Genomic DNA, 230686 nt, shown 5'->3' on the forward strand with positions numbered 1-230686 from the left:
CGCAGGAGGCACAGGATGCACAGCAGGAGAGCCAGGAACAGATCTACCGTGAGGCGGCCATCCGCAAGCAGTTGAGCATTTTGCAGCGTCAGTTAGATGAGCTGCACCCTGAAAGCAGCTCAGAGATACAAGTGTTTGAGGAACGGCTGGCATCGTCGGGCATGAATGAAACGGCGCGCCGGGAGGCTGAGAAGGTTTTGAATCGCATGAAACAGGAGGGAAAGGACGGGCATGAGTATGGCATGCTGTACGATTACCTCGATTTTGTGACGAAGCTTTCCTGGACAAAAGCCGAGGCAAAGAAAATTGATCTGGATCAGGCAGCAGGAGTGCTGGACAAAGGCCATTATGGGATTGCGCGTGTAAAGGAACGTATTTTGCAGCAGATTGCCGTTATGGCTCTTCGAAAAAAGCAGTCAGGCTCCATTCTTCTTTTTGTCGGCGCGCCTGGAACCGGGAAGACAAGTATCGGTCAGAGCATTGCCGCGGCCCTTGGAAGAGAATACGTGCGCATCAGCCTGGGCGGTATTCGGGATGAGGCAGAGATCCGCGGACACCGCAGGACGTATGTCGGAGCAATGCCGGGGCGTATCATGGAAGGCATGAAGCGTTGCGGGACCTCCAATCCGGTTCTGGTGCTCGATGAAGTGGATAAACTGACCAGGGATTACGGAGGCGATCCGGCCAGCGCGCTGCTTGAGGTGCTTGACCCGGAGCAGAACAGTACGTTTACCGATCATTACATGAATGTTCCGTATGATCTTTCGGATGTCTTGTTTGTCTGTACGGCAAACACGGTTGACACGATTCCGGAACCGCTGCTGAACCGAATGGAAGTTATTTCATTTCCAGGGTACACGGCTCTTGAAAAAATGCAGATTGCGAAAAAATACCTTCTGCCGAGGGTGATGGAGGAAACAGGAATCCGGCCGCGCAATCTGAAGGTGACGGATGAAGCGCTTCGCAGGGTGATTGAAGAATATACAGCAGAGTCGGGAGTCCGGGGTCTAAAAAAGCAGATTGGGGTTCTGTGCCGCGCGGCAGCAGTGAAGCTGGTAAGAGGGGAACAAAAAAGCATTAAGATCGGGGCAAAGCGGCTGCCGGAATACCTCGGTACGCAGCGAAGACATCATGATCGGAGGCTGGAAGAGGCCGGGCCGGGAGTGGCTACGGGGCTTGCCTGGACCAGTGCAGGCGGAGAAATTCTTTTTATTGAGTCGCGTCTGATTCCGGGAGACGGCAAGGTGATCATCACGGGACAGCTTGGCGAGGTAATGAAGGAGTCCGCTCAGATTGCCGTTAGTCTGGTCAAATCCATGTATCCCAGGGAGGCCGTGACGCTGAAAGAACACGATCTGCATCTTCATGTTCCGGCGGGCGCCGTGCCAAAGGACGGGCCGTCAGCGGGGATCACGCTTGTCACGGCGCTTGTGTCATTGCTGACAGGAAAATCCGTGAGTGCGGAGCTGGCCATGACGGGCGAAATTTCGCTGCGGGGAAGCGTCCTGCCAATTGGCGGGTTGCCGGAAAAGCTGATGGCGGCACAGCGGGCGGGCATCAAAAAGGTGTTGATTCCGTTTGAAAATACGGTTGATCTGCGGGAGGTTGCCGGGGAAGTAAAGGAAGCGCTTGAGATTATACCGGTAAAGAGCGTGAAGGATGTACTTGGAGAAGCGTTTGGAAAAGGCAGCTTCAAAGAGCACAGAGATTAAAATTTCGCGGCAGTCACGTTTGGGCAGCTAGAGGATTTTGAAGAGGAGGGATATTTGTGAACGAGATAAAAAAACCTAGAAAACCATTGGCATTTTATTATTTAATTGTCCTGGGCGTACTGTTTGTGCTGAATTTTCTGCTCGTACCGTATATGACACAGCGCAGAATACAGCAGGTCGATTACGGTACCTTCATGACGATGACGGAGGAAAAAAGCATCGGCCAGGTAGAGGTGCAGGAAAATCAGATCCTGTTTACAGATCGTGATGGGAAGCAGATTTACAAGACAGGTAAAATGGAGGACCTGGGGCTTGTAGAACGTCTGCATGCTTCCGGCGCTGAGTTTACCGGGGAAATCGTGGAGGAAATGTCCCCCTTTATGAGTATTCTTCTGTCATGGGTTCTGCCGATGGTGCTTTTCATTATGCTTGGACAGTTTCTGGCGAAGAAGCTCATGGATAAGGCCGGCGGCGGACAAAATTCCATGATGTTCGGTATGGGTAAGAGCAATGCAAAGGTTTATGTGAAGTCCTCGGAAGGCATACGTTTTTCGGATGTAGCCGGAGAGGACGAGGCAAAGGAAAATCTGGCGGAGATTGTGGATTACCTGCACAATCCTGGAAAATATAAGGAGATCGGTGCATCCATGCCGAAGGGAATCCTGCTTGTAGGCCCTCCGGGAACAGGTAAAACGATGCTGGCAAAGGCTGTTGCAGGCGAGGCAAATGTTCCGTTCTTTTCCATGTCCGGTTCCGAGTTTGTGGAGATGTTTGTCGGTATGGGCGCATCCAAAGTACGTGATCTGTTTAAGCAGGCCAAAGAAAAAGCGCCGTGTATCGTCTTTATTGATGAGATTGATGCAATCGGCAAAAAGCGTGACGGACAGATCAGCGGAAACGACGAGCGGGAACAGACGCTGAATCAGCTTCTGACCGAGATGGATGGATTTGAAGGAAACACCGGTGTGATTATTCTGGCGGCCACAAACCGTCCGGATTCTCTGGACCCGGCGCTTACAAGGCCGGGCCGTTTTGACCGGCGTGTTCCGGTGGAACTTCCCGACCTGAAGGGACGGGAGGAAATCCTGCGGGTACATGCAAAGAAGATTAAGATTGCGGACAATGTAGATTTTAACAAAATTGCACGCATGGCATCCGGCGCATCGGGGGCGGAGCTGGCCAATATCGTAAATGAGGCGGCGCTGCGCGCTGTGCGGGATGGCAGAAACTATGCTACACAGTCTGATATGGAAGAGAGCATTGAGGTTGTAATTGCAGGTTATCAGAAAAAGAATGCAATTCTGACCACAAAAGAAAAAATGATCGTTGCCTACCATGAGATCGGTCACGCTCTGGTTGCTGCAAAGCAGACGAACTCTGCACCAGTCCAGAAGATTACGATTATTCCGCGTACATCGGGTGCACTTGGCTATACCATGCAGGTGGAGGAAGGCAATCACTATCTGATGTCGAAGGAAGAGATTGAAAACAAGATTGCGACGCTGACCGGAGGCCGTGCGGCGGAGGAAGTGATTTTCGGTACAATAACGACGGGTGCTTCGAATGATATTGAGCAGGCCACGAGACTTGCGCGCGCAATGATCACGCGTTACGGAATGAGCAGGGATTTTGATATGGTGGCCCTGGAAACTGTAAACAACCAGTATCTTGGCGGAGATTCATCTCTTGCTTGCTCTGCACAGACACAGACGCAAGTTGACCAACAGGTTGTGGCTACGGTTAAGAAGCAGCACGAAAAAGCAATGCAGATTCTTCTTGAAAACCGTGGAAAGCTCGACGAGCTTGCACAGTTTCTCTATGAGAGGGAGACTATTACAGGCGAAGAATTCATGGATATTCTCAATAACTAGGCAACGGTCAGGAAGGAAGCTTTATGAACCGTGCAGTCAATGCCGGAAACAGTAAAAGCGGAATGAACCAGGCATAATTGGAAGTAACAGGAAATTCCGCCAATATGAACGAAGAAAAAAACAATAAAACATGGGGTTGCCACTTTACAGCTGTAAACTACAAGCTTATAATGAAACGGAATTCGGAATCAGAATTCCGGGAAGGAAATAAAAAGTAGATGAAACAGGTATATGTAAAGTTTGACAGTTTAGAGCAGGTGAACAGGTTTGTGAACCTGATTGACAAATTTGATGCAGATTTTATGCTTGGTATTGGAAAGCATACGGTGGATGCAAAATCAATCCTTGGTATTGCAACGCTCGATCTGTCGAAGCCGCTGCGGCTGCGCTATGATTCGGATGATGCACGTATCAGGGAGCAAATTACCCCATTTTTGGCAGAAGACCACGGATAACTGCGGAAGAAAGAGTATATGCAGATGTCCGTGGTTTTGTATTATATGTGACGAATGCGGATGCACGATTTGAGGGGCATTCGAATTAGGAACCTAAAAGACAGAAAAGGGCAGGGAGTGTTTATGAAAAAGAATAATACGGGATATGAAACTTACGAGAGGCGTTTGAAGCGCCATGAGGAAGAACTCCGCTGGCTGTACATGGAGCTATATGGAAATGATTCTATGTATGCAGAGCTGTGCGATGGAATGCGTCGTTTTTATGAAGAACGGGGCACAGATCTGAAAGAGCAGGATGCGTACCGGGAAAGCAGGCCAGACTGGTATCGGAAAAACGATATGCTTGGCATGATGTTTTATATTGACAATTTTGCAGGAAACATGAAAGGGGTACAATCCCGACTGTATTATATCGAACGGTGCGGCGTCAATTATGTTCATCTGATGCCGTTTCTGGATACGCCAAAGGGCCGCTCCGACGGCGGATATGCCGTTTCTGATTTTCGCAAGGTACAGGAAACGCTCGGAACAATGGAAGATTTGCAGGAGTTGACTGCTGCCTGTCATAAAAAGGGAATCAATGTCTGTATGGATTTTGTGATGAACCATACCTCGGAGGATCATGAGTGGGCAGTAAAAGCGCGCCAGGGGGACGGCGAGTATATGAGCCGTTATTTTTTCTATGACAATGCTTCCATTCCTTCAGAATATGAAAAAACGGTGCCGCAGGTTTTCCCGACAACTGCGCCGGGGAACTTTACATGGCTGCCTGAGATCGGGCATTACGTGATGACCACATTTTATCCGTATCAGTGGGATTTAAACTATAAAAATCCGAGGGTTTTCAATGAGATGATGTACAATTTTCTGTTTCTGGCCAATCAGGGAATTGACATTATCCGGATTGACGCGGTACCCTATATCTGGAAGGAGCTCGGAACTCAGTGCAGGAATCTTTTACAGGTTCATACGATCGTGCGTATGATGCGCATGATCAGCGAGATTGTCTGTCCGGGGATTCTGCTTCTAGGTGAGGTCGTGATGGAGCCGGAGAAAGTGGTTCCGTATTTCGGAACCGTGGAAAAACCCGAATGCCATATGCTCTACAATGTAACGACGATGGCAACCACGTGGCATACGGTAGCGACAAGGGATGTGCGTCTTTTGAAAAAGCAGCTGGACATTGTGAGCGCCCTGCCGAAGGATTACGTATTTCTGAACTATCTGCGCTGCCATGATGACATTGGCTGGGGACTGGACTATCTGACGCTTGGGCAGGAAGGGCTTGGAGAGGTTTCACATAAAAAATATTTGAATGATTATTTTCGCGGATATACGGGCGGCAGCAACAGCCGCGGAGAGTTGTACAATGAGGATCTGATAACCGGCGACGCGCGGTTCTGCGGAACGACAGCGTCCATGTGCGGTGTGGAGCGGGCCGGCTTTGAACAGAATGAGGAAATGATGGATGCGGCAATCCGTCTCGATCTCATGCTGCACGCATATATGTTTATGCAGTCGGGGATTCCGGTGCTTTACAGCGGAGATGAGATCGGGCAGGTCAATGATTATACGTATAAGGAAAATCCCGATAAGGCTGCGGACTCAAGGTATCTGCACCGCGGCGCAATGAACTGGGAGCTTGTAAAAAATATTGAGATTCCCGAAAGCGTGCAGGGCAGAATATTCGGCGGCCTGCGTCAGCTGGAACAGATACGGGAAAAAGAAAAAGCTTTTATGACGAATGCAGATATGTGGACGATTGAGACCTGGGAAAAAGAGGTGCTCTGCATAGGACGCTGTTTTGAGGGAGAGAAGATAATCGGGCTCTTTAATTTCAGCGAGCATGATAAGACGGCCTGGATCAATGAAACGGACGGCACGTATTTGGATCTGATTTCCGGCAAGGAAAAAAAGGCGGTAGGGGTCGATATTCCGGCATACGGGTTTTATTATCTGAAGAGGATCGGTGATTGAGACGGATTTTGGAAAGTAATCATAACGGAGGAAGAAAGATGGAAATTAGGGAAGCTTTGGAAGCGCTGGATTTGCTTCAGAAGAAGTTGTATGCGTACAGATGTGCGGACTCTTCGCTGTTTTTGGATAGTGTGACAGTGGCGCCAAGGAATACAGCCAAGGGGCGCGGGGTTGCGCTGGGAATTTTAGCCGGGGAGAGGCAGAAGCTGGCAGCAGGGAAGGAGACAGGAGAACTGCTCTCTTTTTTGCGGGAACATCTGGAGGAACTCGGAGAGCTGGAAAAACGCCAGGTGGAGGTGCTGTGGCGTGATTATCAGAGGCTTGAGAAGGTACCGGCAGAGGAATATATGGAGTACGCAATGCTGACGAATGAGGCGAGCGATGTGTGGCACAGGGCGAAGGAGACGGACAATTTTGAGTTGTTTCGTCCAGTGCTGGAGCGGCTTGTGGCATTTAACCGAACGTTTGCGGGATATTATAATCCATCGGAAAAACCGTACAATGTGCTTTTGGATGAATTTGAGCGCGGCGCGGATATGGAATATTTGGACCACTTTTTTGCTGTGATTAAGGAGCGTCTGGTACCTCTGATTCACAAAATCGCAGAGGCACCGCAGATCGACGACAGTTTTCTGCATCGCCATTATCCGGTAGAGGCGCAGCGAAGATTTTCGGATTATCTGATGGATGTCATGGAGCTGGACCGCGGCCACTGTACGATCGGTGAGACAGAGCATCCGTTTACACTTGACTTTAACAACAAGGACGTGCGGATTACAACAAATTATAAGGAGGACAGTGTGGGGGAATCCATGTATTCTGTGATTCATGAGGGCGGTCATGCAAAATATGAGCTTGGCGTTCGTGATGAGTTGCAGTATACATGTCTGGCCGGAGGCGTTTCGATGGGCGTGCATGAGAGTCAGTCGAGATTTTATGAAAATATAATCGGACGCTCCAGAGCTTTTGTGGAGGCGATTTTCCCAAAGATGCAGGAATTTTTCCCGGAACAGCTTTCAGATGTGACAGCGGAGCAGATGTACCGTGCCGTGAACCGTGTGGAGCCGTCTCTGATTCGTACCGAGGCGGATGAACTGACTTACAGTCTCCACGTTATGATTCGCTATGAGATTGAAAAACAGTTGATAGACGGCAGTCTGGAGGTAAAAGATGTGCCGCAGGTATGGAACCGGTTGTACAGAGAATACCTTGGCATTGATGTGCCGGATGACAGACGCGGTTGTTTACAGGACAGTCACTGGTCCGGCGGTTCGTTTGGCTATTTTCCGTCCTATGCGCTGGGAAGCGCGTATGGGGCGCAGATGCTGCAACATATGGAACGCGAAATAGACGTCTGGGGTCCGGTATCACGCGGGGATTTGTCCGCGGTATCGGCATGGCTGAAAGAAAAAATTCATCAGTACGGGTGTATGATGGAGCCGGGTGAAATTATAAAAAATGCCTGTGGGGTTTTTGACCCGACGGCATATACGGATTATCTGACTCAGAAATATACAGAGCTGTACGAACTTTCCTAAGCGTTTCGTTGTTGTACAGAAGTAGAAAAGGTGATTTAAGGACAGATGGAGGCGGCTATGACAGTGAATGAGGAGGCCTGAAATGGTGGACCTTAAAATTCATACAAATGCAGGCGAAGGACGGGAGAATGGATTCCATGCGGCGGTCATGAGGATTCTTCTTACGGACAGAACGACAAGAAGAAACATCGTGTGGGCAACGGATGATTATGAGGACTGCGGGGAGCTTTATAGGGCGGAATGTCCGATTACGATGGATTTGCTTACCGGCGAAAATGCGAAGCTGATTCAGCCCCGGACGACGAAGACTAAATCGGACCGGATGAGCCGTACAAAAGGAAGGGCAGAGGTCTTTACGCCTGCATGGATGTGCAATGAGCAGAACAATTTGATTGACGCCGCATGGTTTGGAAGGCCGGATGTGTTTAATTTTTCCACGAATAAGGGATGGAAAACGAACAGTGCGGTTATATCGTTTGAAGACAAACGGGGGCGCAGGTGGAAGGATTATGTGGATGCAAAGAGATTGGAAATCACCTGCGGAGAGGCTCCTTATCTGACCAGCAGGTACGATATGGTAACGGGAAATCCGATTGAAATAAGAGACCGGATCGGACTTTTGGATCGAAAATTGCGAGTGGTCAGTGAAAACGCGAAAGATGAATCGGAATGGTTGAAATGGACCTTCCGTGCATATGAAAGCATATATGGATTTGAGTATCAGGGAGACAGTTTGTTGCTGGCCAGAGAGAATTTGCTGTATACGTTTGTGGAGCATATGCAGAATCAGTGGAACAGAGCTCCCCAACCGTCTGAATTGAAACGGGTGGCCTTTGTGATATCGTGGAACGTATGGCAGATGGACGGGCTTTCCTTTGCTGTTCCTTTTGGAAAAACGGACGTGCAGGGGGATGAACATGCAACGGGCAGTAGGGACAATATAGAAAAAAAGGAAGTTTATTGTAAAATACGTGACTGGCGTTCCAGGAAAACGTTACAGTACCGTACATTAGTGGAAAGAAAATGAGGCTTTTCCATGGACAATCTCCAATTGCTGGACAATTTTATTACAGGGCGTGTAGAACCGCATATATATGCGTTTACAACGGATGCAATTCCCGGTTACCTGAAGGTGGGAGATACTTACCGCCCTGTTTCTGTGCGTCTGAAAGAATGGAAAAAACATTTTCCGGATCTGGTAAAGGCGTTTGAAGAAACAGCGGCTGTAACTCCGGATATTTTTTTCCGGGACTTTTCGGTTCACCAGTTTCTGGAGCTTGGACTTGGGAAGCATCGGCTGACGCTTGGGGAACTTCCGGCAGAAACGTATTATTCAAAAGAGTTTTTCAAGGATACCAAAGTGCCGGAGCTTGAGGCGGCAATCCATGATATACGCAGAAACCATCAGGATGGCGGCCACAGATACCAGTATTATCATGCCGGTACAAATTTGCCGGAGGTACACACGTATGCTTCTTCCGGATGGTGGGAGCCAAGACCGATGCAGGCAGAGACGGTTCGGAATTTTAAAGCAGCGGTCGGGAAAGGCCGTACCAATCTGCTGATGTATGCGGTTATGCGTTTTGGAAAATCATTTACAGCGCTTTGCTGTGCAAAGGAGATGGCGGCAAAGACTGTTTTAGTGGTTTCAGCCAAAGCGGATGTGCGTGAGGAATGGAAGAAAACCGTACAGAGTGCGGATAATTTTCGGGAAGATTATGCATTTCTGACTGCGGAGGAGCTGAACAGGGATGAAAATGCGATAAAGAGAGAGCTTGAGCGGGAAAGAGGCGTTGTGATTTTCCTGACGCTGCAGGATTTGCAGGGAGAAAGTATCAAAGAAAAGCACAGGGAGGTTTTTTCCAGACAAATAGATCTTTTGATTGTAGACGAGACGCATTATGGTGCCAGGGCCGAAAGCTACGGAAAAATTCTCCGCACAGCCGGTTATGAGGAAGATGTCAGGGACAGATATCTGGACGAGGATTTTGTAGAGCTGGAGGAAGCTGAGGAACAGCTCAAAGAATTGCAGGTAAAAATCACGCTCCATCTGTCAGGTACGCCGTACCGTATTTTGATGGGGAGTGAGTTTTCCGAGGAGGACATCATTACTTTCTGCCAGTTTTCGGATATTGTAAAGGAGCAGGAAGCGTGGGATTTAAAGAACGATGCCCTTCCTGAGGGACAGCAGGAAGAAGAGTGGAAGAATCCGTACTTCGGATTCCCTCAGATGGTGCGTTTTGCTTTTGCACCGAGCAGTTCTGCGCTGGCGCTTTTGGAGAGTCTGAAGAGTAGCGGCATGACGTATGCGTTCTCTGCTTTGCTGAAGCCGGAGTCTTTATCAAAGAAAAAGGACGGCAGCCATAAGCGGTTTGTCCACGAAAGAGAAGTTCTTGAATTATTTGAGGCGATTGACGGCAGCAGACAGGACGACGGTGTACTGGGATTTCTCGATTATGACAGAATCAAAGAAGGAAAGATGTGCCGCCATATGGTATGTGTGCTTCCTTATTGCGCATCGTGCGACGCACTGGAAAGCCTGCTGGTACGTCATGCCAGTTCTTTTAAAAATTTGGGCCAGTATAAAGTCATCAATATTTCCGATATAGACAGGCAGAAACAGTATAAAAATGTGACCGCGGTCAAAAAAGCGATTGCGGACTGTGAGAAGAACGATCAGAAAACGATTACGTTAACGGTCAACCGTATGCTGACGGGAAGTACAGTGGAGCAGTGGGACACTATGATCTTTCTGAAAGATACGGCTTCGCCGCAGGAATATGACCAGGCAATTTTTAGGTTACAGAATCAGTACATACGAAAATATGAAAACAACGCAGGTGAGACGATTTGCTATAATATGAAGCCGCAGACGTTGCTGGTAGATTTTGATCCACACAGAATGTTTGTAATGCAGGAGCAGAAGTCACTGATTTACAATGCCAATACAAAGGCGGCCGGCAACGGGAATCTGAGGCAGCGCATGGAGGAAGAGCTGCGCATTTCTCCGATTATTACGCTGAATAAAAACAGAATCGAGCAGGTTACGGCTGTGGATATTCTGGCAGAAATCAGCAGATATTCTAGCAGCCGAGGCGTTCGCGATGAAGCACAGGATCTTCCGGTTGATACGGCGCTTTTTTCGATCGAAGAGATTTTACGCGAAATTGAGCGCCAGGCAGAAATCGGCTCAAAGGGCGGTTTACAGACCGAGGCGCACAGGAATGACACGGACGGGACTGATCTCGAAGAGCCGGAGCATGGGTCGGACAACGCAGGGCGCAAGGAGCAGGAGACGGATACAGAAAATGAGCAGGCAGCAGGTGCATCGCAGCGTGACAGGGAAGCAGAGATACAGTCTCTTGAGAATAAGTTTAAGACGTATTATTCCCGGGTTTTGTTTTTTGCTTTTCTGACAGAAGAAACGGTGTCGTCTCTGGATGATATTCTGGCCTGCGCAGATTCTGAGGATAATACCAGAATCATGCGAAATTTGCAGTTAGACGGCAGTGTTTTGGAGCTTATGCGAAATCACATGAATCCTTTTATTTTGAACGCTCTTGATTATAAAATTCAGAACATCAATAAGCTGTCGCATGATGATACGGTGCCTTCTCTTGACAGGGCGTTGATTGCTATGAACAAGTTCGGAAAGCTGTCAGAATCCGAGGTTACGACTCCGGTAAACGTTGCCGCAAAGATGCTTCGTCTGATTCCGGATTCCTGCTTTGAAGAACTTGTGAAAGGAGAGCGCAGGATTTTGGATCTGGCCAGTAAGGCGGGTGAATTTGCGATTGCAATCTGCGAGCGGTGCAGGCAACTAGGTATTCCGGCAGAAGCGGTACGGGGTTCTGTATGGTCGATTCCGACGTCATCCGTTGCATACGAGTTTACGAGAAAGATGTATCAGATACTTGGACTGAGTACAGAGACTATTGCTGGCAAATTTCACGCATATGATTTACTCAATGTAGTGACCGCCGATGGCAAAGTTGATTATAAAAAGATAGCAGGGATGCTGTCGCAGAGGAAAGCCCTCAGCGGGATTGCTCTCGATGAGGGAGAGAATGGGGAAGGGAATAAGATGTTATTTAATGCAGTTGTGGGAAATCCACCATACCAGGAAAGCGACGGCGGTGCACAGGCCAGTGCCAGGGCGTTGTATCCTTATTTTGTGAATATCGCCAGAGAACTGGCTCCAGATTACGTTTCTGTCATTATTCCGACAAGGTGGTTTGCCGGAGGAAAGCATCTGGACAGTTTCCGAACCTCCATGCTGAATGATGTGCATATTAAGGAGCTGCATGACTGTCTGCATCCGGAAGAGATCTTTCCAGATACCAATAACCGTGGTGGAATCTGTTATTTTTTATGGGATGCCAGGTACGATAACCAAAGATCGGGCACAAGAGTTGTAACACATGAGGCCCAGGGCCGGTATATTGTGGCAGACCGTCCGCTGAAGACACGTGACCTTGATATTTTTATTAGAAACAGCAAGGCTCTGAGCATTCTGGATAAAGTTATTCCGGATGAAAGCACAGATGTCATGTCGGCGCATATTTCTCCAAGAAGGCCGTTTGCGCTGGACGGTAATTTTACAAAATCTCCGGAATTTTACGCATCTTCAGAAGATGCGCTGGTTCCAATTAAATGCTATGGAAAGGCCAGGACAGTCGGATATGTGGAGCGGGATCTGATCAAAGCGCATACGGAGTGGATTGACCGATGGAAGGTCTATATGCCCTACGCGAACAATATCGGAACAGAACTGAACGATGATAATCAAAATACCTTTATTGGGGAGCCGGAATCGGTATGTACCGAGACGTTTCTGATGGCAGGGCATGATCTTTATCTGAATGAGAAGATGTGCCGTCATCTGGCCGATTACCTTAGAACAAAGTTTGCAAGATTTTTGCTGAGTCTGGCAAAGATCAGCCAGCATGGGACGGCCAAAACGTATCGGTTTGTTCCGGTGCAGGATTTCCGGGAGGAGTGGACGGATGAAAGGCTGTATGCGAAGTATAGCCTGACAGAGGAAGAAATTGCGTATATAGAAAAAAGCATAAAACGGATGGATTAGCATACCAGGAACAATTTTGAGGGCGGGGAACCGCCCTTTTTGTTTATCGTATAGGAAACTTCGTCTCCCATACGATAAAAGCCTCCGGCAGGATGCGCAGCTTCGCGCGCGGAACCAAAGCTGTGCTCTGAAATTTATTGACGCGCGAGGTGTGCGAAGCACACTTTTGTTCTGTTGTGAAAATGTACGGGAAAGGAGGGCATATGCTTTTAAGATTTATTTAAGTTTTTTTGCAATTTTTCTTTAGCATTTTCATTTATTATGTAGAGATAAAGTTTTCATGCTAGGAGGGGAGAAAATGAGGGAGGAGATGGCGATGCTGTGTGTCATGCTTGGGGTTGCAGTGACGACAGCATTTGTATTATGGGCAGTTCGATGTTATCGAAGGGGAAAACTGCCGGCGGCAGCGGCATCAGGCAGTGTGATTGTATACACATTGATCTGGGCCGCAATTATTTTTTGGCAGCTTCCGATCGCCAACGGACACGGCGTAAGGGAGGCTGATCTTCAGGAAATGTCCGGGCGGATTCTGGCTGCTCAGCAATATGCGATGGAGCAGATTTTAAAGGACTGTAAGATTGAGCCCGAGGATATCCGGATGTGCAGCAGCAGTTCTTTTGAGGATGATCCGGATTATCATGTCGTGTGGATTACTTACGAAGGTGTGGATGAAAAGAATTCTTATGGTTACAGGCTCCAGGTAGATCAGAAAGGCAGATGCAGTATACTGGAACAGGGCAAAGAAATCGGTCTGAAGTAACGCTGCAATATTTTAAAAAATAAAAAAATCCTCTTGACAGACATAGAAACATAGTGTACTATTCAACTAGTACACAGATACAGCGGACGAAAGGAGGACTATGGAATTTCATTCAGCGCTTCCTATTTACTTACAGGTAATGTCATTTATCAAGAGGGATATTGTGAACGGCACGTTAAAACCAGGTGATAAACTGCCATCTGTCAGAGATACGGCGATTCAGTACGCGATCAATCCGAATACAGTCAGCCGTGTGTACCGGGAACTGGAGATAGAAGGTATCAGTTACACAAAGAGAGGTATGGGTACTTTTGTGACGGAGGATAAGGATAAAATCTGCCAGATGCGCGCAGAGATGGCGCAAGAACTGGTGTCTGGTTTTCTGGAGGGCATGGGACAGCTTGGGATTACGGCAAAAGAAGCGATTGAGCTGATACACCAAAGCTCTGGATCAGGGTAAAAATATAGGCTTCAAAAATTTTGACAGGGCAGATTAGGATAGAAAAGAGATTAATTGAGGAGAATCAGAGTATGCTGGAATGCAGGGAAATTACAAAAAATTACGGAAGAAAGACAGCGGTGGATCATGTATCTTTGAAGATTGAGCCGGGGCGGATTTATGCGATGCTGGGCCCGAACGGAAGCGGAAAAACGACATTGATGAAAATGGCAGTAGGTCTTGTGAAACCGAACGCAGGAGCTTTTTATTATAAGGGGCAGCCGATCGGCATTGAGAGCCGCAAAGAGATTGCTTATATGTCCACGGAACCATATTTTTATGCATGGATGACAGCGAAGGATATCGGAAAATATTATGAGGACTTTTTCGAGGATTTTTCGATGAAGCGTTACCGGGATTTGCTGGCACGTATGGAGCTGACGGAAGATTTAAAGGCTAAGTCGCTTTCGTCCGGTATGATGGCAAAGCTTAAGATTGCAGTTACGATGGCCAGAGATGCAAAGATTTATCTGTTGGATGAGCCGCTCAACGGGATTGATTTGCTGGCACGCGATCAGATTATTAGCAGCGTGCTGGAAGCCGTTTCTTCAGATGTAGCGCTGGTGATTTCCAGTCATCTTGTAGATGAGCTGGAGAAGATTGTGGATACCGCTATTTTTATGAAGAACAGTCACCTTGTGGAGGTCTGCGGTGCAGAAGAAGTCCGCATACAGCAGGGAAAATCAATTGTAGATAAGTATCGTGAAATCTATGGACACGGAGGGGAAGAGTTATGCTGAAACTGATGAAATATGAATTGCGGAAAACCATGTTTTCCAAGCTGGTGCTTCTGTGCATTACAGGAGTGGCGGAGATTGCCTATCTGGTCGGCGTGTTTTTAAAAACAGATAAGGGAGATCAGATTCTGGCATTTGGCGCGATTGGCCTGATGATGTGTATGATGATCGGTATTTTCTATATCGGAATTGACAGCCTCATTTCATTTCACAGAGATTTGAATACGAAGCAGAGTTATATGCTTTTCCTGACACCAAAGAACAGTTATCAGGTATTGGGGGCGAAGATACTGGAAAATGGATTGTCTATTTTCCTGGCAGGTGTATTTTTTGCAGTTCTGATTGCAGTGGATGCGTCAATTGGCATTTTGTACATTGGTGGTGTGAAGGAATTTCTTGATTTATTGAATCAGCTGATGATCAGCATTCAAATTAATATCAACCTTACGCCGCAGCAAATCCTGATGCCATTTTTTGCAGTTTTGGCAGGCTGGTTGATGACGGTTGTATCAGGCGACCTTGCAATTGTGCTGTCCGCAACGGTGTTTGCAGGGAAAAAATTCAGCGGTCTTGTGAGTTTTCTGATTTTTCTTTTGATCGACTATATTGCATCAAAAGTTCTGAATGCTGTTCCTGTGGTTCGTGATTTGATGGTGCAGTATGTTATGATTATTGGCGCGTGCTTTGTAATGGTCATAGTCATGTATTTTGTGACTGGATGGATTATGGAGAGAAAACTGAGTGTGTAAAACAGCGGGCGTGGAATCAATCCGCCGCAGGTTGGTTTGCCGATGAAGGAAACGGTGAACGGAAATATTATGGTACTCATTTGGTCTATAAATAGTATGAATACAAGGGTGAGCATTCAAAAAAATAGGAATTGAAAGCAGGTATTTACGCAAAATTTGATATTGCTTCTTATGTGATATTTCGTTATGCTATAAAAAAAGGAGAAAATCAGATGAAGCGTATTGTGGGAACCATTGCGGGCGTACTGTTTGTATTGACCATTTCTGTAGTTGGTATCTGTCTGGCGTCAGGGATGCCGGGAAAAGGGAAATATCCAATCTGGAATTATGAAAAAACGCACCGTGAAAAAGGAAATTATACGGTGTATGATTTTGAAGAAGTGGAACTGATGCTTCCGGCAGAGTGGGAAGGAAAGTATGGGATAGAAGTATTTGAAGACCATGTAAATTTTTTCCACAGCGCTTCGCGGAAAACATGGGAGAAATACGGAACGGGTGAAGAAAAGACAAGAGGAGTTCTGTGTTCACTGTGGTGCAATTTTAATGAAGAATATCCGAAGAATCCTATTCGGAAATTTGTATGAAGCTCCAATCATACGGCGTATGAAAAAACTGTCTTCTCGTGAGTCTCTGTGTGGTGAGATATAATCTATAGAGGGAATTTTTGAAGAAGACGCCGATGACTGTATATTTTTAAGCATAGGTTCCGGGCAGGTTTCGGTCAGACGCAGACGTGCACCCAAACCAATTGAATGTGAGTTGGGCGACTGCCTGCGTATTGAATATCTGGGAGAGCTTACTGATCCATGGATGGTGCGGGTGGAGAAAATTGAGTAAACTGATACGGTAATAAAACGGAGGAAGCCGCATAATCGCAAAAGTCGCTTGCTTAAGTCGTACCTTCGTTTATGCAGCTTCGTGAGATCGTTCATCTTGCAGGAACTACAGACTGAAAAGATAATTTTGAAGATCTGAAAAATTTCCATGTGGGTATCTTGTGATATCCACATTTTTTTTGTTGATCAGGCAGTCTGTCAGCAAGAATACGTGCATGCCAAGTGTTTCCGCTATCATATCTTCGCCAATGTCATTTCCAACCATCAGACATTCCTCAGCTTTGCAGCCGAGTTTTTGCAGAATTTCATTATAAAAACTTCCTAAGCTGACTACTTGCGAAAAAACCAGTAAAATCAATACTTTTAAAAGCGGTTAGAAGTGGTAAAAAGCAGGGAAATGTATGTAAATCATATATTATTCCTGCACCACTCCTATACCAATATTCCTACACAAAAGACATTCTATTTTATTTTTTCTATTTCCTCTCTCAGCCAGTCAAACTCTCTTGCTGTGTACACTTTTTCAGTGATGTCAGAAATCTTATGTCCGACCATATATTTGATGGCGTATTCATCGATGCCATATTTTTTTGCCATACTCACAAAATGCTTTCGTCCATCATGTGGCCTACAATCTGTTTTGTCACTGTTTATGGTATCATAAAACTCGTATCACGACATAAAAGCAGGAAGGAGTCCTAACAAGGACTCTTTCTTTTTATCCTAGCTTAGAAATCCAGTACGCAGGTGACGGAAAAACGTGGTATTTTGATATCTGAAAAATTCCCGGGTGGAAGATTCTGAAAAACATTTTGAAAGGAGAACTCTATGGAACTTATAATCATCTTTGCAATCGGTATCGTGGTTGGCTCGATTATAACCAGAATGGTAACCAAACCTTTGGATTTTGGCACTTTACGGATCGATACCTCTGACCCGGATGGACCATTTATGTTTCTGGAACTGTCCAAGGATGTAGATGCCGTAGCATCCAAGAAGTATGTAATTCTTAAAGTCAACCTCAAAAGTTATATTTCGCAGAAATAACAGTTCCTTTTATGGAAACTGATAAAACCGAGTGAAAGGAGAAAAACAAAATGGAAGAAATCCGCAACTTATTGGACGAGGAGATTAAAGCAGAAATCGAAGCATTATCTTCTATGCAATTCGGGAGCAAAGAACATTTGACAGCGACAGAAAATCTGGCAACGTTGTACAAGCTGAGGGTCGATGAGACTAAAACAGCACTGGACTTCGAGGAGAAATCAGAAAATCGTAAAAACGATGATGAGTTTAAGAAGAACCAGTTAGCTGAACAGGTCAAAGACCGATACTTCAGGCTTGGTACGGCAGCGGCCGAGTTAATATTGCCGTTGATGTTCTATGCAATCTGGATGCGCAGGGGATTTAAGTTCGAGGAAAGCGGAACATACACCTCAACAACATTCAGAGGATTATTTAACCGTTTTAGACCGACGAAGAAATAAGGAATTTGAGAGTTTCGGAACGAGAGGACGTGTGAAAAGCATGTCCTTTTCGTTTTTCTACGTGATTTTTACAGTCCCTATTATGGAATGGAGATGCAAAAGAGCTCTTTATCTCTTGACTTAATATAGAGAGTAACCGTACAATAATGCTGTTACTTTCGGATTATCAAGGAGGTAATGACTTTATGAGCCAAAAAATTATCAGACCCGAAGGTATGGAATTGGTAGAATACCTGAATAACGGGTATGCGATTTGCAACAAATGTGGGGCTGTAATGGACCGCAGAGAAGATCTAAACGGTGGATGTGATATTTACGCCTGCCCATCATGTGGATGGGAAGTGGATGAAATGGAATATGAGTACGAAGATGACGAAGAAGTAGAATGGACATCAAGCGTACATAAGAGTTTTGGAGGTGATATTCCACCGGCAGGATGCAGAGCCTGCGGAGGTCCATATCCGCATTGCAAAACGTCATGTAAACTATTTGACGATTAAAGAATTATCAACACAAGAGGGAGTCCTGACGAGGGCTCTTTCTTTTGCTTTTGGGAGGCTGGCATGAGATACCATTACAAAAAGCCTGCTATTTATCTTTCGATGTATGGTAAACTTTATATTTGTGAACATCCAGTTTATAACAGTTGCACTCTTTTTCAGATTAGTGATAAAGGATTAGCCGTCATTCAGCAACGATATGACTCAGAGACAAAGAGTACGTGGTGGAGTGAAGTTGACCCATGGCTGACAGATGATTTATATTTGCATCCGGGATTCAAGAAATACTTTGACGAACGAGCTGGAGAATGTAAAGATGGTCTCTACCCTACTGTTACCATCCGGCAGATTATGTGGGCGTTGAAGATGAAGCCAATTGCGAGAGAACGGTGGGAAACGGTCTTTGACAGACGTGATATTTAGACGCAAAATTTACAGCTCCTTTTATGGAAAATTATGCATTTATGAAAGGAGAAAAAAAGTGAGCAAAACAGAAAAGCATTTAAGCAGTAAGATACGCATATTTGAGGATATGCTGCTACGAAGTAAAAATGTCTATGAAATGGAAACACTCAGAAGTGAACTTGCAAAGATGCGTATATCATTACAGAAATTACAGTATGAGAGAGAGTCCTAACAAGGGCTCTTTCTTTTTGCGCTTAAAATACAACCCCCTTTATGAAAAACCAACGTTTGGAAAGGAGAAAAAGGAGTATGGACGAAATGAAAATCAACTCAAAATTCTTGAGGAACTTGATTGCCAAGTTTGTAAAAAGAGAGGTAAAGAAAAAAGCCGGATATGAAGTGGATATCCAGTTGAATGAATTCACCGCAACGGTTACAGACGGAACGGCTCATGTTCACTTGAATATAGATGCGGAATTGGGAAAAGATGAGCTTACAAAGCTCCTGGCAGCGATTGGTTTATAAAGAGTTGAGACTGTGGAAACACGGTCTCTTCGCTTTTACATACGCAAAATTTACAACTTCTTTTATGAAAAAAATAGAAGGAGGATGAAAGTATGCTTACTATTATTTTATTGGTTACGGGGATTCTTATTTTGGGGACGCAGTTTAAAATCGTAAGAATGCTGAAACAAATTGGGAAAGAAATTAACCAGATCGAAGGATGGAACGGTATACCGAAAGAACACTATTTTTAACAGGAGTGGAGTCCTAACAAGGGCTCTTTCTTTTTGCGCGATATTTACATTGCGTATTATGAAAGGATGGTGAAGAGTTATGACTTTATTAGGATGTGCACTGATTTTGATTGGGGTGTTAATTCTGATAAAAGGTAGAAACGATACCAACGATTAGCAAAAATGTAAAAAGGGAATGCGTTTAAACGGGTTCTCTTTTTTCTTCGCATAAAATACAACTTCTTTTATGAAAAAAATAGAAGGAGGATGAAAGTATGCTTACTATTATTTTATTGGTTACGGGGATTCTTATTTTGGGGACGCAGTTTAAAATCGTAAGAATGCTGAAACAAATTGGGAAAGAAATTAACCAGATCGAAGGATGGAACGGTATACCGAAAGAACACTATTTTTAACAGGAGTGGAGTCCTAACAAGGGCTCTTTCTTTTTGCGCGATATTTACATTGCGTATTATGAAAGGATGGTGAAGAGTTATGACTTTATTAGGATGTGCACTGATTTTGATTGGGGTGTTAATTCTGATAAAAGGTAGAAACGATACCAACGATTAGCAAAAATGTAAAAAGGGAATGCGTTTAAACGGGTTCTCTTTTTTCTTCGCATAAAATACAACTTCTTTTATGAAAAAAATAGAAGGAGGATGAAAGTATGCTTACTATTATTTTATTGGTTACGGGGATTCTTATTTTGGGGACGCAGTTTAAAATCGTAAGAATGCTGAAACAAATTGGGAAAGAAATTAACCAGATCGAAGGATGGAACGGTATACCGAAAGAACACTATTTTTAACAGGAGTGGAGTCCTAACAAGGGCTCTTTCTTTTTGCGCGATATTTACATTGCGTATTATGAAAGGATGGTGTAACGATATGATATTATTTACGGTGTTATTGATTCTGTTACTGGTATTTAGTGTATGTGCTATTTTCACGATTGGAACATGTGGAATAGTATTTATACTGATGTTTGGTGATGTGATTATATGTATCGGTCTAATAGTTATCATTATTAGATACATTATCAAGCGAAGGAAGTGAGCCGCTAACAACGGCTCTTTTTCTTTTTACGCGAAATTTACAGGTTATATTATGGAGAGACAGTAGCTCAATTGGTAGAGCGCCACACACCCGTGGAAGTTATAGGTTCGAGTCCTATCTGCTTCTCTTAAGTTTGGAGTCGGCAACGGCTCTTTTATTTTTGCCAAAAATGAAAGGAGAAAACATATGGGCAAATTTACAATGGGGTTGCGACGATCATCCCCGACAATCCTAACTGCTTTAGGAATCGTCGGCGTTGTTGGTACGGCTGTAACGGCAGTACGAGCAACACCTAAAGCATTGCGGCTTATTAAAGCCAAGAAAGATGAGCTGGAAACGGATAAGCTTACACCTATGGAACTTGTACAGACGACTTGGCAATGTTATATTCCGTCAGTCTTGATAGGTATTGGCACCGTTACGTGTATTGTTGGTATTGGTGTAATGGACAAGCGCAATCAGGCGGCTTTGACGAGCGCATACGCTATGCTTAACGAATCCTACAAGCAGTACCAACAAGCAGCCAAAAAAGTTTATGGCGAAGATGCTGATAACAAAATCCATGCTGAAATAGCTAAAGAAACCTATATTTCGGCTGACGGGTTAGGTGTCTATTCGGCGGATATGGACTCGGAAAGCGAAAAAATTCTTTGTTATGACATGTTTTCCAAGAGATATTTTACTGCAACAATGGCCGCCATAGTGAACGCTCAGTATCATATAAATCGAAATCTTCAACTTCGAGGCTATACAACTATAAATGAGTTCTATGATTTCCTTGGTCTTGACGGAATCAAATACGGAGATGAAATAGCCTGGGCTATGGACGATCTTATGGAAGGTGGAATTATGTGGCTTGACTTTGAAAATCATCGCACTGTGATGGAAGACGGTTTGAAATGTTGTGTGATATCCGCTGTCTGGGACCCTAACAAATTTGATGGGAAATTGGATATTTCTTAGTTCGCAAAAATTGCAAGTTCTATTATGAAAAGGAGGTAATCGCTTTATGGCTACTAAGAGTAAATTGATTAAAGTTCTTGGTCTGGCGGCGACTTTTATAGGAGTGGCGGCAACGCTTGTAACCGATTGGGTCAACGAGCAGAAGATGGATGAAAAAATCGAAGAAAAAGTAAACGAAGCACTTGCCAAAAGAGATGACGAAATTGAGGAGTCCTAACAGGGACTCTTCTTTTCTGTTATAAGGGGAGAGCTATGTCTAAGTATGAACAGGTTATTTTGATTATTGAGGATTATATTTTCGATTTCACAGAACCACAACGAAGTTGGGATAAGCATTGGTTCAAGGAAGTTAGTTATCAACGATGGGCTGGAAACGAACTCTTGAATTGTATTCGCAAAAATCCGGAACAAGACCCAATTGATATCATTTCGGACTTCGCAACAAAGACACGAGAATTTTCTATGAAAGACCACGCTGATAAAAGAGACAGGCAGATATTTAATGTTGCCTATGAAATAGCAACAGACATCTTGGAAATTACAAGATGTTTGAAATAATTAGCCAAAATTGAAAGGAGAAAAAAATCATGAAGGTAGCAAGAAAGGTGCTGTTCAAGACAAACGAAATTTGTGTAGGAGATCAGATTACGGTGAGGCTGAGCGGCTTCGGAAAGTTTACGGCCACGGCTCAGAGAGTGACGGACAAGGGAATTCTTTTCCTGTTTGACGAGGTTATCGCCCGGCATCCGATGAATGAGACCAACACCAATGAGGGTGGTTTCGATAAATCGGATATGTGCAGGTGGCTCCGCGAAACGGTTCTTCCGGAAATGCCGGAAAAGCTGAGAACCAGAATCCGCGAGATTACGCTTCCTACATACGGGGAGATTTTCGGCCATGACGATTTTTACGAAAACTTTGAGCCGGATAATGATGAACAGTTCGAGCTTATGAAGCGGCGCGGAAACAGAGTCTGTGATTTTGAGGATGACTGGTGTTGGTGGTGGCTCCGCAATGCTACTAAGAAAAACATTTCTTCGGCTTATTTCGCTCGTGTGAGCGCCGGTGGCTATACGGGCTCCGGCGGCGCTTCGGCCTCTGGTGGGGTTCGTCCGGAGTTCTGGTTGGTTAAATAATCGCCGCCCCTTGTGGGCGGTTTTATATTTTTGAAAGGGGATGCGCTTATGTGCGACCAGAATCGAAAGGAGAACATCAATGGACAAAAAAACAATAGCGGCAACTATTCGAAACATGCAAACTGCCGTGAAAAAACACAGTCCGGAAATTCTAACCGGAATCGGGATTGCCGGAATGATTACAACAACCGTACTGGCGGTCCGGGCTACACCAAAGGCTTTAATTCTTATTGAAGAAAAGAAAGATGAGCTGGAGGTAAATGAACTTACACCGAAAGAAACCGTTCAGGCTGCATGGGCTTGTTATATTCCGACGGCTGTTATAGGAACTGTTTCGATAGCTTGTTTAATCGGAGCCAGTTCAGTAAATATGAGGCGTCGGGCTGCTCTTGCCACGGCTTATACACTCTCGGAGTCCGCTTTGAAAGAGTATCAGGAGAAAGTAGTAGAGACCATCGGAGAGAAGAAAGAACAGAGTATACGGGATGCGGTCGCCAAGGACAAAATCGAGAAGAATCCAGTAAGCAATCGTGAAGTGGTTATCGTTGAGCGAGGAAATACTCTTTGCTACGATACCGTGTCTGGACGATATTTTAAGTCGGATATTGACAAGATCAAGAAAGCTGTCAATGAACTTAATCTCCGGATGCGGGACGAGATGTATATTTCCCTGAACGAGTTCTATTATGAAATCGGTTTGAACGGGACTCTCCTTGGCGATGAACTCGGCTGGAATATTGACCAGGGATATATTGATGTGTCATTCAGCTCTCAATTGGCTGACGATGGGACTCCCTGTCTCGTAATTGAGTATCATATTGCTCCGAGATACGATTTCAGCAACGGCTAATACGCGAAAAAAACAATGTCTTTAATGGAAGAACCACCTATTTTTCTAACTATGAAAGGAGAACAAAAATGGAAGCTAATGAAATTATGACGAACGAAGAGGTTATGGAAACCACTACTGAGGAAATCGTTAAAGCAAGTTCCGTGAGCGGATTTAAGACCGCGGCTGTTTTCGGATTGGTGTTTATCGCCGGCTATGTGGCTGGTAAGTACATCATCGACCCGACGATAGCACGTATCAAGGCCCGCAAGCTGAACAAGCAGACGGTTATGCAGGACGACTTCGATGACTTCGAGGAAGCAGCTATCGTAAGCGGAGAAAGTGTTGAAAATCCGGAATAAGGATTAGAAAACAGGGTTCGGACGAGGGAGAGTGCCTGAAACAAGGTGCTTTCCCTTTTCCTTTTTGCAAGGAGGTGCTATATGAACCAGTATGCGTATGATGGACCGGTTATGGAATTTGAAAACTGTGTAGCGCATCGTTGGAAATCAACCACCTATGCCGTGTCTGAGAAAAAAGCAAGGAGTAACCTTGTATATCAATTTAAAAAGCAGCACAACAGACTTCCTAATACGAAAATTACGTTACCTGGGAAGCTGATTGCTGTCTAGGGAAAGGAGAAAGTAAATGGAGGAGTACAAGCCGAATTCTCATAAATCAAAAGAGGAACAGCGAGAATCCGATGCTTTGCCTGAGAAAAAAGTGGGGAAAGTAATCACCGGCTCTGCGAAATCAAAAAAGAAAGGTGAAATGCAGAAGTTCGCAGATGTCTTTATCTCCGAGGATGTCGGGAATGTCAAATCTTATATCATTATGGAGGTGCTGGTACCGGCGGTAAAGAAAGCCATCTCTGATATAGTGACAAACGGGATTGACATGATTCTGTATGGAGAAACGGGCCGCACCAAGAAAAATTCAACCGCTTCCAAGGTATCCTACGGAAAATTCTATGACAGGGAATCGGACCGGAGGCGGGATTATCGCTCGTCTGGAACCCGAAGCGGGTATGACTATGATGACATTATATTTGAAACCCGTGGGGATGCGGAATCCGTTCTCGATGCCATGAATGACATTATCAGTCAATACGGAGTTGTCAGTGTTGGAGACCTGTATGACCTCGCTGATGTATCAACAAACAATTATGCCGTGAATAAGTACGGCTGGACAGATATTAGCGGATGCAAGCCTGTTCGGGTGAGAGATGGTTATATTCTCAAATTACCTAAGGCACTGCCACTGAATTAAGGAGGGGTTATCATGTATGAATCAAACGATAAAATGGTATCCCATCCGGATCACTATCAGTCGGAAACAGGTCTGGAAGTGATTCAGGCGATAGAGGCTTTCACATTTGATCTCAAGGGTATCGAAGCAGTGGATACCGGTAACATCATCAAATATGCGTGCCGCTGGAAGAAAAAGAACGGAATCCAGGATTTAGAGAAAATCATGTGGTACACGCAGCATCTTATCGATCATCTTAAAAATTTGGAAAAGGAGACTATTTAACCATGAAAAAAGAAGAGATTGTGACGAAGGTAAGCGGAACCTTCAATAAAGTCGGATTTCAGTTGAAGAAACACAGCCCGGAGATTCTCATTGTGGCGGGTATCGTTGGAACGGTGGCAAGTACAGTTATGGCGTGCCGGGCGACAACGAAGGTCGGAAAAATCATCGACAAGACTAAGAACGACGTGGATGAGATCCACGATGCAACAGAAAAGGGCGTAACAAAGGCTGGCGAGGATTACTCAATCGAGGATTCCAAAAAGGATCTGTCGGTTGTCTATCTTCAGACCGGGGTAAAATTGGCTAAGCTGTATGCTCCGGCTGTAGCTCTTGGAACTTTATCCATCACCAGCATTCTGGCATCGAACAATATTCTTCGTAAGCGGAATGTAGCGCTGGCAGCGGCCTATGCGACAGTGGACAAGAGCTTCAAAGAATACCGGAAACGGGTTATTGAGCGCTTTGGTAAGGAGATTGACCGGGAACTAAAGTATAACATCAAGGCGGAAAAGGTAAGCGAAACCGTTATTGACGAGGAAACCGGCAAGGAAAAGAAAGTGAAGAAGACCGCTTTTGTCGTGAATCCGTCTGATGTAAGCGGATACGCCCGGTTCTTTGAGAAGTATACGATGGATGAAGACGGAAACAGTGTCCTGAACCCTCATTGGGAAAGCAACAATGAATACAATCTGATGTTCCTGAAAGCACAGGAGAAGTATGCCAACGATTTGCTCCGGGCAAAGAAGCGCCTTTTCCTGAACGATGTTTATGACATGCTGGGACTGCCCCCGACAAAGGCCGGCCAGGTTGTTGGATGGGTTTATGACGCCGAACATCCCATCGGCGATAACTATGTTGATTTTGGTTTGTATGCGGATAATCTGAGCTATTCGGACTTTGTAAACGGCGCTGATCCGGCTATCCTTCTCGACTTCAATGTGGACGGAAACATCTGGGAATTGATGTGACTGACAGATGGATTGGATGGTTTTGGCTCAGGAAATCCATATCGGGACATGACTGACTGCCCTTGGTTTGGTTCTAAAGACTGGCGGAGGGCAGCCGGATATTTTTAAGGAGATGTACATGAAAAAAATAACTGCAATAGCTACGGCTTTTTCTTTGTGTATGATTCTGATATTTTCAATCACTACACACTCTGCCGGAAGTGAAATCCCTGCTGATTCACAGGCAATAGAAATCATTCCGGTATCTATGCCGGTGGTTACTTATATTCCGATAGAGGGAATCTCAGAGTCAAATGTGGAAGAAGTTACAAAGGAAGAACTTTTATCGGAGGAAGATATTTCGCTGATAGCGTTAGTAACGATGGCAGAGGCTGAAGGAGAATGCGAAAAAGGAAAGCGATTGGTAATCGACACCATACTTAACCGTATGGACTCAGAGTATTTTCCTGATACAACCTATGATGTTATTTATCAGCCGTATCAGTTTTCTTCAATGTGGAACGGACGTGTAGACCGCTGTGAAGTAAGGGAGGATATTTGTCAGCTTGTCCAAGAAGAACTGGAGGTTCGGACAAACTACGATGTTATATTCTTTACCGCTGGTTGCTACAGCGATTACGGCGTTCCCATGTTTCAGGTAGAAAACCATTATTTTTCGAGTTATGAATGAAAGGTGATTCTTATGAACGGTTTTTTAACATTGGTATCTTATACACTGGCTGCTATGGCCGGAATCTGTTTTGTCGGTGGGCTTGCCGTATTATCCGGCGGAAAGGAGCAGTAATCGTGGATGGTATTGGGAATTTGATATCCATGCTCGATTATGTGCTGGATACAAAAAGAAAAAGGCACATTACCGGCGGTATTCTGCTGAGCGTTTCCTTACTCTTCGGAGGACTGGCGCTTACGGTAATGACTATCAAAAACGAGGAGGACGAAGAAAATGAGTAAAGCAACGGGGTTCGTGATGTTTGTTTTGGGCGCGGCTATTGGCTCCATAGTAACCTGGCAGTATACCAGGAAAAAATATGAACAGATTGCCCAGGAGGAAATTGATTCGGTAAAGGAGATATTTTCCAGACGGGAATCGGCTGCGGATGTTGAAATTACAGCTCCTAAGCCGCAGACGGCAAAGATTGGTAAGCCGGAGGAAAAACCGGATATTACCGAATATGCTGCAAGGCTGGAACGGGATGGGTATACCAACTATTCAAACGTGGGCGCCGAACAGAAAAAAGAGGAGCAGGAAACGATGGAGATTAAACCCTATGTAATCTCACCGGAAGAATTTGGCGAGTTTGAGGATTATGAGAGAATCAGTCTCAGTTACTATGTGGACCAGGTTCTGGCAGATGAAGACGATGAAAAGGTAGACGATGTGGATAATGTTGTAGGTCTTGAATCTCTGACCCATTTCGGGGAGTTTGAGGACGATTCGGTATTTGTCAGAAATGACAGGCTGAAATGCGACTATGAAATTCTTCTGGACCAGAGGACTTATTCAGACGTTATGAAACAGAGGCCGCATCAGATGGAGGTATGATGACAAGGAGCGAGCTGAATAGCGAATACTTCGATTGGATGTGTCGGCTCGTATGCAACCGCCGGTATACCAGAGGTCTGTCCTATCAAAAACTTTTGCGGTTTCTTCGTAACGTGGATTTTAATTACACGATTGAAATGGATGGAAACCGGGAAGAAGATGGGATAGATCTCCGGTATCGGTTTGGCTACGAGAATTCATACGAAAACGCCATGATTTCAAGCTATTTGGATAATAGTCCCTGTAGCGTTTTGGAAATGATGATTGCCCTCGCTATTCGTTGTGAAGAACATATTATGGACGACCCGGATATCGGGAATCGGACCGGACAATGGTTCTGGGGTATGATTGAGAATCTTGGTTTAAGGAAACTGACCGATGCGAGATTTGATGAGGATTATGCGGAGGAAATCGTTCAAAGATTCTTAGACCGGAGATACAAACGAAATGGAGAGGGCGGCCTGTTTACGGTGGAACATTGCCGACGGGATTTAAGAACGGTTGAAATCTGGTATCAGATGTGCTGGTACTTAGACGAAATCGTATAGTTTGGGAGGTTTCGTATGACTCACAACGAAGTGTATAAATGGTTTGAATTATATTTTCCGCTTTATGCGGGCGAGAACGCCGCCGCATGGTTTCCAAACGGTAAAAACAGCATTCGGGTCAGACAGACCAATGGAGCAGAGTTTATATTTACCTATGGCGGCAAAGACGATTGGCGGTTTGAAACCGTTAAAAGTTTTATCAAGGACATGAAAGGAGGAAAAGGCTGATGTGCGAAATGCTTGGTTATATTTTTGGAAATTTACGGTCATCGGAAACGGCGATTAAAGAAATTCGCAGAACACTCAAGTATCAGAGCAGGTTTAACCGCAATGTTGGGATTTGGGTCGGCGCCATCACTGCTTATGTGGTTATTACGGAACTGGACCGCCGGGAACAGAACAAAAAAATAAAGGAACTCAGAAATGAGATTGAGGAATTAAAGCGCTCGGAAGGAGAGTAAAAAATGCGATGATCGACTTTTTGATGATTTCAACACGTAGTACAAAGCGTGGTGTAATAGAAATCTATCCGAAGTTCATTATTAAAAAAAAGCTCCGATCTGATGATTCGAGGTGGTGACTTCTACGCTATCTGGATTGAGGAACGTGGTTTATGGTCTACGGACGAGCAGGATGCTTTGCAGCTCATTGACTGCGAACTGGATAGATATGCAGAAGAAAACCGCCGGCGCTTTGACTCCGATATAAAAGTCCTGCATATGTGGGATGCAGAATCCGGAATGATTGATTCTTGGCACAAGTATTGTCAAAAACAGATGCGGGATTCATTTCATATGCTGGACGAAAAACTTATATTTTCCAACACAGAGACCAACAAAAAAGATTACGCCAGTAAAAAGCTGAATTATCCGCTTGAAGCTGGCGATTTGTCTGCTTATGAAAAGTTGATGTCAACTTTATATTCTGAGGAAGAACGGCAGAAGATTGAATGGGCGATTGGTTCGATTGTGTCTGGAGAATCCAAACGGTTGCAGAAATTCATGGTGTTATATGGAGCCGCAGGAACGGGTAAATCCACAGTGCTGAACATCATTCAGCAGCTCTTTGAAGGGTATTACTCGGTATTTGATGCGAAAGCACTGGGTTCATCCAGTAATTCTTTTGCGTTGGAGGCGTTTAAGAGCAATCCTCTTGTGGCGATCCAGCATGACGGGCGACTTGTCCAGAATTGAAGATAACACAAGGCTTAACAGTCTGGTTTCTCATGAACTTATGACGGTGAACGAAAAGTTTAAATCGACCTACTCCAACCGGTTCAAGTGTTTTCTCTTTATGGGGACAAATAAACCGGTGAAGATTACGGACGCGAAATCCGGTTTGATTCGGCGATTGATAGATGTTTCGCCAACAGGTAACAAACTGAATCCGAACGATTACAAAGACATTGTGAAGCGGGTTGGGTTTGAACTGGGGGCGATTGCGTATCACTGTCAGGAAGTATATTTATCCGCGCGGGTATGTATGACGATTATATTCCGATTGCCATGCTTGGGGCGTCCAATGATTTCTATAACTTCATTGTTGATTCATACCATGTGTTCAAAAAAGAAGACGGGACGACAATGAAAGCGGCATGGGAGATGTACAAGACTTACTGCGACGAAGCAAAGGTATCTTTTCCATTCTCCCAAAGAATCTTTAAGGAGGAATTGAAAAACTATTTTCGGGACTATAAGGAACGGTTCAATCTTGAAGATGGTTCGCGGGTTCGCAGTTACTATTCCGGATTTCGGACTGAGAAATTTGAAACCGAAAAAAATCCGGCAGGTGAAAATGCGGAAACAAAAACCAACATCCATCGAGTTCAAAGAGCAGAATCTGTTTTCGACAAGGAATGTGAAACCTGCCCGGCCCCAATACGGAACAGATGCTGGTACGCCTGGGAAAAAGTGGGCGAATGTCAAAACAACCTTGGCCTCTTTGGATACTTCACAATTACACTATGTCAAGGTTCCCGAAAACCATATCGTAATTGATTTTGATATTCCGGACGAGGAGGGAAATAAATCTTTTGAAAGGAATGTAGAAGAAGCAAGTAAATGGCCGCCAACTTATGCGGAACTCAGTAAAAGCGGATGCGGAGTGCATCTGCATTATATTTATACCGGGAGATCCGGCAAGACTGAGCCGCATTTATGATGACCATGTAGAAGTTAAGGTGTTCACAGGCAACAGTTCATTAAGACGAAAAGTGTCGAAATGCAACAACCTGCCTATCGCGACAATTAGCTCTGGTTTACCGCTGAAAGGAGAAAATAAAATGGTAAATTTTGAAGCAGTTCAAAGCGAGAAAGGGCTTAGAACACTGATAAAACGTAATCTCAACAAAGAGATTCATCCGGGTACTAAGCCCAGTATCGACTTTATTTACAAAATACTGGAGGATGCATATTCCAGTGACTTAAAATATGATGTCACGGATATGAGGAATGCAGTATTGGCATTTGCAGCGAACAGTTCTCATCAGGCTGATTACTGTATCAAGTTGGTAAACAAGATGCAGTTTAAATCTGCCGACACGTCCACAGCCGTGAAAAATGAGAATGCGAAACTGATATTTTATGACGTTGAGGTCTTTCCCAACCTGTTTCTTGTAAACTGGAAAATCGAAGGTGAGGGAAAGCCGGTTGTACGGATGATTAACCCGACGCCATCTGAGATAGAGGACTTAATGAGGTTCCGTTTAGTTGGATTTAATTGCCGCAGGTATGACAATCATATTCTGTACGCCCGGCTTATGGGATATTCAAACGAGCAGCTCTATAATCTGTCCCAGAAAATTATCAATGGCAGCGCAAATTGTTTCTTCGGAGAAGCCTACAATGTCAGTTATACAGACGTTTATGACTTCGCTTCTGCCGGAAACAAAAAAAGCCTGAAGAAGTTGGAAATCGAAATGGGAAATGTCACAGAAAAGGAGCTGAAAAAGAAAGGGTTTTCCGATGACGAAATTAGAATCATCAAAGCGGGAACCCATCACCAGGAGCTTGGCTTACCGTGGGATCAACCTGTACCGGAAGAACTTTGGACAAAGGTTGCCGAATACTGTGATAACGATGTAATTGCTACCGAGGCGTCTTTTGTTTACTTGAAAGCGGATTGGACGGCAAGGCAGATTCTGGCGGATTTGGCGGATATGACCGTCAACGACACGACGAACAGCCTAACTACCAGAATTATATTTGGAAATAACCGAAAGCCGCAGGATCAGTTCCACTACCGTAATCTGGCAGAACCGGTGCATGATTTGGACGAGGAAACCTATTCATTCCTTGCCGAAGCGTGTCCAGAAATGATGGAACGTACTCACGGCGAAGCAGGAAGTCTCCTTCCATATTTTCCAGGATACAAGTTCGAAAATGGAAAATCCACTTATCGCGATGAAGAAGTTGGCGAAGGCGGGTATGTCTATGCTGAGCCGGGTATGTACGGAAATGTTGCATTACTGGATATTTCTTCGATGCATCCTCACAGCGCAATTGCAGAAGTCCTATTCGGCGTGAAATTCACAAGAGCATTTCGGTATATTGTCGAAGGGCGTGTAAGCATCAAGCATGAATCTTGTTCCGTGTCGCTGTCCTGGCTGACGATTTCACCAGCAGTTTCCAGCATTTCTTTTAGCGGGTTATCCTCTGGACGCTGAAAAAATCGTCCTTGTGTGTTTCCCGCAGAGCAAGGGCAATCCCGTTTATGTCCCGTTGTATCACATAGCGGCAAAACTCGTCCTCATCAATATGGGCGGTGATAAGCTGTCTTAACTGCGTATCACTCATGCCAGGATTATGCTTTTTATAACAGTTGCGCTCATCGTGTCCACTATGGCGTTTGCACCCTGCGCCTGTTTCAGTGCCGTTCCGTTCACATAGATTTCAAGGTCAGCCATCAGCCGGGGAAATCCGGGTGCGCCGCCAGCTCACACAGCAGGGTATTGTCTATCCTCCCGCTTTTCAGCAGGTCAATCATTTCAATCTCTAACGCAGGTCTGCAAGATCGGCGTTTGGGTGATTTTTCATTTCAGACAGCCCCAGCAGATAATCAGCGGTCACACCGTAAAACTTCGCCAGCCGCGATAAGGGCATAGTGGCTGATGTCTTGAAGTCTTCCGTTCGTAACTGCCCAGCGCAGACTTGGAAAGCCCGGTCTGCTCCGCAAGCTTGCCCCAGCGTCAAGCCACGCTCCACACGTAGGTCTTTTAATCGCTCTTGTATGGATAAAGACATATTCACCCCTCCTTGCTAGCTCAACGAAAGAGAAGCCGTTATGCTATGTACTATGCTCATAGCTAACGGCATAGGCATTTACAGTTTTATTTTACCATTTGCTACATCTTCACGAAATTTTATCAACAAGCTTCGCTGTCAGCTTGGATTTACCGTAGTGTTCAAGTACAAAAGTACGATAACTTTTTCCATCTACAAGCACATCACTTTTTCTGGTCAACAACCAATTTCCGTTACCCTCCTCCCCTGTTCTCTAATATTCCAGTCTTTCCCATATCTTTTATAGATTTCATCTTTTTTACCTTGAACAGACATTGATTCGCTTGGAATATAAACAATTTGCATAATAGCTCCTCCTTTATTTTGTGCAAGAAGACCAGAAACCTGAATTTGTCTTTTATCTTTTTTTGATTATATCACAAATCCGAGAGCGTGGAAATAGGGAGTTTTTCAGGCTGATTTCCTACTCTTGGATAATACGGCACAGGCCGGTCAAAAAGGTGTAGACTTGGGATAGTTCATCGATGGACAAGCACCTTGGAAACAGAACACGCCAAAGAAAACGGAGGGACGCATGAGCAAAAGACCCTATCAACAACCTGCCGCGCTGGAACACAGCCGGACGGCTCCCCCTACCGCATAACCCGCCCCAGAAGAGACGAGCCAGCGGCCTGATACGCCGGAGTGCTGCAACTGCGAGGACGGAAACTGCCTTGCGCTGGACGATGGCGACACCTGCGCCTGTCCGCAGATGATTTCGTTCTCCGTCTGCTGCAAGTGGTTCCGCTGGGCGGTCTTGCCGCTGGACAGGACGCTGGAAGCGGAGATTTACCGGGACAGGGACTTGAAACGCTGTGCGGAGTGCGGCGGTGTGTTCGTCCCCGAAGTCCAAACCGGGGCAAATACTGCCCGGACTGCGCCGCCAGAGTTCACAGGCGGCAGAAAACAGAAAGTGAACGGAAAAGGAGGTCTGCTGTGGACAGTTAAGAGCGGGAAAAGCCTTGATTTGCAAGGCTCCGCAAGCCCTCAACCGGGGCGGCTGGTATCATTTATCATTCGCCCCGGAAAACGGGCCTCTAACCGTCCACAAAACACGCTATGACAAACACGATTTATATTCACCAGCCGGAAAAGGCGTTCAGTTTCACCCGGCTCCCCAATTTCCTTTTTGAAGCACCCACATTCCAGCCCTTGAGCAACGAAGCGAAGGTGCTGTATGCCTTTGTCCTGCGCCGGGCGGAGTTGTCCCGGAAGAACGGCTGGGCGGACGAGTACGGGCGGGTCTACCTGTACTACCCCATCTGCGAGGTGGTCGCTTTGCTCCGCTGCGGGCGGCAGAAAGCGGTCAACACCCTGCGGGAGTTGCAGTATGCGGGGCTGGTGGAAATCCAGAAACAGGGCTGTGGAAAACCCAACCGCATTTACCCGAAATCCTATGAAGCGGTTCCAAACACCGACTTCAAGAAATCCGGTTATGGTACGCCGGAGGGCTGAAAACCGTACTTGGCGAGTACGAAAATCAATCCTCTTGAAGTACGGAAATCTGACGGTATATAGAAATACAGAGATTAAAACCATCTATTTACATTCATTCCATTCCAATCCTATCAGAGATATTTTCGGCGGGAAAACCCGCCGGAAAGGAATGGAATGGGGAAAGGAGTTCAATGGCACAACACGCAATTTTGCGATTTGAGAAGCACAAGGGCCACCCGGCGGGGCCGCTGGAAGCCCACCATGAACGGAAAAAGGAGCAGTACGCCAGCAACCCGGACATTGACACCAGCCGGAGCAAGTACAATTTCCACATCGTCAAGCCGGATGGCCGCTACTACCATTTCATTCAGAGCCGCATCGAGCAGGCCAGATGCCGCACCCGCAAGGACAGCACTCGGTTTGTGGACACGCTGATTACCGCCAGCCCGGAGTTTTTCAAGGGCAAGTCCCCAAAGGAGATAGCGGCCTACTTCCAGAGGGCGGCGGACTTCCTCATTGACCGGGTGGGCCGGGAGAACATCGTTTCGGCTATGGTACACATGGATGAAAAAACGCCCCATCTGCACTTGGTCTTTGTGCCGCTGACAAAGGACAACCGCCTGTGCGCCAAAGAAATTATCGGCAACCGGGCCAATCTGACGAAGTGGCAGGACGATTTTCACGCCTGTATGGTGGAGCAGTACCCCGACCTGGAGCGTGGGGAAAGCGCCAGCAAGACGGGCCGGAAGCATATCCCCACCCGGCTGTTCAAACAGGCGGTCAACCTCTCCAAACAGGCGAGGGCCATTGAAGCGGTTCTCTCCGGCATTACCCCGCTGAACGCCGGAAAGAAGAAAGAGGAAGCCCTCTCCATGCTGAAAAAGTGGTTTCCGCAGATGGAGAACTTCTCCGGGCAACTGAAAAAATACAAGGTCACAATCAATGACTTGTTAGCGGAAAATGAAAAGCTGGAAGTCAGGGCAAAGGCCAGCGAAAAAGGCAAGATGAATGACACGATGGAACGGGCGAAGTTAAAAAGCGAACTGGACGATATGCGGCGGCTGGTTGACCGTATCCCGCCGGAGATTTTAGCGGAACTGAAACGGCAACAGCGGCAGCATGGAAAGGAAAGGTGATCTTATAAGTAATATCAGATACAAAAAGGAAATCGAAATCGTGACTTTTCAGGGAAAGGAAATCACACTGGAAAATCTCTCCCCGGTGTTCACGCCGGAACAGGAAGCAGCCAAACGCCGGGAACTGGAACAGCAGCTTTATGAGGTGTTCCGCAAGTACGCCGACAAGCGGGAGAGTGAGGAAGCCGGGACATAAGGTTTTCCAAACCCATCATTGATTTGCGGGGCTGCTGGCGGTATAATAGAACTGTCAGCAGCTCCGTTTCTTTTTTAAGAAAAGGAGCGACAATATGAACAATCGGATAGACGCAATCTATGCAAGACAATCGGTAGACAAAAAGGACAGCATTTCCATTGAAAGCCAGATTGAATTTTGCAAATACGAGTTGAAAGGCGGTAACTGCAAGGAATACACAGACAAAGGGTACAGCGGCAAGAACACAGACCGTCCGAAGTTTCAAGAACTGGTGCGGGACATCAAGCGGGGCTTGATTGCAAAGGTCGTGGTTTACAAGCTCGACCGTATCAGCCGTTCCATTCTGGACTTTGCCAACATGATGGAGCTGTTCCAGCAGTACAATGTGGAGTTTGTGTCCTCTACGGAAAAGTTTGATACCTCCACGCCGATGGGACGGGCCATGCTGAATATCTGTATCGTGTTCGCCCAGCTTGAACGGGAAACGATACAGAAGCGGGTAACGGACGCTTACTACTCCCGCAGTCAGCGGGGCTTTAAGATGGGCGGGAAAGCCCCTTACGGCTTCCATACGGAGCCTATCAAGATGGACGGTATCAACACAAAGAAGCTGGTGGTAAACCCGGAGGAAGCGGCCAATATCCGGCTGATGTTTGAGATGTACGCCCAGCCCACAACTTCCTACGGGGACATTACCCGGTACTTTGCCGAACAGGGGATTTTGTTCCATGGCAAAGAGCTGATACGCCCCACGCTGGCGCAGATGTTACGCAATCCTGTCTATGTGCAGGCAGACCTTGATGTGTACGAATTTTTCAAAAGTCAAGGTACAGTCATTGTCAATGACGTTGCCGATTTTACGGGCATGAACGGCTGCTATCTGTATCAAGGGCGAGATGTAAAGGCCAGCAAGAAAAACGACTTAAAAGACCAAATGCTGGTACTGGCTCCCCATGAGGGTATCGTCCCCTCCGACACCTGGCTGACCTGCCGCAAGAAGCTGATGAACAACATGAAAATCCAGTCTGCCCGGAAAGCCACCCACACATGGCTGGCAGGAAAAATCAAGTGCGGGAATTGCGGGTATGCTCTTATGAGTATCTACAATCCCTCCGGCAAACAGTATCTCCGCTGCACGAAACGGCTGGACAATAAAAGCTGTCCTGGCTGTGGGAAAATCATCACTTCGGAACTGGAAGCGGTTGTTTATCAGCAGATGGTAAAGAAGCTGGCAAGCTACAAGACGCTGACAGGAAAAAAGAAAGCGGCAAAGGCAAACCCGAAAATCACCGCCCTGCAAGTGGAACTTGCCCATGTAGACAGCGAGATTGAAAAGCTGGTGGACAGTCTGACGGGGGCAAACAATGTCCTGTTCTCCTATGTGAATGTGAAGATAGCGGAACTGGACGGGCGCAAGCAGGAACTTCTGGCAAGGATAGCGGAGTTGACTGTGGAGGCCATCAGCCCGGAACAGGTCAGCCAGATTTCCGGCTACCTCGATACCTGGGAGAATGTATCTTTTGATGACAAGCGGCGTGTGGTGGATTTGATGATCACCACCATAGCCGCCACAAGCGACAGCTTGAACATCACATGGAAAATCTGACTGGCGGCACCCCTCCCGTCAGATACCTACCCTGTGTAGTCCCTTGTAAACTGTACTTTCCTTCAATCGAAACCACCCGATATTCTTTCTGTGTTCCGGGCTTTTTGACCATTTCCGGTATAACCAGGTTCCCGCTTGCCTGTTTGCCTTCCATCAGGCGAACCCTGCCTGCTCCGACTTCCTTATATTTGATTCCGTCCACTTCAAACGCATCATTGAGCGCATAAAACTCCGGCTTTGATAATTCAGACGGTTCTGGTACATCAATCATTCCCGATGTATTCTCCTCACCGGAAAGTACCGTTTTTCCTGAAACTTCCGGTACAGATGTATCCGTGTCAGGCAGCCCGGCAGATTCCGCTGCCGGGGCTTGTGTCATATTCAAAATTCCCGGCGTTTCGGATGGTGTTTCAGGTTTATCTGATGTATCTACAGTCTCTGGCTTCCCATTTTCGGATGGCTCTTTCGGCCCTTGCGGTGTTTCCAAAGTCTCTGATTCTGATTGTCCTTCAGACACATTTGATGTCTCCTCTGTCTTCGGCGGCTTTGTTTCTGACGACACTTCCGACTGCTGCGGCATTTCCGGTGTCTCTGGTTCTGATTGTCCTTCGGACGTATCTGATGTCTCTGGCAGCTTTGGCGTTTCCGTTTCCTCCGGTTTTGTCTCTGTTTCCTCCGATGCTTTCGTCTCTGAGGTCACGGCCTCCTCTTTCGATATTTCTGCCGTCTCTGTAGCCTTCTGTTCCCCGTTTTCCAATGCGGCCGCTATTTCTTCTTTTTCTGCCGCGCTAACCGGTGCTCCGGCTGTTGCAGTCAGCATAGCTGCGCTAACCAGAATTGCCAGAAACCTTTTTCCTGATTCTTGCATCCTTATTCCTCCTAGTTTCGTTTTCTATAAAATCCCAAGATTCCGTGCAGCCAGCACAGCATCCGTTTTCCCCGACACTCCAAGCTTCCGGTAATTCTCTTTTGTATGATATTTCACGGTTGCTGCTTTCATGGAAAGCCGCTCCGAAATCTGGTTCACACTCAGTCCTTCTGCCTGTAACCGAAGAATGGCTAATGCCGTCTCACAGAAATCCGGCATCTGCGCAAGCTGTCGTTTCAGATAAACCGGATAACGCACTGCCACCTCCCCGGTTTCCAATAACAGGCGTGAGAACCATTCTTTATCTGGCAGCTCCTGCTCCAAAAAAGACCGTCCCGCAGATGCAAACAGCGCTTTTACCGCTGCTCCCTCTTCACTGATCAGACGAAAGAAACGATACTTCCCCGCCTCTTTGAGAGCTGCCAGAAAGTCTTCTTTCCATTCTCCTCCCATACGCTGCTTTACAATTGCAGAAAGCAGATTGACCTCCATACGTATATAAATACGGTGAAATTTCTCTGCGTAATACCTCAGTTTTTCCAGGAGGGATTGTGCTTCAAGATAAGCCCCTGCAAATATATAACAACGCACCTTCGTCAAATACCGGTAACGCTCCATCACATAAAATTCCTTTTTCTCATCTGGTGCTGTCTCCATCCAGGTTTCCACCGTATTCCTGTCACCCTCATACAACGCCAGACGGCACTTCAAAGCCGCTATATTAGGCAAAAGCTGCAGGGCTCTCTGTTCCCGTACCTTTCCATCAAAAGCGCCGAGCAGCGCTTTGGCAGTCTGCATTTCCCCGTGAAAAACATTCAGGCGTACCTGCAGGCCAACAGCGGCAAATTCTATCTCCATCATCCCGCTGCCTTCTGTCTCCATCTGCGCGCGTGTCAGAAGAGTCAGTATTTCATACGTATCTCCACCCTTTTCATACAGGCTTTCGCCAAGGGCAGCCTTTACAAGCCCTTTTCCGTAACGCCCCAGTACCCGCTCAACAAGTCTCCCAACCGTAACTGCCAGCTTCCGGTCATCTTTACTCCAATGGCAAAAATCTTTTCCTCCATTCATCGTACTCGGACAATTGCTCGTGACCGAAAATTCCGGCAGCCGAATGCCCCGTTCAAACAGCAGGGAAGGAACCCGTTTCATAATCTCAAGCATATCTATGCTCCCGCGGTGAGGCAGCGCTATGTCAAGATAAACAAGTCTGCTCAGTGCTTCCCGCCTCTGGCCTCCTTTTGTCTTCTGCACAAACAATTTCAGTTTGTCATACCAGTATTCGCTCTCGTCTTCCTGCAACAGCAACGAATACAGCATACTCATCCCTGCCATTAAAACAGCACTTTCTTCTACCTCTTCTTCCCGCATCTGTAAATAATACCGGCGCAGTTCAAAATAATGTCCGTTACCCGGATTCAAGCGCGCGTTGCGAATCAACAAATCTTTTACGCGTTCCTTTCTGCCGCACTGTTCAAACATCACAAGCGCAGGTACAATCTGATCATGCATTTCATAATACAGCCCTGCATTATAAGCATAATCCGCCATCTTATCAGAACCAAATACTTTTGCCGCCCTTTTTCGGAGCGCACCCACCAGCTCCGGACGGAGCCGGTAAACACCTTCTTCACAAGTCAGAAAATTCCCCGCCTCCAAAGCCCGTTCCAAAAGCTCTGATACTCTGCTGTCTCCCGAAACCAGCTCCGCCATCGGCAAGGTGAATTCTTCTACCACACTGATCTTCATCAGAAATTCCAGCAAATCGCTGTCCCATTCAACAAGAATACAGCTTTCCAGATAATCTACAAAAGCTTCCTGAATCTCCTGTGTCAGCTGCGGGCCCGGCCGTTTTCCCTCCTGCATCTTAAGTGCCGTGTGCCGTACCACGTAGCCGTTTCCCTGGGTCTGTTCCCAAACGTACGCAGCCTCCTCCTCTGTAAAAGAAAGCTGCTGCCTCTGGAAATATTCTGCAATTTCTTTTTTCTTGAGGCGCAGATCCTCTTCTGTAACAATCAGAAAGCCTTCTTTTACATAGGTCTGCATCAACCAGAGCGGCATGGGACTCCTGCCAATCAAAATCAGCCATACCTCCCCGCGTCCAATCGTTTCCAGAATCTGCGCGCGTCCCTCCTCGCTTTTCAGCAAATGAAGGTCATCCACTACAATGACGGAAGCCTGATCTTTTGTGTTTCTTTTTTCACGCGGTTTCCCAGCTCCCTTTTCACGCTCCGGCCAAAAGCTAAATATTTCTTCCGGTTTTTCTCTGTCTTCCCTGCAGGAAAAATACTGATATCTGCGATTAGAGAGATACTGCCGTACAAGCTCTGTTTTGCCGTAGCCGGTCGCTCCGTAAATATATATCGTCTGCTGCAAGCCCCGCGCAGCCCTCAGTTTCCGAAGCGCAACCTCCGGAGCTATATAGCTTTTATCCAACTACCCCCACCTTCTTTTTACATTCTTGGTAACAATTCCCCTGATTTTTTATTATATATATTTTTTATTTTACTTTATCCTTATGAACAAGTCCACTCTCCAAACGGATAGCCAGGCTTACTATTTTCCCTTTTTGCAGACTTTTTCAAAAACAAGGACGCATGGCACATCACCATCCCGGTGTCATACCACGCGTCCGTTTTCGAATCTATTTGATTTCTCGTTATATCAGTCAATCCATTGTCTTCATTCTATCCTTTTTTCCAACAATACCAGGTTAACCCCTTCCAAACCATTAAAAGTGCATGGCAAAATATCAATTTCTTCGTACTGCAGTTTTTTGTAAAACTTCCGGGCATTTGTGTTTTTCTCATTCGTATCAATCCGCAAATAATGGCAGCCTTGCTGCACTGCATATTTTTCATAAAACTCTGCAAAAGCTCTGCCAAGTCCCTTCCCTTTGATATCCGGGTCTACGACAAGCGTGTGCATTACCATTACCTGCTCTGCAGGTACATCATATCTCCAATTCGCTTTCTCATAGATATCGACCTGTGCCTGATTTAATATTGCTGTGCCAACGATATTGCCGTCCAGCTCTTCAACGAACAAATCATTTCTGGCGAGAGCCTCCTGTGCTGTAGCCTTCTCCGGATAGACGCCTCTTTCCCATCCGATCTGCGCCTCTCCCTTTTCCTCTGCCAAATGAATTTTTTCATAAATTTTTGCCACACCTTCAAGATCTTCCGGTACCGCTTTGCGTATTTTCAAATTCATTCTATAACCCCCAAAACTATTTTGTCTTTGATTTGCCTGCCTAAACCGGAAAGTGATCAAAGCACTTCACACTTACTTCTTAAACAGCCAAGCACATGTGTGACCGCAAACATTACTGTTTCATAATGCATATAATCAAGAATGTTTTTATCCACCAGAATTTGCAAACTTGCGGGAAAGTCCTCGTCGGATTCCCAGAAATGCAGTGCTATTGTAAGAAACGGAAACAAATCCAGTTCAAATGCCACATCTCCTTTTTTTACTCTTCTTCCTCCCAATGACTCACATGCCTGAATCAACAATCGTGTTTTCCCGTCAAAATATGCACCAGCATCCTGAAAGAAGTTGCTTCCTTTTGCCAGGGTTCCACCTTGAATGCCGGAAAGACTTCCCACATTGATCCACTCATTTGCAGGCTGACACGATTCTTTGGAATAGCACAGCACGTCATATATGGTCATAGCTTCATTGTAATCTGCCATTTGCTCTGTCCGAAAAGCATCCTCCGACCAGACTACACTGCCTGTCAGACGATTAATGCGATACTTTCTCCCAACAAAAGAAATATAAAGGTATGTTTCGTCGTGCTCCAGTGCAAACTTTCGGATCATTTTTTCCTGATCGTACTGTAAAAACACAGTTGCCATATCATCTTTCATTTTTTCGTAATTGGAGATCCTGTATTTCGCTTCCATTTTTGTTCCCCGCATAAAATTGTCTCATTTTTCACACTGTTTTCCGCAAGTTTAAGCATTTGCCACAGCCATGCTATAAATCAAAATTTATAAAACTTTCTGTGTACCATCATCCTGCGCCAGCCTTGTCTGCCCAAATTTAAATCCAATTATTTTCTATTTCTTCTTTCAATTTGCAAAACATATTGTAATATTTTGCTTTTGTATTTCTGACAATCTCTATCGCTATCACCTGATTATATGCATGCGCCATATTATTTCTTGTTGCAAGTGCCTCCAACCAGATATTTTCGTCTTTTATTATCCCGATTTGATAGGCAGATTTCAAAATTTTTCATATAAAACAATCCCTTCTCTTTCAATCCACCTGCTATCATTTGTTCTCCCTTTGAATACAAGACCAAATATTTTATCTGTTAATCATTATTCCCTAACTGTCTCCTAATTCATTATAAGCGATTTTCACTGCCCTGTCACCGAATTTTCATCCACTTTCTTACAAAAAGGGCCTCCCTGGTTGGAAAGCCCTTTGCTGCCTTGCACGTTCTTCAGCCTGTTTTCAAAACGCAAAACCTGCCTCAGCCTTTCATTGCCTTAAATTCCCTTTTCGAATACCAGCCTAAAATCACAACCTCTGCCCCCGCGGCTCCAATTCCAAATACAGCTCCTGCAAATGCTCCCTGAAAGCCTGCACTGTAAGCTTCGTTCAAAAAATAGCACGGCAGAAAAGAAAACACAGTCCCCAGAATCACTGGAAGAATAAAACGCAGCCTGTTTTTATATTTCAGATCGTTTAAGACTTCCTGGTCCGTCACGCCAATCATCCGCAGACTGAGAACCGCCCTGTTATTTTCCTCCTGTTCTGCCTGGATGCGAAAATGAATCAGCAAAAATTCTGCCATCATCATGAGCCCTACTATGAATGCGATTAAAAAGATCAAAAACCGGCCCGATTTTTGTGCATCCTGATAATATTCCACCTTTGAGGACACTTCATAATAGGCTGCCTCTGATTCTGCGTTCTGATTCGTTTCACTCATATATTCTTTTACTGCACAGATTCCGTCGTAAGAGTCCTCCCACTGGTCAAACAAAAACCAATGAGCCACACCGACCTGAAATTCCGCATCCTTTTGGAGCTTTTCAAAATCAGAATCACTGACAAGCAGTGTCCTGTCTGCAAAAGCCGGATTCTGATTCCATAAAATTCTCACATCACTTCCGGCCGAACGCAGCTGCCTGTTCCCATTGTATGTAATTTCAGAAATCGGCTGCATCTCATGCTCATATCCGTCCTGCAAATCATATTGAAACAGATTCAGGAACTGGCCGTCTTTGACCTGATACGCACATTGAAAATATTGATTTACTTTTTCCACGGGAAAACAATTAAAGCTGGCATTTCTCACATATGGAATTCGAATTATCTGTTCCACCACAACACCATACTCTGCCAGAATTCCTGCTACATTTCCTTCCAATACCCGATGCCGTTCGTCCATTTCCGAATATACCATATCGTAGGGTGAATAGCTTTTTGCATCTCTTAAAAAAGCCATGCTCATGGTTACACTTACGCTCACCAGTATAACAGAACAGGAAACAATCACAAATGCAAGCACAGAGCGAATCCTCCATTCGCGGCTGTGTCGCCTCAGAAAGGACCACTCTGCCATATGTCTCCTCATATATCCCGAACAGCATCTGCATAACATCCGATAAAGCACTCCTTCCTTCTCGGAAAGAGCCGGTGCTTTCAGTAAAAAACTGATTTTTTCACGCAATATGCTACCTGCATGAAAAATAAACGCGGGCGCTAAAGCCACAAGGTATAGAAACGCTGTAATTTTATATGGTTCCAGACTCAATCCCCACTTTACTCCAACAATGCTGATTCCATATCGAATGATTCCAAAAAACAACCATGACAGCAAAGTTCCTGCTGCCAACGCTGCTGCCAGGGCCAAAGCCGTTACCAGTACATTCTCGCAAAACTGTCTCCAGAATGCCTCTCTCCGGCTCATGCCCAGGGAAAACAGGATTCCATACTCTTTTTTTCTGGCCGCAACGAACACCTGGCAGGAAAGCGGCAGAAAGAAAAGCAAAAACAGGGCAGCCAAAATGCTGGGAAAATAAATATTGCTGGATATCAATGGATTTACAATCTTCCCATTCATAAATGATTGGTTTGTAAAAATGGAAGCAAAACAGTAAAACAGAGCTGCAGCAAATAAATTGCTGAAAAAGTATATCCGGTATCTGCTAAAATTCGCCAACAGCATTTTCTGGGAAACCTCATAAAAAGTCATCCGCTTCACCTCCCAGACAACACCACATGTTCAGAATGTCCTCCCGAAATGATGCATTGCTCTCCTGCTTTCTGACTTCTGATTTCAATTTTCCATCCTGCAAAAGGAGCGCTCTGTCACAATAAGACGCTGCATACGCATCATGTGTCACAAGCAGAAAACTGCTGCCGAACTTCCGGTTCATCTGTACCATGCAGCACATAACATCCCTGGTCGTTTTCAAATCCAGGCTTCCAGTCGGCTCATCCCCGAACACAATTCCCGGTTCATGAATCAATGCTCTTCCAATTGCTACCCGCTGCTTCTGCCCACCGGACAACTCTGCAATCCTTTTATCTGCAAACTCCGCCAGTTCAAGTGCTTCCATCACTTTTTTCAATGCCTTATCCTGCCAGTAAACGTCCTTTTGATTCAAAATTAAAGGCAGCAGAATATTTTCTTTCACTGTCAGGCTCTCCAGCAATTGAAAATCCTGAAAAACCATACCTATATGCGTTCTTCGAAAGAATGCTTTTTCCTCTTCTGTTAATCCGCTAAAATCCTCCCCTCCCAGTTCCACCGTTCCGCTATCTGGTACATCCACGCCTGCGAGCACATGCAGAAGCGTCGTTTTACCGCTTCCGGACTGTCCCATGATGGCGACCATTTCACCACTGGCAATTTGCAGATCTACATGGCGCAAAACTTCTATTGTTTGACCTGATGATTTATAACTTTTTGAAATATTGCTTGCATGAAGTGCTAACATATGAATCCTCCTGATTCGATTCCTATCTTTTTGCGAAAAAAATATGAAAGATCAGAAAAATTCAATCATCCATACGCACCGACAAGCTGCATAGCGTGATACTTGGACGAAAAAAATAATAAGAAAAACACTTTTCCGTCAAATAAACAGACTGGAACCATGCATTTATTTCCCTGTAAGGCAAATACGCTGTGTCCAAAAAATCCCGATGTGGTTTTAGATCCAGTGCTTCTGCTTCTGTGCTCCCATTGTCAAGTACGTCCATATGCTGTTTGACCATACTCTCCAGGTCGCCCTCTATATAATTTCCGCTCCAGATATGAAAATGGAGAGACAAAAATAAGAGGAGAATAAGCGAAAAGAAAACAATGATTGCAGTCTTACGATGATTATTGCAGATGCTCACCTTATCCTCCTTTACTGGGTCTGAATCCTGAAATTAAGCCAGAATTATTCTTTATATAAATTTCCTGTGCACCGCAGGTATCCCGGTTATATTTAAGCTATTGTAACACGCACAGATATCAATATACAACCGGCAATTAAGCTCTGCTTTTCCCCGATTAAAGTCCTTTTTTGTCTGCTGCCGCACGGCTCAATGCTCCAACATATTTTCAATAAAAATCCCATATCCTTTCGTCGGATCATTCACAAAAACATGGGTCACTGCCCCGATCACTCTTCCGTTCTGGATAATCGGAGACCCCGACATGCCCTGCACAATTCCTCCCGTTTTTTCAAGAAGCTCCTCATCTGTCACTTCCAGTACCATACCTTTATTTTCTTCTTTTCCATTCAGGCGTATCTCTTTGATGATGATTTCATATTCACGGCAGGTTCCATCCACAGAACTCAAAATCGCGGCCTTGCCGGTCTCAACCTCCTGCTTGTGGGCAGTCTCGTAGAGCTGCTTTTCTCCGATTAATCCCGGCAGGTTGCTGACTGTCCCGAAAATCCCATTCTGAGAGTTGGTTTTGATTTCTCCGATTTTGTAGCCTTCACTGTAATGAATCACACCGGACAGCTCGCCTGGAACTCCCTGCTGTCCTTTTACAACCGAAACCACATCCGCATCGTACAACGTACCGCCGCGTACATCCAATATTTCTCCGGTATCAATATCACTGATTCCATGTCCGAGTGCCCCGAAACTTCCGTCCTCTTCCAGATACGTCAGCGTTCCAATTCCCTGCGTATCGTTTCGCACCCAGATTCCCGCACGATAGTTTCCATCTGCGTCCTGCACCGGCGTAACGCGAAGGCTGATTTTTTCCTCTCCACGAGCCACTGCGAGAATTACATCCGAACCGTCGCACTCTCCAATACGCGAAATCAACTCTTCCTTCGTGGATACCTGCCTGCCATTTACGGATTGTATATAGTCGCCGGATTTCACGATATTCTCTGCCGGACAACATTCTCTGCCATCCATTCCTGTAATCGCGCCGGTATCAACGACCAGCACTCCATCCGTTTCCAAATAGATTCCGATCGGAGTTCCTCCGGCATAAACATGGTCGCGGGGAACCATCGTCACATTCACCGTCTTCAGCCGAATCTGTCCAAGCAGACTGCAAGAAACCTGAACAGCTTCTTCCGCCTCATTTCTTTTTGATTCATTGCCTGATAAAGAAGCTTCTTTTGCCGCCTCATCACCAGAAGCTTCTTTGCCTAAAGAATCAGACGACTCCTTATTGCTCACTCTCTCTGTCTGGATCAGACCTTTGAATACACTTGGAAAAATGGCTGAAAATTCTTCCTCCTCCGATACCAGAATCTGATCCGGGATTTGATTTTTAAGCAGCTCTACCCCACTGTATCCGAGCGCAATCATACTCAAAATAAGTAAAAAAAGAACAAATTTTCTGTAGTTCTTCCTGACATTCATCTTTTGCACCTCACTTTAAATTCCATATCAAAAAAGCAGAGCCCTCAATTTCTCAGTCTCTGCTTTCAGTATGTGGATTTCGTGTGCAAAACACTCTAGTATTTTTTTGCGTTTTTTGCCAGTTCTTTCATTTCGCGCGCACTTTCCAGTACCGTATCTGTAATCTTTGCACCTCCAAGAATACGCGCCAGCTCTGAAATACGTTCTTCCTCGGACAACAGTCCAATATTAGTAACGGTTTTGCTGTTTGCCGGCTTTTTTTCGATAATGTAATGTTGATCAGCCATAGCTGCAATCTGTGCCAGGTGCGTGATACAGATTATCTGATGGTTTCCGGCAATCACCGCCATTTTTTCTGAAACCTTCTGCGCTGTTCTTCCGCTGATTCCGGTATCAATCTCATCAAAAATCAACGTCTCCACCGCGTCTTTATCTGCCATCACAGCCTTGATCGCCAGCATAATTCTGGAAAGCTCGCCTCCGGATGCAACGCTTCCCAGCGGCCGCAGCGGAAGCCCCGGATTCGTGGAAATCAGAAAACAGATTTCATCTTTTCCATTTTCTACAGGCTCCTCAAGTTCTTTAAAATCAATTGCAAAACGTACTTCCAGGAAATTCAAATCAACCAGTGCTTCTGTAATCCTTGCAGATAACTGTTTTGCATAGGATTTGCGGATTTTAGAAATTTCATCCGCTAATTTCCAAAGTTCCTGTTTCTTTTTTTCATAAGAAATCCGAAGCTGTTCCAGATATCCTTCATAATTTTCCAGAATCTCCAGACGTTCCCTTTTTTCCTGCTCGACCTTTTGAATCTGCTCTATCGTTTTTCCATATTTTGTCTTTAAATGATTGATCAGATCCAGCCGCTCCTGTGTACTGCCGAGCTCCTGCTCGTCAAACGAAAGCTCATCCATGTAATCAGACAGACTACGGTTAAAATCTCCAAGCAGATCTTCGATATCTGCCAGCATACGGTCAAGCTCTGCCAACGGCCCGTCAAAAGCCCGCACAGAGCCAATCGCACGTGCAGCACGGCCAATCTCTTCGCTGGCTCCTGAATAGCTGTCTGCCCCGGTGAGCGCCGCTGCCTCAGAAAGCGCTTCCATAATGCGCTGGCTATTTGTCATGCGGCGATAGGCTCCTTCCAGCTCCTCATCTTCTCCCGGCCGCAAAGCGGCTGACTCCATCTCGTGAATCTCAAACTGTAAAAAATCAAGCTCTTTTGCGCGCGCACTTTCGTCCTCATTTGCCTTTTTCCAGTCGCGTTTCGCTTTCTGATATGAGCGGTGAAGCTCCCGGCACCGCCGAATCTTTTCTTCCAGCTGTTCTCCCGCAAAACCGTCCAGAATCGCCAGATGATTTTTCGCATATAACAGCGACTGATGCTCATGCTGCCCATGAATATCAATCAGCTCACCGGCCAATTCCCGCACGACAGAAACCGGAACCGTCTCGCCGTTTATTTTGCTGACGCTGCGCCCGCTCTTATATTTTCGTGTGATAATAATTTCTCCGTCCGGACAGGCAATTTCCTGCTCCTCCATCTTCTTCAGCACTCGGGGATTTCGAGTCGAAAACAGAAGCTCCACCAGAGCATAATCTGCATCTTCCGGAACATAATCCCTGAAATTCCCGGTTCCAAGCGCGATATTGACGGAACCGATCACAATGGATTTACCCGCCCCTGTCTCACCTGTCATGATGTTCAGTCCCGGGCCGAAATCTACCTCTGCCTCATGAATCAGAGCCATATTTTTTACGTGTAAACTGACTAACATATCTTTCCCTGCTCTCTCCCGAACGGCCTATGCCATACCGTTTCTTTTCATTTCCGTCCGACAATCCGGCTGATCTTTTCCATAACAATGATTGTATCGTCTACGCTGCGAATCGCACACATGATCGTATCATCCCCCGCGATACACCCTGCCACTTCGCCCCAGTGCATCGCGTCAATCGCGGCCGCTACCGCCATTGCCATACCGGAAACCGTTTTCACCACAAGAATATTTTGTGCCATGTCCATGGATACAAAACCATCCTTCAGAACACGCAAGTATTTTTCATTCATTCCGCTGCTCTGGCTCTGCATCAGCGCATATTTCTGTCTGCCGTCGTTCGTTGCAATTTTTGTCAGCTTCAGTTCCCGTATATCGCGGGATATCGTAGCCTGCGTCACACGGTAGCCTTCACGTTTCAGGTACTCCGCCAGTTCTTCCTGTGTCTCAATATCATATTTTCCGATCAGATCGACAATTTTGGCATGTCTTCCGATTTTCATAGCAAAACCCTCTCTATTTATTCATTTTCTCACGCAAAATTTCCAGAAAACTCGTATTTTTCATTTTAACCATCGAAGCTCTGCGTTCTGATTTCGTTATTACGATCTTATCCCCTGTATTCAGTTTCACTGACGTATCTCCGTCAAACGTAGCCTCCGCACCGTCGACATCCGTGCTGTGACCGGAAGCAATCTCAATCGTAATCTCCACTCCGTCCGGCAGTACAATCGGCCTGGAATTTAAAGTATGCGGTGCAATCGCCGTCAGCAGCATCAGCGACGCCTGCGGCGCCACAATCGGCCCGCCTGCCGACAGGTTATACCCGGTCGAACCGGTCGGCGTTGCTATGATCACTCCGTCTGCGGAATACGAGGTTAAAAAAACGCCGTCCACATAAATATTGAAATCAACCATCCGGAGACGTCCGTTTCTGGAAATCACAATATCATTCAGTGCAATATCCTCCAGCAGCTTTCGATTCTGATGCCAGGCAGCCCCCTGAATCATCATCCGGTGTTCGAGCGAATACGCCCCTTCCATCAGCTTATCAAGCGCGGGCTGGATACTGCGGTGCTCAATCTCAGCCAGATATCCAAGTGTTCCCATATTTACGCCAAGCAGCGGCAGCTCTGTCTCCACAAGATCTCTGGCCGCCTGCAAAAGCGTCCCATCGCCGCCGAGCACCAGAACGCATTCCACATCCGCCGGAATGCAACCGGCATCTGTATAGCGGTAGCCACACGAAACTCCGTAATACGCATTATTTCCACTGCCTTCCTCTTGCGTATACTGCTCTGGTTCTCCATCCGGCCGCACAGACAGACCTCTTTGCTCCTCCTGGTGGATATAGCAGGTCTTTCCCCGAGACTCCAGATACTCCTTTATGTATCCGGCTGTCCTGCATTCCGGATCTTTCAGACAATTTGTAATCACATAAAATTTATTCATCGGTACCCTCAGTCAAGCGTTTCATGTGCCACAGCTACGATTTTCTCCACAGCTCCTTGTTCCAGAACAGACGATTCTGCTGTCTTTTTCAGGTGCAGCAGATACTCAATGTTTCCCTCCGGCCCTTTGATCGGTGAAAACTCCAGCGCCAAAGCGCAAAGACCGATTGTCCCGGCATAATCAATCACCTTGTAAATGACCTCTTCATGCACCTTCGGATCTCTCACAACGCCCTTTTTTCCGACCTTTTCCCGCCCGGCTTCAAACTGCGGCTTAATCAGGCAGACAATCTGCGCATCCTCTGTCGTGAGCTCCCGCACCGGAAGCAGTACCTTCGTCAGAGAAATAAACGAAACGTCAATCGACACAAACGACGGCCTTTCCTGAATATCTTCCGGAACCACATACCGGATATTTGTCTTTTCCATGCAGACCACACGTTCATCGTTGCGCAGCTTCCAGTCAAGCTGACCATGGCCAACGTCGACAGAATATACTTTCACAGCGCCGTTTTGCAGCATGCAGTCCGTAAATCCTCCCGTAGATGCGCCGACGTCCATACAGACGCAGCTTTCCAAAGAGAGTCCGAAATGCTCCATTGCTTTTTCAAGCTTCAGACCTCCCCTGCTCACATATCTGAGCTGGTTTCCCTTTACTGTAATCTCCGCTTTTATGTCAATCATTGTCCCGGCTTTATCCTCGCGCTGACCATTTACCAGAACATTACCGGCCATAATCACCGCTTTCGCCTTTTCCCTGGAAGACGCCAGTCCCTGCTGTACCAAAAGTACATCCAATCGTTCCTTCATTTTCTGCTCCTATTTCTACTGCTGATACTGCGCAATGATCTTCTTAAATATAGAATCTGCATCAACGCAGGCCTCTTTTCTGAGCACCTCCACATTTCCATGCTCAATGTAATCATCTGGCAATGCCACCTGCAACACATGAAGATCTGCACCGGTTTCATGATAGTATTCCAGTACCTTTTCTCCAAAACCGCCGTTTTTGACATTTTCCTCCATTGTAACCACCAGCCGGTGATCCTGCGCCAGATAATCCAGCATCTTTTCATCTATTGGTTTTACAAACCGGGCGTTTACAATACTGCAATGATAGCCCAGCTCTTTCATCCGGTCACGAACCTCCAGCGCCGTCTCGATCATACTCCCGACCGCCACAAGCGCAAGCCCGTTTTCATCATAAAGTATCTCACTTTTCCCATATACTACAGGCGCACGAAACTCCTGTAATCCGTCATATGCCTCTCCCCGCGGGTAACGCAGTGCAATCGGCCCATCATATGCAATGGCATATTTCAGCATATCGGCCAATTCCCATTTGTTTTTTGGCGCCATGACGCACATATTCGGAATACTGGAAAGATAGGACAAATCAAAAAGCCCCTGATGTGTCTCTCCGTCGCTTCCCACCAGCCCTGCGCGGTCCACTGCAAACACAACCGGAAGATTCTGGATACAGACGTCATGAATCACCTGGTCAAATCCACGCTGCAAAAAAGACGAATAGACAGCCACTACAGGCTTTAAACCGCCCGCAGCCAGCCCAGCGGCAAACGTCACCGCATGTCCCTCTGCAATTCCGACATCGAAAAAACGTTCAGGGTACATATTCCGGAAACGTTTCAACCCTGTACCGTCCGGCATCGCTGCCGTTACAGCCACCAGCTTTTCCTCCCGCGCGCCCATCTTGCACATCACAGTGGAAAACACATCTGTATACGCCGCTTTTTTCTTTCGTTTAAGCGGCAGCCCTGTCTCCACATCAAATGGCTCCGCTCCATGGAACCGTGACGGCATCCGCTCTGCCGGAGCATAGCCTTTTCCTTTTTTCGTCAGTACGTGCACAAGAACCGGACCGTTTACTCGTTTTGCATCCTGAAAAACACGCATCAGCCGTGGAATGTTATACCCGTCCACCGGTCCGAGGTACGTGATTCCCATCTCCTCAAAAAACATTCCCGGCACGAAAAACTGTTTGATTCCCTGTTTCGTATTGCGCAGCCCTCTGACCAGTTTTCCGCCATACACTGGAATTTTATTCAAGGTATTCTCCACACCCAGCTTCAAACCAGTATATTTTTCCGCGGTCCTGATATTGCTCAGATACGCGGAAATGCCGCCTACATTCCGGGATATAGACATCTCATTGTCATTCAGAACAATGATAAAATTCGTCTTCAGCTGCGCCGCATTGTTGAGCGCCTCATATGCCATCCCGCCGGTCAGCGCTCCGTCACCAATCACAGAGACCACCGAGTAATCCTCGCCGCGCACATCCCGCGCACAGACATAGCCAAGTCCGGCTGATATCGAAGTGGAGCTGTGCCCCGTATCAAATGCATCACAATCGCTTTCTTTTCGCTTCGGAAAGCCGCTCATACCGCCGAATTTACGCAGACTATCAAATCCATCCTTGCGGCCGGTCAGAATCTTATGCGTATAAGCCTGGTGCCCGACGTCCCAGATCATCTTGTCGCGCGGCAGATCAAAGCTCAGGTGAAGCGCCATCGTAAGCTCCACAACCCCCAGATTGGACGCCAGATGCCCTCCGGTCCTGCTGATATTTTCAATCAGAAAATCACGGATTTCCTGCGCAAGCTCCGGAAGCTTCTCTTTTTCTATCTTTTTGATATCGTTTACTTCATTTATTTTCTCTAACAGAATAAACGCCATCCTTCCTTACGCACTGCGATGAATCAGATTCAGAATCAATTCCCGCAAAAATTCATTGTCGCAGGACAATTCATCCAGAATCTTTATGGCCTCCTCTGAGTATGCTGCCACATCCTCCTGTGCTTTTTCCAGTCCTTTAACCGTCACGTATGTCGTCTTGTTATTTTTCTCATCGCTGTTGACCGGTTTGCCAAGCGTTTCCTGCTCTCCAATCACATCCAGTATGTCATCCTGAATCTGAAAAGCAAGCCCGACATTCCTTGCAATCTGCTGTACCTTTTCAATTTCTGCTTCAGACGCTCCGGCCAGAACCGCGCCGATCATCATAGACGCCTCAATCAGAGCGCCTGTCTTCAGCCGGTAAATAAAATAGAGCTGTTCCTGCGTCAGCGGCTGATTGACATACTCTACGTCTACAGACTGCCCTCCAATCATGCCGTCGTATCCGGTTTTCCCGGAAAGAATCTGAAACGCCCTGCCTATTCCCGGATTCTCCGGTTCCATATCAAAAGCCCTGGAAGCAGTTTCATACGCCAGATTCAACAGCGCGTCGCCTGCCAGGATCGCCATCGCCTCTCCATAAACAACGTGTGTCGTCTTCTTTCCTCGGCGATATTCGTCATTGTCCATTGCCGGAAGGTCGTCATGAATCAGCGAATGGGTGTGAATCATCTCAATCGCTGCCATAAAAGGCTGAATCACCGCAGACGAACCGCCAAACATGACGTACGTCTGCTGCATCAAAAGCGGGCGCAGTTTTTTCCCGCCAACCAGCATACTGTAATCCACAGCCTCCAGAAGCGTCCGCTGAAATCCTTTTTCCTCCGGAAGGTAGCTCTGGATAATGCTCTTTATCTCTGTCACGCGTTTCTTCATCTGACTGTCAAAATTCGTCAAATCCACCATCCCCATTCATGATACGTATTTTTTTCTCAACCACATCTATCTTTTCATTACAGCTGGCCAGAAGCTCCATCCCCTGCTGATACAGCCGGAAAGATTCTTCCAGAGGAAGCTCTCGGTCTTCCATTTTTTCCAGCATTTCATCCAGCCGGGCAAAGGACGCTTCGAGTGTCAACTCTTCCGTCTTTTTGCCCTGTACTACGGTCTCCTCCAGCATCGTCTCTTCCGTCTTTTTGCCCTGCTCCACGTTTTCCTCCAGCGTCATCTCTTTCGATTTCTTATCTTGCTCCTGCATAGCTGTCCCACCTCCGCATTACTAGCGAATCTTTTCGGTCCGCATCACCTGCGCCACAATCTTGCCATCGCTCACAAGCAGTTCCAGTTCTTCATCCTTATGGACCTGCTCAACGGAAAATACACGTTTGCCCGCTCCATCTGTCACAGCCGCGTAACCCTGCGCCAGCTTTTCAAGCGGCGAAAGTCCTTTCATACGCTCAATATAGACCGCCATCTGATGCCGCCGCTCTTGCAGCGACATTTTCATCTGCGTCTCAAGCTGTTCCTCCAGATCTGCCGCACGCATTCTCAATTCCCGGACACGCTGTACCGGGCTTAAATGCTCAAGCCGCATTCTCTTTTCATCGAGCCGCATCCGGCTGCTTTCAATCCGATACCAGAGCAGCCGTTCCATGCGCCTGCGTTCGTCCTGCAGCCGTTCCTGCACTCCACGTACATCCATAACTGCAAGCTCAGCCGCCGCAGAAGGCGTAGGCGCCCGCAAATCCGCAACATAATCTGCAATCGTCGTATCTGTCTCGTGTCCCACTGCCGAAATCACAGGCGTATGACAGGCAAAAATAGCCCGCGCCACAAGTTCTTCGTTAAACGCCCACAAATCCTCAATCGAGCCGCCACCGCGCCCGACAATAATTACATCCAGTCCAAGTGCATCCAGCTTTGCAAGCCCGTCAGCCACACTCTGCGCCGCACCTTCTCCCTGAACCCTGGCCGGATATAAAATCAGCTCAATCCCGGGATTACGGCGTGTGGAGATATTGATAATGTCCCGCACGGCCGCTCCGGTCGGAGCCGTCACAATCCCCATCCGGCGCACATAAGACGGAATGGCTTTTTTATATTCCCGTGAAAACATGCCCATCTCTTCGAGCTCCTGTTTCAGCGCCAGAAAACGTTCGTACAGAACTCCCGCACCGTCCAGCTGAATGCGATTCGCATACAGCTGATACTTGCCATCACGCTCGTAGACATTTACACTGCCTTCCACCACCACCTGCTGTCCGTCAGACATCCGAAAAGCCAGTCCCTTTCTGGCACCGGCAAACATAATACAGGCAATCGTACCAACCGCATCTTTCAGCGAAAAATAGATATGTCCCGACGTATGATATTTACAGTTCGAGACCTCTCCCCTGACACTGATTCTGTTCAGTACAAAATCCTGTGAAAACATATTTTTGATGTACGTGTTGATCTGACCAACGGAATAAACTTTCTGCATATAAGTCAAACCTCTGTTATGCCAGCTTTGCCAGAACTCCATTCACAAAAGAGGGAGAATCATCTCCGCCATATTTCTTGGCAAGCTCTACCGCCTCATTGATGGCAACCTTTACCGGAACCTCATCGTCATGCAGCATTTCATATACAGCCAGCCGAAGGACTGCCAGATCGGTCTTTCCCATCCGGTCTGTTTTCCATCCTTTTGCCACTTCATTGATTTTCCCATCCAGTTCCGGGATCTGATCTTTAATATGCCCAAATTTTTCTGTCATATAATCATGTTCTTCCTGCGTCGCTTCCGGCAAATTCGCAAAATACCGCTCTACCTGTTCCGGAATCTCACTGCTGCTGTAAAACTCTCCGCAGAAAACAAGTTTGAAAATATGCTCCCTGATTTCACTTCTTTTCATATCCCGCTCTTTCTCCTCTTATGAAATAAGAATCCTGCCACGTAATACTTTTCTTTGATATAAAAAAGCTGCTTCACAAAATGTTCACACGCAGACCGATTCAGAGTACTTCCCGAATAGAGAATAGAAAAACTCCGGCCGGAAAGCCTCTGATCTATTACCGTCTGTATGAAAAACGATTTGTGCAGCAGCCTCTGTTTAGTTCTTATCCATTAAAACATTTACGATTTTAATGTTCACTTCTGCAACTTCAAGACCTGTCATTGTCTCAATCGCTGTCTTTACCTTTTCCTGAATCTTGGAGCTGGTCGCCGGAACGCTGTAGCCATAGTGAATATTGATAGCAAGCGCTACGTGTACCGTATTCTCATCCATCGTAATCTTAACACCTTTGGAAAGTCCTTTTGTACCAAGCTTTGCGATCAGATCACGCGTCACATTCCCTGCCATCGAGGCAACGCCGTCCACCTCCGATGCCGCAAGCCCCGCAATAATAGCGACCACTTCATCTGCAATGCGAACTTCGCCAAATTTCTCTTCATTTTCTAATTTATGTGTATGAAGTTCTGTATTTTCCATGAGATACCTCCAAAAGATCAATTATAATTGTTCATTGTCTATATTATACCATATAACAAAACGCGCGGCATGTTCCATGCCTTTTATGGAGATCTGCATTTGCAGCTTTCCATAACCTATATTATAGTGAACAAAATCATATTTGGCAAGAAAGATTTCGCATTCTTCCTTTACCGGCCAAATTCTGACAGAATCAAACCTTCATTTCGCTCCAGCACCATGCCCACGGACCAGCTGTTCACGAACAGTAAAAGCGGCCTGTCTTTCAGATCCTTGATCTTCTTCATATCAGATGTACCGACAATCCGGTTCAGGTCAATCTCCTCATTTTCAATCCAGCGGATATGCTCGTACGGCAGCATTTCCAGACGAATATCTACATTATATTCATTTTCCAGACGGTATTTGAGCACGTCAAACTGCAATACGCCGACAACGCCGACAATAATCTCTTCCATTCCGGTATTGTACTCCTGGAAAATCTGAATGGCGCCTTCCTGCGCAATCTGATTGATACCCTTGACAAACTGTTTTCGTTTCATTGTATCAAGCTGCCGCACCCGTGCGAAATGCTCCGGAGCAAAGGTCGGAATCCCCTCGTATGCAAATTTTTTGCCCGGCATACAGATGGTATCACCGATCGAAAAAATCCCCGGATCGAACACGCCAATAATATCGCCCGCATACGCCTCGGTTACGATATGACGCTCCTGTGCCATCATCTGCTGCGGCTGCGACAAACGCTGTCTGCGTTCCCCCTGCACGTGATACACCTCCATCCCGGCATCAAATTTTCCGGAACAGATGCGCATGAATGCAATCCTGTCACGATGCGCCTTATTCATATTTGCCTGAATTTTAAATACAAAAGCGGAAAAATCCTCCTCCATCGGATCAACCACACCGCAGTCTGCTGTTCTGGGCAGCGGTGATGTTGTCATGGACAGGAAATGCTTCAGAAAAATCTCCACTCCGAAATTCGTTAAAGCCGAACCGAAAAATACCGGCGACAGCTTACCCTGGCTGACCAGTTCCTGGTCAAACTCCGCGGAAGCGCCGTCCAGCAGCTCAATCTCCTCCATCAGAGTTTCTTTATTCTGTGTGCCGATAAATTCCTCAAGCTCCGGCGCATCCACGTCAATCTCTGTAGCTACCCCGGCCTTCGTTCCCTTCTGAGTGTCCGTAAATGTCGTCACTTTCCGCGTCCCGCGCTCATAAACACCCTTGAAATTTTTACCTGAACCGATCGGCCAGTTGATCGGACACGTTGCAATCCCCAGCTCCTTCTCGATGTCATCCAGAAGCTCAAACGTATCGTTCGCATCGCGGTCCATCTTATTAATAAAGGTAAAAATCGGAATATGCCGCATCACACAGACCTTAAAAAGCTTTCTCGTCTGTGCCTCCACGCCCTTTGAAGCGTCGATCACCATCACGGCAGAATCGGCTGCCATCAGCGTGCGGTACGTATCCTCCGAGAAATCCTGATGTCCCGGAGTATCCAGAATGTTAATGCAGTATCCGCCATAATTAAACTGTAACACGGAAGAAGTAACCGAAATACCTCTCTCCTTCTCTATCTCCATCCAGTCTGAAACAGCATGGCGCGCCGTCGCCTTTCCTTTTACCGAACCGGCTAGATTGATCGCTCCGCCGTAAAGCAGGAATTTTTCCGTCAGCGTCGTCTTTCCTGCGTCCGGGTGCGAAATGATGGCAAACGTCCGTCTTTTCGTAATCTCTTCTTTTATATTGCCCACAGCATTTCCCTCCAACTGTTTTTTTCAGACCTCTTATAAAACGATTAAAAGCCCTGCTTATTCTAACAGGGCTTTACAAAACTGTCAATCGAAATCACAGCTGTCCTCAGTCCCGAGACCCGGCGTCCCGTCAAGGCTCTGCGTATTCAGCGTCTTTCTTCGAAGCCGCTCTTCCTCCGACTGTTTCAAAATATAATTTTTGATCTCTTTTGCATTTTTAATATGCATCAAACGCAAATCCGGGTCCGTCACATCGCCGCTGAAGCAATGCACAGTTCCCAACCCGAAAATACGCTCCAGAAGACTCGTCTCCAGCCGCACATCCACTACTTTATACATGTAGCAGTCATTTTCCACCCGTTTCAGAAAACCTGAATTCACAGTAATGATCTCTTCCTGCACTATATAAGTGGTAAATGTCAGGGGCAGCCCCAGAAAAGCCCACCGCTTTTTCTCTTTATATGACATAACATTCCTCCTTGTCTCTGAATATGAACCAATTGCGAAACTCTCATTCAAAATCAGTTCCCTGAAAATACATAGGGAACATCTGCATTCAAATCCTTACACTGTCTTTATTTCGAAAATTATAACGTATTTCAAAAACGAAGACAAGAAAAAATTTATCTTTTCTCTTGAATTTCCAGTTCAGATACGGTATGATATGGCGAAAGAAAACTGGAGTATTTTTTACCGAAGCTATAAAGCAAGGAGGATAACATGAGACACTTAATGAGTCCTTTGGACTTCTCGGTAGAGGAGCTTGACCGTCTTCTCGATCTGGCAAACGACATTGAAGCAAATCCTGAAAAATATGCACATGCCTGTTCCGGCAGGAAATTAGCCACTTTATTTTATGAACCAAGTACACGTACACGACTCAGTTTTGAAGCAGCGATGCTGAACCTGGGTGGTAGCGTACTTGGTTTTTCTTCGGCCGATTCCAGCTCAGCAGCCAAAGGAGAGAGCGTTTCTGACACGATCCGCGTCATCTCCTGCTACGCAGACATCTGCGCGATGCGTCACCCAAAAGAAGGTGCCCCGCTTGTAGCCTCCACAAAATCCCGTATTCCGGTCATCAATGCCGGAGACGGCGGCCACCAGCATCCGACTCAGACACTTACAGACCTGCTGACCATCCGCTCCCTCAAGGGACGTCTCGGCAAATTTACGATCGGCCTGTGCGGTGATCTCAAATTCGGCCGCACGGTACATTCTCTGATTCAGGCTCTGATCCGCTACCCTGATGTCAATTTCATCCTGATTTCACCGGAAGAGCTCCGCATTCCCGATAATATCCGCGAGGACGTCCTGCGCCGGAACCACCAGAATTTCAAAGAAGTCGTCCGCCTCGAGGACGCGCTGCCTGATCTGGACCTTCTCTACATGACAAGAGTCCAGAAAGAGCGTTTCTTCAACGAAGAAGATTACGTGCGCATGAAAGATTTCTACATTCTTGACCGTGAAAAAATGAAACTGGCCGGACCGGACATGATCGTTCTCCACCCACTTCCCAGAGTAAACGAAATTTCCGTCGATATTGACGACGATCCCCGCGCTGCCTATTTCAAACAGGTACAATACGGCGTATACGTCAGAATGGCACTGATTCTCACACTGTTGGAGGTAAAAGTATGTTAAATGTCGGACAATTAAACGAAGGCGTGGTACTTGACCACATAGAAGCCGGAAAAAGCATGTCAATTTACAAATACCTGAAACTCGACCAGATGGACTGCTGTGTCGCAATCATCAAAAACGCCCACAGCAACAAGATGGGAAAAAAAGACATCATCAAAGTAGAATGCCCGATTGATGAACTTGACCTGAATGTTCTCGGCTTCATTGACCACCGCATCACAGTCAACATCATCCAAAACGGCGCAATCGTAGCAAAAAAAGACCTGAAACTACCCAAAAAACTCATCAACATCATCCACTGCAAAAACCCGCGGTGCATCACCTCCATCGAACAGGAACTAGACCAAATCTTCTTCCTCGCCGACGAAGAACGCGAAACCTACCGCTGCATGTACTGCGAAGAAAAATACCGCAGCTCCCGCAAAAAAAACTAAAAAACCACCCACTACAAAATTTAACAATTTGAATTCTTAACACAGAAACAGCCCGAGAGGGGACGACTGCTCAACGCAAACCCTGTGAGGCCGCCGGTACTTCATGAGTTTAAGCGAAGCGCCAAACGAATTTAGTACCGCTGCGTGCCGAACGGAGCGAAAGCGCGTTTGCGAGGGGCAGCCGTCCCCTCCCGGGCGTCCGGATTAATCCATACCTCCGCCTTTCACTACCCTCTCATATTTCAAAAACACATATTCCAAATCAAAATACGTCTGCTCCTCGCTATCTGCCGTAATCTCCCACTCATCCATTGCATCGAGATCCGGAAAATAAACGTCTGCCTCATACGCGTGGTTAATCTTTGTCACATGAGCCGTGTTGCAGTACGGCAGGAACTGCCGGTAAATGCTTTCTCCTCCGATAATATAAATATCATCGCTTTCATACTTTTTCAGCTCTTTCAGAACCTCCTCCACCGTGTGCAAAACAATCGCGTCTTTTACCTGATAATCCGGACGTTTTGTCAGCACAATATTGGTCCTGTTTTTTAAAGGAAGTCCGTTCGGAAAACTCTCAAGCGTCTTTCTCCCCATTACCACTACTTTGCCGGAAGTTGTCTCCCGAAAAAATTTCATATCGGACGGAATACTCACAAGAAGCTTGTTTCCCTTTCCAATTCCCCAGTTTTTATCTACTGCCACGATCAGATTCATCTGTATTTCTCCTCTCCATCATCGCGATATGCTCCCGCATCAGCTCCTGCGTAAGCTCGTAAACACTCCAGCTACAGTTATGCGGCGTGAGAACTGCTTTCAGCGGAATCGGTGCAATCCCAGCCTGCCGATAAGCTCGCAAAAACAAATCCAGCTTCTCCTCTGAAAATGCCACAAACACAAGAATTTCCGCCTGATGATACACGGCCGGCGCTTTTCTTTTCTCCTGCACCCCCTGCAATTCGCCCGCTTTCATCCCGGCAAGAACACCGACGCGCCGCTCAATATCCGCAGCGCAAAGCCGCCTTGCACCGCATCCCAGGCGACTGCAAAGCGCCTCAATCTGCTCCCATTTCCTATCCTCTTCGGTATAACATAAAATAAAAGCCAAATCCTGCATCTTCACACTCTGTTCCTTTCCATCACAGGCCAGTATATCGTTCAAACTGACCGCTCAGAAGCCTTATTGCACCTACACAGCCACCGGAATATTACGAATCTGCGGTCCCGTTGCATAATCTTCCACGTGCAAATCCTCCACCGTAAATGCATAAAAATCTTTGATTCCAGGCGTCAACCATACCTTCGGCGCCGGATGCTCTTCCCGCGTAATCAATTCTCTCACAAGTGGAATGTGTCTGTCATAAATGTGCGCATCCGCAATCACATGTACCAGCTCTCCCACCTGCATATCACAGCACTGCGCAATCATATGCACCAGAAGTGCATACTGCACAACATTCCAGTTATTTGCAGTCAGGACATCCTGCGATCTCTGATTCAGAATCGCATTCAAAACCAGGCGGTCGTCATCCGCCTCTTTCGTCACGCTGAATGTCATACTGTAGGCACACGGATAAAGGTTCATTTCATGCAGGTCCGCATGAACGTAAATATTCGTCATAATCCTTCGGCTGTACGGATTATTCTTCAGATCATACAGTACTCGGTCCACCTGATCCATCAGGCCTTCCCGGTACTGATGCTTCACACCAAGCTGGTACCCGTAAGCTTTCCCGATACTCCCTGTCTCATCCGCCCAGCTGTCCCAGATATGACTGTTCAGCTCATGGATATTGTTTGACTTTTTCTGCCAGATCCACAAAAGCTCGTCAAAAGCATTTTTAATCCCCGTGCGGCGCAGCGTCATGGCTGGAAACTCTTTGCGAAGATCATAGCGATTCACCACACCAAATCGCTTCACCGTATAGGCACTGGAACCATCCTCCCATTTAGGACGAACCTTCTCCCCCTCTGTACTCACACCATGCTCCAGAATATCCAGGCACATTTCCTTAAAAATCTTGTCAGCGTAACTCATAAATATCCTCCTGTCTGTCTTCCTAAGTTGATCTTTCTAAAGCCTGCTCAATAAATGAGTCGGCTGATTCCCGTGTCCTCTGCAAATCCAGACGCATTATACAAAAACAGAAAATCCGTATATTCCCCTTCTGCAATCAGCTCACTTAGCTTTTGATTGTAGTAACGGATATCCAGCATATCAATCTGGTCATATCCATCTAACAGAAACGGCACAAAGCAATGTGCGTAAGAGTCTTTGACAACAAGAATCCGTTTTCCGGTATTCTGGCGCGTGGCAATTTTGACCAGCGCATGATTTCCTCCAAAAAAGACATTGTATTTACTCTTTGTACGCAAAGACGGATAATCATACAGGCTGTATGTGATTTCCGGATTTCCGTTTTTCTCCACTGTATAAAAGATATCTTCTTTGTGCTGATACAGTTCGATCGAATCCTGTTCCGTGCGAATGCCAAGTTTGGACTGAATGGTTCCCTCAAAACTGTCTGTCACAGTCTCTATCTCATAATCATCCTGTGAAGGCACCACACCCCCCTGCTGCCCTGCCCACGCCTGGTACGTATAAAAGGCGGCCAGCGTCGTCCAGTGGTGATCCGTACGGTAATAAATCTCTTCTTCCTTATGCTCCCGCAAAACAGCGGCCGCATCAAACCACATACCCTCTGGTAAAACCGCTTCCAGCTCCTTCAAATACTGCTCCTCGTCATACGGCGACGCAAACGGCGGAAGCTTATCGCTTAAAATATCCACCGCATTCGGTATCACCATAAAGGTCATATGCCCACTCTCAAATCTGTCCTGATACTGCTTGGCGAACTGCCCCAGCACCCGCACATTCTGTCGTGCCGTATCGGTCGTAAAAGAACCGGTATGTTTTTCAATGAGATAATCATCTTTCGCAAAATAAATATCTTTGCTCTCCCTGCGCCCGGTCGCCCGCTCCACACCTGTCTTAAGGCCAATCCAGCCGTCGCGCCCCACGAACTGATCCGTCAGGTATTTCTCGTAATCGGCTTCAAAGTCCCCGCTCAAAACCGACTCCAGCGTAACCTTCGGCATCTGCGCAAGGTCCCTGTTTTCAGATTCTGAATGCTGTGCATCCGGTTTTAAAAACGTTGCAACAGTAAATCCAAAAATCATAATACAGAACAATGTAATCACATTCCACGCCTGTTTTCTGTTCATAATACCTCTCTTTATTTCTCAATGATAAGTTTCTGATTTCCTTAAAAGCGGAAATACAAAAACGGATTAAATGAAGCATCCACCAGCCACGCCACCGAGAGCAGAAAAATACCGGCATAAAACAGATTCCGGACCACGATCACTGCAATATCATTCCCAGAAAGTACGCGGCAAATCCATCCGCCGATTCGTTTCGGAAGCTGTGTGCTGCCCAAAATCAGAAGTAGCAACAAAACCGCATTATTATATAGAAGATATACAAACTCCCGGTTCACGACTCCACTTCCGTAGCCGCCAAACAAGGCCCTCATATAAGCAAGACCTGCTCCCATATCTTCAAACACAAAAAGATTCCAGCCAAGCATCACAAAAAAGAGACAATACACATGCTGAATGGCGGACGGCAGTTTTTTCAGATATTTCCCAAGGAAAAATTTTTCAATTAACAATAATACTCCGTAGTAGACTCCCCAGATCACAAAGTTCCAGCTTGCTCCGTGCCAAATTCCGGTAAGAAGCCATACCACCAGAATGTTGCGTACATGAAACAGTCGGCTCACGCGGTTGCCGCCGAGCGGAATATACACGTAATCCCGAAACCACGTGCCCAGAGAAATATGCCATCTGCGCCAGAATTCCGTGATACTTTTTGATACATACGGATAATTAAAATTTTCCAGAAAGCGGAACCCGAACATGTGCCCCAGGCCAATCGCCATATCAGAATATGCAGAAAAATCAAAATACAGCTGAAACGTATACGCCGCAAGGCCCATCCAGGCGGTAAGTACCGGCAGCTGCGCGACGGACATTGTCTGAATACTGTTCCAGAGCTGTCCCGCATTGTTTGCCAGAAGCACCTTCTTCCCAAGCCCCAGCATAAAACGGTTTACACCCTCTGCAAACTGAATCGAAGTTTCCTTTCTGCTTCTGAGCTGTTCATCAATCGTTTTATACTGAACAATCGGACCTGCAATCAGCTGTGGAAACATCGTGACATAAGCCCCGAAAGAAATCAGATTTTTCTGTACTCGCGCCTCTCCCCGATATACGTCAATCGTATAAGACATGGTCTGAAACGTATAAAAAGAAATTCCGATCGGCAGCGCAACATGAAGAAGATCCAGTCCGGCTCCTGTGAGGCTGTTTGCCGTATCAATGGCAAAATCCGCATATTTAAAAAAACCGAGCAACGACAGACTGACAACGGAAGACGCCACAAGCGCAAACTTTGCCCCCTTTTCGCGGTTCTTTTGTTTCATCTGGTCGACCATAATTCCGCCCATATAGGACACAAGAATGGAAACCAGCATCAGAATAATATAAACCGGCTCCCCCCATGCATAAAACAAAAGGCTGAATAACAGAAGCGCCAGATTCCGCAGAGAACGCGGCGCCAGATAGTACACAACAAGAACTGCCGGCAAAAACCGGAACAGAAACAGTAAACTGCTGAAAACCATATCTTTTCTCCTGTAATTTTACTGCAACGTCACAGACCCTGCAAGCAGTACTCTTCCACCGCCGCGTCCGGAACGCTCTAAGGCCGATTATATAATAAAGAAGTCAGATTAGCAAATTAAATTTTCCTGCGACTTTTTTCCCTATAATTTGATTTCTGCTTTGTGAACCACTTGACTTTACCCCTGTTTCTTATATAATATATCCGTATGCCTGCCTGACAGGGACATCCCTGCCTTTGCCAGTTGCAGACAGCATCAAAACAAATTACTGTTCATATATTATAGATTACAAGAAGTGCAGGAGACAATTTATGGGTAAACCGAAGCGCAAACGCGCAAAGAAGCAGGATCATCTTATCCTAAATCTTCTGATTTTAGTCACGGTAGTTCTGGTCGTTTTTGAAGGCCGCCTCGTTGTGACAATGTTTACATACCGTTCTGTCACAAATGCTTCCCCTGTTACTGCTCAGTCAGGCACATCTGCCTCGTCAACGGGCAGTATGACAGAATCGCAGCAGACAGAAAACGCTTCCACGACAAATGGATCTTCTTCCATGGAGGCTTCCCTTGCAGGTCTTCCGGGGAACCTGAGTATTCCGGAAGGTTCTGATCATTCCACTACATCGGCCCCTTCGAGCAACGCAGTTGTTCCAAAGGCCTCAACACCTGTCGATGATTCCTATTTTTCAGATGCCGTTTTTATTGGTGACTCCAGAATGGAAGGTTTCCGAAACGCTTCCGGCATCACACAGGGCCGTTTTTTCACAAGCGTCGGAATGTCTCTTTCTTCCATGCGAAGTGAAAATATCATCCAGACACCGGATGGAAATATCACAGTTGCAGCGGCACTCTCGGGAGGAACCTACAACAAAATCTATATCATGCTCGGCACAAATGACCTCGGTGAATATGACTGGAACTCTTTCCAGGACGGATTCGTATCCGCAGTGAAACGTTTCCAGGAAATTCAGCCAGGCGCGCTCATTTATATATGCAGCGTTATTTATGTAGAAGAATCCAAGGTTGATTCCACACAGTATGTCAACAATGCGAATGTCGACAAAATCAACTCCATCCTGCTTGATATCTGTGAGGAACAGGGTTATCATTATCTGAATTTGAATGAATTTCTGTCCAATGGCTATGGTGCTCTGATCGACGGTGCTTCCAGTGACGGAGTGCATATTTACCCGGATTACTGTAAACAGATGCTCGATTACCTCAAAAGCCATTACATTCCGGTCAACCAGCCGGACGACACATCTTCCGATGAAACAGAGGCAACAACTGATGCTGATGATTCTGTTTAAACAGACGATATCGGCATACAGATGCGAAACAAACATATAGAGAGGGGAACTTTATGATGAAAAAATTTACCACAATCCTCTGCACCGCTTCCATGGCACTCTGCCTGACAGCCTGCGGCGGCGGAAAGGAAAAAGACATCACAGTAGACACCGCCAAGCTTGCGAATGAGCTTCAGGCTGCAGTTACTTCAGACACACTCAGTGAGACAGCTTCTGATATGCTTTCTTCCATTTATTTCTTTGAAGACGGCGTAATCGAAGAAGGCGCTGCATATGCAAGCTCCGGCGCTACCGCATGTGAGATCGCTGTTGTAAAAAGTAAAGACGCCAAAGATACGGCCAATGTAGAAAAACTCTTCCAGACAAGAGTGGATAATCAGTCCAGCCTTTACGCTTCTTACAATGAAGGCGAAGTGAAAAAGCTCGATGAGGCTATTATCAAAAGCGCCGGTTCTTACACTGTACTGTGCGTCTGCGATGATCCGGATAAAGCAAACGATATTCTGAAAGATTACGGATTTTAGTCCTTTCTGAATTTTATAGCAAAGGACAGGTTGTAAAATCTTATAAAACAGGATAAACCTGGGAGGAATATATAAGTGGGGTTCCAAAACAAAAAGCACCCTATGCTTACGTATTTCTCCCAGGTTTTAATTTTGAAAGAATGTTTATTTAACTGGCTAAATCCCGCCTCTTGTAGACTACTAGCGCCCCGATTCCGGTTAGTACTGTCACTGCACAACAAACTGCTGCCAGAACAGCATCCGGTTTGCCTTTTGTAAAAATATCTGCCGCATTGGAAAAATAGTAAGGCGTTACGTATTTCAGCCACTCAATTCCCGGTATAACACGGCAAAGCATATCTGCAAGATATAAAAATACGGCAAGGCTAAATACTCCTCCAAGCTGTTTTTTCCGGCTGATTGCTGAAATCAGGAAACAAATACTGCCCACCTCAAATTGCAGCAGGATTTGCGCTGCATGATACCAGACATACGATTTCAGATTCGGCATTCCTCCAATCAGCGCCATACCTGCCAGCTCCCAGAGCATGCAGATCATCTGGAACACCAGAAGCATCGCAAGCATAGCCAGGTATTTCCATCCCACTACCGCTGTTCTTGTAAACGGAAGCGTATGCAAAAATTCTCCAGTATGCCCTTCCTCCTCTTTCGCTAAGAGAGACGCTCCAATCTGCGCTGCAAACATCGCACCTCCGATTGAAAAAACCATTGCAATTTCCGTTGCATAAAATCCCTCTACGGTCCCGATATTCAGACGATCCATGCCAAACGCCTTTGCAAACATACCGAGACTGGCGTAAAATCCGGCCATCTGCGCAATCGTATCTGCCAGGCTTTCAAAGAGCAACAGGCATCCGAAACAGATGATCCCCACACCAAACGACCAAAAGAGCAGCACCTTTTTATTCATTCTCAGTTCATGCTTCCACAGTATCATTTTTCCGTTCCTTTCTCATAATATGCTGAAAACAGCTCATCCAGCGACGGTTCTTCGATCAGTACGTCATCTACCTTTTCTTCCTCAAGCTTATGAATCAACTCCTGTGCACTTTGATACCAGGAAAAATGCTCCTCTTTCCCGTTTTTCCACACACGCACACGCCGAACCCGTGACCTGGAGAGATTTTCCACGGAATCTACCCGTATCAGCTCTCCTTCCCGTATAATCGCTGCATTCTGACAGTACCGCTTAACCTCAGAAAGCACATGGGAGGACAAAAAACAAGTGGTTCCTTTTTCTTTGTATTCCAGAAGAAGATGAAAAAACGCGTCCTGCATAAGCGGATCCAGCCCGGAAGTCGGCTCATCCAGAATCAGAAGCTCTGGCTCATGCTGCATGGCGCAGACAATGCTTACCTTTTTGCGATTACCGAGCGAAAGCTCACGTATGCGCTTCTCCTGCTCCACCTCAAACATTTCGCACATCCGATGCGACATCTTCTTGCAGTCTTTCCCCTGTGCCCCGGCTGCAAAGGAAATTACATCTTTGACCTTCATATCCGGATAAAAAAACGGCTCCGACGGCATGTAACCAACCCTCCGCATCAGATCCCGGTGCTGTGTGGAAGCATCCATTCCAAGCAGCCGAATGCTTCCCTCCTGATACCTCAAAAATCCAAGCATGCTCCGAATCGTAGTCGATTTCCCTGCCCCGTTTGGACCAAGAAAGCCAAATATATCTCCTTTTTCAACTTGAAGCGATATATCTTTTATTCCCCTGTGTTTTCCATAAAACTTTGTCAGATGATTGATATCTACAGCATATTCCATATCCAGTCTCCCTTTCTCATTGTGGAACAATCGTTCTGTGTTTCTTCTTATCTCACGAAATTTCACAACTGCCTGTTATGACACAGCACTTTTTTCCGGTTCCTGACCGCCCTTCTTCTGCTCTGACTTATATTTATCCAGCATCTGATTCAGCAGCTCCGTATCAATCCTCCGCTTTATCTTGTTTGCCAGACGGACACTCACATAAACCATCACCATATAAATACAAAAAAGTGCCGTCACCGTTTTTTTTCGGTCAAACCATAGAAAAATCCAGGAGGCCGCTGTATAACAGACAGAACAAACCAAAATCCCGGCCAGGCCCCACCGTCCAAGATGATCTGTCTCGTCAAAATTTTGAAACACATAAAGTTGCAGATAACACATCGCATACGTAAGCAAAATCATCTCTACCAAAACTGGAACCCTGGCGAAAAAATCTCCGTGCAACCCAAGATAGCAGCAGTAAAAAAACAAAATACAGCAAAAATACAGACACGCTCTGTATTCAATCATAATTTCTGTACTTAAATAACGTTTTAATCTCCTCCAACACCTCATATGCGCTTCGAAATAACACCCCAGTCTATTCCACATCTTCCTCGCCTCCTTTCAGTATCCTCCGCAGCTCTTTTCCATATTTCCGCGAAATAATTACCTGTTCCCCATTCTCCATCGTTGCCCGTATCCGACCTCCAGGTTCACTTTTCAGATAACTGATTTTATTGATATTCAAAATCATTGCTTTCGCGCATCGAAAAAAGCCTCTTCTGGTATATCGCAGTTCCAGCGCCTTTAAACTCGAAGAAATCCTTGCTACCTTATCCGCCAGATAAGCATACGTTATCCCATCAACATTTTCCAGATAAAAAATCTCCTCCGGAGCAAGATAAACCGTCTGTTCTTCCCAGACCGCAGGTATCTTCTGCACATCTCCACGTACAAATTCCACCAGAGTTTCTATTCTCGGCGTCATGCTCCGGTAGCAGATCACGATTTCGTCCTCTCCCTCCGTGATCTGATGTAACGTAAGCTTCATCAAAGCTCCTCCTTCTTCTCATTTTGTTCATTTTAACATTCTCTGAAAATATTACAACACAAAAAGAGCTAAGATGCCATTTCTTTCGGTTAAAATGCAGTAAAACAAACTGAAAAATAGCAAGTAGCATTAAAAAAGGAAGCTCCTTTACCGTGGAGCTTCCTTTATAAGGCCAAACTTCAGGCCCTGAAACCAATGAAAACTAAATTTTCTCGTAATGTTCTTCTGTGTACCTTACTCATGATGACAGCCATGTGATCCGCACCCATGACTTCCACACGCGCCTTCCGAATGCCCATGCTCATGATGGCTGCAGTTCGCCTCTGTGGAATATGCAAGGGTACCTGCAAGCAGTGCATCTACTGCCGCATCGGCAGCTCCTGTCACGCCACAGTACAGACGGATGCCAGCCGATGCAAGTGCATTCTGTGCGCCCCCGCCTATTCCTCCGCAGATCAGAACATCCACCTGATTTGCCCGCAAAAAGCCTGCAAGTGCGCCATGGCCACTGCCGTTCGTATCAACCACCAGCGACTGGGTTACTTTATCACCCTCTACATCATAAATTTTGAACTGTTCTGTATGTCCAAAATGCTGAAAAATTTCTCCGTTATCGTAAGTTACTCCAATTCTCATCGTGTTTTTCTCTCCTTTTCTGTGAATCATCTGCATCCCATCGCTACAATAACGATGGCAACACCCCTCCTGCTTTGCACACAGGATAAAATCGCCACCTGCTATATCAAGCATGCGTCCCTCAACAATGCAGGAAGCTATTTTCAATCTGGCGCTGCTGTATATCGCCTGGACCGTCGTTCGCGCAACATCCATCTGTACCGCGCACTGCTCCTGTGTCAGCCCCTCATAGTCGATCAGCCGGACACACTCATATTCATCCAGCGTCATAGCCGTACGCTTCATCTCAGGCCTTTCTGCTCTGGGACCAAAACTGCGGCAGGAAGGCACGGCACAAATGCGTCTTTTTTTACATGGTCTTGGCATTGCCTTCCTCTCTTTTTTCCTTTTTATAATCCCAGTATAGTTTTATTATTGACATATGTCAATAATTATTTCATCTATTTTTTACATTTTTTCCTTTATGAAATTAAAAAAATACAAAAAAACACTTGCAAAATTTCCAGTAATTTTATATAATATTCTAGTCGGTTGGAACGCCGTATGTATGCCGGATTAGCTCAGTCGGTAGAGCGACGCATTCGTAATGCGTAGGTCGTGGGTTCAAGTCCCATTTCCGGCTGAAAAAAAGCCTTGCTATTGCAAGGCTTTTTTTATATATTAATTTATCCACTATCTTTTTTATAGACCGCTTTATTTAATAAAACGGTCTATTGCTTTGTTCAATTCCTCTATTTCATGCATATCTCCGGACTCAATCGCATCCACCAGACAATGCTTGATATGATCCTGCAAAATTACTTTTCCCGCATTATTGATCGCAGCTTTCACGGCAGAAAGCTGAATCAAGACTTCACTGCAATCTCTGCCGTCTTCTACCATACGTTTAATGGATTCTACATGTCCAATCACGCGGGAAAGACGGTTCAACACAGCACGGGTATTTTCATGTGTATGCGTATGCACATGGCCTTCTTTCAAAGAATGGCTGTGCACGGACACTCCTGTTTCCGAGCTGTGCGCATGTGGCTCCGTCTCCTCATGGATATGTTCATATGGAACCCCATCTGCTGTTACGTGTGTGTGCACATGCTCCTGTCGCGTCTTATCCTTCATACATCTAATTCCTTTTCTTAACATCCTTTTTTTCGGACACTTTTTTACCTGCTGTCCTTTTTTTCTGATCCTTTGCCCTGTCTTCTTTCACCGATTCTCGCTCTGCCGCTGCGTTCGTTGTTTTTGCTGCCGTTTTCTTCGGTGCAGTTGTTTTTTTCACTGCCGTTTTTCCCGCCGCAGCTTTCTTCACTGTTGCTTTTCTCGCTGTTTCCTTTACTTCCGTACATTGAAATACAGAAATTCCCATTGGCGGCACCAGTATTTCGATCGAATTTTCACGGTCATCGCAAACATTCTTTTTGGAAGATCTTGCACGCGGGTTCGTATTTCCTTCTCCGCCAAACTCAGTGCTGTCACTGTTGAAAATTTCCTTGAACTTACCATTGTACGGAACGCCAATCCTGTGCTTTTCATATACAAGCGGTGAAAAATTCACAACAATGAGAAGGTCATTCTCCTGTTTTTCACCTCGGCGCATGAAAACAAGCATATTTTCATCTGCGGAAATACTGTTAATCCACTCGAATCCCTGCGAATCATAGTCTTTACTAAACAGCGCCGGCTGCTCTTTGTACAGCCTAATCAGCGCTTTCATGTAAGTCTGCATCTGCCGATGTTCCTCGTAATCGAGCAGACCCCACTCCACAGATTTTTCCTCACTCCACTCATCAAACTGTGCAATATCCTGTCCCATAAACAAAAGTTTTTTGCCCGGATGCGTCATCATATATCCATAAGCGGCGCGCAGATTCGCAAACTTAGCCTTCCGCTTGCCCGGCATCTTTCCGATCAGGGATGCCTTCCCATGTACGACTTCATCGTGCGAGATTGTCAGAATAAAATCCTCACTGTACGCATAAATCATGCTGAAGGTCAATTCTCCATGATGATAAGACCGGAAAAACGGGTCCAACTGCATATAGCCCAGGAAATCATTCATCCAGCCCATATTCCATTTATAATCAAACCCAAGACCGTTATCCTCAACCGGAGCCGTAATTTTGGGCCATGCGGTAGATTCTTCTGCAATCAGAATTGCTCCGTCTCCATCTTTTTTGAAAATGGAATTCAGATGCTTGAAAAATTCCACGGCCTCCAGGTTTTCGTTCCCACCATAGATATTGGCCACCCACTCACCGTCATTTTTTCCATAGTCCAGATAAAGCATAGACGCAACCGCATCCATGCGAATCCCGTCTGCATGGTACACATTTTTCCAGAATAACGCATTGGCAATTAAAAAGTTCGATACCTCCGGCCGACCATAATTGTAAATCAGTGTTCCCCAGTGCGGATGACTTCCCTTTCTCGGATCAAAATGCTCATACAGACACGTACCGTCAAAATTGCTCAGCCCATGTGTATCTCTGGGAAAATGTGCCGGAACCCAATCAAGAATTACACCAATATGATTTTCATGCATATAGTTCATAAAATACATGAAATCCTGCGGTGAACCGTATCTGGCAGTCGGAGCGTAATATCCAGTCACCTGATAGCCCCATGAGCCGTCAAACGGATGTTCCATTACGGGAAGCAGTTCGATATGCGTATATCCCATGTCTTTTACATAGTCTGCAATCATTGGCGCAAGTTCACGATAATTGTAAAACGGGCGTCCATCCTCCGGTTTTTTAAATGAACCAAGATGCAGTTCATACACAAACATCGGCTCCGTCTTTGTATCGCGTTTTTTTCGCTCCTCCATCCAGGCTTCGTCATTCCAAGAAAAGTCGTGAAGGTCAACAACTACCGATGCAGTATCCGGGCGAAGCTCCGCTGCATTTGCATACGGGTCCGCTTTCAGATAAGTAAGTCCTCCTTTTGCCTTCACTTCATATTTATAGAGTGCTCCCTTTTGAATACCCGGAACGAACAGTTCAAAAATTCCGGTATCACCGAAACGTCTCATTGGAAGCCTGCGCCCATCCCAAAAGTTGAAATCCCCGACGATGCTGACTCGTATCGCATTCGGCGCCCATACAGCAAAATAAACACCTTCTGTGTCGCCTACCGTTACGGGGTGCGCGCCCAGTTTCTTATAAATATCATAACAGATACCTGCGTTAAATCGCTTTGCCTCTTTCTCTGTAATCAGCGGTGCATATGCATATGCATCCAGCTTTTCTTCTACCGTATCATCCTCATACGTAACCAGATATGAATATTGCGGAATCTGCTTTTGGAAAAGCAGCACTGCAAAAAATCCGGCTTCATCCTCCATATCCATCGGATAAATCTCCCCGGTATCCTTCACCTGTACAGATACCTTCGCCGCATCCGGGAAAAATGCCTGTATTGTAATACCATCGTCTGTCTGATGTGGTCCCAGATATTTCTCGGGATGATCTTCCTCCGAATAAACAATCGCTTCCACGCCTGCCCAGTCCATTAAATCATATAGCTTTTTATCCATACAGTATCCCTCCACGGCATAAAATTTACCCGGAGATTTCGATATGCAGAATGCCTTTTTATCATGCGATTCAAAACACCTCTCTGTCATAACTCCGGATAAAAACAGTGTACCATTTTAGTACCGGAAACACAAGAGCAAAAAACAACCGGGGAATTTTCATTCCCCGGTTGCTTCATCTTGCACGACTGCTAAACTGCCGCTTTTTATTTATTGTATTTCTTTCTGCGAAGACCTGTATACCTTCCCGCTATCAGTGCACATAGAGATGCCGCAAAAGCTATCAGCCACATTGTGATCGGCGTAGAATCTCCTGTTGCTACCGCTGTGCCCGGTGTTCCCGCTGCACCTGAGGTACCTGCTGTTTTTGAGCCGCCCTTTTCTGTCTCGGATTCCGTTTCTGTCTCTGTCTCTGTTTCGGTCTCCGTTTCAGTTTGTTTGTCTGTCTCCGTCTGCGGCGGGTTCGTTTCTGTCTGCTGCTCGTCGTCCGGAATTCCGTCGCCGTTTGCATCAATATTCGTATCCGGTTTTCCATCGCCATTTGTATCAATGTTCACATCCGGCTTTCCGTCTCCGTCCGTATCAACGTTTACATTTGGTTTTCCGTCGCCATCCGTATCAATATTCACATCCGGCTTTCCGTCTCCATCTGTATCAACATTCACATCCGGCTTTCCATCGCCATCTGTATCAATATCTACATCGGGTTTTCCATCGCCATCTGTATCCTTGTTGATATCCGGCTTTCCGTCTCCATCTGTATCAACATTCACATCCGGCTTTCTATCACCGTCTGTATCAATATCTACATCCGGTTTTCCATCGCCATCTGTGTCTTTATTGACATCCGGCTTTCCGTCGCCGTCTGTGTCAATATCCACATCCGGTTTTCCGTCTCCATCCGTATCTTTATTGATATCCGGCTCACCATCGCCGTCCGTATCAATATCCACATCCGGCTTTCCGTCTCCATCCGTATCCTTGTTGATATCCGGCTTTCCGTCTCCATCTGTGTCAACATTCACAGGGGTCTTTTCATCAATAACAACGACTACTGTGTGATTTGCATTAGCCGGAAGCTCCACACTTCCCTCTGCTGCATCCGTCACAAGATCCGTTCTTACCACACCATCCACGATAACATATTTCACTTTGTAATCATGGCCTTCAACCTGTTTCACTGTCCATTCCACTTTCTTGGAAACACCTGCATCTACCGTACAGCTGTTGGTAATCGTGCCGCTTGCTCCACCGGTAAGCTGTGTCTCAATCGAGAATTTTTCCTGCTTGTAGGTTGGTGGAATCGGATCATTGGAAGGACCTTTTTTCTTCAGCTCAATCACAACCTTCTTGTCCCCGTCAATTCCTGCAAGAAGCAGATTATTTCCACTTGCCTCGATTGGCTCTCCATTTACCGTAACACCCTGTATCTCATATCCGCTCGGAACATTCCATGATACTGTGTCATCATCGCCCGGTGCAAAGTATCCCTGTCCACTCTCTACACTACCAGGACCACCAACCAGCTCAACCTCAACCTTGTGCAGATCTCCCGGTTTCGGCGCCGGTGTCGGACCGTCAGCATCGTCATTCTTTGTGAAGAATACCTCTATCACATGATCAGCCTGTGCCTGGTCAACCATCATCAGGAACTGGCCTTTTGTGACATTTTCCTCACGCACTGCAATATCCGAAGCCAGTGAATCCGGAATCGTTACGACAGTCTCATAGGATTTGTCTCCCTCTGCCTTCGGCATAAGATCTTTCTGAGTCGCTGCATTTGCCAACAATTCCTCATCATCAATCAACATAATTCCGTCTTCCATCGTAACTTCTGTCACTGCCTCGGTTGTCGCTTCCGTTACGATTTCTGTTGCGGCTTCCGTCACCGGTTCTGTTGCGGCTCCTGTCTCCTCTTCCGTTACAGCTTCTGTCATTGCCTCCGTTACGTTCTCGGTTTCGGTTGCAGTTTCTGTCACTGGTTCCGTTACGGTTTCGGATACTGCTTCTGTTACGCTTTCTGTCATCGGTTCGACTACCGTTTCAGATACCGCTTCTGTTATTCGTTCTGTCACTGCTTCGGTTACAGTCTCTGTCGTCGCTTCTGTTGCAGTACTGTTTTCCGCATGATAGCTTCCAACAGACAAATCAACCACTGAGATTTCATCAATATCAAACAAAAGTGAACTGTCTGAATCCTCCGCAGCAGATCTCTGACCAGAAGCTTCTCCGACAATGACATCACCGGTAACTTCCGGAGCTGTCTCCTCGTCCTGAGTTTCCTCATACACAGCCGGTCCGCCCGCTGTCTCTGCAGCATAGGCTGCCGCCTGTAAAGACTGTTCTATCGCCTCCGGTACCGGAACCAGTCCCGGCATCTCTGACATTTTTTCCGTAATTGCCTCTGAGATTGCCTCGGTAATCGCCTCAGTGCTCAGCACTTCTTCTGTAATCGGTTCTGCTGTTCCTTCCGTTGCCTGCTGCTCTGTAGATAATTCTGTTGTTTCCAGTTTTTCGGATGCCTGTTCTGTCTCCGGTTCTGCCGCTGTTTCTTCTGGCTTCACCTCTTCAGATACTTCCGTCATTTCCGGTTCTACCGTTCCTTCTGTAGCCTCGGATTCTGTTGAGACTTCTGTTGTTTCCGGTTCTGCGGATACCTCAGATTTTTCCAAAGCCTCAGATACTTCATCAGACTCTGCTTCTGATGGTACTTTTACAGTCTCCTCTTCTGTCTCAGCTGCTTCCGATTCCGTTTCTTCTGCCCCCGGCTCCCATGCACCCGGAACATCTGTCGTCTCATCCGGAAGCGCTGCTGGCGGAGCCAGATTCGGTCTGGACATCTGTGGCGCCCGGGCCGGCATCCGAGTCGAACTCGTTTCTGATTCAGTCTCGGATTCCGTTTCTGATTCAGTCTCTTTTTCTACTGTATCAAGTACTAGTTTTCCGTCAATCGTAACTTTGGATATGCTGTATCCAGCTTCCGGAGCAGCATTTATCCCCACATAACTCTGTCCTTTATAAACAGTTTTTGATGAGGAAATCGTTCCTGCACCGTACTTGTACAGATCGATATCATAAAATACCGGAGCCACCTGTACCACAACATGCGCATCCTCAGTCAGATTATTCAGTTCTACTTTATCGAGATCGCTTCCCTTGCTCTCTCCATTTACAAGAACATCGACCACCTCATAGTAAGTATAGTCGTCAGAAGTCGGATCTGCTGTATTTGCTGTTACTCCCCAACCTACTTCATAATTACCGTTCGCTTCAATAACCGCACCACTTGATATTTCACCAGGACCGCCTACAATCTGCGTCGTAACCTTCACGTACTGATCCTCATCATAAGTCGGTATCGTCTCTTTGTCCTGCGTCTTGTCAATAAAGTATACGTCAATAACTGTATTCTGTTTCACTTTGAATTTCCAGGAACCAGAATCCTCCAGGAATTTGCTCTCTGTCTTTTCCACGCCATCGACAAAGATACGATAAAGCTGGTAATTGTCTCCTGCATTCCAGGTAAGCGTATACGAATCATTGTAAGCAACCGTTGCACTTCCACTTACAGAACTGCTTGCATCTCCCCCATAACGGTTTACTGTCACCGTATACTGACCGTCTGTCTTTTGGCCACCGATTGTCGGAAGCTTGGACACTTTTACGATAACCTCGTGGTCTGCCTGAAGTCCCTTAAAGTCCACGGAAGCTATTGTCAGGTCTGTGTATGCCACTCCGTCCACTACAATTGCAGCAACGCCATAGCCCTCGCCAAGGGTCCAGGCAACTGTGAAATCTTCACCTTCTGCAAGACGCGTTGTCGGTGTGATATCACAGGAACCGTCTGTGCAGCCTTCTAATACGGTCCTCACCTGATAAAATTTAGGTACATCCTCCCCCGGAGCCGGGACGATCGGCGGATCAACCGGATCTTTTTCAAACTCAACATAAACACTGTGATTCTCATGAATCTCTCTTTGCAGCGTATAGGAATTTGCTCCAATCAGGTCATCTCGAACCACGCCGTCTACTGTTACCTTTACTACATGACTGCCTGCTGCGGCTTTCCACGTAACAGTCGGGGTCGTTCCTTCCTTCTGTTTCAGAGCCGGAACAACACTACCTTCCCCTTTTGAGGTAATATTCAGGTTAAAATATTTACTGTAGTACAGCTTCAGCTCTGTCGGTGTACCTCCTACAATCGTACCTTCCAGTACGTTTCCTTCAAGCTCTGCATTGTACCAATATTCCTCGCCGTTTACCGTCAGCGTCTGTTTCAGGTCCTCCGGATAATCATTGATGCTAATCTTGCTCTCTGTTGTACCTGTATGAGAAACAGTTTCCTCGGCCACTTTACGGTATGTATAATTGCCTTCCGCATCCTTGGAATCAGTTCTCACATAATAAGCTACATTGTAACGCGTATCTGCTCTCGGTGACCAGTGTGCGACAAAGGTATGCTCTGACTTCTTGATGAACGGCTCGCCGCCCTCATATTTTGTCTCGCTTCCATCGTCGTTTTTATAGAACCACCCTTCAAACGTATAACCTGATTTCGAAGGCTTCAGGAAGTTATCGTAATTGGTAGCCGATGCCGTTACATACGCATGATCTGAAATCCGGCTTCCTCCGTCGCTGTCAAAGTGAACTACAAACTTCGAGCCATCTGCCTGCCACTGTGCATATACTGTGTAATCAGATGCCGGCATGGTAGCACTTCCGATTTCCGTAGTTCCAGCAGCGTCTGCTTTCCATCCCATGAAAATGTAACCAGGTTTACTCGGAAGTTCTCGGCCAGTCAGCTTAGTCACTTCTGGATTAATTGCAGTACCGTAAGTAAGTTCTTTCTCTTTCACGCTGCCAAGAGAACCACCGTTCGCATTGAACTTCAGCTTGTAAGACTGAATCTGCCACTGAGCTTTTACGACAGTTGTCAGATCCTTTGCGACCTGCTGCGTTGTAATCGCAGTTCCGTCTTCCATGGTCCAGCCTGTAAATAAATACCCCTCTCGCACAGGTACATGGTTATATTTTATTACCTGCTCACGAACACTGCTTAATGCTGCTACCACATATTTTTTGTTTTCACTATCACCAATCTTACCACCGTTTGCATCAAACTGAATCACTCCGGTATCTGTTGTATAGGTCGGTGTAATAATAATCGTCGGCTCATCATCATCATCCGGCGGAATGATTGGGGTTCCCGGCGTGATCGGATTTCCATCATCATCCTTCCATACCTGGAATTCTGATTCCGGATCATCCGGTTCCGGTGGTTCCGGAAGTACGATAATCTCCTTGTCACCAATTACATAATAATCGTCCAGAGGATCATCCGGATCGTCCGGATTCTGAACAATAACATGTACTGGTTTAAATACTGCCTTGTTTCCAACATTTTCACACTCATCTTTTGTCCAGATGACAAGAGATTTTCCTTTTCCGACATACTCGCTGATATCTACTTTGAAATCATATGTATGAACAGGTGCATCAAGATAAATCCACTCGCTCTCATCTGGCTCAGGGCCATTCGGGTCATCGGTAATGTAATAAGCCGAAACACCGGAACCTCTGTCATCCTCAATCAGTGTAATACCGTCTTCATCAATACCGTCACCCTTATCGGTCAGAGTGATTGTTGCTTCATTCCTTCCTGTATTGCTTCCTGCAATCTCCGGCTCCACGTCATCCAGAAATGCAGTCAGATAGGTCTGGAACGCTTTTGATTCATTTCCCTTATCATCCTTAACCGACAGTTCAAAAATCCAGCGGCCATCCGGCTTGGTCTTATCATAAACGAAATTCTCGATCTGGCTTGGATCTGTTTTCCATCCGGAATCATAAACGATAGTGTTATTTGGATCGTAAATTTTCAGCTGCCACTGTGAAATCTTCTCTCCGCCTGTACCCGTTTTTGACTTATCAAAGATATTTACTGTAACTGTATCATTTGAATTCACAAGATGCTGCTTGTGGATTGTCATGACCTGCTCACCGCTGTTTGCATCCTTGATATAGAAATTTGCCAGCGGAATTTCACTCTTTACCTGCGCCTGCTGAAAATGATTTCCTTCAAAATAATTAGTTGCAATGAACTGTGCCATTGTTTCAACGAAATCATCACCGGTTGCATAAAAACCGTTTCCAGCGCCAAGTCCGAGATGATCCTCCGTAGAATCTGTAACTACTTTTCCATCATTTCCGTTACTGACATAGAAAATCTCGTTTTCATTCATACGGTTAATACCGTCTGCATAAGTCGGATCCTTCTCATCCGGTACCTGCGGGTTATTGCTAGCTCCTACCAGGTTGATGAAATATTTGTACTCCGCACCTTCATAGTACTGTACCTGCTTCAGTGCATCAAACGCAGAAGCTTCATAACGCATCTCCAGGTCCATAAAACGGTAAATGGTGAGCTCTGAACAACCATGGCTTGTATATCCAACCACTGGTCCGAAGCCATTCAGTCCGTTCGGTGTCAATGGTATGGAATTAAAATTCGTTACCAGCGTACCGAGCGTGCCGCCACTGTATGGCTGTGACTGAACAGATACTCTGTCTTTTCTCAGATCAATCGTAAGTCTTGCCTTCTTCTGAGCGCCGAGGTTTATCGTTGTACTTCCAAGCTGAGTACCGGACTGAATCGAAGGCTCGTTTGAATTCACCGGAAAAGTAATCGCACGGATTACTGCTGTAGGTGTCTGTGAGGTAAGGCCTGTAAAATACAGAACATAACCTGTCAGATTTCCATTCACAATACCACAGTTCAGCAAAAAGCCTGCGCCTGCAAGCGTATGCGGACCTACGGCACTCGCATCCATATCAAAACTGATCGTTCTTCTGGAATCGCTTGTGGCCGGATAAAACATATAGTCCATCAAAGGATTTGTTCCATAACCGGCAAATACCATATTTGCCTTGCCGTTTGCATCTGCAAAGGAATCAATATGCTGTTTGAAAGCTCGACAGCCTGAAATATTTGTGGTACGCGCCCCACTTGCCTCTATCGTAGTGACACCGCCACTGATATGCGAGTTATCCGCTGCCCTGAACGGCTGCTTCAACTTCTGATCCGCGGACAAATTCAGGCTATCGTACTGCGCCTGATTATAATAGTGATCATATACATACCAACCGTTCAAATTTGTTGTATCGATCTTTGCCGCCGTTGTCGTAATTCGAAACGTCGACGGATCCATACCCTGACTGATCAGCTTTTCTGTAAGTTCTTGCTTGAAATCCAGGAATGTGCCAGGATAATCTTCCGGTACATTTACCGCGATATCAACTACCGGTTTCGGGTTACTGCCAATGCCTGCCGCAAAAACAGTAAGGCCTCCTCCATGAAATACCCCCAGAAACATAGCTAAACTTACAACAAAACTAACTACTCTTCTCCATGCATTACGCACATCTTTCACTCCTCTCTTTCTTTATTGGCAAATAGTTTTGTTCGTTTCAGCTCCATAAAAAATTTACAGCCTCACCTAGAGAATATTTGTCTGACAAAAAGTTACCCCTCTCTTTTTGCAGCAAAAAAGCCCCCGGCCTGTTTACTTAGCAAACAACAAGGAAGCTCTTGAAATCTTAAATGTGGCCGAAACTTTATATGTTGGTTATCTTATTCCTGTTTTTGCTAAAAATCAAGACCCTTTTCGAGTTTTTTTCATGATTTTGTTATAATTTTTAAAAAATTCAAAAAAAATCTGTTTTTCATGTTAATTTTACCCCCCCCCCCCTAAAATTTCCAACTTTAAAGATGATATAATTTATTTTTTCTTTTATATATAAATTTTTTTTAATAAAACAATTATTTTTCTAAATAAAAATATAAAAACATACAATTTTACAAACCAGAAATATGCCATCTTTAGATTTTATAAAATCGTTATTAAAAAGGATATTTTCAGACTGATATGCAAAAATATTTTCTATTTCACGCACAACTTTCACACAAAAAAAGAGCTGGACTCCTGCCCAGCTCTTCTCTATTTTCATTTTTTATTTTCATTTTTCTATTTCATGGATAAACAGGCCACTCCGAAGCTTCGGCTCAAACCAGGTTGACTTCGGCGGCATCAAAAGCCCTGCATCTGCCACTGCAAACAGTTCTGAAATAGCAGTCGGATACATTGCAAATGCTACGGCACAGTCCGAGTGTACTCTTCGCTCAAGCTCCCCATACCTGCGAATGCCTCCGACAAAATCAATCCTTTCATCAACCCGCGGGTCTCCGATTCCAAGGATAGGGCCCAGTACCTCTTTTTGCAAAATTGATACATCCAGTCCCTCCACCGGGTCCGCACTGCGGTATTCTTCCCGGATCGTCAGATAATACCAAGTATCTCCGAGGTACATCATCAGCTCACCCTTTTCTTCCGGCTTTGTTTCTTTTGCGGAATCATCCGCCGCAAGGCTGCGGACTGTACATTTTTCTGAAATTTTATTGAGGAACTCCTGCTCGGACAAACCATTCAGATCTTTGACTACACGGTTATAGTCCATAATCATCAGCTCTTCATCCGGAAACAGAATAGAGAGAAAATAATTAAACTCCTCGCTTCCGCTGTAGCCCGGATGCTGCTCACGCCGCTTCAGACCGACACGGACCGCAGATGCCGCCCGGTGATGCCCGTCTGCAATATACACCTCAGAAATCCCGGCAAAAGCCGCACGTATCTGCGCGATACTCTGCGTATCCTCAATCTTCCAGCCCCTGTGCCGTATTCCATCTTCTGAAACAAAATCAAAAACAGGAGCTTCCTGTTTTTTGGTTTCGGTCACGGCCTGAATCATCTCATTTTTTCGATAAGCAAGAAAAATTGGTCCAGTCTGTGCGCTGCACACATCCACGTGACGGATGCGGTCTGCCTCCTTTTCTGCTCTCGTATTCTCGTGTTTTTTGATCACATTGCCGATATAATCATCAATAGAAGCGCAGGCCACCAGTCCGGTCTGCGCACGGCCGTCCATCGTCAGCTCATAAAGATAGTAGACCTCCTGCCCCTCCTGCACAAAAACTCCATTCCTGATCTGCTCCTGAAGCATACTGCCTGCTTTCTCATACACTTCCGGCGCATACATATCCGCATCCGGCGCAAACTGTGTCTCCGGACGGTCAATATTCAAAAATGAAAGGCGGTCTTTTGCTGCCTGTACATACGCCTCTTCGCGGCTGTATACATCATACGGAAGCGCTGCTACTCGTGATACATACGCATCTGCTGGACAAAGTCCCTGAAACGGTTTGATATCTGCCATGTTCTTTTCCTTTCTTCTTTCAGTTCTCTCATTTCCCGAAAAAATATCCGGAGCTGTTGCAAAACAGCTCCTTCCTTTGCACCTGTTATTTAATCACACGCACTTTCACAACGCCTTCTGTCGCGCGAAGCTGCTCGATCACATCCGGCTCCACCTGGGTGTCCAGATCAACCAGCGTATAGGCATAATCGCCTTTGCTTGTATTACTCATATTTTTAATATTCGTATCTGCCAGAATGTCTGCAAACCGCCCGATCATTTTTTTCATATTTTTGTGATAAATTGCAACGCGTGCTTCAGCATTGCAGGCGCCAAGATCACAGTTCGGATAATTCACAGAGTTACGGATATTTCCGTTTTCCAGGAAATTTTTGAGCTCCTTCACGGCCATAACTGCACAATTATCCTCGGACTCCGCAGTAGACGCTCCAAGATGCGGTGTGAGAATCACACCCTTTTTCCCGATCGTCACCGGATTCGGAAAATCAGAAACATAGCGATGGATCTTCCCGGCCTCAATTGCTTCAATCACAGCTTCCTCATCCACAAGCAGATCCCGTGCAAAATTTAAAATTACCGCATTCTTTTTCATTTTGGCAATCGCATCGCGGCCAATCATCTTTCTTGTGGAATCCAGCAACGGCACATGAATTGTAATGTAATCACACTCCTCATAAATCTGTTCCACGGAGTTGATATGCTTGATGCTCCTTGAGAGATTCCAGGCTGCATCCACAGAAATATAGGGATCATAACCGTATACCTGCATGCCAAGGTGTGTCGCAGCGTTCGCTACCTGCACGCCGATTGCACCCAGACCAATGATTCCGAGCTTTTTATCCTGTAATTCGCTCCCTGCAAAACGCTTTTTTTCCTTCTCAGTGGCTGCCGCAATCTCAGCGTTTCCAACCTGGCTCTGCACCCAGTTGGCGCCTCCGATAATGTCCCGCGCAGCCATCAGCATGCCCGCAAATACAAGCTCTTTGACGCCATTTGCATTTGCTCCCGGTGTATTGAATACAACGATTCCCTGCTCTGCACAGCGTTCCAGCGGAATGTTGTTTACTCCGGCCCCTGCACGGGCTATTGCCTGCAGAGAATCCGGAAATTCCATATCATGCAGCTTTGCACTGCGCACCAGTACGGCGTCTGCATCTTTGATCTCTTCTACCTGTATGTATTGATCTGTGAAACGATCCAGACCTACTTGTGAAATCTGATTCAGACAGGCGTATTTGTACATCAGCCATTCACCTCTTCAAATTTCTTCATAAATGCAACCAGGGCATCCACACCCTCAGCAGGCATCGCATTATAAATACTCGCACGCATTCCGCCTACGCTGCGATGACCTTTCAGATTCACAAAGCCTGCTGCCTCAGCTTCTTTTACAAACTTGGCATCCAGTTCCTTATTTCCTGTTACAAACGGAACATTCATCAGAGAACGATCCTCTTTTACAACCGTACCGCTGAACATATGGCTGGCATCCAGGAAATCATAGAGTACTTTTGCCTTTGCCTCATTGCGCTCCTTCATGGCCTGCAAACCGCCGGTTTCGCGAATCCACTTGAATACTTTGCCACACATATAAATGCAATAGCAGTTCGGTGTATTATACATGGAGCCTGCATCTGCATGTGTCTTAAACTTCATCATGGTCGGCGTGAAATCCAGGACATCGTCCGTAATCAAATCTTCTCTGACAATCGAGATCACCATACCTGCCGGACCGATGTTCTTCTGAACGCCGCCGTAAATAATTCCATAGTCTGATACGTTTACCGGCTCAGAAAGGAAACAGGAAGACACGTCTGAAACAAGCAGTTTTCCCTTTGTATTCGGAAGCTTTTTGAACTTTGTACCGTAAATTGTATTATTTTCACAGATATATACATAATCTGCATTCTCGCTGACCGGAAGATCGCTGCAATCCGGAATATAGGAGAACGTTTTGTCCTCGCTGGATGCAATCGCATTCGCCTGGCCATATTTCTTTGCCTCCTGCCATGCCTTCTTTGCCCACTGGCCAGTCACAATATAATCTGCCACACGGTTTTTCATCAGATTCATCGGAATCATCGAAAACTGAAGGCTTGCGCCGCCCTGCAAAAACAATACTTTATAATTGTCCGGAATCTGCATAATATCGCGCAGATCTGCCTCCGTCTCCTGAATCAAATCGTCAAATACCTTGGAACGATGGCTCATCTCCATCACAGACATCCCGCAACCACGGTAATCCATCATTTCCTCCTGTGCTTCCCGAAGCACAGATTCCGGCAGCACCGCCGGACCTGCTGAAAAATTGTAAATTCTGCTCATTTTTTCATCCTCCTCTTTCTCATTGCCTCTTTATAAAAATATCAATATGCTGTCATAATTCAGCTTTTTCCTGATATTTGCAATTACGCATTTTTAACAGATTTCTTAATCCAGATCATCCTGATCAAACACAGTATCAATCGGCTTGCCTGCCGCTACCATCGGGAATACCTTGTCATCACAGTCAATCACGCAGTCTACAACCACCGGCTTTCCAAGTGAGAGCGCTTTTTCCAGCGCAGGCGCCAACTCTTCTTTCTTCGTCACACGGATTCCAGTTGCTCCGAGTGCTTCTGCCAGTTTCACAAAATCCACCTTATCATCCAGCACCGTAGCTGCATAACGCTTCTCATAAAACAATGTCTGCCACTGACGCACCATTCCCAGAACATGGTTGTTGATGACTACCTGTACAATCGGAATATTGTAACGCGCTGCTGTTGCAATTTCGTTCATATTCATACGGAAACATCCGTCTCCTGCGATGTTGATTACGGTTTTGTCCGGGTTTCCCATCTTTGCGCCAAGCGCTGCCCCAAGGCCGTACCCCATCGTGCCAAGTCCGCCGGATGTCAAAAGTGTCCGCGGTTTTGAATATTTGTAATACTGAGCTGCCCACATCTGATGCTGCCCTACCTCTGTGACAATGATCGCATCGCCTTTTGTCTGACGGTAAACCTCTTCCACCACATACGGGCCGCTCAAGCCTTCTGTATTGTATTTCAGCGGATATTTCTCTTTCAGCTCTTTCACTGCCGCGTCCCACTCATCGTGGCGGTGTTCCTCAATGCGCTCATTCAGGCGCTTCAGAACCTCCTTCACGTCGCCGATCACCGCAGCGTCTACCATAATGTTTTTGTTGATCTCAGCTGCATCGACGTCTATCTGGATAATCTTTGCACGCTTTGCAAAGGCTTTTGCCTGCCCTACTACACGGTCGCTGAACCGGGCGCCCACCGTAATCAGAAGGTCACACTGCGTCACGCCGAGATTGGCTGCTTTCGTACCATGCATCCCCAGCATTCCTGTATAGAGTTCGCTGTTTCCATCGTAAGCGCCTTTTCCCATCAGCGAATCTGCCACCGGAGCGTGCACCTTTTCTGCAAACTCTTTCAGTTCCTCCTGCGCACCGGAAATTACGGCGCCGCCGCCGACTAAAATAAACGGCTTTTTGCTCTTATGAATCAGCTTTACTGCCTCTTCCAGGTCTGAATCTTTGATAAATTCCGTGCTTCTTACTACAGGCTCCGGTTTCTTTGGTTCATACTCCGTCACCGCTGCCGTTACATCCTTCGGAATATCAATCAGGACCGGTCCCGGACGGCCATCCTGCGCAATGTGGAAGGCCCATCGAATCGTATCTGCAAGCTTTGTTACATCCTTTACAATAAAGTTATGCTTTGTGATCGGCATCGTAACACCGCTGATATCAATTTCCTGAAAACTGTCTCTGCCGAGAAGCGAAACGCCGACATTTGCCGTAATCGCCACAACCGGAACGGAATCCATATAGGCAGTCGCAATTCCAGTCACCAGATTCGTTGCTCCAGGACCGGAGGTAGCCATACACACGCCGACCTTTCCGGTCGAACGCGCATACCCGTCCGCTGCGTGAGAGGCTCCCTGCTCATGGGAGGTCAGCACATGGCGGATCTCATGGCTGTGTTTATAAAGTTCGTCATAAATATTCAGGATCGCTCCGCCCGGATATCCGAACACCGTATCCACGCCCTGCTCCTTCAGGCACTCGATGACAATTTCTGAACCGTTTAACTTCATATTAAAAACCCTTTCTCTTTACAGTGTCTTTCTTTCTGCCGTTTTTTTATCCTGAGAGTACAGGAGCACTATACCTGACCACCCTCTGTTTTATCAAGCGGATTCACAAGAACCGCACCTTTATTTCCTGATGTCACGAGTGACGCGTACCGCGCGAGGTAGCCTGTTTTGATCTTTGGTTCTCTCGGCTGCCAGTTCGCCCGTCGCTTCTCCAGCTCTTCCTCACTGACTTTCAGATCCAGACGGCACTGCGGAATATCAATCTGAATCAGATCTCCTTCTTCTACCAGTGCAATCGGTCCACCCACTGCCGCTTCCGGAGAAACGTGGCCGATGGACGCGCCTCTCGATGCGCCGCTGAAACGGCCGTCTGTAATCAGCGCAACCGTTGAGCCAAGTCCCATCCCTGCAATCGCAGACGTAGGATTGAGCATTTCCCTCATACCGGGACCGCCCTTGGGCCCCTCATAACGGATTACTACCACATCGCCTGCTTTGATCTTGCCTCCGAGAATTGCGTCAATGGCATCCTCCTCACAGTCAAAGACACGCGCCGGTCCTTCATGTACCATCATCTCTGGTACTACCGCAGAGCGTTTTACAACGCCGGAATCCGGCGCAAGATTGCCCTTTAAGATCGCAAGACCGCCGGTCTCGCTGTACGGGTTCTCCACCGGACGGATCACCTCCGGATTCTGATTCGTACATCCTGCAATATTTTCACCCACAGTCTTTCCGGTTACGGTCATGCAGTCCAGATGCAGCAGATCTTTTTTTGTCAGCTCATTCATGACAGCATACACACCGCCTGCCTCGTTCAGATCCTCCATATAAGTCGGACCAGCCGGCGCCAGATGGCACAAATTCGGCGTGCGCGCACTGACCTCATTTGCAATGTCCACATCCAGCTCCACACCTGCCTCATGTGCGATCGCCGGAAGATGCAGCATACTGTTTGTGGAGCATCCCAGCGCCATATCCACGGTGAGGGCGTTCATAAACGCTTTCTCTGTCATGATATCGCGCGGACGGATGTTCTTTTTCCAGAGCTCCATCACCTGCATACCTGCCAACTTTGCAAGGCGGATTCTCTCTGAATAAACAGCCGGAATCGTTCCGTTCCCCTTAAGTCCCATGCCAAGCACTTCCGTCAGGCAGTTCATGCTGTTTGCCGTATACATACCGGAGCAGGAACCGCAGGTCGGGCAGACTTTTTCTTCATATTCGGTCACTTCTTCCGCTGTCATCTTTCCGGCAGTGTACTCTCCCACTGCCTCGAACATGCTGGAAAGGCTCCTCTTTCTTCCTTTCAGATGACCTGCCATCATCGGACCGCCGCTGACAAAAATTGTCGGTATGTTGAGACGAGCCGCTGCCATCAAAAGTCCCGGCACATTTTTATCACAGTTCGGAATCATCACAAGTGCATCAAACTGGTGTGCCATTGCCATACACTCTGTTGAATCGGCAATCAGATCACGCGTCACCAGAGAATATTTCATTCCGACATGTCCCATCGCAATACCATCGCAGACTGCAATCGCCGGAAACTCTCGCGGCACGCCTCCTGCCATGGCGACACCCATCTTTACAGCCTCTGTAATTTTGTCCAGATTCATATGCCCCGGAACTACTTCATTATAGGAATTGACGATTCCGACCAGCGGTCGTTTCATCTCTTCTTCCGTCAGTCCAAGCGCATGAAACAAAGAACGATGCGGCGCCTGCTGAATACCTGTTTTTACTGCGTCACTTCTCATACCATTTTCCTCCTCTTACCCGTGTTGCTTTATCCTGCTGCTTTTTATTTCCTTCTGTAGTTTTATAAGCCCCTGTCATACACGTGCTGCAATCAGATCGCCCATCTCCTTTGTGCCAACAAGCGTGCAGCCTTCAGACATAATATCACCGGTACGGTACCCTTCTTTTAATACCTGTTTCACAGCAGCTTCTATCGCATCTGCCGCCTCATCCAAATCCAGAGAATACCGCAGCATCATCGCAGCTGACAGCACCGTTGCGATCGGGTTTGCAATGCCTTTTCCCGCAATGTCCGGTGCAGAGCCGTGACTCGGCTCATACAGCCCAAATTTTGTCTCATTTAAAGATGCAGAAGAAAGCATGCCGATGGAACCAGTCACCATGCTCGCCTCATCAGAAAGAATATCGCCAAACATATTTTCCGTCAGAATCACATCGAACTGTGCCGGGTCTCTCACAAGCTGCATCGCACAGTTATCGACCAGCATATGGGACAGCTCCACATCCGGATAATCTCCTGCAACCTCTTCCACAACTGCTCTCCACAGTCTGGAGGAGTCCAGAACATTTGCCTTATCTACACTGCATACCTTTTTCCGGCGTTTTCTGGCAATCTCAAAACCTTTTACCGCAATCCGGCGAATTTCATTCTCATTGTAGTCCAGTGTGTCCGTTGCCTTTCGCACGCCGTTTTCTTCAACCGTCTGTCTCGCGCCGAAGTAAAGCCCTCCGGTCAGCTCGCGCATAATCATCATGTCAAACCCTTCGCCGATAATCTCATCCCGAAGCGGACACGCTGCCCGCAGTTCGTCGTACAGATAAGCCGGACGAAGATTTGCAAACAAATTCAGAGCTTTACGGATCTTCAGAAGGCCAGCCTCCGGACGAAGCTGTGGCTCCAGTTTGTACCAAGGTGAGGTCTTTGCGTCGCCGCCGATGGACCCCATCAGCACAGCCTCGCTTGCTTTTGCTGTCTCAATCGTCTCATCCGTCAGCGGCACTCCATGCACGTCAATAGAGGCGCCTCCCATTAAAAGCTCTGTATAATGCAGACAAAAGCCAAACTTTGCAGCTGCCGCATTCAGTACCTTACATGCCTCCGCCACAATTTCCGGTCCGATGCCGTCACCTGGAATGACTGCTATTTTATGTTCCATATCTGTATCGTCCTTTCTGCGGCTATCCTCCATATGCCGCTCATATTTCTCGTTCTACCTATAATAATGTATTTTCCCGTACATTTCAACTGTTTAATTAAGTAAAGTCTTACATAAAACCCCACAAGATGGCTTATCACCATCCTGTGGGGTATACTCTGCGTCTTTGCATCTTTGATTTCAGAAAATTTGATTCCAGAAAATTTGATTCCAGAAAACTGTTCCTGCCCTTTCCGACAAGTCATATTTTCCCGGGCCGAATATTACTCCTGTCCCGGCTTCTCCACTTCTGCAATCGCAGCCTTTTTCATCGGGATACGACAGTTTTTGTTGCTTCCAAACTCTACGATACAGTCTTCATCTGTAATGTCGATCACCACACCATAAAATCCGCTTGTCGTCACAACCGTATCGCCTACCTCCATTGCAGCAAGCAAGGCAGCCATTCTCTTCTGCTCCTTCTTCTGCGGCCGGATCGCGAAAAAGTACATCGCTCCGCCGATGATCACAATATAAACGACCATAAGCATCATACTTCCGCCTGCTGACGCCTGTTCTGCTAATAAATTCAGCATGTTTCTTTCCTCCTGCTTTCAAATAATAAACTTGCAAAACAACTATCTTTAATAATACACAATCCTTCTACCTGAATCAAGCATTTTTTTCCTGATTTTGTGTATATCGCTCAATTTTTGCCTTTTTAAACTGGCTGTAATTGCCAGCCTCAATCGCTGCCCGGATTTCCTCCATCAGGTGATTGTAAAAATACAGATTGTGCAGCACGCAAAGCCTCATGCCGAGCATTTCTTTTGCCTTCAGCAGATGTCGGATATAGCCCCTGCTGTAACTGCGGCACGCGGGGCATCCGCATCCTTCCTCAATCGGACGTTGATCCAGCTCGTATTTTGCATTAAACAGATTCAGTTTTCCGTCATTCGTGTACACATGCCCGTGGCGTCCATTCCGGCTCGGATATACACAGTCAAAGAAATCCACACCGCGCTCTACCGCTTCCAGAATATTGATCGGAGTCCCCACCCCCATCAGATACGTAGGCTTGTCCGCGGGCAGATAAGGAACAACGCTGTCAAGAATCCGGTACATCTCCTCATGGGTTTCTCCCACTGCCAGACCTCCTACCGCATAGCCGTCAAGATCCAGCTCGGAGATGCGCTTTGCATGTTCTATACGGATATCATCATAAATGGCTCCCTGATTAATACCGAACAGAAGCTGATGTGGATTAATCGTATCTTCCAGAGCGTTCAGACGCTTCATCTCGTCCTTGCAACGCACAAGCCATCTGGTTGTCCGGTCTACGGAATTCTGTACATACTGCCGGTCTGCCACACTGGAAGGACACTCGTCAAACGCCATAGCAATTGTGGAGGCCAGGTTGGACTGAATCTGCATACTCTGCTCCGGACCCATAAAAATTTTCCGCCCGTCAATATGTGACTGAAAGTAAACGCCTTCTTCTTTGATCTTTCGAAGACTGGCAAGGGAAAATACCTGAAATCCGCCGGAATCCGTCAAAATCGGGCGATCCCAGTTCATAAATTTGTGCAACCCGCCCATCTGTTTTACAATATGGTCTCCAGGACGGACATGAAGATGGTACGTATTCGAAAGCTCCACCTGTGTCCCGATTTCTTTTAAATCTGTCGTTGCCACTGCGCCCTTGATCGCTGCGGCCGTACCCACATTCATAAACAAAGGCGTCTGAACCGTTCCATGCACGGTTGTAAACTCAGCACGCTTTGCCAGTCCGTCACGCGTAATAATCCGATACATACTTTGCTCCTCCTCGCATTCGGAAAACACCGGGATCGTTGAAATAGTGACATTCCACAAATTTTCCAGAGATTTTCCATGAATATTTTATCTGTACTATATTAACTGTTTTTTCTTCACACTCTAATAAAATTTAAAATTAATCTTTGTTTTTCCTGGAATTATCTGCCATTTTCTCTTTGTCCCCGTCATCGTACTTACTTTTCTATTTGAATTTCCTCAGGAATATAAGTATATATGGAAATATTTAATAATGCAAGTAATTTGAAATTTTGTATTTTTTGTCGTATAATCGTAGTTACTGTTCACCAGGAACTTTGACTTACTGCAACATACGTGAGAAAATAATTCCGGTGTGGGCGAATCTCATTCATGAAAGAAATCTCAGATGGATTTGCGAAAGTTTCTGTGCGCAATGTAAACAGTAACATATCGTAGAACATAGAATGACATATAAGACTTAGATTCACATGTAAAAGGAGGCGCAGGGATATTCCCTGCGAATATATATGGCAAAATCTTTACATACTCTTGGAATTGATATCGGTTCTACTACCGTGAAGGTTGCAGTCCTTAGCCCGGACCGTGAGCTCTTGTTTTCCGATTATAAAAGACATTTTGCAAATATTCAGGAGACACTCTCTTCCCTCATATCTGAGGCTGCGACAAAACTCGGTGATCTGGAAATTTTACCTGTGATTACGGGTTCCGGCGGGCTGACACTCGCCAATCATCTGGAGATCCCGTTTGTGCAGGAAGTGATCGCTGTGGCTTCCTCCCTGGAACATTTTGTTCCACAGACAGATGTTGCGATTGAACTTGGCGGTGAGGATGCCAAAATCATCTATTTTGAGAACGGCAGCGTGGAGCAACGTATGAACGGCGTATGTGCAGGCGGCACGGGTTCCTTTATTGACCAGATGGCATCCCTTTTGCAGACGGATGCTTCCGGATTGAATGAATATTCCAAGAATTATACTTCCCTTTATCCGATTGCAGCCCGCTGCGGCGTTTTTGCAAAATCGGACATTCAGCCGCTGATCAATGAGGGGGCAACAAAAGAAGATCTGTCTGCCTCTATTTTTCAGGCAGTCGTGAACCAGACCATCAGCGGCCTGGCCTGCGGCAAACCAATCCGCGGCCACGTCGCTTTCCTTGGCGGACCGCTCCATTTTCTTTCCGAGCTGCGGGAAGCTTTTGTACGTACGCTGAAGCTCGATGAAGAACATGCCATCATACCGCAGAATTCCCACCTCTTTGCAGCGATTGGTTCAGCCCTGAACGCAAAGGAAAATGCATGTACCACACTTGGCATTTTAAACGAAAAGCTGTCTCATCCGATTCATCTCGAATTTGAAGTCGCCCGTATGGAACCGCTGTTTTCTTCCAAAGAAGATTATGATCGTTTTATTGCAAGGCAAAGCTGTAACCGTGTTGCAACGCGAAGTCTCGCTACCTACAAAGGCGACTGCTTCCTCGGTATTGACGCCGGCTCCACAACGACAAAAGCGGCGCTTGTCAGTGACGACGGTACCTTGCTGTACTCCTTTTACAGCAACAACAATGGGAATCCTTTGGGCACCACCATTACGGCCATCCAGGACATATACCATCAGCTTCCTTCTGAAGCCAGAATTGCATGGTCCTGCTCCACCGGCTATGGAGAAGCGCTGATCAAGGCTGCCCTAATGCTCGACGAAGGGGAGGTCGAAACGGTCTCACATTATTATGCTGCTTCCTTTTTTGATCCCGAGGTTGACTGTATCCTCGACATCGGCGGCCAGGATATGAAATGCATCAAAATCAAAAACCACACCGTTGACAGCGTACAGCTCAATGAAGCATGCTCCTCCGGCTGCGGTTCTTTTATCGAAACATTTGCAAAATCCCTCAACTATACGGTACAGGATTTCGCAAAAGCGGCGCTCTTTGCCGAGCATCCGATTGATCTTGGTACCCGATGCACCGTATTCATGAATTCCAAAGTAAAGCAGGCGCAAAAAGAAGGCGCGGAGGTTTCTGATATTTCCGCCGGCCTGGCTTACTCTGTAATTAAAAACGCATTATATAAGGTAATAAAAGTAGCAGATGCTTCCGAACTTGGACGTCATATTGTGGTTCAGGGCGGTACATTCTACAACGACGGTGTTCTGCGCAGTTTTGAAAAAATTGCCGGCTGTGAAGCAATCCGGCCGGATATTGCCGGGATCATGGGCGCTTTTGGCGCTGCACTGATTGCAAGAGAACGCTACCAGGAAGGCGCAGTGAGTACCATGCTGTCCATCGACCGCATTAATTCTCTGGAATACACCACTTCCATGGCCAAATGCAAGGGCTGTACGAATCAATGTCGCCTGACGATCAACCGCTTCTCCGGAGGCCGCCAGTTTATCAGCGGCAACCGCTGTGAACGTGGTATCGGAAAAACACGCAACAAAGACCATGTGCCGAACCTGTTCGAATTTAAAAACAAACTGCTGTTTTCCTACGAACCGCTGCCGGAAGATGAAGCCGTGCGCGGTACTGTAGGCATTCCGCGCGTATTGAATATGTACGAGAATTATCCGTTCTGGTTCCGTTTTTTCACAGAGCTGAAATACCGGGTCATTCTCTCTCCGTCCAGCACGCGGAAAATTTATGAACTTGGCATTGAATCCATTCCAAGCGAATCAGAATGTTATCCTGCCAAACTGGCGCACGGCCACGTGGAATGGCTGATTCATAAGGGCATCAAATATATTTTCTATCCGTGTATCCCATATGAACGCACGGAATTTCAGGACGCGCCAAACCACTATAACTGTCCGATCGTCACCTCCTACGCGGAAAACATCAAAAACAACGTAGAAGGCCTGCGTACCGAACAAATTCGATTTGAAAATCCGTTTATCGCTTTTACAAACCTGGACACCGTGACCAGCCGTTTAAAAATTGCGTTCCCGGATATTCCCGCTCAGGAGGTCGTTGCTGCTGCCAAGGCTGGCTGGGAGGAACTGACGCGCACACGGGAAGCCATGTATCAAAAGGGTGAAGAAACCCTGAAATATCTCGAAGAAACCGGCCGTCACGGTATTGTTCTGGCTGGCCGTCCGTATCATATTGACCCGGAAATTAATCACGGGATTCCTGAGCTGATTAATTCGTTCGGCATGGCGGTACTGACTGAGGATTCCATCTCACATTTAAAACCGGTGGAACGCCCGCTCATGGTACTTGATCAGTGGATGTACCACAGCCGCCTGTACGCTGCCGCAAACTACGTCAAAACACGGGATGACCTGGATCTGATTCAGCTTAACTCGTTTGGCTGCGGCCTGGATGCTGTCACCACAGATGAGGTAAATGACATTCTTTCTGGCTCCGGCAAGATCTACACCTGTCTGAAAATTGACGAAGTGAATAATCTCGGCGCCGCCAAGATCCGAATCCGTTCCTTAATTGCTGCAATCCGTACGCACAAGGAGCGCGCCCGGGAGCCACGCCAGATTCATCCGGCAAACATAAACCGCGTTGTCTTTACAAAGGAAATGCGCAGAGATTATACCATCCTCTGCCCGCAGATGTCGCCGATTCATTTTAAAATGGTCGAAGCCGCACTGAATGCTTCCGGTTACCACATTGAGCTGCTGCGCAACGACAACCGCACAGCCGTGGACGTAGGACTGAAATACGTAAACAATGATGCCTGCTATCCATCTCTGATGGTAGTCGGTCAGGTTATGGAAGCTCTGCTCTCCGGTAAATATGACTTAAGTCGTACTGCTGTCATTATGACACAGACGGGAGGCGGCTGCCGTGCTTCGAATTACGTCGGTTTTATCCGCCGCGCTCTGCAAAAAGCAGGGATTCCGGATATTCCTGTCATCTCTTTGAACCTGAGCAGCCTAGAGAGCAATCCAGGCTTCTCTTTGAGCTATCAGATGGTGAAACGCGCCATGTTTGCACTCGTATTTGGCGATATTTTCATGCGCTGCCTTTACCGGGTGCGCCCCTATGAAAAGACGCCCGGTTCTGCCAACGCCCTGTTTCACCAGTGGGAAGACCGCTGCTGCACGTTTGTCTCCGGTAAGCCTTCCTACAGCCAGTTCCGAAAGATGTGCCGGGAAATTGTTCAGGATTTCGATACACTTCCGATCACCGATGAACAAAAGCCAAAGGTGGGAGTCGTGGGTGAGATCCTTGTAAAGTTCATGCCGGCAGCAAACAATCATCTTGTGGAGCTGCTTGAATCAGAAGGAGCTCAGGCGGTTGTTCCGGACCTCCTGGATTTCCTGCTCTACTGCTTTTACAATCAGAACTTTAAAAGCGATTATCTCGGAACAAAAAAGAAGTCTGCGATGATTGCAAACTTCGGAATTATGGTTCTGGAAAAATTGCGCGGCGCGGCTGCGGATGCACTTGAAAAGAGTACCCGCTTTGATCCCCCGGCCCGCATTGAGCATCTCGGAGAAATGGCCAGAGACATCGTTTCCCTCGGTAACCAGACCGGAGAAGGCTGGTTCCTCACCGGAGAAATGCTCGAACTGATTCACGCTGGCGTCAACAATATCGTCTGCACGCAGCCGTTTGGTTGCCTGCCGAACCATGTGGTCGGCAAAGGGGTCATCAAAGAGCTGCGCAGGCAGTATCCGATGTCCAACATTGTAGCCATCGACTACGATCCGGGCGCAAGCGAAGTCAATCAGCTCAACCGCATCAAACTGATGCTGTCAACTGCAAACAAGAACCTGAAGAGTTAAAATTAGCGATAAAGAAAGCCAAAAATTTCCGGGTCTTTTCTCTGAAAAGCACCCGGAACTCTTTTATTCTCCGTCCTTTGTAAGAAATGCAAAAAGAAATTTCACCGCATCCAGCATAACGGCCTCGTCGATATCGAAGCGCGGGTTATGTACCGGATAAGCCTGCTCTCCTTCCTTTCCTGCCAGAAATACCACCCGCATTCCCGGAACAATTTCAGCATATAAAGCAGCATTATCCGCTGCCAGAAACGGCTTTTCTCCCAGGTAACATTTGTCACCAAACAGCTTCCGGCCAATCAGCATTCCTTTCTCCACAAGTGCATGGTCATTCACAAACGGAGGAATCTCCCCGGTGACTTCCAGGTGAATTTCCGCTCCTGTATCTGCCTCTATTTCTTTGATTCTTTTTTCCAGCACAGCCAGAATCCCCTGAAAATCTTTTTTTGAAAATGTCCGTAAGGACCCTTCCAGAACCGCATGGTCGGAAACAATATTCCGCCCTGCTCCGGCCTGCATACATCCGAAAGCAAGAACAAACGGATGCTCTCCCAAAAAGGTATCGTTGATTTCCCTGACCGCAACCACAAGCCTTGATGCCGCGTACATCGCGTCTATTCCCTCTTCATACTGAAAGAAATGGCTTGCCTTGCCTTTGATTTCAACCCGCAGGCCGCCAATCGCAGCCGTTGATATACTTTTCTGAATTTCCATCGCACGCGTCTCCTGATTCGCAAAATGAAAAATCAGAATACCGGCAGGACACGGATTTTCCAAAGCTCCGTGATCAAGCATAAACTGCGCCCCTTCTCCTGTCTCCTCCGCCGGTTCAAAAATAAAACGTACGTTGTATCGCAGTTTTTCCCGATTCCGCGACAAAACATGGGCCAGGCAAAGCAGCACTGCTGTGTTGGCGTCGTGGCCGCACGCATGCATCCGCCCCGGATATGCAGAGCAAAACGGCAGTCCCGTCTTCTCCTCAATCGCCAGTGCATCCATCTCAGCGCGCACCACAAACACCGGCAGGTCTTCCCCTGCCGTGAGCCCAGCAATCACTCCCGTCTCCCCGGTCATCCGGCATGGAATTTCAAACTCTTTCAGCTTCTGCACAATATACTGACTTGTCCTTTGTTCCTGCATGGCAAGCTCCGGATAGCGGTGCAGCTCATGGCGCATGTCCCGCAGCTCCTCCTCGTACCTGTTCAGCCATTCCAGCGATCCAACTGTTTCTTTTTTTCTTTCTGTTTCTTTTTCTGTCACTTTATCTTCCCCATTCTGTCGTTCTTTTCACAACATTATAGGGCAAACATTACGCTTTCGCAAGGAAAATTCCTGCCAGTTTCCCGTTCCATACCTATTTCCCCTGACTGTCCTCCGATAAGGTATACAGGGTTACCTCTCCTGACCCATGGTTCGCTGAAAAAATCTTAACCGTTTTGCCTTCCTCGTATACGCTGATCTGAGTCGGTCCCACTTCCGATTCAATGAGTATACGTACTCCCGTTTCCAGGTCAATGATCTCAATCTGCCTGTCCCCTCCGCGGCTTCCCGCAATCAGAGAACCCCTGCCAAACAGCTCCCCGATCCAGATTACATGGCCAAAATTAATATCATAGCTGTACAGGCGTTCATAAGACTGGTCCGACAACTGATATACGGAGGCCGTATCCCCGTGAAACGGCTCTATGACGCCGGCATATTTCCGTCCGTTTATTTCCGCAATGGAAATATCGCTCGTGGGCCTCGTTGTCAGAAGTTCCGGAACTGCTGTCTCTGCTTCACAGTAGCTGGACAGGTCAAAATGCAGTATGCCGTTCTCCGCGCAGATATAGACCTGATTTCCATTTTCAATGAATAGACCATGGTTTTTTGTCAGACCGTCAAACAGCTTTGTCCACTTCCATTCTCCGTCCGGCTGCTGCGGAACCGGGCTCATCCAGAGAGCGCCCGGCTTTGTCCAGTCCTCCTGAAAATCCTTGTCCCGACATAACTGACAACCCAGAACAAAGAGCCCGTTTCTGTTTTCCACAATCCCGATCCGATGGCAGTACGGAAGCGGCAGCACCTCCCTCATTTTCCAGGGGCTCATATAACCGTTTTCCCCAGGCTCCAGCAGACAGACTGCCGCTTCTTTAGACTGAAAAACAGGATAGAAACGCACAATCGCCAGTAACTGTTCCCTGCCCGGAATCTGAATCACATTCATGACTCCGGTATCTCCCCGCCAGAGCTCCGCATATTCGCCTGTCTCTGAATCAATGATATAGGCCTTCTCATCTCTCGCCTCGCTCACTGCTGCAAGATAACGCTTTCCCTGCAGGAATATCTCGCCTGTCACATACACCATTGGAAGGTCAACAATTTTACGCTTATCAATTCTCATTTTCTTTCCGCTCCTTTTCTGCTCAGGCAGTCGCCTCTGCCCGGGCCGCCTGTATTTTTTTCATCTGCACATCAAGCAGTACAGCCAGTACAATGATCGCTCCTGTGACAATCGACTGAGCCAGCGCAGGCACGCCCAGAAGATTCATAGCGTTTACAATCAGTGTCAGAATCAGCGCGCCGATCACTGCGCCAAATACGCTTCCCTCTCCTCCTGCCATTGATGTGCCTCCGATTACGATTGCAGCGATAGCCGTCATCTGGAAAGTATCTCCCATGCCGGCCTGCGCCGCGCTCTGGCGCGCAACCTGGAGGATTCCTCCCATCGCAGCCCCGCAGCCGCTGATAATATACACAAGGAATAAAGTCAGAAGCGTATTAATGCCGGAGTACTTTGCCGTCGTGTAATTTGCTCCCACGCAGTACACCTGTTTCCCGAATTTGCTGCGCTGGAACAGCTGATACATCAAAAATGTCACGCCCAGAGCAATGATGGTGATCAGCGGAAAGCCCAGGACATTTCCGGACGCCAGCATACGGAACTCTTTGGGGAAGCCGGAAAAAATATCCGAACCCATCAGAATCAGCGCCAGGCCGTTTGCTATGTAGCTTACTCCATAGGTAGACACGAAGGGCGGTATTTTCACCACGCCGACAAGAAATCCGTTGATACAGCCAAAACTCATGCCAATCAGGATAGTCAGTATGATCGCAACTGGAATTGAAACATGATGGTTCAGAAAATAGCCGCACGCACACCCGCACAGCGACATCACTCCGCCGATAGAGTTGTCGATACCGTGCGTCAGGATACAGCCCGTCGCACAGGCAGCCAGCACCAGTAAGACAGAGGACTGGCGGAAAATATTCAGGAAATTACTTACCTTAAAGAAATCCCTGGAAATGAACGACATCACCACGCACATAACGATAAGGATGCCGACCCGATATATACCGGTTTCAAAGAAGATACCAAAAAAATCTTTTTTCCGTTTCTCCATAATGATTACGCCTCCTTTCTCGCTTTCAAAAGCACATCCGTAGAGATGGCCACAACAACAATCAGGCCTAACAGAAAGGACTGCGACTGGGGCGAAACCCCTGAAATATTCAGTCCTGTCTTCAATATCTGGATAAACAGTACGCCCAGCATGGTTTTGAAAATATTTCCGTTTCCTTCTGAAAACGAATTTCCGCCGATGATCGTAGCCGCAATTGCATTGAATTCCCACTGTTTTCCGTAATCAGGATGTCCCGACGCGGAGCGTGCGGCAAACAGGATACCAGCCGTTCCAACCAGAACACCGATAATCGTAAAGATGATGACTTCCGCTTTTACCGGATCAACGCCTCCCAAGAACAGCGCCTCGCGGTTGCCTCCAAGACCATACATGTTTCTCCCGAACGACGTTCGATACACGAGAAGCCATACCATCCCAAATACAAGCAGCGCAATGATCATAACCATCGGAATTCCGAACACGCTGCCGTCTGCCAGGAAGCGGAAATGGTCTTCCATCGCCGGAATCGAAACGCCGCCCGTAATCAGAGAACCCACGCCGTAAAACATCGTGCCGAAGCCAAACGTCGTGATATAGGCGGGCACTTTAAATCTCGCGATAAATATGCCGTTTAAAAGGCCGCAGCACGCCCCGGTCAGTACCCCGGCTACCGCACAAAGCCATACCGGCATTCCGCTTCTCATCAGCAGGGCGATAATTACCGTACAAAAAGCCATATTGTTGCCAACCGACAGATCAATCTGCCCGACTAGCACAGCCATTGTTTCCGCCAGAGCCAGTATCAGAAACGGGGAAGCCTGTTTGATGATATTGATTGTATTTCCCCATGAAAGAAACTTCTCTCCCGTAAAAGAAAAGGTAATAATGATAATCGCAAGCATCCAGATAACCGGCTCAATACTTCCGACGATCTGAAGCGCGCCTTTTCGCGGTTTCTTATTTTTCATTGTCTATCCCCGCCTTTCGATCCCAGCATATAATCTGCAATGTTTTTATCCGACAGCTCTTCCCGTTTCAGTTCCTTGACAATACTGCCCTCATACATAATATACACCCGGTCACACATGCCGATGATTTCCGGCAGATCACTGGAAATCATCAGGATTCCTCCGTTCTTTTGCACAAAATCATCCATCAGATTATGGATTTCTTCTTTTGCGCCTACGTCTACGCCAACCGTGGGTTCATCAAAAATCAGAAACTCTGATTCTGTTACCATCGCCTTGCCGATTACGACCTTCTGCTGATTTCCGCCGGACAGATTCCCGACCAGCTGCGCCCGTCCGGGCGTCTTAATGGACAGAGCCTTGATCATCCGCTGCGCATACTCTCCTTCTTTTTTCCGGTTATAGAAAAAACGGCTCCAATGCCTGAACGCGCTCAATGCGATATTGGAAGCCACGCTGAAACGTAAAATCAGACCCTCGTATTTTCTGTTTTCCGGAACCAGATAAGCGCCGCGGTCAATCATAGAGGACACCGAACGTGGTTTGATTTTTTCACCCTTGTAATAAATAGAGCCGGATAAAATCCGGTTCATTCCGAAAAGACTTTCCGCCACTTCGGTACGCCCTGACCCGACAAGCCCTGCCAGCCCGACAATCTCCCCTCTGTGGACACTCAGAGAAATGTCTCTCTGACCTTTTTTCAGATTCAGATGCTCCATGCGAAGCAGTTCCTCTCCCGGAGCATTTATATTCCTGCTGTAAAAACTGGAGACATCACGCCCCACCATACATTTGACAATTTCATCTTCATTCATTCCTTCGCCAGACATCGTCCCCACATGATGTCCGTCACGCAAAACAGAGATTTTGTCCGCCAGTTTTTCAATTTCCTGCAATCGGTGGGATATGTAGATCACAGCAACTCCCTGTGCTTTTAACTCCAGAATTTTTTTCATCAAGCTCTCTACCTCCCGCTCGGATAAAATTGCAGTAGGTTCGTCAAAAATAATCAGTTTTGGTTTCAGATTCACCACCCGGGCAATATCAATCATTTTCCAGACCGAGGCGCTGAATTCCTTCACCGGACGCGTCACATCAATATGGATTCCAAAACTATCCAGCAGCTCTTTAGAACGCACCTCCATCTGCCGGATGTCAAACAGCCTTGTCCCCGGAAGCCTAAGCTCATGATTCAGAAAAATATTGCGCGCCACACTCAGCCACGGCACCAGCATCAGTTCCTGATGGACTGCTTCTATTCCGGCCTTTGAAGCCTCCAGCGGACTAGCCAGCTGAATTTCTTTCCCCTCCATATAGATTTTACCCGAGGTCGGTTTGTAAGCGCTTAGGATCATCTTAATCATTGTCGACTTTCCGGCACCGTTTTCTCCAACTAATGCATGAATCTCTCCGGAGTAAAACTCAATGCTCACATCGCTTAATGCCTTCACACCTGGAAATTGTTTGTCTATGTGTTCCAGTTTCATCAATGGCATCATATGCATTTCCCCCTTCTGAAGCATATTAAAATATGGGGCTGCTGCAAAAGGCAGCGTTCCAACAGCATATGGCTTCGATGTTTTTTGTATCTTTGCCATATCATGTATGGATTCGCCGTTTTGCAACAGCCCCATCTGCTCATTTAAAATTACTTAGCATCCATCCACCATGCCATATTCTCAATATAATTATCAATTGTGGATGCATCATTCACAACGTCCTCCGCATTCATGAAATCCGGCCATGCCACGTATTCCGGGAACAGATCGCCGTCGTTCAGGTACTTCACCAGGAACGCTCCTCCGATATAGCCCAGGGATACCGGGTCCGGATTGATTGAAACCGTCAGTGTTCCTTCCTGCATTGCGTAGGAAGCATCTTTGTTACAGTCAATGCCAGATACGCCAATGCCGCCGTCTTCAAAGCCAAGCTGCCAGCCTGCATTTTCCATTGCTGCAATTGCGCCCATAGCACATTCGTCATTTCCGCCGATTACCCAGTCAATTTCATCCTCGCTGTACTTCTGTGTCAGATTCTCCATAACACTCATGCTGGTCGCGCGGTTGAAATTCCCCGGCTGCTCTTCGATCAGGTTCAGATCCGGATATTTCTCAAACACAGCATGCGTGGCATTGATCTCATCAATTGCATTCTGTGCCTGTTGCGGGCCTGTAATGTAAATAACATTTCCCTTATAGTCCAGCTTTTCTGCCAGATATTCTGCAATCAGCGTCGCCTCGTCCGCATATTTGGTTCCGTACCAGCCGTAAATCTTATCTGTATTGGCCTTCGTCCCCTGTACCAGCACCGGAATTCCCGCGTCCCATGCTTTTTCCAGAGCCGGAACGATACCATTTGAATCTACCGGATGGATACAGATTGCATCAACCCCGCGCTGAATCATATCCTCTACCAGACGGACCTGGTCCTCGTTGCTGTCCGCAGTCTGCGGAGAAAGCAACACTGCTTCAAACCCAATATCCTCTGCTGCTTTATGGAAGCCGTTCAATACGCCGTTCATAAACGGATTCGTATTATTTTTCACGATCATGGCAATCGTGTATTCTTCATTGGCTTTAAGGTCTGTCGTCACATTCCAGGAAAGTCCCTGAACCGGATACTCGATGCTCTCCGGTCTCTGCGCAGCCGGATCGTTGAAAGCAACCGGTTCTGCCATTGCAATGACGGGTGTGGTAAGTATCATCGACGCTGCGGCAATTGCTATTAATTTCTTCATAAAGTAAACCCTCCTTTTATTTTTCTCCGTTTTACCGGATAGGTTCTTCGTTTAGATACCTTTTACACCTCTTCTTTGCCTGCGTTTCCATAGACATAGCTCTTCTCCCAGTCATACCGTTCCTGCCAGTCCGGATACTTGTATTCCCACATAGAAGCGTCTCTCGGATATTCATACAGACCACCGCTTTTCATAACGCAGGCAACCATTCCCGGATGATTTTCCTGAACAATACGCTGGAGCTGATGCGGGTCAATTTCGCTGCTCGCCCAGTTTTCATAATGATCCGGAATAACCACCTTTGCGCCAAGATTTTCCGTTACTCTCATAACATCCCACGGGTTCATCTTATCGGTTCCGCCAGGTGCATTGTACCCCATATCTGTAATAACAACGTCAATCTTATTTCTCTGACCCACAGCCTTATATCCGTCATTGTAGAGCGTATCACCCAGGAAAATAACGGAATGCTCACCTGTATCAAAAATAAAAGATACCGCATTCGAATCAAAATCCAGCGGATCGCCCGGCTGATAATCGCCGGTCATACAGGCCATGCTGTCGTAGTTGCGTTCTACCTTCACCGTGACGTCTTTGCACTGGAACCGGTCGCCCGGTTTTACCTCAAGGATGCGTTCTTCCGGTACGCCCCACTGTCTGAATAATTTGCAGGTGTTTTTCGGTCCTACAAATTTACAGTCCGTTGTCTGCAACGTTGCCTGAACCGTATAGTAATCTGCATGGTCCTGATGGTGGTGCGTCGCAAAGACGTAATCCAGAGTCTTTAATTTCCACGGGTCAATGACATGCGGATTAATTCTCAGCCAATGCAGCTTTGGCGCCCCGGTCGTACGGCAGACACCGCAATATTCATAGTTGCTGCATAAAGAAGATCCTGAATAATTATCAACCAGAAAGGTAGCCCCTCCTGCTGATTTGTAAGCCCAGCTCGGCCCGCCTAACATCCACAAGCCAAAAGCTCCTTCCGGAAACTGCGCTTCCTCAATTTGCTGGTTCAGCATGCAATGCCATTCCGGAAAACATTCCTCCAGCCAGATTTCTCTGGTCATCTTACGTGGCACGCCCGTTCCCTTGCTGTCTGGAACAGTATCCTCGTAACGACGGATTGCCACTTTTTCATCAAATGCGCTCATAAAACCCTCCTCCAATCTTGTGATACAATGATTATTTTGTCACCTTCCATACCCCATTTGTCCTGAAGTTTATACGTAGTATACCATATCACTTTTCCTCAGTCAATGAAATTATGTGCAATTTTATTATTTTAAAACTATTTTATCATTATTTTTGTGTCATAATTTCATTTTTATCATATTTCTTCCAAACGCAAACTTAAAAAGAATGCTCAAAAATGTATTCTAAAGCGTATGCTATGGCACAAAAAAAGACCGGCATAAGCCAGCCTTTCGTTCTTCGTTCCTCTTTCTATCTATTTATAACAATTTGTCCTGCTTTTCCAGTACGGCGGCAGCCGTTATCGTATCCGTGATCAGAACGTCTATCAGCTTTCCCCGCAGCGCTCCGAGAATTCCGCTTACCTTTGAGGGACCGTGCGCAATCGCAATTTTTTCTTCCGCTACCTTCAGATATTCCCATGGAATACTGATGCATTTACGATTCCAATCACAATCCAGCCAATTCCCATTTATATCAAAGAATTGCGCACATATGCTTCCCACTGCTCCCAACTGTTCCAGCTCAATCCGATGCTGCTCCGTCATATATCCCCACCAGATCGGCATATTGCCATTGACGTCGAACGTTCCGATACTCATCAGCATCAGATCGCATTTTTTCATCAGAGCCAAAGCCTCTGCCACTGAAGCGTCTTTCATCAATTCATCTTTCACGCCAAGATCGTCCACATAGACCGGCGTATTCAAAAAATAGGCTTTGCCGTCAAATGTATTCGCCAGAAAATCTACAAGCTCTGCTGACATATCCTGGTTGATGCTCGCCCCAATGGTCTGTACCACCTTTAAGTTACAGTCATGTTGTTTTCTCAACATATGTACCGTCCCCGTCACATTATGACTTCCGGTGATCCCAAACACGCAGTCTCCCTTTAATTTATCCGAAATATATAATGCTGCATAGTTTGTCAGCCCTTCAATGGCGTTCGACGTCCGATCCCCTTCAAAGCTGGTCAAAACAATCGGATTGCTGATCCCAAACTTTTCCTTCAATTCATTTTCATAAGAATGAACGCGGGATAAATAATGTTTTACCTTAATATCTACAATACCAAGTTCCTGGGCTTTCTGAAGTATCCTGCTTACCTTTGATCTCGAAAAATATAACTTCTCAGCTATCTCCGGCTGCATCATCCCCAGTTCATAATACATATGGGCAACCTGTGAGTAAATAGCCAGCTTATCCTCCCTTACAGATCCACCACGCTTTCCCATCCCCCATCTTCCTTTCTCATTTCTAATCTCTCGTTTTTCATCTCAATCAGTATAAACTTTCCCATTATCTCTGTCAATCCAATCAATTATCCTTTTCCACCTGATTCCCAAACATGAAAAGTCTTTGTATTTCATAAATTTTTATTGACAAACCGCCTTTCATGTGTTTAAATCTTCATATGAGCATTTATTCATATAAAGGAGAGCTATTATGAACGCTATTTTCAAAAATACAAAAATTCCTTTCTTCCACGCCGATGACTGTAGCTGTGGCGGCAGTCATGAACATCATGAACACGACTGTGACTGCGGCCATGAACACCATGAACACGACTGTGACTGCGGCCATGAACACCATGAACACGACTGTGACTGCAGCCATGAACACCATGGACACGACTGCGATCACAACCATAAACATTCTGCCGAACCACGTGCAACCGCCAACAGTCTTATACCCGCAAAGGCCGTTTATGTACTGGAAAACCTCAGCTGTGCGCACTGCGCTTCTAAAATGGAAGAAAAAATTAATGCGCTGAATGGTGTTGAATCTGCAACGATTACATACGCCACAAAGCAGCTGCGCTTAAATGCGCCGAATCCGGACGCACTGCTGCCTCAGATTCAGCAGATCTGTACTTCTATTGAATCGCAGGTGATTGTACGAAAAAATGAACCGGAGGGAACTGCTGGCCGATCGAATTTATCGCATACACACGATATTGCTGACAATGAGCATTCTGTAAAAAAAGAAACGAAAAAAGAACTTCTCGAACTGGCCGGGATTATCGCCGGAGCTGTACTTTTTCTTGCCGGTGTCCTCACAGAGCATTTCATCCCCGGATCTAGTGAACCGTTCCGGCTTCCTGTGTTTGTGATTGCCTATCTGATTCTCGGTGGACCCATCCTGCTGGAAGCTGCGCGAAACATTTCGCACGGTCAGATTTTTGACGAAAATTTCTTGATGAGCATCGCCACACTTGGGGCTTTTGCAATCCGGGATTATCCGGAAGCAGTCGGTGTCATGCTCTTCTATCGTGTGGGAGAATTTTTTGAACATAAGGCAGTAGAGCGAAGCCGCAGTCAGATCATGGGCGCTGTTGATATGAGACCGGAAACTGTAAATCTTGTTTCCGAGACAGGTTCAAAGATTATTCCCGCCCGGGATGCACAGCCGGGAGACATTCTTCTTGTCCGTCCAGGTGATCGCATTCCGCTCGACGGAACAATTCTCGAAGGAAGCAGCCGTATTGATACATCACCGATTACCGGTGAACCTGTTCCGGTTACGGTAAATAGCGGAGACGAAGTTATTTCCGGATGTGTCAACACCTCCGGCCAGCTAAAAATCCGGGTAGAAAAACCGCTTGCGGAATCTATGGTCACGCGCATTCTTGATTCCGTGGAAAACGCTGCTGCCAGCAAACCAAAAATTGACCGTTTTATTACAAAATTTGCCAAAGTCTATACTCCGTGTGTTGTGTTTGGCGCAATAGCAGTTGCCATCCTACCTTCTTTGTTCACCGGAAACTGGCATTACTGGATTTACACTGCAATTTCCTTCCTCGTTATGAGCTGTCCGTGTGCTCTGGTTCTCAGCGTGCCTCTGGCATTTTTCTCCGGAATCGGTGCCGGCTCTAAAAAAGGAATCCTGTTTAAAGGCGGTGTCTCAATCGAGGCGCTTGGTTCTGTTCACTCTGTTGTAATGGATAAAACCGGAACCGTCACAAAAGGGGATTTCCGACTGCAACGCATTACAACGTGCAGTACCTGGAGTGAAGATGATCTGCTTCGCATCTGCGCAGGCTGCGAACAGAATTCTTCTCACCCAATTGCAGTCAGCATCGTAGCAGCAGCGAAGGAAAAAGGAATTGTATTTGCCGTACCAGAAACGCTTGAGGAAATCGCAGGCCATGGTATCAGCGCCACGGTAGCGGAAGGTCATGTACTGTGCGGTAATCGTAAGCTGATGGAACGTTTTCATATTGATCTGACGAAAATGCCTGAAGCCTCCTACGGTGCGGAAGTCTTCCTTGCAATCAACGGAACACCTGCGGGCTGTATGGTAATCTCAGATACGATCAAGCCTGATGCAATTTCCGCTATTCGAAAGCTGAAAGCGCAGGGACTTCATACCGTCATGCTGACCGGAGATTCCCAGGCCACAGCTGACGCCGTAGCTCGTGAAACCGGGATTGATGAAGTACACGCAAAGCTTCTGCCACAGGATAAACTGCAGCTTCTTTCTCAGGTAAGAACAGCACACGGCGCCGTTATGTTCGTCGGCGACGGCATCAATGACGCTCCGGTGCTCGCAGGCGCCGATGTAGGTGCTGCCATGGGTAGTGGCGCAGACGCAGCCATCGAAGCGGCAGACGCAGTCTTTATGACTTCTGCCATGGAAGCAATCCCCGATTCGATTTTCATCGCGCGTTCAACCAGCCGGATTGCCATGCAAAATGTAGTATTTGCATTGATCATCAAACTGATTGTAATTGCACTCGGTCTTGCCGGATTCGCAAATATGTGGATGGCCGTATTTGCAGACACTGGAGTGGCTATGCTCTGCGTACTGAACTCAATCCGGATTCTCTATAAAAAATAAAAATATCCTGCCAAAACTTAAATCCGGTCTTACCCTTGACCATTTTATATTTTTCCGCTAAAATATATCGGTAAAGCAAAAATACATTCTGATACCAGGTTCTTCGCTGAATGGAACGAATAGGAGAAACTTATGATTACTTCAAATACGACTTGCCTTGCCGATGAGGAAACTCTGTACCGCGTTGCCGAACTATTTAAAATCTTTGGTGACCCGACACGGATTCGGATTCTCCATCTGCTTTCAGACAAAGAATTATGCGTACAGGATATTGCAGATGGACTTGAAATGACACAGAGTGCTATCTCTCACCAGCTCCGGATCCTGAAGCAGTCCGCACTCGTAAAATTCCGGCGCGACGGAAAGACCATCTACTACTCTCTTGCGGACGACCACGTAGCGACCATCCTCATGCAGGGCCTGGAGCACGTATGTGAATAAATATTTTGAAATGTTATAAAATTCTGAACTGTAAAAACGGGTGAATCGTTTTATGATCTATTTTGATCATGGAGCAATTCACCCGTTTCTATTGTCTGCTGTCTGCCTGGTACAAAATGGAGCGTTGCTCCATAGATGATTTCATCTATTTTGCAACGCTCCCATTTTACTACTCGTCATTTCTCTTTCGTTTTCCGGCATATCGTGCAGTGCCAAGCATACCTGCCACAGAGAGGGCCAGAAGCAGAAGATAGAGCAGAATTGGCGTTTCATCGCCTGTTTTCACACCGCTTCCGCTGTCTTCAACCATGATGTCATTGTTTGTGTCATTTTTTATCTCGTCGTGCGTGTTGTCGTCCTCTGTCTGCTTCTGTCTACTATAGCCAATGCAGACATCTTCGTATTCCTGGCCTGCAAGCTGCCATCTGAGTTCATAATAGTTCTCTTCTGCTCTTGCCTGTGCCAGCTGAAGGGACGGGCTCACTCCCACTTCGGAATCCTTATTTCCACCTTCTGCCGAAAGAACATTTGCCTTTTGCTTACAGCCTTCTTCCAGAGAAAATACTTTCGTAAAGTTCGTATCTGACGGCTTGTTCATACGCAGTCTGTACTGATAAGGTTCATTCTCCTCATTGACAATCGGAAGTGCCTTAAAACGGAATTTTCCATTCTTGTCCGTCTTTACAGCCGTGCCATTATAGGACTCAAAGCCATCTCCGGCATTTCGGGCTCCCTGAGTACCTGCAACCACATAGTCCAGATAAACCGTTTCGCCCTTCAACACGGTCTCCCCTTTATCGAAGATTCCATTTCCGTTTTCATCATCAAAAACGATTCCCTCAATACTTCCTGCTCCATAAGGAACAAGACCTGCATCCATATTCCCTTTTGAATGCCCGTGTGAAACGTTATAGCCACCTACAATATACAGAGCCGGAGTCGTTGAATCAGCGCGGTCTGCCAGCACAAACGGAGCCTCAACATCTTCCAGATATCCTGTCTTTTCATTCAGGCTGTTGTCATTGTTTCCGCGGTCTGCCCGGAACTGTGTTACGCCGTATTGCGGCGGAAGTTCCTCAAGCTTCAGTCGATAACCATAGACGATGGTCTGGTCTTCTTTCCGTTCGACTGCTTTCAGCCCGTCAAAGGAATAGCGCCCGGCAGCGTCTGTGACTGCTTCCAGATCTTCCTTTTCATCCATCTGCTGCCAGTAGCCATTCTGATAGTACAGACGCTCCAGCTTCAGAGTAATCCCTGCCATCGGCCGATCCTCATCATGGATACCATTCTGATCTTTATCCTCCCAGACAATACCGCTGATGCTGTGCAGCATCTCCGGAACAATACCTGCATTGTACTGACTCAGCTGTGTACCTTTGACATAATCATAATGGTCCACAATATACGGCAGATTTGGATTCTTCTGCTCCTCTGTCCGCTCCCCCAGCACAATAAGCTGATTCTTCATTTCCGGAAGTTCCGTGTCACTTTTGATTATCTGACGATTTTCCGGTTTGAGAGCACTTTCTGTTCCTTCTCCAATCTGATACTTTGTCGCATAACGCTCATCATCCAGCAGGTAGAGCTCATAGCCATACAGATAATGTCCCGCAGGTATATCTTCCTGTCGCTTCGAATGGACTTCTTCGGTCTCGCCGGTTTCGTCTGTTTCCGGTTCCTCGGTTTCAGGCTGATCCATAAATACCGGAAGATCAGTAATCCTGTACCGTCCGTTCTGGTCTGTATATACATCCAGAATATACTCTTTCATATCCTCTGTCTCAGCCTTCCGACTTCCTGCCTGTACCTGCATCTGCAATATTGTATCTTCTTGCATCCGGATTCTCGATCCCTCTGTCAGGGTTTCACTCTGGTCTTCCGTATCAGTTTCCGTTTCGACTTCGGTTGCTCCCTCTGTTTCTATTTCGGTTTCTTTTTCCGTCTCTTTCTCGGTTTCTTTCTCCGTTGTCTCTTCCGTCTGGTCTTCCGTTTCCTCCGTCTCTGTTTCATCTTCCGGAAGCTCCTGGATCCAGCTGCGCGCTGCCTCATCGTAGTAGAACCGTTTGATACCGATATGCGCATTCGCTGCCGGTCGGTCTACACCCGGCGTGTAAACACCATCGTAGTCCACATCCTCAAAGACAATTCCTTCAATACTTCCTGGCTTATATGCAGTATAACCGGCGTTGTAATCTTTCAGGCTCCGAGACCTTACAATATCGTAGCCCTCCACAAGATAAATTTTATCCACGCCTTCTTCTTCCGGGTCCGCTTTTCTGGCTACCACCAGCATACCATCCTTCATTTCTTCCAGACTCGTATCTGCTTTTATAATCCGGCGATCCTGCGTAAGTGCGCTGTCCGCAACACCCTTCTGTTCCTGGTACCGCGTAACTGCATAGCCGCCCTTTTCCTCGATTCCATGAACCATCCACAGCTCATAGCCATACAGACAATTCGTACCATCTACATGTTTGTAGGTACTTAAGCCTTCAAAGCGATAATTGCCGGATTGATCCGTTTTGACAGTCTCAAAGTATTCCTTGTCTTCCGGATGATCCTGAACCCAGCTATGCTTCGCAGCATTATAATAATACCGCTTCAGGCCGATTTCCACATCCGCAAAGCTGCCGTCTCCGCTGCCACGGATACCGTCATAATCCACATCGTCAAAGACATTTCCGGAAATGCTTCCTTCCTGGTACCGGATAAAGCCAAGATTGTAGCCATCACGCACTTCTGCTCCAACACAGTCATATCCGTCTATGAGATAAGAATACTCATACTCTTCCATATCCTCTGTGATCTGCGAAGCAAGCATGATAAATCCTGCTTTCCACTCACCATTTGCCAGGCTTGCGCTTCCCTGGCGTTTAACTACCTGACAGTTTCCTGCCACCAGAGCACTGTCCAGACTGTTTTCATTCGTCTGATAGTACGTGGCCGCCATCTGTCGGCCCTCTTCATCCTCTGGCATATCAAGAAGCCAGATCTCATAACCGTACAAAGATGTGAATTCGCTTCGGTCTCCGATATCCTCATGAATCAGCAGCTCCTCAAAGCAATAGCTTCCGTCATCTGCTGTTTCTGTAATCAGGAAATACGCTTGATCCGGATCGTCCGGGTCCGTCGGCTCGTCCTGCGCCAGTTCCCATGTGTCATTCGTCGCATCCCACAAATAACGCTTCAGACCAATCCGGATTCCTGCCATCGGCGCATCATAAACCCCGTTTCCGGCGCCCTCTTCAGGCACCGCATCATACTGACCATTATCTGTCTTATCAAAGAAGGCAATTCCTTCAATCGACGAAGGCTTACATTCTTTATAACCCATGTTGTAATGGTACAGCGGCCGGTCTGCTGCCATATCATATCCGGCTGACATATTAAAGCTTGTTTTGGCCTCTTCCTCTTTGAATGCCGCACTTGGCACTGCAAACCCTTTCAGCTCTTCCTGGGAAGTACCACGGTACACCTGCTTTTTATCGGTCTTTGTCAGGCGGTAATCATTCTTGCCAAACCGCAGCAGCGCACTGTCATTTTCTTTCCCTTTATTGCTCATATACCTGGTTGTATGATAACCTTCCGGAACCTGGTTCACAGTAATCTTATAACCGGCCAGATAATTTACACCATCTACGTGATATTTCGTAGGAACCTCAAGTTTATACGTACCGTCACTTTCCGGCCCAATCTCCGCCGTATACTCTGCCTGATTGCCATCTTCATCCAGATACAGCTTCCAGCCATCATTATAGTAATAACCGACTGCTGTCACAACGATCTGTTCTCCCGTATCTTTCAGCACCTTACGCAGTTGTTCAGAATATCCTTCCTCCTGCAACGGGTCCCCCGTGTCTGTATTGCGGACACCATCATAATTCAGATCCTCAAATACAAATCCGGAAATACTGGACATCGGATATTTATGGTATCCAGCATCATATCCACCTCTTGGAAGCGCAGTCACCATATCATAATAACGATCTCCGTGTTTTACCATATAGGTGCTGTACTTCAGCATTGCCTGGGCTTCTGCCTCGCTGTATGACTCTGACAGTATAATGTATTCTTTTTCCTCATTCATACTGCGATCCGGTCTGAGGTCGCTGTCAATCTGCCCCTCCTCTTTTGCCTGTCGGTAACGCGTAATTGCATAGACAGACAAATCCGGATGTTCTTTTACAAAGACTTTATAACCTGCAAGATAATAGATACCTTCTCTGTAAACCTGTGCCTCCAGATCTTCGAAGCAATAAGCTCCGTCCGCATCTGTTGTAACGGTCCTGTCTTCATCATTAAACTCGGTATCTTCCATCCAGGTACCAGCTTCCTCACTGCTCTGTACCTTTTTCAGATAGTAGCGGCGAATGCTTACCTCAATGCCTTCTATTCCCTTTTCCGGCTCGCTGTCCGTTCCTTTTTCGGTATCAAGAATACCATTATAATTTGTATCCTCCCATACGCGGCCTGATATTGAATTACGACGAAGCTTTGTCAAGCCTGCATCGCCACCCTTTTGATCGTCAACCACTTTATTGACATCAAAATAGCCAAGCGCATTCTGAATTACCATCTGCTCCTGATTGCGAAGCGCTATATCTCCGTACTCTTTGCGCAGATCGCTCTCCTTAACCTGGCGCGCCACAACGATAATCTCGTCAGACTCACCAAACATCAATGCTCCATTCTCTTTGCGCAGATCATTGTCGGTCTCAGGATTGCCCTGACGGTATTTTGTAATTCCGTACCACTTACCTGCAAAGTTTGTTATGATCTGAACCCGATATCCTGTCAGCAGTCGCTTTCCACCAACGTATGCGGTTGAAACCACATGATCGAACACATAAGCGCCATCTCCGCCTGTTACGGTCATTGGCACGTAACGGCCATACTCATCCGGATCATCCAGATCTTTTGACCGCAGCAGCTTCCAGCTGCCTCCATCATATACGTACGGCACAAGCTGTAAACTAATTCCGGTCATACCAGGTTCAGACACCTCATTTCCGTCCTCATCCTTGTACGTTCCCCGCTGGCCGTCATAATTCTTATCGTCCCAAATGACGCCTTCAATTACTGCATAATCCACAGTAGCCAAAGCAGCATCTGTATCAAGTACGGTCCGCGCTTTAGAAAGATCATAGGTCACACCTTCTACTGTCAGCTTGTACTCTTCCAGCGTATCATCTGTCGCGAAATCCGAAATAACCAGAATTTGCTGATTCATATACCGGTAATCGCCACCCTCTTCACTGCTGAGCGATCCCTGATTGGGCTCCTTGCCTAAATCAACGGTCGGAAGATCGCTGTCCGATGTTCCATTTCCCATCCAATACTTTGACGGAACAAAGTCCTCCGGCAAACTGTTCAGATCTATCTTAACCCGGTAGCCTGCAAGATATTTCTTCTTTCCTGCTGTATACGTTGTAGTAACACCGGAGAAGATATAAGAAGAACCATCACTGAACTGTTCCTGTATATCGTCTATAAACTTCCACTCGCCATTGTCGTAATAATACTGCTCCAGTACCAGACGAACGCTGTCAACTCCAGGCTCTGTAGCCGGATAGCCTTCATCGTTGATGTACATATTCCGAAGACCGTCATAGTTCTTATCGTTGAAAATATATTTTCCGATATAACCTTTTCCGACTTCGACAAATCCGAGACCAATACTCAAAAATGGCCCGTGGCTTCCTTTGTCATTCATGATCGGTTTATCGTCTTTGTACACCGGCCCCGACGTAAACATCGATGTCGCCATCTCCATCTCCGTCGTCTTGAACACCAGGTCGTTATCGTTTGACATTTCCATCGGATACGTACTGTGTGTAACCGGAGTCGGTTCATATACGGTATCCAAAAGCCCGGTATCAGCTACAATAACGTAGCTGCGATATGGATACAACGAAACCTGGAAGAATCCGTTCTTATCTGTCAAAATATCCTCGGTCAATTCACCGTCACCATCGTAGGTTAGCGTTCTCGTTCCGTCCGAAAGAATCTCATAAATATTCAGCCGGACTTTTTCAAGGCGCTCTTCATTGCTGTCAATATATCCGTTTGTTCCTCCTTTGCCATCTACTTTTTCTCCTTCATCCTTCCATGCATATCCGCCATAAATATAGGCCGGTGCAATACCAAGATCATAGGAAGTCATTCTTTCATCATAGTCCGCATACGTAGACGGATCAGTTCCGATCGCATCAACACGTACTGCATCTTTCATCTGAACTGTCAGACTCTTTACCTCTGCATTGTCAGAAGGTACGACACCGCTTCCCTTTGTCCCAAGATCCGGAAGCCTGTCATTCGGCCGGAATACCTGTACGCCCGTCTGCGTCATTCCGAGCAGCCTTGTCGTGATTGCATGCTCATCGTAAACGCCTTCCGGGAAGGTAAAGCGCAGTTTGTAATTGCCCGGCGTCAGATTGGACAGTACGTAGTAACCCTGATTTCCGTATGCATCATTTTCCGTAATATAATACTCAGGTCCATAAAGCGTGTAGATCGGATTATCTGAAGTATCGAGCTGCAATTCTCCTGTCTCTTCATTTACCAGACAGTACTTTCCGCCATACTCTACCACCGGTTCTCCAAGGCGGTTAACCGGATATCCGTTTTCAGAAAGAAGCTCTACTTTTACACCATTGATTCCGGGGTCTGCGCCGCCTGACCGGATCCACCGGCCGTCTCGTTGCACGTATTCCGCGTCATCCGTAAATTTCGCACTGTAATCCTCATCCATCCACACATAATGTCCGATATATCCTTTGTCCCCCGGCGCATCAAGATACACACCGACAAATGCGGACTCTGTGGGTTCTTCTCCCTGCGCCTGTACTACAAAGCTGTTGAACGAACAAAATTCTTTTACTGCACTTGAAAGTACCGCGCCCGGACTGCTCTCCGGCGTATAACCTGGATACATTGGCAGGTTCAACGGTGCCTTCATCTGGTACGACAGTGCCAGCTTCGTCATCATGCCAAGCTCAAAGCCTGCCTTTGGTTCTACATAGATCGCCTGCACATAACGTTCCAGATCTTCATATGTGTCTGTTCCCTTCAGTTTTTTCAGATCACTCAGTTTTACAAAATATTTTCGCTTTGCCGCATCTGTCTTACGAAGGTTATCATAGAAGGCCTTGTTCCACGTATCACTGAGACCTGGCAGGGATTCTTTTGGTATCTTGACAATACCTACTCCGTTTGCCCCGTAATTAAACGGTCCGACCCAGATTGTCACATCTTTGCCATCTGTGAGTGCTTTACTTCCAAGTAATACCTGTACCGAATCCAGATTTAAGATACCGCTCCATTTGGTACCTCTGGGGTTTGCCTGCGTATGCTCTGCATTTCTTGGCATAATCGCCGTATCTCCCACATATGGAAGCACATCGTAGATAACCGGCTGGTCAAACGTTGTCTCTGTCGGATTCAGCGCCGTTGAAGCAAAGGAATACTCCGAACCTTCCGGTACCAGCGACGGGTGCTTGTCATTATTACCCTCCGCGTTTAATCCGCTTCCATATTCTGAACGCGATATTTTCATACGCGTCAGACTTCGTCCTGTTCCGAATCCAATACCTCCAACTGTTTTTACCAGCGTATTTTCGCTGTTTTTCAACCCATTGTTGTTGATATCACGCTTGTCAAGCTCAAATGCATACGTCGCATAACTTCCCTCTACAACCGGAATATGCGGCATAAAAGCGCCTGGCTTAAACGCATACGCCTTACACGTCAGAAGGTCTGAGCTGTCGAGTCCTGAACTTTCTGTATTAACCGGCACGAGGTACTCGATAACCAGCTTCTGTCCTGGCTCCAGATATCCATCTGCAGTCCATGTCATAACGCGGCGCTGTAGCTGACTGTTGAGGTCAGTAACCTTATCGTACATTACAATGGACACATTATCAATACCGTGCGATTTTGCAATGGTGCCGTCTTCGCGTTCCACATACCAGCTCCACTGTGCCTGCTCCGGATACAACCTTGTCGATGAGCTGTACTCTCCATGTACCGGAGTATCCTCTTCGTACGTCGTATACGGATACTTCGGATATACCGGTTCTTCTGCATCCGGATCCTCCACTGACGAATCAATCGCCTGGATATATGGAAGCACTGTTGAAATCTGTACGTGTGTTGCATTGTCTGCCGTTGCCTCCAGACCTGCGTCTTCAATCGCTTTTTCTGAAAGGTCGGAAATAGATGCCCTGTATTTCAGCATCTGGCTTGAATCCGTGATCGTCAGGTCACTGTCCCACTTATAGCCGTATATCGGTTTTCCGTTTTCATCCTTTCCAATCTGCTGGCGTTTAAAGTATTTCGCCTCCAGGTCTACCTGAAGCACAGGCATCTCACGGCTGATATAATACCCGGCACGTGAACGCTCTGAGGTCTGACCCACATGCGCATCGTTGCTGTCAAACTTCGCCCAGGCTGCTGCAAAATGATTTACGTGTTGTTTCCGGTCATTGCTGTTTATCATTGTTACCATGACAAACGCTGCACTTCCTGTCTCTGTTTGGTCTGGATCAATAAGATTTCCATCACCGAAACCTATCGTTGATGTAATCGAATCTGGAAGCGGATTCAGATTTTGATGTTTTGGATCAATCACATCCATTTCCTGATTGCCGTCAGTATCCGGATCTGCATCTATTGCGAGGCGGAAGCCCTCCGGTACCGGATATGCCCGGTCACCCGAGGAAATCAAAAACCGAATTTGATAGATACGCCGGTTCAGATTCCTCTCTGTACGGGACAGAGCCGTCACATCAATAATATGATTCTCCGTCAGGCTCAGGCCATCCTTCGCCCCCATAAGCGCCGTCAGATCAACCCAATCGGCAACATCTGATGCAACGTCACTTCCTGGTTCTTCATAAGGTGCATTTTCTTCTGCTGGTCCACGACTGCTCTTACTGCACAGTGCATATACATGAAGCTTAAGCTTATCCATATAGGCCTGATATTCAGGAGAGGTCGGATCTCCAGGCATTTCCCATACGCCTGTACCAATTGCATATACATTACTCTCTACTTGCTTACCATCCGCAGGAGCTTCCTCTCGCGTTCCGTCATCTGTTCCACGGTACGGCACTCGGTAATCCAAAACAAAATCCGAAACAGCGCTGCCTGTGTTTACGACCTGATCCACATAGATCTTCATACGTTCCGCGCCCTTAACAGACGGGTCTTCCACTACGGTAGTTGTTCCGCCGGTCAAGTCCGGATTAATAATCTGTACACGCTGCACCGAAGTATCAACGCGGACAATGGCTCCCGGCTTTCTCACAGTCACCACGGCCGAAACATCCTGCGTATAACTATCCTCATATACGCCGTCCTCATCCCAGTCAATCTGATCCTCTTCGCTGTCACTCGTTTTACGTGTCCATCCGATCTTAGATTCATCGTATTCGGCAAGCTCTTCAAAACCACCATCCGGATACATCTCTTGCAGATATTCGCCACTCACATCATCAAGGGTCACGTACGTATCTGCCTTATATGCCTGATCCCAGTAGTCGTCTCCCTCCAGAATGTTGTCCGCTTCACCTGCACAGTCTAACTCTGTCTCTATACCAAATACCAGTACATCACCGTATTCAAAGGAACCTGGCAGCCTTCTCTTGTTTGTCAGGTAATCGTCGACAAAGGTTGGATTCTTAAGATTGTCTCCAGCAGTGAGGATCTTAAACACCAGTGTCTCTGTTCCATCTTCATTTTCATGGTGCTGTTCCAGTTCAACCTGGTAACCTGCTTCGGCAAGTTCCTCAAACGTATACCGCTTTGTCGTTCCGCCTTTCTGATAATACAGATAGAAAGGTCCTGCAAAATTACCGTCAGCATCCTGTTGCTCATAATAGCTGACGATCTTCGGCAACACGATTGTCGCACGAATCACTGCATGGTCAATATCTCCGTGATACAGATAATTGTTAGCCGACGCACTGCTGCTGATTCTGACGTTGTAGTACAGCCTGTCTCCATACTGTACCGTCTTAGATTTATCGCTGCTGTCCGGATAATACGTGTATGTGCCCGCCAAACCGTCTGGTGAACGTCCGCCAAGATCTGTAATCGTTCCTGCTTCATGATTTGACACATAACTCTGATTTTCGATTGACGGATAGCTGATACGGATTCTGTTTGTGGCATGCACACCGACTTCCGTACTTATTCCATTTTTATTGAAATTCTGACTTGCCAGCTTCTGGCTCCATCTGATTGTCGGGTAATCCTCCAACTCAATCGGCTCTGCTTCGGAATAACGTTTATTTCCACCCACATCCGTCGGATCAATCGCCGACTGCGTACCTACATCATTCAACACAGGTACCCATGGAAGCACAAGACCTGCCACGTCCCGGCGCGCATCATAATTTGTACCATTTACATATTTCTGATAAGCCCAGTTCTGGTAGTTTGTTACCTGTGTGTTTCCTACCCAGTATGGGTTTTCAGTGATTTCATCGTCCAGCAGGAAGCGATAATTTGGAAGCTGACTGCTTACAAATACATGATTTTTTCCATACTGTGTCGTCAGGCGTCCATCAATATCTCCATCCTTCGTCGTTGCATCCGGTGGTCCCATCGTAACAAACTTAAAGGAAAAGCATCGTCTCTGCTCTGAAGAAATCTTCGCTTTTACGGCATTTCCAATGGATGGTGTCTCCTTTTGCATAAAGGTAATCTGATAACGGCCCTGCGGCTCCCCGCCGTCACTCTCGAGTACAACATATTCTACGATTGCCTGATACAGCGCTTTTTCATCTTCTGCAAGTGCAAATGCAGAACTGGTTGCAGCGCTGTAAGCTGCCGTATACATGCTCCAGTCCAGCGTTCTGGTTGCATTGTACGCATTGTCCTGCGTAAAACGCAGTCCTTCTGAGTCAATCGGCACAATTCCCTGCGGAAGCACGTCTGTCACAACCGGATAGTAAAGCGTTCCCTTATTTCCGCCGTCTGTCGCATAATTGTGATAATGTTTGTAGTACTGGTAAATATCGTCGCCGTTGATATCATACCGACGGTTTGGAGCAAGCTGATGCAGCCAGTACTTATTCTCCACAATCACATTCATAGTAGAAGAATCACCCTGTGAATCAAGATAATAACAATCTCCGGCCGAGCCCTCCAGATTGTTTTCTCCTACCGTCGTCCATGTACGGATGAATGGCCTGCGCATATGTGCCCGCGTTCCCGTACTTGCGTATGTTGTACGTTTTCCGCTCATGAACTTCTCTCTTCCACCGCTGTCATCCACACTTCCCTGTGCGGACACCTCAAGATTTGAGATGTTCATTCCGTTAATATATGGCATATTCGGCGAGCCGTTCAGATAATACCTGCCGTCTTCAATTCCATAACGGTTGTTGTTCACATAGCCGTTCCAGTTCTGACGATAATAACTGTTCCACAGATAATCCATGCCACAGTACTGTGTGCTCGTCTGCAGCCCTGCGGAGAGAGCCAGCAGATAATTATTGCCCCAAAGCGTCGTCATATCATAAATCTGATAATATCTGCTGTCCTCCGCTTCAGTATCAAGCGGACGCGCCATTACCTCATCATACCAGTAACCACTTGCCGGCGTTGCATACACATGCGCCGGGATATTTACCAGCATCATATAGCCCTTATCACTGCCTCTGTTAAACCACTTTTTCAGAGGCTGTTTTACAGTGATACGAAGCACGTAAGAATTACTTCCCTGGTAAGGATTCTTGCCGACATAGCTGTCTCCCGTACGGTTCAGAGCAGAATTGCTCAGAAGCGGGTCTCTCATAATATTCGGTGTCAGATACCCGCCGCCTCCAGGACTTTGCAGTACAGATACCTCTGCCCCGTCAACCGCAGTATACTGCGGAGTCTTGGAATCACCGCCTGTCATCAGATATGCCTGCACATTTCCAAGATCTGATGGCTCAACGCCTTCCGGCATGACATAAATGAATTCCACTCCATCCGTCAGATCCCAGTCACCGTAATTATACGCACCGATCTGTGCCATAAAATTCTGGTCATATTCCAGAGCAGTAATGCTGTCATCGTTATACAGCGCTGTTCGCCAGCGCAACACGCCACTGTCTGCATAATAACTCAGTCCACTCGGACAACGTTCCTGATGCGGGTCTGTTCTCATATTCCAGTATGCCGTCGGCAGGTATTCCGTGTTCTGGAAATAATCGCTTTCCAGACCGTACATTCTGGAGCTTGTCGCCAGCCAGGCTGTCTGCAGATGAATACGGGCCTGTGCCCAAATTACGGCATCTTCATGTCCGCCTTCTGCCTCTGCTTTCTGCCAGTCTGCACTTCGGTTGCGGTATGCAAGCAACAATCGGAAATAATCCCTGTTTTTTCCACTTGTTGTATGAACATACTGCTCACTCACCGGAAGCTCGTCAAACTGCTCTCGTGTCATTGTCGGTACATACTTCGCCTGCTGCTGGTTGTGCGCCGTATTGATATCATAATCCTTCAATACACCGTTTGAACCGCCATAGGCATCGTTATCGACACCGTTTCCTGGCATATATACCGTAGAGTCCTTCAGATAATCATAACGGTCAATACCTGAATTTCTCGTTCCGCTGACGCCCACATCATGACAGAGGAAATTCATATCCATCATATTTGCTGAATTCTGGAACTGCTTGCGGAAGCTGTAGTACTCATCTCCCGAGGTAATTCCCTCCGCGTCACTGTCATGGTAGCTCAGTCTTCCCGCATAAGGATAGGAAGCTGCCGTATAGCCAGTGTAGCTGCTGTATCCGACCCCGATCTGGTAATACTCTCCCATCTTCGGATAGTAGTCCATGAAGGTCTTTCCGCTTCTGGTTGTATACGCAAGCGGAAGATTTTCCTCGTCAATTCTCGCCGCATACCATACCTCAATACGCTCTCCGATCTCCAGACGCGTATTCGCCGCAAACGAAATAGTATAAAGATTATAAGAAATCTCTGTACATTCCGTATTCTTATTGTTTCCACTTAGCACAATATCAGCAAACGCATGGCCGGTTCCCATTCCGACTCCGTCATTGTCTGCCTTGACAGTCACCATATCGCCGCCATAATCCGGTATATCTTCAAACGTATCAGAAAGAGCTACCGTATAATCCGGAACATCCGGTTTCGGATTTCCGTCCTTATCGTACCATACTACATGGATTCCTGCCGCCACATCAGGGTCTTCCGCACCATCGCCTGCTCCGGTAATACCAGCTGCACCATCGAGACCGCAGGCTGTGATATACTGCGGAATCTTATCGAAAATAACCGGCTCCAGAAGTGCTCCCTGCATGCCAACCGCGGCATTTGCTGCCGGTATATTTGAGATGCTTGTCTTAAACCATACCGTATCCCCCGGTCGATAACCAAGCTGCTGCTTTGCCGCCGCATCATACGGTGTCTGTGCCTGCGTCTCCTCCTCAAAAATCTGTGTATGCAGATTCAGAACCGGACGTTCCAGCGCCGCTTTTGCTCCCACGCTTCCTGTACCCAGAAGCTTCGATACCTCCTGAAACTCCTGTTCCTCAGCCACATCTGCCGCGTCATCTCCGGTCAATGAATTCGCCACCATCTCATGATGCTTGTGTTTCAACACAACATCGGCACTGATCAGAATGTCAAAACGGTCTGCAATCACCTTTGTCTGACGCTCTGCATCTGTTCGGATGTCCCGGTAGCGTGCAAGCCCGTGGAGGGTAAACTCATCTCCCTTGGATGCAAACACAACCCGGTTGCCATCTGTCCCGTATGCTGGAATATCATAATAAGTCCAGCGAATCTTTACTGCATCTTTCAGAAGCCGGCATCCCGCGTCCTTCTGCTCCTGCGTCAGCTCTTTTGCATCTGCCACAATCCGGTTGCAGGTTGTACCATCTGAAAGGGTAACTTCCTCATCCTCCAGCCAGATCTCATTCTTCATTTCAGCTTCCGTATAGCTTCCGATTTTGGTGCCAATATTGCCGAAATAGCAATATTCCACTTTAATCGGCCTTGCGGCTGATGCATCCATATTTGCCGGATAGGAAAACTCCGGTTTCTCTGTGAGGTCAAAACCTTTAAACCACTTTGCACCTGCTTTTGACAGGAAAGCCAGCGTATAAGTGGCTTCATCCAGCGTATGCAGCGCGTCATTTTCCGCGTTTGCTCCATCTGCTCCTGTCACCTTTATCGTCATTGGCTGGCTGTCATACTGATGCGCCAGATTATCATAAGCTGCCACAACTGAGAGATTCCGGCTGTCATAGAACGTCACACTGCTGCGGATATCCGACAGATATGTCTGCTCTCCGGTTCTTCCCCAGTAACTGCCCACATAACGGTAATAATCCGCATTCTGGGAGGTTGTATAACGGGAGGAAGAGGATGCACCGCCGTTATTTCTGGCGTTTCCATTGATCTTGTAGTCCGAATACGTGTGAATCGGCTGAGCCGCCGCATAATAACGCGCCTCACCTGTCTTTTTTCCCTCAGAAGGTTCCAGCTCATCCGTAAGCTGTGTAAGTACGATAATCTCAAGCCGCTCCCCTTTGTCAAAAGAATTTGAAGCAACGGATGCATCCATATCTGTCTCGCGATCCTTGAGCGTACCGATTACCAGATCAATTCTTTTATAATTTGTCTTCTCGCCAATGCGTTCCGTAGCTTCCGGCTCCTCCGGCAGAATATCTCCGCCCGGAGCTGGAGTCGTTTCTTCCTCCAGCGCGTACAGCTTATCACGATTCATTACAACAGGCTGTGTCTCGCCTTTTGCAATCGCGGTAGCAGTGATATCTTCATCTTTGATATCCAGTTTATCTGATCTGCTTCCAATCTTCCAGCCAATGATTCTCTGTCCATCCGGAACCGTGAAACGCAGCTCTGGTCGATAAATCGGAAGCGCACTGTCATCCGCCGCGCCGATCGTCAGATGGTATTCAATATAGTCATTCGGCAAAAGATGCGCCTCATCCACTCCCAGCTTTTGATTATTGCCGTCTGCATCGAGATCAACATCGTATGCAAATGAAGAGAGCGTATCGGAAAGCGCAGTTGTTCTGCTCATACCAACCTGCATATTTCCGACAAGATTTTTAATCTGATAATAATCTTCCGTCGTCGTTCCGCTCAAGTCACCCTGGTAATTCTCTGCATTTACATCGGAAGAGGTAAAGCTTACCTCCAGATAATTCCGATACCATGTATCATCCCAGTAATCATACCCCGCCGAATACAGAACCGTGGGCCTCGATTTCAGAGTCCACTCGTCTTCTTTCATATCTTCCTTCGTACGGTCTACGTACACGCCGTCATACGTATAGGCCGGAAGATTTGCCTTTGTGGCACTTAAGTATTCTCCTCCGTCGAGTCCGTCGTCTTTCGGGGATACGGCACGTAAATCCATGGTAAATGAATGTACAAATTCCTTTACATACAGATCCCCCGCATCCTGGTTGCTCACCGTATACGTTTCAAGCTCCTCAATATGATCGATCAAGAACTGATTCACATCAAACACATATCTGTTTTTTGCGGCGTCCTTCGTCATATATTTTGCATACGTGCCGCCGGTTTTCAGATTCTCCAGGCTCATGGTAACCGTATGTTTTCCTCCGGAACCATATTTCATCGTCAGTGTATGGAGATTGTACCAGGTTCCCTCAATAAACTCTTCCGGAATATAAATATGTTTCAGACGATAGCTGGCATTCATCGTGTTTGTCGTCACTGCTTTGCTAATGCGTGCCGACTTTCCGGTTGACGTGTTGGTATCAGCACGGTTCCAGATTTTCACCTCAAACGGAGCTACCGTAGCCTCATGATTATCTGCCTTATAATCCCAGATATAACCGCCCGGATTTGCATCAATCAGATGGCCTGCCTGAAATGGAAGACGATATCCCATCATGTACGCGTCATCTTTTTGAGAATAATAGGTACTCTCCACACTCTCCATATAAGAAGAAGCGTTCAGGTTGTTATAAGCATCCTTCGGGACCGTATTATTGGCAGGTCTAACGATATACACACCGCCACCTACAAAGATATCACAGTCTGTATTTGCGCCCTGATTCGTCCAGGTCTTCAGTTCACTCTTCCGATCACTCAACTCAGATGCGTAATCACCGTGTCCGTAAATATTTTTCAGATGAATGGTATAGCTGTAAACAAACTCATCCTCTCCTAGGACAACACTGCCCTTTTCCGGTGGTGTTTCACCGCTTTCCGGTGTCTCTGTTTCTGTTTCCGTCTCTGTTTCCGTCTCTGTCTCTGTTTCCGTCTCCGGCTCTTCTTCCTTCTCCGGATAAATCACCGGAATATGATAGAAACCAGCATGGCTTCCCGTCGCCTTTTGAAGCTCTTCCTTGGTAATCTTTACAAGATCTGCTTTATCTGACAAAACCGTAGTGGTATAGGTCTCTGTCTCTCCCTCGTCGCGCGTCACTTTCTTTTTGGTGATCTCTACGTAATCCAGATACTCATAAAGCTGTGACGACAGGTAGATATCTTCTGTACGGAAACCATAGTATTTCATCTCACTGTCAGGCCGGATCTCAGGCAGCGTATCTGTCAGAATAACGGTATCTGTATGCGCATGTTTTCCGGTCCAATCAAAGTAATCCTGGTACACCCAGTTAGAACCCACACCGTTCAGATAATCATGTGAAGATCCCTGAATTCCCTGGTAAAAGCCAACCGCAAATTCATTATACGTACCAAAGGTGACACTGTTATCCCCGGTCTGGTTCGGATTCGTATGAACGCCCTTTAATACTGCATTATTCTCTTTATAAACGCTCACCTTTGTAGAGGACTGTAACCCTCTCGCATCATACTCAGCCCAGTCGCTGTGCCAGTACCAGCCGCTGTACCACCAGTACTGATAGTAGTTGTGGAAAGACCATTCTGAGCGGGCCGTCGTTGCTCCCGTCTGAGTTCTGACCTTCGCAACTGCCGTTACACCGTCTCTCGTGCTTCCTCCAACCTCAAGGTCAGACGTCACTGAAGCCGTATAATTTCCAGCTTTATAGAATCTTCCCGTGACCTCAAACATATACATGGTCTTCTGGTCATTTGCATGGTACCACGTACCGTAATTCGGATTTAACGCATTTTTTCCATCATCGCCAATTTCATTGATGTCAAGCTCCACTTCAACTTTGGTCACCGGGTTTTCTGCCGTATAGTCAGCGTCAGGACTCTTGTAATACTCGGCCACTGTATCACCCGCATCCCCTGTTTCGCCTTCTGCGGCTTCTTCTCCGCCTTCCACAAGATCAACGCGGAAGTATTTCCTTCCATCGGCCGCATTGGCCACGGAATTGTCCTGCCACTCATCCGGCAAAATGGTCTGCACTGTGCCGTCTGCCCTCGTAACCCGAATGGACTGGATATAATCTTTGGCCCTCGGATCAATCTTCAGATAGTAGGCATCAAACGCATCCGCCGGAAGCGTCATATGCAGCGCTACCTTGGCTGCGGTATTTAATGACTCGGTATACACATAGCTCATATCCTGGTGTTCCTGGCTGTATACGCCTCGCACAGGCATAGCCGGATAGGACCTTCCAACATTGAGATACTGACGGAAATCTATCATATAAGAACCCAGTGCCTTATAGCCGATATCCAGCTCTGAGTTGTCATCCCAGTATGGCGTATCTCCTCCATAAGGCCGATGTATTTTCACATGCTCCCACGCGGTACTCACGCGCTCAAAGCGGTTTGTCGAGGTCTCAGTCGTATAACCGGCTGCGATCGTAGTGTCAAAATACATTTTGCTGACATAAGCATTTGCCCGGTCAATGGTCTTGCTCGCAAAAGCCGCCACATCGCGCAGCCCGTCAAGATAGTTTATACCATCGATCACCATGGTATTGGTCGTACCGAACACGGAATCAGAAAAGCCATGGAATTTGATCCACAGTTCTTTTGTTGCCCCTGTGACTTGAAATTTCTTTCCCGTAATCAAAATAGAACGCAGATTATGAATACCACACCAGGCAATCAGGTCTGCCTCAGCAAGCGCAATATCTCCGCTGCCGCTTCCAAATGATGCAGTTCCGTTTTCCAGAACAAATTCGCCGGATGTCGCACCATCCGCTTTTGTATAAATAAATTTCTTTCCTGCCGTGTCATCTGCATCGCAGAAAGTAATTGACTCGATCTCCTGGAACTGCTCCAAAAGTGCACGGCTGATCTCAATGCCTGTCGTGTGGAAACCTGTATTTGCCTCTGCTCCTGCAGAGCTGTCATTAATCGGAAGTGTGACCTTTAAATCCACGTCATCCAGTACCGATACACCGGTATTCTCCACATTTACAAGATAGCTAAAATCTCTGTCATACGGAACAGCCAAAGACATCAGATTCTGATCCGTATTTGCCGTATAGGTAGAGCTTACGGATTTGTTGTTTGCAAAGTATTCGACATCACCGTGTACAGACAGCACAGGCCGATCGACATGCAGGCGGTTTGTCAACACCGTCGTACAGTTTTTCATAGTCTCATTTTCCGGTGCAAATGTCAGCTTTGCATCGAGATCATCAAACCAGTCTGTCTTTCCGTCCAGCCGAATCGTCATGCTGCCCGCTTTATTTCCATTAAACTCGTTGCAGTCAAATACAATGGAACGGATCATCGTAAGCTTCACCGGATTGCCATCGGCATCCACAAGCGCACTTTTTTCAATCGTGAATGTTCCATCTGCTTCCGGTATAATCGCAGAAGCAGGAATCACAGCGTCCGGATTATCTGAATCAGGCGAGTGATTCCAGTCATAGATATGGATGGCCTTAATGTCTGCCACCACCTTATCTCCCACCTTAAAACCAGAGAGTAAAATACGCTCCGTGTCAAATCCTTTGACAATCGGCTTGCTGTCATCCCCAGACTTATTCGCAACGGACGGAAGATCAATCCGGATCTTCATCTCTCCGACAGAAGCCACGGCCTTATTCGTCAGTTCAAACTCATATCCCGTATGTTCCTGCTTGTTCGGAACTGTCAGAGAATTCACTTTCTGCTGTGCCTGCGTGCTATTCGCTGTATTGATCGCAGACTTTGTATCATCCTGATAGCTGTATCCGGTCAATACCGGCTGAATAGATGTGACATTCATCACAGCCTCATCCTTTGACTCTCTGTTCAGATCAGGATTTTCATAATCAGTAGAAAATACGCCGACAGGTTTCTGGGTTTTCACCACATTTACCTGGCCATCCACTTTTATACAACGATCAGCATCAAGCTTTGTATTCTCCGAGAAAGATTTGAACACTACTTTGAAATCATGCAGTGCGCCGTACTCCTCCCACAGTTCTGAAGAAAATACCAAATCTTGCGAAGCCGCCATAGCACCAGCCAGCAAAGCTGCAAACTCATCACCGTCGATCACAACCTTTTCGCCAAACAGCGTCTGGAAGGTAATACTCTCCGGTATACTGTCCGCAAGCAATTTTGATGACAGCACAACATGCTCTACAATCAAGCCTTCTGGTTCGTCAATCGTTCCCTTTGCCAGATCACCGGATTTAAATACACCCGGAATCAATGTGGAAATACTATCATTGTAAAGCCTGTAACGGAATCCTACGCCCGGCGTGTTTACCGGAACAGACAGCGGATCATTGTATACCAGTTTTCCGTCTTCGTTGTGGAATACATCCGTCACAACCGTTGGCGTCGCTGCTGCTGCAACAATCTTTACCGGAATTGTCGGCAGATCATGTCCTGTCTTTAAGTAGTCTCCTTCATTCGGAAGCCATGTCCAGTTCTCATAGTAAGTACCCAGATTATTCGTGTACGTACGGCTTTCATTTGCCAGTCCGGTGACAATAATCTCTCCGTCAAATGCAGTATTGGCGCTGATTCGATCCTTGAAACGAATTCTCACACGGTTCGTAAAAGTACAGGACTGTGTTTTTGACGTATTTGCCGCAATGTAATCCTTTACCGGCTGCGCATCCATAGACCATGCAGTGCACGTTGATGTCGTACGGTCTGCATCCGGTGAAAACGCACCGAGCGGTACAAATTTTGTTGTCTTTTTTCCCTGTGCATCCGTAATCGTAAACTCAAACTCTGCCGTACCATTCTCCCGGAACCAGTCTGTTAATGCAACGCTTTCGTCTTCCTCATGGTTCATTAAAATAGAAACGCCATCATAAATAAAATGCTCGTCAAGCGCCTCGGTCGCAGAGAAATTAAATACTGGCACATTACTGGTATTGCCAAAACCACTCAGATGGTGATCGACTTTCGAACCAATCGCCACTGTCTTTTCTCTGATTTTGTTTCCGTCTCCGTCCAACAGGTAATGGTTGTGTGTTGCTCCGATCTCAGGGGCCACGAAACCATTCGTCAGATCCGTGGCAAACTTTGTCCAGCCGTAGTTTGCACCAAACTTTACATTGGCAAGAAGCTGTGCGGAAATAATTGTCTCCTGCGTATCGGTTCCAAGTGGAATCGCAAAATAATATTCCCGCTTCTCATTCATATGAATCGCATGCTCCCCCGTCGGAAACGATACACGACAGTCTGATGTAAAATGGTACGGAAGCGGCTCTAGCTTCTGCCCCTCATCATTTACAATATTATCAAAGGACGACAGATCCCATTTCGCCAAAGTTTCATCAGAAATACCGGTCACATCATAAATCAGTGCTCCGCCATTCCCCGGAATACCGATATAGGATTCCTCTTTTGCAAGGTCTGAATAATCCGTATTCTCGGTCGGCTCACCATCCGGATTATAACGCCAGCGCATGATATCCTCCGTACGAACACCCCAGCCTGTCGAGTCATCCTCCCAGGAAGGAACCTTCACACTAAGAGGGTCAACCTCCTTGATATGGCTGGCATCATCCGTCGAAGTATTTTCCACAGTCGCCTTATATACAAGATAATTATATCTGTCCCATTTGACATTTTTCGGTGTGACGGCCTTAATCGCAGGATTCCACTGCAGATTCGAACAGATCAGATGATAAATATATTCATCTTTCGCACCAGGCTCAAAATAGTAGTCGTTCCCTTCCTTGCCGTTCGCATCCACATATACATCATAGCCACCGCCCAGCCAGATCGTCATCTCCGTGTTCTCAGGGATTTTTCCCACCAGGAAAATCTGCGCTCTTAGTGTGATGGATTTTGCGTCCGTAATGCTGATATCGCTGGCATGGAACCGGTTCTTTCCATAGTATACCGTATCGCTGTCAATGTCTTCTTCCCAGCCCTCGGGAGGCGAAATCCGCGCCCCAACATACATCGCATTCGGATTGTTTTCCGGCAGCTGATCGCTTGGCACGTCCAACACATTGTGCGTAATGCGCAATGCCCCATTATCATCATAATATAAATAAGGAAGATCCATCTCAAAAAACATGCCGCGGCCTTCACCAGAACCCAGCTGCGAAGACGCCGTTAAATCAAGTGTAACCGCATTGTGCTCCCCATGTCCGAGCAACGCCTGGTTGCGCACAGGATTTCCGTTAACGTCCGTCACAACCGTACCACCATTGATATAAGAATAATAAAAGTTCACCGGATGCTCTTCAATACTACCCGCCCTGTCCTCCAGGCCTAAAGCATATGTCATCTCCTCCATACTCTCAACCATCAGATCTGCGCCTGAAAGATCAGGTACTTCTGAATCTGCAGTCTCTGTCTCAAAAACGGTTTCCGGTTCTGCATTATCCGGCTCAATCAAAATTTCTTCCACCTCGCTGATTACAAGGTCATCTCCGCCTTCTGGAACGTCTCCATCCACAATAATATCCGTCTGATCACCAGACGGTTCAACAATCAGCGTATCATCTTCCCCTGATGCAGAAATCCCCTCATTTATCTGCACCTCTTCGATCTGCTCAGTTATTATGGATGTCTCGGCTGCCACCGGAAACGCCGGAACCGCAGTCTGCGTCATGAACAATGAAACAGCCAAAAGCACTTCTATGCCTCTGTCGAACCTCGTCCACCACTTTTTTTTCATTACTTTTTCCCCTCTCTTTTTTATTACTCTTATTTTATAAAATCTACCAAAATCCAATCGATATTTTATATGTTCCATATCAATTCGATGGATTTACTATCACCTTATATCGTACCATTTCATTCCTGATTTTTCAATACTTGGGGCAATTTTTTGTAGTTATTTTCAGAATATTTATTTCAAAGCATATTTTTTTATCATTATAAAAAGAACAAAAAAACTGCCGCCCGGTTAAAGGTCACTAACCGGACGACAGCCATTAGGAGTTTTTAATGAAAAACATGTATCTTAAGTGAAACTAAATGAAAAACCTGAATTAGAACTGAGCACTAAACAGATCTGCTACGAAGTTCCAGTATGCTTCTCCGTCTACATCATATACAACTGTACATGTTGTAGATTTAGCCGGGCCAGTCCCCTCTGCCCATGCTACAGATTCGCCGTATGCGTAACCCATATCTGATACGATTGCGATGTCACGTACATCTGATACTGTGATAAGATCCGGGCAAAGGAAGATACCTGGAACCTGTGCATCCCACAGTCTCTGACGACGCTCCGGATCCTCTACAAATGTCGGATATGCATGCTCTTCAACCAGCTTGTTGAAAGCAGTCTCGCCATCCATAAGCTTTTCTACGAGGTCTTTTGTAAGAACCTGATTGTAGGAAATGTCGTGCGGAACAACTACCTGTACCGGGAAATCAGCCTGCAGACAGATATCTACAGATTCCGGATCGTAGTACCAGTTACGCTCAGCACACGGTGTATCGTTTCCAGGAACGTCGATTGCGCCACCCATGTAATAGATACCAGCTGTGTTCTCTGCAAATGTCGGATCGTTCATAATTGCAAGTGCTACGTTTGTACAAGCGCCTACTGCGATGATTGTAACCTGACCCGGATTCTCTTTTACTGCCTGAACCATGAACTCCCATGCTTTGTCTTCCTGCGGTTTCAGGCTGCTGTAGCCCCATGTCTCGTTCTCAAGCTCGCCAAGGTTATCATAGGAAATCGTATCGCCGTATTTCAGAACTTTGTCCATACTCTTGATTCTCTTCAGTCCGTTTGCTGCGATTGTCTCGTCATCCTGCAGACCCATGATCGGAATATCTGTTCCCATGTATACCGGGATATCTTCTCTTCCAACTGCTTCCAGCTGATTCAGGATACCTGTAGTTCCTTCTGCAACTGTCAAGTTTCCGCCAACAGATGTCACGCCCAACAGATCAAGATAACCTGCTGCATCTGCCTGAAGAAGCATAAACAGCGCATACGTATCATCCTGAAAATAACCCATATCCGTATCAAAGATAACTTTGTGCGTATCAGCAGATGTTACAATATTATAATCTTCCAGTGCAGCAAATGCTGTTACAGGAGATACCATAGAGCATACCATACCGGCAGTGAGAACTGCAGCTAAAGCTTTTTTCATATTTTTTACCTTCTTTCTCTAAACGTAACTATTCAGCACCCCGTTTAGTGCATATTGATTTTTGGTCAAAACAGAGAAAATAAAATTTCTGTTTTACCATTACTTTATCACGAAAAGTGGATAACTTTTCAATATAACTGCCAAGTGCTTTTGGCCTGTGGATTATGGCATCATCAATCCTTGATCACAGCCTAATAATGGACTATTTGTCAATTTTATCCGAGAGTTATCGGCAGTTAATCTCTGATTTTTTCTGGTTATCCACCGTCATTTTGACAGTACACCAAAACGATATGATTCGCTTTTTGGCTCATTTTCCGTTAAAATAGAAGTATCAAATTTTATCGGAAGAAGGTGGTCCGGTTGACAAACGATGAACTGATTAAACAGTTATTACAACAAAATGAAGCATTATCAACAACTATCGCTGCTCAGACTCAGTTGATTGCCCAACTCAATCAGACCATACAGGAACTGAAGGAACAGCTTAACAAGAATTCCAAAAACAGTTCCAAACCGCCATCCAGCGATGGCTTTAAAAAGCCTGCCCCAAAGAGTCTCCGGAAGCCATCCGGGAAAAAAGCTGGCGGGCAGAGCGGACACCAGGGAACACATCTGGCGGTGATAACAGCTCCGGACGAAATCGTCAGGCATATGCCATCCTCATGCGGAGGATGTCCGCACTATCAGATGTGTAAAGGCACCGCATGCATCGCAGAAAAACGCCATGTGATTGATGCGGTTGTTACAGTCAATGTAACAGAACATCAGGCACTGGAACTTCCAATCTGTATGCTGCATGGGGACACCCGCAGAGGAGAATTCCCTTCTGATGTAAAAGCAACCGTACAATATGGTGAAAACCTGCAGGCACTATCTGTCGCATTAAACACCGTGGGTGCAGTCAGCATCAAACGCACTCATGAGATTCTTTCCGGAGTATTTAACATTCCGATTGCAACAGGAACGATCAGCAGCATGGTAAAAAGATGCGCTGACAGCCTGAGTGAAACAGTCGGTAAGATAAAGGATAAGATGATCGGTTCCTCACTTGGACATTTCGATGAAACCGGAACCAGAGTGGATAAAAAGCTCTGGTGGGTTCATGATGCCTCAAACTGTGAATATACCTATCTTGATATCAGTCCCAAACGTGGGACCGAAGGCATGGAGCAATGCGGTGTTCTCCCAGAATTCAGAGGGATTGCCATGCATGACTGCTGGGCTTCCTACTGGAACTACTTGGATATACGGCATGCAGTCTGCTGTGCCCATCTACTCCGTGAGCTGACAGGGATAAATGAAAATCATCCTGACCAGAAATGGACATCTGCGTTTATAAACCTTTTACTGGAAATGAAAAAGGTCAAAGAGAAAGCGATAGAGAAAGGCAAGGACTCTCTGAGCTATTATCACTATCATAAGTTCGATAAGAAGTATGATGAACTCCTCGAACTGGCAAGGAAAGAAAATCCTCTTCTGGAAACCACAGAGAAAAAACGTGGACGGAAGAAAAAGGGAAAAATCCTTGCCTTGGTAGAACGCCTTGCGAATCACAAGGCCTCGGTCTGCCTTTTTATCCATAACTTCATGGTTCCGTTTGATAACAACCAGGCAGAGCGTGATCTTCGGATGATAAAGGTTAAGACCAAAGTATCCGGCTGCTTCCGAACTGAAGAAGGCGCCAGAGATTATCTGAAAATCATGTCCTACGTTGGTACGGCACATAAGCAGGGATACAATGCTTACGAAGCAATCAAAAATGCAATTTCAGGCCACCCTAATTTCATCTTTGAATAGTGTTGGCTCTGAATAGTTACCTCTAAACTTTAAAATATACGTTGTTTTATCACGCAATTTAGGCCTGTATTGCTTTGATAGCTGCATTATCTCTTATTTTTCCCTTTTTATCAGTGACATAAATCACGATTATCAATCATTTCCAAATTAATCCTCAAAATTATCTTTTTTTACTCTTTACTTTAAGATCTGTCCCAGAGTATCCAGTAAACGATCTATATCAATCGGCTTCGCAATATGTCCATTCATCCCGCTCATCAGCGCTTTTTGCCGGTCCTCCTCAAATGCATTCGCCGTCATCGCCAAAATCGGTATGGAAGAAAGCTCCTGATCCTCCAAAGCCCGAATCGCCCGTGTCGCCTCATAGCCATTCATGACCGGCATCTGAATATCCATCAGTACCAGCTGATAATAACCCGGCTTCGATCTCCGCAACATATCCACGGCAACCTTCCCGTTCTCCGCAACCTCCGTATAAAATCCTGCGCCGCTCAAAATCTCAACGGCAATCTCCTGATTCAGCTCATTATCCTCGGTGAGCAGAATACGTCTCTGACCAGCTTCTGCCTGTTTTGTATCTTCCTCCTGTTCATCCTCCTGCAAAACCTTTTTTTCTATGATATCAAAATACAAACTATTCGGATCTGCCAAAGACTCTGGCCCTGCTACTAACTGGAAAGTGAAAGAAACCGTAAACTCTGACCCGACTCCCTGTTTACTCTTTACTTCAATCGAACCGTCCATCATTTCCACAATACTTTTTGTGATTGACATTCCAAGACCGGTTCCTTGAATGCCGCTGATCGTTGTATTCTTTTCTCGCTCAAACGGTTCAAAAATATGCGCCACAAATGTCTCGCTCATACCAATCCCCGTATCTCTCACACAGAAATCATAACTTGCGCACCCTTTTGCCGCGCCTGTTCTTTCCGTGACTTTCAGCGAGATTGAGCCGCCTTCTTCCGTATATTTGACGGCATTCCCGACAAGGTTCAATAGCACCTGGTTCAGCCTCAGTTTATCACAGTAAACTTCCTGATTGCGAATATTTGACGCATCCACCGACAACTGCTGATGCTTTGCGTGGACATCTGCCTGTACAATGTTCTGAAGTCCGTTCAAAAGCTCCGGAAGATTGCAACACTGTTCCTGCAAGCGCATCTTTCCGCTTTCAATACGGCTCATGTCCAGAACATCATTAATCAGGCTTAGCAAATGATTGCCCGATGTTTTTATCTTCTCAAGATAAGTCTCCACCCGCTCCTTCTGATCAATATGGCTGATCGCCAGCGCCGTAAAACCTACAATCGCATTCATCGGCGTCCGAATATCATGCGACATGTTCGAAAGGAAGACACTTTTTGCCTGGCTCGCACGGTTTGCCTCAAAAAGCGCATCCTCCAGCAGGCTCTTTTGTTCCATTTCATTGCGAATCTCTTCGTCTACACTGCGAAAGCCCAAAACAACACCGCGCCCAGTTTCATCCCAGACCCCTGTGCGCACCAGCTTCATCTGAAAATATCTCATTTCTCCGTCCTTTTCGGTACGATAATTTACATGACATTGTTTTCGCTCGGACAGTTCTTTTCGCATCCAGTCGCAGGAAACCGCCTGCTTAAGCTGGTCTTTGTCCTCATCACAGACAAAAATATTTATGTAACGCTCCATATTTTCTTCAAATAGAAGTTCTTCATTAAAGATATTTCCAAACAGACACTCGTTCTCTTCATCCAGCCGCAGCTGTGTCCCATAGCCGGTATTCAAATCCAGAAAATATACAAAATTGTAGTCAATACTCAGCGCATAGATCAGTTCCGCCTGCTGCCTCTCCTTCTCCTTTTCTTTCAGCTTCTGCGCAGTACAGTCGAGAAGAAAACGCTGACAAAGCAACTCGCCGTTTTCTTTTATGAGCTTGATATTTCCCATTACATGACGGATTTCCCCTGACTTGTTATTGACGCAGTATTCCAGATTGACTGTGTCCCCCTCCTTTTTAAGCTTCTGAATGCAAGCTCGCAGCTTTTCTTTATCTTCCTCGGCAACAGAAGCAGCAATCATGTCAAATCCGTCTAACATCATCTCTTCCTGAGAATCATAGCCAAGAATCTCAAGAGCAGCTCTGTTGATGCTGATAATACGTGAACCATCCATAGTATGGCACATAATTCCACAGTCCATCGTCGTAAACAACGTTTCCAGCGTTCTCTTTTTCTGCATGATCTCCTGTTCGTAGGCCCGCTCCTGCGTCACATCAATCGCTACGCCTACCGTTCCCATGACGCTCCCGTCAAGATCATACAGCGGAGATTTGTAAGTCATAAGGGTCCTCATGCCCTCCCCAGCCCTGATGATTTCCTCCGACGTAAAGGTTTCTTTCCGGGTCATAACCTTATGCTCTGACTCTATACAGGCCGGATCATCCTGCTCTACATCCCATATATAAGCGTGGCCGCGTCCCTCTACCTGCTTCTTGGTCTTATTTACGGTCTTACAGAAACTGTCATTTACTTTCTCATGTATCCCGTTTTTATCCTTATACCAGATCAGATTTGGGACGTTATTGATAGTTGCCTCCAGATAATGGCTGGTCTGCCAGTAATCCTTACTCATCTTGTAAGTCTGCTGCCATCTCAATAAACGAAAGCTTATCTCTTCATCAGACATTGGCCACACCCATATATCCTTTATCTCCGGAAGCACATCTGCCAAAAGCATGATTTGCTCTTTCTCAGCAAGCACAAAAAGCTCGGCTTTTTCAGATTTTTCCCGAATCAGCGTCCTCAACAACTGTTTTTCATCCGCATCCTGCAAATTAACTACGATCACGTCTGCTTTGGCTGTCAATGTCTGCTCTGGTTGACTGCTTTTTGAAAATGCATGTGTAAAATGCTCCTGAGGCTGTAGTGTTTTTATGCATTCAAATACCCTGCATGACTTTCCCACGAAATAGAATTGAATATGGCAATGATACATGCCTCTCTCCTCCTCATTTCCTGAATATTTATTCTCTTTTCAATCCAAAATAATACTTTTATTATAAAAAAAAAGGAAATAAAAGTCAATTAAACAAAGAGCTGCCGCTCCATAGATGTCGGATACTTCATCTATTTTTGCGGCAGACTTCACAGCATTTGTAAATATTCTTTCATTTCCCCCGCTGTCATTCCCATTTTCTTTCGAAACAGCCGGCTAAGATAAAAGCCAGTGTGCAAATACCCTAAAAAATTCAACGTTAACATTTCATCCTGATCACTCCGGAAGATCTGCACATTTCTGGCAAAGTCCCTCTCCTTTCCTGAATTGAAAAATCAGAAGCCATAGCCAAACAGCTATAGTAATTACATACATATAGACAAACGCCTATAACTGTCATACGCATATTTGTATTTGAATCTGATTTACACTTTGCATATAATAGCAATAACGTTAATGTACAGATTTTGAAACACATTTATAAAATGAGGGAGAATTTACACATGGAAGAGAAAAAAACACCTGATTTTCGTACAGAAAAAGACTCCATTGGCGCCAAAAACATACCGGAAGACGTATACTATGGCGTACAGACCTTGCGTGCTGCAGAAAATTTTCACATTACGGGGCTGAATATGCACCCGGAGATCATCAACAGCCTTGCGTATATCAAAAAAGCTGCCGCGATCACAAACTGTGAAATCGGCCTGCTTGATAAGAAAAAAGCAAATGCGATTGTGCAGGCATGTGATGAGATTATCGGCGGAAAATTCCACAATGACTTTATTGTAGATCCGATCCAGGGAGGCGCCGGCACCTCCCTCAATATGAATGCAAACGAGGTTATCGCCAACCGTGCCATCGAAATTCTCGGCGGCCAGAAGGGCGATTACTCAATCGTACACCCGAACGATCACGTCAACTGTGGACAGTCCACAAACGACGTAATCCCGACTGCCGGTAAAATGACGTCCCTGCGGCTTCTTGCGAATCTGAAAAAAGAACTGCTCCGCCTCCATGAAGCACTCTCCATGAAAGCTGACGAATTTGATCACATCATCAAAATGGGCCGTACCCAGATGCAGGATGCTGTCCCGATTCGTCTCGGCCAGGAGTTCCGCGCGTACTCGGTAGCCATCATGCGCGACATTCACCGTATGGATAAAGCCATGGACGAAATGCGCGCCCTTAATATGGGCGGTACCGCTATCGGAACGGGCATCAACGCTGATGAAACATACCTGCTCCGCATCGTTCCGAACTTAAGCGAAGTGTCAAACATGAATTTCGTACAGGCTTTCGACCTGATCGACGCAACACAGAACCTCGACCCGTTCGTGGCTGTCTCCGGTGCAATTAAAGCGTGTGCCGTTACTCTGTCCAAAATCGCAAATGACCTGCGGCTGATGTCCTCCGGACCGAGAGCAGGCTTTAACGAAATCAACCTCCCTGCAAAGCAGAACGGCTCTTCCATTATGCCGGGAAAAGTAAACCCGGTTATCCCGGAGGTTGTAAATCAGGTTGCCTTTAATATCATCGGCAACGACGTGACGATTACAATGGCTGCGGAAGCCGGACAGCTTGAGCTGAACGCTTTCGAACCGATCGTCTTCTACTGCATGTTCCAGTCCATCGACACACTGGCTTATGCCGTACAGACCTTTATCGACAACTGCGTACTCGGTATCACGGCCAATGAAACACGCTGCCGTTATCTCGTGGAGAACAGCGTCGGCATCATCACCGCAATCTGCCCGCATGTCGGTTATCAGAAAGCTGCCGATATTGCAAAGAAAGCGCTTAAGACAGGAGAATCCGTACGGAACCTGATTCTTCAGGAGGGTATCATGTCCGAGGAAGACCTCGAAGGTATCCTCGATCCGATACATATGACAGAACCCGGCATTTCCGGCAAAGAACTGCTGCTCAAAAAAGGCAACTAACCAATTTAGAAACAACAAACTTTCTATAATTCAAAAATGGGACCGCCACACTGAATCTCCAGTGTGCGCGGTCCTTTCTTACAAGCCCTGCTTTCCAGTTTCCCGTTGCTTTTTACAGATCTCTTTTTTTCTTTTTTCGGCAAAAAACAACAAAGTTTGTTGAAAATCACAAACAAAGAGAATTGCCTCCTTTCCCGCTGCGGAAAGTCCATACCCTCAAACTGTGCTGAGTCCAGGGAATAGCAATGGTAGCGTTCCTTGCGTGACAGGTTGTCCTCCTTGCGCCTGGACTCGACGATGACAGCACCGACAGATTCCTCCACCTCGACCTCTGACACCGTTCCGTCTGCAAACTCATATTTAATTTTCATTTTGATTTCCTCCAGTCTTGAGATTTTTGAAAGTTAAAAATTCAAGACCAAAGGGTGGTGCGCGGGAACGATAAGATGTCAGGAACAGACATTTTATGACAAAGAAAAAGCGCACCCACCGTAAGGCAGATGCGCTTGTATTAAAAATATGATTGGATTTTGGAATATGTACAAGAGATGGAAATAACTTTGTCGAATAAAAAAAGTCCGCAGTCCCCTCAAAGACTACGGTTTGTATTAAAAAAATATGTATGATTAGCGTCGGCGGACATCTTGTCCCTGTCCGTATTTTATGCATGATGTCCCCTTTCCGGGGATACGCAGCCTTCAGTACAGCCTTCCCCTGACAGCTTGTCTGTGGGGGAAATTATACAAAACGTAACAGTAGAACAACGGTAGACAAACAGTAGAAATGCAGTAGGAAACCGCAAGTTACGACATGGTACAATGAAAAATGATGTACAAAATCTGATTTTGGGAGAATATACAGAATTTAACGGTTTATGATACGCAAAAAAAAGAAACGGCTCAGTTTCCCAAGCCGTTATTATGTAGCATCTTTTTCCTCTGAATTTATTTCAAAACAATAGCCAACCTCACGCACACAACGGATTGAAAATGGTGCGTCCGGTTCTGCCTCGTACAGTTTTTCACGAAGATTACGAACCTGGCATCCCACCGTGTTATTCTCGCTGCCAAACCCTTCTTCGCCCCAAACCTTTTGGTATATCTGGTCATAGGTGAGTACACGGCCTTTGTTTGCTACAAGCAGCGCCAGTATCTCATACTCTTTTGCTGTCAGATTGATTTCCCGCCTGTCACGGTATATTTTGTGCCGATTGGGGTAAATCTCCAGACCCGGAAGCGAAACCATCGGTTCATCTTTTATTCGTAAATGCTCAAAACATGGATATTGGTTGAGAAATTCCATCACTTCATCAAAAACAGAATTATCTTTCTCCGAAAATTCTGCTATTAATAACCGTCCACTAGCTTATCACCCCCTAATAGATGCCACACATTATTTTCATCGAAACTTATGTTTGGTATTCCTTACATTACATCGGAAATTTGATTGTGATGGTTGTACCATTGTTCACCTTGCTTTCTATATCAATTTTTCCATGATGGTATGCCACTGCATGTTTTACAATAGAAAGCCCAAGCCCTGTTCCTCCCGTTTCCTTTGAATGGCTTTTATCAACTCTGTAAAAACGTTCAAACACTCTGTCAAGATGTTCCTGTGGAATACCAATGCCTGTGTCTGCAACAGTTAGTACCGCATTTTGGTTATTTTTTGTAATAGAAATTTTTATATTGCCACCGTAGATATTGTATTTTATAGCGTTATCACATAAATTGTATATGATTTCATACAGTAATTTTCTAACACCATAAATTATAACCTGCTTTCCGTCAATACTGATTTCAATATTTTTATCTTTTGCAATGTCCTTTAAATTTTCAGTTGTTTCTTCCACCAGTTGTAAAAGATTAATTTCTTCTTTTATAAGCTCTGCTTTTTCATCAAGCTGCGAGAGGCGTATGATATCTCCAACAAGTATAACAAGTCTTGAAGCTTCTTTTCGTATATGTCCAATAAAACGTGGCAAATCTTCCTGCTTTACCATACCGTTTTCGATAAGTTCTGCACTGCCGATAATACCCTGAAGCGGTGTTTTAAGCTCGTGTGAAACATTAGCTGTAAACTCACGTCTGTTACGCTCTGCCTGAACCCTTTCGGTAATATCAAATATCAGGAGAATAATTCCAATCATTTCGTCGTCTGATTCTATACGGCTGGCATCGAACTGATATTCCCTTCCAAATCTCGTCTGTTGTATTTCACAATGCCCTGACTCTATTGCGTTTTTTATACATAGATTCATTTCATGGTCACGGTAAACCGTGAGGAAATCCCTGCCCACACAGCTTTCATCTAATGAAAAAATCCTATTTGCTGCCGGGTTTATGCTTAGTATGATTCCGTCCTTGTCCATCAAAACAAGACCCTCATTCATGCAGCCTGTAATCTGTTCAAATTCTGCAGCTCTCTGCTGAATCGCCTTAACTTGCGCTTTAATTTCTTTGTTCTGTCTGCTTATACGGAGTAACAGGGGAGATATCTCTTCATATGTATCATTTTCCAGCGGTTTCTCCAGATTCAAGTCATTCAGCGGCTTAACAATCCTTTTTGAAAGTCTGCCCGCTAATATACCTGACATAATCAAAGCTATAACAACCACTATCAAAATAGGCTGCAGCATACCAAGAACCAGTAATCCCACAGTTGCACTGCTTGTAGAAATACGCAGTACACTGCCGTCATTCATCCGCTTTGCATAATACATTGTCTTTTCAAACAGCGTATCAGAGTAACGGTTACTTTCCCCCTCTCCATTTTCCAATGCACTCTTAACTTCCATGCGTTCCAGATGATTTTCGTGTTCCTCACTGTTTGCAGCTGTATCATATATGACAGTTCCATCAGCTGCAATCCAGGTAATACGGTAACGGTCAGACTTAACTTTCTCTAAATAGTGGACTCCGTCATCTTCTACGGCAGCCATTGATAGTTTCAGTTCATCTTTTAGGCCACGTTCCCTTACATCTTCAAAATAATTGTATAAGCATCCCATAATGATAATAACACTTGAAAGTAAAATCGTTCCTGCCACTATGATAATAGAATTAAATATTTTTCTTGTCATTCTATTGCCTCCAAACGGTATCCTACCCCTCTCACTGTTTCTATCATTTTTCCATAAATCCCAAGTTTCTGCCTTAAGGTACGGATATGCATATCCACAGTTCTCGTTTCACCACAATAATCCATACCCCATATATCATTAAAAAGCTGGTCACGGGTGTACACCATACCTGGATGGGAAAGAAACAGCCGCAGGATTTCAAATTCCTTAAATGTAAGCAATATGCGTTCGCCGTTTGCAGTTACTGTATGTTCATCTAAATTCACGATCAAATTTCCTGTCTTAAGCAGATGATCGATTCTTTTAGGCTGGCATCTTCTGAGAACAGCTTTGACACAGGAAACCAATTCCATAACACCGAACGGCTTTGCCAAATAATAATCAGCTCCAAGATCAAGTCCATGTATTTTATCGTATTCCTCACCTTTGGCGGTAGCCATGATAACCGGAATAGCTTGAAATTCTTTATTTTCCCTCATTTTCTTTAGTATTTGGATTCCATCCATTCCAGGCAGCATAATATCCAGGACAACAAGTTCCGGCTTCTCACTCTGAAGTTCCTGCCAAAAAGTATTTCCATCTTCATAGCCACGGGCTTCAAAGCCTGTTGACTGTAAAGCATAAACTTCAATATCTCTTATGCTGGCATCATCCTCTACACACCAAATCATATTTAACCCTCCTTATGAATACCAGTAACAGAAAAGACTACCCATTCTGCAATATTAGTGGCATGGTCTCCGATTCGTTCAAAATATTTAGCAATCATCAAGAGGTCAATAGAACATTCGCCGTCTTTTGGATTTGATATAATTTCACGGATTATTTCCTGTTTTATAAGGTCAAAATATTTATCAACAATATCATCGTCCGACACAACTTTTTTTGCCAGTTCAACATCATGTTCAACAAACGCGTCAACGCTGTCAGTCACCATTTTAATGCTTGCCTTTGCCATTTCGTGTAAAAGGGTATCTGCCATTTCAGGACGGTTTTCAACAAATGGTATTATTTCTGCGATATCTTCAGCCTGGTCGCCGATGCGCTCCATATCTGTTATCATTTTAAGAGCTGACGAAATCTGTCTTAAATCTTTTGCCACTGGCTGCTGCTGAAGCAGAAGTTTTAAACAAAGAGTTTCTATTGTACGCTCTTTACGGTCAATTTCAGTACCAGCAGTCGAAATACCATTCAAAAAATCTTTGTCTTCATCGGTTAATGCTTTCAAAACCTTAGAAATTATTTCTTCGCACAAAGCACCCATTTCAATCATTTCTTTATTTAAAATTGCAAGCTGCTCGTCAAATCTGCTCCTCATTATCCAAACCTCCCTGTAATATAATCTTCTGTTCTTTTATCTTTTGGAGTAGAGAACAGAGTTTCTGTATTTCCATACTCAACAAGTTCTCCTAAAAGGAAAAATGCTGTCTGGTCTGAGATACGCACTGCCTGTTGCATATTATGTGTTACCATAATGATTGTATAGTTTTCTTTCAGTTTGATAGTTAATTCCTCAATTTTAGATGTCGATATTGGATCGAGAGCCGATGTAGGTTCGTCCATAAGCAGAACGGCAGGCTTTACGGCTAAAGCCCTTGCTATACAAAGCCTTTGCTGCTGGCCGCCTGATAAACCTAAGGCATTCTTTTTAAGCCTGTCTTTTACTTCCTCCCAAATGGCGGCATCTTTCAACGATTGCTCAACGATATCATCAAGCTTTGCTTTACTTTTAACACCGTGTGTACGCGGACCATAGGCAACGTTGTCATAAATACTCATAGGAAACGGATTTGGTTTTTGAAAAACCATTCCTATCTCTCTGCGAAGTTCATTTACATCCACAGAAGATCCAAAAATATTTTTACCGTTATACTTAACATCGCCTGTAATCTTTACACTTGGTATCAGATCGTTCATTCTGTTCAGGCTTTTCAAAAAAGTGGATTTTCCGCAGCCTGACGGTCCTATGAAAGCGGTAATACTTTTTGACGGAATGTCTATATTTATATCTTTAAGCGCCTGATGCTCCCCATACCACAGACACATATCTTTTACTGTTATGATATTGCTCATACGTTTCTCCTTTTTCTGAAATACTTTTCTACAAGCATTGCAGACAAATTTATAATTAAAGTCAGTATCATTAAAATAGCTGCTATTGCAAACGCTATCCCAAATTCTCCTTGTTCTTTCGCATATACATATAACGCAACCGTAAGTGTACAACCGGAACTTGAAAGCCCATCAATTATTCCGTTCAGCGCATGGGCAAATCCCGCAGTGAACAAAAGTGCCGCCGATTCTCCCAAAATTCTGCCCACTGACAAAATACAGCCTGTTATTATTCCATCAACACAACCTGGAAGAACCACTGTATGGATAACACGCCATTTGCCTGCACCAAGACCGAAAGCTCCCTCGCGATAACTTTGTGGCACAGTTTTCAGACTTTCCTGTGTGGTACGCATAATTGTCGGAAGGTTCATGATGACCAAAGTCAATGCACCTGCTAAGAGAGACGTTTTCATATTCAAAAACTGACAAAAGAACAACATTCCTACCAATCCATAAATAATTGACGGGATACCTGAAAGTGTTTCTGCGGCATATTCAATAATGTTCACTAATTTTTTATTTTGTGCATATTCGGTTAAATAGATTGCTGCCCCAACTCCTATAGGAAGAACAATAAGCAATGTAGCTATTACAATATACACTGTATTTAAAATATCGGGCAGAATCCCAATCTTCCCTGATAAATAACTCGGCTTTTCAGATAACAGTCCCCATGAAATATTAGGAATCCCTTTTACAAATACATAAATGATGAGAAATGCCACTAACGAACAGGTAACTGCAACAGAAAGCCACATAAGTGCTTTCATAATGCTTATATATGCTTTTCGTGCTTTAGAAATTTTGCTGTTCTGCATATTTAATCCCCCTTTTTGCCCTTCAGGAAGAAATTCAAAGTCGCATTGATAAGCATGATAAATAAAAACAGCACAAGTGCGATTGAGAATAACGCCTGTCTTTGAAGGCCACTTGAATAGGACATTTCACTTGCCACTGCAGTTGTCAAAAACCTGACACTTTGAAATAACCCCGGCATATTTGCAACATTTCCCGATACCATCATTACAGCCATTGCCTCACCAATAGCTCTGCCGATGCCAAGCACAACAGCGGCTGCAATACCGCTTTTTGCCGCTGGAACGGAAACCTTAAAATAGGTTTCAACTGGAGTTGCCCCTAAAGCAAGAGAAGCATCTTCATATTCTTTTGGAACTGCGTCAAGTGCCGTAACTGATACTTTTATAATTGATGGCAGTATCATGATGGCAAGAACAATTATTGCTGCCAGAAGGCTTGCTCCGTCCGCCAAATGAAAAATCTCACGGATTCCAGGCACAAGGACAAGCATACCAACCAATCCATATACTACCGACGGAATTCCCGCGAGCAGGCTTACTGCTGTCCCAACTGCCGCCTTTATTTTTTGTGGTGCTATTTTTGACAGATAAACCGCCGTCAAAAAACCAATCGGAACTCCTATTATGATAGCGCCTGCTGTTCCATATATACTCGTCAATATAAATGGCAGTATTCCATAAGACGGATTTGCCGATGTAGATTCCCACGTCTTTCCGAATAAAAACTTAAACAAGCCTATTTCCCGTATGGCAGGAATTCCCGCTATAACCAAATAAACAGTGATTAGCAAAACACAGCCTACAGCAATCAAGCCAAGCATAAGGAATATGCCATGAATCATATTTTCAAACGCTTTTTTATTCTTCATAGCAAGGCTCCTTTACTTTGCAGGAACAACCCCTGCTTTTGAAATAATGTCTGACGCATCACTTGATGTAACATAATCAAAAAATTTCTGAGCAGTTCCTGAAAGTTTTTTATCTTCCTTTGTTACCAGAACAAACGGACGCTGTACAACATAGCTTCCATCTTTTACAGTTTCCTCACTTGGTGTTACTCCGTTTACAGATACTGCTTTTACACTGTCTGACACAGATGCCAGCGATGCATAACCAATAGCGTTTGGATTACCTCCCACTGTTGTAATTACATCTCCTGTTGATGTAAGTTCCTGATGGTATTTGCAAGCGTCTTCTGTTTTTGTAATGGACTCAAAACCGTCCCTTGTGCCGCTTCCTGCTTCACGTCCAATGGGGACAATCTCCCCATCTTTTCCACCTACATCCTTCCAGTTTGTAATTTCACCTTTATAGATTTTGGCAATGTCTTCAACGCTTAAATCGCTTACATCATTTTCGGGATTCACAATAACAGCAATTCCGTCATAAGCCAGAACCGTTTCGCTAAGCCCCTGCTCTTTTTCTTCATCTTTCAAATTTCTGGAGGAAAGACCGATGTCACATCTTCCCTCGGAAACAGCTTGTATGCCTGTGCCGGAACCTGTTGGGTTATATGTAAAAGTTACACTGTCATATTCCTGTTCAAAGGCTTCCCCCAACGCTCCAATTACCTTTTCCATAGATGTGGAGCCGTCTGTCGAAACTGTTCCGCTATCACTTTTCTGCCCACAGCCTGCAAAAATGCTGGCAGTCATTACTGCCAAAACAAAAAAAATTGCGATTTTCTTCATAACTAAGATTCCTTTCTGATTTACACTTATTTTTGTAGCCTACGTCTATTATGATAGCAACCGAATGTAAAATGAAAAAGAAACCTTTTGTAAAATCTATGTCAAATCATCCTTTTGGCCGTAAGCAAAGATTACAGTACCATAAGCAATGTTCCTATTCCGATTAGGACACAGCCAGCAATGGATTTGGGTGTAAAATTTTCATGCAGGAACAGGAATGATGTTGTATCATTTTAGTTGACACCTTACACTCAAGGATTTGATGTATCATCAAAGAGAAATAAGGAGGCAACTACAATGGCAAAAAAACAACGGAAATACGACATGGAATATAAAATCCAAGCCGTAAAATTAGCAAAAGAGCTTGGCGGTGCAAAAGCTGCAGCCGAGTTAGGTATCCCTGAAAACACTATATATGCGTGGACAAAGGCTGCCAGAGAGGGAAGACTGAATGTCGGTTCCGGCTCACATACTCCGAAAACTGCCTTGAATCTTGCAGAAGAACTGGCTCTCCTACGCAGACAGGTCAAGGAGCAGGAAAAGGAAATCCGCCGCCTGAAAGAGGAAAACGAATTTCTCGAAGAGGCAAGCGCTTTTTTCGCCGCCAGCCGTCGGAAGTCTGCAAAAGGCAGAGAATGATGTCCCTTGCCATAAAAACCAAGGACGGCGTTATAAAGGGAAAGATTTCTTTCTACTGCCGGATGCTGAAAGTAACCCGGCAGGGATTTTATAAATATCTGGCAGACAAAGACCGTCCGTGGAAATACCAGCAGTTAGCTGATGCCATGAGGACAGTCGTGTCTGAGGATGAATGCAACGACACTTACGGACGGATCCGTATGTATCAGGCGCTTCTTTTAAAACAGACGGAAGGTGTCCACCTTCCCAGTGAACGCACTGTCTACCGCATCATGGAAGAGATCGGGCTGAGCCATCGCCCGAAACACAGACCAAATGGGATCACCAAAGCAGATCGTGAGGCGCGTAAATCTGAGGACCTGCTGAAAAGGGATTTCAAATCCAGGGAACCACTCAAAAAATGTATCACGGACATAACCGAGATCAAAGCAAGAGATGGAAAACTCTATGTATCTGCCATATTTGACTGTTTCGATGCTGCAGTTCTGGGCATGGCAATGGATACAAACATGAAAGCCGTACTATGCGAGCGTATGCTTACCAATGCGGTCCGGTCTTACCCGGCGCTCAGGGGAGCCATCATCCATTCTGACCGTGGATCTCAGTACACCAGTGAGACCTACCGCAGGGCAGTAGCAAAGTATGGCATTCTCCAGAGCATGAACAGCGCCGGCGGACGCTGCCATGACAATGCCCGTTGCGAGAGCATGTGGGCTCGGATGAAGGAAGAACTCATCTATGGGAGGCATGACACAGAAAAAATGACAGTAGAGGAACTGAAAACCCTCATCTGGAGATATTTCATCAGTTATTGGAACAACAGGAGGATATGCTCTTCCAATGATGGGCTTCCTCCTATGGTCAAGCGGCAGAGATATTATGAAGCTCTGGATACTGCTGCTTAGGCATTGATATCCTTGCAAAAAAAGTGTCAACCAATATTGACAATATCAGTATTTATATCTGCACCACCTACGCCCATAATTCAAAAGCCTGCTCAGACCACCGTATTTTCTACGAGGATTTATACAATGCCGTCCTTGCCGATATCCAGTACCATGCCCGCCTTGCCTATGAGGACAGGGACAGAGCGGTGGCTCTGGCGGTGAAGATGAACACAAAGGCGGACGGGAGCAGGGGGAAATCCAACGAAAGCAGGCTGAAGCAGGCGAAGAAACGCTATGACGAAGTGACGAGGTTATTCGACAGGCTTTATGAGGATTCCCTTTCGGGGCGTATCTCTAATGACAACTTTGCCCGTCTGATTGACAAGTACCAGACGGAGCAGGAACAGCTTTTAGAGCAGATACAGAGCCTTGAAAACGCCTTGCAGGAGGTCAAGGACAGCCAGACTAATGCGGTGCAGTGGGCGGCTCTGATGGCGGAATATGTGGGGATACAGGAACTGACCGCCGAAAACCTCAATCTCTTGGTGGAGCGCATTGAGGTGTTTGACCGCACACAAACCGAAGCAGGAACAGAGCAGGCAATTAAAATCTGTTACCGCTTCGGCGGTTACATAGGGGAACGCCGCTTCAAGGCAAAGGTTTTAAGGAACACGGGCGGCTGGGAGATGCGCCGCAGAAACGAGGGGAAAGACAATGGAAAAGTATCATTTGTATCTTGATGAAACGGAGCGGCGGGTGATAATCCTCTGCTTAAATGATTTCCGAAACAAGCTGATTGCAGAGGGCAGGTATACGGACTGCGTGGACGAATTGATTATCAAGTTCGCCCATGCAAAGACGGTCAAATTAAAAATACGGAGGTAGAAAGACATGGCAAAGACAATTTTTGAGGAACTGGGCGGCAGATATGAGCGGCAGGGGGGATTACCTTATCCCCTGCATTACATTACCCGCCGAAAAGGAGCAGCCGATTGGCTTATTCGGGCGGCGGCACTTGGACTATCTGAAACAGCACCGCAGGGTTACATACCTCAATCTTCTCACAAGCGGCAGACTCAATTCCTACCTTGCCGACATTGACAGGCAGGCGCAGGAACGCCTTGAACGGCTCATAGAGGGCATGAAACAGGCGCAGGGTATCACGGAACGGCTAAAGGCTGAAAACGCCTTAGAATGGGTCGGGAGGATGAATAACATACGGGCTTGTGCGAGGGAAATTGTGAACGAGGAAATTGTCTATATGGATTAAGTTTTATGTTTCATTGTAATAGGTTAATAAAACGATTATACTATACATACCCCATGAAAATACTGTTGCAACTTCAAGTTGCGGAAAAGCACGATAAAGTTGGTAGAATATGTTCATAAATTTTTTTATCATAGAGTTATCAAATTATTCAAGGAGGAAGGGTTATGGCATTTGCAGACACTCTACAACAATTAAGAAAAAATAAGGGCTTATCTCAAGAAGATATAGCCGAACGATGCAATGTATCAAGACAATCTGTTTCCAAATGGGAAACGGGCCAAGGTTATCCCGAAACGGAGAAGCTATTGATACTTTGTGATTTATTGGATACGGATTTAGACTATCTTTTACGGGATAAAGCCCAAAAAATGAATGTGGAGCAAATAGGTTCCACCTCGGTTTGTGCTCCGTATTTGGGAAAATGGGTGAAAATATTTTTAAATGATAGAGAATTCCAGGGATTATATTGTATCGCTATCGTTGCCGAAGTAGAAAATTTCTTATTATTTATTGGTGATAAAGGAAAAAGAGGGTTATTAAATATCTCTGCAATTTCAAGTATAACGGATGCAGATAAGGAGAAATATAAGGAACTCCCCAAAATTCCATCTGAGGATGTTACTTTGAATTTGGCAGATTATTTTACCGATATGAAATGCAATCTAAAAAAACGGCAGCAACTACCTTTTTCTGTTGTTAAGCCTATCAGCTTCTGTTCTGTGACCATTGATGAGATTAACACAGAAAAAATAGTCGTCCATGATAAAAAAGGTAAAACCTATACAGTGGCGGCAACTGAGATGCTCTATATTATGGAACAATAAAATATAAAGTTTGCTCACCGAATAAAAAAAACGATGTTCGGTGAGCTGCTATCCCATGCTTTGCTATCCCTCCGACTTCGCTTTTTGAAGTTTGGAGGGATTTCTTTTGCCTGCAAGCAGCTTTCATTTGCATTTACATATATCATTTAGAGGATGGGTGGATGACCTGTTAAAAAAATCCTCGCCATCGCAAGGGGGCTTTGTACCTCAAAAGTAGAAGTCAAATCTCTACATAATAGAAATAAATTCTCCTTAAACCGTAAAGGTGTGACAGCCTTTGCGGTTTTTCTTTTGTCACTTTTTGCAGAAATGCGCCGTAAAGCGGTTTCTGGCGTAGGCTGCCGTTCCCCGCCTTTCAATCTGGATTTTAACGATATTCAAAATTCAGATTGGAGGTGTCTACGGTGAAATACGCACCGAGAAAGGTATATATCAAAGAGAATGGCAGCTATGCGGAGTTGTCCTATATGGATTTTTGCCGCCGCAGAGAAGCAGACCGTACATATTCGGACAAGCTTTTTATCCCTGTGCAGGGCTGTCTGATTGAGGTTGTGCGGGAACAGTACACGGACTTCTATCGGGATAAAGAGCGGTGGCGTTATCTTCAGAAACTGGATACGAAGAACAGCCTGCTTTCATTGGACGGCTTTGTTGACAGCGAGGGTAACGCTCTGGACTTTATCGCTGATGAAGCGGCAGGCGTTGAGGAAACAGTTATCCATTCCATGATGTTGGACAGGCTTAACGCCGCCCTGCTCTTGCTGTCGGACGATGAGCAGGCGTTGATACGGGCAATCTTCTTTGACGGTGTTTCCTCGAAAGAGATTGCAAGGATGAAAAATGTAGACCAGAGTACGGTAAACAGACACAAGCTCAAAATTCTGGCAAAGCTCAGAAAAATAATGGAAAGCAGATTTTAAGTGCAAAGCCCCCTTTGATTTTTCCTTTGGGAAATCGAGGGGGCTTTCATACTGCCCTCTCAATCTTGGATTTATGGGAATCCCGATTGGAGGAAAAGAAATGGCATATAACCACGGGCGGGAGGAACGCAAATGGCGTATCTGGAAAGAAGCTGAGGAAAAGATTTTACGGAGGTGCGGTGTTGACGAGGATACCATTGAGAAAATCCGTATCTATGACAGGGCGGATTTTAATGCCGCCAGACGGTTTTACCGCTATCTGAATGATGTCGGGGAATACCTTGAGGGAATGGCGGACAGGGAGAAGCAGACGGAGGTTAGAACGGTGGCTGATTTGCTGGACGAGATTGAAAACGAAAATCTGTACCTTGCATTGGTTACAGTAGACAGGCGCACTTTGAAAATCGTTCTCCTAAAAATGCAGGGCTATTCCACAAAGGAGATTGCCCCGATTGTCGGTCTGACAACGGGGGCTGTCTATGCAAGGATGGGACACCTGCGGAAAAAGCTGAAAGCCTTTAAGCGGTAAGGGAAGAAAAACACATTCGCCTGCGGGCTATGGGGTGAGAGGTCAAAAACCTTTCGCCCTATTTTTTCGCAGGAGGAAAAACATAATGGCATACCGAGTTAAGACATATACGCTTCGGGAGGAAGCGGCAGAAAACGGCACAAGGTATTTTATCAGCTTTAAGGACGGGCAAGGCGGCTATCACGAATTAGAGGTATCCGAACAATTCTTTATAGAGTTTCAGCAAATGGAGCGCAGAAACCGTAACCTGCTGCAATCAGATGAACGCCACAAAGAATTTCTTGAGCTTTCCGATGAAGCCCTTAACAAAAGGGCAAGGGTTACGCCGAAAGGTGTTGACGAGCTGATTATTGAGCAGGAATGCTCCGAACTGCTCCACCGTACCATTGCCGCTCTTCCAGAGATACAGAGGCGGCGTTTCCTGCTCTATTACGAGTACGATTTCAATTACTATGAGATTGCTGAAATGGAGCATTGTACTGCTTCTTCGGTGGGTAAATCTATTTCTATCGCAAAAGAAAAGATAAGGACGCAGATGAAAAAATATCTCTGCCCTTAATAGTTTGATAACGCTCTTGTATCTTCGGGTATGGGGGCGTTCTTTGATATGTTCTCTAATGGAATTTGGCAGATGCCATCGGCCCGCGCTCACAGCAACATGAAGAGTCAAATTCCTCTGATTCTGTTGTGTTTGTATGCTGAGAAGAATCTGAAACATCCGTGTTTGCCTCAGATACACTATTTGGATGAGGCCGAGCTGTATTTCGATTATAGTTTCTGTTAAAATTCCTTCCCATGCCAAACAGATTCGCCGGATTAAATATCCAATTAGCATTATAATTATTCAATTAAAATCACCTCATTCCTATTCGGTACTGAGTGATAATACATTTATCATCCCCTCTTACAACCGCTCCGAAGAAGTGTGTCATGCTGGATTTCCGGAGGGTATAATAAATTATATGCATAAAATATAATTTTGTTTTTGAAACTGAGCGATGATTCATTTCGCTGCAGTATCTGCGGCTGTCACAATAACTTTGAATTGACATCTCCGCTTCGCCCGATATCTGAAGAAACATTTTTCTTCCTGCCACTTGTATTTCTATTCTGGTACCCGTTCCAAACGCCATACTTAATTACACAAAAACCGAGCCCTCCAAAGAGGCCTCGGTCTAATCATTTCATTCTATAATTTTATACTGTTCAGGTCAGTTTACAAGGAACTAAATATACGCAGGCCCTGAAGATTTCAAATATCAGAAGCAATCCCTTTTCTTTGATCGTCCACATGAACATATAGACGATCAGGATACCCTGTTTTATCTATGCCCCCAAAACCTACGATGATTTTATCATCAACTGCCACAACGCTATAATGCGTTTGAAATGACAGGTTCCATTTCTCCAGATTCATTTGTCTTGTCTGCTCATAAACTTACTTATCCGATTTCGAAAAAACGCCCCATAAAGAAAATGCAATACCTGTTATAAGCAAAATAGCACCTGTCACGAACACAGGGAACAAGCCTAGATTAGATACTGTTTGCCAAAATCTTCCCAATTGGGTATTCCACTCTGTTGTATTTTCTAAACTCATGCTCGCTATTAGAGACGAAAATAACAGCATCAATACTCCTGTAATTTCAAATCCTATTCCTGCCAGTATTTTTTTCATAGTACTCCTCCAATAACTTCTCATAACAACTTCCGATTAATCGCTCTGTCTTCTCCATTATAGCACAAATCCGAGGGCGTGGTAATATAGAATATTCGTCAAAATCCCGCTCAAAAATGCATAGACCATCACAAATCCCAGATACACAGCAAATTTCCATTTCCCCAGCACAATTTTCATTGCACCCAGATTCGTGATTTTCGTAGCTGGTCCGGTAATCATAAATGCCGCCGCGCTTCCCATACTCATGCCATCATACAACCATGCCCTTAAAAGAGGGATGGTTCCGCCTCCACAGACATACAACGGTACTCCTATCGTTGCTGCCATCAGCACACCGAACCCCTCGTTACGCTTCCCGAATAATTCCGCAAACTGATCCGAAGGAACATATCGCTGAAATAAGACAGACAGCAAAACACCAGCCAGAAAATAGATTCCCGTTGCTTTTACATTCCGGCCAAAGTTTTTACAAAACCTCAGAAAAAGATGCGGATCGGTATCGCGGCTTACATCTGCGTGAAATCCGTCAAAATTGAAAAATGGTTTATCCTTATAAAAGAAATGAACCAACAAGCCGACAGTAACACCGCACAGAGAGCAGGAAACAATCCTGACTGCCAACGCGCCCATGCCAAGTGCTGTACTGTATATCATAAGCTGTGGGTTCAGCAGAATGGATGCCATCATGAAAGCAGCAAGCCAGTCATCCCGCATTCCCTTTTCAGAAAAGCATTTACCCTGTTCTGCAAGGATTCACTTCCCTCCGCAGCAAATGTCAGATCAATGCTTGCCTGATCTATGGCAACTGGATCGGTGGATGCCAGAATCCCGATGTCATGAATGTCAGGCTCTGCCGGATTCCCGTTGCAGTCACAATCGATGGATATATTGTTCAGAACATTGACATAAACAATATTTTCTCCCTGATTCAGATAATCAGATACGGATTTCCCCGCTTCTGCCATGGACTCTGTAAATCCGGTCTGGTCCCCGCCCCATGGGCTGTCATGGCTTTCGCCAGCTGTATGGATTAGACATTTTCCTTCCTGAGACCCAAGGCCAATGGAAATATTTTTAATTGCTCCGCCAAATCCTGCCATAGCATGGCCTTTAAAGTGAGATAGCACGAGATAGGAATCATAATTTCCAAAATGAGAACCCACCAGATTTTCCGACAGTCTCATACCTCCTTCTACCGGCAATGACATAGACCCTTCCGCATCCAAAATATCCACATCTGCAATTGCTGTAAATCCATGATCCTCGGCTACCTGCATATGCATGGTTGTTTCTATTCTGGCACCGCCATACGCCGTGTTGCATTCCACAATCGTCCCATTTACTGACTGTACCAGCTCCTTAATCAGCTCAGGATCCAGATAGTTGCTGGCCGGAGGCTCCCCGGTGCTGAGTTTTACTGCCACCTCACCTTTCGGTGTCCAGCCAAGCGACTGATAAACGCTCATCAATCCTTCCGGGCTGATGTCCGCCGTCATGTAAACCACTGATGTTTCCTTCGCGTTATCATTTTCTGCCGCACCGGCATTTACAAAACTTCCGAAAGCTACCGCCATTGCTGCTATAATGCAAAAAACTTGTTTTTGTCTCATTTTCACAAACCTCCTGTTCGCTCCTTTGCTTGTTCGTAACTGTAAAAAATAATCGGTCTTTTCGGAAGTTCCATTTCGTTATTCAGTATATACTTTCAGGTTCTCACTCTGTTTTTCACCAATACCGCATACAATTCTTATTAATACACGCTTAATTATTGCTGCCAATTCCGGTATTTCTTGTGTTTTTCCCGCATTTTTGATATAGTGTACACAGCTAAAGAGCAATTTTTCATACTCATCTGTTCTCCTTCAGAACAGATGAAAAACAGCATAGCATAATAATAAAGCATATTTCTATTTTGATTAGGAAAAACCGGTGAGGAGCGTGATTTTTTGATTGAAAATCTTGTTGGGCTTTATGAGACTGTAAACTATAAAAAAGACACACAGATGCGACTTCAGATAAACGACTGGTACGAAAACTTTCCACCGCACTGGCATACCCCGTTCGAATTAATTATGCCCATTAAAAGTACGTATACGGTACGCTGCTGTAATACGGAATACATACTGCAGGAAGGCGAAACAATCATTATCTGCCCTGGCATTATTCATGAACTGTTTTCTCCGCCGGAAGGCGTGCGGATCGTCTTTCAGCCCGCTATCTCTCAGCTTCCGTTCCAGGAACTTGATCTGATTATCTCCCGAATCAGCCCCGCGGTTGTCATCAGTGAAAAAGAAACCCCGAAAATTCATGACCGGATACGGCAGCTGATGCTTGAAATTCAGGAAGAATACTTTTCCAGCCTTCCATACGCAGAATCCGCTGTTTACTCAAAATTTTTAGAAATTCTCGTGCTGGCAGGCCGCCATTATCTGAATGCTGCGCACCCGAATCTCAAAGCTCCGCAACAGACCAGGCAGAAATACATGGAAAAGTTTCTCTTTATCTGCAACCATATCAATGAACATTTTGCAGAACCGCTCACATTGGAGAACACGGCTGCCATGGCGGGATTCAGCAAATATCACTTTTCGAGACTGTTCCGCCAGTATACGGACACGACTTTTTACAAGTACCTGAACCAGAAACGTATCGCACATGCAAAGCAGCTTTTGCTCGATAACGACCTCCCCGTATTGGAGATCGCATTCCAGTGCGGTTTTTCCAATTTATCCTCTTTCCTGCGCATGTTCAAGCTTCTGACTGGTTACACGCCCTCCGAACTGCGAAAAATGTACCGCGGAGATTTTTAGCCACGGCAGTGACCAGACCGCTGTTCCTGATTTTCTGTTGACTTTTTGTATGTATGCCATTGATTTTGTGGCAGAACGGAGTTTATTATGACTGACATTTCTTCTAAAACACTGTTGACAGAAGGCGCTATCTGGAAAAAAATGATCCTTTTTGCGCTTCCTCTTTTTTTCGGAAATCTGTTTCAGCAGCTATACAATACCGCCGACTCTCTGATTGTCGGCAATTTTCTTGGCAGTAATGCATTAGCTGCCGTTACCTCCTCTGGTAGCTTGATTTTTCTTCTTGTTGGATTTTTTAATGGAATTGCAATCGGCGCAGGCGTTGTGATCGCCCGATATTATGGCGCCCGAAATATTGAAATGTTACATAAGGCTATTCACACCACCGTTGGCTTCGGTATTGTGTCGGGAGTCCTTCTGACGATATTTGGAATCTGGTTCACACCGCACGTTCTGATCTGGATGAAAACACCCTCTGATGTACTGCCGGAATCCATTACGTATTTTCGCATTTATTTTCTCGGTTCTCTGGCGTTTGTCCTGTACAACAATTTTGTCGGCATTCTGCAATCGGTCGGTGACAGCCGTCACCCGCTGTACTACCTGATCTTTTCTTCCGTCGTAAATATTGTCCTTGACCTTCTGTTCGTCGGTGTATTTCATCTCGGAGTCGGATCAGCGGCAGCGGCAACGGTTATTTCGCAGTTTGTCAGCGCTGCTCTTTGCCTGTATCATCTGACCAGAAAATGCCCCGCAGAATACCGTGTATCGCTTCGTCGCATTCATCTGAACCGCTTTATGCTCAGACAGATCATCCGGAACGGACTGCCCGCAGGCATTCAGAATTCTGTTATATCAATCGCAAATGTAGTCATCCAGTCCAATATCAACCGCTTTGGGAAAATTGCGGTTGCCGGGTGCGGCTCCTATTCCAAGATAGAAGGCTTTGCATTCCTCCCGGTTACGTGCTTTTCTATGGCCCTGACCACCTTTGTCAGTCAGAATCTTGGAGCAGGTAAATATGACCGTGTGAAAAAAGGAGCGCGCTTCGGACTTACATGCGGGGCCCTTCTTTCTGAACTCATCGGCGTTGCAATCTATTTTTTCGGCCCTTCGCTCGTGGCTCTGTTTAACAGCGATCCGTCCGTTATCGCGTATGGCGTGAAACAGGCGCATATTGTCACGTTATTTTATTTTCTGCTCGCGTTTTCTCACTGCATGGCAGGTCTATTGCGCGGCGCAGGAAAATCCTCTGTTCCAATGCTTGTCATGCTGATCTGCTGGTGTGTTATCCGCGTATCGTACACGACCGTTATTGTACGGTTTTTCCCCGTGATTGAATCTGTACTCTGGGCATATCCGCTGACCTGGTCGCTCAGTTCGGTGGCGTTTGGATGTTACTATTTGAAATCAGATCTGTATCACATCCACAAAAACGGCTCCTGATTCATACTAAACGGAAGAAATTTAAGAGTTCAGTAGGTAAACAAATCATAGAGTTCCCATGTTCGATTGTAAAGTATTCATCGGTACAAAGTATATTCCTTAAGTGTTATCTTTTATTTATCAAAAAAGGAGGAACATAGTAATGGAAGCAAACGAATTAGGCTTATTTATTGCCACACTTAGAAAAGAAAAGCAAATCACGCAGGCCGAGTTGGCAAAGCGCTTAAATGTAACGGATAAAGCTGTAAGCCGCTGGGAAAGAGGTCTGGGATTTCCAGATATAAACACATTGGAACCACTTGCAGATTCCTTAGGTATTAGCTTATCAGAATTGATGAAATGCGCGAGAAACTATGAAGCAAATAAGTCCTCAGACGATTCAGATATAGGTATTTTAGCAAGCATTGATATTGCAAAGAGTCAGAGAAATAAAATGATTAAAAAAATATTATTGAGCTTTTCTTGTACTATCATTGGTTTGTGTGTGGTACTGTATGCAGTATATCTTTTCATAAATGGTACATGGTCAATGATATTTCACGGCAACGATGGAGCGACTACAGCATTTATCTCGGGGAAGATCGGTGTTTTACCACCGATCATTATGATGGGAGTTGGTAGTGTAGTATTATTCATTGGAGTATATACTTTAATCCACTTACTAAATAATGATAAATAAAATAGAGTGTGTCAAACTGTTTCTGTAAATAGTGTTATGAGAGGTCTTCTATGATAAAATAAATTATCATAAGGAGGCCTTTTATTATGGCGAGAGAAAAGAAACCAGTACACAGAGTACAAATGACAGAAGGAAAACGTAACATCATCCACCAGCTCTTGGAAGAGTACGAAATTCGGACTGCCGAAGATATTCAGGATGCGCTTAAGGACCTGCTCGGCGGCACCATTAAGGAAATGATGGAGGAAGAGATGGATGAACTCCTCGGCGATGAAAAGTCTCAGTGTTCTGACAGCAATGATTATCGTAACGGATACAAGACAAAGCGCGTAAACAGCAGCTGCTTCCATGGAAATTGATGTGTAAAGGCATCCTGATCATCTGCGCAGATGGACTTATCGAAACGCAGCATTCCAACAGACCGAATATCAGCACTGTATTCTGCATCAGGTGCGCAATTCGCTGAAATATCCGAATTCCATGAAACATTGGAAAGATAACTGGGATGCCATTTCGCCAATCTTCAAATTTTCCATAGCTGTCAGAAAGCTGCTGACTTTCCTTCTGCAATACCTTCTTTTCTTCCTTCTTCCCTTGCTTCCTCTTTCCCGTAATACCGCTCTTCCCAAGCCTGCATATATTTCACTCCAATCTCTTCACTGGACTTTACCTTACGTACCCGCTCATGTATTCGATGGATTCTTTCACTCTCTGAACCATTTGCCGCTGTGTCTGTCGTATGTTCCAGATAATACAACAAATCAATTAATTCTTCTGAGACCTTCTCCGCATTTTCTCCACGGGTATTCAAAAAAATCCGAACAGCTCCGTCGTTCAGTCCGAACTCCGGTACCTCCTCACGTTTCTGTGTTATAATTGGTATCTGCCTACCGAAAATAATGCTCAGCATATCCTGCTGCGCCTGTGAATCCTCTATGACTTCATCAAACAGAAAACATTTCGCATACCGAATGCGGCCCAATTTAGCTGAATATCTCCATTTCACGTACAGAAAAGGAACGCAGCTTTCACAAGCCACGTCCCCTTTTTCTTTTACAGAATATATTTACGCAACGCATCTGTAAACTCGGCAATTCTCTGGTCTGCCAGTTCTTTCAGCGTAATATTTTTCATACTCTCCGCATAACCCTGTTCCTGTCGGTACAGCCATCTTGTATCAGCCGGACGAATCTTTTCGTAGTGGTTGGCAATCAGCCAGTCTTCATAACTGATCGGCAGCGCATAACCCAGCTTTTCTTCCAGCAGTTCCCGGAAATCAATCTGATCTGCACGTTCTGCAATTCCGCGCCAGAATTCCAACACTTCTTCTACATGTTCGTGAATCTCATAACGACGCGCACCGCCATCATAAATAATACATTTTTCAAAAAGCGGACTGCACATGGACAGTGTCTCTCTTCGAAACTCCGGCGCCACAATCCCGCCCTTCCAGTAAAAATCGACATCCGGCAAATTGATACCTGATACGCCCTTGTCCTGATAGGTGGTAAAAATTCCTTCATAATAGATCGTAATAAAGCCCTCAAAATCAGGCCAGAACTTGCGAATCTCCCGCGTCAGATCCTCCAGAATCTCAATCCCTTTCGTACCGCCAATCGTAAAAATGATGATATTGCGCAGCTTGGCTCCATGTTCTCTGTAAAAATCAATCACATAGCGCATACAGTGAATCAGCGTCTCGCCGCTCGCAATAATGTCTCCGATCATCAGCGTACTGTCTGGAACCATCGTAAGCTTGCTGTATTTGATCTCAAGCCCCACGATCTCCTCCTTGTCAAATACACGCTCGCTTGACAGAAAGCTGATATCATGCACACGGATATGCTCTCTGTAGCAGCTCTCTTCCAGCGGATAATTTAACGCCCCCCGCAGGATCGACAGAATATTCGCTGTCGTCACTTTTTTCTGCTCTTTCAGATAATAAAGCATCTGAGAGGTGGACGGAATCAGACAGTTATACACCTCATACCCCACAATCTCCGGTGTGTTCAAAAGCTTTCTTGTCTCTGCCTCCGATACAATATAATACTCATTCAGATAATCTCCGCCATCCAGCCGGTAACAGGCAACACCCTGCTCGTCAAATTCCGGCACCAGCACTACATCATTCCAGGTTTTCATATGTAAGTTCCTCTTTTGCATATATTTTTGCTTTTATCCAGCTTCTCCTCTGTCTATATTACTGATATCCTGGATGCCAGTCAAGATTCTTTCTGTTTTTCTTTGAAAGATTCTTTTTCAGAATCAATTCTTAACCACCTGTTTACAAAGATATGCCCCGCAACCGCGACATCACATTTTGTACCTCAAAAACCGCACGCTCTACCTGCTGCGCTGCATCTGCAATTTTAGACTGAACCATAAAATCAGCGATAAAACCATCAAAGAAAAAATCAGCAAAAGTAAGGAAATCACCAATTTCTATTTTCAGTTCACTTTGCAGCGCCAGATCCCGCAATTCTCCCTCAAAAGCCTGCAGGTCATTTCGGGCAGCTTCCATATACGAGGAGGCCCGATTAATTTTTGAATGTTTCAGCATACTTACAAAAAAGCCTCCACCTACTATATCAAAAATGCCCCAGTTTCTTGCCCTTCGCAGTTCCTCCCGCGCAGCATAAAGACTTTTCAGAGCCTGCTCGCCTGCATATAAGGCTTCTTTCCATTCCTTCTCCATTCTTTTGTCCATGTCCATAAATATCTCTCCTCTCTTTCTGGCTTCCGGCACGCAACAGCAGCCACAACTATATAAAAAAGAATGCGAAAAACGCCTTAGCCCTGACTGCTGCTACTATAAAAATCAAGATTTATTGTTTCCTCCACGCAGAAGGCGTCATCCCGTATGTTCTGGCAAAATTAGAACTGAAATGGCTGACATCCCGGTATCCCGTCATCTCCGCAATTTCTCCGATGGAATACCTGGGATTTGCCAGAAGCTTTTCAGCCTCCCGCATCCTCACATTTGTAAGATATTCCACAAAATTCATGCCCATCTCTTTTTTAAATAATGAAGAAAAATAATTGGGACTGATGTAAAAATGCCCGGAAATGCCCTCCAATGACAGCTTTTCGCCATAATGCCCCTCGATATACAGACATGCATTACGCACAAGGCCTGATACGAGATTTTTGTTCTCACTGCCCTTTTGGGTAATACGCCGAAGCGCATCATTCAGCTCCTTTTTTTCTATCGGTTTTGGCAGAAAATCCTCCACGCCAAGGCGCATAGCCTGACGTGCATGTGCAAAATCCGTGTACGCGCTCGTTATCAGAAAATAGGGCTTCAAACCCATCTCCAGCACTTTTCCGATAATCTCCAGACCACTGTAATGCGGCATTTTAATATCAGTGACCACAATGTCCGGCCGCGTCTTTTCAATTAAGGACAGCAGCTCTTCCCCGTCTCTCGCCTCACCCTCAAGGCTCAGACCAAGCGCCTCCCACTGCGTGTATTTACGCAGCATAAAAAGCGCCATTCTTTCATCATCTGCAATCACTGTCTTCATAGCTACTCCTTTCCCCCCTCATCCGGAAGCATCTCCTGGGCTTTTGACGGAGCCATGTCAATCAAAGGCATCGTGAACGCAATCCTGGTGCACACCTGCGGTTCACTTTCCAGTTCAAATGCAACGCCTCCATCCATATCCCCCTTGATTGCCCGAAAAAAAGACTGCAGCCTTTGATACGTATTAACGATTCCGATTCCTTCCGTATCATCATAGCTGTCTGCATGTTCCAGCCGCCCGCGAATTTCCTGCAGCCGCTCTGCTTTCATGCCTGCCCCATTGTCTTCCACCGCAACAGTCAGCCGTCCTGCTTTCACGCCCGCACAGATCCGGATAACCGTTGTCCGCTTCATGGATTCCATTCCGTATCCCAGTGCATTCTCGCAAAGCGGCTGCAAAATCATGGACGGAACAATCGCATTTTTGCTTTCCTCTTCCATCTGGAACTCCAGCTCAAAGCGCTCCTCAAACCGTGCTTTCTGAATTTTCATATAATCCTTTGCATGGCCTGCCTCATCTTCCAGCCTTACTGCTTTATCGAGACAGACGAGAGCATAGCGCAGATACCTTGCAGTTTGTATCACCATATCTGTCGTCTTCTCCGCTTCCTCCTCAGCCGCAAGACCTGCAATCAGATTCAGTGTATTGAACATAAAATGAGGATTCACCCGTGACTGCAAAAGCCGCAGCCGTGTCCGCGCCAGCCTTTCCTCCAATTCCTTTTGCTTTTTCAAACTGTCATAATTTCTGTTGTTTGTCTCCACCATCCGATAAAAAGAATTATTCAGTATGTCCAGTTCATCCCTGATCTCCGGATGATATCTCATCTCAATCCTGCGGTTGCCGCTGATAATCTCTTCTGTCTGCATGGTCAGTTCCTGCACCGGCCATGTTATCTTTTTCGCCAGACGGCGCAGCCACAGTACAATCAGAGCAAGCATCAATGCTTCCAGCGCCATTACACCAATGTTCAGATTTCTCCGCATCTGCGCGAGAGTTTCCTGCTTTGTTTCCAGGTATTCCTGCATCTCCTGATACAGCGTATCGTACAATCCGTCCAGAATCCACTTATACCCATTCAGTGTATTGTACCGTGCGGCGCGTTCTTCCGTCCCTGCATTATCATCCAGAATCTGTTCCCCAGCGTCCAGATATTTCTCTGTCAGGCGCCTTAAATCCTGCATTTCATGCGCCTTTTGCACCCCTGCGAGCACAGACGCATGCTCCATCAGTTCCTCCAGCTGCTCTCGGCACACTTCTTTTTGTTCTTTCACGGGAGTTTGCACATAGCTGTACAGCGTGCGGTCCGCTTCCTGCATTTTGTTCCAATACCGCGAAAATCTGTTATAATGGTCAGAGACAGCTGCACTGTTTTCCTGATACCGCTGCTCTAACTGCTGCATGATAAAAAATACCGCCAAAAGCCCCGCCGTCAATACGATACTAAAAGAACGGAACTTTCTTTGAATGGACCGAAATCCCCGTTTCTTCACACACGATATCCTCCCCGATTTCCCTGTGCTGCTTTCTTTTCGCAGAAATACCTGCCCGCAAAATCAGCCTTTATGTTCTTTAGTTTGATTTATTCCCGCGTTATAATTCTGCAAGGAACCGCCCGCTCTTCCTGACCCATTTCCTGTATATCATCGCATGCTGCTATCCGAAGCAGAAAATCCACACATTCCCGGCCGATTTTTTCTGCCTCCTGTTCAATGACTGCATCAATTCCGCCCTCTTTCATTTCACGCTGCACCTGCTCCGTCTGATCGAAGCAAATCACATACACCTCATCCGTCCTGCCTTGTTCTGCCAGAACTTTCGAGGCAATCACACCGGACGCAGAATCAAGACAATACAGCACATCCATCTGTGGATTTTCCTCCAGGTACTCCCGGACACTTCGCATGGCCTCCAGCGTATTTGCCGTACAGATAAAACGAGGAATTATTTCAATACAATCCCATCCCTTTGCCTCTTCTTCAAAGCCTGCCTGTCGTTCCTGTCTGCTTACCGATATATTGCCACCCCGGAAGGAAGTGGCAAGTATTCCTGCACAGTGTTCTCCTTCTATACCAGCAACAAGCCGGGCAGCCTGTCTTCCGGCGCTTCGATTGTCTGCACCAATGCAGGCGCTGAGCTCATATGCCGAAGGCTGTCCGTCTACTGCGAGCACAAAAATCTGATTTTCCTGCAGTTCTTCCAGATTATCTTCATCCAGATCACCCGACATATTCGATACAATCATGACATCCATGTCCAGCGCCGCAGCCGTTTTGACCTTATAGTCAAGTGATTCGTACAAATCGGATGGCAGACAGTACACACTCAGCAAAATCCTTTCATCCGTTCCCAGATGCTCCTGAATGCTTGAAGTCACACGAAAAATCGTACTGCTTACCCCATTTACGCTGGAATAAAATGCAATACACCGAAGCTGGCCTGCGCCATTGCCTTCCTTCTTTTCTGCACATTCTTCCATCCCGCAAGCCACTCCCGCACAGCACAGGACAAACAGAAGAAGAAAAAGAATCGCCCGGTACATGCTGCGAAACCATTTCCAACTGACCCTCATCCAAAACCTCCCAGCATAAATTCTGTCTTGCAAAACCATATTTTTATCATATCACAAATCATGTTTTTAAGTAATATACTTCTACAATAATTCGGCATGCTATCCAATCAGTACCTAAAATGAGCTGAAATCTATATCTGTACATGATAAAATATAGTTCAGCAAGGGGGATTTAAATATGGAGTGGAACGAAAAATTACAAAATATTATTGATTACGTTGAAAATCATCTGCAAAGAAAAGAAGAACCTATCAATAATAATGAAATAGCAAAAATGGCTGGCTGTTCTTTTGGCTTTTTCCAAAAAGTATTTTCTTATATGAATGGTATCAGTTTTGCTGAATATGTTCGTTCCAGGAAATTAACTTTAGCCGGATATGACTTGAAAAGTACAGACTTACGTATTGTAGATATCAGCTATAAGTATGGTTACAATTCGCCTACTTCTTTTACAAAAGCGTTTCAGCAATTTCATGGTATTTCACCGAAAGAGGCACGGGAGAAAAATATGGAATTAGCTGTCATGCCAAAAATGCAGATAGGAGATAAACAAAGGTATTCTTGGAGGTTAGAACGAAAGCCAAGTTTACGTTTGGTTGGAAAAAGTATCAAAGTTTCATGTGTAAATAATGAACATTATTCAAAAATTCCTGAATTTTGGAGTGATTGCCAGAGAAACGGTATTTTTGCAAAATTAGTATCTCTGGATCATGGCAATCCTAAAGGTACCTTTGGATTATTTGATTATTATGATGAAAATTCCAATGAAATAGAATATTCTATTATGGTTATATCAGATGTAGATGTATCAGACGAATTTACGGAAATTGTGATACCGCAAACGACTTGGGCAATATTTGACTGTATTGGTATGATACCACAGTCTATTCATAAAGGCTGGAAATATCTCAATGAAGAATGGCTGATCAAATATCCTTTTAAACACGCCCCTTATCCAGAATTAGAATGGTATAGTGACGGAAATACTTATAATGCCAACTATTTAAGTCAAATATGGATACCGATTATAGAGGAGGAATAGAACAATGGTACATTTAGTTTATTGTGATAACGCAGGAAAAAAAGGAGAAAAGGTATTAGACAAAATTCTTGCAGGAACAAAGACTATGGTTATCCGCGGCGCCTCAGGCAGAAAAATTCCACATAGCAGGGTCTTTGAGGGTGAGCGGCTTTATTTCATGGAAAAAGGAAGTGCCTTGATAACGACAACGGCAATTGTAAAAAACGTTCAAAATTTTGTGAAGCTGGCTGATGATGAAATCACAAAAGTTCTAGAAGAAAACCAGAGTAAATTAAATTTGTCAGAAAAACAAAAAGTAAGGTGGCATAAAAAATGCTTATGCTTAGTGGAGTTCGAAAATGTCACACAAATAGAGCCCCTTAATTTTGAGCATCAAGGTAATATGGACGATTGGCTCATAATAGACAAAATTGAGGATGTCGTTGTTGGTACAAGTATTCCATACAATTACGAAAAATCAAAATTTTAAAAAGTAATCCCGGAAACGCCCATTTTATCAGCATTTCCGGGATTTTTTCCTATTTTATTTTTCCTGTTTTGTTGCCCTTATTCTACTGTACCAGTACCGGCAGTACCAGAGCTTCCTGCTCTCCCTCTTCGGTAATCGGAATCAGCTGAAGCATCGCCTTTCCTGCACGGTCTACAGATGTTGTCAGTGTCCAGTCGTTAAAACCGTCTTCTCTTGCCTGCACTTCACTTTCAACTGCCAGCGGCGTTCCGTCTTTTAACGTTAATTTGTACTCTTTCACATCCGCAGACGCCTTGACTGTGACAGTAACCGGCTCTCCCTTCGCTGCTTCCAGCGTATATTCCTGGATGAAGCTTCCCTGCGTTTTGTATTCGATCTCCTGCGGCTCAAGCTGCGGCGTATAGTCCTGGTTCAAAACAATCAGTTCGCCAGTTTCCGTATCTCTTGCGTACTGAGACATAAAATCCCATGCGTTCTGCGCCATCGCCTGCGTCATCCAGTGAATCATACCTTCCACATTGATGATCTTGATCATATTTACGCCGTCTTCATTAAAGAAATCAGCCGTATAGAATTCTGTTCCCTCGTAATACTGCGTGTAAAGCCTGTCTGCTTCCAGACCAATCTTCTTCTGCACCGGATCTTCGGTCGTATCAACAAGCTCCTGGCAGCCTTCCAGCGTTACCTCACGGTCAATTCCATTGATTTTAAACCATCTGTTCAGCGCATTCGTTGCATCCTCGCCCGTTACGCCATGGCCGTACGGAAGCTTCACACGCATCTCGTTATCGCCCTCAAGCTGCAGAACCGGCGTCTCTTTCAGAGCGTTCCACTCTTCCTCAGGAAATACGTAAGTCTCTCCCTGACGGATTCCTCCGAGATTATGGCCGCCTACTGTGATAGCCGCGAACAGCTGCGGGTGTTTTACCGTCTCACGAACCGTAGAACGGCCGCCCAGAGAATAACCGCACGCATAAATCCTGCTCTCGTCTATAGGATACTCTGCACGAAGCTCTTCCATAATGCGGTCCATCTCCGCATCAAGCGTTGTTCCCTCTTCCTCATCCTTAGAACCGCCGTTTGCCGCCCACGGCATCACGCAGATAAAACCTTCCTCTGCCGCCAGCTGCGCATAACCGTAAGATTCTGTAACATAGATTGGATTGTTGCCGCCATGGAACACAAACAGTACCGGCCATGTTTTTCCTTCATTTTCTTCCGCATACACATCCATTGGTGTGAAAGTCGCCCATTTGCCCGCCTTATCCGAAAAATCATGCATTTCCTTGCGGATTCCAAGGCTTTCCCAGTAAGCATACTCATCCTCACCGTATTCATCGGAATACAAAATGAAATTCTTCGTATTCGTCACAAGGCTCTCGCCGAGCGGACTGTTGACAAACGCATCAAAATCAAACTCCGTACCGTCAACCGCTGTTCCGCCCATCTTGCTGTGGTGGTCTGCAAGGCAGCCATAATTATCCCATGTAAAGCTTTCCGTCGGAACGTACCACAGATACTTGTTCTCATAATCATATACGCGTTCTTCCTGTGCCTCCGCTGCGCAAACACCCGTCAGGGCTGCAGAAGCTGCCATAAGTGCCGCCATCGTAACAACCGCTGTTTTCTTCAGATACCCTGTTCTTCTTTTCATATCCTCGTTCTCCTTTCGTCTGACCTTTGCTCTATTTCTGATTGCATGCATCTCACTTCGTCAGTACGGTTCCGATTATAGTAAACGAAAAAAAGACCGTCAACGAATCCGGCCCATGAGCGTAATTAATCCGGTTTTTTCGTAAAAAAACCGGATTATTGACTAACATCATATTCCTCTATAAGCAAGTATTATCTTGCAAGTTCTAAAATCTTTGCGGAAGTCTCAATCTGTTGTGCAGTTATCTCTTTGGAGGCGATATAAAAGGTATCATAATGGCTTGCATGACGGATTTCCTCAGCCTTTACAATTTTTCTTCCCAACTCACGCGGAAGTAAGATAAGCAGTATCCAGATCTTCTCTTGCAACATTGAAACGATGACGAACTACATCCATTTTTGTTCCAATATCTAGTGAATCAGGCTGATTCATATAAAGTAACTCCTTCCTTCTGTACATTGGTATAGAAAGGATATGCTGCTACCCATTGTTTAAAATGCTGAAGATTTTTCACAACAGGCATCACCCAGATATTATAGTTTACATTATACTCATATCCCAATTCTGACAAAGCATCCGAGTATACATCCGCTTCTTCCGCTACCAAATCCACCAATAACATGATATCAACATCTGAATCAGGGGTATAATCACCTCTTGCATAGGAACCATATAAAATAACACTTTTTAGATGTGCGCCATAAATCTTTTGTACTTCTGATAAATATTGAGTAAGCAGTGTATGGATCATCTGGGGCATACCATCGTTCCTCCTTTTATACAAAACTACAAAATTATAATAATATATCCTTTACAATAAATCAAATTGTGGCCACCCGTAAAACGCTAACTTCCCATAGGCAAGCATAACCTTCTGTTTTCCTTTCATCCCTCATCCATTCGGTCTTCCGGGAAGCCAAGCCATGTCCTGCGCCAGTTCTTCCTGCCGCGCCGGGCTGCGCTGCTTTTGTGCTTCCATAAAACAGACTGTCTTTTCCCTGCATTCCAGTACCGCGTCCTGGCATTCGTCCAGTTCTTCCTTTCCGATGCTGATACTGTCGTCTCCCGGATAACGTGTAGCAAAATAAAGTCCGTCTATAATCCGGAGCTTCTGCCTGTCCACTTGAAATTCCGGAAGATTTTCCTGTATATAGCGCATAAGCCTTGTAAGGCTGTGCGTACGGAGCACCCGTTCTTTCTCATTGTATTCCTCATCGCTGTCCGGAACTACGTATTCTTCCACTATGTGCTTCATATACTTTTCACAGATTCCCTGGGCAATGGCTCCCATCTGATTAAATACCATGCCAGCTTTGTAGCATTCCTGAAAATACATGTAATCATTTTCTGCAAAATCAAAGTAACTTTCCAGTTTTCTCACCAAAGCTTTTTTCCCTCCTTCCGGATATTCTGATAATACGTCATATTATTTTCCTTCCAGTCATCTCCAAATACAATCTTCAGATCCACTTCCACCGCGCCGGGCACGTCCCGGGTCACCTGGCTCTTCAGCATATGAATTTCCCGCCTGCATTTCTTTTCCACCTGTTCATCCAGTGTCAGAAGCAGGTCCACATCGCTGTTCCATTTATAATCACCGCGGCTGAAGCTTCCATACAGATACAGCTCCTTCACATAACCTGCCACCGGCGATTCTGCAATCGTTTCCATCGCATATTTCAGCGCCTCGTAATGCCGTTCATAACTCGACATACCTACCTCCATGCATACAGACTGTTCCCTGTTTCATTTTGCCAAAAAACACTCTGTAAATCAATAATTTCATTTTTACAGTGTTCCTCTGTCTTTTTCCAGATAGTAGCTTACGATTTCCTGTTCCAGTTTTACATTATGTTCTTTCATGTAATTTAAAACCCCGCTATAGGAAGCATCCCGCGTGAGCGTTTCCAGCCTGCTTCGGTCAGAATCGGTTAACGCTTTCAGACAATTTTGAAAACGCGCATCTTTCAATTGCTCGATACCCATGCAGTACAGCGCAAAATCCTGTCCTGTTTCCCTGCACAGATGTCTGTGAATCAGGAAACCGCCCACATCAATATCCCCGAAATGCTGATATTTTACATCCGGATTATCGTGAATTACCTTGCGCAAAAACTGTATCTGATGACGGCCGGCAAACCCGCCGAGATACATCATCGCACAGTCTGTCGGCTGTATGCGCTGATACGACGCCTTATTTTCTACAGTCAGCACTGCGGGGGACGTGACGGTGATTCTCTGAATGCGCTGCAGATCGCCTGACGTGATTGCAAGCCCGCCCTGCAGCTTTGAGGTCTCCAGGCTGTACTGCTCCCACGCGATGTTCCAGCTGCCTTTTATGAAAATCTCCTGTTCTGCCGGTGCAATGTAAAAAAGTCCCAATATGGCGTCGTTCTTTTCGCTGTCCTCCCTGGGTGTTTCTGTCGCGCCTCTTAAGAAGGTACACACCTCCTCACGGTTATTGTCTTCAAACCACTTGGAATCGCCATACACCAGCATGGAGGCTTCGCGCGCGTACAGATTCTCCTGATTCTGCTCCAGAAAATCAATCATTTTCAGGTTCGCCGCAATTCTTTCCGGAACCATTGTAAGCCTCGGGTCCTCTGCCTGTCTGAGAACTTCCTCACAATATCTCTGTACCATAGGGCCGCCTGCCACACGGTACTTTTTTACAGTCTCCTGTATCTGCCTTGAAACAGCGCTCTGAGGGACAACCTGATATTCCTTTTTCAGATACTCATAGATTGCATCCAGCTTTTCTTCGCACAGATATATCTTTTCGATATCCTCGCTGAACTTCAGATAATCCACTGCCACAAATCCAAGCTCAAGCAGGCTGGATGCTGCCTCGTTCAGGCATTGTTTTTTAGCTATTTCCGCATTGTTCTGCGGATAATTCTTATATATTTCTGCGGGCTTTACAATAATTCTTCTGTTTGTATCAATGTTTTTTGCGGACCGGCTGTTGTATTTTTTCAGCAGACGGTCAAGGATCGCCTTTTTCTCATCCTTACTGCTCATGGAATCTCACCTTTCCGATCTGCATATTGTCATTGCTGATTTTGAGGACCGGAATAATCACACCGCACTCGCTGCCGATAGATTCCAGCTTGTTCGGCGGCGCGCAGAATATTACCTGGAAATTCTGGTTTTTAAAGAACTCCAGCATCAGCTTTATATTGTGGTCGCTCATCTTCTCAAACGGCTCGTCAATAAAAATCAGCCTCACGGAATTTACCCTCACATTATACAGCATGGACAGGGCAGCGGAAAGAATCAGCGTATACGGGATCTGTGTTCCGGCTCCTGAATTATAGCCTACCTGCTTGGACAGTTTGCCGTCCTTTACCTCCGCATTGTTGATTATGATTTCATAGCTCATATAATTCCGGTAATCTGCAAACTTCCTGATCTCCGCAATGTCATTGTGATCAATAATCTTATTGATGATATCCCTTATTTCCTTCTCTCTCGTCTCCACCTCGTCCTGTTCATATCCCATCAATCCGGTCAGCGTCATCTGCCCGTCGGACATGTTGTTGGTTTCCTGCAGATATTCCGCATAACGCAGGATTTTTGCGTAATCGGAGCTGTCGCTCAGCATTTTCACATCAAACTGATATTTGGTGGAAAACTGAAGCTTCCGCAATTCTTTGTTGATATCAGAAATATCGCTTCTTGCGTCCTTCGCAGTCTCATAAATATTCAGGACAAATTCCCTTTTGAAAATTCTCTCATAGGTGATGGTCTGCTCTTTCAGCTTTTGCTGGATTCCCTGCAGATCATCAATCCAGATCTTGCCTCTTCTTTTCTGGTAAGCCGCCTCGCAGTCCAATCCCATGGGCAATTTGTCCACTTCCTGCTTGCGGTTGTTGTAGGCCTGCTGCTTTCCATTGATATTGGCTTCCAGTTCCCGGACCCTGCGGTCTGTCCTTGTCTTCGTCTCATACTGCATCAGTCCGCCGTTTGGATAAGCGCCGGATAAAAATCCATCGTACTCCTCCATGGCCTTTTCCACCGCCAAATGGCTGCATGCGCGTTCTTCCTCCAGTTCCGCCTGCCTCGCCTCTGCTTTGAATTGGAGTTCTCTGATTGACTTCTGTTTTTCCGATACCGTTGTTTCCAGAATTGTCTTTTTCGTCACACATTCCGTGCGGAGCTTCTTTTTGGAATCCAGCTGTTTTCCAAGCTCTGTCACCCGTTCGTTCAAGGCCATAAATTCCGCATTGTTTTTCTGTGCTTCCAGCAATTCCTGATAATGGCCTCGTTCTTCATTCAGATTTTCCGCTGTTTTTGCCGCCTCCCTGTGCGCGTTCAGGTTGTACTCTTTAAAACAGTCCAGGCCGGCCTGCAGGCGTTTTGACTGGTCACGCAGACCCTTTTGCTCTAAAAAGATCTCCTTTTCTCTGTTTTCCAGCTCGCGCAGCCTTTTCTGGGCAGCCCTCTTATTTAATTCAACTGCCTCGCTGCCCAGGCAATAGCTTTTTATTTTTCTTGTATTGATATAAGTGACTGCCATGTTGCGGCTCAGCTTTCCTTCTTTTGACATGGCATTATCGAAATCCGGCACCCGCCCGATCTCAACCGCGTGGATTCTTCCCAGCCAGAACTTAAAATAATTCGCCGCTGTTTCATTCTGGATATGAAGATAATGAAAAACCGAATCCTCCTCACATTCCATATCTCTTGCCATCAACCGCTTCGTATTGACCAGCTCTACATAGCGGTGCTGCGACTGATCCAGGACGGCATTCGCCACGTCAAACGCTTCTCTGGAAACAAGAATCGCATAGCGGTGCATGCCCAAAAATGCTTCGATCGCATCCCGCCAGGCTTCATCCTTCAGCTCTACGACATATTCGCATGCCATATGGGCTTCTTCTGAAAGCCCTTGTTTCTTGAATTCTCGGTTGATCTCCTTAATCAATTCCATCTGTTCCTGAACATACGAATAATCCGCCCTGTTTTTATTGCAGTTTTCAATAATTTCATTCTGCCTGGTACATTCCTCCTGAATACCGCTTAATTCTCTTTCCAGCAAGGCATTCTCTGCCACCAGTCTGTCGCGGCATTTTCGTATTTCTTCTTTTAACAAGTCAAGAAATCTCTGCTTCTCGGCTATTTCCGCTTCCTTTGACGTCAGCCGGCCGGCCATCGCGTCATCCTGCACCTTGGCCCCGGCAGCTTTCAACAGCGAGAGCATCTCCTGCATCCGTCTCTGAAAGCTTTCCAGCCTGTCCATTTCCACGCGCAAAACAGCCAACTGCTCCTCATACGTATGCAGCACATCCTGCGAGGCTCGGATTGCTTTTGACACATCAAGGTCATGCAAAGCCCGTTTTGCCTCCGAATAATAGTTGTCAATCTCGTCGATCTCCTGTTCCTGCTCACGGATTGTCTTTGCCAGTGCCGCGCAGGTGATCGTATTCTTTTGAATGATTTCCTCCGCTTCCCGGATCGCGTCCTGATACTGCACCAGCTTTTTATATTTCGCTTTAATATCGTCGATCTTTAACCGGAACGCCTTTTTATCATGCTCGTCATAATCCGCCAATATCGAATCCAGATCCTGCAGCTCCTGATTGATCTGCTCCAGGCTGTTGTTGATCTGCTCGATATTCTTTTTGGCTTCTTTTAACTTGTCAAAGTTCACGTCATGCTCTTCCAGCACGGACTCTTTGATAAATTCCTGAATTTTCGCAGCCGGATTGTATGCCATAATATTCCTGAGCTTCCGCTGGTATTTCGGCACCTCCTGATAGGGCAGCTTGAGCCCTGTCATCTGCATAAACAGCGTAATGCCTTCTTTTTTATTTTTCATCTGCACCCCGTGTTTTTTCTGGAAGCCGGATGCATCATACGGCTTGAGCACAGAATTCTCTTCATATACGAAAGAAATATCCGCAAGCGTTTTCCCATCCATCGCGTACCAGTACGTTCCCCTGATATCCGTTACCGCCGTTTCAATCACCACGCCCAGCACAAACGGATGCTCATTGATCTGGTCAAAATATTCCAGCGCAATATGCGTGTACACGACCGGTATCTTATCTGCCGGCCTCGCATAAATTCCGGCGCTCGCATCCACCAGGCAGCGGGTATACGAAACGAGATTCCGTTTTCCCACCCCGGTATTATAACCGCTCGTCGCCTTATTGAACTGCGTATCCCCCGTATACGCGTATTTCACTGCATCCAGTATCGTGGATTTCCCGCATTCATTCTCCCCGGAAATCAGGGTCAGATTTTCCGCAACCGGAATTGTCCTGTTGCTGAACCCATACCAGTTTACCAGCCGTATGTTCCGCAAAACCGTCTTATTCATCCGTACCCTCACCTTCCAAAAATGCGTCCTGCTCCGTATCTGAATTATCTATTTCCGAATTTTCCTCTTCCTGGGCATATTCTGCCATCACCTGTTTCAGCTGGCCGATATCCATACAAAACTGCAGGGAAGGATAGAGCCGCACTCTTCCTTCTTCTGTTGTAATATCGTCGCTGTAATCAATGAGACTGAATCTTTTAAAGATCCGGTATGCCTCTTTAAAATCTCCTGGCTTCATATTGATCTGGTAGATTCTGCATTTGTCGATAATATCGCCAACCGTGATATGTACCGGGTCCGCATACCCCATACGCTCCAGAAACAAAAGCCAGAGCACCATCAGAAGCTTCGTCTGCTTTGCATCAAAGCGATATAAATTGAGGCGTTTCAGCCCCACGGTTTCCACATCCTCGTCCGCCTGCTGCAACATTGCCACATTCATCCGTTCTTCCACAACCACCTTATATCCGATTGCAGACAGATACGTATTGACATCATACTGATGCGACTCTGATGCCAGGAAATCATACAGCTTTTCATCTTTATCCGCCACAATAAAGGTACAGTCCAGCATTTTCCGAATGCATCTTTTAAATAAATACGCGTCTTCTTCACTCATTTTCTTCATAAAACTGAAATCATACATAAACAGGCTCCTTTTATCTGCTGACCGCCTCTTTTATCTGCTGATCACATTGCTGTTCCCGGGTCACTTCTTCTATTCTTGAACTATCTTCTCTGCTTTTTGACTGCTTTCTCGGTTCTCAGACCACTTTTTCTGGCCACAGTCACATTCGTAATATCCGCCAGCAATGTTTTTACTGTCTCATCCGACCACTGAAGTTCATACGGAAACTCTTTATTTTCTGCATATAGCATCGCCGCCGCATACATCAGAATCTCTTCTTTGGTCTGAATCATTTTTTCCTTCACGCTTATTCTCTTTTCGCTGCCCAGCTGTGCATCCAGAAAACTGCCTACCCTTTCAACGGAATACCGGTTGGGCGAGCTTTGATACAGTCTTTCTGTCTGTATCCTTTTTTCTTCCTCTGACAGTTCCTCAGTGACAAGTCCGATATTTTCGCCTTCATTTTTCACCCGCTTATTCTTTTCGAATGATTTCACCCCAACGTATTTCTGGTTCATAATACGCATACAGTCCGCCACCTTTTCCATGGCAGCATCCTGCGCTTCTTCCGGAAGTTTCGATATGGTGTTTAAAAAATCATTGAGCACTGCTTCTAATCTGACGCCGTTGCTTGCCATCAGCATAATTCTTGTATTGGCAAGATTGTAGTAATTATTGATCCGGCTGTCAATTAGCTCCATATTGGCCTCGTATTCAACGCTTAAAAAATATTGCAACTCCGCGAAATATGCTTCCACACGCTCCTGTGCCTCTTCATGGCCCAGTTGAAGCTTTTCTGCACATTCCTTTACCATCTTCCCGCACAGCTCATCCTGCCTCAGTATGCGCAGCTTTGCTTTTATGTACGAAATCTGCGTGGGAATCAGGCCGTTGTTCTTCACAAAAAAGTATTCGCTGAAAAAGCGGTCCAGCATCTCGTCTTTCATAATAAATTGCCCAAAGCTGTTGATATCCTGAAACACAATGATCGCTTTCATAATGCCGGAGATACTGTCCTTCAAATCAGTAAGCTCGTTTTTCAATTCCGTTTCATTGTCAATTAACGGGACAAGAATATTCGTATACGGCCTTTCCTTTCGTACAGAATCCTCCTCAAAGGCAGACTTTACAATTTCATACATGGAAAAAATACGGTTCGACATCATGCCTTCCCCTGTCTTTTCCGTCATCTTTCTCAGGAAATCCATAAAACGCCGGCAATCCGTCGAAATATTCACGACATACTCTCCGTTTCGTCCGATTTCCCGCGGAAGAACCCACCCACATTCGCGAAACAAAGAAAGAATCTCCGGCGCCTGCAGCTCTGCCCCGGTATCTTCCGCCGGTACGGTTTCATCTGATATCGCATTTGTCTCGGATGTACCTGCTGCTAGTCTATTCAAACTGATCGATGTATCTCGATTTGTCCTGTCGATCTCTGCATTTTTCAGATAAACCGTAATACTGTCTTTTGCATCCGATTCGTACAACACAGGCAGTTCTTTCATCTTTTCAATCAGGATCTGAATGCAGTCGTAGTAGATTCTCCGGTACTTCAGAGTCAATGGCTTAAAAAACGAATCATTTTTTATGTAGTCAAAAAAATTCACGGTTTCACCTCACAAATACAGAACAATAAATCTATTCCTTTTCATTCAAATCATTCCATCACTAAGGCAAAATTATATTCTGCCACTAAAAATATACATGTATTCAACACCCAAATAAATCCCGTCTCAACATCCCGGCTGGCAATATTTTGTACTTTCAGAATCTTTATTAAATCCAGTGTTTCAAACTTCTGCCTGTATGTTTCATTCTCTATTGGGTATTGATTATTTTGTATCTTACTTGCTTTACATATGTTATGACAGATAATCTGTTTAAAAATCCTCCGCATAAACTCCCAATATGTCTGTCCATTATGCACATATTCAGCCCTGGTTATCTTGTCCCTAAGCTGATATTTTGCTGTTTGTAAATTTCCATGCTCTATTACTCCATACAATATATTTTGAATTTTATTCTCCAAATTTTGTTCATCAGAAATATCTAAAATCCTTTTACAACATTTTCGTCTCTTCTGCACGTCACAAATTCCAAAATGCCTATTCAGCAAGTCCTCAAGTCTATGTGGAAATTCAACAAGTTTAGCAATTGCTGTTTCTTCTTTAACCAAAGTCTTGTATTCTTTTCCTGGCTGTAAAGATACGGGTATTTTTTTATCAATGTATTCATAATCCGGCAATACTCGTAAATGCTGATAAGATTCTATCATAGGATAGTTAATGTAAAGCTTGCCCATATCTGTTTCGTCATAAAAATATTTCTGCATTTTTACTATTTTCTCTTCTGAAAAATTAACATCATGGCGCTCATAATCAAATACTATAAAAATATTTGTAAAATTTTCTTTATAGCAAAGTTCGTCCATATGCTGCTTTTTGCTTATCACAAATGGCAGGTCTATATCATCATTCAGTTCTCCCCAACCAGTGCCGTATTCTTTTTCAATATCGTCATAAAGCAGATAAATATTAGTTCCGTAAATCCAGATGTCGTCCATATGAATATTCATCTCTGGAAAACAGTTAAAAATTAACCAAAACAGCTTATTTTTCTCATGATTTCCTTCTACTATCAGCAAGCTTTGATTCCTTTGTCTCATTCCTACTATATAATCACTCATATTTTTCAAATTCCCCACTGATATACATCTTCTCCAGATTATGTCCTTCTCTCAGCTCTCTTAACGTAGCTTTACAAAGTGCAGTTAATTTTCCTTCTCGTGATAATATAAATAAACAATCCGGACGCATTAGCCTGTTTGTCATAAGATTTGTATTATGCGACGTCATTATGACCTGACAGCCCGGATATTTCCTTTTTAAAAATTTAACCACATTTTCAGCCATTTCGTAATGATAAAATGCATCAAATTCATCTAAATATAATAAGGAAGAATCCGATGCTACAGATATAACTCTTCGATATAAATGAACCAAAGCCAAAGTACCGCTTGAGGCATTTTCAAAAAACGATACCAATTTTTCATGTGCAAAATACAATTCTCTTTGCCCGTCTGGAAGTATCTTTAATTTCAATTTACATTTAATTCCCATTGCGTTCAGAAAATCCTGTAGATCCTGTACCCGTTGTGTTTTTTCTAAAAATTCACAAAAATTATCATTGAAACTTCTTGTACGAAGCATTGTAGCATGATTTGCTGTAATCATAGTCATTCTTCGGACATAGTTAGCCATCCTGATTAAAATAGAATCATTTTCTAAAGCCACGTTACTGATCAGCCATCTTAAAAACGGAAGCTTAGTGTTCACAGCTTCATCCATTTCTTCTCCATCATTGAGAGACACTAAGTATCTTTCTATATTAGCTGTTTCCGCACCAACGTACTTCAAATTATCAAAATTATACGTTTGACTCATAAAATCACAATTAAAAATATTTGTTCCGTCTATCACTAATTCCTCATATTGTAGTACATTCGCTGAAAAACGATTATATCGATATATCAATTCTCTACCTTCAAATTGAAAAGTGTAGGAAAACATTGCTGAATTTTCTTTTGCATCTGCATTCAGGAAATTTCCTTCTCTCATGTATCCTGGACTGCGAAACATAGTAGAACATATATCAATAAGAGCCTTTCCCAAATTCGTTTTTCCGGTAGCGTTTCTGCCATAGATCAGCATTTTACTGATGATACCTTCTGTAATACAGTCTGAGCTGAATTGATACCCCGCAATATCTTCAAAGTCAATACATATCTGTTCTTTAAAGTTTTTATAATTTTTTAATACAAATCTTTTCAACATGTCTCATACTGCCCTTTCTGAACTTATAGCATGGTACTATTAAATTATAGTATAAACGAACTTATGTTTCTGTGCAACTATTATCCGTAAAAAAATTACGGCATAATTTATAATCTCCAGATTACACATCTTTTAATCAAAAAATGAAAAGAGCCCCATGCATCATCCGCACAGGGCCCTTCTCATTTTTTATTACAACAATTTTTTTAGAAAAAGAAAGTAAACAAGATCCAGCTCTTATTCATGTACCAGAATGTCAATCTGACGCCAGCTCGTATTTCCGATTCCATCTGTCACGTAACACAGTACCGTATAAGCGCCGTCTTCCCGGTAAGTGTGTGATACACTCTGTCCGTTTGCAAAGGACAGATCATCAAAGAACCACTGGTAGTCGCCGATGCCGTCTGCATCTGTTGCCTTTGCTTCAAAGTATACCGTTCTGCCTTCGCCATTTGTCGAAACTACATAGTCAAACTCGGGAGCCTCATTCAATTCTTTCGGCCACTGTTCCAGAATAATTATGCCTTCTGTATCGCTTGCCGGAATGGTCCATACACCGTTTTCAATGCTTCCGCCATACGCTTCCACTACCTGTCTCGCAGCGTCCATATTTGCTTCAATTGCCGTATTCAGTGTATAATCCGTGTACTCAAACTGCATGCCATCCCAGTCAATCGCGGACGTCCATTTCTCTTCAAATGCATCATATCCGTAATAGCATCCCAGAATACCGCCTACTGATGCCGGGTTACAATCGCTGTCACCGCCACAACGCATAGAAATATACATGGACTGTTCAATATCTCCCTCGCCATATACAAGACCAAGTGTAATCCATGCGGAGTTTATTTTCGCATCAATATTAAACTTGTCTTCATTGTACAGACTGTTCGGGCAGCGCGGATTCGAATAGTTGTCTGCAACATACTCTCTTGCCTCTTCCCAAGTCATGCCGTTTTCCTTGCACTCCAGCACAGCATTCTGCGTCTGCCAGAACTGACTGTCCTGCGGAATTGCATTCATGCCGGCCTGAATAATCTCCTCAATGCTCGTCGCTGTAAACGCCTTAGCATACATGGTAGAAACGAAAACGCCCCCGTATACACCATCGCCATAATTCATGACATGACCGATCTTCCATGCCAGATCCTTTGCTGCCTCCGGCATGGCCAGACATGCCATTCCAATCGCATCGCACTCAATCTGCCAGTCAATATCATCGGCATGCAGCGTGTTCGAATAGTGGCCTGACCAGGGCGCGTCGATTCCCGCACGCACGTTGTCACGTCCCCACCGGTTTGCATGCCACAGACGGTACTGGGATTCTCCGAAATACTTTCCATACACACTCCAGTCTGTCTGTGTTCCGTTCTCTTTCAGGCAGTCTAGAAACGTTACGTCCACATACAGGTCATCCTGGTTAAACGCATCATTAATCGTCTCAGGTGTCCATTCCGGTACCAGGTCATCTGGAATAATCGTCATATCCGGATCAATCTCAAAAAACTTACCGAAATCATAAAATTCCGTCGGGGCCGCCCACGTCACGCCAGCCATCTCGCCGACCCAGCCGCCTTTCATTTTGTTGAGAATTTCTTCCTCTGAAAATGTAATACTTTCTCCTGCTGCTTCCTGTGCAAATGCCAGCTGCGGCATACCCATACAAAGTGCTGTTGCCATGAAAATACTCATTGCCTGTTTCCGTTTCATCCTGTTTCCTCCTTCATAAGTTTTCATACTCGATTAGGTCCTCAAAAGCTGTTTCTTAACGTTAAGATCTCTTTCATGACTCTATTTTAGTTCAAATTTAAAGAAAAAGGTTTTCAAATGAACGTATTTTTGTTTAAAATTCCGGAATCCTGCATATTTACTTTTCTGCTACATTTTCCTTATACTGGCTCGGCGTCATTCCCATGATTTTTTTGAATACCACACTGAAATACTGCTGTGATACAAAACCACACTGGCCAGCCAAAGACGAGCTGCGTATTTTTCCGTCACTCTGTTCAATCAAGCGGGCCGCATACTCAATCCTCTGCCGGTTCAGCAAATCCGTAAAACCAGTTCCCACATTCTTTTTCAGAGTTTTGCTGATGCTGCTCTCTGATATCTGCAAAATAGCCGCGCAGCTTCCCAGTGAGAATCCCGTATCTGCCAGATTGTCTCTGATACACGACATGATCTCACCGGCCAGAGAGCCGTATTCATGGCGTTCCTGTGTGTGCTGCAGCTGTTTCAAAACCTCATCCATAACCTCCTGAAATTCTTTCTGCTGTATCGGTTTTAATATGTACCGGAACACATTCAGGCAAATCGCACGCTGCGCATAGGAAAAATTATCATAACCACTGACAATCACAAAAATAATACCGCTATCCTGATACTTTTCCACAAAATCCAACCCATTCATAAAAGGCATATTAATATCCACAAATACAAGATTCACCGGGTTCTGTTCCAGAATTTCCATCGCCTGCCTGGCATAGGCTGCCTGGAAAATACATTTTACCGGATAACCATATTTCCGTATACGTTTTTCAATCCCTTCACGTACCAGTTTTTCATCGTCTACAATCAGTATATTCATCCCTGCATCCCCCTTCGTCCTCTTCCGTTTTTCCTATGGACGGCATGATAGTTCCCCTTCTTGTAAAATCGGATGCCGTACAGTCACGCATACCCCATTCTCAGTACCACAAATCCGCAGACAGCCGGTCTTCCCAAAATGAAGCTTTAATCTGCAATTCACATTGTACAGCCCATATCCTGGATACTTTGACGCATCAACATCTGTAGAAAACAAGTCATTGAGCCATTCTATCTTTTTCCTGTCGTACGCCTCGCACGTATTTTCCACCTTGATTTTCAGATATGCGCCTTCTGTGGTACAAAAAATACGTATTCTCTCTTTCCTGCTGCTGCGCTTCACCCCATGATAAATAGCATTTTCCACAATCGGCTGAAGAGTAAAACGCATAAATGGAATCGTATCCCCGGCCATATTTACGATTTCATAGTCAAACTGTTCCTCATACCGCAGCATCTGTATTTTCAGATAATCCTCCACCTGATGCAGCTCAGCCTGCAATGGCACCCAAAAGCGGCCGTGATTCAGACTGCTCCGGAAAAAATCCGCCACCAGCCCTATGGCGTTTTCCACTCTGTCATCCTCGTAATCCAGGCACATCGACTGTATCGTCTCCAGTGTATTATAAAGAAAATGCGGTTTGATCTGCTGAATCAGAGCTTCATATTCTGCGTCTTTCTTTTTCAGCTCCTCCTGCTCCAGCTTTTGCATCAGATTCTCTGTATTCGCCACCATCCGGTTAAAGCTTTCCGCAAGCTGTTTGATTTCCAGCGTGTTCGCACTTCCTTTATACTGTTCTAGCTGACGCAGATTTCGGTCTTCCATAGCCTCAGTAAGACGCTTCAGCGGTACCACAGCCCTGTTGGTAATCCGTTTCAGCAAAAAGATAACGACCACCAGAATACAGACTGCCACGCACACGACAGCTCCTGTCAGTATATTCATTTCCCGGAAGAAAAAAGAGGAAGGAATTTCCAGCACAAGACTCCAGCCTGGCCATTTTTTTACAGGCTTACTGTACTCCTGAACCTTCTCCTCGTCTTTAACAGATTTTCCTACCTGCACTGCCGCGTAACCGTCTTCATCGCGCACAATCTTTGTACAGAAATCAAACGTATTCGACTGTTCCATCATCTGCCTGACTGCGGTAACGGAAACTGCGCCCAGAATGTATTCCATATCCTCCGTATCATTGCGAAGCGCTGCCAGCATGACAATATAAGTTCCGTCCGTATTCTTCATCTGCATCGGCGCAGAAAGCACACGCGTAAGGCCTTTGCGGACTGCCTGCTGATAGTAGCTCTCTCCGGCTATGGAAAACGAATCGCCGCCTGTTGAAAAGCACGTTCCATTTCTAGCTACAAGGCCGATAATACCAAATTCTTCCTTCACCTGATTCGCGGTCCGCAGTTCACGTATACACGCTTCCCTGCCATCCCACGTGTCAAGCATTTCTCCGAATTTGATCAGCTGACTCATCTGAGCGTCCAAAAATACAGAAATACTGTTTGCCTTCGACTCCAGCATATCCAGGCTGAGCTCCTGAATCGTTGGCTGAAAAGCGCCATGAATAAACACTTCCATAAGAATCATCATCAGTACAATTGCGCCCACCCAGAGCATTTGCACCGGCTTTGTGATCCTGGCATACAACGTTTTTTCCTTTTGTTTTCTCATAGCGTTCCTCTTTTCTGATCTTTGCAGAAATGCTGTATCTTTTTTATAAATTTATTTTAAGTTTCCGCTCAAATCCCCGTCTGTAACAAAAATCACAAAAATTCCCCGATCTTAACACCAAGACCGGGGAACAATTTCTTTCTCCATAGTTTCTTCATTTTTTCTCAAATAACGTGCAATCCAAGTTGTCGCTCAATCCCCTGTTTCACACCATTTTGCAATCTCTGCAATGAATTCCAGAGGCATTGGCTTCTCATAAGGAAACTGGATGGCACCTTTGCTTGTTTTATATTCCATGAGCCTGTCTGCAAACTTTTCTACTGCCTCCGGCCCGGGATACACCCCAATGTGCTTTTTAAAAGCTGCAAACTGAATCAAATTGTGTCCTTTCCAGTAAGTAGGCATGCTCCATGCTATTTTTTCAATTGCATCGGGAATTGCAGCATGAATTGTTTCCTTTATTTTCCACAGATATGGCTGTACCTCCTCTGACTGACGCTCGATATATTCTTCAATCGTAGCCGGAGCCACACCACAATAATGATCCTGATTTGTATGTTTAAACGTACGGCCGCATTTCGGACATTTCCACATCATGTTTCCTCCCTGGTCATATCTCAACAGCCTCAACTGTAACACAAACCGTGTCACCAGGCTGTTTTCCTATTTTGTTGCGAATATCTTTCCGGATTCCGATGATATAACAGACAGAACCATCCTCGTTTTTTACCCCCATGTTCACAATACTTCCACAGTATGCCTCACCATCAAAGGTTACATTTACCTTTACTCTCCCTTTCCCAAATTCCTCCCGTATATCATACGGAAAACGGATATATGCACCGCCTTTATCCGGTACAGCTTCTATCTCTGCCTGAAACTCATATCGTTTTCTCTCCATAACCGCAGCTTCTCCTTCCAATCTTTTCAGATTCATTTTCTAGCTTTCTATGCGTAAAATTTTATCCATCGTCTTTCCCTTTGCCAATTCATCCACCATCTTGTCCAAATATCTGATTTCCTGCATAAGCGGATCGTCGATCGACTCTACGCGAACCCCGCAGATAACTCCTTTTATCAACCTTCTGTTCGGATTTAGTGCAGGGGCATTCTGAAAAAAGTCCCTGTAAGCAACTGCCTCTTTGATTGCATGTTGTATTTCTTCTTCATTATAACCAGTCAGCCAACAAATAATCTCATTTACCTCATCTGCAGTCCGTCCCTTTCGCTCTGCCTTGGCAACCAGCAGCGGATAAACTTTGGCAAAACTCATTGCGTATACTTTTTCTGAATTCATAGATCGTTCCTTTCTCCTCACTACAGCATCTATATGACAGATAATAATCACGTTTTCTTTCTATTCCTATTGTCAAATCATCATATCCCATACCATGCAATTTAGCAAGCTCTCCGTCGGTTTTCGGCTGCTGAATCATCCAATATTTTTATTCATTCAAAAACTCTGTTACAAGATTTGCAAAATTAGTTGCATTGGAAATCATTGCTGGGTGATTCCCTGATTTGAATATATGGAAGCAAAATGATCAAGCGCAAATTCTCCCTCAAAGCTATCTGCAACTATTTTATTTACTAAATCAGGACGTTCAAGAGCGACATTGATTGCAACTAACGCACCGCCGCTCGTACCTATCAAATTTACTTTTTTGTAATTCTTGACTTCAATTAACCTGATTACTTGTAAGGCTTCCTCATACCATAAATCTGTTGGAAAACAACCAAGCCTATCAGAATATCCATTCCCGGCAAAATCCAGAAGAACTACATGGAAGTTTGATGAAAATAAAGGAGTTATATTTGCGAACATTTTGGAAGAAGCAGTATTTCCATGAAGAAAAATAGTTGGAAATCCAGTTCCCATTTCTTCATAAATAAATTTTATTTAAATCGTATTCAAAATATGGCATATTGCTCTCCTCTCTTTTTTTGATAAATACATTATATTTTTTATAACATAATAGGCCTACCACGAAATCCTTTCAGAAAAAAGGTGTGCCACATAAATATGGCACACCTGAAATTATTTCTGCTTTTCCTGCCTGATAATTCTCTGGATACTTTTTTCAACGAGAAAATATTTATCTGCTAATTGAGTAAGTGACATTCCATTTTGATAGTCTTTATAAATCTGAATGTTGCGCTCAGAAAACACTTTTTTACAGTCTGTCTGTTGCCCCCAAAACTTTCGATTTTCTGGTTTTCGCGGAATGTACATATATTCTCCATCAATATAATCTTGCAAAATTTCCAGTATTTTTGGCGGCAAAACATCCGTTGCTTTGTAATAGCCCAATGTGCACCTCCTAAGATTTCTTTAGAATTAGCAAAGGCTATATTAGTTTTCAGACATAGCCTTTGCTATGCATCTATCTTATTAACTGCCATAACGTGTTATCTCCTTTACTTTAATGTTATAAGTATAGTGCTCATTCATATAAAAATCAATCATGTTGGAATCTGCCACTGCAATCAGCTGATCCCCTCCTGTCTCCTTGCCCTCGAATTTACCACGGTTTTCTGAAACAGAACAGCGACACTGCCCCAACCACCAAAAGAATCGGAAGCGCCACTACTAACAGCCCGCCTATTACCAGTCCAATCAAAATGAGCGGCAACACTACAACGCTGCACACCAGCTTTGTAATCCCCCAGCTTGCTTTGATTCCCCACAGAAACAACTTTCCAAATACTACGATCATAAGAAATGCAAACAATGCTGTAAACATATTTTTCCCCCTTTTTTGTATACTGGTTTTATTTTCGCAGTTTACCTTTATTCTACGGGATTTTCAAGTGCCTTTTTCTTAAGTTTTTTTGTTATTTCCTTACTTCCTGATACCTTCATACGTATAAGCCAGTGCCCCCTCAGCCAAACCTTCTGTTGTACTTCCGCCTTCCAGCGTACCCTCAATTGCTGCACCGATACCGTTGCAGATTGTAACGTCTACCAGACGAATACCGGAAACCATAATAACATCCGGATCAAGCAGACACTGGTTCTTATCAGCACCCTCGTCCATACCGGCCTTCATGCTGTCGTTAAAAAAATTACCGCCAAGACCGTCTACACCGATCACCAATGCAGCCATCTCTAATCAATCACAGCTTCCTCAGTCTCTATTTCTGCTTCTGTTGCTTTTTCTGTTGCTGCTTCTGTTTCTGCTGTGTCTTTCTGCATTTCTATTTTGGGAGCTATATATTTTTCATAGACATCTTTTTCATAGATATTTTCAACCTCTACATTACTCAATTTTATTAAACCTGTTTTATAGCTATCACTCCCTATAAGAGCTCCAATATTTCCACACAAATTCAATACATACCAAATATTATCGTAATACACTGTATCCATATGATTAACTCTTATTAGGAACACGAAAACGCAAGGTTTTTGACGAAAACACAAGAAAACAGATTGAAACTATCACATTACGCAGAAAGCCGTCCTTGAAAATGGGGCGGTTTTCTGCGCGATATGGCCAGAGTCCACTGGGGGCCGCCCTGTTTTGGTTATCAAGGCGGCCCCCAGCAGACCCCGGCCATTCCACCCGAAAAGTCTGAATTATCGCATGGTAACTTTGAGACAAAATGTCCCAAAGCAATCGTTGTCCCCGCGCATTTTTACATAGGGGCTCTGGTGGTATATCCTCCAGAGCCGCCCCCTTTCCCATGAATGGGAAAGGGCGGGGGATAGGGTTGAACGCGCTGTAAAAACCGCTTATTTTCCACGGCTGGACTGTTAGTATTTAGGCGTTTGAAAGCCGCTTGTATCAAGGGTTTCCGGGCGCGTTCAGCAGGGGGGTGGTATGTTTATATGTCCTGCGCCCTATTCGTTCCACAAAAGCTAACATGGACGGCTGTGCTTTGAGACATTTTGTCCCAAAGGTGAGGGGGAGACAGTGGCGCAATGATTTTAATTAGGTAGCCCCCCCACTATTCTATACAGATTATAAGAAAAACTTTTGTAAAGGAACCTTGACAAAACCGCCCTATGCTGCTATAATGGAAATGTAAAAGAACCTTGTCAAAACAGGGGGTGACATTATTTGGAAAACAGGGTTGAAGAATTACGAAAAAGGTTAGGCATGAATCAAGAAGATTTTGCAAAAGCACTTAAAGTTTCAAGACAAACTGTCAGTTCAATAGAAACGGGGAAATATAATCCCTCTTTAGAATTAGCTTTTACAATATCAGATTTTTTCGGTAAGCAAATTGAAGATATTTTTATTCATGAAAGGAGTTGCAAAGATGAAAAAAGGTAATTTATTAGAGGGTATTTTGTTTGTTTTGACAGGCATTATTCTTTTGGGTGTAGCACTACTGACTGATAGTGTGCTGGACAGTTTGCTTATTGGTTTTGCTGCCGCAACTATCTCTTCTGGTATTTTTATGACCTGTAAATACTTCTATTGGAGTACATCTAAAAACAAAGAGCGTTATCAAGAAAAAATAGAAAATGAAAAAATTGAACTTCACGATGAATTAAAATCAAAATTAAGAGATAAATCCGGGCGCTATGCGTATGCTATCGGGCTTATGACAGTTAGTATTTCAATAATCATTTTCTTCATACTGGGACAACTTGAAATCATTGATAATTCACGCTTAATAGTGCTATATCTGGGCGGCTATTTATTATTTCAAATTGTAATAGGTATCGTAATATTTAAGCAGTTGCTAAAGAAGTATGAATAGCAAACCCAACCGAGCCAGTCAACGGCAAGTAAATGGGCTTCACTTCGCCCACCGTTGACAGCCCCATTTGTCTTTGCTGTTCTGATGTTGTATCATTTTAGTTGACACCTTACACTCAAGGATTTGATGTATAATCAAAGAGAAATAAGGAGGCAACTACAATGGCAAAAAAACAACGGAAATACGACATGGAATATAAAATCCAAGCCGTAAAATTAGCAAAAGAGCTTGGCGGTGCAAAAGCTGCAGCCGAGTTAGGTATCCCTGAAAACACTATATATGCGTGGACAAAGGCTGCCAGAGAGGGAAGACTGAATGTCGGTTCCGGCTCACATACTCCGGAAACTGCCTTGAATCTTGCACAAGAACTGGCTCTCCTACGCAGACAGGTCAAGGAGCAGGAAAAGGAAATCCGCCGCCTGAAAGAGGAAAACGAATTTCTCGAAGAGGCAAGCGCTTTTTTCGCCGCCAGCCGTCGGAAGTCTGCAAAAGGCAGAGAATGATGTTCCTTGCCATAAAAACCAAGGACGGCGTTATAAAGGGAAAGATTTCTTTCTACTGCCGGATGCTGAAAGTAACCCGGCAGGGATTTTATAAATATCTGGCAGACAAAGACCGTCCGTGGAAATACCAGCAGTTAGCTGATGCCATGAGGACAGTCGTGTCTGAGGATGAATGCAACGACACTTACGGACGGATCCGTATGTATCAGGCGCTTCTTTTAAAACAGACGGAAGGTGTCCACCTTCCCAGTGAACGCACTGTCTACCGCATCATGGAAGAGATCGGGCTGAGCCATCGCCCGAAACACAGACCAAATGGGATCACCAAAGCAGATCGTGAGGCGCGTAAATCTGAGGACCTGCTGAAAAGGGATTTCAAATCCAGGGAACCACTCAAAAAATGTATCACGGACATAACCGAGATCAAAGCAAGAGATGGAAAACTCTATGTATCTGCCATATTTGACTGTTTCGATGCTGCAGTTCTGGGCATGGCAATGGATACAAACATGAAAGCCGTACTATGCGAGCGTACGCTTACCAATGCGGTCCGGTCTTACCCGGCGCTCAGGGGAGCCATCATCCATTCTGACCGTGGATCTCAGTACACCAGTGAGACCTACCGCAGGGCAGTAGCAAAGTATGGCATTCTCCAGAGCATGAACAGCGCCGGCGGACGCTGCCATGACAATGCCCGTTGCGAGAGCATGTGGGCTCGGATGAAGGAAGAACTCATCTATGGGAGGCATGACACAGAAAAAATGACAGTAGAGGAACTGAAAACCCTCATCTGGAGATATTTCATCAGTTATTGGAACAACAGGAGGATATGCTCTTCCAATGATGGGCTTCCTCCTATGGTCAAGCGGCAGAGATATTATGAAGCTCTGGATACTGCTGCTTAGGCATTGATATCCTTGCAAAAAAAGTGTCAACCAATATTGACAATATCAGTAGCTCACATAGGTATTCTGAATAAAATTTTTATCTGTATTTTTCCCCGAACCATGATGAGGGAGTTTCACAATATCTATTTTATCTGGAAGCATGTCCTCAAAAAAATGAATTGCACAGTCCCCAGGAAATAAAAGTTTTATTCCTTTATATGAAATAAGCACTGCTATAGAAGAACGATTCGACAATTTTGCATCTGCTTTCTCGTCATCTTCTTCTGCTATCTTCTCTTAACAAGAGCATACAAAAACACAACAATTTAATGGGCTGTCAACCTTACGCAAAACACCGCTTCCGACAAAAATCGGAGCGGTGTTTTTGTATATCTTCTGGACACCGTGACCAGAAGGGACCCGCCCCCTTTCCCTGGATAGGGAAAGGGCGGGGGGATAGGGTCGAATCGCTTTCCTCTCAAACCGCTGTCTTTCCACGGCTGATGTGTTGAAAATTAGCAATCTCAAAGCCTTGCCCTGCAAGGGTTTCCAGTCCCGTTTTGCGGGGGGGTATAGTATCATTCCCCAGGCCCGAGTTATCGAAATATTGTCAACATCTGAATTTGTGGGAGGTATCTATGAACGGTCAAAATTCAATGCCTTGCAGCCCTGAAACCCAGTCAACGCTGGTCGCTGGGAAAAAGCGTATTCGGAGTACGTCCGTCTGTGTCTGGCTGTCACCGGATGAACAGGCAAAAATCCGGGAGCGCATGGCAGACGTGGGTATTCGCAATCTTTCAGCATATATGAGAAAAATGGCTCTCAACGGCTATGTGCTCCATGTTGATCTTGCGCCAGTCAAAGAGATCGTTTCTCTGCAAAGGCGGTGTGCAAATAATCTCAATCAAATTGCCGTCAGGGTGAATACCTGTGGCGGAGTTTACCCCGAAGAAATCAAAGCTCTGCAAAAAGATTATGAGGATTTATGGAGGCCACTCTCTGAACTGCTGAAGAAACTTTCGGAGGTGGTGGCGCTGTAAGCGCATAAGGCCCATGAGCGTCAGCGACGGGGCCGCAGACATGGAAGCCTCTGGACACCGTGTCCAGAGGCTTCCGGCGGGTTTGGGGGCACCCCAACAAGCATTTTTACGAAGCAAAAATTGCAAGTGTTATACACTTGCCCTGCTTGCCGTTTGTGCGCTCCCCCAGAATTGCGTAATAGTGGAGACTGCGTATTCCTAATCTCTTTTGTAAAATTATGGACTTGACAGAAGGACGACATCGTGTTATATTTTAAACATCAACACGATGTTATACATTAAGGAGGATAAAAACGTGGTACAGCAAATTTCCGACGCCGAACTTGAAATTATGAAAATCGTATGGGGAAACCCAGAGGATGTGACACTGTTTCCTTATATCATGGACGGGCTGGCAGCAAGAGGCAAGCCGTGTCAAAAGAACACCCTGATTGTACTCCTATCGCGGCTGATGAACAAAGGCTTTTTGAGTGCAAAGAAAATCGGACGCCGCAATGAATATACCACGCTTGTTTCGGAAGCGGAGTACCAGACGGCGCAGACAAAAAATTTCCTGGACAAGATTTATGAGGGTAGCGCAAAAGGTCTGGTTTCCAATCTGATTATGGGCGATTTGCTGGCAGACGAGGAATATGAGGAATTGAAACGGCTGCTGGAGAAAGGAAAAGGGCAGCAATGAACACAGTTTTGAAGATTTTCCTGTCCATGTCTTTTTCCGGCAGTTTACTTATTCTGGCTTTACTTTTGGGAAAACAGTGTTTGCAAAACAAAATCAGCCGGCAATGGCAGTATTACATTTGGCTGGTTGTTGTTTTGCGGCTGCTGCTCCCGTTCGGGACGGAAGTAAGCCTGATGGGGAAGGCATATCAGGCTGTCGATCAGGCAATATCCCAGACCGCTCCTTTACCGCCGCAGCAACAGCCCCCACTAAACGTTCCGGGAAGCAATCTTGCTCCCGCTATTGGGACGGAACATCACAATGAAACGGTAAGTAGTCCGACAGATGATGTAACAACTGCCCACCCACTTCAAGATATTGGAGTGTTGTTAATCAATCAGATCTGGCTGGTGTGGCTGGTGGCCGCGCTGGGCTTGCTGATACGAAAAATAACAATCTATCAGGGCTTTATGCGGTATATCCGTGCTGGATTGACCCCGGTTTCTGACATTGAGCGGTTAGACGGACTTTCTATTGTCGCGGAGCAGTCGGGCATCAAAAAGCCCATTGAATTATGCGTCAACCCGTTGGTTTCTTCCCCTCTGCTGATTGGCTTTTTCCGTCCGTGTATCGTACTGCCCAGCGCAGATATTCCTGAAAAAGATTTTCGCTATATCATCCTGCATGAGCTGACGCATTACAAACGGCGGGATATGTTCTATAAGTGGCTGGTACAGGTTACGGTCTGCCTGCATTGGTTTAACCCGCTTGTATATCTTATGAGCCGGGAAATTACCAAGGCTTGTGAATTTTCCTGCGATGAAGCCGTCCTTGCCAAAATGGGGAGCGGCAACGCGCAGGACTACGGGAAAACCTTGCTTGACGCGATGGCCGCAGTTGGGAGATACAAAGAAAATCTCGGCGCTGTTACTTTAAGCGAAAATAAACAACTGTTAAAAGAAAGGATAGGAGCAATAATGAGTTTTAAGAAAACATCAAAAGCAATTCGGCTTTTGACTGGTATGCTGACGTTGTGTATTATTTTCAGTGCCGCTTTCGTTGGGATTTATTCTACTGCCGCTGCCGCAGATGTGCCAAATTCGATACATGCAGACAATTCGTTAGAAATGGAAACATTGGATTTTAAGGGAACATCATATTATTTAGTTTATAATGAAGCCCAGCTCAGAGCGATTGGCACAGGCAAGTATGGCATGAACCTGAACTATATGCAGCAAGCGGATATTTCCTTGTCCGCAGGTGACTGGGTTCCCATCGGAACATGGGATGACCCTTTTACAGGAACCTATAACGGCAATGGCTTTGAGATTACGGGCCTCACCATGACCGACCCGGACGCAGAGATTATAGGACTGTTTGGGGTTGCGAAAAAAGCACATATTTACAACATTACTCTGCGGGACTATGACATCGCGAGTGCGGGAAAAAATGCCGCTAATAAGTCGGTTGGAGCAGTCCTTGCGATTGGACAAGGGAGCCGTTCCTATGATAATTTTGTCTATCCCAAAGAAGCAGCCGTGAGCATTAAGGATAATTCTTCAGAGATAGAGCGGTATTATAAAGCCGACAGTTTGCCTCTGTTTGAAATCACTTTCTCCCGGCTGGACGAAAATGCTCAAAGGACATGGCTTGAAAAGCTCTATGCCGAGAGCGATTTCGCTTTCTTCTCTGTTGCTGTGCGCGGACTTGACTCAAATTCTTCTCTGCTTGCCGACTTTGCAGAAAAGGCATATACCGATGAAGAAATGGCGTTTTTCTCCACTTTAACGGACTGTATGGACGAAGCGGAACTGGAACTTTGGTTGGGCAGGGCTTTGGAAGATGGAAACTGGGCATTTCAATCTATGCTCTTTGATAAACTGAACCGAGGCGAAGAATTTGACGAGCTGGAAGAAAAACAGGAGAAAGAATGGGCCGAAGCACAGGCGGCGGAATACCAGACTGTGGGCGTTACAATGGACGGCAAAGACTATTATTACCAGGGCCAGCTTGTCAACATCTTTTTAGACATCCGGCCCAACAAATCCGTTTACACGCTGAATATGAACCCAAAAGGAACTGTCAATATTAAAATAGTCCGTGATACAGAAAACAAAATCACAGGCGTCGCCTATATGACCGAAGCGGAAGTGATTGAGCTGTTGGGGGATATGGACGATTCGGATGATAAAACTGGCGTGGAAATAATCCCCGTTGATTTCAAAACCGTAGCGGCGGGAGAAACTATCTTCCTGGGAGAATACACATTGTCCGACGGAGATGAAATTTTATACGACATTTCAGCGAAAATAGGGAATAGAATGAAGGTCTTTTTTGCAAAGGACAATCAGGAAGATGTGGCCTATTGGTCAGTGAATAACCTGCGTCAGCCGGGCGAACCGCTGGAATGTATTGCGGATTTTACCGTTGGGCCTCCAGCAACGAAGCCCGGAACCTATAAGCTGTACCTCCAAGCCCCGGACGGTACTTTGGGAACTGTAAGGGGCAGCGTTTCGATTGTGTCAGCAGACGCATTCTGATAATAATTCAACACCTCTGCCAAGAGAACATTTGTCAAGGGGGATTTCACCCAAAAGATGAAATCCCCCTGATAAATGGAAATTTACTGAAAAACAGTCCGTTATCTTGTTTTCAAGCGTTCCAAGACCCAGAAAGTGATCGGCTTAAAAATAGCATAAAGGCCATAGCCCAGCACTACGCCGATCAAATTTGTAATCAGGTCTGTGATGTCCGAGGTGCGGTCGAAGAACGGCTGTAAGAGTTCGATACCCAAGCTCATCAAGAAGCAGAAAAACACTGTCACGCCAAGATTGGCTCTTTTGTCCCGGGTCAGAGGAAATAGAAAGCCGAAGGGGAGTGTCATGATAACATTCAAGACCACTTGCCTGAAAAAATCCCCTCTTCCCAAAGAAACGTCAATAAACGGCACCAGATTCATAGGCGTATAGGGATGATCCAGCATAAATGGGATGGATGCGATCACCGGCATCATGGTAAAAAAGAGTACTAACGAGAGATAGGCGTACATGAGCGTGTTGACAAGTAGGACATCTTTGCCCTGGGGCCTCCACTTCCTAAAAAAGGCGAAAGCATACAGGAGCATCAACGCTGTAAAATCTATGATATATTTTATCAAGTATTTCATTGCGGCACTTCTTTCCACTTACAACACTATCCGAATTTTTGTTTGTCGAATTGGCATGAGCAAAGTATACCATCATCGCAGACAGCTTGCAACCCTCTTTTATAGGCGTTGACAGTAGTAGCAAGCAATGCACCGGTATATACCCGGTGCCGCTTGTTGGTGGCCGACGGCCCCCAAGCCCCCGGTGACCGGCGCGCCTGCGTCCGATGCACAAGCCGCTGGTGGCGTCTGCTGGCCTGTCCATACTGGGCAGGGAAGGGACGCCCGGTGGACCGCCCCTCCAGCCTGTGTCATTTTGCCACAAATGAGCCGCCAGTCAATGTAATGTGGTGGTCTGGTGAAACCACCCTTTATACATTACATCTCAGAACAACGGCATAATAAAAAAACCGTTGTTTCGGCGGCTGGTATCTGTGCGCCCGAACAAAATACAAGTAGCCATGCGGCGGTTTTGAAATAGTAAATTTCAAGCCGCCGCTTTCTTTTGAAAAAACGGAAAACGGAGGGTGTGTTAAAGTCGCCCATTTTTAAGGACACGGCGGTATCCTGGAGGTATCGTTATGTCCTTTTCTTATAGTTTGCTGTCAAAAAAAGCCCTCCCCTTCTAAAGGGAAGCCCTGGCCGCAACTGCGAAAAATGTAATATCCTGTCGCCCTGGTACGTCCGTGTAGCCTTGCGCTGTGCGGGCGTTTTTCTATCCAGGCGGAGCTTCTGGACACGGTGTCCAGAGGCCCGCTGCCGCTCCCCGCCCCCTCCATTTCGATCTGTCCCTTTCCACCAATATCGAAATGGAGGTTACATATGACAACCATCAAATTGAACCGTTACTATCCCCACCTGACCGAGTGTATCACCCTGGAAGTATCTGACGAGATCGCCGTCGTTCTCTCTACCGGAGGCCGTCAGTGTGACAGCTACAAGCGCCGCAAGCGGGAGCATAACGAGTGCTCCCTGGATGTTGACCCCGGCTTTGAGCCGGATGTGATGTTCCCGCCCCTGACCCCGGAGGAGATTATTCTGGACGAGGAAAACCGCTCCGCCCTCTACGCCGCTCTTGACCAGCTCCCGCCCATTCAGGCCCGGAGAGTATATGCCCACTACATTCTGGGCAAGAAGAAATCTGAAATTGCCCGTGCTGAAAATGTGGTGGAAAGCTCCATTTGCGACAGTATTCGCCGGGGCTTAAAAAATCTTTCAGAAATTTTGAAAAATTTTCATTGAGGTGTACCCGAAATCGGCCAAAACCCGCCTGATAGGTAAGGAGGGCTTATACACTAAGAACAACTGAATACACAGTATTCCAGGCACAAAACCTGCGTGAACAGCGACAAAAGGCGCGCCGCCAGGACAGCCCGCTCAAGGAGGTGAGAGAAGCGGGCCGAGCGATCAGCGCGAACCTTTGACCTGGCTCTGGCAAGCCGGGCGCGACGACAGCGCAGGGGATAATGAAACTTGCTCACGCCCTCCCATAGACTTGCGGGGGAGCTTCGCAATCCTGCGGAGTTATGACAGCCGGAGCCGCCGGCGGCCTGGGATGCTCCCCTGTGCCGGGGCGCGTGGCAAATTCGGCGCAATCATAGATCGAAATGGATTTATCCTCGCTGGACTTCTGGCCACCGTGACCAGAAGTGGGGCAAGGTTGAAGGGCGGCGCTTCTGCGCCGCCTCAGCTTGTAGAAAAAGTCCATTTTCAACAGTTGAACAGAGCAAAAAAGTTGCGGTTTTCGAAAGAAATTCTAAAAATCGACTGCAAAAAAACATTATATATAATCGGGAAATAAGTGAAATTTCTTCAATGCGGATTTGAAATAAGGACATTGAAGGCCAAAATCCTTCATTTAGCAGAGTAACTGCATTTGAAACATTTTTGATGTGGTTTTCTTTGCGAAAATCACTTTATCGACAGTCTGGGGCGGCGCTTCTGCGCCGCCTTTCTGCGTTTCCCCACATCCTTGTGCCCTGGGGCTGTCTTTGGTATAATATACTTGTAAAGGTTGACAGCTCCATTTCCCGACAGGAAAGGAGCTATCATGGAAAACCGTATCGACGCTATCTACGCCAGACAGTCTGTGGACCGCAAGGACAGTATCAGTATTGAAAGTCAAATCGAGTTTTGCAAGTACGAGTTAAGGGGTGGGAACCACAAGGATTATCAAGATAAGGGCTATTCCGGGAAGAATACGGACAGGCCAAAATTCCAGGAGCTTTTAGCCGACATTCGACAGGGCTTAATTCGCCGGGTGGTGGTTTACAAGCTGGACCGTATCAGCCGTTCCATTCTGGACTTCGCAACCATGATGGAGCTGTTCCAGCAATACAATGTGGAGTTTGTTTCCTCTACAGAAAAGTTTGACACCTCCACGCCAATGGGCCGGGCCATGCTGAATATCTGTATCGTGTTCGCTCAGTTAGAGCGCGAGACGATACAAAAGCGCGTGACCGACGCCTACTACTCCCGGTGTCAACGGGGCTTCCACATGAGCGGCGCGGCCCCCTACGGTTTCAAGCTGGAGCCAACCATCCTCCAAGGCATCCGCACGAAAATGATGATCCCGGACCCCACCACGGCGAATATTGCCCGGTTGATGTTTGAGATGTACGCCGAGCCGTCCACGTCGTTCGGAGATATTGCCCGGTACTTTGCTGAAAACAATATCCTGATTTACGGCAAGGAATTGAAACGGGGCTTTATCTCTCAACTGCTCCGCAATCCGATCTATGCCCAGGCCGACCTGGAGCTGTACGAGTTTTTCAAGGGGCAGGGGGCGGTGGTAGTCAACGACGCGGCGGACTTCGCCGGGACAAACGGCTGCTATCTCTACCAGGGCCGGGACGTGCAGGAGCGAAAAAACAAGGACCTGCGGGGGCAGATCCTTGTGCTGGCTCCCAGTGAGGGCATTGTCCCCGCCGATACCTGGCTGCGGTGCAGGAAGAAGCTACTGGCAAATATCACGTTCCAGGGAGGGCGTAAGGCCCGGAATACCTGGCTGGCCGGAAAAATCAAATGTGGGCGCTGTGGGTATGCCCTAATGAGCGTGGGCAACCCGGCAGGGACGCAGTATCTTCGGTGCTCCAAGCGGGCGGACAATAAAAGCTGTGAGGGCTGCGGGACGCTTCGGACGGCGGAGTTTGAACAATTTGTCTATGGGGAGATGGTGAAGAAGCTCTCCGAATTTCAAACCCTAACCGCAAAAGCAACGACCGTCAATCCCAAGCTGACCGCCTTGAATGTGGAGCTGGCCCAGGTGGAGGACGAGATTGAAAAGCTGCTGAACACCCTGACCGGAGCCAATGCGGTCCTGCTGTCCTATGCCAATGGGAAAATCGAGGAACTGGACGCAAACCGCCAACGGCTGATAAAGGAAATCGCGGCACTGAACGCGGAAACAATCTCTCCACAGAAAATCGAGTTTCTGTCTGCCCATCTGGAGAACTGGAACACGATTGACTTTGACGACCGACGGCGGGTGACGGACATCATTCTCTCCCAGGTCCAGGCCACCAGCGACCGCGTTTCTTTTGAGTGGAAAATTTGAAAATCTTTCTCTCTGCGCTTTATACTATGGCCTGTGTGCCCTTGTTAAGCGTTGCTATCAATTTCCAATTATATTCCTTATTCTCTCTGTCATTTGAAATATCCTTTTTTGTCACAAACCAGTCTTCATGCTCACCAATATAGGCTCCCTCAAACGCATCATCAAACAAAGAATTGTCTGATATTATTACCTGTTTGCATTTTGTTTTCAACATCCACAGCCAATCTTCCGCTAGTTCATTCAATATTTTTTGCGTTGGATTTAATATTTGAAATGTAATATTTCCAAATGCCTTATGCCTTATTGTGTCAGTAGAAATTGAACTGCCCTTTACAGACGTATTCCAATGATAATTGTTCTTAATAAGCAGTTCTGCAACGCTGTTTCCCTGCATATAGCTAATTTCTCTGGATCCATCTGCCTTTTTCAAATAACTATTTTTATTTGCCAAAGTTCGTAAAACAGCTTCCTCATAATGAGAGATATCTTTTTTATCTCGTTTCACTTCAGTATGTCTAAACCCATTAAACCATATCTCATCTATTTGTACGATTTTAGGTGAATTTGAATTTCCATTTTCTTTTAACAATGCTTTTATCCCATTGATATGGTCTTGATCAATATGGGATATGATTAATAAATTGATATGTTTTCCTTTTTTACTTAACATCCGCAAATAAGGGCGAAGCTCTTGTTGATAAGTTTCTACAAATCCACCATCTATCAATATTCTAAAATCTGCCTTTTCAAATTCTAACAATATGCAGTCACCTGAACCTGCCCGAAACATTTTTATATGAATATCATTGATTTTCATCCTATGCCTCTCATTTTTCTTAATCTATCTCGCATCCCTATCATCTCTTTTCTTCCTTATAGCTTTTTGAATAATCTCATCCACATTACTTTCCTTTACTTTTTCCCCTTCATATTTTTGAACTTGAAGCACTGCCTGTTTTGATAATGCCTCTTCACGTTTCTGTTCCATAAATAATTCTTTTAGGTTTTCTGAATCTAAAGCCACTTTCAAAACCTGTATTGCATATTTAGAAATATGATCCCATCCGCCATACAGATTTTTTACTGCACAATCAATCTGCTGATAGCTTAAAGGCTCTCCCATTCTTTCCTGTTCACCCAAAATACCAATAATATCAGACAAATCTTTCTTATAACGTCTCCCGGACATTAATTTCATAGCAACAAGATATTCCGCGCTAATTGTCCTGATATTCAACACATTAGAATAGGTACGGTAATACTTAGAGTATTGCGACAATTTAGGACTATAAGAACTCGTATTCTTAAAGTCTGTATTCAACCAGCCATTTGGCAAACTGAGACGGTCTCCTACTGCGTTCACCGCTTCCTTCATGGCTGATGATGCTGTTATGACTGCGTCAATATCATAGGTCATTTCACGGAACCCATAATTGGCAAGGATTGCCGCGCCTCCAACTAACACAATCTCAGCAGGCATATTTTTTCCATTTCTTTTCCGAAACTCTTTTGCAAGTTCCTTCAAATAATAATCTAAATTTTCTTTGGTAAAACCTTTCTCAACAGACATTCCTTATCTCGCTTTCTATAATATTAAACCTCAAAAATTCAGGAATCGCTTCTTTTAAACATTGTTCTTTCCTATCAAGGGAATCATCCAATTTTGCAGCAAGAACAACATCCCACGGATATAACGGCTCCGGCAATGTACAATTCCTTATATCTTCATAATCATTGCACAATGGAAGTCCATTTTCCCTGCTTAAGTAATCTACCATAGCCAAAAGATAAAAACTTTCCCGATACCATTGCCGTTCCCAATAAGTCCTTATTTGATTTTCTTTTAAAATATCAATGATAAAGTCTATATCCCCTTTATCTTTCACTAAATGACAAATATTACTTTTATATATTTCAAAATCTCTTAAATTTGGAGCATTTTCATCTTCCTTAAAACATTCTGTCAAAAGTTCTTCCATTGTCACATGAAGCGTCCTCGCTAATTTATATATCGTTTCTGCCGTACATTTTTCAATCCTGGTTTTTCCTTTCACAATATCTGACAATGTAGTATATGGTACATGGCTTTCCTTCGCACACTGATAAACAGAAAACTGCTTTTCCTTTAACAAACTCATCAATTCCATTTCTTATTCTCCATTTCATGGATTCTTTTTCTATTGATTATAACGGTATATCGTTATAGTGTCAAGAAATGAAATTTCTAAGGTATAATAGCAAAAACCCCTGCAAATGGCATTCACACACCATCTACAAGGGTTCTCATTCTTATCTCTATTCGCCTTTTCGACAAATTTCTACTGATTCATGCGACTGTTGCTAACCTCACCTTCGCCTTTCAGGCTCGGTTCACCAAGCAACGCTGCATAGCTTCCAACATACGGTTCATCTGCGTCCTACGGACTTGATTCACCTAGTTTCCAGCCATCTGCTTTGCAACCTCAGCCGCAAAATCCTCTTCCTTCTTCTCAAGACCTTCTCCTGTCTCGAAACGAACGAAGCCTTTGATTTCAATCTTTGCACCTGCCTCTTTTGCTACCTGAGCTACGTACTGTGCAACGGACTGCTTTCCGTCCTCTGCCTTTACGTATACCTGGTCAAGCAGACAGATTTCTTTCAGTTCTTTGTTTACACGGCCCTGGATCATGCCCTGGATCACCTTCTCCGGCTTCTGGGACTCTTTCGGGTCGTTCATGATCTGAGCAAGGAGGATTTCCTTCTCATGTGCGATGTATTCCTGGCTTACTTCCTTGTCGCTTGTGTACAGCGGCTTCAGAGCTGCTACCTGCATAGCTACGTTCTTTGCCATCTCTTTTACTGCATCGTTTACAACGTCAGTCACAACATCTACCAGAACACCGATCTTTCCGCCCATGTGTGTGTAGGAAGCGATGAAACCCGCGTCCTCTGATACCTGTGCGAAACGGCGGATCTTCATGTTCTCACCGATTACTGCGATCTGGCCTGCGAGCGCTTCGTTCACGCTCTTTGTTGTGTCGAATTTCCACGGCTCTGCAAGGAACGCATCAATATCTGCTGCTGTTGTATCCATTGCCTGCTCAGCCACCTGTGCAACGTATGCCTGGAACTTCTCGTTCTTTGCCACGAAGTCTGTCTCAGAGTTTACTTCTACTGCAACTGCCTTCTTGCCGTCTGCTGATACCTGAACCATTGCAAGACCTTCTGCTGCAATTCTTCCAGCTTTCTTCTGAGCGGTAGCAAGACCTTTCTCTCTGAGCCATTCAACGGCCTTGTCCATATCTCCTTCAGTCGCTGTCAGTGCTTTCTTGCAATCCATCATACCAGCGCCTGTCATTTCTCTTAACTCTTTTACCATTCCTGCTGTGATAGCCATTCTATTTTCCTCCTGAATCTGTCATTCCTCTACGCACAGAAAACTGTGCGTCCACACAATCCTGCATTTGCAGACTGCGCTATCTTAATCGGTGTGGGATTATTCTGCAATCGGTTCTACCGGGGCTTCCTCGTAAGCTTCTTCTACAACTTCCTCAGCGCCCTGCTTTGCCTCGATCACTGCGTCTGCCATCTTAGAAACGATCAGCTTAACAGCACGGATTGCATCGTCATTGCCCGGGATTACATAATCCAGTTCTTCCGGATCACAGTTTGTATCACAGATACCGATCAGAGTGATACCGAGGTTATGAGCCTCCTGTACACAGATTCTTTCCTTCTTCGGGTCAACTACAAAAATAGCGTCCGGGATTCTCTTCATTTCCTTGATGCCGCCAAGGTTCTTCTGCAGCTTCTCCATCTCTTTCTTCAGAGCGATGACTTCCTTCTTCGGCAGTACGTCGAAGGTTCCGTCTTCCTGCATGGTCTCAATGTCTTTCAGACGTTTGATTCTGCTCTGGATCGTCTTGAAGTTAGTCAGCATACCGCCGAGCCATCTCTCGTTTACATAGTACATACCGCATCTTTCTGCTTCTGTCTGTACTGCGTCCTGAGCCTGCTTCTTGGTACCCACGAAAAGAATGCTGCCGCCGTCTGCTGCAATGTCAGCAACAGCCTTGCATGCTTCATCTACTTTGCCTACTGATTTCTGAAGGTCAATGATGTAGATGCCATTGCGCTCTGTGTAGATGTACTCAGCCATCTTCGGGTTCCATCTTCTTGTCTGATGTCCGAAATGAACACCGGCCTCAAGTAACTGTTTCATTGAAATTACGCTCATGTCTTTTCTCCTTTTGGTTGTTTTCTTCCGCATGTCTCACGCTTCCAAAGAGACCCGCTCTTACCGGACAACTCCCGGCCGCCGTCTGTCTGACAGTTCCGGCCCTGCCTGATCTGTCAAACGTTCCGCCTGTGCTGGCACCGTCTCCGGAATCCACATGCGTGTTTAATTTGGCAACTTCGGTATTATAACATAAGGGCTCACCCTCAGGCAAGCCCTTTCTTCATATTTTTGCTGCATTTCTGCCACATTCTGCATATTTTTTGCTGCTTCCACACACTTTTCTGTCGCTTCTTATTCTCTTCGCAATGCCTCGATCGGATCAAGGTTCGCCGCCTTCACAGACGGAAGCAGTCCAAAAATAATACCGATCAACATGGAAAACAATACTGCCACTGCAGAAGCCGGAACACTGATGGATACAGCTACCCCGGACACCTTGTTAATGATCTGCGCCATACCGATACCGGAAGCAACGCCAATAATTCCTCCAATACTCGTAAGTACCGCTGCCTCTGTCAGAAACTGCCCTAAAATAGAACCTTTCTGCGCCCCGATTGCTTTCTTCAAACCAATCTCACTCGTACGCTCCGTGACCGACACAAGCATGATATTCATAACGCCGATTCCTCCGACAAGAAGCGAAATACTGGCAATCCAGATCAGCTGGTTATTCGTCGCAGAACTTAAATCCTGAAGTCTCTGTGCACGCTCCAGCACATCGTCTGCCTTGTATTTTGTCTCGGTCTGAGTCGGGGATATCGTTTTGTTCAGAATATCCGCTGTCTGTCGTCCCGCATTTTCCATATCGTCCACACTAGCCGCACGCACAATAACATTTTCCGGCTCATCATAGCTGTACACGATTGGCCAGGAAGCTTTCGGCATATAAATTGTTCCGGAATCCTCGCTCATGTAGCTGTAGTAATCCTGCACTGTGGAAATCGTGGGAGTAAACTTTTTCACTGCGTCCACAATGCCAATAATTGTAAACGGAACCTTGCTGATCTCAATCGTTTTTCCGATCGGATCCTCGTTCTGGAACATCGTATCCGCAGCCGTCTGGTCAAGAATCAGCACTTTTCGAAATTTTTTGTAATCATCCTCAATAAAATTTCTTCCTCTGTGCACGGTGTACCCTGTTGTAGAAAAATAGTCCGTATCAATTCCACGGATTGAGACGCCATTTACCTCATTATTCAGATAAAAAATGCTGTCCGTATTCCGCCTTTCATTGTAGCACGTCACATTTTCCACTGACTCCAGATCACGAATCTGCTCCCGGACTTCATCCGTAACTTCCCGGATGCCGTGCGGAATGTCACTTTCCGAATAAATCGTGTACGTATATCCGTTCTGATACAGTACAACCTCCACCGTATTGTTTCCGGAACCAATGAGGTTGTTTTTGATTTCTTCATTCGTTCCCTTGATCGTGGACACAATCGAAATAATTGAGGCAATACCAATAATAATACCAAGCATCGTCAGAAATGATCTCATTTTATGCGACCAGATGCCCTGAAATGACAGCCTTACATTTTCAAGCAAATTTTACACCTCCGCATCTACATATAGGCATCCTGCAATGCATCTACTTCCTTTGTATCAGCTCCCTCCACGACGCTTTTCCCATAAGGAAATGCAATCTTGTCCGTAAGCTCCAATCCGGAAACGATCTCAATCGCATAAGAATAGATGGTCTTGCCCGTCTGAATATATTGTTTTTTCAGCTTGCCGTCCGGTCCCTGCATAAACACATAGGATCTTCCGTCACTCTCCGTCCGCACAAAATATTTCTCCAAATAAATTCCATCTGAATTCGTACTGAGTGTTCCGGAAAGCTGAATTTCGGCTTCACCTTCTTCAATCCCTTCCACATCATCAATTTTGGCAAAAAACGGATAGTAGGACGCATTTGTATTTTCCGTTCCAAAGCTCATGCTGCCACCGTTTGGATCTGGATAATTTGAAATTTCCTTAATTTCTGCTGTAAAGCTGATGCCCGTATTTGTCATCATACCGGAAATCGTATCGCCCACATGAATCTTTTCAAGTGCCAACTCATTCATAGAGCCTTTCGCATACAGTCCTGTCTGGTTCGTTACCTTGACAAAATAGTCGTCATCTGACTCCCCGTCAACCGTACCAATGCCTACCACAGTTCCGTCCAGAGTACTCTTGACCACTTTGCCATCCAAAACTCTTTTCCTTGATTTCAAGTTCAGCTCAGTTTCTCTGATATCAAGCTTACACGTTTTAATCTCGTATTCCTTCTCCTCGATCATCTCTCTGAGCTCACTGGCCGTATACCCTTCATCGCCAAAATCATCAAATCCGCCCCAGTCATCGCCTGGGTCCGGATCCGGAATCTCCGGCTCTTCCCACAGACCATACTGCTGCAATGTCGCTACAAGCTCCGGATTCTGCTGCATGACAAGCAGCTTCTGCTCTTCTGTCAGCGTGTTATATTGTCTCGCTACTGCCTGAAGTGCCGTAAATTTGCTATCCTCCGTTGCATCCGGGTCCATTTTCTGGTAATTCTGGAACAAAATATATACATGGTACACTGCAAGCAGATCACCGATACTAGCCGGCGTCGCAGGCGTCATACCCCCCAGATTCTGGTCCGGATCTTCGCTTTCTTCCTCGCCATCCGCTTCGTCATCCTCACTGCTCGGCTCTGTCTCATAAAGGCTTCCATCCGTCTCTGCCTTCTGCGCCTGCTCTTCCTGCCATCTGGCCTCAAGCTCAAACCGCCACTCTTCACCCAGGACACGGTATACTCTGGTGGCCTCGTCAAGATCCACCCGCACAAGATCGCTTGGATTTAATTTATCAAACAGTGCCCTCGCATAGCGAATACTCAGCTCTTTGTAAGAATCCTTCAGCTGTTGCGCCTTATTCTCCTCCGGATATTTCTCATTCAGGTACTGTTCCACATTTTCCAGCATCTGAAACTTGCTCATATCAGCCTCGTCATACGGCGTATTTACAATATCAACGGGATTATAACACAGCCATTGCTGGTAAAATGCTACTGCAGTACCCAGCTCTGTCGCATAGTCCTTACCCTGAGCCGCCAGGGCCTCAGCCGCCCCCTCCTGCAATACATAGTCCGACATTGCCAGAAACGTATTGATTTTTACATCAATCTGATCAATATTGTCAATATAAATCGCTGTGACAGTGAGATTTACAGACGGCATAGCAAAAGTCGGCCCCGGCGTTGTCCAATCCGGCTGCTCCCAGCCCTGCAATTCATTCATACCGGGATCTGTTACTTCCCATCTCACAAAGGTTCGTGTCGGATCATCCTCTTTTGCTTTGAGAGAAACCACCAGACTTCCTTCTTCATATTCGAGAACCTCAGGCTCCGGCCCTTTTGCCGGATCATAAATGGTAAGCGTATAGCTGTCCTTTTCTTCCGGAACCTCTGCCCCGTATGTATTTTCCTCGAGAGCTTCCGTAACAAGTGTTTCGGTCTCGTCCAGAGCTTCTGTCTCCAGTATGTCAGTAATTCCGTCCTGGTTTTCCGTCCCCTGTTCTGTACTGATCTGCTCTGTACTTGTCTGCTCCGTATCTTTTTGCTCTGTATCTATTTGTTCCGCATCTGTCTGTTCTGTTTCAGACTCAGTACCATCTTCGGTTTGTACTTCCTGTCCTGCATTTTCCCCAGACTGTGCCTCATCCTGCGGCAGATTTGCTTCTCTTTCTTTCAGTTCCTGCCATACTGCCACATTCTGAACTGCCTTTTGCTGAGCAGTTGTCAGAAGATCATACGATTTCTGAATCTGACTCATGGATTCCAAAAATCCGGCTGTATCGGCGGGATCAATTCTTGAAGTCTCAAAAATCAGCATATCTACATATCTGATCTGATATTCATCCAACTTTTTGCTGATCGTCAGTAGCTTCTGATAATCTTCTTCCCCCAGCACCTTTCCGATCTGCTCCTTCAGAACATAAGTCCGAATCTCAACATCCCTGCCTTCTGCATCCTGCTCCTGCGTAATCTTCTCCTCCGCAAGATGCTTTCGGTAGTAAACAACTGCCTCTTCTACCGCACTTCCGACCTCCTCTGCCCGAAGCTCGTCTCCGTACGCCCGGAACAGCGCATCAATCGCCAGTACAAGGCGTTCATAACTGAGCACACTGTCTACGAGAGTCAGGTCTTCCGCATTCTCTCCAGAAGATCCAACCACTTCCATACCCTCAATTTTTAATCCACCGGAGCTGCCTTGACCGCCTGTCGTACCGCCAGGCAAAGCCCCGGGACCTTCTGTCTGTTCTCCCTGCGTACCTGGAACGTCTTGCTCTACACTATCCACAATCCCCTGCGCATCATCTTCCGGTATCACCTGGCTTTCGGCTCCCCCCGGACTGTCTGATACTGCGTTTTGTTCCGGCGTTGAAACGTCTCCAGATGTCTCCTCAAGCACTTCCTCCTCACCCGAAGATGCGGTCATGACCGGTCTCTGGCTTTCCAAAGATGCCGTTGCTCTGGTTCCTTTCAGCTTTTCCAAGTCCTTTTCAAGCTTTGTCAAAGTTAGTCCCTGCGTCTGGAGCGTCAGTTCCTCCATCTCATACTCCAGTTCCTGCAACGTCATATCATAAGAAAAAAGAGGTGTCCCCTCGGTAACCTCATCTCCTTCTTTTACAAAAATTTCAGCAATACTGTAATCTTCATTCAGCTGTACCGTCTGCGCCACCTGGGAAGTCACACTACCAAAGAAAGATTCTGAGCCTCCCCAATATCCCGTATTTACATTTGAAACAGGCACCACTTCCACTGGTGTCTTATTTCCCTGCATTGCATGATACGCTCCGTATCCGGCACCAGCTACCAGCGCTGCTGAAACCACAACGCTAATTATCGCCGTTCTAATCTTCATTGAGCCACCTCCCCTTTCTGTTCTGAGAGCTCGCCGTCGAATATCGTAACCACACGCTTCGCATGTCCTGCAATGCCGCTGTCATGTGTAATCATAATCACTGTTACCCCTTCATCGTTCAACTTCTGAAACAGCTCCATGACCTGCTTGCTGGACTTCGAATCCAAAGCTCCGGTCGGCTCATCTGCAAGTAGAATATCCGGCCGGTTTACCATTGCCCGTGCGATTGCCACTCTTTGCTTCTGTCCTCCGGACAGCTGTGACGGTGTAAAGCTCACACGCTCCTCCAGTCCGACACGAATCAGTGCCTCTCTTGCTTTCTCCCTGCGCACCTTTTTGCGGACTCCCGCGTAAATCAGCGGAAGCGCCACATTATCCAGCGCCGACATGCGCGGTAGAAGCTGAAAGTTCTGAAACACAAAACCGATACTGTTGAGTCTGACATCCGCCAGCAACTTATCGTTCAATTTGAGAATATTCTTCCCTGCCAGCTCATATTCACCGGAAGTCGGACGGTCAAGACAGCCGACAATATTCATCAGTGTCGATTTACCCGAACCGGAAGGCCCCATGATGGCAACATATTCCCCCTGCTCCACGTGCAAGCTGACATCTTTAAGCACAGGGACCGTCATTTTTCCCTGAATATAATCTTTATATATATGATCTAATTTCAGGATCACAAAAAAACCTCCCCGCCTTAATTTTCCTGCTCTGCATCTTCACTTGAATCATCATCTGCCTCTTCATCAAGATCCAACACATCTTCATCATTATCGCTATCTGCATCATAGGCATCCAGCATTTCTTCCCCTGAATCACTGTCCGCATCCAAATCAAAGACATCTGCTCCTGGATCAGAAAGCATTTCACCATCCATGTCATCCAGGCTCATGCCATCCATGTTCATTTCATCCATATCCATGCCGTTCAGACTCATATCTCCCATATCCATGTCCATGCCGTCCAGGCCCATATCTCCCATATCCATGTTCATACCACCCAGGCCCATACTCATATAATCGTTATAGATCACCGGGTCACCCTCTTGTATCGTATCCATCGGATATGCAATGTAATCCTCTGCGTCAAGACCATCTGTCACTTCGTATTTCATCAGCTCTTCATCGTATTCACCAAGTGTAATCTCATGTTTTTCGATCACATTTGCAGTATTTGCCATCCACACATAGGCCTTGTCATTTTCTTGTATGACATAGTAATCTTCCAGCCAAAGGCCTGTTTTTTCTTCTTCCTGACCAAGATCTGGTTCCAGATAAACATGCTGTCCGAGAATCAGGCCCTCTGAATGCTCCAGTTCCACATAAAACGCATAGCTCGAAGAACTAGATTCAGAGTTCATACCACTGTAATAAAAATTGTTGTTGTTTTCGTCCTCATCCGTGTTGTCAGTCTTGATCTCCGAAATTGTTCCGTTCCAGGTCAAAGAATCATCCACACGCGAATGTACGATGATCGGCATCCCTACATCAATCTGATTCATATTCTGTTCATTGATCCTGCCCTTAATACGGTAATCTCCCGCAGCAAGAATAGTTATGTATGCACTGTCTCCGCCCGAACCATAACCGTAGCCATAATTGTCCTGCCCGGAAGAATCTGATATTTTCTGGACAATACCGCCCATGTCTGCCGTCACCGTCGCACCTGCAATCGACTCACGCAGCTTCTCCATCTCAAGTTTTTTTGTCTTTATCTCATATTCTTTTGATTTGATCTCATTCTGGGTAGAGAGGATATTAGTGGTAGCCATAAGCTGATCGTCGGAATTTGTTGCGTTGGCTTTATCCTTTTCATACTGCTTGATCGCCTTCTGGGCAATCTCAATATCGCCTTCCGCTTTCTCAATGTCTATCTCTGCCTGCGCAATTTTGTCTTCATCCTCCTGCGTCTCATAGACAAACAGCCTCTGCCCCTCCTGTACCTCGTCCCCTTCTTTGACAAAGCACTCCTCTACCTTCCGGTCGCTTTCAAGCTTTACCTCCAGCGTAGCCTGCGGCTCTACTTTTCCGCCATAACGGTCAATCAGTCCGTTTCCGCTCCCAAAACCGGTTATATTTGATACCAGATCTACATATACAGCGTTCTCTGCGTCCGAAGAAACACGCTCCGCTTCCCCTTTATTCTCAAAAAAATAATGATAAACACCGTATCCACCCGCTCCTAATATGCCGAGGATCAATACGGTAACTACGAATTTCTTCATCAAAATACTCCCCTTCGAACAAAATAATTTACTTCACCACTATACCACAATTATCTTGAAATAAAAGACATTTTTTCTTAATAGTTCTTAAAGACACGGAATTTTCACAAATTCTCTCCCCCTGTAAACCTCCTTTGAATTCCTCTCAGTACAAGTTCTTTCATCTTGATTTTTCTGTCTATATGACGCATAAAACTCCGATTCGTCACAAATATATGAAAATTATTACAAATCATTCCCTGCGAATGCCTATAAAAACCGTACTTTCGTCAAACCATCCATGCGCAAATTCCTGATCTCTATTAAATGGACAGAAGCCGTTGCAAAATATTTTACAACGGCTCCTGCTTTCAAAAATTCTTTTTTATTTACCGCAAAACAGTACAATACGAAAGCGCTGCTTCAACGTTATTTACAGCAACGGATATTTATCTGTCAGAGACTTCACAAGTGCACGTGCACGCGTCTCACAATCAGCCTCATCCTTTAACATAATTGCAATCGCCTCAGCGATTGTGTCCATATCTGCTTCCACAAGGCCTCTTGTTGTAACCGCAGGTGTACCAAGGCGTACACCGCTTGTCACGAATGCCGACTGCGGATCGTTTGGAATCGTATTTTTATTACACGTGATATTCACACTGTCAAGGAGATGTTCCGTTTCCTTTCCGGTTTTGCCCACACTGGTAAGGTCAACCAGCATCAGGTGATTGTCGGTACCGCCTGATACGATGCGGATGCCTCTGTTCATCAAGCCGCTGCAAAGAGCTTTTGCATTCTTTGCAACCATCTCCTGATATTTTTTATATTCCGGCTGGAGCGCTTCTTTAAAGCAAATAGCCTTTGCTGCGATGACATGCATCAGAGGACCGCCCTGAATACCCGGGAAAATCGCCTTGTTAAAATTCGCTTCCTTTGCAAACTCAGCACTGGAAAGAATCAGACCGCCTCTCGGGCCACGCAATGTCTTATGTGTTGTCGTTGTCGTCACATGTGCATACGGAATCGGACTCGGATGCACACCTGCTGCTACAAGACCGGCAATATGCGCCATATCGACCATCAGATAAGCGCCAACCTCATCTGCAATTTCACGGAAACGCTTAAAATCAATCGTGCGGGCATACGCGCTTGCTCCTGCCACGATCAGCTTCGGGCGGCATTCCAGAGCAATTTCATGTACTTTATCGTAATCAATGTATCCATCATCATTTACACCGTACGGAACAATATTAAAATATGCACCGGAAAGATTTGCCGGGCTTCCGTGTGTCAGATGTCCGCCATGTGCAAGGTTCATTCCCATCACTGTATCGCCCGGCTTCAACAGGGCAAAAAATACTGCCATATTTGCCTGTGCACCGGAATGTGGCTGTACATTTGCATAGGTGCAATGAAACAGTTCCATAGCCCGGTTTCTGGCCAGGTCTTCCACAACATCCACACACTCACAACCGCCGTAATAGCGCTTCCCCGGGTACCCCTCTGCGTATTTATTAGTCAGCGGGCTTCCCATTGCAGCCATCACAGCCTTGGATACCCAGTTTTCAGATGCAATCAGTTCAATATGACTATTCTGACGCTCCTGTTCTGCAACGATCGCGTCAGCTATTTCACAGTCCACGCACCGAACCTCATCAAGTGAATACATCGTTTTTTCCTCCTGCTATTCTTTTGCTTATATTTTTCACCAAAAATAGCTTCCTACCGACTATCTTTGGCATATCTCAAACATCATACTTCGGTTCTTTTAAATTGTCAAGCGATTGTTCGTCTCATTTTTTCAAATGTCCGTGTCTCAAATACACTTTGCTGTCTCCATTGCTATTCGGTCCTTGCCGTATACTTTTCATCGCACAAATCCTTTACAACCTCTCCGGCAAGAATCAGTCCTGCCACTGCCGGCACAAACGCATTGCTCCCCGGTGTTTGCCGGCGGCCCTTCTTATCTGTCCTATCCGTCTGTGCTGCCTCACACGCAGAATTTTCTGCTCCACTTACAGCATTTGCGCCCTCTACCATAGGTATACGTGCCTTTTCACGGGAATATACAACCTTCAAATGCGAAATTCCCCGTTTTTTCAATTCTCTGCGCATAACTTTCGCAAGTGGACAGACCGATGTCTCATAAATATCCGCCACCTCAAACGCCAACGGATTCATCTTATTACCTGCGCCCATTGCGCTGATCACAGGAACCCCTGCTTCCTCACATCGTACAATAAGTTCCAGCTTTCCGGTTACTGTATCAATCGCGTCAACTACATAATCATACTCCTCAAAAGTAAACTGCCGCGCCGTCTCCGGAAGAAAAAAAGTCCGAAAGCAGCGGACTTCCGCCAAAGGATTCACATCCAGAATCCGTTCCCGTGCCACATCGACCTTGTACCGCCCAACCGTACTGTGCAGCGCAATAATCTGTCGATTAAGATTAGAAAGCGCCACCACGTCACTGTCAATCAGATCCAGTTTTCCGACACCACTTCTCGCCAAAGCCTCCACCACATAACCGCCGACGCCGCCGACGCCAAACACCGCCACACGTGCTTGTCTCAGCTTTTCCACATTCTCCTGCCCGAACAGCATCCGCGATCTGGAAACCTGTTCCTGCCACAAACTCCCGCAGTCTGCTTCTCCGTTCTGAATCTCAACACTCATTGCACACATCCCTCCAGACACCACTTTCGCATTCCTGCTATCTCAGGTACTCACACAAAAGCCGAAGCGTATTCTCCGCCCCTTTTCGGTGCGAACGTTCATAACCATGCGAAGCATACACGCCGGGCCCAATCAGACCATGCCGCACGTCAAAGCCAGCCTTAAGCGCTGCATCCGCATCAGAACCATAGTACGGATACACATCTACAGCAAAATCGACCTTTGCTTCCTTTGCCGCCCGAACCAAATTTGAGACTACCTGATAGTCATACGGTCCGACACTGTCCTTGGCACAGATTGATACCATCGTCTCATCACAGCCAAGACCATCACCCACACAGCCCATATCAACGGAAAGGATTTCCGATACCTCTGCCGGAATGCCAGCGCATCCCCCATGACCAACCTCTTCATATGAAGTAATCATCACATAAACCGCACGTTTCGGCGTAATCTTTTCCTCTTTCAGATACTTTGCATATCCAAGCAGAATCGCTGTGCTAAACTTATCATCCAGAAAACGACTTTTGATGAAGCCGCTTTCCGTTATCACCGTACGCGGGTCAAAGCACACAAAATCGCCTACCATAATTCCAAGCTTCTCTGTATCTTCTTTCGTCTTTACAAGCTCATCCAATACAGCTTCCATGGTGTCATAACTGCGCTTCGTATCGTCATAGCTGCCATTTACGTGCACAGAAGCATTCGCAAGCTGAAATGTCGCATCATAGCTTCTGCCGTCTCTTGTATAAACCTTACAATTTTCGGCCTCTGCATTATTAGAATTTAACCCGCCGATTTTGGTGAGCTTCAACCGTCCATTCTCCCGGATCTCAGACACCATCGCTCCCAGTGTATCCATATGTGCCGCCAGTAGTATGCCGTCTTCCCCGCCGCAAAGCTGTACCAGCACAGCGCCTTTTCTGGTCAGTGCCGGCTGATACCCCAACGCTTCCAGCTCCTTCTTCACAAAATCTGCCGCCCGGTACGTATAGCCGGTTGGGCTGGGAATAGCAAGCAGTTTCTGTGTCATTTCCATAATATAAGCCATGTATTGTTTCATTCCCGCGTTCTCCCTTTGCTCTGATTTTCTTTATTATTTATACATTTTCAATCTGCCAGTCAATCGGCGTAAGCCCGTTCTGTTCCAGAAATTTGTTTGTCCTTGAAAATGGCCTGCTCCCGAAAAATCCACGGTAAGCAGAAAGAGGGCTTGGATGCGGCGCTTCCAGAATAAAATGCTTTGGATTGTTCAGCATTGCCTTTTTCATCTGTGCCGGACGTCCCCAGAGAATAAACACAATCGGCCGGTCCTGTTCATTCAAAATCCGGATTGCTGCATCCGTAAATTCTTCCCATCCAATTCCATGATGTGAATTTGCCTGATGCGCGCGCACCGTCAGCACCGTATTCAGCATCAGAACGCCCTGTTTGGCCCATTTTGTCAGATATCCGTTGTTCGGAATTGTACAGCCACAGTCTTCATGCAGCTCCTGATAAATGTTCACAAGAGAAGGCGGAATCTCCACATCCGGCTTTACAGAAAAACAAAGCCCATGCGCCTGACCGTCTCCATGATACGGGTCCTGTCCAAGAATTACTACCTTTACCTCGCCAAGAGGCGTAAAAGCAAATGCGTTAAAAATATCATCCGCAGGCGGATAGATCACCCTTGTCCGATACTCCTCATTGATAGTTTTATACAACTTTGCATAATATGGTTTTCCGAATTCCGCTTTCAGCGGTACCAGCCAGTCATTTGAAATCGGCGGCATGTGAAATTCCTCCTTCTCTTTCGTAATTTTTCTCCTGAATGAATATGTTTTTCAAAGCAGGCGTACCGGAACCCCGCGCCCCCGCAAATATTGTTTCACCTCACAAATTTCCAGTTCTTTATAATGAAACAAAGAAGCTGCAAGCGCCGCGTCTGCCTGTCCCTCTGCCAGCGCATCATAAAAGTGTTCTTTCGTGCCTGCGCCGCCTGACGCAATAACCGGTACGGAAACATGCTCCGCGATCGTACGGGTCAGTTCCAGATCATATCCTGTTTTCATGCCATCACAGTCCATACTCGTAAGAAGAATTTCGCCGGCTCCCATCCGGTCTGCCTGCACCGCCCATTCAACTGCATCAATTCCCATATCCACGCGGCCGCCGTTTTTGTATACATTCCACCCGGAACCATCCGGACGCCGCTTTGCATCAATCGCCACAACCACACACTGACGGCCAAATTTTTCTGCTGCCTCCCGTATCAGCTGCGGATTCATAATGGCTGCCGTATTCACCGAAATCTTATCCGCACCCTCACGCAGCAATTGTCGGAAATCTTCTACTGTCCGTATTCCGCCGCCTACCGTAAATGGAATAAATACTTTTTTGGCTACCTCGCGGACCATATCAACCACTGTATTTCTTGCATCCGAAGAAGCTGTGATATCCAGAAATACCAGCTCATCAGCACCGGCTTTATCATAGGCTGCCGCAATTTCCACCGGATCGCCCGCATCCTTTAAATTCACAAAGTTGACGCCCTTCACGACACGCCCGTTATGTACGTCAAGACATGGAATGATTCGTTTTGTAAACATTCAGCTCTCCTCTCAAGAATAACCCATTCATATTATTTTCCTGTGTTTGCCGGGTTCCTATCGCTTCACAGCTCCACAAAATTTTTTAAAATTGCAAGCCCCGTCTCACTGCTTTTTTCCGGATGAAACTGACAGCCAAACAGATTGCCCTGCTCCACCGATGCATGAATATGCACAACATATTCCGTGGATGCTTTTACAATTTCCGGATCTTCCGCTTTCAAATAATAGGAATGCACAAAATATACGTACGATTCCTCCGGAAGCCCGGCAAACAAACGCCCCCTGCTGCCAGCAGACGGATACTGCAAAGAATTCCATCCCATATGCGGAACCTTCTGCTTACCAGTATCCGGAATCCTCACAATTTTCCCTTTACAAAGCCCCAGACCTTTTACCCCGGGCGATTCCTCACTCGATTCAAACAGAAGCTGAAGACCAAGACAGATGCCAAGAAACGGTGTTCCTTTTTGTACCGTTTCGCTGATCACCTCTGGCAGCCCATACTGATGCAGCTTTTCCATCGCATCGCCAAAAGCCCCGACACCAGGCAGTATCACCTTATCCGCTGCCAGTATTTCCTCCCGCTTCCTTGTAATCACAGGTTTTTCACCCAGATAAAATAGCGCTTTCTCCACACTTTTCAAATTGCCTGCGTCATAATCAATAATTGCAATCATTCTTTTCTCCTCAAAATGCCTGTATCATCCCGCAATTTCAAACGATCACAGGTAAATCGTTCACGCGTCAGCAGAACAAAATATTTCCTGTGATACGAAAAAGGAATCCTGTTAAAAAACAACAGCATTCCTTTTTAATTTAACATATTATGTTCTTCGATACAAGCCGTATACAAAATGTTCTGATTACATTACAAAAATCTGCTTATTGGAACTTTTTCTCCTAGTATCTTAACACAGCCGCCCGCCTACAGTTTCGAATATCCAAAGCTGTTTATAATTGCATCAATTTTCTGTTTTTTCTCACACATCGGACACCTCGAAGCCTCATACGTCTCATATCCCGGAATGTCCTGCCCTCCAAATATGTAATTGATCTCAATCCCCTGTACATGATCATTCGCGCTGAAAATCGCGGATACTCCTTCAACAATTCCGCCGTAATACTGTACACACTCAACTGCACGGGCTATGGTGCGCCCCGTTGTCGCGGAAGCCAGCAGCAGCAAGCAGTGCTTTCCCTGTATCATCATCTGCATATTGTCGCGGAATATCAGCTGTCCTCCGGGGTTTATCTCCGGGGTGACAATGTACATCGTCTGATGCTGGTTCAGGGACATAATCCCCGATGCTGTCAGAGCATCCGCCAGATACGCCCCGATCACCTCGCAGCCGTCCAGACAGATGATCGTATCAATAAAGACACTGTTTGAATATTTTCTAGCTAATACGGAAGCCGCGGCAGCAGCCTCGCTCTTTCTCGATTTCAGGATCGTCATATCCACATAATAATTGATATGAGAATGATTGGTTACAAAATGGCCGGGTATAACGCGGATAATCGCATTCTTGTTAACAGCCGAGTGAATCTTTGTCGCTCTCGTTTCCATAGATACACCTCCATTTTCTGAGACGCTGATGTCTCTTCCGTTATAAAGATATACCTATTATATAGAAGTACTACTCAAATATCAATAATTATTGACTATTTTTATATTTTTTAGTTTCTATTCAAGAAATCAATCGGATTTTCCCGAATATTAATACCTTGCACCGACAATTTCTCTGCTAATTGTGGAAATTTTTTATTAATTCTAATAAATTTTGATTTTTGATTAAAATATGCTGTCTTTTCAAAGGGAAAGCGAATCACCTGCGGATATTCAAAATCAACGCCCAGCTCCAAAATGCAAAGTCTGCGATTTAAGGTGCAGGAAAGCCATTTCATATATTTATTCCACTGTGGCAGATATCCCTCTTCCAAATAATCCGGATTTTTAATTGTGTGAAAACCAAGTCTTCGCCCACACTGCGGACACACCGCCAAAGCCTGCCAGCCATCCTCACATTCTTTCGCTCCCCCTTGCATCTGTGTCAGAATTTCATCCCGGATTTTGGCCGCTTCCACAATGTGCTCCGTGCACTGTAATTTGCGCATGCTTCCACACGGCGCAACAACCAGATCTGCTTCAAATCCCGCCCGGTAAATCAAATCATCCGTATTCAACGTGACCACAAAATATGGCTTTGCCCCGATCAGTTCGCGCAGTCTGCGATAGGCGCGCAGCACCTCATGTTCCTCAGGAAGTTCCTCATAAAACCTGCTTTTCTCACAGTCCGCTAAAAACGGTTCTCTCAATACCGTTGTCTGCTCCCGGACAGGCATACATTCTGTTCCGACTCCGATCAGAAACATCTCTGCATGCTCAATGGCCTCAAATACCTGCTGTACCGTTTCTTTCCCGTCTACCATCATACCGCTATCCTCCGTTCTTTCTGCGCTTATTTTACTTAATCTGAAAACGCCTGTCAACACATCGTATCTGCAAAACTGTTTGCCACTTCTTCTGATCTGTGCTAAACTGATTTTATCAAATATAATCCGGTATTTGCGTGACAACAGGCAGCAGAAATCTGCCTTTTGCAAAACAGGACCGGTTTAGAGAGGAGTATATACAAATGAGTGAAAATTTTGATGATCTCGATCAGAAGAAGCAGGCAACCGATTATGACGACGACTTTGAAGAACGCCGCCGTCTACGGCGGCAAAAACGAAAGCAGCAGGTTATGATTCAGCGGATTGTGGTTCTTTGTACTCTGGTACTGGTTGTCGGCGTCGCTGTCTTTATCAGTTCACAGACGCTTTTCAAAAGCAGCACTTCGCCAAAGAACGCAGCTTCCTCCACAGGAACCTCCGGACAGCAGGCATCCATGCAACAGCAAACAGAGCCTCCTGTCCAGACTGAGACCTCCGCGCCCGTCGAGCCGGTTACGGAAGCATCCGTTTCGGCAGCGCCGTCTTCTTCAGACAGCTCTACTTTAGAACAGGCAAAGCTTCTTGCCATGGGATATGATTATGATGGAGCAATCGAACTTTTAAAGGCGGTTCCGAATTACGAGTCAAACACTGAAATCACGGCCGCCATCAGCGATTTCGAGACGCAAAAAGCATCCTGCGTGGCTGTGGACGTTAATACAGTTCCCCACATTTTCTATCATTCCCTTGTAAATGACCCGGGTCGCGCATTTAATGTCTCTGTCCTCGGTCAGGGAACGGTTGACGGTATGAATGCCTGGATGACTACAATCGAAGAATTTGACAAAATCACACAGACCATGTATGACAACGGCTACGTGTTTGTGCGTCTGCGCGATCTGGTTGTAGAATCCACTGACGCAAATGGGAATGTCACCTTCAGTCCCAATACAAGCCTGATGCTGCCTCCTGGCAAAAAGCCGATTGTCCTTTCTGTAGATGACCTGAGTTACTATCATTCGTATGAGCTGGCCGGATTCCCGGACAAGCTTGTTCTGGATGAGAACGGTGAAGTAAAATGTCATTATGTCACAGCAGACGGCACGGAACAGATTGGTGATTTTGATGTGGTACCACGCCTCAACACATTTTTAAAAGAACATCCGGACGGCGCATACAAAGGAGCGCGCGGTATGATCGCACTCACCGGCTACAACGGTGTCTTCGGTTATCGTACAGATTCTGATTACGAAACCCGGGACAATCTGCTGGAAGACCAGAGCAAATGGCTTTCCGAGCACCCGGACTTTGACCGTTCTGTCGAAATTGCTGAAGCTACAAAAATTGCCGAGGCCATCAAGGAGAGCGGATGGGAATTTGCCAGCCATACCTGGGGCCATTTAAGTGTAACAAATAAAACCGTCGAACAGCTGCAAACTGACAATGAAAAATGGGTAAACAACGTTCGCAACATTGTAGGCCCGGTAGATACGATCATTTTTGCCCACGGAAATGACATCGGTGACTGGCAGGATTACAGCCCCGAAAATGAAAAGTATCAGTATTTCAAAAGTGCCGGCTACAATTACTTCTGCAACGTAGACAGCTCGCAGCCTTACTGGGTACAAATCCGCAGTAACTATGTCCGTCAGGGACGTATTAACCTCGACGGCTATCTGCTGTACAAATCCAGCCAGGGCGGAACTACGGTTCTTGACAACATGTTTGCGGCTTCACAAGTCTTCGATACAAGACGCCCAACCCCTGTTGTTGCAAACGGAGAATCTTAAATAAAACACGCAGCATCTCCTCCCTTTGCTGCATCAAGCCGCCGCACACTTTTCCGGAATTTTCCGGGACTGTGTTGCGGCGGTTTTTTCTGTCTCTGTATAAAATTTACCAGTTTCGGGTATACTTTTCCCGAATGAACTTACAGGAGGCAGATTTTCGATCTGTACAAAAGCTCCCTGTACTGAAAACGGAGGGCAAACCCATGCCGGAAAAATTAATTGCTTACACAGAAATACGTGAAAACCGCGACACAATGAGCCGCCTGCTTCCAATTCAGGAAAGCTTTGACCTGATTCAGCGCGATATACAAATCGGTGGACGCGATACTTCGCTCTATTTTCTGGACGGAATGTTAAAAGATGACTCCATGCAAAAAATCATGGACTCACTGCTAAAGATAAAAGAAGAAGACATGCCGGAAGATGCCACTGCCTTTTCCAAGCAGCTCATCCCCTATACAGAAGTAGATATTTACAATGATTTCGATCAACTGACACGCGCGGTGCTCTCCGGCATCCTCGTACTTTTTATTGACGGCTACGCGGCAGGCATCACAATTGACTGCCGGACATACCCGGTCCGCAGCGTCGAAGAACCAGAAAAAGACAAATCCCTGCGCGGCTCCAAGGATGGTTTTGTCGAAACAGTCGTCTTTGATACCGCGCTCATCCGCCGACGCATCCGCGACCCCAACCTGGTCATGGAAATGCTGGAAGTAGGCACTTCGTCCCGTTCTGACGTCGTGCTCTGTTATATGAAAAATCTCGTAAACCATGATCTGCTGAACAACGTGCGTCAAAAGATTGAGGCCATTGACGTACCTGATCTGTGTATGAATCAGCAAAGCCTCGCACAGGCTCTGATCGGCTCACGCTGGTACAATCCGTTTCCCAAATTCAAGTTTTCAGAACGTCCGGATACCGCGGCAGCCTGTATCATGGAAGGAAAAGTTGCCATCCTGGTTGACAACTCTCCCGCCGCCATGATTCTGCCAACCTCAATCCTTGATATGATTGAAGAGGCAAACGATTACTATTTTCCGGCCTGGACTGCCCTGTATCTGAAGATGACAAGGATCATGATCCTTTTACTGACTGTCTTTTTGACGCCGGTATTTTTACTTCTGATGCTGAACCCGGAGTGGATTCCGCCTGCTTTTGAATTTGTAGCAGTCAAAGACATCGTAAATATCCCACTGGTTTATCAGCTTCTGATCCTGGAACTCGCGATTGACGGTCTGCGGCTCGCATCCTTAAATACGCCGAGTATGCTGAGTACACCTTTAAGTGTATTTGCCGGACTTGTGCTCGGAGAATTTTCTGTAAAATCCGGCTGGTTCAATTCAGAGGTCATGCTGTATATGGCATTCGTTGCAATTGCCAACTACACACAGCCCAACTTCGAACTTGGCTATGCAGTCAAATTCATGCGAATTATCCTTCTGATTCTGACTGCCGCGTTTAACTGGATTGGATTTCTGGCAGGCTGCATTCTTCTGCTCGTACTGCTGTGTACCAACAAAACGCTGTCAGGCAGAAACTATCTGAATGTAAAATTAAACTAACCAAAAACAGCGCCGCCTGCCAAAAAATAACGAAAAATTTCCCTGCATATCAATGATACAACTACTGCTTTGCCGCGCGGGTTTCTTCAAATGTTTTCATATCCGCTGCACACTTTTTCAGCATCTCCCGGATCGGCAGATGATATGGACAGCGCGTCTCACATAGACCGCAGTCCACACATGCATCTGCCTTTACCGGAAGTGTCTGATAACGGCTGTAGCCCCATTCGCCCAGATCATATCGCTGTAAGTAACCTGCGAACAGAAAAACGTTTGCAATACTGATTCCCTTTGTACACGGCTGGCAATAATTGCAGCGTCTGCAAAAATTCGTTCCAAGCTGTCCACGTATCGCTTCGATTTTCTGCTTTTCTTCCTCTGTTAACGGACTCTCGTTGAGCACTGCCGCCAGATTCTCTTCCGCTTCTTTCACACTGTACATACCCGGAATCACAACCGTCACATCCGGATTCGCGCAGATGTAACGCAGCGCCAAAGTTGCATCCTCAATCGCGCCTCCCGCAAGCGGCTTCATATCAATAAAACCGATGTTTCTCTCTGTACATTTTGCCATAAGCGCTTCGCCCTGCGATTCCACAATATTATAAGGAAACATAATTGTCTCCACCCAGTCCAGCTCCAAAGCCCGCTCAAATACTGCAAGAGAATGTGCTGTAATGCCAAGATGCCCGATCTTTCCTGCTGCCTTTGCTTCCTGAAGGGCTTCCAGAGCGCCGCCGGGCGCCAGCACAGTCTCCAGATCTGCCTCGCTCGGATTGTGTACCTGATACAGGTCAATACAATCCGTGCGGAAATTCTGCAAACTGATCTGAATGTCCTTTTCCATTGCCTCTTTTGTTCTCGCCATACTTTTTGTCGCAAGAACAAACCGATCGCGCATCCCCTCCAGAGCCTCTCCAAGCAGCTCCTCGCTGACCGTATAGCCTCTGGCACTGTCAATGTAATTCACACCCTGTTCTATCAGAGCCTGCAACAGCGCTTTTACCTCCTGCGCATTGCTTTTCTGGATTGGGATTCCGCCCAAACCGACTTTTGAGATCTTTAAGCCTGTTTTTCCTAATGTTACGTACTTCATAATACCCTCCTTTTTCTTTCTATTTTTTCACAATTTTTCTATTTCCTCTTCTTATTTCATTCTCTATTCATGCATTTATTTCTTTTGATCCAGTTTGATTCCCGCAAGAGCCGCCGCAAAAGCATGATTGACTGGCTGCTCCGCCTCTTTTTTCTGCTTTTTCATATAGGCTGCCACATCCCGCTTGGTCACGCCTGCCCCTTCCTTTTGCCTGCGCTCCTTAAACTTCTCCAGGCGTTCCCGATAACCGCAGGCACAGAAGAAGGTCGCGTGCTCACCGCTTCCGGACATCTCCATTTTCTTATGACAAACCGGGCAGCGGGCGTTTGAAATCCTGGAAATTGTTTCCCGGTAACCGCAGTTTCTGTCCTGACAGACGAGAAGCTTTGCGTTTTTCCCATTCACAGCCAGCAAACGTTTCCCGCAGTCGGGGCATTTTTTATTTGTCATATTTTCATGACGGTATGTGCCTTCCTGCGTCTTAATTTCCTGCAAAAGTTCCCTCGTATATCCTCGGATCTCTTCCATAAACCGATCCCGCCGAATCTCTCCAGAGGCAATGCGCGCCAGCTTCATTTCCCAGTCTGCCGTCAGCTCCGGCTTCTTCAGCTCTTCCGGAACCAGCTCCAAAAGCTGCCGGCCTTTCGCTGTCAGATAAATCTCCTGTCCGCGTTTTTCCATCAAAAAGCTGCCGAACAGCTTGTCAATAATATCAGCCCGGGTCGCAACCGTTCCAAGCCCCCCGGTCTGCGTCAGTGTCCTTGCCCTGCTGCGGTCACTGCTTTCCATATACCGTACGGGATTCTCCATCGCGGATAAAAGAGTGGCCTCCCGGAATCGCTCAGGCGGTTTCGTTTTTCCCTCTCTGCAAAAAACAGAACGAACTGAAAGCTTCTGTCCCTGTGAAACAGCCGGAAGTATCTGCTCCTGTAAATCCTCCTCTGAGTCTTCCTCTTCCCCTGCAAGTTCCCCGTATGCATCCTTCCATCCGGGCACCAGAATTGTCTTTCCTTTTGCTACCAGCTCAGGCGCTCCATCGTTTCTTGCACTGTTTTTACTCTTTGTTTCCGGAAGCCTCCCGGCGCCTGATTTCCCGGCACACTGCGCTGTCAGCACGGTTTCCTCATATTCAAACGGAGGATATAAAACAGCCAGGAACCGCCGCACTACCAGATCGTATACACGCCGTTCATCCACCGTCATATGCGAAAGTTCCGGCACTTCCTCGGTCGGAATAATTGCATGATGATCTGAAACCTTTTCATTGTTCACAAACGGAAATGCTCCTGCAAATTTCTTGCCGCGCAGCTTCCCTGCAAGTATTTTGTAAGGACCAACGCCGCACGATGCAACACGCTCTGCGAGCGTTGGCACAAGGTCTGAGGTCAGATATCTCGAATCTGTACGCGGATACGTCAGAACTTTGTGGTTCTCATACAGCCTCTGCATGATATTCAGCGTTTCCTTCGCGGAATATCCAAACCGTTTATTACAGTCTCTTTGCAGCTCCGTCAGATCATATAGAAGCGGTGCATACGTTTTTTTCTTTTTCTTTTCTGCTTTTGTAATCGTCAGTACGCCGTTCTGCAAAGATCGCTTTACCTCTTCTGCCCGTTCCTTTGAAAACGTACGGAAACTTCCGGAACCGCTGTCCCTCCACTGAAAACGGATATTCTGGCAATCTGCGGTCAGCGTATAGTAAATCTGCGGTTGAAACTTCCGTATCTCTTCTTCCCGTTTTGCAATCATCGCCAGCGTCGGCGTCTGTACCCGGCCGCAGGACAGCTGTGCATTGTATTTACATGTCAGCGCTCTCGTCGCATTAATACCAACCAGCCAGTCTGCCTCTGCCCGTGACACGGCTGCACGGAAAAGATTTTCATACTCTTTGGCGTCCTTCAGCTTCGCAAACCCTTCCCGGATCGCCTTATCCGTCACAGAAGAAATCCACAGCCGTCGGCACGGTTTGCGGCAGCCCGCTTTCTGTAAAATCCACCGTGCCACAAGCTCGCCCTCCCGGCCCGCATCCGTCGCTATAACCACATCCCGCACGTCACCGCGGCCAAGCAATGTCTGTACCTTTCGATACTGCTTCGAAGTCTTTCCAATCACCACGGTCTGAAGCTTTTCCGGCATAATCGGCAGCTCCTCAAGCTTCCACTCTTTGTATTTCTTATCATATCCCTCAGGGTCCTGAAGCTCGATCAGATGTCCAAGTCCCCATGTTACGACGTACGTACGTCCTTCCAGATATCCGTCATTTTTCTGCGGGCACCCGAGCACCCGCGCAATATCCCGCCCTACCGAGGGCTTTTCTGCCAATACCAGTGTTTTCATAAGCAATCCCCGTCAAAACTGAAAATAGATAAACTGACTTGCATCAAATCCCGGGCCATACACACCGAAAATCAAAATCCCAAAAATTGCAACATAATATATGAGCCAGCGCAGCCATATCCCCTGTGCGCACAGCCACTCGATAATACTGATTTTGCAATATTTGCAGATATCCGCCACAAGCAGAATCAACAGTGACACAACAAGCAGATTTCTTGTTTCCGGCGTCAAACCCATGGCCTTCAGATTGTCGCCCCACGTAAACCAGTGAATGCTGCCAAATCCGAGGATTGATTTCAGGATCGAAATGCCCTCCCGAAATGAAGCCCGGAAGAAAATCCAGCTGACATCCACAAGGCCGAATGTGATCAGCATCTGCAAGAATCTGTGGCTGAACGCTGTCTTGTCCACGTTCAGTACCTTCATCACTTTTTCCCGTAGCGGACGCAGCCAATCTCCGACGATCTGGTATGCGCCGTTCATTGCGCCCCAGACAACGAAATGCCAGCTTGCCCCATGCCACAGACCACTAGCAAGGAACACTACCATCAGATTAAACCATTTCCGTACCCTGCCCCTGCGGTTTCCTCCGAGTGGAACATACAGATAATCCCGGAACCACGTGGAAAGAGAAATATGCCACCTTCTCCAGAAATCGGCAACCGACACAGCGAAATACGGTGTATTAAAGTTTTCCATCAGACGGAAGCCCATCACTTTTGCCGCCCCGATTGCAATGTTGGAGTAGCTGCCAAAGTCACAGTAAATCTGAAATGCAAAGAAGATCGTGGCAATCATAAGCTGAAAACCTGTCCGCTCTGTATACGTATTGTACACACTGTCAACCACAACAGCAAGATACTCGGCCAGGACAACTTTCTGGAAATAGCCGTACAGCATCAGCAACAGACCGCTGCGGACACGCTCGAATTCAAATTTATGCTTTTCATTGATCTGAATCAGCAGATTTTTTGACCGTTCAATCGGCCCTGCAACAAGCTGCGGAAAAAACGATACAAACAGCGCGTATTTCAAGAAATTACGTTCCGCGTAAATATCCTTGCGGTAAACATCTACCGTATAGCTGAGCGCCTGAAACGTATAAAACGAAATTCCGACCGGAAGAATCACGTCAAAAGCCGGAACCCGCGCCTCAATCCCCGCCATAGAAAGAATGCGAACCACAGAATCTGCTGCAAAATCAAAATACTTAAAGAAAAACAGAATCGCCAGATTGCTCACAAAGGAAAGCGCTACGTACAGCTTTTTCCTGCGGATTCGCTGTTTTTCATCGGTCACTTTATCCGCGGAATCAATCAAAAGCCCCGACGCATACGTAATCACCGTAGAAGTCAGCATGAGCAGCGCATACTGCGGGTTCCAGCACATATAGAAAAAGTAGCTGCACGCAAGCAGGAACAGATATCTCACACGGTACGGTATCACATAATAACACAGACAGACCGCCGGAAAAAACAAAAGAAATTCCAGGGAATTAAACAACATAATCTACATCCTCCATCTATTTAGCCACACTGATCTCAGTGCACATTTCTGCACTTCCAGATTCAGCACATTTACTCCTGCTCATTTTTCTTTGCATACATCGCATTAATCCTGCTCTGGAACGCTTCATAGTCTTCCTGCCAGGACTGATATGCTTCGTCCCCGCGGTGATCTGGCAGAGCATAGTGTTCTGTAATATACTTTCCCAGGCTCCTTGTTATTTTCATAGCGCCATTCGTATTTAAATGCGCATAATCCCGAAAATCTGTGGCAAAATCAATTCCGGCTTCCTTTGTTTTCTGAAAATAGAGATACGGAATGCCCTGCTGTTCCAGGTATGATTCCAGCGTTTCATTGATCTGCTGCTTTTTCAGGTATCCTTTCAAATCGTCCTCATACCCGTACGGCGCCGTGAACAAAACAAGCTGTATCTCATTTTCTTCACAAAGTGCTATGACTTTTTCCAGGTATTCATACACGACGTCCGGAATTTCCCTGCCATCTTCCGGCAGCTCCGGCTCCTCCATCGGATAGACTTCAAAATCAAAGATGGAACCCTTCAGATAGTTGTCAGAATGAAAATCTGTATTTTTCAGATCATTCCATCTGCCATGATATTTTAAAAACGGAAGATAATAAGACAACCATTCCTTCTTCGAATGTCCACTTAACAAATCCTGTATCGCCTCATGCTTTACTCTGCCAAGCCGGATACCATCAATCGCAAGGCGCAGCGCGGCCTCATCGGTATATTTTTTTGCAGAAAAGAAATAGTATGATTCCAGAAACAGTACTTTTGGCTTCTGGTATTTTAATGCTTCCTGTAAAAGATAGTAAGTCGTTGCCGCAGTCTGTCGCTGACTGCACAGAACATATGAGGTCAGCCCAAACTCGTTCCAGAGTGTATTCGGCTGAAAGGCAGAGTAACCGTGGCTGCTTCCCATGCAGAGAACATCCAGCGTATTCTCCTCGATATCGTAAAAGGAGTGCACCATGTCTGCTGCACCGCCTCCTTTTCTGCGTAATACTTCGGAAATATTAAAAAACAGCGTAACTATTCAGCACCCCGTTTAGTGCATATTGATTTTTGGTCAAAACAGAGAAAATAAAATTTCTGTTTTACCATTACTTTATCACGAAAAGTGGATAACTTTTCAATATAACTGCCAAGTGCTTTTGGCCTGTGGATTATGGCATCATCAATCCTTGATCACAGCCTAATAATGGACTATTTGTCAATTTTATCCGAGAGTTATCGGCAGTTAATCTCTGATTTTTTCTGGTTATCCACCGTCATTTTGACAGTACACCAAAACGATATGATTCGCTTTTTGGCTCATTTTCCGTTAAAATAGAAGTATCAAATTTTATCGGAAGAAGGTGGTCCGGTTGACAAACGATGAACTGATTAAACAGTTATTACAACAAAATGAAGCATTATCAACAACTATCGCTGCTCAGACTCAGTTGATTGCCCAACTCAATCAGACCATACAGGAACTGAAGGAACAGCTTAACAAGAATTCCAAAAACAGTTCCAAACCGCCATCCAGCGATGGCTTTAAAAAGCCTGCCCCAAAGAGTCTCCGGAAGCCATCCGGGAAAAAAGCTGGCGGGCAGAGCGGACACCAGGGAACACATCTGGCGGTGATAACAGCTCCGGACGAAATCGTCAGGCATATGCCATCCTCATGCGGAGGATGTCCGCACTATCAGATGTGTAAAGGCACCGCATGCATCGCAGAAAAACGCCATGTGATTGATGCGGTTGTTACAGTCAATGTAACAGAACATCAGGCACTGGAACTTCCAATCTGTATGCTGCATGGGGACACCCGCAGAGGAGAATTCCCTTCTGATGTAAAAGCAACCGTACAATATGGTGAAAACCTGCAGGCACTATCTGTCGCATTAAACACCGTGGGTGCAGTCAGCATCAAACGCACTCATGAGATTCTTTCCGGAGTATTTAACATTCCGATTGCAACAGGAACGATCAGCAGCATGGTAAAAAGATGCGCTGACAGCCTGAGTGAAACAGTCGGTAAGATAAAGGATAAGATGATCGGTTCCTCACTTGGACATTTCGATGAAACCGGAACCAGAGTGGATAAAAAGCTCTGGTGGGTTCATGATGCCTCAAACTGTGAATATACCTATCTTGATATCAGTCCCAAACGTGGGACCGAAGGCATGGAGCAATGCGGTGTTCTCCCAGAATTCAGAGGGATTGCCATGCATGACTGCTGGGCTTCCTACTGGAACTACTTGGATATACGGCATGCAGTCTGCTGTGCCCATCTACTCCGTGAGCTGACAGGGATAAATGAAAATCATCCTGACCAGAAATGGACATCTGCGTTTATAAACCTTTTACTGGAAATGAAAAAGGTCAAAGAGAAAGCGATAGAGAAAGGCAAGGACTCTCTGAGCTATTATCACTATCATAAGTTCGATAAGAAGTATGATGAACTCCTCGAACTGGCAAGGAAAGAAAATCCTCTTCTGGAAACCACAGAGAAAAAACGTGGACGGAAGAAAAAGGGAAAAATCCTTGCCTTGGTAGAACGCCTTGCGAATCACAAGGCCTCGGTCTGCCTTTTTATCCATAACTTCATGGTTCCGTTTGATAACAACCAGGCAGAGCGTGATCTTCGGATGATAAAGGTTAAGACCAAAGTATCCGGCTGCTTCCGAACTGAAGAAGGCGCCAGAGATTATCTGAAAATCATGTCCTACGTTGGTACGGCACATAAGCAGGGATACAATGCTTACGAAGCAATCAAAAATGCAATTTCAGGCCACCCTAATTTCATCTTTGAATAGTGTTGGCTCTGAATAGTTACAAAACAGCATAAGTCCAATGACGACAAATACAACTGCTGCAAAAATCCATCGAACATTTTTCTTCATTTGAGTTCTCCTGTTACCTTAAAATTATATATTGGCGGTGAAACGTTTTACCAAAATAGATTAGGCCTTTATTAGCCCGATTGTATCGCTACACTGTTTCTTGCCTATCGAGACAGATTGTTTGTCCAGATGGGCAAATGTGGGGAGCCTGGTTGACGAACAGCCAGATATCAAGGGCTGTCGGGTTATGGATGTATCTGCCGTCGGCGGAGTATTGCAGGTGCCGGGAGGCTTTTACATAATCGCAGATTTCGATGTTTGATGCGTACCAGATTTCTTCCCTGCCGGACATCTGCTCCAGAAAGAGCTCCATCCGTTCCCAGTCTTCCCGCAGATCAAATTCATAGGAATGACCCCAGACGTAAAAAAGTCTTGGGCCGGAGTATTTCTGTTCGGGTTCGAAGAAACGCTCTGCGAGGACAAAAAGCTGTTCATCTGCGTGATGGCAAGTGGGGTTCCATGTGAGAAACTCCTCGGGGATTGTAAATGCTCCGGTACTTTTTGTCGTTCGGGAATAGGCCGTGCCGCAGCTGCGAAGCAGGTTTACAAGCGCTTCGTTCCAGGTGCCGAACGGATAGGCCATACCCCGCACAGGAGTGTGCGTCAGGTCCTCGAGATTTTTACGGTCTGCCATGATCTCATATGCTGCCGCCGCATTTCCTGCCAGGGCCAGATCCAGATGGGTCAGACCGTGCACCGCCAGCTCATGGCCTGTATAGACTGCATGGATCGCTTCCCTCTCCAGCCTGTTCTGTGAAACTGTTTTTCCGTCTCTTGTATACGTCTTTTCTGTTCCAAGAAGTCCCGTATTAATGTTAAAAGTTCCTTTCATTCCGTAGCGGTTCATCAGCCTGACAAGCTGTGCATCCTGCGTTACCGCATCATCATAGCTGAAGGTCAGCGCTTTTTTCTTGCCGCCCGGAAATAAGAGCAAATCCCGTCTGAGTCCCATCGTGTTTCTCCTTCCTCTGAGTGCCTGTATCCATTTTATGACGACATTTATGACGTTTCTTTCCATGTGGACCGTGTTGGAACATTCCTTTCATTGACACGCTCCGCTCTTCAATAAATATTTTCACACACGTTCCAGCGCACGCAGTCTTGCCTCAATGCTCTGCCTGTTTTCCTCAAACAGCAGTTCTTTGTTATAACGGTAGTACCGCTCACAGTCGTATTCCTGTAAAAATTTTACACTGGCCGGATCTTTGTTCAGCTCTGTGATAAAAATAACAAGCTCCTGGCCTGCTCCGAACACTTCCTCCATAAAATCAAACACATATTCCAGCATCTTTCCTGCAGTGTCACGCTCAAGCTCCAACGCATCCTGTAGCGCATCGAACCAGCTTTTTATCTGTTCAAACGCCTGCGCCCCATCTGCCACATCTGCCTTTTGAAGCTTCAGCAAATACGCTTCCAGCATTTCTGCAACGTTCCGGCGTCTGTGCTCGTCCTCACGGGTAAGAAGCTCCGCCTGTCTTTTCTGCTGCGTTTCCGTTTGGAATATCTCTGTAATTTCTCTAAAATAAACAATCGGACAATCACTGTAGGTCCCCAGTGCTCCTTCTTTAAAAGTCTTCAGCGCTTCAAAGAGGAGCTCTGCTTCCGCTTCTGTGCAAAGCAGTTCCCAGAAACGTTTCCTGCACCGTCCCAGCAGAAGGCTGACAACACTGAGCCGTTCATCAAATGACGCATGTGCCGCTTTCTTTTGCAGAACCGGATCAATTGTTCCCGCAAGCACTGCATCCAATTGATAATCCATCTGATATTTCCGAAACAGTTCCAGATAATTCGCAAAATCTTTTGCAATCCTTTCATGCTGGATATACTGGGCTGCAACCTCGCGGTCCAGCTCCTTGCCAAGCGTTTCATACACGCTCAGCATCTGCGATAAATCTTCCCAGCCACGTGGTGTTGCAAATTTTCTGCCATCTACCGTTGTTTCCATCTTGTAAAAATTGTCGGTGCGCGTATTCAGATAAGAAATAACGGCCGGATGCAGCCTCTGCTCCAGCGCATATTCCTTCCACACCGTAAAGTCAGGCTCCACCTCGATTTTCTTTACTCGGTCCATCGTCACCACGTCAAATTCGCGAACTGATTTGTTGTACTCCGGTGGATTCCCGGCTGCGGCGATCATCCATCCCTGTGGAATTTCATGACTGCCAAAGGTCTTACACTGTAAAAACTGCAGCATAGCCGGAGCCAGCGTCTCCGACACGCAGTTGATTTCATCAATAAACAAAATTCCTTCCTTCAGCCCTGTTTTTTCCATTTTTTCATAAACAGAAGCCACAATTTCACTCATCGTATACTCTGTCACCGTATACTCTTTTCCGGCAAATTCCTGTTTGGAAATATACGGAAGGCCGATCGCGCTCTGTCTCGTGTGATGCGTGATCGTATATGCCACCAGACCAATCCCGCATTCTTTTGCGATCTGCTCCATTATCTGTGTCTTCCCGATTCCGGGCGCGCCGAGCAGCAGCACCGGGCGCTGACGAACCCTGGGAATCACATATTCCCCGTATTCATCCTTCAGTAGATACGCCTCAATCGTATCTTTGATTTCCTGTTTTGCACGTTTGATATTCATTGTAATTCCTCCGGATCAATGATGAGTTTTATTGCCCAGGGCGGCACATCCACATCCCTGTAATCGTTTTTCATAAATACAAACGCAGTTTCATACGGTGGCTTTTTTACCGGAAATGTCCCGTAACCATCCGTAAAATAGATCAGTCCCCGCAGCCGCGTAAAACAGCCCCGCTGCAATAACTCCTGTACGCGCACAAAAGCCGGTCTGAAATCCGTGCCTCCAAAACCGCGCACCGTAAAATGCTCCATATAATCCTGCATTTCTTTTTGGTTTGTGATGAGTACATCCTCCTGCACCCTGTCGTCACATTGCAAAATATGCACATGAATTTTCCGAAAAAATCCTTCCGATTCACACAACACACTGTATGTCTCTTCCAGAAAACGTTTCAGCAGCTCACCGCTGCACGACATGGATGTATCAAGAACAATTACAAAATCCTCCACTTTGTGAACCTCTTTTGTCTCCAGCGGTTCAATCAACGGCATATTCCCATACAGCTCCATCCCGTAATGATAAAAAATATAGTCAAAGGAATCCATGTCGACCTGCATTTCTTCCTTTAAAACTGAAAATTTCCGTAAAAATTCCTTATAATCGTATCGTTTTCGGTTCTCCGCGCAGACCTGCTCCTCAAGGCTTCTCACATCTTCTGAAGCCTCCTTGGAAAATGTCTCCAGCTCCGTCTGCATCCGGTCCCGAATATCATCCCATTTCTTTTGCTGCGGACTCGGACTTTTCTGGTCATTCTCCTGTTCCCATCTGCTGTGGTCATCCACAAAAAATGCTCTTTTCCAGATATCAATCTGCGCCTGTACCGGATGCATACGGCAAAGAATACGGTAAACACGTTCCGCCGTCATAACTGCATCCGAAGAAGACAGCATCCGGTAAAATTCTCTTCGCACCGATGAGCGCGGCAAATGCACAGCCCGAAGATACAGACCGTCTATCACAGCTTCCACCGCTACGTCACATGCAAGATTCCAGTACTCCACATCCCGGTCCTTTTTGATCCAGATATGGGAAAAAAGACAATGCATGACACTGTGCAGATACTGATGATTGATCGCTTCCCGTCCTTTTCGAAACAACACTGCCACTGCATCCGGCTGGAAATACAGCCGGCTCCCATCCGTGCCTGTTC

The 230686-nt window shown here is 45.8% G+C and carries 199 protein-coding genes, 2 tRNA genes and 5 pseudogenes (2 of these 206 running past the window's edge); 84 read left to right on the forward strand and 122 right to left on the reverse strand.

Annotated features, from left to right (window positions below; genetic code table 11):
• From lon to AC6I2O_RS00765, 12 genes are all read left to right on the forward strand, one after another.
• A protein-coding gene (gene lon, locus AC6I2O_RS00710; RefSeq protein WP_120393174.1) for an endopeptidase La crosses the window boundary here: on the forward strand, positions 1-1712 show its 3' portion. The gene continues 583 nt to the left of window position 1, outside the view; only the last 1712 of its 2295 coding nucleotides appear in the window; its start codon lies beyond the left edge, outside the window; it ends in the stop codon at positions 1710-1712.
• Positions 1713-1768: 56 nt separating this feature from the next.
• On the forward strand, positions 1769-3583 hold the full coding sequence (gene ftsH / locus AC6I2O_RS00715; protein ID WP_120393173.1) for an ATP-dependent zinc metalloprotease FtsH: 1815 nt from the start codon (positions 1769-1771) through the stop codon (positions 3581-3583).
• A 218-nt stretch (positions 3584-3801) separates the two neighbouring features.
• Positions 3802-4038, forward strand: coding sequence for an HPr family phosphocarrier protein (locus AC6I2O_RS00720; protein WP_120393172.1), 237 nt, complete (start codon positions 3802-3804; stop codon positions 4036-4038).
• 123 nt (positions 4039-4161) lie between these two features.
• On the forward strand, positions 4162-6015 hold the full coding sequence (locus AC6I2O_RS00725; RefSeq protein ID WP_497741527.1) for an amylosucrase: 1854 nt from the start codon (positions 4162-4164) through the stop codon (positions 6013-6015).
• A 38-nt stretch (positions 6016-6053) separates the two neighbouring features.
• Positions 6054-7553 (forward strand): carboxypeptidase M32, encoded by a 1500-nt coding sequence (locus AC6I2O_RS00730; protein WP_120393250.1) that lies wholly within the window; start codon positions 6054-6056, stop codon positions 7551-7553.
• An 82-nt stretch (positions 7554-7635) separates the two neighbouring features.
• A complete protein-coding gene (locus tag AC6I2O_RS00735; protein WP_497741528.1) occupies positions 7636-8580 on the forward strand; it encodes a restriction endonuclease subunit M in 945 nt (314 codons plus the stop codon).
• A 9-nt stretch (positions 8581-8589) separates the two neighbouring features.
• Entirely contained in the window at positions 8590-12639 is a 4050-nt protein-coding gene (locus AC6I2O_RS00740; RefSeq protein WP_497741529.1) for an Eco57I restriction-modification methylase domain-containing protein, read from the forward strand.
• Positions 12640-12937: 298 nt separating this feature from the next.
• Entirely contained in the window at positions 12938-13399 is a 462-nt protein-coding gene (locus AC6I2O_RS00745; RefSeq protein ID WP_120393169.1) for a hypothetical protein, read from the forward strand.
• Positions 13400-13499: 100 nt separating this feature from the next.
• Positions 13500-13859, forward strand: a complete 360-nt coding sequence (locus tag AC6I2O_RS00750) for a GntR family transcriptional regulator (protein WP_120393168.1) — start codon at positions 13500-13502, stop codon at positions 13857-13859.
• Positions 13860-13930: 71 nt separating this feature from the next.
• Positions 13931-14638: an ABC transporter ATP-binding protein gene (locus AC6I2O_RS00755; RefSeq protein WP_120393167.1), complete on the forward strand. Its 708-nt coding sequence runs from the start codon at positions 13931-13933 to the stop codon at positions 14636-14638.
• Positions 14632-15384: a hypothetical protein gene (locus tag AC6I2O_RS00760; RefSeq protein WP_497741530.1), complete on the forward strand. Its 753-nt coding sequence runs from the start codon at positions 14632-14634 to the stop codon at positions 15382-15384. The genes AC6I2O_RS00755 and AC6I2O_RS00760 overlap by 7 nt, the downstream gene beginning before the upstream one ends.
• A gap of 212 nt (positions 15385-15596) precedes the next feature.
• Positions 15597-15968, forward strand: coding sequence for a hypothetical protein (locus AC6I2O_RS00765; RefSeq protein WP_497741531.1), 372 nt, complete (start codon positions 15597-15599; stop codon positions 15966-15968).
• Between the two features lie 358 nt (positions 15969-16326).
• Here the strand turns inward: AC6I2O_RS00765 and AC6I2O_RS00770 are convergent, their stop codons facing one another.
• The gene (locus AC6I2O_RS00770; protein ID WP_497741532.1) at positions 16327-16485 is read right to left on the reverse strand and encodes a hypothetical protein; all 159 of its coding nucleotides are present in this window, start codon (positions 16483-16485) and stop codon (positions 16327-16329) included.
• A gap of 197 nt (positions 16486-16682) precedes the next feature.
• Complete coding sequence (locus AC6I2O_RS00775) at positions 16683-16823, reverse strand: hypothetical protein (RefSeq protein WP_497741533.1); 141 nt, start codon at positions 16821-16823, stop codon at positions 16683-16685.
• Positions 16824-17048: 225 nt separating this feature from the next.
• On the opposite strand from AC6I2O_RS00775, the gene AC6I2O_RS00780 reads away from it, so the two are divergent.
• The 29 genes from AC6I2O_RS00780 to AC6I2O_RS00920 all read left to right on the forward strand — a co-directional run bounded on the left by AC6I2O_RS00780 (position 17049) and on the right by AC6I2O_RS00920 (position 30087).
• Positions 17049-17267 carry a hypothetical protein gene (locus AC6I2O_RS00780; RefSeq protein ID WP_497741534.1) on the forward strand — a complete coding sequence of 73 codons (219 nt, stop codon included), beginning with the start codon at positions 17049-17051 and terminating at the stop codon, positions 17265-17267.
• 50 nt (positions 17268-17317) lie between these two features.
• Positions 17318-17707 carry a hypothetical protein gene (locus AC6I2O_RS00785; RefSeq protein ID WP_120484274.1) on the forward strand — a complete coding sequence of 130 codons (390 nt, stop codon included), beginning with the start codon at positions 17318-17320 and terminating at the stop codon, positions 17705-17707.
• A 185-nt stretch (positions 17708-17892) separates the two neighbouring features.
• Positions 17893-18207 carry a hypothetical protein gene (locus tag AC6I2O_RS00790; RefSeq protein ID WP_120484275.1) on the forward strand — a complete coding sequence of 105 codons (315 nt, stop codon included), beginning with the start codon at positions 17893-17895 and terminating at the stop codon, positions 18205-18207.
• Between the two features lie 63 nt (positions 18208-18270).
• Complete coding sequence (locus AC6I2O_RS00795) at positions 18271-18630, forward strand: hypothetical protein (RefSeq protein WP_120484276.1); 360 nt, start codon at positions 18271-18273, stop codon at positions 18628-18630.
• A gap of 58 nt (positions 18631-18688) precedes the next feature.
• Positions 18689-18844 carry a hypothetical protein gene (locus AC6I2O_RS00800; protein ID WP_497741535.1) on the forward strand — a complete coding sequence of 52 codons (156 nt, stop codon included), beginning with the start codon at positions 18689-18691 and terminating at the stop codon, positions 18842-18844.
• Positions 18845-18921: 77 nt separating this feature from the next.
• Positions 18922-19137 carry a CTP synthase gene (locus AC6I2O_RS00805; protein WP_120484277.1) on the forward strand — a complete coding sequence of 72 codons (216 nt, stop codon included), beginning with the start codon at positions 18922-18924 and terminating at the stop codon, positions 19135-19137.
• Positions 19138-19229: 92 nt separating this feature from the next.
• Entirely contained in the window at positions 19230-19370 is a 141-nt protein-coding gene (locus tag AC6I2O_RS00810) for a hypothetical protein (protein WP_158604885.1), read from the forward strand.
• A gap of 254 nt (positions 19371-19624) precedes the next feature.
• Entirely contained in the window at positions 19625-19765 is a 141-nt protein-coding gene (locus AC6I2O_RS00815) for a hypothetical protein (protein ID WP_158604885.1), read from the forward strand.
• Positions 19766-20019: 254 nt separating this feature from the next.
• A complete protein-coding gene (locus AC6I2O_RS00820; RefSeq protein ID WP_158604885.1) occupies positions 20020-20160 on the forward strand; it encodes a hypothetical protein in 141 nt (46 codons plus the stop codon).
• Positions 20161-20463: 303 nt separating this feature from the next.
• Positions 20464-20533, forward strand: a tRNA-OTHER gene (locus AC6I2O_RS00825).
• Between the two features lie 60 nt (positions 20534-20593).
• Positions 20594-21370 (forward strand): DUF6353 family protein, encoded by a 777-nt coding sequence (locus AC6I2O_RS00830; protein WP_497741536.1) that lies wholly within the window; start codon positions 20594-20596, stop codon positions 21368-21370.
• 46 nt (positions 21371-21416) lie between these two features.
• Positions 21417-21587: a hypothetical protein gene (locus AC6I2O_RS00835; protein WP_166545148.1), complete on the forward strand. Its 171-nt coding sequence runs from the start codon at positions 21417-21419 to the stop codon at positions 21585-21587.
• A 35-nt stretch (positions 21588-21622) separates the two neighbouring features.
• Positions 21623-21928 (forward strand): hypothetical protein, encoded by a 306-nt coding sequence (locus tag AC6I2O_RS00840; RefSeq protein ID WP_120484280.1) that lies wholly within the window; start codon positions 21623-21625, stop codon positions 21926-21928.
• A 29-nt stretch (positions 21929-21957) separates the two neighbouring features.
• Complete coding sequence (locus tag AC6I2O_RS00845) at positions 21958-22506, forward strand: DUF6273 domain-containing protein (RefSeq protein WP_497741537.1); 549 nt, start codon at positions 21958-21960, stop codon at positions 22504-22506.
• A 79-nt stretch (positions 22507-22585) separates the two neighbouring features.
• A complete protein-coding gene (locus AC6I2O_RS00850; RefSeq protein ID WP_497741538.1) occupies positions 22586-23356 on the forward strand; it encodes a DUF6353 family protein in 771 nt (256 codons plus the stop codon).
• A 68-nt stretch (positions 23357-23424) separates the two neighbouring features.
• Positions 23425-23697, forward strand: a complete 273-nt coding sequence (locus AC6I2O_RS00855) for a hypothetical protein (RefSeq protein WP_497741539.1) — start codon at positions 23425-23427, stop codon at positions 23695-23697.
• An 81-nt stretch (positions 23698-23778) separates the two neighbouring features.
• Entirely contained in the window at positions 23779-23967 is a 189-nt protein-coding gene (locus AC6I2O_RS00860) for a hypothetical protein (RefSeq protein WP_130435793.1), read from the forward strand.
• A 16-nt stretch (positions 23968-23983) separates the two neighbouring features.
• Positions 23984-24604: a hypothetical protein gene (locus AC6I2O_RS00865; RefSeq protein WP_130435794.1), complete on the forward strand. Its 621-nt coding sequence runs from the start codon at positions 23984-23986 to the stop codon at positions 24602-24604.
• A gap of 12 nt (positions 24605-24616) precedes the next feature.
• On the forward strand, positions 24617-24868 hold the full coding sequence (locus AC6I2O_RS00870; RefSeq protein ID WP_130435795.1) for a DUF3310 domain-containing protein: 252 nt from the start codon (positions 24617-24619) through the stop codon (positions 24866-24868).
• A 2-nt stretch (positions 24869-24870) separates the two neighbouring features.
• A complete protein-coding gene (locus AC6I2O_RS00875) occupies positions 24871-25836 on the forward strand; it encodes a DUF6353 family protein (RefSeq protein WP_497741540.1) in 966 nt (321 codons plus the stop codon).
• Between the two features lie 118 nt (positions 25837-25954).
• Positions 25955-26506 (forward strand): cell wall hydrolase, encoded by a 552-nt coding sequence (locus AC6I2O_RS00880; RefSeq protein ID WP_497741541.1) that lies wholly within the window; start codon positions 25955-25957, stop codon positions 26504-26506.
• 116 nt (positions 26507-26622) lie between these two features.
• Entirely contained in the window at positions 26623-26787 is a 165-nt protein-coding gene (locus AC6I2O_RS00885) for a histidine kinase (protein ID WP_130435798.1), read from the forward strand.
• Entirely contained in the window at positions 26780-27379 is a 600-nt protein-coding gene (locus AC6I2O_RS00890) for a hypothetical protein (protein WP_497741542.1), read from the forward strand. The genes AC6I2O_RS00885 and AC6I2O_RS00890 overlap by 8 nt, the downstream gene beginning before the upstream one ends.
• A complete protein-coding gene (locus tag AC6I2O_RS00895; protein WP_497741543.1) occupies positions 27376-27927 on the forward strand; it encodes a hypothetical protein in 552 nt (183 codons plus the stop codon). Before AC6I2O_RS00890 ends, AC6I2O_RS00895 begins: the two co-directional genes overlap by 4 nt.
• Before the next feature lie 15 nt (positions 27928-27942).
• On the forward strand, positions 27943-28155 hold the full coding sequence (locus tag AC6I2O_RS00900) for a forkhead box protein (protein WP_130435800.1): 213 nt from the start codon (positions 27943-27945) through the stop codon (positions 28153-28155).
• On the forward strand, positions 28155-28388 hold the full coding sequence (locus tag AC6I2O_RS00905) for a hypothetical protein (RefSeq protein WP_497741544.1): 234 nt from the start codon (positions 28155-28157) through the stop codon (positions 28386-28388). The genes AC6I2O_RS00900 and AC6I2O_RS00905 overlap by 1 nt, the downstream gene beginning before the upstream one ends.
• Positions 28389-28490: 102 nt before the next feature.
• The gene (locus AC6I2O_RS00910) at positions 28491-29120 is read left to right on the forward strand and encodes a hypothetical protein (RefSeq protein WP_497741545.1); all 630 of its coding nucleotides are present in this window, start codon (positions 28491-28493) and stop codon (positions 29118-29120) included.
• Complete coding sequence (locus AC6I2O_RS00915; RefSeq protein ID WP_497741546.1) at positions 29095-29514, forward strand: hypothetical protein; 420 nt, start codon at positions 29095-29097, stop codon at positions 29512-29514. The genes AC6I2O_RS00910 and AC6I2O_RS00915 overlap by 26 nt, the downstream gene beginning before the upstream one ends.
• A gap of 207 nt (positions 29515-29721) precedes the next feature.
• The gene (locus tag AC6I2O_RS00920; RefSeq protein ID WP_497741547.1) at positions 29722-30087 is read left to right on the forward strand and encodes a hypothetical protein; all 366 of its coding nucleotides are present in this window, start codon (positions 29722-29724) and stop codon (positions 30085-30087) included.
• Between the two features lie 1422 nt (positions 30088-31509).
• On the opposite strand, the pseudogene AC6I2O_RS00925 reads toward AC6I2O_RS00920, so the two are convergent.
• Positions 31510-32168 (reverse strand): annotated as a pseudogene (locus AC6I2O_RS00925) (helix-turn-helix domain-containing protein); the annotation flags it as partial.
• Positions 32169-32384: 216 nt separating this feature from the next.
• A complete protein-coding gene (locus tag AC6I2O_RS00930) occupies positions 32385-32513 on the reverse strand; it encodes a hypothetical protein (RefSeq protein ID WP_497741548.1) in 129 nt (42 codons plus the stop codon).
• A gap of 229 nt (positions 32514-32742) precedes the next feature.
• Here AC6I2O_RS00930 and AC6I2O_RS00935 point away from each other — a divergent pair.
• The 5 genes and pseudogenes from AC6I2O_RS00935 (at position 32743) to AC6I2O_RS00955 (ending at position 36582) form a co-directional block, all read left to right on the forward strand.
• A pseudogene (locus tag AC6I2O_RS00935) lies at positions 32743-33155 on the forward strand (cysteine-rich VLP domain-containing protein).
• A 111-nt stretch (positions 33156-33266) separates the two neighbouring features.
• Positions 33267-33662 carry a replication initiator protein A gene (locus AC6I2O_RS00940; RefSeq protein ID WP_002575861.1) on the forward strand — a complete coding sequence of 132 codons (396 nt, stop codon included), beginning with the start codon at positions 33267-33269 and terminating at the stop codon, positions 33660-33662.
• Positions 33663-33835: 173 nt separating this feature from the next.
• Positions 33836-34780 (forward strand): MobV family relaxase, encoded by a 945-nt coding sequence (mobV, locus tag AC6I2O_RS00945; protein WP_002575862.1) that lies wholly within the window; start codon positions 33836-33838, stop codon positions 34778-34780.
• A gap of 40 nt (positions 34781-34820) precedes the next feature.
• Positions 34821-34976, forward strand: coding sequence for a hypothetical protein (locus AC6I2O_RS00950; RefSeq protein WP_002575863.1), 156 nt, complete (start codon positions 34821-34823; stop codon positions 34974-34976).
• A 94-nt stretch (positions 34977-35070) separates the two neighbouring features.
• Positions 35071-36582 (forward strand): recombinase family protein, encoded by a 1512-nt coding sequence (locus tag AC6I2O_RS00955; protein ID WP_002575864.1) that lies wholly within the window; start codon positions 35071-35073, stop codon positions 36580-36582.
• On the opposite strand, the gene AC6I2O_RS00960 is transcribed toward AC6I2O_RS00955, so the two are convergent.
• From AC6I2O_RS00960 to AC6I2O_RS01060, 21 genes are all read right to left on the reverse strand, one after another.
• A complete protein-coding gene (locus tag AC6I2O_RS00960; protein ID WP_497741549.1) occupies positions 36566-37450 on the reverse strand; it encodes a hypothetical protein in 885 nt (294 codons plus the stop codon). The genes AC6I2O_RS00955 and AC6I2O_RS00960 overlap by 17 nt on opposite strands.
• Before the next feature lie 24 nt (positions 37451-37474).
• Entirely contained in the window at positions 37475-39886 is a 2412-nt protein-coding gene (locus AC6I2O_RS00965; protein ID WP_497741550.1) for a LuxR C-terminal-related transcriptional regulator, read from the reverse strand.
• A gap of 246 nt (positions 39887-40132) precedes the next feature.
• Positions 40133-40663, reverse strand: coding sequence for a GNAT family N-acetyltransferase (locus AC6I2O_RS00970; RefSeq protein WP_497741551.1), 531 nt, complete (start codon positions 40661-40663; stop codon positions 40133-40135).
• A gap of 56 nt (positions 40664-40719) precedes the next feature.
• The gene (locus AC6I2O_RS00975) at positions 40720-41373 is read right to left on the reverse strand and encodes a DUF3786 domain-containing protein (RefSeq protein WP_120391445.1); all 654 of its coding nucleotides are present in this window, start codon (positions 41371-41373) and stop codon (positions 40720-40722) included.
• 124 nt (positions 41374-41497) lie between these two features.
• Complete coding sequence (locus tag AC6I2O_RS00980) at positions 41498-41686, reverse strand: nucleotidyltransferase substrate binding protein (protein WP_497741552.1); 189 nt, start codon at positions 41684-41686, stop codon at positions 41498-41500.
• Positions 41687-41936: 250 nt separating this feature from the next.
• Positions 41937-43667 carry an FtsX-like permease family protein gene (locus AC6I2O_RS00985; protein WP_497741553.1) on the reverse strand — a complete coding sequence of 577 codons (1731 nt, stop codon included), beginning with the start codon at positions 43665-43667 and terminating at the stop codon, positions 41937-41939.
• Positions 43654-44415: an ABC transporter ATP-binding protein gene (locus AC6I2O_RS00990; protein ID WP_497741554.1), complete on the reverse strand. Its 762-nt coding sequence runs from the start codon at positions 44413-44415 to the stop codon at positions 43654-43656. The genes AC6I2O_RS00985 and AC6I2O_RS00990 overlap by 14 nt, the downstream gene beginning before the upstream one ends.
• A 61-nt stretch (positions 44416-44476) precedes the next feature.
• Positions 44477-44821 carry a hypothetical protein gene (locus AC6I2O_RS00995; protein ID WP_120391442.1) on the reverse strand — a complete coding sequence of 115 codons (345 nt, stop codon included), beginning with the start codon at positions 44819-44821 and terminating at the stop codon, positions 44477-44479.
• Between the two features lie 189 nt (positions 44822-45010).
• Positions 45011-46303 (reverse strand): SpoIVB peptidase, encoded by a 1293-nt coding sequence (gene spoIVB / locus AC6I2O_RS01000; RefSeq protein WP_120391441.1) that lies wholly within the window; start codon positions 46301-46303, stop codon positions 45011-45013.
• A gap of 95 nt (positions 46304-46398) precedes the next feature.
• Positions 46399-48081, reverse strand: coding sequence for a DNA repair protein RecN (gene recN / locus AC6I2O_RS01005; RefSeq protein WP_120391440.1), 1683 nt, complete (start codon positions 48079-48081; stop codon positions 46399-46401).
• A gap of 47 nt (positions 48082-48128) precedes the next feature.
• Complete coding sequence (gene argR, locus AC6I2O_RS01010) at positions 48129-48584, reverse strand: arginine repressor (protein WP_120391439.1); 456 nt, start codon at positions 48582-48584, stop codon at positions 48129-48131.
• 13 nt (positions 48585-48597) lie between these two features.
• On the reverse strand, positions 48598-49533 hold the full coding sequence (locus AC6I2O_RS01015) for an NAD(+)/NADH kinase (RefSeq protein WP_120391438.1): 936 nt from the start codon (positions 49531-49533) through the stop codon (positions 48598-48600).
• Positions 49534-49541: 8 nt separating this feature from the next.
• Positions 49542-50342 carry a TlyA family RNA methyltransferase gene (locus AC6I2O_RS01020; RefSeq protein ID WP_497741555.1) on the reverse strand — a complete coding sequence of 267 codons (801 nt, stop codon included), beginning with the start codon at positions 50340-50342 and terminating at the stop codon, positions 49542-49544.
• A 15-nt stretch (positions 50343-50357) separates the two neighbouring features.
• Positions 50358-52229: a 1-deoxy-D-xylulose-5-phosphate synthase gene (gene dxs, locus AC6I2O_RS01025; RefSeq protein WP_497741556.1), complete on the reverse strand. Its 1872-nt coding sequence runs from the start codon at positions 52227-52229 to the stop codon at positions 50358-50360.
• A 6-nt stretch (positions 52230-52235) separates the two neighbouring features.
• On the reverse strand, positions 52236-53135 hold the full coding sequence (locus tag AC6I2O_RS01030) for a polyprenyl synthetase family protein (protein WP_120391436.1): 900 nt from the start codon (positions 53133-53135) through the stop codon (positions 52236-52238).
• On the reverse strand, positions 53113-53427 hold the full coding sequence (gene xseB, locus AC6I2O_RS01035) for an exodeoxyribonuclease VII small subunit (RefSeq protein ID WP_497741557.1): 315 nt from the start codon (positions 53425-53427) through the stop codon (positions 53113-53115). The genes AC6I2O_RS01030 and xseB overlap by 23 nt, the downstream gene beginning before the upstream one ends.
• 21 nt (positions 53428-53448) lie before the next feature.
• On the reverse strand, positions 53449-54651 hold the full coding sequence (gene xseA / locus AC6I2O_RS01040) for an exodeoxyribonuclease VII large subunit (RefSeq protein ID WP_120391435.1): 1203 nt from the start codon (positions 54649-54651) through the stop codon (positions 53449-53451).
• A gap of 16 nt (positions 54652-54667) precedes the next feature.
• The gene (gene nusB, locus AC6I2O_RS01045; protein ID WP_120391434.1) at positions 54668-55063 is read right to left on the reverse strand and encodes a transcription antitermination factor NusB; all 396 of its coding nucleotides are present in this window, start codon (positions 55061-55063) and stop codon (positions 54668-54670) included.
• 198 nt (positions 55064-55261) lie between these two features.
• Positions 55262-55642: an Asp23/Gls24 family envelope stress response protein gene (locus AC6I2O_RS01050; RefSeq protein WP_120391433.1), complete on the reverse strand. Its 381-nt coding sequence runs from the start codon at positions 55640-55642 to the stop codon at positions 55262-55264.
• 170 nt (positions 55643-55812) lie between these two features.
• Positions 55813-57399: a peptide chain release factor 3 gene (locus tag AC6I2O_RS01055; protein ID WP_120391432.1), complete on the reverse strand. Its 1587-nt coding sequence runs from the start codon at positions 57397-57399 to the stop codon at positions 55813-55815.
• Between the two features lie 84 nt (positions 57400-57483).
• Positions 57484-57867 (reverse strand): PH domain-containing protein, encoded by a 384-nt coding sequence (locus AC6I2O_RS01060; RefSeq protein ID WP_120391431.1) that lies wholly within the window; start codon positions 57865-57867, stop codon positions 57484-57486.
• Positions 57868-58119: 252 nt separating this feature from the next.
• Here AC6I2O_RS01060 and pyrB point away from each other — a divergent pair, with 252 nt between their 5' ends.
• Both pyrB and AC6I2O_RS01070 read left to right on the forward strand, forming a co-directional pair.
• Positions 58120-59040 carry an aspartate carbamoyltransferase gene (gene pyrB, locus AC6I2O_RS01065; RefSeq protein WP_120391430.1) on the forward strand — a complete coding sequence of 307 codons (921 nt, stop codon included), beginning with the start codon at positions 58120-58122 and terminating at the stop codon, positions 59038-59040.
• The gene (locus AC6I2O_RS01070; protein ID WP_120391429.1) at positions 59034-59474 is read left to right on the forward strand and encodes an aspartate carbamoyltransferase regulatory subunit; all 441 of its coding nucleotides are present in this window, start codon (positions 59034-59036) and stop codon (positions 59472-59474) included. Before pyrB ends, AC6I2O_RS01070 begins: the two co-directional genes overlap by 7 nt.
• A gap of 204 nt (positions 59475-59678) precedes the next feature.
• Here the strand turns inward: AC6I2O_RS01070 and AC6I2O_RS01075 are convergent, their stop codons facing one another.
• From AC6I2O_RS01075 to AC6I2O_RS01095, 5 genes are read right to left on the reverse strand one after another with little or no spacing between them, the layout of a single operon-like run.
• Positions 59679-60188: a dihydrofolate reductase gene (locus AC6I2O_RS01075; protein WP_120391428.1), complete on the reverse strand. Its 510-nt coding sequence runs from the start codon at positions 60186-60188 to the stop codon at positions 59679-59681.
• On the reverse strand, positions 60163-60633 hold the full coding sequence (locus AC6I2O_RS01080; protein WP_497741558.1) for a DUF3783 domain-containing protein: 471 nt from the start codon (positions 60631-60633) through the stop codon (positions 60163-60165). Before AC6I2O_RS01080 ends, AC6I2O_RS01075 begins: the two co-directional genes overlap by 26 nt.
• A gap of 27 nt (positions 60634-60660) precedes the next feature.
• Positions 60661-61509 carry a thymidylate synthase gene (gene thyA, locus AC6I2O_RS01085; RefSeq protein ID WP_120391426.1) on the reverse strand — a complete coding sequence of 283 codons (849 nt, stop codon included), beginning with the start codon at positions 61507-61509 and terminating at the stop codon, positions 60661-60663.
• A 47-nt stretch (positions 61510-61556) separates the two neighbouring features.
• On the reverse strand, positions 61557-62696 hold the full coding sequence (locus AC6I2O_RS01090; protein WP_497741559.1) for a DHHW family protein: 1140 nt from the start codon (positions 62694-62696) through the stop codon (positions 61557-61559).
• A gap of 41 nt (positions 62697-62737) precedes the next feature.
• On the reverse strand, positions 62738-64159 hold the full coding sequence (locus AC6I2O_RS01095; RefSeq protein WP_120391424.1) for an MBOAT family O-acyltransferase: 1422 nt from the start codon (positions 64157-64159) through the stop codon (positions 62738-62740).
• A 311-nt stretch (positions 64160-64470) separates the two neighbouring features.
• On the opposite strand from AC6I2O_RS01095, the gene AC6I2O_RS01100 reads away from it, so the two are divergent.
• Complete coding sequence (locus AC6I2O_RS01100; protein WP_120391423.1) at positions 64471-65469, forward strand: GDSL-type esterase/lipase family protein; 999 nt, start codon at positions 64471-64473, stop codon at positions 65467-65469.
• A 53-nt stretch (positions 65470-65522) separates the two neighbouring features.
• A complete protein-coding gene (locus tag AC6I2O_RS01105; RefSeq protein WP_120391422.1) occupies positions 65523-65993 on the forward strand; it encodes a DUF4358 domain-containing protein in 471 nt (156 codons plus the stop codon).
• Positions 65994-66141: 148 nt separating this feature from the next.
• Here the strand turns inward: AC6I2O_RS01105 and AC6I2O_RS01110 are convergent, their stop codons facing one another.
• The 5 genes from AC6I2O_RS01110 to AC6I2O_RS01130 all read right to left on the reverse strand — a co-directional run bounded on the left by AC6I2O_RS01110 (position 66142) and on the right by AC6I2O_RS01130 (position 69804).
• The gene (locus AC6I2O_RS01110; RefSeq protein ID WP_120391421.1) at positions 66142-66930 is read right to left on the reverse strand and encodes an ABC transporter permease subunit; all 789 of its coding nucleotides are present in this window, start codon (positions 66928-66930) and stop codon (positions 66142-66144) included.
• Positions 66927-67763: an ABC transporter ATP-binding protein gene (locus tag AC6I2O_RS01115; protein WP_120391420.1), complete on the reverse strand. Its 837-nt coding sequence runs from the start codon at positions 67761-67763 to the stop codon at positions 66927-66929. The genes AC6I2O_RS01110 and AC6I2O_RS01115 overlap by 4 nt, the downstream gene beginning before the upstream one ends.
• A gap of 75 nt (positions 67764-67838) precedes the next feature.
• Positions 67839-68360, reverse strand: coding sequence for a DUF3021 domain-containing protein (locus AC6I2O_RS01120; protein WP_120391419.1), 522 nt, complete (start codon positions 68358-68360; stop codon positions 67839-67841).
• Complete coding sequence (locus AC6I2O_RS01125; RefSeq protein WP_120391418.1) at positions 68350-68802, reverse strand: LytTR family DNA-binding domain-containing protein; 453 nt, start codon at positions 68800-68802, stop codon at positions 68350-68352. Before AC6I2O_RS01125 ends, AC6I2O_RS01120 begins: the two co-directional genes overlap by 11 nt.
• A 234-nt stretch (positions 68803-69036) precedes the next feature.
• Positions 69037-69804 carry a DUF134 domain-containing protein gene (locus AC6I2O_RS01130; RefSeq protein WP_120391417.1) on the reverse strand — a complete coding sequence of 256 codons (768 nt, stop codon included), beginning with the start codon at positions 69802-69804 and terminating at the stop codon, positions 69037-69039.
• Positions 69805-69987: 183 nt separating this feature from the next.
• Between AC6I2O_RS01130 and AC6I2O_RS01135 the strand changes: the two genes are divergently transcribed.
• Positions 69988-70060, forward strand: a tRNA-Thr gene (locus AC6I2O_RS01135).
• 71 nt (positions 70061-70131) lie between these two features.
• Here AC6I2O_RS01135 and AC6I2O_RS01140 read toward each other — a convergent pair.
• From AC6I2O_RS01140 to tgt, 11 genes are all read right to left on the reverse strand, one after another.
• Positions 70132-70485, reverse strand: a complete 354-nt coding sequence (locus AC6I2O_RS01140) for a metal-sensing transcriptional repressor (protein WP_497742484.1) — start codon at positions 70483-70485, stop codon at positions 70132-70134.
• Between the two features lie 73 nt (positions 70486-70558).
• Positions 70559-72970, reverse strand: a complete 2412-nt coding sequence (gene glgB, locus AC6I2O_RS01145) for a 1,4-alpha-glucan branching protein GlgB (protein ID WP_120391415.1) — start codon at positions 72968-72970, stop codon at positions 70559-70561.
• A gap of 206 nt (positions 72971-73176) precedes the next feature.
• Entirely contained in the window at positions 73177-80391 is a 7215-nt protein-coding gene (locus AC6I2O_RS01150; RefSeq protein WP_497741560.1) for an InlB B-repeat-containing protein, read from the reverse strand.
• A 595-nt stretch (positions 80392-80986) separates the two neighbouring features.
• Positions 80987-82240 (reverse strand): DUF1015 domain-containing protein, encoded by a 1254-nt coding sequence (locus AC6I2O_RS01155; protein ID WP_497741561.1) that lies wholly within the window; start codon positions 82238-82240, stop codon positions 80987-80989.
• Positions 82241-82325: 85 nt separating this feature from the next.
• Complete coding sequence (locus AC6I2O_RS01160; RefSeq protein ID WP_120391411.1) at positions 82326-83483, reverse strand: 3-phosphoglycerate dehydrogenase family protein; 1158 nt, start codon at positions 83481-83483, stop codon at positions 82326-82328.
• Positions 83483-84565: a 3-phosphoserine/phosphohydroxythreonine transaminase gene (gene serC / locus AC6I2O_RS01165; RefSeq protein ID WP_497741562.1), complete on the reverse strand. Its 1083-nt coding sequence runs from the start codon at positions 84563-84565 to the stop codon at positions 83483-83485. The genes AC6I2O_RS01160 and serC overlap by 1 nt, the downstream gene beginning before the upstream one ends.
• A 105-nt stretch (positions 84566-84670) precedes the next feature.
• The gene (gene ilvB, locus AC6I2O_RS01170; RefSeq protein WP_120391409.1) at positions 84671-86344 is read right to left on the reverse strand and encodes a biosynthetic-type acetolactate synthase large subunit; all 1674 of its coding nucleotides are present in this window, start codon (positions 86342-86344) and stop codon (positions 84671-84673) included.
• A 68-nt stretch (positions 86345-86412) separates the two neighbouring features.
• Positions 86413-88104: a dihydroxy-acid dehydratase gene (gene ilvD, locus AC6I2O_RS01175; protein ID WP_120391408.1), complete on the reverse strand. Its 1692-nt coding sequence runs from the start codon at positions 88102-88104 to the stop codon at positions 86413-86415.
• A 75-nt stretch (positions 88105-88179) separates the two neighbouring features.
• Positions 88180-89262: a 3-isopropylmalate dehydrogenase gene (gene leuB / locus AC6I2O_RS01180; RefSeq protein WP_497741563.1), complete on the reverse strand. Its 1083-nt coding sequence runs from the start codon at positions 89260-89262 to the stop codon at positions 88180-88182.
• Between the two features lie 263 nt (positions 89263-89525).
• Positions 89526-89837: a preprotein translocase subunit YajC gene (gene yajC / locus AC6I2O_RS01185; RefSeq protein ID WP_120391405.1), complete on the reverse strand. Its 312-nt coding sequence runs from the start codon at positions 89835-89837 to the stop codon at positions 89526-89528.
• 76 nt (positions 89838-89913) lie between these two features.
• A complete protein-coding gene (gene tgt, locus AC6I2O_RS01190) occupies positions 89914-91056 on the reverse strand; it encodes a tRNA guanosine(34) transglycosylase Tgt (RefSeq protein WP_120391404.1) in 1143 nt (380 codons plus the stop codon).
• A 509-nt stretch (positions 91057-91565) separates the two neighbouring features.
• On the opposite strand from tgt, the gene AC6I2O_RS01195 reads away from it, so the two are divergent.
• On the forward strand, positions 91566-95795 hold the full coding sequence (locus AC6I2O_RS01195; RefSeq protein ID WP_497741564.1) for an acyl-CoA dehydratase activase-related protein: 4230 nt from the start codon (positions 91566-91568) through the stop codon (positions 95793-95795).
• 63 nt (positions 95796-95858) lie between these two features.
• Here AC6I2O_RS01195 and AC6I2O_RS01200 read toward each other — a convergent pair whose 3' ends face one another.
• From AC6I2O_RS01200 to AC6I2O_RS01235, 8 genes are all read right to left on the reverse strand, one after another.
• Entirely contained in the window at positions 95859-97052 is a 1194-nt protein-coding gene (locus AC6I2O_RS01200; RefSeq protein WP_497741565.1) for a M20 metallopeptidase family protein, read from the reverse strand.
• Between the two features lie 94 nt (positions 97053-97146).
• Positions 97147-98175, reverse strand: coding sequence for a hypothetical protein (locus AC6I2O_RS01205; RefSeq protein WP_497741566.1), 1029 nt, complete (start codon positions 98173-98175; stop codon positions 97147-97149).
• 22 nt (positions 98176-98197) lie between these two features.
• Positions 98198-99175, reverse strand: coding sequence for an ABC transporter permease (locus AC6I2O_RS01210; RefSeq protein WP_497741567.1), 978 nt, complete (start codon positions 99173-99175; stop codon positions 98198-98200).
• Between the two features lie 5 nt (positions 99176-99180).
• Positions 99181-100143 carry an ABC transporter permease gene (locus AC6I2O_RS01215; protein WP_497741568.1) on the reverse strand — a complete coding sequence of 321 codons (963 nt, stop codon included), beginning with the start codon at positions 100141-100143 and terminating at the stop codon, positions 99181-99183.
• The gene (locus AC6I2O_RS01220; RefSeq protein ID WP_497741569.1) at positions 100140-101642 is read right to left on the reverse strand and encodes a sugar ABC transporter ATP-binding protein; all 1503 of its coding nucleotides are present in this window, start codon (positions 101640-101642) and stop codon (positions 100140-100142) included. Before AC6I2O_RS01220 ends, AC6I2O_RS01215 begins: the two co-directional genes overlap by 4 nt.
• 149 nt (positions 101643-101791) lie before the next feature.
• On the reverse strand, positions 101792-102880 hold the full coding sequence (locus AC6I2O_RS01225) for a sugar ABC transporter substrate-binding protein (protein ID WP_120391397.1): 1089 nt from the start codon (positions 102878-102880) through the stop codon (positions 101792-101794).
• Positions 102881-102942: 62 nt separating this feature from the next.
• The gene (locus AC6I2O_RS01230) at positions 102943-104034 is read right to left on the reverse strand and encodes an MBL fold metallo-hydrolase (RefSeq protein ID WP_497741570.1); all 1092 of its coding nucleotides are present in this window, start codon (positions 104032-104034) and stop codon (positions 102943-102945) included.
• Between the two features lie 300 nt (positions 104035-104334).
• Positions 104335-105309, reverse strand: a complete 975-nt coding sequence (locus AC6I2O_RS01235; protein ID WP_120391395.1) for a sugar-binding transcriptional regulator — start codon at positions 105307-105309, stop codon at positions 104335-104337.
• Between the two features lie 211 nt (positions 105310-105520).
• Here AC6I2O_RS01235 and AC6I2O_RS01240 point away from each other — a divergent pair, with 211 nt between their 5' ends.
• Together AC6I2O_RS01240 and AC6I2O_RS01245 are read left to right on the forward strand one after the other, a co-directional pair.
• A complete protein-coding gene (locus AC6I2O_RS01240) occupies positions 105521-107914 on the forward strand; it encodes a heavy metal translocating P-type ATPase (RefSeq protein ID WP_497741571.1) in 2394 nt (797 codons plus the stop codon).
• Positions 107915-108046: 132 nt separating this feature from the next.
• A complete protein-coding gene (locus tag AC6I2O_RS01245) occupies positions 108047-108355 on the forward strand; it encodes an ArsR/SmtB family transcription factor (protein ID WP_120391393.1) in 309 nt (102 codons plus the stop codon).
• 169 nt (positions 108356-108524) lie between these two features.
• Here the strand turns inward: AC6I2O_RS01245 and AC6I2O_RS01250 are convergent, their stop codons facing one another.
• Positions 108525-130352, reverse strand: a complete 21828-nt coding sequence (locus AC6I2O_RS01250; RefSeq protein WP_497741572.1) for a hypothetical protein — start codon at positions 130350-130352, stop codon at positions 108525-108527.
• A gap of 316 nt (positions 130353-130668) precedes the next feature.
• Complete coding sequence (locus AC6I2O_RS01255; protein WP_497741573.1) at positions 130669-131790, reverse strand: nucleoside hydrolase; 1122 nt, start codon at positions 131788-131790, stop codon at positions 130669-130671.
• 363 nt (positions 131791-132153) lie between these two features.
• Here AC6I2O_RS01255 and tnpC (AC6I2O_RS01260) point away from each other — a divergent pair, with 363 nt between their 5' ends.
• Positions 132154-133590: an IS66 family transposase gene (gene tnpC, locus AC6I2O_RS01260; RefSeq protein WP_497741574.1), complete on the forward strand. Its 1437-nt coding sequence runs from the start codon at positions 132154-132156 to the stop codon at positions 133588-133590.
• Between the two features lie 177 nt (positions 133591-133767).
• On the opposite strand, the gene AC6I2O_RS01265 is transcribed toward tnpC (AC6I2O_RS01260), so the two are convergent.
• Positions 133768-136563, reverse strand: a complete 2796-nt coding sequence (locus AC6I2O_RS01265) for a PAS domain-containing hybrid sensor histidine kinase/response regulator (RefSeq protein ID WP_497741575.1) — start codon at positions 136561-136563, stop codon at positions 133768-133770.
• Positions 136564-137066: 503 nt separating this feature from the next.
• Between AC6I2O_RS01265 and AC6I2O_RS01270 the strand changes: the two genes are divergently transcribed.
• Positions 137067-138506: an aspartate ammonia-lyase gene (locus AC6I2O_RS01270; RefSeq protein ID WP_120391389.1), complete on the forward strand. Its 1440-nt coding sequence runs from the start codon at positions 137067-137069 to the stop codon at positions 138504-138506.
• Positions 138507-138529: 23 nt separating this feature from the next.
• Here the strand turns inward: AC6I2O_RS01270 and AC6I2O_RS01275 are convergent, their stop codons facing one another.
• The 9 genes from AC6I2O_RS01275 to AC6I2O_RS01315 form a co-directional block, all read right to left on the reverse strand.
• Complete coding sequence (locus AC6I2O_RS01275; protein WP_120391388.1) at positions 138530-138877, reverse strand: hypothetical protein; 348 nt, start codon at positions 138875-138877, stop codon at positions 138530-138532.
• 547 nt (positions 138878-139424) lie between these two features.
• Positions 139425-139808: a winged helix-turn-helix domain-containing protein gene (locus AC6I2O_RS01280; protein WP_120391387.1), complete on the reverse strand. Its 384-nt coding sequence runs from the start codon at positions 139806-139808 to the stop codon at positions 139425-139427.
• 127 nt (positions 139809-139935) lie between these two features.
• Entirely contained in the window at positions 139936-141588 is a 1653-nt protein-coding gene (locus tag AC6I2O_RS01285; protein WP_120391386.1) for a sensor histidine kinase, read from the reverse strand.
• Positions 141585-142259 carry a response regulator transcription factor gene (locus tag AC6I2O_RS01290; RefSeq protein WP_120391385.1) on the reverse strand — a complete coding sequence of 225 codons (675 nt, stop codon included), beginning with the start codon at positions 142257-142259 and terminating at the stop codon, positions 141585-141587. The genes AC6I2O_RS01285 and AC6I2O_RS01290 overlap by 4 nt, the downstream gene beginning before the upstream one ends.
• Before the next feature lie 2 nt (positions 142260-142261).
• Positions 142262-142906, reverse strand: a complete 645-nt coding sequence (gene phoU / locus AC6I2O_RS01295) for a phosphate signaling complex protein PhoU (RefSeq protein WP_120391384.1) — start codon at positions 142904-142906, stop codon at positions 142262-142264.
• Positions 142906-143661 carry a phosphate ABC transporter ATP-binding protein PstB gene (gene pstB, locus AC6I2O_RS01300; RefSeq protein WP_120391383.1) on the reverse strand — a complete coding sequence of 252 codons (756 nt, stop codon included), beginning with the start codon at positions 143659-143661 and terminating at the stop codon, positions 142906-142908. The genes phoU and pstB overlap by 1 nt, the downstream gene beginning before the upstream one ends.
• Entirely contained in the window at positions 143658-144521 is an 864-nt protein-coding gene (gene pstA, locus AC6I2O_RS01305; protein WP_120391382.1) for a phosphate ABC transporter permease PstA, read from the reverse strand. Before pstA ends, pstB begins: the two co-directional genes overlap by 4 nt.
• 2 nt (positions 144522-144523) lie before the next feature.
• Complete coding sequence (gene pstC, locus AC6I2O_RS01310; RefSeq protein WP_120391381.1) at positions 144524-145390, reverse strand: phosphate ABC transporter permease subunit PstC; 867 nt, start codon at positions 145388-145390, stop codon at positions 144524-144526.
• A 12-nt stretch (positions 145391-145402) separates the two neighbouring features.
• Positions 145403-146212 carry a phosphate ABC transporter substrate-binding protein gene (locus tag AC6I2O_RS01315; RefSeq protein ID WP_120391380.1) on the reverse strand — a complete coding sequence of 270 codons (810 nt, stop codon included), beginning with the start codon at positions 146210-146212 and terminating at the stop codon, positions 145403-145405.
• A gap of 297 nt (positions 146213-146509) precedes the next feature.
• Between AC6I2O_RS01315 and AC6I2O_RS01320 the strand changes: the two genes are divergently transcribed.
• The 9 genes and pseudogenes from AC6I2O_RS01320 to AC6I2O_RS01360 all read left to right on the forward strand — a co-directional run bounded on the left by AC6I2O_RS01320 (position 146510) and on the right by AC6I2O_RS01360 (position 151840).
• Positions 146510-146851 carry a transposase gene (locus tag AC6I2O_RS01320; RefSeq protein ID WP_497741576.1) on the forward strand — a complete coding sequence of 114 codons (342 nt, stop codon included), beginning with the start codon at positions 146510-146512 and terminating at the stop codon, positions 146849-146851.
• Positions 146848-147756 carry an IS3 family transposase gene (locus AC6I2O_RS01325; RefSeq protein WP_497741577.1) on the forward strand — a complete coding sequence of 303 codons (909 nt, stop codon included), beginning with the start codon at positions 146848-146850 and terminating at the stop codon, positions 147754-147756. The genes AC6I2O_RS01320 and AC6I2O_RS01325 overlap by 4 nt, the downstream gene beginning before the upstream one ends.
• 23 nt (positions 147757-147779) lie before the next feature.
• Complete coding sequence (locus AC6I2O_RS01330) at positions 147780-148478, forward strand: DUF4368 domain-containing protein (RefSeq protein ID WP_497741578.1); 699 nt, start codon at positions 147780-147782, stop codon at positions 148476-148478.
• Positions 148453-148623, forward strand: coding sequence for a hypothetical protein (locus tag AC6I2O_RS01335; RefSeq protein ID WP_016306737.1), 171 nt, complete (start codon positions 148453-148455; stop codon positions 148621-148623). The genes AC6I2O_RS01330 and AC6I2O_RS01335 overlap by 26 nt, the downstream gene beginning before the upstream one ends.
• Positions 148624-148629: 6 nt before the next feature.
• Positions 148630-149008: pseudogene (locus tag AC6I2O_RS01340) on the forward strand (TnpV protein).
• 164 nt (positions 149009-149172) lie between these two features.
• Positions 149173-149832 (forward strand): helix-turn-helix domain-containing protein, encoded by a 660-nt coding sequence (locus AC6I2O_RS01345; protein ID WP_016306712.1) that lies wholly within the window; start codon positions 149173-149175, stop codon positions 149830-149832.
• A 404-nt stretch (positions 149833-150236) separates the two neighbouring features.
• The gene (locus AC6I2O_RS01350) at positions 150237-150752 is read left to right on the forward strand and encodes an RNA polymerase sigma factor (RefSeq protein ID WP_497741579.1); all 516 of its coding nucleotides are present in this window, start codon (positions 150237-150239) and stop codon (positions 150750-150752) included.
• 100 nt (positions 150753-150852) lie between these two features.
• Positions 150853-151281, forward strand: coding sequence for an RNA polymerase sigma factor (locus tag AC6I2O_RS01355; protein WP_120393805.1), 429 nt, complete (start codon positions 150853-150855; stop codon positions 151279-151281).
• 85 nt (positions 151282-151366) lie between these two features.
• A complete protein-coding gene (locus AC6I2O_RS01360; RefSeq protein ID WP_120393787.1) occupies positions 151367-151840 on the forward strand; it encodes an RNA polymerase sigma factor in 474 nt (157 codons plus the stop codon).
• Positions 151841-152533: 693 nt separating this feature from the next.
• On the opposite strand, the gene AC6I2O_RS01365 is transcribed toward AC6I2O_RS01360, so the two are convergent.
• Genes AC6I2O_RS01365 through AC6I2O_RS01380 form a run of 4 tightly spaced genes read right to left on the reverse strand, consistent with a single transcriptional unit; the run spans position 152534 to position 154572 of the window.
• Complete coding sequence (locus AC6I2O_RS01365) at positions 152534-152698, reverse strand: GNAT family N-acetyltransferase (RefSeq protein ID WP_120393790.1); 165 nt, start codon at positions 152696-152698, stop codon at positions 152534-152536.
• A gap of 21 nt (positions 152699-152719) precedes the next feature.
• Positions 152720-152959, reverse strand: a complete 240-nt coding sequence (locus tag AC6I2O_RS01370; protein WP_120393791.1) for a hypothetical protein — start codon at positions 152957-152959, stop codon at positions 152720-152722.
• Positions 152960-153016: 57 nt separating this feature from the next.
• Entirely contained in the window at positions 153017-153676 is a 660-nt protein-coding gene (locus tag AC6I2O_RS01375; RefSeq protein WP_497741580.1) for a permease, read from the reverse strand.
• Positions 153646-154572, reverse strand: a complete 927-nt coding sequence (locus AC6I2O_RS01380) for a DUF362 domain-containing protein (protein WP_497741581.1) — start codon at positions 154570-154572, stop codon at positions 153646-153648. Before AC6I2O_RS01380 ends, AC6I2O_RS01375 begins: the two co-directional genes overlap by 31 nt.
• A gap of 336 nt (positions 154573-154908) precedes the next feature.
• Here AC6I2O_RS01380 and AC6I2O_RS01385 point away from each other — a divergent pair, with 336 nt between their 5' ends.
• From AC6I2O_RS01385 to AC6I2O_RS01405, 5 genes and pseudogenes are all read left to right on the forward strand, one after another.
• Positions 154909-155772 carry a helix-turn-helix transcriptional regulator gene (locus tag AC6I2O_RS01385; RefSeq protein ID WP_120393794.1) on the forward strand — a complete coding sequence of 288 codons (864 nt, stop codon included), beginning with the start codon at positions 154909-154911 and terminating at the stop codon, positions 155770-155772.
• Positions 155773-155859: 87 nt separating this feature from the next.
• Positions 155860-157218 (forward strand): MATE family efflux transporter, encoded by a 1359-nt coding sequence (locus tag AC6I2O_RS01390; RefSeq protein ID WP_120393795.1) that lies wholly within the window; start codon positions 155860-155862, stop codon positions 157216-157218.
• A gap of 142 nt (positions 157219-157360) precedes the next feature.
• Complete coding sequence (locus tag AC6I2O_RS01395) at positions 157361-157897, forward strand: helix-turn-helix domain-containing protein (RefSeq protein ID WP_120393796.1); 537 nt, start codon at positions 157361-157363, stop codon at positions 157895-157897.
• 86 nt (positions 157898-157983) lie between these two features.
• Positions 157984-158238, forward strand: a pseudogene (locus AC6I2O_RS01400) (transposase); the annotation flags it as partial.
• Between the two features lie 23 nt (positions 158239-158261).
• Positions 158262-158452: pseudogene (locus AC6I2O_RS01405) on the forward strand (transposase); the annotation flags it as partial.
• Here the strand turns inward: AC6I2O_RS01405 and AC6I2O_RS01410 are convergent.
• The 6 genes from AC6I2O_RS01410 to AC6I2O_RS01435 form a co-directional block, all read right to left on the reverse strand.
• Positions 158439-158879 (reverse strand): nuclease/transposase family protein, encoded by a 441-nt coding sequence (locus AC6I2O_RS01410; protein ID WP_497742505.1) that lies wholly within the window; start codon positions 158877-158879, stop codon positions 158439-158441. The pseudogene AC6I2O_RS01405 and the gene AC6I2O_RS01410 sit on opposite strands and share 14 nt — an antisense overlap.
• Before the next feature lie 71 nt (positions 158880-158950).
• Complete coding sequence (locus AC6I2O_RS01415; RefSeq protein WP_497741582.1) at positions 158951-160039, reverse strand: hypothetical protein; 1089 nt, start codon at positions 160037-160039, stop codon at positions 158951-158953.
• 142 nt (positions 160040-160181) lie between these two features.
• Complete coding sequence (locus AC6I2O_RS01420) at positions 160182-160610, reverse strand: hypothetical protein (protein WP_497741583.1); 429 nt, start codon at positions 160608-160610, stop codon at positions 160182-160184.
• Positions 160611-160722: 112 nt separating this feature from the next.
• Positions 160723-161421 (reverse strand): response regulator transcription factor, encoded by a 699-nt coding sequence (locus AC6I2O_RS01425; RefSeq protein WP_120393798.1) that lies wholly within the window; start codon positions 161419-161421, stop codon positions 160723-160725.
• 2 nt (positions 161422-161423) lie between these two features.
• A complete protein-coding gene (locus tag AC6I2O_RS01430; RefSeq protein ID WP_120393799.1) occupies positions 161424-162914 on the reverse strand; it encodes a sensor histidine kinase in 1491 nt (496 codons plus the stop codon).
• A gap of 89 nt (positions 162915-163003) precedes the next feature.
• Complete coding sequence (locus tag AC6I2O_RS01435; RefSeq protein WP_497741584.1) at positions 163004-163993, reverse strand: sugar ABC transporter substrate-binding protein; 990 nt, start codon at positions 163991-163993, stop codon at positions 163004-163006.
• Between the two features lie 178 nt (positions 163994-164171).
• Here AC6I2O_RS01435 and AC6I2O_RS01440 point away from each other — a divergent pair, with 178 nt between their 5' ends.
• Both AC6I2O_RS01440 and AC6I2O_RS01445 read left to right on the forward strand, forming a co-directional pair.
• A complete protein-coding gene (locus tag AC6I2O_RS01440; RefSeq protein ID WP_497741585.1) occupies positions 164172-165035 on the forward strand; it encodes an AraC family transcriptional regulator in 864 nt (287 codons plus the stop codon).
• Between the two features lie 4 nt (positions 165036-165039).
• A complete protein-coding gene (locus AC6I2O_RS01445) occupies positions 165040-165504 on the forward strand; it encodes a hypothetical protein (RefSeq protein ID WP_497741586.1) in 465 nt (154 codons plus the stop codon).
• A gap of 82 nt (positions 165505-165586) precedes the next feature.
• Here the strand turns inward: AC6I2O_RS01445 and AC6I2O_RS01450 are convergent, their stop codons facing one another.
• From AC6I2O_RS01450 to AC6I2O_RS01550, 21 genes are all read right to left on the reverse strand, one after another.
• The gene (locus tag AC6I2O_RS01450) at positions 165587-167158 is read right to left on the reverse strand and encodes an alpha/beta hydrolase family protein (protein ID WP_497741587.1); all 1572 of its coding nucleotides are present in this window, start codon (positions 167156-167158) and stop codon (positions 165587-165589) included.
• A gap of 418 nt (positions 167159-167576) precedes the next feature.
• Positions 167577-167918 carry a nucleotidyltransferase domain-containing protein gene (locus tag AC6I2O_RS01455; protein WP_497741588.1) on the reverse strand — a complete coding sequence of 114 codons (342 nt, stop codon included), beginning with the start codon at positions 167916-167918 and terminating at the stop codon, positions 167577-167579.
• Positions 167919-168050: 132 nt separating this feature from the next.
• Positions 168051-168539, reverse strand: coding sequence for a HEPN domain-containing protein (locus AC6I2O_RS01460; RefSeq protein WP_497742485.1), 489 nt, complete (start codon positions 168537-168539; stop codon positions 168051-168053).
• Positions 168536-168871, reverse strand: coding sequence for a nucleotidyltransferase family protein (locus AC6I2O_RS01465; RefSeq protein WP_497741589.1), 336 nt, complete (start codon positions 168869-168871; stop codon positions 168536-168538). The genes AC6I2O_RS01460 and AC6I2O_RS01465 overlap by 4 nt, the downstream gene beginning before the upstream one ends.
• Before the next feature lie 75 nt (positions 168872-168946).
• Entirely contained in the window at positions 168947-170179 is a 1233-nt protein-coding gene (locus tag AC6I2O_RS01470; RefSeq protein ID WP_120393808.1) for a Wadjet anti-phage system protein JetD domain-containing protein, read from the reverse strand.
• Positions 170169-173483, reverse strand: a complete 3315-nt coding sequence (locus tag AC6I2O_RS01475) for an SbcC/MukB-like Walker B domain-containing protein (protein WP_497741590.1) — start codon at positions 173481-173483, stop codon at positions 170169-170171. Before AC6I2O_RS01475 ends, AC6I2O_RS01470 begins: the two co-directional genes overlap by 11 nt.
• Complete coding sequence (locus AC6I2O_RS01480) at positions 173476-174129, reverse strand: DUF4194 domain-containing protein (RefSeq protein WP_120393810.1); 654 nt, start codon at positions 174127-174129, stop codon at positions 173476-173478. Before AC6I2O_RS01480 ends, AC6I2O_RS01475 begins: the two co-directional genes overlap by 8 nt.
• Positions 174130-174212: 83 nt before the next feature.
• A complete protein-coding gene (locus tag AC6I2O_RS01485) occupies positions 174213-175721 on the reverse strand; it encodes a Wadjet anti-phage system protein JetA family protein (RefSeq protein ID WP_120393811.1) in 1509 nt (502 codons plus the stop codon).
• 50 nt (positions 175722-175771) lie between these two features.
• Positions 175772-176800, reverse strand: coding sequence for a hypothetical protein (locus AC6I2O_RS01490; protein WP_497741591.1), 1029 nt, complete (start codon positions 176798-176800; stop codon positions 175772-175774).
• Positions 176793-177947: an AAA family ATPase gene (locus AC6I2O_RS01495; protein ID WP_497741592.1), complete on the reverse strand. Its 1155-nt coding sequence runs from the start codon at positions 177945-177947 to the stop codon at positions 176793-176795. Before AC6I2O_RS01495 ends, AC6I2O_RS01490 begins: the two co-directional genes overlap by 8 nt.
• Before the next feature lie 237 nt (positions 177948-178184).
• Positions 178185-179657 (reverse strand): ADP-ribosylglycohydrolase family protein, encoded by a 1473-nt coding sequence (locus AC6I2O_RS01500; protein ID WP_497741593.1) that lies wholly within the window; start codon positions 179655-179657, stop codon positions 178185-178187.
• A gap of 157 nt (positions 179658-179814) precedes the next feature.
• Positions 179815-180534 (reverse strand): response regulator transcription factor, encoded by a 720-nt coding sequence (locus AC6I2O_RS01505; RefSeq protein ID WP_120393814.1) that lies wholly within the window; start codon positions 180532-180534, stop codon positions 179815-179817.
• Between the two features lie 33 nt (positions 180535-180567).
• Complete coding sequence (locus AC6I2O_RS01510) at positions 180568-182211, reverse strand: sensor histidine kinase (protein WP_497741594.1); 1644 nt, start codon at positions 182209-182211, stop codon at positions 180568-180570.
• 192 nt (positions 182212-182403) lie between these two features.
• Positions 182404-182808 carry an iron chaperone gene (locus tag AC6I2O_RS01515; protein ID WP_497741595.1) on the reverse strand — a complete coding sequence of 135 codons (405 nt, stop codon included), beginning with the start codon at positions 182806-182808 and terminating at the stop codon, positions 182404-182406.
• A gap of 13 nt (positions 182809-182821) precedes the next feature.
• Complete coding sequence (locus AC6I2O_RS01520) at positions 182822-183112, reverse strand: DUF1905 domain-containing protein (RefSeq protein ID WP_120393825.1); 291 nt, start codon at positions 183110-183112, stop codon at positions 182822-182824.
• A 39-nt stretch (positions 183113-183151) separates the two neighbouring features.
• Positions 183152-183508, reverse strand: coding sequence for a DUF2200 domain-containing protein (locus AC6I2O_RS01525; protein WP_120393817.1), 357 nt, complete (start codon positions 183506-183508; stop codon positions 183152-183154).
• A 201-nt stretch (positions 183509-183709) separates the two neighbouring features.
• Positions 183710-184090 (reverse strand): alpha/beta fold hydrolase, encoded by a 381-nt coding sequence (locus tag AC6I2O_RS01530; protein ID WP_497741596.1) that lies wholly within the window; start codon positions 184088-184090, stop codon positions 183710-183712.
• Positions 184091-184249: 159 nt separating this feature from the next.
• On the reverse strand, positions 184250-184522 hold the full coding sequence (locus AC6I2O_RS01535; RefSeq protein ID WP_120393818.1) for a CD3324 family protein: 273 nt from the start codon (positions 184520-184522) through the stop codon (positions 184250-184252).
• A 211-nt stretch (positions 184523-184733) separates the two neighbouring features.
• Positions 184734-184955, reverse strand: a complete 222-nt coding sequence (locus AC6I2O_RS01540; protein WP_120393819.1) for a hypothetical protein — start codon at positions 184953-184955, stop codon at positions 184734-184736.
• A 99-nt stretch (positions 184956-185054) separates the two neighbouring features.
• Positions 185055-185318, reverse strand: coding sequence for a type 1 periplasmic-binding domain-containing protein (locus AC6I2O_RS01545; RefSeq protein ID WP_120393820.1), 264 nt, complete (start codon positions 185316-185318; stop codon positions 185055-185057).
• Positions 185319-185320: 2 nt separating this feature from the next.
• A complete protein-coding gene (locus AC6I2O_RS01550) occupies positions 185321-185581 on the reverse strand; it encodes a hypothetical protein (RefSeq protein WP_497741597.1) in 261 nt (86 codons plus the stop codon).
• Between the two features lie 694 nt (positions 185582-186275).
• On the opposite strand from AC6I2O_RS01550, the gene AC6I2O_RS01555 reads away from it, so the two are divergent.
• The 7 genes from AC6I2O_RS01555 (at position 186276) to AC6I2O_RS01585 (ending at position 192552) form a co-directional block, all read left to right on the forward strand.
• Positions 186276-186491 (forward strand): helix-turn-helix transcriptional regulator, encoded by a 216-nt coding sequence (locus AC6I2O_RS01555; protein WP_120393822.1) that lies wholly within the window; start codon positions 186276-186278, stop codon positions 186489-186491.
• Positions 186478-186924 carry a hypothetical protein gene (locus AC6I2O_RS01560; protein WP_120393823.1) on the forward strand — a complete coding sequence of 149 codons (447 nt, stop codon included), beginning with the start codon at positions 186478-186480 and terminating at the stop codon, positions 186922-186924. The genes AC6I2O_RS01555 and AC6I2O_RS01560 overlap by 14 nt, the downstream gene beginning before the upstream one ends.
• A 161-nt stretch (positions 186925-187085) precedes the next feature.
• Positions 187086-187427 (forward strand): transposase, encoded by a 342-nt coding sequence (locus AC6I2O_RS01565; RefSeq protein WP_497741598.1) that lies wholly within the window; start codon positions 187086-187088, stop codon positions 187425-187427.
• Entirely contained in the window at positions 187424-188332 is a 909-nt protein-coding gene (locus AC6I2O_RS01570) for an IS3 family transposase (protein WP_497741599.1), read from the forward strand. The genes AC6I2O_RS01565 and AC6I2O_RS01570 overlap by 4 nt, the downstream gene beginning before the upstream one ends.
• A 638-nt stretch (positions 188333-188970) precedes the next feature.
• Positions 188971-189354: a plasmid mobilization protein gene (locus AC6I2O_RS01575; RefSeq protein WP_497742486.1), complete on the forward strand. Its 384-nt coding sequence runs from the start codon at positions 188971-188973 to the stop codon at positions 189352-189354.
• Between the two features lie 295 nt (positions 189355-189649).
• Positions 189650-190033, forward strand: coding sequence for a BlaI/MecI/CopY family transcriptional regulator (locus AC6I2O_RS01580; protein WP_016317299.1), 384 nt, complete (start codon positions 189650-189652; stop codon positions 190031-190033).
• Positions 190030-192552: a M56 family metallopeptidase gene (locus tag AC6I2O_RS01585; protein WP_497741600.1), complete on the forward strand. Its 2523-nt coding sequence runs from the start codon at positions 190030-190032 to the stop codon at positions 192550-192552. The genes AC6I2O_RS01580 and AC6I2O_RS01585 overlap by 4 nt, the downstream gene beginning before the upstream one ends.
• Positions 192553-192653: 101 nt before the next feature.
• Here the strand turns inward: AC6I2O_RS01585 and AC6I2O_RS01590 are convergent, their stop codons facing one another.
• Positions 192654-193178, reverse strand: a complete 525-nt coding sequence (locus tag AC6I2O_RS01590) for a VanZ family protein (RefSeq protein ID WP_120393832.1) — start codon at positions 193176-193178, stop codon at positions 192654-192656.
• Positions 193179-193979: 801 nt separating this feature from the next.
• On the opposite strand from AC6I2O_RS01590, the gene AC6I2O_RS01595 reads away from it, so the two are divergent.
• Positions 193980-194399, forward strand: a complete 420-nt coding sequence (locus AC6I2O_RS01595) for an RNA polymerase sigma factor (protein ID WP_120393833.1) — start codon at positions 193980-193982, stop codon at positions 194397-194399.
• An 808-nt stretch (positions 194400-195207) separates the two neighbouring features.
• Positions 195208-196713, forward strand: coding sequence for a recombinase family protein (locus tag AC6I2O_RS01600; protein WP_120393835.1), 1506 nt, complete (start codon positions 195208-195210; stop codon positions 196711-196713).
• A 19-nt stretch (positions 196714-196732) separates the two neighbouring features.
• Here the strand turns inward: AC6I2O_RS01600 and AC6I2O_RS01605 are convergent, their stop codons facing one another.
• The 17 genes from AC6I2O_RS01605 to AC6I2O_RS01685 form a co-directional block, all read right to left on the reverse strand.
• On the reverse strand, positions 196733-197530 hold the full coding sequence (locus AC6I2O_RS01605; RefSeq protein WP_120393836.1) for an MBL fold metallo-hydrolase: 798 nt from the start codon (positions 197528-197530) through the stop codon (positions 196733-196735).
• A gap of 24 nt (positions 197531-197554) precedes the next feature.
• Positions 197555-198283, reverse strand: a complete 729-nt coding sequence (locus AC6I2O_RS01610; protein ID WP_120393837.1) for a DUF6036 family nucleotidyltransferase — start codon at positions 198281-198283, stop codon at positions 197555-197557.
• Positions 198273-198860, reverse strand: coding sequence for a helix-turn-helix transcriptional regulator (locus tag AC6I2O_RS01615; RefSeq protein ID WP_120393838.1), 588 nt, complete (start codon positions 198858-198860; stop codon positions 198273-198275). Before AC6I2O_RS01615 ends, AC6I2O_RS01610 begins: the two co-directional genes overlap by 11 nt.
• A gap of 287 nt (positions 198861-199147) precedes the next feature.
• Positions 199148-200089 (reverse strand): translation elongation factor Ts, encoded by a 942-nt coding sequence (tsf, locus tag AC6I2O_RS01620; RefSeq protein WP_497741601.1) that lies wholly within the window; start codon positions 200087-200089, stop codon positions 199148-199150.
• Positions 200090-200188: 99 nt separating this feature from the next.
• The gene (gene rpsB / locus AC6I2O_RS01625) at positions 200189-200929 is read right to left on the reverse strand and encodes a 30S ribosomal protein S2 (RefSeq protein WP_120393536.1); all 741 of its coding nucleotides are present in this window, start codon (positions 200927-200929) and stop codon (positions 200189-200191) included.
• A 294-nt stretch (positions 200930-201223) separates the two neighbouring features.
• Positions 201224-202480 (reverse strand): ABC transporter permease, encoded by a 1257-nt coding sequence (locus AC6I2O_RS01630; RefSeq protein ID WP_120393538.1) that lies wholly within the window; start codon positions 202478-202480, stop codon positions 201224-201226.
• Positions 202481-202497: 17 nt separating this feature from the next.
• Positions 202498-205824 carry an efflux RND transporter periplasmic adaptor subunit gene (locus AC6I2O_RS01635; RefSeq protein WP_497741602.1) on the reverse strand — a complete coding sequence of 1109 codons (3327 nt, stop codon included), beginning with the start codon at positions 205822-205824 and terminating at the stop codon, positions 202498-202500.
• On the reverse strand, positions 205821-206507 hold the full coding sequence (locus AC6I2O_RS01640; RefSeq protein WP_120393540.1) for an ABC transporter ATP-binding protein: 687 nt from the start codon (positions 206505-206507) through the stop codon (positions 205821-205823). Before AC6I2O_RS01640 ends, AC6I2O_RS01635 begins: the two co-directional genes overlap by 4 nt.
• A gap of 17 nt (positions 206508-206524) precedes the next feature.
• Positions 206525-208051, reverse strand: a complete 1527-nt coding sequence (locus AC6I2O_RS01645) for an efflux RND transporter periplasmic adaptor subunit (protein ID WP_497741603.1) — start codon at positions 208049-208051, stop codon at positions 206525-206527.
• 412 nt (positions 208052-208463) lie between these two features.
• On the reverse strand, positions 208464-209702 hold the full coding sequence (gene glyA, locus AC6I2O_RS01650; RefSeq protein ID WP_120393542.1) for a serine hydroxymethyltransferase: 1239 nt from the start codon (positions 209700-209702) through the stop codon (positions 208464-208466).
• 173 nt (positions 209703-209875) lie between these two features.
• Positions 209876-210709, reverse strand: a complete 834-nt coding sequence (locus AC6I2O_RS01655; RefSeq protein ID WP_497741604.1) for a tRNA threonylcarbamoyladenosine dehydratase — start codon at positions 210707-210709, stop codon at positions 209876-209878.
• 37 nt (positions 210710-210746) lie between these two features.
• Complete coding sequence (locus tag AC6I2O_RS01660) at positions 210747-211772, reverse strand: M42 family metallopeptidase (RefSeq protein WP_497741605.1); 1026 nt, start codon at positions 211770-211772, stop codon at positions 210747-210749.
• Positions 211773-211809: 37 nt separating this feature from the next.
• Entirely contained in the window at positions 211810-212484 is a 675-nt protein-coding gene (locus AC6I2O_RS01665; RefSeq protein ID WP_120393545.1) for a uracil-DNA glycosylase, read from the reverse strand.
• Between the two features lie 51 nt (positions 212485-212535).
• Positions 212536-213300: an imidazole glycerol phosphate synthase subunit HisF gene (gene hisF / locus AC6I2O_RS01670; protein ID WP_120393546.1), complete on the reverse strand. Its 765-nt coding sequence runs from the start codon at positions 213298-213300 to the stop codon at positions 212536-212538.
• Between the two features lie 65 nt (positions 213301-213365).
• Entirely contained in the window at positions 213366-213980 is a 615-nt protein-coding gene (gene hisH / locus AC6I2O_RS01675; protein ID WP_120393547.1) for an imidazole glycerol phosphate synthase subunit HisH, read from the reverse strand.
• 248 nt (positions 213981-214228) lie between these two features.
• Positions 214229-214870: a type I phosphoribosyltransferase gene (locus AC6I2O_RS01680; protein ID WP_120393548.1), complete on the reverse strand. Its 642-nt coding sequence runs from the start codon at positions 214868-214870 to the stop codon at positions 214229-214231.
• A gap of 110 nt (positions 214871-214980) precedes the next feature.
• Complete coding sequence (locus AC6I2O_RS01685) at positions 214981-215736, reverse strand: SIR2 family NAD-dependent protein deacylase (protein WP_497741606.1); 756 nt, start codon at positions 215734-215736, stop codon at positions 214981-214983.
• Positions 215737-215939: 203 nt separating this feature from the next.
• Between AC6I2O_RS01685 and AC6I2O_RS01690 the strand changes: the two genes are divergently transcribed.
• Together AC6I2O_RS01690 and AC6I2O_RS01695 are read left to right on the forward strand one after the other, a co-directional pair.
• The gene (locus tag AC6I2O_RS01690) at positions 215940-217526 is read left to right on the forward strand and encodes a polysaccharide deacetylase family protein (RefSeq protein ID WP_497741607.1); all 1587 of its coding nucleotides are present in this window, start codon (positions 215940-215942) and stop codon (positions 217524-217526) included.
• Positions 217527-217729: 203 nt separating this feature from the next.
• Positions 217730-219091, forward strand: a complete 1362-nt coding sequence (locus AC6I2O_RS01695; protein ID WP_497741608.1) for a spore germination protein — start codon at positions 217730-217732, stop codon at positions 219089-219091.
• A 61-nt stretch (positions 219092-219152) separates the two neighbouring features.
• Here the strand turns inward: AC6I2O_RS01695 and AC6I2O_RS01700 are convergent, their stop codons facing one another.
• From AC6I2O_RS01700 to AC6I2O_RS01715, 4 genes are all read right to left on the reverse strand, one after another.
• Positions 219153-220187: an aldo/keto reductase gene (locus AC6I2O_RS01700; RefSeq protein ID WP_120393552.1), complete on the reverse strand. Its 1035-nt coding sequence runs from the start codon at positions 220185-220187 to the stop codon at positions 219153-219155.
• A gap of 75 nt (positions 220188-220262) precedes the next feature.
• The gene (locus tag AC6I2O_RS01705; RefSeq protein ID WP_497741609.1) at positions 220263-222524 is read right to left on the reverse strand and encodes a DNA topoisomerase III; all 2262 of its coding nucleotides are present in this window, start codon (positions 222522-222524) and stop codon (positions 220263-220265) included.
• A gap of 12 nt (positions 222525-222536) precedes the next feature.
• On the reverse strand, positions 222537-224030 hold the full coding sequence (locus AC6I2O_RS01710) for an MBOAT family O-acyltransferase (protein WP_120393554.1): 1494 nt from the start codon (positions 224028-224030) through the stop codon (positions 222537-222539).
• Positions 224031-224101: 71 nt separating this feature from the next.
• Positions 224102-225025 carry an SGNH/GDSL hydrolase family protein gene (locus tag AC6I2O_RS01715; protein ID WP_497741610.1) on the reverse strand — a complete coding sequence of 308 codons (924 nt, stop codon included), beginning with the start codon at positions 225023-225025 and terminating at the stop codon, positions 224102-224104.
• A 394-nt stretch (positions 225026-225419) separates the two neighbouring features.
• On the opposite strand from AC6I2O_RS01715, the gene tnpC (AC6I2O_RS01720) reads away from it, so the two are divergent.
• Positions 225420-226856, forward strand: coding sequence for an IS66 family transposase (gene tnpC, locus AC6I2O_RS01720; protein WP_497741574.1), 1437 nt, complete (start codon positions 225420-225422; stop codon positions 226854-226856).
• A 175-nt stretch (positions 226857-227031) separates the two neighbouring features.
• Here the strand turns inward: tnpC (AC6I2O_RS01720) and AC6I2O_RS01725 are convergent, their stop codons facing one another.
• The 3 genes from AC6I2O_RS01725 to AC6I2O_RS01735 all read right to left on the reverse strand — a co-directional run.
• Positions 227032-227895 (reverse strand): polysaccharide deacetylase family protein, encoded by an 864-nt coding sequence (locus AC6I2O_RS01725; RefSeq protein WP_497741611.1) that lies wholly within the window; start codon positions 227893-227895, stop codon positions 227032-227034.
• Between the two features lie 123 nt (positions 227896-228018).
• Positions 228019-229536, reverse strand: coding sequence for an AAA family ATPase (locus tag AC6I2O_RS01730; RefSeq protein WP_497741612.1), 1518 nt, complete (start codon positions 229534-229536; stop codon positions 228019-228021).
• Positions 229533-230686, reverse strand: the 3' portion of a protein-coding gene (locus AC6I2O_RS01735) for a vWA domain-containing protein (RefSeq protein ID WP_120393558.1). It continues 157 nt past the right edge of the window; 1154 of the gene's 1311 nt are visible here — the last part of the coding sequence; its start codon lies off the right edge, out of view; the stop codon is at positions 229533-229535. The genes AC6I2O_RS01730 and AC6I2O_RS01735 overlap by 4 nt, the downstream gene beginning before the upstream one ends.

This window comes from Blautia sp. St.27G3 (assembly GCF_059728505.1).

What these genes read in the sequence shown, in the direction of transcription:
- AC6I2O_RS01540 (WP_120393819.1), bottom strand. Translation starts at nt 184,955, where the DNA reads ATGTTTACAGCATTGTTTGCATTTCTTATGATCGTAGTATTTGGAAAG.
- pstB (WP_120391383.1), bottom strand. Translation starts at nt 143,661, where the DNA reads ATGAGCAATATCATAACAGTAAAAGATATGTGTCTGTGGTATGGGGAG.
- AC6I2O_RS00815 (WP_158604885.1), top strand. Translation starts at nt 19,625, where the DNA reads ATGCTTACTATTATTTTATTGGTTACGGGGATTCTTATTTTGGGGACG.
- AC6I2O_RS01125 (WP_120391418.1), bottom strand. Translation starts at nt 68,802, where the DNA reads ATGAAGCTTACGTTACATCAGATCACGGAGGGAGAGGACGAAATCGTG.
- AC6I2O_RS01730 (WP_497741612.1), bottom strand. Translation starts at nt 229,536, where the DNA reads ATGAATATCAAACGTGCAAAACAGGAAATCAAAGATACGATTGAGGCG.
- AC6I2O_RS01600 (WP_120393835.1), top strand. Translation starts at nt 195,208, where the DNA reads ATGGAAAACCGTATCGACGCTATCTACGCCAGACAGTCTGTGGACCGC.
- AC6I2O_RS00975 (WP_120391445.1), bottom strand. Translation starts at nt 41,373, where the DNA reads ATGCGGGGAACAAAAATGGAAGCGAAATACAGGATCTCCAATTACGAA.
- AC6I2O_RS01325 (WP_497741577.1), top strand. Translation starts at nt 146,848, where the DNA reads ATGATGTCCCTTGCCATAAAAACCAAGGACGGCGTTATAAAGGGAAAG.
- nusB (WP_120391434.1), bottom strand. Translation starts at nt 55,063, where the DNA reads ATGAAAAGAAGTGAAATCAGGGAGCATATTTTCAAACTTGTTTTCTGC.
- AC6I2O_RS00940 (WP_002575861.1), top strand. Translation starts at nt 33,267, where the DNA reads ATGACAAACACGATTTATATTCACCAGCCGGAAAAGGCGTTCAGTTTC.
- AC6I2O_RS01685 (WP_497741606.1), bottom strand. Translation starts at nt 215,736, where the DNA reads ATGATGGTAGACGGGAAAGAAACGGTACAGCAGGTATTTGAGGCCATT.
- AC6I2O_RS00740 (WP_497741529.1), top strand. Translation starts at nt 8,590, where the DNA reads ATGGACAATCTCCAATTGCTGGACAATTTTATTACAGGGCGTGTAGAA.
- AC6I2O_RS01700 (WP_120393552.1), bottom strand. Translation starts at nt 220,187, where the DNA reads ATGAAGTACGTAACATTAGGAAAAACAGGCTTAAAGATCTCAAAAGTC.
- AC6I2O_RS01160 (WP_120391411.1), bottom strand. Translation starts at nt 83,483, where the DNA reads ATGTACAAATACGCCTGTCTGAATCAGATTTCACAAGTAGGTCTGGAT.
- AC6I2O_RS00850 (WP_497741538.1), top strand. Translation starts at nt 22,586, where the DNA reads ATGGACAAAAAAACAATAGCGGCAACTATTCGAAACATGCAAACTGCC.
- AC6I2O_RS01015 (WP_120391438.1), bottom strand. Translation starts at nt 49,533, where the DNA reads ATGAATAAATTTTATGTGATTACAAATTGTCTGAAAGATCCGGAATGC.
- AC6I2O_RS00875 (WP_497741540.1), top strand. Translation starts at nt 24,871, where the DNA reads ATGAAAAAAGAAGAGATTGTGACGAAGGTAAGCGGAACCTTCAATAAA.
- AC6I2O_RS00985 (WP_497741553.1), bottom strand. Translation starts at nt 43,667, where the DNA reads ATGACTTTTTATGAGGTTTCCCAGAAAATGCTGTTGGCGAATTTTAGC.
- AC6I2O_RS01130 (WP_120391417.1), bottom strand. Translation starts at nt 69,804, where the DNA reads ATGCCAAGACCATGTAAAAAAAGACGCATTTGTGCCGTGCCTTCCTGC.
- AC6I2O_RS01320 (WP_497741576.1), top strand. Translation starts at nt 146,510, where the DNA reads ATGGCAAAAAAACAACGGAAATACGACATGGAATATAAAATCCAAGCC.
- AC6I2O_RS01660 (WP_497741605.1), bottom strand. Translation starts at nt 211,772, where the DNA reads ATGAAACAATACATGGCTTATATTATGGAAATGACACAGAAACTGCTT.
- AC6I2O_RS00880 (WP_497741541.1), top strand. Translation starts at nt 25,955, where the DNA reads ATGAAAAAAATAACTGCAATAGCTACGGCTTTTTCTTTGTGTATGATT.
- AC6I2O_RS01635 (WP_497741602.1), bottom strand. Translation starts at nt 205,824, where the DNA reads ATGAAGATTAGAACGGCGATAATTAGCGTTGTGGTTTCAGCAGCGCTG.
- AC6I2O_RS01225 (WP_120391397.1), bottom strand. Translation starts at nt 102,880, where the DNA reads ATGAAGAAATTAATAGCAATTGCCGCAGCGTCGATGATACTTACCACA.
- AC6I2O_RS00770 (WP_497741532.1), bottom strand. Translation starts at nt 16,485, where the DNA reads ATGGTTGGAAATGACATTGGCGAAGATATGATAGCGGAAACACTTGGC.
- AC6I2O_RS01510 (WP_497741594.1), bottom strand. Translation starts at nt 182,211, where the DNA reads ATGAGAAAACAAAAGGAAAAAACGTTGTATGCCAGGATCACAAAGCCG.
- AC6I2O_RS01495 (WP_497741592.1), bottom strand. Translation starts at nt 177,947, where the DNA reads ATGTTGAAAAGATTTGTATTAAAAAATTATAAAAACTTTAAAGAACAG.
- AC6I2O_RS01365 (WP_120393790.1), bottom strand. Translation starts at nt 152,698, where the DNA reads ATGAATCTGGAGAAATGGAACCTGTCATTTCAAACGCATTATAGCGTT.
- AC6I2O_RS01100 (WP_120391423.1), top strand. Translation starts at nt 64,471, where the DNA reads ATGGGTAAACCGAAGCGCAAACGCGCAAAGAAGCAGGATCATCTTATC.
- AC6I2O_RS00795 (WP_120484276.1), top strand. Translation starts at nt 18,271, where the DNA reads ATGAGATACCATTACAAAAAGCCTGCTATTTATCTTTCGATGTATGGT.
- argR (WP_120391439.1), bottom strand. Translation starts at nt 48,584, where the DNA reads ATGAAAATCGGAAGACATGCCAAAATTGTCGATCTGATCGGAAAATAT.
- AC6I2O_RS01095 (WP_120391424.1), bottom strand. Translation starts at nt 64,159, where the DNA reads ATGGTTTTCAGCAGTTTACTGTTTCTGTTCCGGTTTTTGCCGGCAGTT.
- AC6I2O_RS00835 (WP_166545148.1), top strand. Translation starts at nt 21,417, where the DNA reads ATGGCTACTAAGAGTAAATTGATTAAAGTTCTTGGTCTGGCGGCGACT.
- AC6I2O_RS01480 (WP_120393810.1), bottom strand. Translation starts at nt 174,129, where the DNA reads ATGTATGATTTCAGTTTTATGAAGAAAATGAGTGAAGAAGACGCGTAT.
- AC6I2O_RS01060 (WP_120391431.1), bottom strand. Translation starts at nt 57,867, where the DNA reads ATGTCATATAAAGAGAAAAAGCGGTGGGCTTTTCTGGGGCTGCCCCTG.
- ilvD (WP_120391408.1), bottom strand. Translation starts at nt 88,104, where the DNA reads ATGAGAAGTGACGCAGTAAAAACAGGTATTCAGCAGGCGCCGCATCGT.
- AC6I2O_RS00745 (WP_120393169.1), top strand. Translation starts at nt 12,938, where the DNA reads ATGAGGGAGGAGATGGCGATGCTGTGTGTCATGCTTGGGGTTGCAGTG.
- AC6I2O_RS01560 (WP_120393823.1), top strand. Translation starts at nt 186,478, where the DNA reads ATGAAAAAAGGTAATTTATTAGAGGGTATTTTGTTTGTTTTGACAGGC.
- AC6I2O_RS01265 (WP_497741575.1), bottom strand. Translation starts at nt 136,563, where the DNA reads ATGTATCATTGCCATATTCAATTCTATTTCGTGGGAAAGTCATGCAGG.
- AC6I2O_RS00960 (WP_497741549.1), bottom strand. Translation starts at nt 37,450, where the DNA reads ATGCAAGAATCAGGAAAAAGGTTTCTGGCAATTCTGGTTAGCGCAGCT.
- recN (WP_120391440.1), bottom strand. Translation starts at nt 48,081, where the DNA reads ATGTTAGTCAGTTTACACGTAAAAAATATGGCTCTGATTCATGAGGCA.
- AC6I2O_RS00855 (WP_497741539.1), top strand. Translation starts at nt 23,425, where the DNA reads ATGGAAGCTAATGAAATTATGACGAACGAAGAGGTTATGGAAACCACT.
- tgt (WP_120391404.1), bottom strand. Translation starts at nt 91,056, where the DNA reads ATGTATCGGATTATTACGCGTGACGGACTGGCAAAGCGTGCTGAGTTT.
- AC6I2O_RS00830 (WP_497741536.1), top strand. Translation starts at nt 20,594, where the DNA reads ATGGGCAAATTTACAATGGGGTTGCGACGATCATCCCCGACAATCCTA.
- AC6I2O_RS01020 (WP_497741555.1), bottom strand. Translation starts at nt 50,342, where the DNA reads ATGAAGGAACGATTGGATGTACTTTTGGTACAGCAGGGACTGGCGTCT.
- AC6I2O_RS01645 (WP_497741603.1), bottom strand. Translation starts at nt 208,051, where the DNA reads ATGAAGAAATTCGTAGTTACCGTATTGATCCTCGGCATATTAGGAGCG.
- AC6I2O_RS00765 (WP_497741531.1), top strand. Translation starts at nt 15,597, where the DNA reads ATGAAGCGTATTGTGGGAACCATTGCGGGCGTACTGTTTGTATTGACC.
- AC6I2O_RS01110 (WP_120391421.1), bottom strand. Translation starts at nt 66,930, where the DNA reads ATGATACTGTGGAAGCATGAACTGAGAATGAATAAAAAGGTGCTGCTC.
- AC6I2O_RS01440 (WP_497741585.1), top strand. Translation starts at nt 164,172, where the DNA reads ATGGAGTGGAACGAAAAATTACAAAATATTATTGATTACGTTGAAAAT.
- AC6I2O_RS01250 (WP_497741572.1), bottom strand. Translation starts at nt 130,352, where the DNA reads ATGAAAAAAAAGTGGTGGACGAGGTTCGACAGAGGCATAGAAGTGCTT.
- AC6I2O_RS01705 (WP_497741609.1), bottom strand. Translation starts at nt 222,524, where the DNA reads ATGAAAACACTGGTATTGGCAGAAAAGCCCTCGGTAGGGCGGGATATT.
- AC6I2O_RS00755 (WP_120393167.1), top strand. Translation starts at nt 13,931, where the DNA reads ATGCTGGAATGCAGGGAAATTACAAAAAATTACGGAAGAAAGACAGCG.
- AC6I2O_RS01520 (WP_120393825.1), bottom strand. Translation starts at nt 183,112, where the DNA reads ATGGAGAGAAAACGATATGAGTTTCAGGCAGAGATAGAAGCTGTACCG.
- AC6I2O_RS01575 (WP_497742486.1), top strand. Translation starts at nt 188,971, where the DNA reads ATGCCTTGCAGCCCTGAAACCCAGTCAACGCTGGTCGCTGGGAAAAAG.
- AC6I2O_RS01315 (WP_120391380.1), bottom strand. Translation starts at nt 146,212, where the DNA reads ATGAAGAAAATCGCAATTTTTTTTGTTTTGGCAGTAATGACTGCCAGC.
- glgB (WP_120391415.1), bottom strand. Translation starts at nt 72,970, where the DNA reads ATGGATAAAAAGCTATATGATTTAATGGACTGGGCAGGCGTGGAAGCG.
- AC6I2O_RS01290 (WP_120391385.1), bottom strand. Translation starts at nt 142,259, where the DNA reads ATGATTTGGTGTGTAGAGGATGATGCCAGCATAAGAGATATTGAAGTT.
- xseA (WP_120391435.1), bottom strand. Translation starts at nt 54,651, where the DNA reads ATGCAGAAAGTTTATTCCGTTGGTCAGATCAACACGTACATCAAAAAT.
- AC6I2O_RS01375 (WP_497741580.1), bottom strand. Translation starts at nt 153,676, where the DNA reads ATGCGGGATGACTGGCTTGCTGCTTTCATGATGGCATCCATTCTGCTG.
- AC6I2O_RS00910 (WP_497741545.1), top strand. Translation starts at nt 28,491, where the DNA reads ATGATTCGAGGTGGTGACTTCTACGCTATCTGGATTGAGGAACGTGGT.
- AC6I2O_RS01570 (WP_497741599.1), top strand. Translation starts at nt 187,424, where the DNA reads ATGATGTTCCTTGCCATAAAAACCAAGGACGGCGTTATAAAGGGAAAG.
- AC6I2O_RS01425 (WP_120393798.1), bottom strand. Translation starts at nt 161,421, where the DNA reads ATGAAGACAGTGATTGCAGATGATGAAAGAATGGCGCTTTTTATGCTG.
- AC6I2O_RS00930 (WP_497741548.1), bottom strand. Translation starts at nt 32,513, where the DNA reads ATGCAAATTGTTTATATTCCAAGCGAATCAATGTCTGTTCAAGGTAAA.
- AC6I2O_RS01270 (WP_120391389.1), top strand. Translation starts at nt 137,067, where the DNA reads ATGGAAGAGAAAAAAACACCTGATTTTCGTACAGAAAAAGACTCCATT.
- AC6I2O_RS00895 (WP_497741543.1), top strand. Translation starts at nt 27,376, where the DNA reads ATGATGACAAGGAGCGAGCTGAATAGCGAATACTTCGATTGGATGTGT.
- AC6I2O_RS00955 (WP_002575864.1), top strand. Translation starts at nt 35,071, where the DNA reads ATGAACAATCGGATAGACGCAATCTATGCAAGACAATCGGTAGACAAA.
- xseB (WP_497741557.1), bottom strand. Translation starts at nt 53,427, where the DNA reads ATGCAGGAGCAAGATAAGAAATCGAAAGAGATGACGCTGGAGGAAAAC.
- AC6I2O_RS00780 (WP_497741534.1), top strand. Translation starts at nt 17,049, where the DNA reads ATGGAACTTATAATCATCTTTGCAATCGGTATCGTGGTTGGCTCGATT.
- AC6I2O_RS01050 (WP_120391433.1), bottom strand. Translation starts at nt 55,642, where the DNA reads ATGGAAAATACAGAACTTCATACACATAAATTAGAAAATGAAGAGAAA.
- AC6I2O_RS01530 (WP_497741596.1), bottom strand. Translation starts at nt 184,090, where the DNA reads ATGGGAACTGGATTTCCAACTATTTTTCTTCATGGAAATACTGCTTCT.
- AC6I2O_RS01420 (WP_497741583.1), bottom strand. Translation starts at nt 160,610, where the DNA reads ATGGACATGGACAAAAGAATGGAGAAGGAATGGAAAGAAGCCTTATAT.
- AC6I2O_RS01360 (WP_120393787.1), top strand. Translation starts at nt 151,367, where the DNA reads ATGGCATACCGAGTTAAGACATATACGCTTCGGGAGGAAGCGGCAGAA.
- AC6I2O_RS01070 (WP_120391429.1), top strand. Translation starts at nt 59,034, where the DNA reads ATGTTAAATGTCGGACAATTAAACGAAGGCGTGGTACTTGACCACATA.
- AC6I2O_RS01605 (WP_120393836.1), bottom strand. Translation starts at nt 197,530, where the DNA reads ATGAAAATCAATGATATTCATATAAAAATGTTTCGGGCAGGTTCAGGT.
- AC6I2O_RS00845 (WP_497741537.1), top strand. Translation starts at nt 21,958, where the DNA reads ATGAAGGTAGCAAGAAAGGTGCTGTTCAAGACAAACGAAATTTGTGTA.
- yajC (WP_120391405.1), bottom strand. Translation starts at nt 89,837, where the DNA reads ATGCTGAATTTATTAGCAGAACAGGCGTCAGCAGGCGGAAGTATGATG.
- pstA (WP_120391382.1), bottom strand. Translation starts at nt 144,521, where the DNA reads ATGCAGAACAGCAAAATTTCTAAAGCACGAAAAGCATATATAAGCATT.
- AC6I2O_RS00760 (WP_497741530.1), top strand. Translation starts at nt 14,632, where the DNA reads ATGCTGAAACTGATGAAATATGAATTGCGGAAAACCATGTTTTCCAAG.
- AC6I2O_RS01395 (WP_120393796.1), top strand. Translation starts at nt 157,361, where the DNA reads ATGGAAGCAAACGAATTAGGCTTATTTATTGCCACACTTAGAAAAGAA.
- AC6I2O_RS00890 (WP_497741542.1), top strand. Translation starts at nt 26,780, where the DNA reads ATGAGTAAAGCAACGGGGTTCGTGATGTTTGTTTTGGGCGCGGCTATT.
- AC6I2O_RS01230 (WP_497741570.1), bottom strand. Translation starts at nt 104,034, where the DNA reads ATGAGCGCATTTGATGAAAAAGTGGCAATCCGTCGTTACGAGGATACT.
- hisH (WP_120393547.1), bottom strand. Translation starts at nt 213,980, where the DNA reads ATGATTGCAATTATTGATTATGACGCAGGCAATTTGAAAAGTGTGGAG.
- tsf (WP_497741601.1), bottom strand. Translation starts at nt 200,089, where the DNA reads ATGGCTATCACAGCAGGAATGGTAAAAGAGTTAAGAGAAATGACAGGC.
- mobV (WP_002575862.1), top strand. Translation starts at nt 33,836, where the DNA reads ATGGCACAACACGCAATTTTGCGATTTGAGAAGCACAAGGGCCACCCG.
- AC6I2O_RS01695 (WP_497741608.1), top strand. Translation starts at nt 217,730, where the DNA reads ATGCCGGAAAAATTAATTGCTTACACAGAAATACGTGAAAACCGCGAC.
- AC6I2O_RS01550 (WP_497741597.1), bottom strand. Translation starts at nt 185,581, where the DNA reads ATGGATACAGTGTATTACGATAATATTTGGTATGTATTGAATTTGTGT.
- AC6I2O_RS01030 (WP_120391436.1), bottom strand. Translation starts at nt 53,135, where the DNA reads ATGGTGGATTTGACGAATTTTGACAGTCAGATGAAGAAACGCGTGACA.
- AC6I2O_RS00860 (WP_130435793.1), top strand. Translation starts at nt 23,779, where the DNA reads ATGAACCAGTATGCGTATGATGGACCGGTTATGGAATTTGAAAACTGT.
- AC6I2O_RS00720 (WP_120393172.1), top strand. Translation starts at nt 3,802, where the DNA reads ATGAAACAGGTATATGTAAAGTTTGACAGTTTAGAGCAGGTGAACAGG.
- AC6I2O_RS00750 (WP_120393168.1), top strand. Translation starts at nt 13,500, where the DNA reads ATGGAATTTCATTCAGCGCTTCCTATTTACTTACAGGTAATGTCATTT.
- AC6I2O_RS01715 (WP_497741610.1), bottom strand. Translation starts at nt 225,025, where the DNA reads ATGGTGCACTCCTTTTACGATATCGAGGAGAATACGCTGGATGTTCTC.
- AC6I2O_RS00785 (WP_120484274.1), top strand. Translation starts at nt 17,318, where the DNA reads ATGGAAGAAATCCGCAACTTATTGGACGAGGAGATTAAAGCAGAAATC.
- AC6I2O_RS00870 (WP_130435795.1), top strand. Translation starts at nt 24,617, where the DNA reads ATGTATGAATCAAACGATAAAATGGTATCCCATCCGGATCACTATCAG.
- AC6I2O_RS01370 (WP_120393791.1), bottom strand. Translation starts at nt 152,959, where the DNA reads ATGAAAAAAATACTGGCAGGAATAGGATTTGAAATTACAGGAGTATTG.
- AC6I2O_RS01610 (WP_120393837.1), bottom strand. Translation starts at nt 198,283, where the DNA reads ATGTCTGTTGAGAAAGGTTTTACCAAAGAAAATTTAGATTATTATTTG.
- AC6I2O_RS01195 (WP_497741564.1), top strand. Translation starts at nt 91,566, where the DNA reads ATGGCAAAATCTTTACATACTCTTGGAATTGATATCGGTTCTACTACC.
- serC (WP_497741562.1), bottom strand. Translation starts at nt 84,565, where the DNA reads ATGAGCAGAATTTACAATTTTTCAGCAGGTCCGGCGGTGCTGCCGGAA.
- AC6I2O_RS01470 (WP_120393808.1), bottom strand. Translation starts at nt 170,179, where the DNA reads ATGAGCAGTAAGGATGAGAAAAAGGCGATCCTTGACCGTCTGCTGAAA.
- pstC (WP_120391381.1), bottom strand. Translation starts at nt 145,390, where the DNA reads ATGAAGAATAAAAAAGCGTTTGAAAATATGATTCATGGCATATTCCTT.
- AC6I2O_RS01280 (WP_120391387.1), bottom strand. Translation starts at nt 139,808, where the DNA reads ATGGAATTTCTCAACCAATATCCATGTTTTGAGCATTTACGAATAAAA.
- AC6I2O_RS01565 (WP_497741598.1), top strand. Translation starts at nt 187,086, where the DNA reads ATGGCAAAAAAACAACGGAAATACGACATGGAATATAAAATCCAAGCC.
- AC6I2O_RS01545 (WP_120393820.1), bottom strand. Translation starts at nt 185,318, where the DNA reads ATGGCTGCATTGGTGATCGGTGTAGACGGTCTTGGCGGTAATTTTTTT.
- thyA (WP_120391426.1), bottom strand. Translation starts at nt 61,509, where the DNA reads ATGAGTTACGCTGACAAGATTTTTAAGGAAATGTGCCTGGATATTCTG.
- AC6I2O_RS01450 (WP_497741587.1), bottom strand. Translation starts at nt 167,158, where the DNA reads ATGAAAAGAAGAACAGGGTATCTGAAGAAAACAGCGGTTGTTACGATG.
- AC6I2O_RS00970 (WP_497741551.1), bottom strand. Translation starts at nt 40,663, where the DNA reads ATGAATTTGAAAATACGCAAAGCGGTACCGGAAGATCTTGAAGGTGTG.
- AC6I2O_RS01155 (WP_497741561.1), bottom strand. Translation starts at nt 82,240, where the DNA reads ATGGCAGATATCAAACCGTTTCAGGGACTTTGTCCAGCAGATGCGTAT.
- AC6I2O_RS01465 (WP_497741589.1), bottom strand. Translation starts at nt 168,871, where the DNA reads ATGTCGAGTTATGAACGGCATTACGAGGCGCTGAAATATGCGATGGAA.
- AC6I2O_RS01285 (WP_120391386.1), bottom strand. Translation starts at nt 141,588, where the DNA reads ATGACAAGAAAAATATTTAATTCTATTATCATAGTGGCAGGAACGATT.
- AC6I2O_RS01245 (WP_120391393.1), top strand. Translation starts at nt 108,047, where the DNA reads ATGATTACTTCAAATACGACTTGCCTTGCCGATGAGGAAACTCTGTAC.
- AC6I2O_RS01235 (WP_120391395.1), bottom strand. Translation starts at nt 105,309, where the DNA reads ATGGGAAAGCGTGGTGGATCTGTAAGGGAGGATAAGCTGGCTATTTAC.
- AC6I2O_RS01710 (WP_120393554.1), bottom strand. Translation starts at nt 224,030, where the DNA reads ATGTTGTTTAATTCCCTGGAATTTCTTTTGTTTTTTCCGGCGGTCTGT.
- AC6I2O_RS01435 (WP_497741584.1), bottom strand. Translation starts at nt 163,993, where the DNA reads ATGAGGGTCAGTTGGAAATGGTTTCGCAGCATGTACCGGGCGATTCTT.
- AC6I2O_RS00730 (WP_120393250.1), top strand. Translation starts at nt 6,054, where the DNA reads ATGGAAATTAGGGAAGCTTTGGAAGCGCTGGATTTGCTTCAGAAGAAG.
- AC6I2O_RS01590 (WP_120393832.1), bottom strand. Translation starts at nt 193,178, where the DNA reads ATGAAATACTTGATAAAATATATCATAGATTTTACAGCGTTGATGCTC.
- AC6I2O_RS01585 (WP_497741600.1), top strand. Translation starts at nt 190,030, where the DNA reads ATGAACACAGTTTTGAAGATTTTCCTGTCCATGTCTTTTTCCGGCAGT.
- AC6I2O_RS01275 (WP_120391388.1), bottom strand. Translation starts at nt 138,877, where the DNA reads ATGAAAATTAAATATGAGTTTGCAGACGGAACGGTGTCAGAGGTCGAG.
- spoIVB (WP_120391441.1), bottom strand. Translation starts at nt 46,303, where the DNA reads ATGAATGTCAGGAAGAACTACAGAAAATTTGTTCTTTTTTTACTTATT.
- AC6I2O_RS01490 (WP_497741591.1), bottom strand. Translation starts at nt 176,800, where the DNA reads ATGAGTGATTATATAGTAGGAATGAGACAAAGGAATCAAAGCTTGCTG.
- AC6I2O_RS00725 (WP_497741527.1), top strand. Translation starts at nt 4,162, where the DNA reads ATGAAAAAGAATAATACGGGATATGAAACTTACGAGAGGCGTTTGAAG.
- AC6I2O_RS01515 (WP_497741595.1), bottom strand. Translation starts at nt 182,808, where the DNA reads ATGATGTGGAAATGTCCGAAATGCGGCCGTACGTTTAAACATACAAAT.
- leuB (WP_497741563.1), bottom strand. Translation starts at nt 89,262, where the DNA reads ATGGAACATAAAATAGCAGTCATTCCAGGTGACGGCATCGGACCGGAA.
- AC6I2O_RS01455 (WP_497741588.1), bottom strand. Translation starts at nt 167,918, where the DNA reads ATGCCCCAGATGATCCATACACTGCTTACTCAATATTTATCAGAAGTA.
- glyA (WP_120393542.1), bottom strand. Translation starts at nt 209,702, where the DNA reads ATGTATTCACTTGATGAGGTTCGGTGCGTGGACTGTGAAATAGCTGAC.
- AC6I2O_RS00900 (WP_130435800.1), top strand. Translation starts at nt 27,943, where the DNA reads ATGACTCACAACGAAGTGTATAAATGGTTTGAATTATATTTTCCGCTT.
- AC6I2O_RS01655 (WP_497741604.1), bottom strand. Translation starts at nt 210,709, where the DNA reads ATGAGTGTTGAGATTCAGAACGGAGAAGCAGACTGCGGGAGTTTGTGG.
- AC6I2O_RS01415 (WP_497741582.1), bottom strand. Translation starts at nt 160,039, where the DNA reads ATGAAAACCTGGAATGATGTAGTGCTGGTGCCGGAATTTGACGAGCAG.
- AC6I2O_RS00805 (WP_120484277.1), top strand. Translation starts at nt 18,922, where the DNA reads ATGGACGAAATGAAAATCAACTCAAAATTCTTGAGGAACTTGATTGCC.
- AC6I2O_RS01205 (WP_497741566.1), bottom strand. Translation starts at nt 98,175, where the DNA reads ATGAGAATTGATAAGCGTAAAATTGTTGACCTTCCAATGGTGTATGTG.
- AC6I2O_RS01690 (WP_497741607.1), top strand. Translation starts at nt 215,940, where the DNA reads ATGAGTGAAAATTTTGATGATCTCGATCAGAAGAAGCAGGCAACCGAT.
- AC6I2O_RS00840 (WP_120484280.1), top strand. Translation starts at nt 21,623, where the DNA reads ATGTCTAAGTATGAACAGGTTATTTTGATTATTGAGGATTATATTTTC.
- AC6I2O_RS01105 (WP_120391422.1), top strand. Translation starts at nt 65,523, where the DNA reads ATGATGAAAAAATTTACCACAATCCTCTGCACCGCTTCCATGGCACTC.
- AC6I2O_RS01595 (WP_120393833.1), top strand. Translation starts at nt 193,980, where the DNA reads ATGACAACCATCAAATTGAACCGTTACTATCCCCACCTGACCGAGTGT.
- ilvB (WP_120391409.1), bottom strand. Translation starts at nt 86,344, where the DNA reads ATGAAGTTAAACGGTTCAGAAATTGTCATCGAGTGCCTGAAGGAGCAG.
- AC6I2O_RS01390 (WP_120393795.1), top strand. Translation starts at nt 155,860, where the DNA reads ATGACTGACATTTCTTCTAAAACACTGTTGACAGAAGGCGCTATCTGG.
- AC6I2O_RS01345 (WP_016306712.1), top strand. Translation starts at nt 149,173, where the DNA reads ATGGCATTTGCAGACACTCTACAACAATTAAGAAAAAATAAGGGCTTA.
- dxs (WP_497741556.1), bottom strand. Translation starts at nt 52,229, where the DNA reads ATGGCGTTTATTCTGTTAGAGAAAATAAATGAAGTAAACGATATCAAA.
- phoU (WP_120391384.1), bottom strand. Translation starts at nt 142,906, where the DNA reads ATGAGGAGCAGATTTGACGAGCAGCTTGCAATTTTAAATAAAGAAATG.
- AC6I2O_RS01075 (WP_120391428.1), bottom strand. Translation starts at nt 60,188, where the DNA reads ATGAATCTGATCGTGGCAGTAGATAAAAACTGGGGAATTGGAAAGGGA.
- AC6I2O_RS01115 (WP_120391420.1), bottom strand. Translation starts at nt 67,763, where the DNA reads ATGGAATATGCTGTAGATATCAATCATCTGACAAAGTTTTATGGAAAA.
- AC6I2O_RS00820 (WP_158604885.1), top strand. Translation starts at nt 20,020, where the DNA reads ATGCTTACTATTATTTTATTGGTTACGGGGATTCTTATTTTGGGGACG.
- AC6I2O_RS01255 (WP_497741573.1), bottom strand. Translation starts at nt 131,790, where the DNA reads ATGAAAAAAGCTTTAGCTGCAGTTCTCACTGCCGGTATGGTATGCTCT.
- AC6I2O_RS00990 (WP_497741554.1), bottom strand. Translation starts at nt 44,415, where the DNA reads ATGTTAGCACTTCATGCAAGCAATATTTCAAAAAGTTATAAATCATCA.
- AC6I2O_RS01335 (WP_016306737.1), top strand. Translation starts at nt 148,453, where the DNA reads ATGGAAAAGTATCATTTGTATCTTGATGAAACGGAGCGGCGGGTGATA.
- AC6I2O_RS01240 (WP_497741571.1), top strand. Translation starts at nt 105,521, where the DNA reads ATGAACGCTATTTTCAAAAATACAAAAATTCCTTTCTTCCACGCCGAT.
- AC6I2O_RS01445 (WP_497741586.1), top strand. Translation starts at nt 165,040, where the DNA reads ATGGTACATTTAGTTTATTGTGATAACGCAGGAAAAAAAGGAGAAAAG.
- AC6I2O_RS01505 (WP_120393814.1), bottom strand. Translation starts at nt 180,534, where the DNA reads ATGAATATACTGATTGTAGACGATGAAAAACTGGTACGTGAAGGGATT.
- AC6I2O_RS01380 (WP_497741581.1), bottom strand. Translation starts at nt 154,572, where the DNA reads ATGAGACAAAAACAAGTTTTTTGCATTATAGCAGCAATGGCGGTAGCT.
- AC6I2O_RS00865 (WP_130435794.1), top strand. Translation starts at nt 23,984, where the DNA reads ATGGAGGAGTACAAGCCGAATTCTCATAAATCAAAAGAGGAACAGCGA.
- AC6I2O_RS01355 (WP_120393805.1), top strand. Translation starts at nt 150,853, where the DNA reads ATGGCATATAACCACGGGCGGGAGGAACGCAAATGGCGTATCTGGAAA.
- AC6I2O_RS00735 (WP_497741528.1), top strand. Translation starts at nt 7,636, where the DNA reads ATGGTGGACCTTAAAATTCATACAAATGCAGGCGAAGGACGGGAGAAT.
- pyrB (WP_120391430.1), top strand. Translation starts at nt 58,120, where the DNA reads ATGAGACACTTAATGAGTCCTTTGGACTTCTCGGTAGAGGAGCTTGAC.
- AC6I2O_RS01525 (WP_120393817.1), bottom strand. Translation starts at nt 183,508, where the DNA reads ATGAATTCAGAAAAAGTATACGCAATGAGTTTTGCCAAAGTTTATCCG.
- AC6I2O_RS01475 (WP_497741590.1), bottom strand. Translation starts at nt 173,483, where the DNA reads ATGAATAAGACGGTTTTGCGGAACATACGGCTGGTAAACTGGTATGGG.
- hisF (WP_120393546.1), bottom strand. Translation starts at nt 213,300, where the DNA reads ATGTTTACAAAACGAATCATTCCATGTCTTGACGTACATAACGGGCGT.
- AC6I2O_RS00920 (WP_497741547.1), top strand. Translation starts at nt 29,722, where the DNA reads ATGCGGAAACAAAAACCAACATCCATCGAGTTCAAAGAGCAGAATCTG.
- rpsB (WP_120393536.1), bottom strand. Translation starts at nt 200,929, where the DNA reads ATGAGCGTAATTTCAATGAAACAGTTACTTGAGGCCGGTGTTCATTTC.
- AC6I2O_RS01680 (WP_120393548.1), bottom strand. Translation starts at nt 214,870, where the DNA reads ATGGAAACGAGAGCGACAAAGATTCACTCGGCTGTTAACAAGAATGCG.
- AC6I2O_RS01725 (WP_497741611.1), bottom strand. Translation starts at nt 227,895, where the DNA reads ATGGGACTCAGACGGGATTTGCTCTTATTTCCGGGCGGCAAGAAAAAA.
- AC6I2O_RS00905 (WP_497741544.1), top strand. Translation starts at nt 28,155, where the DNA reads ATGTGCGAAATGCTTGGTTATATTTTTGGAAATTTACGGTCATCGGAA.
- AC6I2O_RS01090 (WP_497741559.1), bottom strand. Translation starts at nt 62,696, where the DNA reads ATGAACAGAAAACAGGCGTGGAATGTGATTACATTGTTCTGTATTATG.
- AC6I2O_RS01120 (WP_120391419.1), bottom strand. Translation starts at nt 68,360, where the DNA reads ATGTGGAATAGACTGGGGTGTTATTTCGAAGCGCATATGAGGTGTTGG.
- AC6I2O_RS00915 (WP_497741546.1), top strand. Translation starts at nt 29,095, where the DNA reads ATGACGGGCGACTTGTCCAGAATTGAAGATAACACAAGGCTTAACAGT.
- AC6I2O_RS01215 (WP_497741568.1), bottom strand. Translation starts at nt 100,143, where the DNA reads ATGAAAAATAAGAAACCGCGAAAAGGCGCGCTTCAGATCGTCGGAAGT.
- AC6I2O_RS00790 (WP_120484275.1), top strand. Translation starts at nt 17,893, where the DNA reads ATGAGCCAAAAAATTATCAGACCCGAAGGTATGGAATTGGTAGAATAC.
- AC6I2O_RS01500 (WP_497741593.1), bottom strand. Translation starts at nt 179,657, where the DNA reads ATGAAACGGAAACAGGCAATGAGTATTTTCATGGCAACAGCACTTTGT.
- AC6I2O_RS00810 (WP_158604885.1), top strand. Translation starts at nt 19,230, where the DNA reads ATGCTTACTATTATTTTATTGGTTACGGGGATTCTTATTTTGGGGACG.
- AC6I2O_RS01665 (WP_120393545.1), bottom strand. Translation starts at nt 212,484, where the DNA reads ATGCCGCCGATTTCAAATGACTGGCTGGTACCGCTGAAAGCGGAATTC.
- AC6I2O_RS01220 (WP_497741569.1), bottom strand. Translation starts at nt 101,642, where the DNA reads ATGATGCCATTGATGAAACTGGAACACATAGACAAACAATTTCCAGGT.
- AC6I2O_RS01615 (WP_120393838.1), bottom strand. Translation starts at nt 198,860, where the DNA reads ATGGAATTGATGAGTTTGTTAAAGGAAAAGCAGTTTTCTGTTTATCAG.
- AC6I2O_RS01210 (WP_497741567.1), bottom strand. Translation starts at nt 99,175, where the DNA reads ATGGAGAAACGGAAAAAAGATTTTTTTGGTATCTTCTTTGAAACCGGT.